Below are 230686 nucleotides of genomic sequence, written 5' to 3'. Positions count from 1 at the left end.
GCGTCAAAGCGTTCGAGACAAGATTGGAAAACATCTGGGCGATCCGCAAGCGGTCTATGCGCATCGGCGTCGAAAGGTTGACGTTGATGTCGATCTTTCGCTCGGGATGAGCCACAAGAAGTTCGTCTATGACATGTGAAAGGGTGGTTGCGATATCGTGTTCGCCCAGGTCGAGCGAAATGCCGCCGCCCAGCCGTGCGCGTGCCAGGTCCATGACATTATCCACCAGACCTCCCATGCGCCCTATGCTTGCCTTCATCAATTTCAGGATAAGCGGACTACGCTCAGTCCATCCTTCCTTGATAAGGCGCGAGGTGCCAGCGTCCACGGCAGCGATGGGGTTACGCAGGTCATGGCCCAGCACCGCGATGAATTGTTCGCGCAATTCGGACACTTGCCGCTCACGCTCAAGCGATTGCTCAGCCGCTTTCAGCCTTTCATCCGCATCGAGATGGTGTCCGATCAGTTCCGCAAAAAGCCTCAAGGCACCAAGTACCTGAGGATTGTTCACCTTGGCAGGCTTGGGGTCGATGGCACAAAGAGAGCCAAAAAACTGACCGTTGGAAAGGATAATCGGCACGGAGATGTAACTGCGCAATCCATAAAGACGCGGCGTGTGATGATCCTTGTACAACGGATCGACTTCGGCATCGTCAAACACCACCGCCTCGCGATGATCGCGGATTTCATTGCACAATGTACTTTCAATCGGCAATTCATCCCCGGGCTTCAGGCCAAAACCAAAATGATCGACCGACAGGCAGGTAATCCATCTGTCTTTCGTGACGCGCGCGACAGCGGCGAAGCCCATGCCTGTCATGCGTAGGACAACATCCAGAATGACCGGGACCGCACTGATGCCAGCGACGCGTTCCACATCCTTCGACAAATCACCCCGGTCATCGCTGTAATCAGGCAAGAGGCTGCGCGCCTGTGCCAGATCGTTCGAAAGCGATCCGATCAGATCAACGGTTTCAAAAGCCGAAGCTGCTGCACTGGCCAACGCCTCCAACGTATCGATTTCCCACTGAGTAGCCTCATAGGGATGCGACCAATAGGCACCGATAGCGCCCGTAGCACCGCCAGGATTGTCGGCACCAACGGGTGCCATGATCAAGGCTTTGACGAATGTGCCTGAATAAAGGTCTTGAGGGACACGTTCATCCTTGGAGACATCAGGAACGACCGCAGTCTTTCTATTCGACATAGCCCAGCCGCTGATGCAGGAGGCGACCGGAAATTTCCGCCCTTTCCAAAGCGGGCCGATGGCGTCTTCCTCGATGTAATGGCAAAGATCGCGATCTCGACGGATGATTGCAATGCCGTCACAACCCACCAGGCCTCGGGCAGAGGCGCGCACAGTTTCGACAACCTCTTCACGTTTCCGCGCCCGTGCAATTCTTGCAATGGCTTCAGTCAGGCCCGAAAGAGATGTTATATTGGTGGATGCGAAATCCTGCAGTGCCATATCGTTCTACTTTCCCGGAACTATGGCCGTGTTGCGTGAGACGTTAGCACTTTCCCACATGTCCGCAAGTAGGGTAAATGCATTAGTTCTCACGGGCAAACGAGCGGAAATTGGCATTAGCCCTAGAAAATCAAAGACTCCTCAGGTCCGGCTGGCGTCATGTGTGGCATTGACAACCGGCCGTCGTGCGACAGGACCCCACAGCGATTTGATCACATCGGACAGGCGCTCAATCTCAACGAACACGACCGGCGTCATGAAGAGCGTCAATATCTGGCTGACGATGAGACCGCCGACGACGGCCACGCCAAGTGGCTGCCTGAGCTCCGAACTCGCACCTGTTCCAAGCGCTACAGGAAGTGCACCGAAGAGAGCGCAGAAGGTGGTCATCATAATGGGTCGCAACCGCCGGACGGCCGCCTCATGGATCGCTTTCAGCGTGGGCATGTTTTCCTCCCGCTGCAATGTCAGCGCGACATCGATCATCATGATCGCGTTCTTTTTGACGATGCCGATCAGCATCAGCAAACCGATCAGCGCAATGATGGAGAGGTCGAAACCGAAAAGCTTCAGCGTCAACAAGGCACCAAATGCGGCCGATGGCAGACCGGACAGGATTGTCAGCGGGTGGAGGAAGCTTTCATAGAAAACCCCAAGCACGATATAGATCGTCAGAACTGCAGCGCCGATGAGCAGGCCGGTGCTGTCGCTCGTTTGCTTGAATATCTGGGCGGCTCCGGCAAGGTTTGTCGTAACGGTGGATGGGAGTTGTATCTGCTGTTTGAGCAAGTCGATCTGCGCTGTCGCATCGCCCAACGATACGCCCGCAGGAAGGTTGAACGAAAGCGTCAAGGAGGTAAGCTGGCCGGTCTGGTTCACCGTTACCGGTCCTGATACACGGGATATTGTTGCAAAGCTGGATATTGGAACCAGAGCGCCCGATGCCGATGAAACCCTTATCGCGCCGAGCGATTGCTCCGTCCACTCCAGTGACTGATCATATTCCACGATCACATCATAACTGTTTCCGGTTGTCTGGATCTGCGTTGCGACATAGCTGCCAAATGCCGCCTCAAGCGTTTTTCGAATGGTTTGCGAGGTGACGCCGAGGCTGTTGGCACGATCATTGTCGACATCGATATGGGCTTGCAGGGCACTGTCCTGCAGATCGGAAGCAACATCGACGAAATGGGCGGAGTCCGAACGCATGGCATCTGCCAACGTCTGGGACCATTGGCGTGCCGCCGCGGCATCGATGGATTGCAACACGACCTGATATTGGCTCTGGGTGCTGCGCCCGCCAAAGCGCAAGCTCTGCTGCGGCGTGATAAAGGTTCGCAAGCCCGCTATGCCTGATAGCGCGTGCCTGAGATCATTCAGCGTTACCGCCAGCGCCGGTCGCTCATCGGCGGGCTTGAGCTGGACAAGCAGGTTGCCGGAATTGAGTGCCGAACCACCGGGGCCGGACCCGAGCGTGGAGGTTACGTGCGCGACAGCAGGATCGGCAGAGACGATTGCCGCCGCCCTTGCCTGAAATTCGCTCATGGCCTTGTAGGAAATGTCCTGTCGGGCCTGCGTCGAAACCGTCAGCAAACCAAGATCCTCGGTTGGAAAGAAGCTGTGCGCAAGGCTGGCAAACATCCAGCCGGAGCCGACCAACGTCATCACAAACATCAACATGACCAGCAAGCGATGATTGAGGCACCAGCCAACGGACCTGCTGTAGCCGTCTGTCGCGCGATCGAAGAGTGTTTTCCTGGCATGGTCAGGCGCCTGGTGATGTGGCAGCCGTGCCGCCAGCATGGGCGTGACCGTAAGAGAGACGATTGCCGAAGCCATGATCGCGAGCGTGACGACCACACCAAATTCATTGAGAACGCGTCCGACAATGCCGCCCATCAGCAGGATCGGCAGAAACACGGCAACGAGGGAAATCGACATGGAGATAATCGTGCCCGTCACTTCCTTGCTGCCTTCGACGGCGGCTTGAAACGCGGGCATGCCCTCTTCGACCTTGCGGACGATATTTTCCAGCATCACGATGGCATCGTCCACCACCAGACCGACCGAAAGCGTCAGGCCAAGCAGCGAAATATTGTCGATGGAAAATCCAAGCGCATACATGGCGCCCAACGTCGCGACAAGAGATAGCGGCACCGCAATTGCCGGGATGAGCGTTGCCCAGACCTGCCGCAGAAACAGGTAGATGACGAGGACCACGAGTCCCAGCGTCACCATCAGCGTCGTCTCCACATCTGCCACCGCAGCCCGGATGGAAACCGAAGCATCGTTGACGACGTGGATTTGCATATCCGCCGGCATGTTTGCCTGCAACTCCGGAAGTTTTGCCTTGATGGCATCAACGACCTGAACGGTGTTTGCCCCCGGTTGCCGCTGCACGGCAAGAACGATGGCGGGGGTTCCATCAAGCCAGCTGCCCTGATTGAGCACTTCGACACTGTCATTGACGGTAGCAACATCCTGCAGCCGCACGGCCCTGCCATTCGGGTTGGCGATGATCAGTGTGCGGAATGACGACGCGTCCGTGCGCTGCGTGGAGGCCTTCACGGTCAGGGCTTGCGAGGAGTTCTGCAGCGTGCCCACTGGCGACTGGTCGTTGGCTGCCGCCAGCGTGTTCGACAGCCCCTCTAGCGACAGGCCACGGCTGGCCAGCCTGGAGGGATCGACCTCTATTCGCACCGCATAGGTCTTAGCGCCGAATATCTGCGCCTGCGCGACGCCTGATATGGTCGACAACGCGGGCGAAATGATATTCTCCGCAAGATCATCCATCTTGGTAAGATCGGCGCCATCGCTCGTCAGCGCCAGAATAACCACCGCCGCATCCGCAGGATTGGCCTTTCGATAACTGGGCGGCGTCGTCATGTTATCGGGCAGCTGCCTCTGGGCACGTGCAATTGCTGCCTGCACATCGGCTGCGGCGGCATCGATATTTCTCGACAGGTTGAACTGTATGGTGATCTGCGTGTTACCGAGCGACGAGCTTGCCGTGATCGTATCGATACCGGCTATTGTTTCGAACTGCTTGATGAGTGGCGTGGCAACCGAGCTTGCCATCGTATCGGGAGCCGCACCCGCCAGTTGGGCGGACACGTTGATTGTCGGGAAATCCGCCTGCGGAAGAGCAGCAACCGGCAAGTTCCGATAGGCTGCGGCACCGGCCAAAAGCACACCGATGATGAGCAAAATGGTTGCGACCGGGCGGCGGATGAATATCTCGGAGATATTCATAGCGAGACACCGTTTTGCGATATTTCCGCCTTCGGATCGTTAGCACCAGACCGGGGTGCATTGACGGTCACCCGCGTGCCTTCGACCAGACTTGCCTGCCCCTCCGTTACTACCTGCTCTCCATCAGAAAGGCCCTGGGAAACGCCAGCCAGATTACCACTGCTTAGCGCAAGCGTGACCTTTCTCTTCTCAACCGTCTTGTCCGGCTTGACCACGAAGGAGACATAGCCACCCGACTGCGGTTGAAGCGCAACCATCGGCACGGTCACGAGATTGTCCATTTTGCCCGCGCTGACGATGACTTTGAGGGATTGCCCCGGCCAGAAGTTTTCCGCCTGGTTGTCGAGCAGCATGCGCAGTTTGAACGTGCCGGAGGCGGCGTCGACATTGTTGTCGATGAAGACGATATCGCCTGAAGAGGCGTTGCTATTGTCCTGCGTCGAATGGACTTCAGCCGTCAGCGTTTTGCTCGCATAATTGGCGCGGACAAGATCGAGATCCGGCTCCGGCAAAGAGAATTCGGCATAGACAGGCTTCATTTTCGTCAGCAGCACGACATCCGCGCCCGGCGCGACGTAAGCGCCTGCCGAAAGCAGCACGGCCCCCAACTTGCCATCGAAAGGCGCGCGGATCTGCGTCTGGGAAAGGGTGACATTGTCTGCGGCCAGATTTGCCTGGTCGACTTGTACCGTTGCTGCCGCCTGCTTTGCCGTTGCGGCGGCATCGCTGAACTGCTGCTGTGTATCGACGCCGGATTTGCTCAGGGTTTCAACTCTGGACAATGTTGAATTGGCTGAATCGAGGATCGCCTGATCCTTTGCCAATTGCGCTTCGTCGCGTTGAATATTCGCCCTTATTGTGCGGTCATCCAACTGGATCAGAAGATCGCCCTTTCGGACCTCCGAACCGTCCTTTGCGAGCACGTTTGCGACGATGCCCGAAATCGGGCTGGTCAGTGCAGTCGATTCAACCGGCACGATGGTGCCGATTGTCTGACGCAAAACAGGAATGGAGCCGCTCTTGGCAACAGCCGTGGTGACCGTCACGGAGCGGCCTTGCCCCTGCCCCCCTCCGCCGCCATGTCGTCCACCATTACCCGCCGCAGCGCTGGCGGTTGAGACAGCCCCCTGCGAGCCCCCGGATGGGTGAGCGACCCAGCCAGGCAGATAGGCTTCGAATTCGCTGCGATAAACGAAAACCAATAGAGACAGAGCAGCAACAACGAGGATCGTGACGACGTATTTCATGCGGAGGTCCTTGAATGAGGCTTATCCGATGGACAAAAGGCGCATTTCCACAAGCGTCCATCAGCGGAGCCTAGCCCAGCTCAGGATCGCTTGCGCCCTACCGGGACGACGGCATTTCGTTACTTCATAAAAAATCAGGTAGGACGTGAGGGGCTGGCAGTGTCGGCTCCGGGGAACGCATCCGATGAGAGCCGATCAAACGGTGCAGCCACCGCTCTTCCTGTTGAGCACTTAACGCCGCAACAGCTCAAAACGGAAGCCCGCATAATATTAAATTACTGTAATATGTAAGCTATTTCGAATAGCTCTCGTTCAACGCAACATCCAGCCAGTCGCATTTAAGCGCAATCAATCTAGTCGGTGAGCTTGAATTCAAGCATGAGACTGCGCTGCAAGAAGGAATGGTTGTCGTCTGAAACGAAGATCAGGCGGGTCGAGCCATCGGCACCTTTCACCACATCCAGCCCCTCCATATTGTCGATCTGGTACGCGAGATCGGCTTCCAACAGGATGGGTCCATCGACGACTGCGCCGGGTTTGATCGTGTCGGCAGAAATTCTGCGCAGCCGCATGCCCACGCCTTCTGCGAGATTGAAGCGGCGCTCAAGCAGAAGCAAGTCGCCATTTTCCAGAAACGCGCCGTCCGTCACTGAAAAGGAAGCATCCTTGGCAACGAAGAAAAGACCCTTTCGAGGTCCGTCCAGAACAGCGGCGTAGAGATTGCCACGAGTGTCGACACTCGCCTCTGTGACGGTGACGAGTGCACCCTGAAGCGGGCTCGATGCTGGCGAAAGCACAAGCGTCTCCAAACCGGCGTTGCGCCTGAGTTCCTGATCAGGAAGAAGGTGCGGCACTTTGCTGGTGGGCGTTGCAGCTGCAAGGTTCTTCGTTGAAAACACACCGATGCGTGGGAACTGCTCGAAGCTGACGAAGGCAGTATCTCCCCGCACTGCCAGTCCCTCAGCATCCATGTCGCGCTTGCGACGTGCCTCGTTCCCTGTCTCGTCGAGGATGGGATCTATTTTGACATGGGAAAGACCGGACAGAACACCATCGGCATTGCGTTCGACCTGTCCACTCATCCAGTGGCCTGTGTCCAGCACCGCAATGAAGTCTTTGCCGTCAGGTAGAAAACGAATGCTGGAAATGGCACCGAACAAAGGCTCAGGCGACGTGAAAATCAAGCCGCCGACGAATTCCAGCTGGCCGAAGCGCTTCTGGCTCGACTTGGTGCTGAAAGCCACGATGGGTTTAGACCGCACCTCCACGTCCAGCGTCGAAGCGGCCATTTTCGACGGAGCAAAGGTGAAGAACGGCAAGGCGACGACAGCGGCCGTGTTACCGACCAACCGACACAAGGATCGCAACAAAGTAGATGCGCGAAAAGGCCTAGCCTGCACGGCGCATCCTGCTGCCACGACGCGGCGCAGTGCTCGTGTCCTCGAACAATGCAGCCAGCTGTTCCGTCATGGCGCCCGCAAGTTCATCGGCATCCACGATCGTGACCGCACGACGATAGTAGCGCGTCACATCATGTCCGATGCCGATGGCCAGCAGTTCCACGGATGAACGCGTTTCGATCTGCTCGATAACGGCGCGCAGGTGGCGCTCCAGATAATTGCCGGGGTTGACTGAGAGAGTCGAGTCATCAACCGGCGCACCATCTGAAATCATCATCATGATCTTGCGCTGTTCAGGACGGTTGATGAGGCGATTATGCGCCCACATCAAAGCCTCGCCGTCGATATTCTCCTTGAGAAGCCCCTCGCGCATCATGAGGCCGAGGTTGCGACGTGCACGCCGCCAAGGCGCGTCTGCCGACTTGTAAATGATGTGCCGCAGGTCGTTCAAGCGACCGGGCGATGGCGGTTTACCGCCCGCAAGCCATTGCTCCCGCGACTGTCCGCCCTTCCAGGCCTTCGTCGTGAACCCCAAAATCTCGACCTTTACGCCCGAGCGCTCCAACGTCCGCGCCAGAATATCGGCGCAGGTGGCAGCCACGGTGATGGGACGGCCACGCATGGAGCCAGAATTGTCGATGACAAGCGAAACGACAGTGTCGCGGAACTTCGTGTCGCGTTCCTTCTTGAAGGAAAGCGGCTGCATGGGATCGATGATCAGACGCACCAGACGTGCGGGATCGAGGTACCCCTCCTCCAGATCGAAATCCCAGGAGCGGTTCTGCTGCGCCATCAGGCGGCGCTGCAAGCGGTTGGCCAGACGCCCGACTGCCCCTTGAAGATGGGCGAGCTGCTTGTCGAGGAAAGCACGAAGGCGATCCAGTTCCGCGTCATCGCAAAGCTCCTCGGCGTGGATTTCCTCGTCGAACTCCTGCGTGAAGATGCGGTAGTCAACCTTTTCGTTGAAGTCGTCGAAGGGGCTGTTTGGCCGACGGGTCTCGCCCGGCGTCTCGGAATCCTCGTCGAGGTCGTCGGACATTTCGTCTTCGGACATCTCGGCGCCGTCCATCTCGCCGTCTTCCATCTGCTCCTGGGAAGCTTCGCTTTCCTCGGCGGGGGCAGCATCGGAACCGGCTTCTTCCTCGACCTGCTCTTCCTGCGTCTCGTTGCTGGCTGGCTGGTCTTCGTCGGTTTCGGCCTCTTCGCTTTCGGGCTGATCGTCTTCGTCGCCGAAATCCTCAGCCATCTCCATGGACGTCAGCATCTTGCGGATGAGCTTCGAAAAAGCCTTCTGGTCTTCGACGACCTTGGACAAATCCTCAAGATCAGCCGCCGCCTTGCCCTCGATGAAGGGGCGCCAGAGATCCAGCACCTTGCCGGCGCTTTCCGGCGGCTTTTCGCCTGTGAGGCGCTCACGCACCATCATGGCGACAGCTTCCGCCAGTGGCGCATCTTCCTGCGTGTTGATGTTGACGAAATTGGCCTTGGCGTATTTTTCCGTATTCATCGCACGGATATTCGATGCCATTCCCGGCATCCGCCGCGCGCCGATGGACTCGACCCGCGCCTGCTCCACAGCATCGAAGATCAGCCGTGCATCCGCCCCCTGCGGGGCCATGTTCGCGTGAATATCGCTATCATGGCAGGCGAGGCGCAATGCCATGGAATCACCCAGGCCGCGGGTAACCGCAATCTCCTGCGCAGTGGGCTTCTTGGAGATTTCAGGCAGGCGCATCCGCTCGCCTGCCAGACCGGGCCGCTCATTGGCGAAAACAACCTCGACTTCGGCATCACCGGCAATCGACCGCACGCATCCGGTGATGGCCTGACGCAAAGGTTCGGCATCGATCACCATACCCGACTTGGGTCTTACATTGTCGCCACGGCCTGCCATTGTCTTTCCTGTCGATTCTGAACGTCACCCAAAGCCAAACGGCTTGCGGGTGACGTCTTCAACTCATCGGTGATGCTCTCCGGTAAACCGGGGAATATCAGGCGCTCAGAACGATGTTTGCGGCGCTTTCCTTCAGCTCAACACCGAATGCGCGCTGGTACTGCTCGGCCACGAGCGTCCGCTCCAGCTCGTCGCACTTGTTGAGGAAGGTCACGCGGAAGGCAAAGGCGACATCGCCGAATATTTCCGCGTTTTCCGCCCAGGTAATGACCGTACGCGGGCTCATGACCGTGGAAAGATCGCCATTGATGAAGGCCGAGCGGGTAAGATCCGCAACCCGGACCATCTTGGACGCAGTCTCACGACCCTTTGGATTGTCGAGGCTCTTCACCTTGGCAACGACGATGTTCACTTCCTGCTCATGCGGCAGGTAGTTCAGCGTCGTGACGACGGACCAGCGGTCCATCTGCGCCTGGTTGATCTGCTGCGTACCGTGGTAGAGACCGGTCGTATCACCCAGACCTACGGTGTTCGCCGTCGCGAAAATGCGGAAAGCGGGGTGAGGACGGATAACACGGCTCTGGTCGAGCAAGGTCAGGCGTCCAGAGGATTCCAGAACACGCTGGATAACGAACATCACGTCAGGGCGTCCGGCATCATACTCATCGAAGACCAGCGCGACATTGTGCTGATAGGCCCAGGGGAGGATACCGTCCTTGAATTCGGTTACCTGCTTGCCGTCCTTCAGCACGATGGCGTCCTTGCCGACGAGATCGATACGGCTGACATGGCTGTCCAGATTGACGCGAACGCAAGGCCAGTTGAGCCGTGCTGCGACCTGCTCGATATGGGTCGACTTGCCGGTACCGTGGAAGCCTGACACCATCACGCGACGATTGTGGGCAAACCCCGCGAGAATGGCGAGCGTCGTATCGCGGTCAAACAGGTAATCCGGGTCGAGATCAGGAACATAGGCATCGCCCTGCGAATAAGCGGGCACACGCAGGTCCGAGTCGATACCGAAGACTTCACGCACCGAAACGGTCGTGTCCGGCAGATTGGTAATATCGAGGTCAATTTTGCTCATAACGTCTCCAAGGCGGGTAGCAGCCACCCGGCCACATATCTTTCAGGCGATCACATGAAAGGGCTTAGCAGAAACCGGATTGCTTTAACAATTGGTAGGCTTGAATTACAGCACGAAAACGTTCTTCCGATCCGCGATCGCCGCCATTGGCATCAGGATGATGTTTTTTCACCAGGTCCTTATAGCTCCTTTTGATCTCTTCAGGCTTGGCGTTCACAGAAAGACCAAGCGTATCGAAGGCTTTTTGTTCCAGCGTCTTGAGTTTGCGGCTTTGCTGATAACGCGGGCCGCCCGAGCGCCCCTGCCCCGCAAAGCCGAACGGATCACGGATACGGGCATTGGCAGCACCCGAACGCAGGGTGGAATGCAGCGGGCTATCGCTCGCGGTCTTGTTCACGCCCACCGTCCAGGTAGGGCGATGGCCGGTTATCGCTTCCTTCTGATAACGCGCAATTTCACTATCAGACAGGCCGGAGAAATAGTTGTAGCCTTTATTGTAATCCTTCACATGCTCAAAACAGAACATGAAAAACTGCCCCTCGGCATTGCGGCCGACGGGAGCGCGATGAACGCCCGGCTTGTCGCAGCCATCCCACTGGCATGTCGGGGCCTGTACCTCAGGCTCCCGCTCCCGTTTACGGCGCGTGCGAATGCGGTCGAAGTATTTCGAATCCAGTTTCATGATATCCTGATTATGGTGCGCGAAAACGCGCACAACAAGAATTGACAAAGCAGAATGTTACGGGTTTCTAGGTAGCCCCTTTTTATGATCAACAGTGATTTGGAGTCCGAACACATGTCCTTGCGCGAGCGTATTCAAAACAAGCTCAACGAGGCGTTTTCGCCGGTTCGGCTCAACGTCTTCGACGAAAGCCACATGCACGCCGGACATCATCCGGATATCACCGGAACGGGTGAGACCCATATGCGTGTTCAGATAGTATCGGAAAGCTTTTCCGGCAAGTCACGCGTCGACCGGCATCGCGCGCTCAATGAAGTGCTGAAGCCGGAACTGGATGCCGGCCTGCACGCACTCGCGCTGGAAATTGCAGCGCCCGGAGAAAAGACGCGTTTTTGACGATGTGTTGTTAGCCGGGGTGCTTTTCGCCGAGGAAGGATCTTACTTCCGAAGCAGGCACATCATTGGCAACAAATGACTTGCCGATACCGTGGGTGAGGATGAAGGTCAGGTTACCGCCCTTGACCTTCTTATCCTGGGCGATGGCCGTCATCAGCATCTCCACATCGGGAAGCTTGCCGGGGATATCTTTCATGGTCGTCGGCAATCCGACAGCCTCAAGATGTGCTCTTACCCTTGCCGCATCATCCGGGCTGGCCAGGTTCAGACGTGCGGAAAATTCGTGCGCGAGCACCATACCGATGGCAACGCCTTCACCATGCACGAGGCGCTCGCTGTTATATTCCGTCGCCGCCTCCAGAGCATGGCCGAAAGTGTGGCCGAGATTGAGCAGCGCACGGACGCCATTTTCTTTTTCATCCGCCACGACGACATCTGATTTGGCCTGACAGCTTGTAGCAATCGCCTGAATTCGGGCTGGTCCACCTGAGAGAACCTCGTTCCAGTTCTTCTCCAGCCATTCAAAAAATTCAGGCTTGTCGATCAGACCGTATTTAACCACCTCCGCATAACCGGCGCGAAACTCCCGCGGGCTCAGCGTATCGAGCACCGCCGTATCCGCAAGGACGAGGTCGGGCTGGTGGAATACGCCAAGAAGGTTCTTGCCGTGACGCGAATTGATACCGGTCTTGCCGCCGACGGATGAATCCACCTGCGCCAGAAGAGACGTCGGTATCTGCACGAAGCGCACGCCACGACGCACGATGCCAGCCGCAAACCCCGCCAGATCGCCGATAACGCCGCCGCCTAGTGCGATGACGGCATCGTTACGCTCGATACGCGCAGCAAGCACGGTGTCGCATACGGTTACCAGATGATCGAAGCTCTTGGTCTTTTCACCAGCCGGAAGCGTCAGCGAAACCGCCTCGATACCATCGGTCTGCAGACCATCCATCAAAGCTTCGAGGTAAAGCGGTGCGACATGCTCATCCGTTACGATGGCGGCGCGCTTTCCTTTCAGGCGAGAGGAAATCTCACCGCCTGCGCGGCCTATCAGACCCGGACCAATCAAGATGTCATAGGCGCGTTCCCCAAGCGGTACGTGAACAAGACGTTCTTCAATGGTTTCGTGGACGGTCATGATGAGGCCTTCTGTTCTGCCCCTGCAATTGCCTGCAGGACTTCATTCACGATGATCTCCTTGCGGACATCGCGTGATTCAATCGTTATGTCGGCTTCCCCGTAAATAGGATAGCGCCTCTCCATCAACCCCAACAGGGTTGCCTTGGGGTTCTCGGTCTTGAGAAGCGGCCGGTGATCGCGCTTGTTGACCCGCTCCCAGAGAACGTCCAGATCGGCTTTCAGCCAGATGGAAACGCCGCTGCGCTTGATCTGTCTGCGGGTCGCTTCATTCACGAACGCGCCACCGCCAGTAGACACGACCTTTGGTCCGGCACGCAGCAGCCGCTTGATGACACGCATTTCCAGCGCGCGAAACTCGTCTTCCCCGTAAGCGGTAAACAGTTCCGATATCGTCATGCGCGATACGCGCTCGATTTCGACATCCGTATCGACAAAGGGGATTTTGAGTTGCTGGGCAACAAGCCGACCGATGGCGGATTTGCCCGCCCCCATCAAACCCACAAAAACGAGGTTTCGTCTGCCGAGCTTGGCTCGTGCTCTTTCGCCCAGACTTTTCCCACCCGTGCCGGGGTGGACCGTTATGTTGGTTTCGCTCATGAATGATGGCCCGTTTGGCATCGGTATCTGCAAATGTTTACCAAGCGTCAAGCCTAATTGCGCCTTATAGAAAGAGAATCATATGAAACACGCGAAGGATAACCGGACCTCGGCCTTGTCCTTCCCCAAACCGCATCTCATATGTCGCCCAACACGTGCACCGGAGTGTCCATGCCCACCCTCTTCCGTTTCCTGTTCGTGCTGGCAGCCATCGCTGGCATCATCTACGGCAGCATGGTGTCGCTGGTGATGCTGGTGGAACCGAAGCCGCGTGAAGTGACGGTGCGGATACCATCCGAGCGCCTCAATCCACCCACGCCCTGACGACGGAAAATCCCTTCAATGGCCAGTCAGGACGCCGCAAGGCTCGACAGTTTTCTGGAAATGATGAGTGCGGAGCGAGGGGCAGCGGCAAACACGCTCTCATCCTACGAGCGCGACCTTACCGACATGCGAGACTTTCTCAATCGTCGCAACATCGCGATATCAGAGGCTACGACCAGCGATCTTTCCGCCTATCTCGAATCTCTTTCTGCCAACGGCTTTGCCTCGTCTTCGCAGGCCCGTCGCCTGTCCTGCATGCGGCAGTTCTACAAGTTCCTCTATTCGGAAGGGCTGCGTGGCGACGATCCGACCGGCATATTGGACGCACCCAAAAAAGGACGCCCTCTTCCAAAAATTATGAGCGTGGCAGACGTTACGACGCTTCTTGCGCAGGCATCGAAGGAAGCCGAAACAGAAGGGCCGGGGCAGATTTCCCGTATCCGGATGCATCTCCTGCTGGAATTGCTTTACGCCACGGGAATGCGCGTCAGCGAACTCGTATCGCTGCCAGCCAAGGTTCTGCGTCATGACGGTCGGTTTCTGATGATCCGTGGCAAGGGCAACAAGGACCGTATGGTGCTGCTGTCGCGGGCGGCCATAAAGGCGATGGAAGCTTATGACCGGGCGAGATCCGCCCTTGTTCCAAAAAAGGAAGGTGAGCCGGAAAGCCCTTGGCTTTTTCCTTCCAGTGGCAAGGAGGGGCATCTCCCCCGGCAGGTCTTTGCCCGCGACCTCAAGGACATTGCCATCCGCGCGGGGCTCTCGCCATCGGCAATATCGCCGCATGTCATGCGCCACGCCTTTGCCAGCCACCTTCTCCAGAACGGTGCAGACCTGCGCGCAGTGCAGGAACTGCTGGGCCATTCGGACATTTCAACGACACAAATCTATACACATGTGCTGGAAGAACGGCTTCAAGAGCTGGTACAAACGCACCACCCTCTTGCCAAACAGGCCAAAAACCTTGAATAGAGCGACCGGAACCGCCGGGACCACCCGGTCAAACCTTGCGCAAAACGATCGGAAACGGATCTCATGCACAACTACCTCGACTTCGAAAAACCTATCTCTGACCTGGAAGGCAAGATTCTCGAGTTAAAGAAACTCGCTGCCGAAGACGAGAGTATAGATACCTCGGAGGAGATCTCACGCCTTGAAAGCCGCGTCCAGGACGCGATGCAGGACATCTACTCCAAGCTTAACGCCTGGCAGAAGACGCAGGTCGCGCGGCATCCGCAGCGTCCGCACTTCGTGGACTATGCCAAGGCCCTGTTCACGGACTTCACGCCGCTGGCCGGCGACCGCAAATTTGCCGAGGACGCAGCGATCCAGGCAGGTCTTGCTCGGTTCAACGGCCAGCCCGTTGCGATTATCGGCCAGGAAAAGGGCAGCGACACAAAGTCACGCCTGAAGCACAATTTCGGCAGCCCTCGGCCTGAAGGTTACCGCAAGGCCATCCGTGTTCTCGAACTGGCGGATCGTTTCTCGCTGCCCGTCGTCACGCTGATCGACACGGCCGGAGCCTATCCGGGCGTTGGCGCCGAAGAACGAGGCCAGGCTGAGGCCATCGCGCGCTCGACGGAAATGTGCCTCAACGCGAAAGTTCCTATCGTATCGGTCGTCATCGGTGAAGGCGGCTCGGGCGGTGCAATCGCCATCGCCACCGGCAACCGCGTCTACATGCTTGAGCACGCGATCTATTCGGTTATCTCACCGGAAGGTGCAGCCTCCATCCTCTGGCGCGATTCCACCCGCGCCAAGGAAGCAGCAACCAACATGAAGATCACCTCGGATGATCTGAAGGGTCTCGGCGTCATCGACGCTATCATTCCCGAGCCGATGGGCGGCGCGCATCGCGACCCTGCCAAGGTCATCGATGCGACCGGCAAGACGATCGAGGCAGCACTGAAGGAACTGATCCCGCAATCTGGAACACAGCTGCGCGCAGAGCGTCGCCAAAAATTCCTCGATATCGGGCGTAACCTCTAAGCAGGCGTCAATTCCTTCAAGAAAATCGGCCCGTCGGCGCATTGCTGGCGGGCTTTTTTTTTTTCTTCCACCCACAGAGTCCGCTTACATCGCGAGAATCGTCACCGCCTCTGTTCGATAAAAGTGAACAACTCGACCATTGATGCACCAACGTCTTGCATAAGGCATCGCTGGCGGATTACTTACGAAACAGCTTAAAAACTGCGGGGCATTCGTTGGCAAAATTATCTGCGTTCATTCGCCGAACACTCATCATGCTGGGAATAGGCGTTGCTCTGCTCGTCGGCATGGTGGCAACATCGCTATGGCTGGTGCAGGCCAACAATGAATATTCGCAGGAAACTGCCTCGTTGCGGCGGCTGCGCGCTTCGATTCTGGATGTGCTGACAACAGTGCAGGATGCCGAGACGGGGCAGCGCGGTTTTCTCCTGACCGGCGACGAGCGCTATCTTGCTCCTTACCGCGAGGCGGTCAACACACTGGCGGCCAAACGCGCTCTTCTTGTCGAAAGGATTGGTGACAGGCAGGAGTATTTGGGGGACATAGAGGGCCTGCAGGCCAATCTCGACCGAAAGCTCGCAGAGATCGGTGAGGGCATAGACCTCATGCGCGCCAACCGCACGCAGGATGCCGTGGATCTGGTCCGCCGTGACACTGGTCTGATCTACATGCGCGAGATCCGTGAAACGCTCAATCGTTTCCAGCAAATCACCGACGATCACCTTCGCATCCTTGTCGCCAATCAGCTTTCCGCTGCCGAAAACCTTCGTTGGGTGACAATCGTCGGCGCCGTCGCAATCACCGGCGTGTTGATCGGTGCCCTTGCGCTCATCATGAAATACATTCGCGAACTGATGCGCTCACGAGAAGAGGTCGATGAACTCAACCGGGGGCTCGAAGAGCGCGTCGACGAAAGAACGCGCGATCTTATTCGCGCCAATCAGGAAATTCAGAGATTTGCCTATATCGTAACCCACGATCTGCGCGCACCATTGGTCAACATCATGGGATTTCTGTCGGAATTCGATGCATCGCTGAAGCCCGTGCAGGCCTATGTTCTGGCGGATGGCGCAGCACTGCCCGAGCGCGACGTGCAGGATGCAAAGACCGCGGTCAAGGAAGACCTGCCGGAAGCGATTGGCTTCATCCGTTCCTCGACCCGCAAGATGGACCAGCTCATCAATGCGATCCTGAAAATATCCCGCGATGGCCGACGCAAGCTTCAGGCTGAAAAAGTCGACATCAAGGATCTGCTGATTGCGGCAGGAGCAAGCGTTCAGCATCAGGTCAGCGCGGTGGATGGCAGCATAGACATCGACGTGCCAAGCTTTACGGTCATCAGCGATCGCATTTCGCTGGACCAGATACTGGGCAATCTCTTTGACAACGCCGTCAAATACCAGATGCCCGGAAGACCGCTGAAGATTTCCGCCCGCATTCTGCCGCAGGGCCGTGGCATCGTTCGCATTGATGTCAGCGACAATGGCCGCGGGATTGCAGAAGACGATTTCGAGCGGATTTTTGAGCTTTTCCGCCGTGCGGGCGAGCAGGATCAGCAAGGCGAAGGCATCGGCCTTGCTCATGTGCGGTCGCTAATAAGAAATTTAGGTGGAGACATTACGGTCGCGTCCGAGCTCGGCAAAGGAAGCACATTCCATCTGACACTGCCGACGGACCTTCGAAAAATTACGCGCGGGAGCGATATATGAAAGCCACAGGACAAGAAGTAACGATCGTGATGATCGAAGACGATGAAGGTCACGCGCGCCTTATCGAAAAGAACGTAAGACGTGCCGGCGTCAACAATGAGATTGTGCCCTTCACCCTTGGCCACAAGGCGCTGGACTACATTCTCGGCCCGGAACGGGACGGCCTTGTGAGCAAGGATCGCTACCTGCTGATCCTGCTGGATTTGAACCTGCCGGACACGTCAGGAATACGGATCCTTGAGCAGATCAAGAGCAATGAGCACACCAAGCGCCTGCCTGTTGTCGTGCTGACCACAACGGATGACGAGACCGAGATACAGAAATGCTATGATCTTGGCGCGAATGTCTATATCACCAAGCCGGTAGACTATGAGGGTTTCGCGACCGCAATCCGCAATCTTGGACTTTTCTTCTCCGTTATTCAGGTCCCGTGAAAGTTTAATGACGTTGAACATTTTGTATGTCGATGACGATCCGACGCTGGCTAAGCTCGCTCAGCGCGTGCTCGGCCGTCACGACATAGCGGTGGTCCATGCAGCATCCGTTGCCGCTGGTCTGAAAGAGTTTGAGGCCAACACATTCGATGCGGTTGTGCTCGATCATTACTTCCAGAACGGTACCGGGCTGCAATTCCTGGCTGCCATCGGAGAGGCCTGCCGGACCATCCCGGTTCTTTACGTTACGGGCGCCAGCGAAGCACAGATTGCCATTGATGCCCTGAAGGCGGGCGCGGCGGACTATGTCATCAAGAATGTCGGCGACGACTTCTTCCCGCTTCTGCTGAACTCCATCCAGCAGGCGCTTGAAAACTTCCAGCTGCGCCGGGCGAAGGAAGAAGCGGAAGCGCAACTGCTGCAGGCGAAGGAACGCGCCGAACTGATGGCCAAGGAGATGAATCACCGCATCGCCAACAGCCTCTCGCTGGTCTCCGCGATGATACGGATGCAGCTTAACGCGGTGGCGACCGAGGAGGCGCGCACCGCGCTACTTGAGACCCAAAGCCGCATCTCGGCCATCGCAGGTGTTCATCGCAGTCTTTACACCGCCTATAATGTCGGGGAGGTCGAGCTCGATTCCTACCTCTCATCCATCATTCAGGATCTCGGCCGCTCGGCGCGCGACAATGAGAAAATCCGTATTCTAACCGACATGGCCAATGTGAAGGCCTCGCCCGATCAGGCCGTGGCGCTGGGGGTTATCGTAACCGAGTTGACGACCAACGCGCTGAAATACGCCTATCCAGAAGGTGAAGGCGACATTCGCATTCGTCTGGAGCGGCAAGACGGCCAAATCCGACTTTTTGTCGAAGACGATGGCGTAGGCATTGGCGATAGCGATCAGCCAAAGGGCACGGGTCTTGGCACGCGGCTCATTACCGCCATGGCTCAGAGCCTGAAGGCAGACATCACGCAGTCAACAGGACCTGCCACCACTGGAGCAAGAATTCGCATCCAGTGGGAAGAGGCCGATTTATCGCACTGATCCTGTCAGATCCTAATAATAATCCGGGCCCGGGCCCACGGAGGCGTCTGGCGCCATGACCATTTGCGGAGCCGCAGCGGCACCGGACATGACGACGATCGGTGTGCCATCGGGCACACGATTATAGAGGTCGATGATGTCCTGGTTCATCAGTCTCACACAGCCGGACGATACCGATTTTCCGATCGTCCACCATTCCGGCGATCCGTGCAGCCGGTAGATCGTATCGCGACCATCCTTGAAGATATAAAGAGCGCGGGCACCAAGCGGGTTCATCAGCCCAGGCGCCATGCCGCCATTGGCAGCACTGTAGGGTTGAAGCTCCGGCTGGCGGGCAATCATCTCATCAGGCGGCGTCCAGCGTGGCCACTGCCGCTTGTATTGAATGACGCCCCTGCCCGCCCATTCGAATCCGGCACGGCCCAGGCCCACACCATAGCGCATGGCCTGATTGCCCTCATAGGTCAGATAGAGGAAGTGATTGGCGGTATCGACAACAATGGTGCCGGGACGCTCGCCAGTCGGATTGTCCACCATCTGCCGGTAGAAGCGGCGATCGATCTTTTCGTAGGGAATGGCAGGAAGCGGAAACATCTCGTCCGGTTTTGGACCGTAGATTTCAGCATAGAAAGGATCGGCTACGGGTCTTGCACTCTGCACCACCTCGCGCTGCGTGGTGTTACATCCGGCAAGCGCCGACAAAGCCAGGCCTCCCGAACCCAAAAGGAAAGACCGACGGGTCGAATCAAGCATTTTCAAATATTGTCCTCGTCAAATAGATCATCTCGAGCCCGCAAACGGGTCCGCGAGTGCCGCTTCCGGGCGGCTGATGGGGTATTTCGTGCCGGAAACCTTCGCTGCCATGCTTTTTGGACCATCATTTTTCAGGATGGCACGAAAACTTGGATGCATTCCGCCGTCGACATAAGCATTGACCGCGCTGGAAGTTCCGCCACCGAGTGCTGCTGCGAGCTTCTGCTGTTCGGCGTTAAGCTTCGCGGCGACTTCCGGCTCCGGCTGGCTGACCGCTGGCGGGCAGCTTGCCAGCGGATCGGATGGCTCTCCGCCGGCAAATTCCGTGTTGAACACATAGCGCTTACCGCAAACGGACACCTTGGGCTGGCGCCTTGTCAGCTCGAAATAGTCATAGCCTTCCTTGAGGGTCTTCCAGAAGCCAAGGTTCGGATCGCTCTTGTATGCTGCCATGTTGCGCGCGGTCATACGGAACGGATAGGCCTGAACCTGAAACTGGTTCTGTCCGCCCTTCAGTGCCCTGTCGACAATGGCGTAGATTTCGCCAACCTGCTGGTCCGTCATGGCATAACAGCCAGAAGACGAGCAGGCACCATGCACCATAAGTGCCTCGCCCGTGTAGCCGAGGGCCGATTCCAGCCGATTGGGATAGCCGAGATTGAAGGAAACATAATATTGTGAATTCGGGTTCAGCATTCCAGCAGAGACATGGTAAAAGCCTTCCGGTGCCTGACGGTCGCCGCTTTTCGTCTTGGGGCCCAGCTTTCCCGACCATCTGCACATGGGATAGGTCTTGAACAGGGCGTAGTGCCCTGACTTGTCCACTTTCCAGACCTCGAGTTCGCTTTCCTGTTTGAAAATGCGGACCAGAACCGGGCTTTCAGGCTTCATTCCCTTCGCTGACATGGATGCAGCAATTTTGGATGACAGCTTTGGGGGAGCACGATCGGCGCTGTCGAAGCCCATCGAGGTGCACGCCGCGAGCACGGCACAGATTGCCGCAACACTTGCTGCCTTTACCGAACCATGGATCAAACCCCGCAGTCCCTCAGGTCCTGCCCGCAAATTTTTCACACTGCTCATCAAAACGCCTTACCCGCCACCGTAAGCGAAGCCCTACATGGAGAAGTTGACCGCAAAACGGCAACTCTTGAGGGATAAGGGTCGTGAATTTACGTTAAAGCCTCGTTAATCATAGATACACAACAAAGTGAGTGATCAGACGAGCAGCCCCTGCCCTCCGTCGATCCACACGGGCGTGCCGGTAATGTGCCGGGATTTGTCGCTTGCGAGAAACGCAATCAGATCAGCAACATCCTCGCTCGTTCCCGGACGACCGTCAGAAAGAGGGATCGTCCCTTCGGGCCACTTTACGGGGATAGCCGTTTCCTTTTTCGACCGGATACGCGTGTTGTCATCTATTTCGGTATCGATCGCGCCGGGACAAACGGCGTTGACCCGGATGGCGTAGCGCGCCAGTTCGAGCGCCAGCTGTTGTGCCATTGCCAGTTGCCCGGCCTTCGTTACCGAATAGGCAGTTGCGCCGGGAGAGGTGAAGGTTCGTGTTCCGTTGATGGATGAAACAATGACGATTGCACCGCCTGAGGCTTTCATGTGGGGCACCGATTTATGGATGGTCAGATATGTGCCACGCAGATTGATGTTGATGGTCTGGTCCCATTCGTCAGGCTTCAGATCTTCAATTGGCGCCCAGACACCGTTTACTCCTGCATTGGCGACAACCACGTTGAGGCCACCATAGAGCTCTACCAGTTGTGAGATTGCATTGCCGATCTCATCTTCTCGTGAAACATCTGCTACCAGGGTGGATGCTTCAAAGCCTGCGGCCTTGATCTCTGCCACGACCTTATCAAGCTCATCTTTCGTTCTGCCAACGGCGCCGATGGCAAATCCATCTTTCGCCAGCGCCAGGGCTGTAGCCCTTCCTATTCCTGACCCGGCACCCGTAACCAGCGCTACCTTTGCAGACCCCATGCTTCATTCCCTTCCTATTGGACATTGCGTTTCTGGCGCAATCAGTACACATCTTGAAATGAGAACAGCGCACACCGAGCGTGGTTCCAGTAAAAAGCCCGTTCCCGATGATCCTTCCAGACAGCTTTTATTCCCGAGATGCCGTGACCGTTGCCGAAGCGCTGATCGGCTGCGAGTTTGTTTTTAACAACACGGGCGGCATAATCGTTGAAACGGAGGCTTACCGATCGGACGATCCTGCCTCGCACAGCTTCAACGGCCCGACCACGCGCAACAGGACCATGTTCGGCCCAGCCGGTCATCTCTATGTCTACCGCTCCTATGGGCTGCACTGGTGCGCGAACGTGGTCTGCACACCGGGATCGGCGGTCTTAATACGAGCGATCGAGCCGACGATGGGCCTGGACTTGATGAAGATGCGCCGAAACAGTGATAACCTCACAAATCTCTGCTCCGGTCCGGGCAAGCTAACGCAGGCCATGGGAATAACGAGTGAGGCGGATGGCACATCCTTGTCGGGAGAAACCGCATTTCTGAGATCAGGGATGACAGGCTTTTCTGTGGTCACCGGTCCGCGTATCGGCATATCGAAGGCTGCCGATTATCCCTGGCGTTTCGGCCTTCTTGGTTCACGCTTCCTCAGCCGGAGGTTTCAGACCTCACCCTGACCTATCAGGAATAACATTCCTGGGCATATTCCGAATGCTGAAATGGCAAACTCGACGAGACCTGCCCCCACAGGTCCCGCCGAGCTGCCCCGTCCGGTCGAAACCAGACGGAAACTTTAAACCCTCACCCGATCACCCCTCGGCAATCAGAACTCTTCCCAGTCTGCCTTGAGTGCTGCATTTCCTGAGAAGGCCGTTGCCAACTTGCGACCCAAGGCGCGGGCGGGCGACGGTGCGGCTGGTTTTGCCGAGCTTGCTACGGCTTTCTGTTCCGACAGTTTGAATTGCGCCAGAAGATGATTGAGTGCAGCTACTTCGCCGGCCAATGTGTGGCTGGCCGCTGTCGACTCCTCGACCATCGCCGCATTCTTCTGCGTATCCTGGTCCATCTGATTGACAGCCGTATTGATCTGCTGAAGGCCTGAAGATTGTTCCTGGGCGGCTTCAACGATGGCCGACACGTGACGATTTATTTCCTGGACCTCGCTGACGATCATTTCCAGGGCCTCGCCCGTTTCACCGACGAGCTCAACACCTTCCTGAACCTGTTCACTGGAGGTTGTGATCAGCGCTTTGATTTCTTTTGCAGCCTTTGCCGATCTCTGCGCGAGCTCGCGCACTTCCTGGGCCACGACCGCAAAGCCCTTTCCTGCTTCACCCGCACGCGCTGCTTCAACGCCTGCGTTCAATGCCAGCAGGTTGGTCTGGAATGCGATTTCATCGATAACGCCGATTATATTGGCAATCTCTGCCGATGACCTTTCGATCTTCTCCATCGCCATCACTGCCCGACGGACGACCTCACCGGATTTTTCGGCACCGGATTTGGCACGCGAGACAAGGTCCCCCGCTTCATGTGCCCGCTTTGTCGAGTCGCGCACCGTCGTCGTTATTTCTTCCAATGCCGCAGCGGTCTGCTCAACGGCAGCAGCCTGCTGTTCCGTCCTCTTGGCGAGATCATCGGCCGCAGAGCGGATTTCGTTTGCACCAGCATCAATCGCGCGGGCGTTCTCAGAGACCTGGCCGAGAGCGACCTGCAGTTTTTCAGCCGAATTGTTGAAATCCTGTCTTACGGTGTCCAGTCCAGCGACAAAGGGCTGTTGAATGCGATAGGAAACATCGCCCTCTGACAGTTTTGCAAGGCCTTCGGCGAGATTGTCGACGGCGAATTTCACGTCCGAGGCGTCTTTCGCAGCTTGAGCCTCACGCGCGGCACGTTCTTTTTCGCTCATGCTGCGATTGTCCTCCGTTTCACGCTCAAGACGCTGACGCTCCTGCGCATTTTCACGGAACACCTGCACAGCAGCAGCCATTCGCCCGATCTCATCCCTGCGTTCCACGCCATCGATTGGCGCCTCTGTCTCGCCTGATGCCAGCGAAGCCATTCTGTTCAGCAAACTTGCAATGGGCGTCGTTACCCCTTTGGCAACCACGAAAAGCGCGACGATGATTCCGAGTAAAAAAACGATACCGACCGTCGTCAGTGTGAACAGAATTGTCGCATTCACTTGGTCGCCAAGCTTTTTGTTCTCTGCCGCCAACAGAGCTGCACGACGTTCGTTAAACGCCACAAGCTTATCTCCCAGCGGAACGATTTTGGCATCTGCGAGGGCGAGCTGTGCAAGGGCGCTCTTGTTGTCATCCTTGCTACCAAATTCGACTGCTTTTTCCGTAATGGCGATTATTTCTTCAGCTTCGTTCGATACGGCACTGACGAAAGCTGCCTCCGAAGGAATTTTTCCAGCAGCTTCAGCGAGGCGACGGCGTAAGGCTTTTTTCGAACTGTCGTAAAGCTTGGTGGCCGCTTCAAAACCGTCTGTGCCAACCTCATAGGCCATGATCTGATAGGCGGCATAAGCGGTGGAAGAGAGGCTTCGACTCGCGCGGGCCATATCGACCGACGCCGTCGTATCAACTTCGATGAAGTTGGAGTAAACGTGTCCAACATCCTTCATCTGCTTCGAGACGTAAGATGTCGAGGCGAGACCTGCCAGGCACAGGGGAACAACGACAGCAAGAATCTTGGTTCTTATGGCAAGATTGTCGAGAAGCATTCTGCGATTTCCGTATCTTACGCGCCCTGTTTCAGGGCGTCATTCCATATTGCATCTGCGAGGCCGCACCCATTCATTGGATGCCGAAAGCACACATGTCCGCGGAGTGAACCCTTGGCCATCTGGGTCCGCTAAAGCCTGTGCAGCATTTAATTCAAATTTATTCGAAAAGATGCGATGGTGAACTAACCAGTTAATCAGTTTTCAACACACTGATTTTAAGGTAAAACTAGCGAAGAGCTGTGCCTTCGCCAATCAAGCGTTCTTGGCCCTCAGCGCGGCATCATTCTGACGCGCAATGATCGCAACGGCCTGCGTTCTGCTGGCAACGCCAAGCTTCGAAATAATTGCCCGGAAATGATAGTCGACGCCAGCCTTGCTGAGCCCCATGATGACAGCGATCGTCGAGTTGGACTTTCCCTCACCCGCCCATTTCAATATTTCAATCTGCTGCGCCGTCAGAAGATCAAGTCTTTCTTCCTTGTCGGCAAGTTCGCAGGGTACGGACCGCAAAAGCTCCAGCTTCATCATGGAGGCACGAGCCAGAATTGCCAACTTATTAAGGATATCAGTGCGTTGAACGTCTGTTCGGGACGCCGTTGCAATCATGCTGCTGGAGCAGCCTTTCTTTGCTGGCAGAGGAACATGTACTGCCGAATGGATATTATGCGACAGAAGAAAATGGCTTAACTCACGAACAAAGGGCTCAGGATGGTTCACATCTACCGTCGCCCATTTGGGCGTGCCGCTGGACAGGCATCGCTTGAGATATTGATCGTTCTCGAAGAGCCTCCGCTTCTGATATATGCCGATGAACGGCTCCGGTCTGCTGCAGATATCGGGCGTCAATGTCGAATCATATGGATTCCGTTTGTTGACGGCAATGGCAAGGTCATCAAAACCGAGCCACCTGATTGCTCCGGTTAACGCCTCTACCAGCTGACAAATATCAGAGGCTGTATGAATTTTGACAACTTGCTCATCAAGCTGCGCCAACTCTTCGACTGGCACTTCGACAGTCATACCAGATTTTCCCTAAGCTTTTCGACTCAATTGATTTAAGAAAACTACTCGAATCAGAAAAGCCACATTCAATACAACTAAATTATATATTTCTGTATCAAGATATAGAAACAGCGAATCCGCAAATATATATATCCTCGGCTGAATAATGTAGCAATTATTAATTCTTATATTCTTCGTGGGAAGGTTGTATTTCCGTTCATTTTTTATGAAAAAAGTCGCAGGATCATCTCGTGGAGATCCTGCGACCTGCCGATTTATAGAGTTTCAGAGCTTTTTGCGGCAAGAATGGATTCACGCGCGGCCGAGATGACCGCCTCGGTCGTTATCCCGAATTTCTTGTAGACGTCGTCAATTTTGCCGGACGCGCCGAACCGATGCATCCCGACAAACTTGCCATCGAGACCGAGATATCGATCCCAGGAGTCACGAACCCCCGCCTCTACGGCGACACGCGCCCGCGTTTTGCCAACCACAGCGTTTTGATAGGCCATATCCTGCTTCTCAAACAGCATCCTGCACGGCATCGACACTACCGCCGTCGGTATGCCGTCCGCCTGCAAGGTGTCGCGGGCTTCTACCGCAAGCTGCAACTCTGATCCCGCGGCGAAGATCGTCATCTCCCGCTCTCCGCCCTCCGCTTCCAGAAGGACATAACCGCCTTTGGCAGAGAGATTCTCGCTATCTGTGCCGCGCCTCAGCTGCGGCATCGGCTGGCGAGACAAGGCGATGAGGGCAGCCTGTCTCGGTGTATCGAGGATAGACTCCCAGCATTCCGCAGTTTCGATAGAGTCGCCGGGCCTGTAGACCGCGAGTTGCGGTATGGCACGGAGCGCGCTCAGATGCTCGATCGGCTGGTGCGTGGGTCCATCTTCACCAAGCCCGATGGAATCATGCGTCATCACAAAGATCGTGCGGATTTCCATCATGGCGGCCAACCGGATCGCGGGACGGCAATAGTCCGAGAATGTCAGGAAGGTGCCGCCATAGGGTATCAACCCACCATGCAAGGCAATTCCATTCATGATGGCAGCCATGCCATGCTCGCGGACGCCGTAATGAACGTAGGACCCCGAAAACTCTCCAGCCGCAATCTCGATCTGGTTCTTGGCTTTCGTGTTGTTTGATGGCGTCAGATCAGCTGATCCGCCAAGCAACTCCGGAATGGCATCATAGAGGTGATTGAGAACGATGCCGCTCGACTGACGCGTCGCAAGGTCTTTCTCGCTTTTCGAGAGTTCTTCTTTCGCGCTGGTAATAGCCTCGCGCCAGCCTTCAGGCAACTCTCCGTCCATTCTACGCTTGAAGCTTTCGCTTTCGCGCCGGTGCTCTCTTCCACACGCTTCAGCCAAGCCATTCTTTTTTCCTGACCGCGCTTGCCAATTTCCCGCCACGCATCAAGAAGCTCCTGCGGGATTTCGAAGGGTGGGTATGGCCAATCGAGCAATCGACGGGCACCTTCAATTTCCTGCGCGCCCGGCGCATCGCTGTGCGCTTTCTGCGTTCCGGCCCTTGTCGGAAAACCGAAACCGATGATCGTGCGACACGAAATCAACGTTGGCTTGTCGGTCACCTTCTGCGCTTCGATGATGGCATCCCGGATCGCATCCGTGTCATGGCCATCGATTTCGATGACATGCCAGTTGGATGCACGAAAACGCGCGGTTTGATCATCTGACTCGGCAAGGCTCGTCGCGCCGTCAATGGAAATGGAGTTGTTGTCAAAGAAGGCAATCAGCCTTCCCAGCTTGCGATGCCCGGCAAACGAGATCGCCTCCTGGCTGATCCCTTCCATGAGGCAACCGTCACCCAGAAAAACGTAAGTGAAGTGGTCCACCAGCTCATCACCGTAGGACGCATTCATGATTCTTTCGGCGAAAGCGAAGCCGACGGAATTGGCCAGTCCCTGCCCAAGCGGGCCAGTCGTCGTTTCGATTCCTGTCGCATGGTGATATTCGGGATGCCCGGCTGTGCGGCTTTCGATCTGCCGAAAGTTCCTGATTTCGTCCAGCGTCATGTCTTCGTAACCGGTGAGGTACAACAGGCTGTATAGCAGCATCGAGCCATGCCCATTCGAAATCAGAAAACGATCCCGATCAAACCAGTAAGGATCCTGGGGATCGAAGGTCAGGAATTCGGAGAATAGCACCGTGGCGATATCAGCCATGCCCATGGGCATACCGGGGTGCCCACTCTTTGCCTGTTCGACAGCATCCATCGACAGGAAGCGAATACAATTGGCCAGCTCTCTCAGGTGAGGATCGCGGGCAGGTGGAACAGCCTTTTCGGCCGTGGTGGTGGTTTGATCGTTCAAGGGAAAGCTCCTCGACATGTGCGCAGTTGCGACGTCGTCATGGGGAAAGCCCCTTGCACCAACAAATGTTCCAAGGGGGACAGGTTTCACGTCGATGTGAGTCTCCTGTCCGAGCGTAAAAACATCGATATGTCGCAATTGCCGACGAGCTTGGACCGCGACATTTCAGTCATACCGGAACCACCACAAGGATATCCGGTTAAAGCAAATCCAGCGTGCTCTACACCACATCCCACCTCGCCTAGACGCACGCTCTCACCGCAAAGTCACGACGCAAAGGATGATCACATGCAGATCGGAATGATGGGACTGGGCCGAATGGGCGCCAATATGGTTCGTCGCCTGCTGAAAGGCGGCCACGAATGCGTGGTTTACGATATCAATCCGGCAAGCGTCGCGGCCCTGGTATCGGAAGGCGCAACGGGTGCTAGCTCGATTGACGATTTCGTTTCCAAACTTCAAAAGCCAGCCTGTGCCTGGCTGATGTTGCCAGCAGCCATCACCGGCGCCAATGTTGACAAAGTCGCAGCCCTGATGGCGCCGGGCGACATCATCATTGATGGCGGCAACTCCTTTTACCACGACGATGTCGACAAGGCGGAAGAGTTGCGGGCGCTCGGCATCGAATATGTCGATGTCGGCACCAGTGGGGGCGTCTGGGGTGCGGAGCGGGGCTACTGCCTCATGATCGGAGGGTCAGAGGCGGCCGTGCGCCATCTCGATCCGATTTTCGCCACGCTGGCGCCAGGAGCATCAACGAGCGCCGATGCCACAAACGAAGGATTGCGAACCGCGCAACTCGGATATCTACATTGCGGGCCAACCGGTGCCGGGCATTTCGTCAAAATGGTTCATAATGGTATCGAGTATGGCATGATGGCGGCCTATGCCGAGGGCATGAACATCCTGAAAGCTGCCAATGCCGGCAAAAAGTCGCGGGATGTCGATGCGGAAACCAGCCCGTTACAGACACCGCAATATTACCAGTTCGATATCGACATGGCGGCTGTGTCAGAGGTGTGGCGCCATGGCAGTGTCATCAGTTCCTGGCTGCTGGACCTGACGGCGGATGCGCTGAGGCAAGACCCTGAGCTTTCCGCATATGGCGGCAGGGTTTCGGACTCCGGAGAAGGCCGATGGACGCTCAAGGCCGCGATAGACACGGGCGTCCCGACACCGGTCCTGTCTTCCGCTCTGTTTCAGCGCTTCACGTCGCAGGGTGAGTCCCTCTATGCGGACAAGATGCTCTCAGCCATGCGGTTTGCCTTTGGCGGCCACCATGAAAAGCCGGTTTCCGACAAGTAGAGAGCGAGGGCTGTTACCATGACCGAAATACGATCGGATACGCTGGTCCTTTTTGGAGCCACAGGCGATCTCGCTTACAAGAAGATATTTCCGGCGCTCTACGCGCTGGTGCAGAGAGGCATGTTGAATGAGCCGATAATCGGTATCGCATTCGACGACTGGGATATCGAAAAACTCACCGCGCGTGCAAGGGAAGGCATTAGCCGGGCGGTTGGCACCGTCGATGAGGCGGTGTTCGCCAGGCTGGCATCCCTTTTGCGCTATGTGAGCGGCGATTACCGGGATCAGTCGACCTTCGACAAATTGAAGGAAGCCATCGGCGATGGCAGGCATCCTCTCTACTATCTCGCCATTCCGCCCAGCATGTTCGAGCCCGTCATCCAGGGTCTTGAGCAATCCGGCGGTGCTGCGGGCGCGCGGCTGATGGTGGAAAAGCCATTCGGCCGCGATTTGCAATCCGCCCGCTGGCTGAACCGGGTGTTGCACATCGTCTTTGAGGAGAAGTCGATATTCCGGATCGACCATTATCTCGGCAAGGAGGCGATCCAGAACCTGCTGTATTTCCGCTTCGCAAACTCGTTTCTCGAACCCATCTGGAACCGCGACCATGTCGAGAGTGTCCAGATAACCATGGCGGAAGACTTTGGTGTTCAGGGCCGCGGACGCTTCTACGACGAAGTCGGATGCATTCGCGACGTCATCCAGAACCACCTCCTGAACATCCTGTTGCTGCTGGCGATGGAGCCGCCCTCGGGACGCTCCGCAGACGACCTTATCGATGAAAAGGTTCAGGTCCTCAAAGCTGTCCGCACATTGAAGGACGAGGACGTGGTCCGGGGGCAATTCGAGGGCTATCTCTCAGAGCCGGGCGTAGCGCCAGAATCATCGGTGGAAACATTTGCTGCGGTGCGATTTTACGTCGATACATGGCGCTGGAAGGATGTACCGTTCTTCATCCGCGCGGGAAAGAACCTTCCGGTTCATGCAACGGAAGTGGTCGTCCGCCTGAAACCGCCGCCGCTCAACGTGTTCGATGACATTGCGCCGCAGGACGCCAACTATATCCGCTTTCGCATCGCGCCAGAAGTTTCCGTCGCAATCGGAGCACGGCGCAAAGCGGCTGGCGATGCCATGACGGGTGAAAAGATCGAACTTTGCGCCGTCGATGACGATCAGGGAGATATGGAGCCCTATGAGCGCCTGATCAGCGACGCAATGAACGGCAATACCCAACTCTTCACGCGCCAGGATGCAAGCGAAATTGCCTGGCGCATCGTAGAGCCCGTTCTGGACAACAAGTCTGCTCCCGCTACTTACGCACCCGGCACATGGGGACCGGGCGACGAGATGGCTGGCTTTGGTCCACCAAATGGCTGGATCAATCCGGAAACATAGTCGCGATCTCTTATGCGCCTTCAGGAAGGCTGGAGGCCTTGGCTTTGTCGCCACTTGCTCCAGCCTTCAGCCAGCGCTTCAGCCGCTTTTGAACAGGCTGATCAAAATAGACCGTGAGACTCCAGGAGAGCAGAACAGTGACAACGATAAAGACCGAACCGGCATAGATCGCAAATTCTGGCTCTGTGAGTGCGGGAAAGAGGAAAACGGTCCAGGCGAGAAGCGGAATATGAAGCACGTAAACGGCATAGGATGCCGTTCCCAGAAAATCCGATAGTCTGGCGACCCATGGCCCCGGCGCAATTGCGCAGCAGATGGAAAGCAGGAGTGGCCAGCCCAGAAGAACGAAGAGCAGATCATAGTAGGGCCGAATGTCGTCTTCGATGGGGACGGAAAGCACGCAAGCGACAATGATAAGGCAAAGCGTGGCGAGGAGTGGTCGTACCTCCATCGCCACCCGTCTGTAGCGGTAGATCAGGACACCGGCAAAAAACGAGAAAACACCCGTCCCATTCCCGCATACATCTCGTGCCAGCGAAATCCGAGATGAAGCTTGCCCGAGTGAAATGCGGCAAAGATCAAAACGACAGCGCTGGCCCCCAAAACAACTGCGATGCCTTTCGTACCGGCACGCGCGCCCTTGATCGCATAGGCAAGATTGACCACCAGTTCGTTAAAGAGAGACCAAGCCGGACTGATGAGGAACAAGGCGCCATTCAGCGTCAACGTGAAAGGAGCAGGCAGGAACATAACGCCCGTCAATAGTGCGAAAGCCAGCTCTGCGAGGCTGATCTTGCGGTGCAGATCATCGATGGGCGTCGGCAGGTCCAGATAATAGAGTGTTGCGAAAAACAGCGCCATAGATAGCAGCGCGATAGCATAGAGCGGATAAAGCCGCAGAAATCGCGCCTTCATGAAGGCGAAGGGCGTGACACTGCGCCCGGCAAGTTTTTCGCCATAGGCGTGAGCAAGCACGAAACCGCTAAGTGCGAAGAAAAGATCGACCGCCAGATAGCTCGACGCCTCCGGCCGACCGAAAAACGCTTCGGCGTGGCGGTGGACGATGGCCACCGCAGCGATGCCCCTGACGCCATCAAGCAGGACAAAACGTTGCGGGGCGTCGATCTGGGTCATCTCACATCCTGTAGGCAGAAAGTCAGTGCCTGAAACGCATTCAGGCACTCCCGGTTCACATTACAGGTAAGATGGCGTCAACGCACTTGCCGAGCGTAGCATGGAGCTAGTTCTGGCCATCGGATTTTGTCTGCTGGCCTTTTGCGTCCGCCTTCATGTTTTTCATCGTGGCAACGTCGGCCACAACAGCTGCCGACTCGGTCTGCAGAACGTCCTTTGCGTTTTTCCGGGCGTTTTCGATGGCGAGGTTGGCGCTGATGCTGCGTTCGTTGGCCTGCAACCCATCATCCTGCTCCGGCACAGCTCCCGCGCCATCTTGCTGACGGGCTTTCAAACGTGCCGCAGTGGCCTCCATCTCGCTTCGACGCTTGGCTTCATTGAGAGAGATTGTCCGCTTCTCCCGCTGTGCCTTCAGGTCTGCAACATCTTCGACGAAGCGCTGGAAGTCGCGATCATTTTTGGTACGCGCCTCATGCAGACTTCTAAGCTGCGGCAGAAACTCGGCTATGTGGCCATCATGGACGAATTTCGCAGGCTTGATCTGTGTCCATGGCAAGGCGTTGTCGTAGCTTGATTCACCAAGTGCCTTGGGGTCGGAAAAACCTGGCAGGCTGATATCCGGCGTTACGCCACGCAGCTGTGTCGTGCCGCCATCAACCCGGAAAAACTGCGCGATCGTCAGCTTCAGCTGCCCGAGTTCCGGTTTGTTGTTTCCTGCCGCGCGATCAAGATCGACAACTGTCTGGACGGTGCCCTTGCCGAAGCTCGGTTCGCCCAGGACAACACCGCGACCATAGTCCTGAATTGCCGCCGCGAAGATTTCCGAGGCAGATGCCGAGCCCCGATTGATGAGCACTCCAACCGGACCCTTCCACACGGGCGCCGACAGATCGTCGCTTTCCACCTTGATCGTGCCTTGAGCGTCGCGTTGCTGGACAACAGGGCCTTTCCCGATAAACAGACCGGTCAACTCGATCGCTTCGGAGAGCGATCCACCGCCATTGTCGCGCAGGTCGATCAGGACACCATCAACCTTGTCCTGCTTGAGTTCGCCAAGGAGTTTGGAAACATCGCGGCTGGCGCTTCGGTAATCCTTGTCGCCCTTACGTCGCGCGTCGAAATCCTCGTAGAAGGTTGGCAACGTGATGACGCCAATCTTGCGAGTAACATCGCCTTCCGTCACAGGCACGACGGTCTTTTTCGCAGCCTGCTTTTCGAGGCTGACCTTGTCGCGGACGAGGCTGATGACGCGGTGACCGGCGCTGTCGCCAGCGTCGGCAGGCAGGATGTCGAGACGAACGACGGAACCCGTCGCACCACGGATCAATTGCACCACTTCGTCCAGTCGCGTTCCAACGACTTCCTTGATGGCGCCATCTTCCCCCTGACCGACACCGATGATGCGGTCGCCCACGGCGAGCTTGCCGGAGAGTTGTGCCGGGCCACCGCCGACCAGTTCGCGAATGGTCGTATAACCATCGCGTTCCTGCAGCACGGCACCGATCCCGACGAGCGAAAGCTTCATCGAAATATCGAATTCAGCCGATGCCGATACGCCGAAATAATCCGTATGCGGATCCACCGCCGTCGTGTAGGCGGCCATGAAAGACTGGAAGACGTCATCGCTCTTGTAAGGATAGACGCGGTCCAGAATGTTTTTGTACCGCTTGTCCAATGTCTCGCGGATGGATGCATCGGCCTGACCGGCGAGTTTCAGACGCAGCCAGTCATTCTTCACGCGCTTGCGCCAAAGCTCATGGCTTTGCTGCTCGGTCTGGGCCCATGGCGCGTCTTCCCGCGTGATCGGGTAATCCTCATCCACGGTGAAGTCGAAATTCTCTTTCAGGAGGCTTCGCGCATAGCTCATGCGCTCCACGACTCGCTTTGTGTAGACGTTGAAAATGTCGAACGGGATTTCCAGGTCTTCGCTGGCAATCGCATCATCAATATTGGTGCTGTCTTTCATGAAATTGTCGATGTCGGCCTGCATGAACAACATGCGGTCGGGATCCAGCGATTTAATGAATTTGTTCATGACAGTGGCTGACAGCGCGTCATCCAGCGCCACCGGCTTGTAGGCGTATCGTTCCAGAAACTGCGCGCTGAGATTGGCCGCTTGCGCCTGACTTGGCACGGGCTCCAGCTTAGGTGGAGGCGCGGCCTCCTGAGAATAGGCGGGTAGTGCAACAGATAAGAGCAGACCGAAAACAAAATACTTAACGCGCATCCCGCATTATTCCCAATTATTGTGCTTTGAAGCTCTTAACCCATTTGAGTAGGGAATTGCGATCTTTTAAGAACCCAATCCCCAGATCGTGATTTGATGAAGCAAAAACGGTGCTGCTGGCAGCACCGTTTTGAGTAGGCTCAATGCTGGTCAGTGCTTTGAAATATCCGAAGCTCCAGCATCGGTAAGCGCTTTCTCGACGTCAGCCAGTTGGCGCTCACTCACGTCGACCGACACCTCGATATCGCCCTCCAGAGCGGCATCGTCACGCGCTTCCAACCCTTGAGAAACATCGCCGCCCGCCGCCTGCGTACCGGCGGTGTTCAACGCGTTCGCAGACTGGATGAAAACGTCGGCTCGAGGGATGTCGTGCTGTTGAACGAGATGCTCCACCGCAAGTTCAACAGCTTCACGTGTAGAAAACCGCGCGCGAACGCTCATCGTCTTGTCGTCTTCCATTCTTCTCTCCTTTGTAGGTTCACAAGAAGAACTCACAAGTCCAGGCGATGTTGCGGAAGGTGTTCTATTTCTTTGAAGGACTGACTGCCTATGGCTCGTTGAAAGCTGACACACGTAAGGCAACGGTCTTGCCTGAAATGTCGGACCTGAAGACCATTCCGCCCTTGGCATGGGAACGCCCGGGGACATAATCCAGAACGGTTTCTGCAGTTTCCACGACCTCATCACCCTCTTTCAGTTCGCCTAAAACCCTGACCTGTGAAGCGGTGACGCTTGCCTTGTTGGTGATGTCAAATGCGATTTGATAGCCGCCGCTGCGCTGTTCCATTCCTGTTACGGCTGCAGAGAGATCCGGTACGAGATCCTTGTCCGTGAAGGCATCCTTGGCGATTATTCCGATGAGAACAACGACAAGAATGGCCGAAATCATCCCTGTCAGCCATTCTATCCAATGGGGATGCTTCGCTTCGATATTCTTGCCGTCAGCGTTTTTGGTCATGATGTCCTCATAATATGAGACGCGCGGCGGCAGCGCCCACGGCACCGGGAAAGCCCAGGATGACGACTGCCATCAGCGCCTGGGTCACTCCGAGGTCATCGATGCGGTGGAAGGTCCACAGACAATAGGCGCTGATCAAGGCAGCAATGACATAACCCGGAAGCGTGAAACGCACCAGGGCGTGCCAGCCCGGCGTCCCCTGCGCGAGGTCGTGGCTTCCGCGAAACGACAGCGCGTAGACAAATCCGTGCATCACAGCCAATGACGCCAGTATGATAAAAATGCCGTGCCATGGTGTCATCTTGACGGACACAAGCAGCATTTCTTCCGTGGGCGCCACGTTGAGACCGAGAAACAAAGCGCCGACCGCCATCAAGAACAATTCGGAAAAGTAGCTGCTCTCGCTTTTCTGAACAGGATCCTGATCTTCATTTTCACTATCATCGTCCTGGCTTTGACCGCCCAACTGGCTTCTGCCGAGCATGGCGCCGATGCTTGCCGGCACCGCTTGCAGAGCGACCATTCCCGCGATTTCATGTAGGGATTGATCATAACGCAACACGCCCATACCCGCCAAGATGAGCGCGCTGGAAACGATCCCGAGCGCATAGGCGATGGCCGCGTCGCGCACGGCATCGCGCCAGGTAGAGGTCTTCTCGAAGCCGACCTTATGCGCAAGCAATATCAAAAGCGGTATATTGAGGGTGAGGAGCAGGAGAAGTCGGCTTCTCGACATGTAGACGCCCAGCTCCCACATTTCCATCGTCATCAGCATTGGCAGCGCGAACAGAAGAGCGCCGCCCGCACCTCGAGCGATGCCGATCAAGAACTTCCGCCTGTCGAAAGACCCATCCATGGCCACACGCCCCTCCCCTGGTTAGCCCAATCCGTGGCTGGATTAGCCACGCACCTTTGGCAACTCGGCACGTATGCTGTTCAAGTCGGGAGTTTGTACCTGTCGGTAGCGGGCCTCAACGAAATTATACACGCCAAAAGCAGCGAGTCCGATTGCGACAATAAGATAGAGAACTCCGCCCATGGGAAGGCCGCGGACCCACGTCAAAGCGTCGCTCATACTACCTGCCTGATCTGGATTTACGGTGAATGCAGCGTAGCAGAAGAAAACGCCGACAATCGCAAACACGACGCCGCGTGAAACCAGACCGTACACGCAGACGAGCGTCAGGGCGTGGCTCTGGCCAACATTGAGATATTTCTCGAAGCGGCGCGTTACACCTTTGAAAGCCGTAACAGCACCGCCCACAACGAAGCCAAGACCGATCGCGCCGGCGAGGTACCGTCCGAAAGGCTGAGACATTGCCCAAGCCGCAAGGCTGGCCTCTCCGCCGCCGCTGCCCTGCCCTGTGCTATAACCGAGAGCGTGTGATACTGCATATAGGGCCAGACCCGCATAGGTCACGGCGCTTCCAAAAAGAGCCGCCCTGATAATGTAACCCTTGGCGTCAGGTTTCTGATTGTCTGCATTACCAATCGATTGGGCAAGACGCCAGAAAACGAACCCCGCGAGCCCGAGCCCAACCAGCACCAGCCATATCTGTCCAAACGGCTGGTTGAGGATCGCATCGAGAGCAGATTTCGAATCTGTGCTCCCGCCACCCAAACCGGAAAAAAGAGCAAGGCCCGCAATGAGAATGAAAACAATCCCACGCGCGCCATAGCCAGCCCTTGCGAGCAATTCAAACTTGTCGGACCCCATGCGTCTCTCCCTTTCGCCTTCAAACGAGTTGTGACGAAAAGGGTTCCGATCGAGCACTTAGCGGTCCTTTATTCGCCGTGGTCTCGGCCTGTCAGGCCGCACCGGCCGGATCGCCAATGGGCAGAAGCGCCGGGTTGAGGGTAGGATCATTAGGGTTCTTCGTATCGCCGGGGTCATTAATCGGCGGAACAGGTGGCTTTTCCTGTACGCGATCTGGGATGCCTGGGGTGCCGGTCGGGCCACGCGGTGTTTCAGCAGGGTTGCCGGGCTGGGGATTGATAATGGACATTGTCATCTCCTCTGTATCAAAGAGCAAACGACTGAGCACCCGGGCGGTTCCCGGTTTGCTCGATACAGGCGGAACTCTTTACTGCGCTCTTGGCCATTGGCTGCGCATGCAGCCGCAACACGGTCGTATCAAATCCGTGCTGCGTGCTTGCGCTCTGCCTCGGCCTCCGGTGCGAGCGGAGGGGATGGACGGCTTGCCAGTTCGCGGGAATCGGCTTCACTCATGCCAGCCATGCACAGAAGCCGCACCAGCGCCTCATCTATCGCTTTCGGTGGAAGATGGCCCTTCGTGATGGCGAGAGAGACACCGACGATGCTGAAACAGGACATCCGCCAGGTAAGCTCAGGGTCGGGGTTGGAGAAACGCCCCGCAGCCGTTGCATTTCGCAGGTCGCGGATCGCGAAAGGACCCATTCGCTGGAATGTGGCGTTCGCGATAACCTCGGAGCGATGCAGCAATTGGCGCCATCTCATATCGCCTGTCGCGGTTTCCAGTACAGTCCGCATACCATAGGCATAGACCTGAGCCGGATCGGAAAAGCCGTTTGTAACCTCTTCAATCCGCCGCGCGAGCTGTTCCATGACGAGCTCGAGAACCGCGATTGCCAGTTCTTCTTTCGATTTGAAATAGTTGTAGATTGTGCCTGAAGCGACGTCCGCACGCTCGGAAATTTCCAGCATGGTCGCGGCGTCGATACCTTTTTCCGATATCACCTCATGACCCGCCTTCAACAGGGCGTCTCGATTTCGGCGCTGGCGACGGGCAACCCGCCCTTCAGTGTCTGTGGTCTTCACGTGAGTCTCCATGGCAGGGGACTTTATATAAGGCTGAAGAGCATTCAACCGTGAAATAGTCTCAAGCCTGAATTTTGCAAGAGATATGCTGCTTTGCCCTGCCAGGCAGAGGTTTTAACCGCATCACTCATATAAGCCAAACCTTAATAATGAGAGCAAAGCATTAATGAGATATTTTCTTTATTGAACACCATTCATTTTTGACGTAATGTCATTTTGCTTTTGTCAAGCAAGGAGAGAGGCTTGGCAATCTGGCAGATGACGAGGGAGCGTTGTCGGGGGGACCGCAGATAACATGAGGAATTCAGGGAAGTGATGAGCTTGCCCTGCGGCGCTCGGCGTCCTGATTTCCACGGTTACACTGTCAACACATCCGATCAGCGAACCGAAGTCCTTACGCCAGTTGCCGCGTCATAGCAGGAGGGATCATGACGTCTCGGAACAATTCACATCAACACGGCGCGGACAATTTCGATGCGGACGTCGCAATCGTCGGCGGGGGCCCCGTCGGCACGTTTCTCGCCATCCTGCTGGGCAAGGCTGGCAAGAAAGTTACGCTGGTCGAACGCTGGAGCCAGGCCTATGGCCGCCCGCGCGCGGTAACCTATGACCACGAAATTGCGCGAATTCTGGCAAGCCTTGGCATCGATTCCGAGAATGACGAGGCCATCAATTATCACGACGAACTCTATTACTGGAAAAACGCGGAGCGCGAGAACATTCACATTGTTGACTGGCAGAGCCTGTCGGCATCCGGTTGGCGCGTTCGCTACTGGTTCAACCAGCCAGAACTCGAAACGCGATTGACCAATATCGCGGCTCAGTATCCTTCCATCACGAGGATTACAGGCTTTGAGGCCATCGAGCTTCAGCAGGACAGCGACTCCGTTACACTCTCAATCAAGCGCAACCCGCTGGAGGATCAGCAAAGCTCGGAAAGCCGCCAGATCCGCGCGCGCTACCTTGTTGGAGCCGACGGCGCAAACAGCATGGTGCGTCAGTCGCTCGGCATCGAGAATGAAGACAAGGGCTACTTCTTCGACTGGCTCATTCTCGACATGTTGCCCAAGTTTGATTACGTAGCCTCCCGCCCGGGCGAACCGGCGCAGTGGCAGCTCTGCGATCCGAAGCGGCCGACAACTGTTGTGCCGGGCGGTCCCGGTCCGGTCCCCGGTGGTCCAAGACGGCGTCGCTGGGAATATATGGTCCTTCCGAACGAGGACCCCACCGAACTCGCAAAGCCCGACAATGCCTGGGAGCTGTTGAAGCCTTGGGGCCTGACACCGGAAAATGCCGAGCTGGAGCGCAGCGCGGTCTATCGTTTCCAGGCCCGCTGGGCAACGGTCTGGAACAAGGGACGCTGTGCGCTCGCGGGTGACGCTGCGCATCTGATGCCGCCTTTTGCTGGCGAAGGCCTGTGTGCGGGCATTCGCGACGCGCTTGCACTCGGCTGGCGCCTGAACGCCATTCTGGAAGGCCGTGTCCAGCCGGACATCCTCGACAGCTATTCGTCGGAGCGTATCGAGCACGCCAAATACTACATCAATTTCAGCCAGGAACTGGGCAGCATTATCTGCATCGCCGATCCTGCGCAGGCTGCAGAACGCGATGAGCGCATGAAGCGTGACCTCGTGGAGCGCAATGGAAAGCCGGTTGCCACCGACGTATGCCAGCTGGGGCCAGGCATCTGGTGTCCCGAAACGGCCCATGCGGGAGAGCTTTCCGTACAAGGCGTTGTCGAGGCAAACGGCAAGCGTGATCGGTTCGACCAGGCCGTCGGCTTCGGCTGGATGGTGGTTGGCCTCGATGCCGATCCGGCTCACGCGCTTTCCCTCGAGCAAAAGCGGTCTCTCGACCTTATCGCCGGGCACACGGTTCGTATCGGCTCGATGGGAACAGACAGCGAGGTCGTTGACGTCGAGGGAACCTACGCCCGCTGGCTGAACGGCATCGGCGCAACCTACGTGATCCTGCGGCCCGATTTCTATGTCGCTGCGACAGCCAGTTCGCCGGAAGATCTTCGTCGTCGCTTTGACGAGGTGGTTTCCCATCTTCACCTGACGGAATTGTCCGAACAGGCTGCGGCCTGAACGGCCAGAAACGGGTACCCTTGATGGATATGTCATCCTTCATCTACTCTGCCAGCCCTGCCCGCATCCTTTTTGGGTGCGGGAGCCGCACCAAACTGGCAGACGAAATTTCGAGACTGGGGCGACGCCGCGCCCTCGTGCTGGCGACGCCATTTCAGAAAGCGGATGCCGAGAAGTTGGCCTCTTCGCTTGGAGATCTTTCGGCAGGCGTTTTTGCAAAAGCCGTGATGCACACGCCGGTCGATGTGACGTCCCAGGCTTTGCTGGCCTATGAAACCTCCGGGGCTGATTGCGTCGTTTCGCTCGGCGGGGGCTCGACGATCGGGCTCGGCAAGGCGATTGCGCGTCGCAATGGCAGCGACCAGATCGTGATCGCAACCACATATGCCGGCTCGGAGGTCACCAACATCGTCGGTGAGACCGAGAACGGCCTCAAAACCACGGTGCGCGGCCCGGAAATACTGCCAGAAACGGTCATATACGATCCGGAGCTGACCTGCGGCCTGCCCGTTGCGATGAGCGTTACCAGTGGCCTCAATGCCATGGCTCATGCGGTAGAAGCTCTCTATGCGCCGGATCGCAACCCGGTGACGAGCATGATGGCGATGGAAGGCATCAGGGCCCTGAGTAGCGCCCTTCCCGACATCGTAAAAACACCGGATAATCTCGATGCGCGCTCAAAAGCACTTTATGGCTCCTGGCTGTGCGGCAGCGTTCTGGGCATGGTCTCGATGGCCCTGCACCACAAGCTTTGCCATACGATTGGCGGCAGCTTCGACATGCCCCATGCTGAAACCCATTCCGTCCTTTTGCCGCACACAACCGCCTATACCGAGCAGGCAGCGCCGGAGCTTTTGAAGCCGGTTGCCGACCTTTTCGGCAAGCCATCGGCCGGTGTCGGGCTTTTCGACTTTGCCGCCAGCCTTGGCGCGCCGCTCAGCCTTTCCAGCCTTGGCTTTTCCGAAGCCAACATTGAAAGGGCTGCGGAATTGGCACTGGTGAACACCTATTACAATCCACGGCCAATCGAGCTGGACGGCATCAAGACCTTGATCCGCACGGCTTGGGAGGGGACCAGGCCGCTATAATTTCATCATCTATTCTGTGGGAGGAAACGAGATGCTGACCAGACGTACTCTATTGCAGGCGACGGCCGCAACGGCCGCCAGTTTTGCCATGCCCGCCCGGGCAAGCAACACGACAATCAAGATCGGCTATGTGTCGCCACAAAGCGGCCCGCTCTCGGCCTTTTCGCAGGCCGATGCGTACATGGTCTCGCGTTTTCTGGAGTCGACCAAAGCGTCCGGCCTCGATATCGAGGTCGTAGTCAAGGATAGCCAGTCCAACCCCAACCGGGCGGCGGAAGTGGCAAAGGAACTGATCAGCCGCGACGAGGTCAATCTGATCCTTGTCGCCTCGACGCCTGAGACGACCAATCCGGTCTGCAGCGTGGCTGAATCGGAAGAAATTCCCGTCATTTCGTCCGTCGCGCCTTGGCAGCCATGGTTCATCGGTCAGCAGGGAAATCCGCTCGATGCCAGTGGCTGGAAGCCGTTCGACTTCGTCTACCATTTCTTCTGGGGGCTTGAAGACAATGTCTCCGTGTTCCTGAACATGTGGGAAAGCTTGAACACCAACAAGCAGGTCGGTGCGCTTTGGCCAAATGACGGCGATGGCAATGCCTGGGCTTCGGATGTGGGAATGCCGCCAGCTCTCGGCAAACCCGGCTACAAGCTGACCGATACCGGCCGCTACCAGAACCTGACGGACGATTTCTCCGCACAGATTAATGCTTTCAAGCAAGCCAATTGCGAGATTGTAACGGGTATTCCCATTCCTCCGGACTTCACCACCTTCTGGACGCAGGCCGCTCAGCAGGGATACAAGCCAAAAATCGCCTCCATTGCCAAAGCCCTGCTTTTCCCCGAAAGCATCGTCGCCCTTGGTGATCGCGGTCACAACCTGTCGGCGGAGGTCTACTGGTCGCCCAAGTTCCCGTTCAAGTCATCGCTGACGGGAGAAAGCTGTGACGATCTCGCAGCGGCGTTTTCCGCAGCTTCGAAGCGGCAGTGGACCCAGCCGGTCGGCTTTACGCATGCCCTTTTCGAGATCGCTGCCGATGTGCTGAAGAGGGCCTCTGACCCCACTGACAGCGAGGCTTTGGTCGAGGCAATCGGCGCTACAAATCTCAACACTGTCGTTGGCAATATCGGCTGGGGCAAGGACAACGTGCCGCCTTTCGCCCGGAAGAATGTTGCAAAGACACCACTGGTGGGAGGCCAATGGCGCCGCCAGACAGATGGCACCTTCGATCTCGTCATCGTCGACAATTCAAGGGCACCGGAAATCCCAACGGGCGGCAAGCTTGAAGCACTGAACTGAACCGACGGCATCCCGGCCTCGCCCGGAATGCCAAACCTTAAACCACGACGGACAATGTCATGCCGATACTCTCGCTCAACGCGGTGTCGAAGTCCTTTGGCGCGCTCAAGGTCACAGATAATGTTTCCTTCGAACTCGCCAAGGGCGAAGCTCTCGGCGTCATTGGCCCGAACGGGGCCGGGAAATCGACGCTCTTTAATTTGATTACCGGCAACATTGCGGCGGACAGCGGTCAAATCCTGCTGGAAGGCCGCAACATCACAGCCGTTTCGGCGATGGATCGCTGCAAGGCAGGCATTGGCCGCTCCTTTCAGATCCCGCAGCCTTTTAGCGGATTGTCCGTGTTCGAAAACCTTCTGGTCGCCGCCCGCTTTGGTGGCGCCATGACGGCTGCGGACGCTGCGGATTTCTGCATGGAGCTTCTGTCTCGCACCGGATTGGAGCCTCAGGCAGATTGTCTTGCGGGCAGCCTTCCGCTGCTGAGCAGAAAGCGGTTGGAACTTGCCCGCGCCATGGCCACGCGACCCAAAATTCTTCTACTCGATGAGATTGCGGGTGGCCTGACGGAAGGTGAGTGCGATGAACTCGTCAAGACTATCAAGGACATAAACCAGCAAGGCGCATCGATCATATGGATCGAGCACGTGCTGCACGCCTTGACACATGTCGTCAGCCGCCTTGTCGTTCTCAACTTCGGACAGGTCCTGATGGTTGGAGAACCTGACCGGGTGATGGCATCGCCACAGGTGCGGGAGATCTATCTGGGGATCGAAGCATGACCCAGCCCCTGCTTTCGATTTCAGCCCTGACGGCGGGCTACGGCGACTTTCAGGCGCTTTTCGGCGTCGACCTTGCCCTCAACTCCGGGGAGACCGTGGCCATTATCGGCGCGAACGGCGCAGGCAAGACGACGCTGATGCGAACCGTCACCGGCATTGTCAGGGCATCCGCCGGGGCGATTGTTCTGGACGGCGCACCGGTCCACACGAAAGCGGCGCCCGATATTCTCGAAATGGGAATTGCAACGGTGCCGGAGGGACGCAAGCTCTTTCCCTCTCTTTCCGTGGAGGAAAATCTGCTGATAGGCGCGCATGTGCGCAAGGTGAAGGGGCCATGGTCGCTGGAGGCGATCTATGAATTGTTCCCGATCCTGAAGGAACGGCGCCATCAACCCGGCACAGCGCTTTCCGGTGGACAACAGCAGATGGTGGCCGTGGGACGGGCACTGATGAGCAATCCGCGCGTCCTGCTCTGTGACGAGCTGTCACTTGGTCTGGCACCGGTCGTCATCCGCGATATCTACGCCGCTCTCCCGAAGATCAAGGCATCGGGTGCGTCGATCATCATCGTTGAGCAGGACATAGGGCAGGCCCTCAAGGTCGCGGATCGAATCTACTGCATGATGGAAGGCCGGATCACGCTCGAAGGCGCGCCAGACAGCCTTTCTCGATCCGCCATCCACGACGCCTATTTCGGAGTAAGAGCATGATATGGCTGGATACGATCATGCAGGGCATTCTGCTCGGTGGCCTCTATGCCCTGTTTGCGGCGGGGCTAAGCCTTGTCTTTGGCATCATGCGGCTCGTCAATCTTGCTCATGGCGATCTCATCGTTCTCGCCGCTTATCTTGTCTTGGTGATCGCAACGGCCCTCGGCCTCAACCCCTTTGCTGCGGCGCTAATCGCACTGCCGATCATGTTTGCCATCGGCTGGCTGCTGCAAAGCCTGCTCTTCAACCGCGTTCTGGATGATGGTATATTGCCGCCTCTGCTGGTGACTTTCGGTCTCTCCGTCGTCATTCAGAATGGGTTGCTCGAAAGCTTTTCCGCCGATAGCCGCAAACTTTCCGCAGGCACCATAGAAGCCAGTTCCGTATCCGTGGGTCCGGTATCGCTTGGCATAACACCGTTGATGACGTTGGGTTCGGCGGTCATCATCATCTGGCTGCTGAACCAGCTATTCTACCGGACGGCGCTGGGGCGCGCATTTCGCGCGACATCCGACGATGCCGTGACGGTTCAGTTGATGGGCATTCGTCCAAAGAAGATTTTCGCCATCGCAACTGGCATTGCCATGGTCGTTGCGACAATTGCCGCTTTGTATCTCGGTATTCGCGCCAATTTTGATCCGTCGATTGGACCGGCGCGGCTGCTTTATGCGTTCGAAGCGGTCATCATCGGTGGTCTTGGAAGTCTCTGGGGAACGCTGATCGGCGGCATCGTAATCGGGCTTGCCCAATCATTCGGCGCGGCGGTCAATCCGGAGTGGCAAATTCTCGCCGGCCACATCGCCTTTGCCGTCATTCTCATTGTCCGTCCACGCGGCCTGTTTCCAAGGGCGACAGATTAAGGTTCATCATGCTTCCGTCCCCAAAATCCGTTGGTCGCTTCACCCTTTGTCTGGCCGCAATCGCCATGGGTTTGGCATTGGTGGCAGCACCGTTCTTTACATCGCGCGCCATTATTCAGGACATGTTCGGATTATTGACACTGCTGATCCTGGCAATGAACTGGAACATGCTGGCTGGTTTCGCAGGTCTTGTTTCGGTGGGGCAGCAAGCCTTTGTGGGTGTGGGCGCCTATGTAATGTTCGCTGCCATCATCCTGTTCGATCTCGATCCATTGCTCGCCATCGGCATAGGCGGGCTGGGCGCGATGGCTCTTTCCGTCCCCATGGCATTTTTCGCCTTCCGGCTGAACGGCGCGTATTTTGCGATCGGCACCTGGGTTGTCGCCGATATCGCGAGACTGGTCGCAGGACAGATCAAGGCGCTGGGTGGCGGAACGGGAACCTCGCTGCCCAAGGGAACTTCGAAGGAGATGATCGGTGTCGACCACATCCAGGCATTGATGAAGATTTCCGGCGCGGCGGCAGCCGATGCGCTGGTCTACTGGCTGGCGCTGGCGTTGGCGGCATGCACGCTGTTCGCATCCTATCTTTTCCTGCGCTCGCGCATGGGGCTTGGACTGCAGGCCATCCGCGACAACAGCGCCGCGGCGCGGTCAGTCGGCGTCGATCCCTTGCGCCTGCAACTGGCTGTCTTCGTCCTTTGCGCGCTTGGCACGGGAATCTGCGGCGGCCTCATGTTTCTTCAGATTACCCGTATCACGCCGGATGCCGCCTTCTCCGTCATCGATTGGACGGCCTTCGTTATCTTCATCGTGGTCATTGGCGGCTTGGGCACCCTTCCAGGCCCCATCGTGGGTGCCGTCATTTTCTACGCGCTGCAGCGGGCATTTGCCGATTACGGCACTGTCTACCTGATCCTGCTTGGCGCAGTCGGCATCGGCACCATGCTGTTTGCCCGTAAGGGCGTGTGGGGCACGCTCGCCAGCCGCTTCGGTATCGACATACTACCGTTGCGACACCGTGCGCCAAAACGGACGGCAGCGTCCCCGCGCCCGCGAGCGACCTCTGTCACCGCTTCCCACTGAATTTGTAATCAAGAAAGGATTGCTGCATGTCCCAGTATTTCTCCGAGGAAAACTCCGTCGAGACCGTCAATGCCCGCATGGGCCCCTCGACCGACCCACGTGTCGCTGAAGTCATGACCTGTCTGGTAAGGCATCTCCATGCCTTCGCCAAGGAGATCAATCTGACGCAAGCCGAGTGGGAGTTCGGCATCGATTTTCTAACCAAGGTCGGGAAGATTTGCTCGGACGAGCGGCAGGAGTTCATCCTTCTTTCTGACACGCTTGGCCTGTCCATGCTTGTGGACGCCATCAACAATCGTCGCCCCTCGGGTGCGACTGAAAATACGGTTCTTGGGCCCTTCCATGTTGCCAACGCGCCGGTAAGGCAGATGGGCGACGTCATCACGCTGGATGGAAAGGGTGAAACATGCCTGTTTGAAGGCATGGTGACCGACCTTGACGGAAATCCCGTTGCAGGCGCGACCATCGATGTGTGGTCTGACAATGCCGATGGTTTCTACGATGTTCAGCAACCCGGCATTCAGCCAAAATGGAACAATCGCGGCATCTTCGTCACAGGTGAAGACGGACGCTACTCCTTCATCGGCATCAAGCCTGTTTCCTATCCCATTCCAGACGACGGACCCGTGGGCAAAATGCTGGAACACCTTGGCCGCCATCCATACCGCCCGGCACATATGCATTACATCGTCACAGCACCCGGCTTTCAGACGGTCGTTACGCACACATTCGTCGGTGATGACCAATACATCTCCTCCGACGCCGTTTTTGGCGTGAAGGACACTCTGGTTGCACCATTTGAGAAAGCGACCAATGGCCCCGCAGTCTGGCGCTCCCCGTTCAACTTCAAACTCAATGCTGCGTAAGGTGCATTCATGCCAATCTTGAAAATCCACATCGACTTCGACCGGCATCCAAAGGCGACAGCCGCGATCCGTGGCGCGCTGGAGCCTCTCCGCGCCACGCTGTGTCGTGAACTGGCTGTCGATGTCTCCGCCTGCCAGATTTCGGTCATCAATATTTTCGGGCTGGACGATCAACCTCAGGTCAATACGGAAATGTTTCTGCTGCCACGCCCCGAGCGGACACGGGAAAGGATTACCGAGGTCTGCAAGCTGATCCAGAAAACCATGTCTGAAACCACGGGGCTGCATGTTGCCGTACGCTCCAACATGCTGGACCCGCAGACCTATGTGGCGGTGAAGTAAGACGCAGCCCGGCTCCGGGGCGATATCGCTCTCACGCCCCCGCTAATGATAAGACGCAACGACCCATCTCGTGCAACAACCCCGCGGGAAGCCTGTTCCCGCGGGGCTTTTCGTGTCTTACGACTTGCCCTGGTAAATTTTGCGCAGAATTTTCAGAAGCGCTGTCGTATCGGCAGCTGTCAGGCTCGAAAAAACATCCTTTTCATGCTGCTTGATCAGCCTGCTGGCCTCGGCATGGTTCTGCAGCCCAAGCGGTGTGAGGGTCAGCTTCTGGCGCCTCTTGTCATCGGAGGACTGTCGGCGCTCGATGAAGCCTCGCTGATCCAGCTTTTCCACAAGCGCCATCATTGTCGCCCTGTCGGTGTCCAGCGCCTGTGCAATATCGATCTGGGAAACATCGGGGTTGCTGAAAATGATCTCAAGGACCGAGAACTGCTTCTGCGTAATCTCAAGCTCTGCAAGCGCCTTGCTGAAGTCCCTGTAGACCGCCAGCTGAGCCAGCGTGATGTGGAAACCGATGAGATCGTTGAGACTTCCCAGATCAACGCCTTCACCGCTTCTGGTGCTTTCGATGTTCGAGGCTCTGGCCACTATCTTCATTCCTTCCATCGTCACCGGAGAACGCCCGGTGCGCTTTGATACAGTCAAAGCTAATGGAATCAAACCGCTTGATTCCTTGAAAATAATTAGTACGTATTGCATACATTATTTGTACGTGCTACGTACTATTATCTGAGGAAAATTGTTTGTCGACCTTGAGGAGGGATCTGCAAACCCAGCCTTATATAATCCACTTTACAGCCGCCCGGGCAGACGCCACAGCGACGCGAGCGCATCGAATGAGCGCCGCGGCCGTCACGTGCCTTTCCCTTCGGCTTTGATTTCAATGTGCCCCACCAAGATTTGGGGCGGCCTTATTGTACCGGATCTGCCCTCCCACTGATTTTGCCTGCACTCAACAGATGCCGGCATTGCGCCAGGCCCGGATGCCGTAACGGCCAGAATTTCAAGAACATTCAACAGCAGGATACAACAATGGTAACCGAACGCTCCGAAAAAGATACCGTCGCATTTTCCGTCGAAAACGGTATCGCTTGGGTCAGCTTTAACCGCCCGGAAAAGCGCAACTGCATGAGCCCGAAGCTCAATCGCCGCATGATGGAGGTTCTGGACGAGCTTGAGCATCGCGAGGACGTGGGCGTTCTGGTTCTCACGGGTGAAGGCACTGCATGGTCTGCCGGTATGGATCTGAAGGAGTACTTCAGAGAGACCGAAGCACAGGGGTTGCAGGGCACGCGCAAGGCCCAGCGGGAGAGCTACGGTTGGTGGCGTCGTCTGCGCTGGTACCAGAAGCCAACCATTGCGATGGTGAACGGCTGGTGCTTCGGTGGCGGCTACGGTCCTCTCTTTGCCTGCGATCTCGCATTTTCGGCAGACGAAGCACAGTTCGGCCTGAGTGAAATCAACTGGGGCATTCTCCCCGGCGGCGGCGCTGCAAAGGTCGCGGTTGAACTCACATCATTCCGCAACGCCATGTACCATGCGCTCATGGGTGAAAACGTCGATGGCAAGACCGCAGCAAGCTGGGGCTTCGTAAACGAATCTGTGCCGCTCGCCCAATTGCGGACACGCGTGACCGAGGTTGCCAATGTTCTCCTCAAGAAGAACACACATGCCTTGAAGGCGACAAAGGATGCGATCCGTCGCGTGCGCGAAATGACCTACGACAATGCCGAGGATTACCTGATCCGCGCGCAGGAAGCAGCCAACAGCTTCGATAATGAGGGGCGCAAGGAAGGCATCAAGCAGTTCATTGATGACAAGACCTACAAGCCGGGTCTGGGCGCTTACGACAAATCGAAGCACGGCGGCTGAGGAGAGGCCCATGACACGCCAGAATCACGCTGACGTCCGGTCACGGGCGGCCATGGAACGCTTGTTGCGTCCGGGATCTGTCGCCATTGTCGGCGCTTCCGACAAGCCGGGCGCACTCGGCGCCTCGGTCCTCACAAATCTTGAGCGCAATGGGTTCAAGGGAGACATCCATCTCATCAACCCGAAACGGGCCGAGATTGGCGGCAGGCCGTGCCTGCCATCCATCGACGATCTGCCTGAAGGCGTCGATGCCGCCGTCCTCGCCATTCCACGCGGCGCGGTTCTGGAATCCGTGACGGCGCTCGCGCGCCGTCGTGTCGGCTCGGTTGTCATCTTCTCCGCCGGTTTTGCCGAAGGCGGTGAAGAGGGGTTGGCCGAGCAGCGCGAGATCAGCCGGATCGCCGCTGAGGTCGGCATGGTGGTTGAAGGACCGAATTGCCTGGGAATGGTCAATCATATCGATCACATTCCCCTCACCTTCATCGAAACGCAGACCAAGTCTCTCGATGGCCGGGCGGGCGTCGCAATCGTGTCTCAAAGCGGCGCCATGGCAGCCGTGCTCGGCGTGACATTTGCAAGCCGTGATCTTGGCATTTCCTACTCGGTTTCGACCGGCAATGAGGCCGGCAGCGGCGTCGAAGATTATGTCGAGTATCTACTTGAAGACCCATCGACATCGGTGATGGCGCTGATTGTCGAGCAGTTCCGTCAGCCGTCGCGCTTCCTTGCAGCCGCACGCAAGGCCCGTGAAAAGAGAAAGCGGATTGTTCTCCTTCATCCCGGCAAGAGCAGCGCTGCGCGTGAGTCTGCTGCTACCCATACGGGCGCGATGACGGGCGACTACCAGGTCATGCGTGTTCACGTCGAGCGGGCGGGCGTCATCTTTGCAGAAACCCTGGAAGAGCTGGGCGATATCACCGAAATCCTGCTTCGCTGCAAGCAGATACCGTCCGAAGGACCGGCAATCATGGGCGAGTCCGGTGCGTTCAAGGCGCTGATGCTCGATCATTGCGAGGAAATTGGCCTTGCCTTGCCAGCCATCGATGACACCAATGCGCCCGAGCTGCGCGCTACCCTGCCAGCCTTTGTCGGCGTCAGCAACCCGCTCGATATTACCGCACAGGGCCTTGTCGAACCGGACCTCTACGAGAGAACACTCACGTCTCTCCTGCACGACGACCGGTTTGGCAGCGTTGTCGCCTGCATCATTCAGACGGACCCTGTCACATCTGGCATCAAGCTGCCGCCCATCCTCAAAGCCGTCGAAAACAGCACTTCGCAGAAACCGCTCATCTTTGCCGGTCTGGATGAAGGCGCCCCCTTCCCAGCAGAATATATTGAACGTTTGCGGGCGCATGGCATACCCTATTTCCCATCGACAGAGCGCGCCTTCAGGGCTTTGAAGCGGATTGGCGATTTCGCGAAGCGAGATTTCACCCCGGCAAGCGGTCAGCAGTTGACGGATATCGGCATCTCGACTGTCGAAGGTGTTATCCCCGAATACCGGGCCAAAGAGCTTCTCGCACCCTGCGGCATTCCCTTCCCCAAGGGACATTTCGTGACCTCGCTGGATGAAGCCCTTGCTGTGGCACAGGAGGTCGGTTACCCGCTGGTCCTCAAGGCCCAGTCTGCGGATCTCAGCCACAAGAGCGATGCCGGCGGCGTCATTCTCAAACTGGCGGATGCGGAGGCTCTGAAAGAGGGCTGGCAACGTCTGCAAGGCAACATTGCCCATCATCGCCCGGGCCTGGTGCTGGATGGCGTGCTGCTGGAGCACATGGGAAAATCCGGCGTCGAACTCATTGTCGGCGCTCGCAACGACCCGGACTGGGGACCCGTCATCCTCGCAGGCTTTGGCGGCGTAACGGCGGAAATCCATCAGGATGTTCGCCTGCTGCCTCCCGATCTGACAGTCGATGCCATCATCGCAGAGTTGAACCAGTTGAAGGCGGCAGAGCTGCTGCATGGTTTCCGTGGCTCGCCAGCACTGGATATCAAGGCGGCGGCAGACATCATCTCGCATATTGGCGGGCTGCTTCTGGCCAATCCTTCCATCTCGGAAATCGACCTCAATCCGGTCGTGCTTTATCCCGAGAGCGAGGGAGCAGTCGCGCTCGACGCGCTCATATTCAACAGTCCGTCACATCAATAACAAACCATTCGAAGGCAACGGAATATTACTATAATCAACTGTTGCCGGGGTGAGGAAAAGAGGAGACCGTTATGAATATTTCCCTTCTGATTAATGGCGTTTCACGCGCTGCCGCAAGCGGTCGGACCTATGACAGGCTGGACCCTTTCACGCAGAAGCTGGCCACACGTGCCGCAGCAGCTGGCATCGAGGATGTCAATGCTGCGGTAGAAGCAGCCTCCGCAGCGTTTCCAGAGTGGTCCAAGACAGGCCCCTTGCAGCGCCGCGCGCTGTTGTTGAAGGCCGCCGACATTCTGGCTTCCAAGGTCGCGGAATTTACGACCCTCATGATCGAGGAAACCGGCGCAACCGGGCCTTGGGCGGGTTTCAACGTCATGCTCGCGGCCAATGTTCTGCGTGAAGCGGCTTCCATGACAACCCAGATCACGGGTGAAGTCATTCCGTCCGACAAGCCTGGTACGCTGGCCATGGGCATTCGCCAGGCAGCGGGCGTCTGCCTTGCCATTGCGCCGTGGAATGCACCGGTCATTCTCGCCACACGCGCAATTGCAATGCCCATCGCCTGTGGCAATACCGTCATCCTCAAGGCATCAGAGCAGTGCCCCGGCACCCATAGCCTGATCGGCGCAGCACTGGTTGAAGCGGGCCTTCCTGCTGGCGTGATCAACGTCATCACCAATGCGCCGGAAGATGCGGGCGATATTGTCGCTGCCCTGATTGCTCATCCGGCAGTCCGCCGCGTCAACTTCACCGGTTCGACAAAGGTCGGAAAGATCATCGCGAAGCTGTGCGGCGAGCATATCAAGCCTGCATTGCTGGAACTTGGCGGCAAGGCACCGTTGATCGTCCTTGACGATGCCGACATCGATGGCGCCGTCAATGCTGCAATCTTCGGAGCCTTCATGCATCAGGGACAGATCTGCATGTCGACCGAACGGATCATCGTGCAGGACGCGATTGCCGATGAGTTCGTGGCGAAGCTGGCCGCACGTGCCTCGCAGCTTCCCGCCGGAGACCCTCGTGGCCATGTCGTGCTGGGCTCTCTCATCAGCTCCGAAGCCGCTGATAGAATGGAAAGCCTCATCGCCGACGCGACCGCGAAAGGTGCCAAGCTTGTAGCTGGCGGAAAACGCACCGGCACCGTGGTAGAGGCAACGCTTCTCGATCACGTGAAGCCCGATATGAAGGTCTACTCGGACGAATCCTTTGGCCCGGTAAAGCCAATCATCCGCGTTTCCAATGATGAGGAAGCTTTGCGGGTTGCCAATGATACCGAATACGGCCTTTCGTCGGCCATCTTCAGCCAAAACATCAAGCGGGCGATGGAGATGTCTGCGCGCATCGAGTCGGGCATTTGCCATATCAATGGCCCGACCCTGCACGACGAAGCGCAAATGCCATTCGGCGGCGTAAAGCAAAGTGGCTATGGCCGTTTCGGCGGCAAGGCAGCGATTGCAGAATTTACCGACCTGCGTTGGATCACGGTTGAGGATCCAGGCCAGCACTACCCATTCTAAGCGTTCTCCCCACCCGCAAGGGTGTTTCCACGAAAGACACTTGGGCGATCGCCTGAGTGTCTTTTGCGTTTCAGCCCGGGCTTCGACACTTTTTCAGCGAGCAGGTGCCGGATGACCGCCTTCCATCGGAAACGCGGATTGCTGCCTCGGAACCATTGGTTCTGCCAGCAGTTGGACAGACTTCATCCTCGCAACATGCGGAGCGCATATGTCTGACCTCAGTCTGAAAGACCTTTCCAAGAAAATGGCGAAGCTTGACTTCGCGATGTTGAACACAAGATCGTCCGTAAACGGACTGACTGCACGGCCGATGAGCAACAATGGCGATGTTGAATATGATGGCGACAGCTATTTCTTCGCCTATGGCTCATCAAACAAAGTCAGCGAAATCAGGTCTGATAACAACGTAAGTCTCACCTATACCGGAGCGGTTGGCATGCTGGGCGGGTCACCGCTTTTCATCACGGTCGAGGGCAATGCTTCTCTCATTGATGACAAGTCGCAGTTCGAAGAGCACTGGACGAAGGATCTGGACCGTTATTTCCCGGAAGGCATCGATACGCCCGACATCGTCATGATCGCCGTCAGGGCTAAAAACATACGCTATTGGGATGGCGCAGACGAGGGTTCCATTTCGCTCTGACCGGGCAGATGCATGGTTTACCAGTCCGGGCCGATGTCTGACACATCGGCTCGGTGTCGTTCTACACAACTGTTCTCCTTGGAGGAACGCCGGGTGATAAAAGATAGCCCAGCATCTGATTTACACCGGTTTACCCAGGCGCAGGATGCTGTCTTTGAAACAGTCCTGCAGGAACTGACAGACGGGAAGAAAAGAACGCACTGGATGTGGTTCATCTTCCCCCAGATTGCCGGGCTCGGTTCATCGTCAATGGCACAAATCTACTCCATCGGTTCCGAGGCCGAAGCGCGCTCCTACCTAAACCACCAGGTTCTGGGTGACCGGTTAAAGAACTGCGTCAGCATCGTGATGGGTCACAAAGACAAGACGGCGCACGAAATTTTCGGGTCGCCCGACGATTTGAAGTTTCGCTCCTGTCTTACACTCTTTGACGCCATCAGCCCTGATGGCAACCTGTTCGAAGAGGCATTGAAGCGCTTCTATGGTGGTCAACCGGATGAAAAGACCATATCCTTGTTGAACAGGTGATATCGGGAGTTATCGCATTCCGGTCCGATCAAACAAAGCCTCGTGGCGTTTATTGAAACGCAGCCACGCGCCACCCATGTGTTCAAGCGATGCCGAAACAAAAGAAAAACGATCACGTCGAGATCATCAAGACTTGGCAGCTTCCTGCATCGGCGACGCTCGGCTCAGCGGTACGAGCGCACGGCCTGCTGCTGGAGCTTAGGGCGAAGGTGCCACTGGCCTATAAAAAATTACTGACCAGCGATGGCACGACGCTGAGCCTCATCATGCCGGAAGCGGAAAAAGCGGCTTTCAACGCCGTGTCTTCAATTGTCTCGAAATGCCTTGAAAAGATCGAAGACCTGCCGGTTATCCCCAGAGAGATACAGGATATTCTGACAATCTCCGCAACCGAAAGGCACCGCTGGCTTGCCGATGGCAGATTGCCGAGTGCTGGCACGCGGACAGTAAAATTGCGAGGAAGGGCGAAGAAGATAACCTTCCATGTCTTCGACCCGAAAATGGTGGTGGGCTTGCTCGATAGCGGCATCATTGAAGATTGGCGCGAGGACGATGCCGCCGCTGCGAAGGAAAACAGGAGACGCGCTGCCTACAAGGCAAAGCTGACGCGCTCTCTCAAAGGCGCCAAGACAAAGGCCAAGTCAAAAGACGCTTCCGCAGACAAGCCAGACGCAGATCTGCGCGGCTGGGAAGATTTCAGCGCGGAAGGCTTTTTGCGCTGATGCCTTGAGCCTAATCGGCGACAAAACCGAGCATGAATGCCACAATCTTTTCGGAAGACATTTCGCAGGGTTTTAGCACACTGCCTCCAGAGCTCAGCCGATAGATATTGAAGCTCACAATATCCGTGCCAGCCAGATCCTCCGCAAACAACCATATACGTCTGCCATCATCGGAACGCCTGACTGTAACGCCCCAGACCGAACCATCAAAGGTTCCGCGTATGTAGCCGTCCGGAAAGCGAGACAGCGCTTGCAGCACCTCCCAAGCAGCCTTGTCTCCGGATGCATCCGGCATGGCTACGCAGTGGCCTTGGCAATCGCTGCGGCAAGGTCGTCCTTGTTGTAGGGCTTAATCAACGAAACTGCACCTGGCTGTGCATGCGAGCGGATTGCGTGACCGGTCGCGAAAATGATCTTGAGATCGGGCTTGATGCCCGCCAGTTGACCCGCAAGATCCTCGCCACTCACATCCGGCAGACCGATGTCCATAACCAGAATATCCAGATCGCCATCTGCCGCCTGCCGCAAAGCCTCAGCGCCGGTTTCCGCCTCCATAACTTCATGGCCGAGTTCAATGAGCAATTCGGCCGTATTTGCTCGAATGAGCGGATCATCCTCCACGAGCAGAATGCGTTTGCTTACGGTGGCCTCAACGGCCGGAACCGTTTGCGCACGTTTCGGGATAGAGCGGTCCTTTGCCTCAATACGCTGTGCCCGATTTGCCAGCACGTGCCGGATTTTCTTGGCCAACGCCTCACGCGTATAGGGCTTGGACAAAAGCTCCACGCCGGGATCCAGCCGCCCGTCATGTACAATGGAGTTTTCCGTGTAGCCGGACGTATAGAGCACCGCGATATCAGGCAGACGCTCTTTTGCACGGCGGGCAAGCTCGGGGCTTTTCATCGTTCCCGGCATGACGACATCCGTAAACAGCAGGTCGATGGGCACACCGGCCTCAATCACAACCAGTGCCGCATCGGCATTCGGTGCCTTGACAACCCGATATCCGAGATCGGTCAAGGTTTCGACAACGGTGCCGCGAACCTCATCGTCATCTTCGGCAACAAGAATAGTCTCGTTCCCGCCAATAACAGGGCCCGAAAGGTTGACGGTCTCACGGTCTTCAGACGCGTTTGCCCTTGGCAGATACATTCGCACGGTCGTGCCGTGATCAACTTCCGAGTAGATTTTGACATGGCCGCCGGATTGCTTGACGAAGCCGAACACCATGGAAAGGCCAAGGCCAGTTCCCTTCCCTTCCGGCTTGGTCGAGAAGAAGGGTTCGAAAACCTGATCGAGCATTTCGGGTGAAATGCCTGAACCGGTGTCGGTTACCGATATCATCACATATTGGCCGGTGCTGACATCCTCGTGCTTTTCCGCATATTGGTCGTCCAGATATGCGTTGCCCACTTCGATCGTCAGCTTCCCCTGCCCGCTCATGGCGTCACGGGCGTTGATTGCCAGATTGAGTATGGCATTCTCGACCTGCGTAGGGTCGGCGAGACAGTTCCACAGACCACCGCCAATGATCGTTTCAATCTCGACGGCTTCCCCGATAGATCGGCGCAACATGTCATCCATGTCCCGCAGGAACCTGCCAACATTGATCACCTTCGGATCGAGCGGTTGCCGCCGTCCGAAAGCGAGCAATTGACTTGCAAGCTTGGCGCCGCGACTGACGCCCGCCATGGCATTGGTAACCCTGCGCTCGGCGCGCTCGTTTCCGGCGACATCCTTCTGCAACAATTGCAAATTGCCTGCGACAACCTGCAGAAGGTTATTGAAGTCATGCGCAACGCCGCCCGTCAACTTGCCAATCGTTTCAAGTTTCTGGCTTTGCTTCAACCGCTCTTCGGATTTGCGCAGCTCTTCGGTCCGCCGCGCAACCTGCTCCTCGAGATTATCGGTCAGCTGGCGCAGATCGTTTTCGGCGCGACGCCTTTCCACCGAGTTGCGAATGCGTCCGGCCATATCCTTCAGGAACGTCAGTTCCTCTGCGCTCCATTCCGTGGTGTTGGGATTGTTCACGAACAACACCGCAACCAGCCCGTTTCTTTCCCGCAGCGGAACGCTCACGCTCGACCTAGCGGAAATCGCGTCGAAATTCTCCTGTTGATCACGGGTTCGCCCGTCAAGACGAGCATCCGTAATGACAACGACTTCCCCGCGCTTCAAACCTTCAATGAGCTGTCCATAATCACGAAGCTTATGCAGAGGGGACAAGGGGGGCATCCCTTCAACGGTCCAATCGTGACTGATATGGACCGTCTCAGTCTTCTCGTCGATTGTCCCATAGCCAGCGCGGCCGACTTTCATCGTCGTGACCACGGCCTCCAATCCGGCCTTGATGATTGCATCCGGGTCGTGCAGCCGTGCCGCTACTTCGTCAAATGCCACAATGGCACTGCGGCTCAACTCGGCAGATTTCAGCTCGTGGACGTCGGTACAGGTACCGTACCAGCGCGTAATCTTGCCATCGGCATTCGTGATCGGCTTGGCGCGCCCGATCACCCAGCGATATTGCCCTGAGTGATGCCGCAACCTGTATTCGATATGATAAGGCTTGCCCGTTTCAAGAGACTCGCGCCAGACAGCCCAAGCCCGGTCCCTGTCCTCGGGATGAAACAGGTCGTTCCAGCCCGCACCATCGGTCGAGCCCCGCTCGACTCCGGTAAAATCATACCATCGCGTGTTATAAAAATCGTGGAAGCCGTCCGGGCGCGTGGACCAGACCATCTGGTCGATGGAATTTGTCAGCGCACGAAGCCCGTTTTCGCTCTCCCACAGCTTCTGCTCTATCTCGTGACGCTCGTCGATATCGATGACGGAGCCGATATAGCCAAGAAAATTGCCATCTGGCGAAAAACGCGGCTCGGCTGCATCGATTGCCCAGCGATAGACACCGTCCCGACGCCGTAGGCGGTACTCGAGCCTGAAACTCTCCTGCTTCGCCAGGGCCTCTAGAAAAGCCTCCGTCGCCCGCGCCTTGTCGTCGGGGTGCGTAGCGTCAAGCCAACCATAACCTTCAGCCTGCTCGGGAGTCTGTCCCGTATATTGATACCAGCGGCTGTTCAGGTAGGTGCAGTAACCACTCTCGTTCACCACCCACATCATCACTGGAGCGTGGTCCGCCATGTTGCGGAAGCGCGCCTCGCTTTCGGTTAGCCGTTGTTCCGCACGGGTGCGCTCGGTCGTTTCGCTGACGATGCAAAGCACGCCGGCGATTTGTCCCGTGTCATCGGGAACGGCCGAATAGGCTATGTCGAAAGTAACGGTTTCCGGCTCGCCATGGCGCTCGATGTAGAAGGGTCTGTCCTTGATATAGACGGGCTCGCCCTTGTTCCTCACCTGATCGAGCAGGGGTTCGAGGTCGTCCCAAAGCTCCGCCCAATATTCGCAGGCACGACTGCCGAAGGCGGCGGGATGTTTCAGGCCGATTGTGGGTGCATAGGCTTCATTATAGATGGCCAGATATTCCGGGCCCCAGAATAGAATGACCTGATGGGGAGAAGCAGCAACCGTACCGAACATGGTCTTGAGCGTTGCAGGCCACGCGTCATATGCCCCTACAGGCTTGGCAGCCAGATCATCCAGAATAGTCTTGATCCACTGCGTCTGGGTGCCAGCCGAAACATTCATTCTCATTCATCCCGATATATTCGCGATCCTGCCTACAATCGATTGGCATAACAGTAAAGCAATGGCTTATAAAACTAGCGTGTTGCCGGTGCCCCGCGCGAGAAAGGCCTCCACCGGCCCTATCGTATTTAACGCCCCACCATAGACCGCAGCCGGTTGCGGCCAGCACATGTGTTCTTTGCAATCTCGATGAAATCCAGAATGACTTTCGACGTTTCATTGGCCTGCCAGCCAATGATCAGTTCGACCTCATCAGGTATTTCATCCAGAGGACGGTAAACCAGATGGGGGCTGAGATTGTGGGCGAGCCACGATGGCGCGATTGCAATGCCCACGCCCGCTGCAACCAGTGTGGCGATGGCGAGCGTGTGGGACACTTCCTGGACGATCATCGGATAGATCGCTGCACGACGGAACGCGTCCATGATGGCATGGTGATAGCTCGCACCGATTGTCGGCGCGTAGGTTATGATCGGCTCCCCGGCAAAATCACGAACGCCAATGTCATCCCGCTCGGCCAGGCGGTGGTGCTTGGGCAAAACAGCGACGAAACCTTCCTTCAACAGGTGATCGGTCTTCAGGAATCCCGCAGGGTTGGTCGGGCGAATGAAGGCGACCTGGACCTTGCCACTCTGGAGCATCTCCAACTGGCTCGCCGTTCCCAACAGCTGCACGTCCACCTGGATATTGGGATACTTCCTGTGAAACTCGGCGATCACCTCCGGCAGGATGTGCGACAACGCAACATGAACCCCGCTGACGTAAATCTTTCCACCATCGTCTCCGGAAATGGAACGGGTGTGCGTGACGGCCCGGTCGATGCCACCTAGAATTTCCATCGCATGTCTCAGGAATATTTCACCAGCCGGAGTCAGCTTCACGCTTCGTGTCGTGCGCAGGAACAAGCGTGTGCCAATACGTTCCTCAAGCTGACGGATCTGCTGGCTGAGCGGAGCCTGTGCCATGCCCAGCTTGTCAGCCGCGCGGCTGAAATGCAGCTCCTCTGCGACGCAGGCGAAATAGTGAAGGTGACGAAACTCTATGCCGTATTTCATACGCTACACATATCAATCCCATGGTTATTTTGTAATAGATAATAATCTATTCCCATGGTTATCTCTTAAAAAAATATAGAAATAACGGGAATAGCTGAACCATCGGTTCCAGAAAACGGAGCACCATGACACGATTCTGGTCGCTAAAAATCTTGCGCACAGTTCTGACGCTGTGGTTTGTCATTACGTTCACATTCGTCGTGTTGAGAACGTCGGGAGATCCGGTTGTGGCCCTTGTGGGGGCCGACGCGACACCCCAGGAAATCGAGCAGTTCCGCGCGCTCTGGCGTCTGGACGATAGTCTGTGGGTACAGTATCTGCGCTATATCGGCCAGATGGCGACAGGCCAGTTCGGTATTTCCTATCGCGATGGCCGTGAAGTCATCGATATCATCGCCGAGCGCGTGCCGTGGACCATCATGCTCGGCCTCGTTGCCTATGCGGGCGCCATCGTCATCGGCATTCCCGCAGGCATCTTTGCCGCCATCAAGCGCGGTTCGCCCTTCGACAACCTCATCATGGCAACTGCCGTCTTTGGCTTTGCCATTCCGAACTTCTTCCTCGGCATTCTGCTCATCCTGCTGTTTTCCTTAGGTCTTCAGTTGCTTCCGAGTTCGGGCACGGGCACGATATGGCATTTCATCATGCCCGCCCTGACGCTCGCGACCTTTACCGCAGGGACCCTGGCGCGCTTCACCCGGTCTGCCATGCTGGAGGTGCTGGACAAGCTCTATATTCGTGCGGCAGCCGCAAAAGGCGTGAGTTACTGGAAGCGAATTGTTTTCCATGCGCTGCCCAATGCCGGAATTCCGATCGTTACCATCATAGGTCTCAATCTGGGTGAGCTCATCGGCGGTGCGATTGTCGTCGAAACGGTGTTTGCCTGGCCGGGCGTCGGACGGCTGCTGGTCACCGCCGTCTCGTCGCGGGATCTTGCGGTGGTGCAGGCTCTGGTGCTCGTCATGGCCATGACAATGGTTATCGCCAATCTGATCGTGGACCTGCTTTACGGTCTGCTAGATCCGCGCATTCGCGTCTCGAATTAGGATTGCAACGATGAAGCGCCGCTCTCCCATTCTCATCTTTGCCATCATTGTGCTCGCTCTGGCAGTCTTCGTCGCCATCGTCGGCAACATCTTTACGCCGCATGGTGTGACGCAGCAGAACCTTCTGGCGCGCCTGAAGCCCCCGGCGTTTCTCACCGGCGGCAACCCGAATTTTCCGCTGGGCACCGACCGCATTGGTCGTGACATGGTTGCCCGTCTTATCGCGGCCCTGCAGATGTCGTTGACGGTGGCTCTGGCGGGCACAATCATAGGCGCTGTTTTCGGTTCGCTGATCGGCTTTATCGCAGCGCATTTCCGTGGCTTTGTCGATGAAGCACTGATGATGCTGGTGGATTTCCAGGCTTCGCTGCCCTTCATTCTCATTACGCTTACGCTGCTGGCCTTCTTCGGCAACAGCCTCGTTCTCTTCATTCTGCTGATGGGTCTGTTCGGCTGGGAAAAATATGCCCGCCTGTCCCGCGGCGTGGTGCTTTCAGCCATCAACCAACCCTACGCCAAGGCCATTGTTGCTTTGGGTGCAGGCAACGGACGCCTTTACCTGAAACATGTGCTTCCCAACGTCGCAAGCGCACTCATCGTTCAGGTCACCTTGACCTTTCCGCAGATCATACTGCTGGAAACATCGCTGAGCTTCCTGGGCCTTGGCATTCAGGCACCGCAGACCAGCCTTGGCCAGATCCTTGGTGACGGACGCGATTATCTTTCGACAGCGTGGTGGATATCGGTCGTGCCCGGCACGGTCATTTTCCTCGTGACACTTTCCATGAGCATCGTTGGCGACTGGCTGCGTGACCGGCTGGATCCGATGCTGCAGGGCCGTAACGCATAAACAGAACAAGACCAGGAGAGGTAAGAACAAATGTTTACCAGACGTGAAGTTGGAAGTCTTATTCTTGCAGCAGGCGCAGCCAGTCTGGCCGCACGCGTGCCCATTGCTCACGCCCAGCAGCGGCCAACCTTGAACATCGCCGTCGATAATCTCTGGGCCACGATGGCGCCGATCAACGGCATATCCACCACCTCACGCCGGATTTTTCCGAACTTCTACGATACGCTTGTCGAACGCGATTACATAAATGACGAGAACGGCCTGATTTTTGCGCCCAAGCTGGCGACGAAATGGGAGCAAAACGGAAACGTCTGGACTTTCACCCTGCGTGAAGGCGTGAAATTCCACGATGGCAGTGAAATGACCGCAGAGGATGCCGTCTTTTCGCTTTCGGCAGAACGCCTTTGGGGAGAAAAACCCTTTGAGCCACGTGGCAAGACATTTGCGGCGGGCTTCAAGCGCGTCGAAGCCACAGGCAAATACACATTCGAGCTGGAGACGGTCAATCCGGACCCCAATATTCCCAGCAAGCTGACTGGCTATATCGGCTTTGTCGTTCCGAAAAAATATTATCTCAACGTTGGTGTGGATGCCTTCGGACAGAAGCCCATCGGTACGGGTCCTTACAGGGTCACGACGTTCCGCTCCGGTGAGGTGATGGTTCTTGACGCCTTTGACGACTACTGGGCTGGCCCGCCACCGGCACAGAAGATCAACTGGAAGATCGTTCCAGAATTCGCAGCGCGCATGGCGGGGCTTGTCTCGAAGGAGTTCGATTTCATCGTCAATATTCCGACCGATCAGGAGGCCACACTTGAGGGCTATGACGGCGTGACGCTGAAGCGTGTTCTCGCGGACAATTATCCGGCGGTTGCCTTCAACACACGCGCAGACCCTGTCGACAACCCTCTTGTCGATCCGAACCTTCGCTATGCCATGGTCCAGGCCATCGATATGAACGCCATCGTCCAGGCGCTGTTCAACGGCACGACCGAACACCCCGCTGTCCCGTTCAACTTCAAGGAATACGGCAAGTTCTACGATCCGAACCTGCCGGTGAAGCTGCCCTATGATGTGGAAGCCGCAAAGGCTCTCGTGGCGAAGACGAAATACAAGGGCGAAACCCTCATCTGGCACATCACTCGCCAGTTCTATCCCAACTACGAAGCCGCCGCAGAGATCATGATCGAGCAGTGGCGCGAAATCGGCGTGAATGTTCAGGCACAGGTTCTGGACAATTTCGAACTTGTCTATCGCCGCCCATACCACATGATGAACATGTCCATGAGCTCGGATTTCATTCCCGGCGACCCCTATCAGCCTCTCTGGCTCGATTGGGGCCCAACCGCCTCCAGGTCTACTGCAACGTGGAAGACGTGGGATCCGACGCCCGAATTCCTTGAACTCGGCAAGAAATTCGAAGCCGCCACAGACTTCGAAGAACGCAAGAAGGCTTACCTCGCATTGTCGGATGAATGGCAACGCGTCACGCCCGGCTATTACATGTGGAAGAGCGTCTATAACTGCGCCCATCGGCAAGGCATCGAATTCCGGCTGAAGCCGAACGGTGAAATGCGCATCTATGGTGACTACTTCAAGCTCGTCTGATGAGCGGTTCGGTGCGTGGGAGACGCAAATGGCGTCTCCCGGAATTCACAAGGCGGGATACCAATGACTGACATGCGGCTGTCCATCTCTCATCTCAGCGTTCCCTTGCCGCAGGGCGCCGATCGCGGCTTTGCCGTCGAGGATCTGTCGCTCTCGATCGGCAAGGGAGAGATCCTGTGCATCGTTGGCGAATCCGGCTCCGGCAAGTCCTTGACGGCGCTGGCGACGATGGGTCTTTTGCCGCGCAACCTCGGCGCGCCACGCGGCGAGGTGATGTTCGAAAACAAGAACCTGCTGACAATCGACGATGCGACGAGACGCGGCATCACAGGCCGCAGCATCGCCATGATCTTTCAGGAGCCGACGGCTGCGCTCAATCCCATTTTCCGGATTGGCGAACAGGTCTCCGAAGCCTTCAAAGTCCACACGTCCCTGTCGCAGGCGCAGATCAAGGAACGTGTCATCAAGCTGTTTCAGGAAGTCCACCTCCCAAATCCCGAAGAGATCTTCCATTCCTACCCCCACCAACTGTCGGGTGGACAATGCCAGCGCGTCATGATCGCCACAGCTCTTGCGCTTGATCCGGCGGTCCTGATTGCTGACGAACCAACCACCGCACTGGATGTCACGACGCAGGCGCAGATCCTCAAGCTCATGCTTGAACTGCGCGAACGGCACGGCACCGGCATCATCTTCATCACCCATGATTTCGGCGTTGTCGCAGAAATTGCCGACCGCGTCGCGGTCATGCAGAAAGGCAGGCTGGTCGAAATCGGCACAAAGGACGAGGTGCTCAACCACCCCCGTGAAGATTATACGAAACGCTTGCTGGCAGCGGTACCGACACTGACGCCCAGAAAGGAGCGGGATGGCCTTGGGGCACCGGTTCTGATTGCGAAAAACATCATCAAGACGTTTTCGCTCAAAGGCGTATTCGGAACTGGCCGAACGGTGAAAGCCGTCGATAATGTCGACCTCACCATCCGCAGAGGTGAAACGCTGGGTCTTGTCGGCGAGTCCGGCTCGGGGAAATCGACGCTGGCGCAATGCGTCATCCGCCTCGTGCAGCCGGAAAGCGGCGATATCTTCATCTCCGATGGGAATTTTGCCGGCCTTCGTGGCAAAGCGTTGAGGGAGGCCCGCCGCAAGGTTCAGATTGTCTTTCAGGACCCCTATACGGCTCTCGACCCGCGTCAGCGTATAGGCGACGCAATCGCGGAAGGACCTATTGTCCACGGCCTCAACTCGAAAGAAGCCATGGCCCGTGCGCTCGATCTGCTTGAGGCTTGCGGACTGGACCGTGCCTCTGCCACGCGGTTTCCCCACGAATTTTCTGGCGGCCAAAGGCAGCGCATCTGCATCGCGCGGGCGCTTGCGGTCGAACCGGAACTGCTGATTGCCGATGAATCCGTTTCCGCACTGGATGTCTCGGTGCAGGCACAGGTGCTCGAGCTTTTGGCAAGGATGCAGGAGCGGCTGGGCTTCGGCATCCTGTTTATTACCCACGACCTGCGCGTCGCAAGCCAGATATGCGACAATATCGCGGTCATGCGTCGAGGACGCATCGTTGAGCGCGGCGATCCGGCGACCCTCTTCGGTGCCCCCAAACACGATTACACCAAGGAATTGCTGGCCGCCGTCCCGGGCAAGGGATGGCAGCATAGGCCCGTCCAGGACGCACCGACATTCTCAAAGGAAATCCCATGAAGAAATATCATATTGGCGCTCTGCCTGCGCAGATCGATCCTGAACTGCGGGCGAGATTTGAACGCGTCGAAGTCGCCACAATAGGGCATTTCCGTCATCGCGGCTTCGTCCGCCATTCCATCTCACCCGTTGTCGACATCAAGCAGACCCTGGTCGGGACCGCCGTGACGCTGGCCATTCCGGCCACGGACTCGACCCTTCTGCATCATGCCGTTTCCTTCATCCGTCCCGGCGACTTTCTATTCGTAGACCGGCTAGGCGATGATCGGCATGCCTGTATCGGTGGTGGCGTTGCCTTCGCGATCAAAACAGCAGGCGCAGTCGGCGTCGTCATCGATGGCCCGTGCACGGATGTGGAAGAAATAGTCGAGCTTGGGATGCCCCTGTGGGCGCGCGGCGTTTCCGCCATAACGACCCGCCTGAATGATCTGGGCGGTTCGCTCAACCTGCCCATTTCCTGCGGAAACGTGCCCGTCATGCCGGGCGATATCGTTGTCGCAGATGCAAGCGGCATTCTCGTCATTCCCACAGATGAAGCTCTCGACGTTCTGGTTGAGGCCGAGGCTCGGCAGGCGCGGGCGGGCCGCCATAAGGGCAAGATCGAAGCAGGTGAAAAGCTTGGCGATCTCTCGGGCGCAAGCAGAATGGTGGCCTCAGCCATGGAGGCGAGCTGATGGAAAACCCGCAGTTTGACCACCTTCGCGTCGAACGCAGCGTCACCCGCAAGGTGGCAGGCGTCAGTTCACGCGGTGTCGTTACGTCGCAGCATTATGTGGCCGCAGAAGCAGGTGCCGCCGTGCTGCGGGCCAGTGGCAATGCTGTCGATGCGGCAGTAACAGCGGCCTTCACCTTGCAAACCGTCGAACCGTGGATGACAAGCCTTGCAGCCTGCGGCTACATGCTGATTGCGCAGCCCGATGGCACGGTCGAAACGATCGAGTTTACCGGTCGTGTCCCGTCTTCCTTCGATATTGACTTCTATAGGCCAGATCCAGGCATCAAGACGTTCATCGGCCATCCGGCGTCCGTTGAAAACAGAAATGTCGATGGCTTTACCGCGGCAGTCGTTCCCGGCTGTGTTCGCGGCTTTGCCCAGGCATTGAAACGGCACGGAACAATCGGCTTCGCAGACGCATTGGCCCCGGCCATTGCGCGGGCGAAACAAGGCCTGATGGTGGACTGGCACACCACGCTCGCCATCGCCATCGCCGCCTCCGGTCTTGCTGACGATGAAGGCGCCCGCACCGTGTTTCTGCCCGGCGGCCATCCACCAGAGCCAGGCAGCGTGCTGCCGACACCAGCACTTTTCGACACGCTTCAGACGCTGGCGGCTGAGGGACCTGACGCGCTGTATGGCGGCTCCATCGGTCAGCGCCTCATTTCCGATTTGCAGGCTGGCGGCAGTTTCATGACGCTGGACGATCTTGCCGATTACGAAGCCTTGATCTACCCGGCGCGCAGCATGGCCTTGCAGGACAAGATCGTCCATGTGCCGGGAGAGACCAGCGCCGGACAGCGTTTGTTCGATGCGCTTTCGTTTTTCGATGAAAAGCGAGGTCCAGGGCCCGTCGATGGCGATTTCTTCGCCACCATGTCGCAGGCACTGTGGGAGTCTTTCGGCGCGCATCGCCGCAGGCTCAACCCCGCAGAAACCACCAACAAGACCAGCACCACTCAGGTCAATGCCGTGGATGGCGAGGGCCGAATGGTGGCGATCACCTTCACCCTGCTCAACCGCTTCGGTGCGCGGGCCTTGTCACCTTCGACAGGCATTCTCTTGAACAACGGCATGTCGTGGTTCGATCCTACACCTGGGCGGGCGAACTCGCTTGTGCCGAAAGCCTATGCTCCAAGCAATATGTGCCCCGTCATCCTGACGGATAAGAACGGCACTTTTGCCGCTTACGGTGCAGCCGGAGGCAACCAGATTGTCCCGGCGCTGACGCAGCTGACGGGCATGATCGTCCACGCCGGAATGGATGTGGAAGACGCGATGAACACGCCACGCATGACGACAGGTCCCCACAACGACATCATCGTCAATGTGGACATGCCTGCGGACCATGTGGAGGCGCTGGAGCGCATCGGCAGAATCAGACCCGCAGCACAAACGGTTTTCCCCAGACCCTTCGCCGCGCCGGGCATGATCGGCCGCCGCAACGGCGAATTCGTCGGGATGCCAGACACCACCTACCCCGCCGCCTTCGCAGCCACGGCATAGCAGGAACCGCCAATGACAGACCATTTTGCAGAGCCCCTCGACATCGAGGGCGTGCTATCGATCATTCCAGCGAGTGCGCCAGGCATCCCGATGGTCTTCGACTCGCCACATAGCGGGCTGGCAATCCCTGATGATTTCGAGCGCGTGGTATCGGATGACATGGTCCTTCAAGCTTCCGACACATATGTCGATGACCTCTTCAGTTTCGCTCCGTCAATCGGCGCCCCGCTGTTGACCGCGCAATTTCCCCGCAGTTTTCTGGATCTCAACCGGTCCCTTGAAGATGTCGATCTGGATCTCGTCGAAGGGCTGTGGCCACATCCGGTTCGCGACAGTGCGTCTGCCAGACGCGGCATGGGTCTGGTCTGGCGTTACGCGTGGGGAGACCAACCCATGTACGGGCGCAAACTGACCGTAAAGGAACTTGAGCACCGTATCGACACCTACTGGCGTCCCTACCACCGTGAGCTCGTACGACTGCTGGACAGCACCCATGAGCGGTTCGGGAAGGTCTACCACGTCAATTGCCATTCCATGCCCGCTATCGGCCACGCGCTATCCCCGGATCCGGCAGGAACCATTCGCAAGGACATGGTGATTGGTGATTACGATGGGGCAAGCGCCGAGCCGGAATTCGTGGGAATGGTCTGTGAAACGCTCAAGAGCTTCGGCTATTCTGTCTCTCTCAACGTGCCATTTCGCGGCGCCGAACTCGTCTCCGCCTATAGCGCCCCGGAAAAGAACCGCCACAGCATCCAGATTGAGATTAACCGAAAACTCTATATGGATGAAACCACCCGCCAGAAAACCTCAGGCTACTCCGAACTGAAGGCAAATCTCGCAAGGCTTGGCGAGGCTTGCAGGGACTTTGTGCAGAGCGTCAAGACTTGAGGAGTTTGCCCTCTCCCATCTTGATATTTCTGCCCCTCGCCTCGCGCAAACTCTTTCCAGAGTTGGGGTATCAATGCGACGCTTGAGGTTACCCCAGGTTCCTAGCGGCGACCGCGCGCCAATCGTGTATCGTCATTATGGCCACCTCTTGATGGCCCCGCCCAATCATATGGAGGCGACGTTTGCCATTGTGTCGCCCATGCGGTCGGCGAGGAAGTGTTTGGCGCGATTGACGCGGCTTTTAACGGTGCCAACAGAGATACGGCATTTGCTGGCCGCTGCGTCGTAGGCCTGACCGTCTTCTACGACAAGATGGAATACTTCTCTATAGATGACCGGCATTGCCGCCACCGCTCTGTCGTATTCTTTTTTTCTCATAGCCCATTCCTGCGGAGATTCCGCTGCCGGCATCAGAAATTCGAGATTTTCCGTTCCCACTGTGATGCGCTTGGCCTTCTGATAGGCCGTGTGGTGTGCATTGCGCATGATCGTGAACAGCCAGGATTTAAGGTTTGTACCCGGCGTGAAGGAGGGAAGAGCTTTCAGGGCCTTGAGAAGCGTATCCTGAACAAGGTCATCGGCATCTGTCGTGCTTCGGTGAAACCGGGACGCAAATCTGCGGAGCGCGGGGATGAGAGCGACCAGTTCCTGCTGAATGCTGAATTCTGCTGCCATGCTTAATCTCCTCCTTAGGTAGAGGTAGATGAAGTCTTCGGCGCCAGCATCGTTCCGACTGGAAGGCAGTGGGTACGTTAACGTACGCTCTATAAGTTACACTTGAAAAATGGGAAAAGCTGAGGAAAAGACTGCTGGAGCCTTGGCATTTCAGGGCACCAAAATAGCAACTTTGGCAAATTCATACGTGTAGCAGGTGAAAGTGAGAGTGAGTTTCATTCATCAAATCGCACCGTTTCTCTGAAGGGAATTGTTCGAATGATTTCGCCAGCCTCATTCGTTAGTTCGAACACCTCGCCATCAATCACTTCACCCCGGATCATTCTCTCTGCCAGTATTTCACGGGCTGCGCACAGAGCTTCGTTGCATGCATCTTCCAGCGTTTCAAACTCGGCACCTTCCGGGTCTCTCTGCAATTCTGAGTGCCTTCGGACGTGAAAATAATATCTCATTGCGATTCTCCCCTGTTGGACCCGAACCTTTGGCGTCCAGTAAAGTTTCATCGGAGTGAAATTCGTGACATATAAGGGAAGCGTTTTATTTGGTCCAAAACGCTTTCGCCCGCATCGCCTTTGGACCGAAGAAAAGGGCACCGCGTGACTTGGACAAATAACGGTCTGTTGAGAACTCTTCCCGAGAAGGACGCCGCGCTGGTAAGGTCGCGCGCCGAGCTCGTGACACTCGATCAGGACCAGACCCTGTTTGAGAGCAAAAAGCCGATCACCAACGTCTATTTTTTCGAGAGCGGCTTGTCGTCTGAGGTCGTTTTCGCAACGAAATCAATCGAAGTTGGCTGCATTGGCCACGAGGGCTGTTCCGGCGTACCGGTGCTGCTGGGGGTCGATTCGAGCCCTCACAAGGCGTTCATGCAGGCTGGCGGAACCGCTTTGCGCATCGCATCAGCAGACCTCACGGAGTTGATAGACACCAATCGTGCGATCAGGGAGTTGCTGCTGCGTTATGCACATGTGTTCATGATACAGATCGCCGCCACGGCCTTGGCAGATGGTCGCTACGATATCGAACAACGCCTCGCGCGATGGCTTCTCATGTGCCAGGACCGTTTGGGTGACGAGCTTCCGCTGACGCACGACTTTTTGTCGGTCATGCTCGGGGTCAGGCGGCCCAGCGTCACAGACGCGCTGCACAAGCTTGAGGGCAACAGGGCAATTCGCGCTGAACGTGCACTTATCACCGTCCGAGACCGTGCCGCGCTCGAAGAAAAGGCCGGCGACTCCTACGGCATTCCAGAGGCCGAATACCGTCGACTGATCTCTCATCGGGAAAACGCTCACTAACGCTGGCCCCTCAGTAACCGGTCATTTCGAGGTACCCGACACCGGATGTGCTGCCATCAATGGTGATCGGCCCTTCCCAATATGGCGTGGAGGTCGTCATCCACGCCTGTTCGTTTAGCGCACGTAGCTTGATGTCCAGACCCTTGCCAACAATTTTGATGCGCCACTCAACCGGAACGTCACGTTCATTGACCCGCGCGGTGCGAATGGGCTCCAGCACCACATCGGCGGATGAAAGCGGGGTCGTTTTACCATCTGCGGAGATCCAGTTCGCAGAAATATAGCCACCCGCGGAATCCCGCAGTCGAAAGGCCATCACCTTTTCGCCTGATGCCAGATGGAGCGAGAACCAGTCCCAGCCGGTCTGGTTGGAGGCAAGCGGCTGGGACGACCATTCCCGATCGAGCCAGGCGTTTCCGGTCACCTTGACCAGGGAGCCGTCCAGCATAACGGATCCGTTCACCTCATAAAATGGCTGGGAATAATAATAGCTCGCCTGCCCCGCCAGAGATTTGACGGAGTAACCCTTGTCTCCCTGCAAGACCAGGGGACCGCGAGCGTCGAGGTTTAGCTTGTATTCGAAATCTTTGCCTGCCGCGCGCAACTCCACATGGTCAAGCTCGTCGGTTCCGGCGGAGGAGGTTTTCATGGACCAGTCATCGATCCACGCTTCAAAAGGCGCAGGGTTGACGCCTGCTTGGTCAACGCCGCCACGGGCCAATCGCTCTGCGACATGATGTTTTTCAGCAGTCGTTACGGCAGCATGGCCGATCCATATCTGCTTGCTCGCCCAGCCCTTCTTGTCTTCCGGGGCAAGAGCCGAGCGAAACAGCGTCCATTGCGCGCCAAGCTTTCGTCCATCCGCCGTTTCCAGATTGGCCGTGATGTACCACCATTCTATCCGGAAATCCGGGTGCGCGCCGTGATCGCTCGGAAAGGCAAGCTGTTTTCCGGGCTCAGGCACGGTGAAGCCTTCAGCCGTAGACCCAAGCCCGGCAAAACCCTGGGCCTGAGACCTGATGGGCATGAATGACAGCGCCAGAACCACGATGGCGAGGCTCGCTATGGCAAGTTGCTTAACGTTCATTGGCAAATACCCTTACCAGATCGGCGGGCTTGCTGTTCGCTAGCCGAAGCACCGGAAGCAACACGGATAAGATCGCGGCGATAAGGGCGATAGCACCAAGCTTTGCCCACTCTAGAGGGAAGACCATGACTGGCAAGCGCCAGCCGAAGGCTTCCACATTCACGATAACCAGCAACACCCAGGCCAGTGCAAGACCCACCGGGATGGCTGCGAGGAATGTCACGAACCAAAGTGCCACAGTCTTGAATACCTCCATCATCGCCAGATCGCGGCGGCGAACACCCATTGCCCAAACCGGCGCAAGCTGCGCGATCCGTATGCCGGACAGGGTCAGCAGACTGGCAAACATGGCAAAGGCGGCAACGGCCAGAGTGAGCACGTTGAGCGCGCCGGTTACAACGAACGTCTGCTCGAAAATTGCTCTGGATTGCTGCTTGAGCGCAGATTGGTCGATAATATTGGCTCTTGGCAGGCCAAACTCGCTTGTCAGTTGACCCGCCAGTGCCGGGGCCTGCGCAGGGTCTATGCGGACGCCATAGCGCAATATGGGTACATCCGGAAAATGGGTCTTCATCGGCTCTGCGCCGATCATCAACTGGCCCTCGGGATTTCCATAATCCGAATAGATGCCGACAATCTTGACCGTCCAGCTACCCGGCAGGGTGAGATCCTGCCCGATCTTCACGCCGTTTCGACGCCAGAATTGTTCGTTGACAAGCGCCCCACGTCCTTGTGAAACGGCATCCCACGCATCCGGCGTCGATTGAAGAAGCGGCCAGTGTTCGCGATAAGTGGGATGATCTGCAACGCCCGAAAGCTGGACATCCGAACCGAGAACCTTTGCTGACATGCTCATGCTCGGCAACATCGCGTCTGCGCGCGGTTTCAACCATTCAGCCAGCCGCACCGCCTCGGTCTCGTCGCGCGCAGTCACATAGAGTTCGGAGACCAGACGCTGATCCAGCCATCCAAGGAATGTGTAGCGAAAACTGGAGACCATGGTTCCGACGCCAATATTGGCCGAGAGGGCAAGCAGCAGCGCCATCAATGCCAGTGATAGGCCTGGAAGCTGCATGCGCGTATCTGCCCAGAACCAGAATGTCAGGGCTCGGCTGGATAGACGCTGCGCAAGTGTAAGCCCTACCGAAAGGAGCACCGGCAGGATAAGGGCTGAACCCAGAAGCAGCGCAGCAAGCACCGCAAAGCCTGCCACCAGACCGGACCCCGCTATGGCAAGACCGAGCGCCAGCACCAGAAGAAATGCGCCGATGCCTGCCTGTACCCTCAAGCCTTTGCCCGATGCTCGCATCCATGCGCGTGGTTGGGATGAGGCGAGGATGGGCATTTTGCGAACACGCCACAGGCTTTGAATCGCCGAAAGCAAGGTTCCGGCAACGGCCATGCCAAGACCCGCCAGCCACCATTCCGGGCGCAAGGCAAGGCCGCCGGAAATGCTCGCGCCATAGAGCCCTCGCAGCGTTGCTGCAACACCGGGCAAAAGCAGGGAGGCCATGAAATAACCGATCACGATGCCCAGCAACCCCGACAGCACGCCAAGTGCGAGGATCTCGATAAGAAGCATTGATGTCAAAGCCCGAAGGGATAGGCCGAGACTTCTCACCGTGCGGAACGTCGCCCTGCGCTGCTCATAGGATAGTCCGGTGGCGGAATAAACGATAAAGAGACCAACGACGAAGGCGAGAAAACCGAATGCAGTCAGGTTAAGATGAAAACTGTCGGTAAGGCGGGCCAGATCCGGCTGCTCACCCGCCGCCTTTATTCTGAGGTCCGGAGCAATCCTCTCAAGCGCTGGAGGATCGACACGCTGATCGGGTGCCACGACAAGTCTCGTCAGCGCCCCGCCCCGCTTCAAAAGCCGGTCGGCCACGGCGATATCGGTAAATGCGGCATCATCAGGAATGACATCGGATACGCGCAGGCGAAGGTTCTTCTCTCCCTCAAGTCGTTTTGCCGTAGCGGGTGAAACGACCAGGACATCCATGCCGCCGATGAAGTCTGCAAGATCTGACGAACCGGAGATCGACACCACCCGCCCCTCGGGCGGCATTGTCAGGGGATCAATTCCAATCAGCCGCAGCCGCTGTCCTCCCAACCGGTAGTCGCCTTCAATCACGGGGGAGACGTTCCAGCCTGCGCGTCGCAGCGCGGCATAGGTTTTCAAGGCAATGGTGTCGGCGTCCTTGGCCACCAGTTGCTCAAGTCCGCTCTGCTCCAATAGGGCTGCAGACCGCGCGTAGCTTCCCCTTGCTTCCGCATTGATGGCCTGAACGCCGGACCACAAGGCCGTCGCCAGAGCTATCCCGAGCACCAGTGTTGCAAGCTGTATTGGCCGATGGCGCCAGTGCGAGAGCAAAACGAAAAAAGCGGCCACGTTCATGTGGCAATTCTTCCCTGCCGCAACAGGACTTTTCGGTCCAGCTTCGCCGCCAGTCGTTCGGAATGGGTCACAAGAAGCAGCGAGCAACCGGCGCCCCTGCTCAGCGTCAGCATAAGGTCCAGCACCGCGTCACCCGTCGCTTCATCCAGATTTCCGGTTGGTTCATCCGCCAGGATCATGCCGGGCCGCGCGGCAAGCGTGCGCGCAATAGCAACGCGCTGCTGCTGACCGCCAGACAGTTGCTCGGGATATCGCTTTGAAAGAGCGGAGAGGCCCAGCTTCTCCATCAGTTCGGCCTGCCATTTGGCATCATGCCTGTCGGCCAGTTTTGCGTGGAAAGAGATGTTCGCGGCCACATCGAGGGAAGGCACCAGATTGAACTGCTGAAACACAAGCCCAACCTCCTTGCGCCGATACTGCGCCAAATCACCCTCATCCAGGCGCGATATGTCACGGCCATTGGCCATGACCTTGCCGCTATCTGCCGCATCCAGCCCAGCGGCAAGGTGCAAAAGAGTACTCTTGCCGCTGCCGGATTCCCCCGTCAGCGCCACGCTCTCTCCGGCGATGACCATAAGGTCGATCCCCCTTAGCACTTCAACCGGGCCTTCCGGCGTCGTGTAGGATTTGGTGACATTTTCGATGGATAGCTGCATGGAATCGGCGTCGCATTTCGGCTTTGCAAAGCTTATGCCCGGAGCACATAAATATCCATTGCTCCGGCCCGCCAAGATTGCGTTTAAAAAATTTGGGGGCGTCATCCGCCCCCTGTCGTCCCTATTTCACTTCCGTGTCGTCAACGACATCGGTTTCCGGCCTGTCGCCGCCGTGAACGTGTTGGGATTGCCAATGGCCGTCAGCCAGCTGGAAGGAAATATCCACTTCCTCACCCCCGATCTGTTGCCTGCGCGCCGCATCCTTGGCGGCTTCAAGAGCTGAATCGTGATCGGGAAATGTCTCTGACCATACATCTCCAAGCCGGTAGGCATATCCGCCGTCGTGCTCGCCTACATGATAAGTAACTGCCATCGTCAACTCCTTTTGAACAGGCTTAAAACGCCGCCGACTGGCAGATGTTCCGGCCATATGTCAGTCTCAAGCTGGTAGCCAATGAACCGAGTGGACGAAACGGCGTTAAGACCTGCAGGAGGAGAACGAATATGAAGCAGATCCTTATCGTCATCTCCCTGTTGATAGCCTCAACCACGAATGGGTTCGCAATGGATAGTCTGGCAGAATTGAAGTGGAACAAGCGGATACTGGTGCTTTTCGCCGAGGACGGAAGTTCCCGGTTGAACCAACAGGTCGACCTTCTGAAAAACCGCACCCCTGAAATGGACGACCGGGACATGCTGTTGCTGCAAGTCAGCAAAACGGACGTCAAATCGGTCTATGGGAAGGCACCCCGGCTTGATGCCGCAGCGCTCCGCGCTGAAGCCGGCATAGCCGGATCGGACTTCACGGCCGTTCTCATCGGGAAGGACGGAGGCGAAAAGCTAAGGAGCGATGACGTTTTGAAAGAGAAAGATATATTCGATCTCATCGACAGTATGCCTATGCGCCGGGCGGGCCAGAAATAATTGCGAGCCAGAATTCTACCGTCCGTGAAGAGGTTGCTTAGAAGTTGAAGACATCCGAACCGCTCATTGTCACGGCACAGATACTGGAGCAGGATCTCCAGCCATTCGATACGCTGCGGAAACAGTATTTCCCGGCAGACAAAAATTTTCTGCGAGCCCACGTTACCCTGTTCCATAGGCTTCCCGGCGAATACATAGGCGAGGTGCAGCACCGCCTTACTCAGGTCGCTTCAGAACATTCGGCGATCAGGGCCGAGATCGTCGGTCTGCGCCACCTTGGGGCTGGCGTCGCCTTCACGATATCCAGTGACCAACTGCAGCAGGTTCACGCCAGCCTGAAGCTTTTGTTTCGACCATGGCTTGGCGGGCAAGATATGCAGAAGTGGCAGCCCCACATCACGGTGCAGAACAAGGTCGCGAAACCGGCTGCGGACGCGCTTTACAAGGACCTTGATCAATCCTTCCAGAAAAGCTCCCTATGTGTAACGGGTCTCGACCTCTGGCGTTACCTTGGCGGACCATGGCAGCATTGCCTGTCCGTTCCCTTCACGACATCGCCCTAACGAGAACTCTTTAACGGCAACCTAGCCCGATTATCCGACTGACACATTGGAATTCTGCGTGGCTGCGGTGTCCCGTGGCGCACCTTGTCCATCATCCTGCGCGGGGGCTTCATCGACGACACCGTCGTTTAGAAACAGACGCTGCGTAGACAATCACAAAATCGATTTTTATTGGCCCCCAAAAGACGAAAAGCCTGCCGCGGGAGGAGGTGCGGCAGGCTTTCGAAATATTGAACAGCGACTGGGAGGAGGAGTGTCACTGTTCCAACAGACGTCCCTTGGGAGGAGGATAGGTTCGTCTGATTGCGAAGTGATGCGGGAGGAGTGCATCGCTTTCGATGACCCAAAGATACCATTTTTCGCTGCTCGTTAAATAGCCAAATCCACAGCCCTGCCATGCAAAAACGATGGCAGTCGCCCATCACCCATGCCTCGTCCCTTGGGGGATGATTGGACCGTCAGTCGACTTCGGGGTCGTATTCTCTGGGTGTGTCGTCCTTGCTAAACAGAACACATGGCCCCCGGGATCCGCGAGGATCATATGAATATCCCTTTAGCGCCAAGGCCTGTGTAATGTCGCGAATGCCTGCGAGATGGTAGAGATGATCGTGCAGCTCCACGAATATCCTCTCGACACCAACAAGCTCAGCGTTTTGCAAAAGATCGTGCTCTGCCCCTTCGATATCCATGACCAAGGCATTGATTCGATGACGATTGATGAATTCGTCGATATTCTCCGAGGGAATTTCGATACGCTTTTCGTACGGCCCCTGGTTTTCATCCATGGAAGACATCCACAGATCCTTGCGAACATAAAATGGATGCAGATGTGGTCCGTGTGCTGTCAGCAGCCCTTGGGAAAAGACGACATTGTCAGCACAATTTGCCTTGATGACCCGGGTCGCAAGAGCGGCTGTGCCGGGGTTGGCTTCGAACGCCCAGACGGACACATCCTTGATGCCGGCAATGATGGAAGTGATGATTCCGATGCCGGAGCCCAGTTCCAGAACTCGGTCGCCCGGCTTGATCGCCTTGAGAATGCTGCGGGCTTCCTTGGCTTCGTAACTGCCATCCTCAAGCGCCTTCCAGATCACCGGAGAGACTTCCTCGCGCGCCAAATCGAGCCGGACACCGTGCACGTCAAGCCGTTCCATTCACATTTCCCTTAAAAACTGTCTCAAAGTGATCATGATAGTCTTTCGACCGCGCGCTTGAAGACGTCAAGCTTCTCGGCCGGAGCGGGTCGCCCGATCAGATAGCCCTGCATCTGATCGCATCCGAGCCGGGTCAGACAATCGAACTGCTCCTGGGTCTCGATACCCTCGGCAATCGTCGTCATTCTCAGGCTTCTGGCCATGCCGACGACGAATTCGACGATAGCCATAGCATCCGTATCGGTCGCCACATCACGAAGGAAAGACTGGTCGATCTTGATCTTGTCAAACGGCACGCCGCGGAGATTTCCAAGCGACGAATAGCCGGTGCCGAAGTCGTCCATGGCGATCTTGATGCCGACATCCTTCAGTTTTGCCAATGTCTCCAGCGTCTGCTCGCTTCTGTTGAGCAAGACCGACTCGGTAATTTCAAGCTCCAGCCTGTGCGCATCCAGACCGCTTTTCTCCAAGGCATTGACGACATTCTGGATAAGCGTCGTGCTGTGGAACTGGACGGGCGACAGATTGATCGCAACCTTGAGATCTCCCTTCCACGACTTTGCCTCCTGACAGGCCGTATCCATCGCCCATTTTCCAAGCGAATGGATGAGACCGGTTCGCTCGGCAACGGGTATGAAATCGGAGGGTGGTACGCGACCACGCACGGGGTGGGTCCATCGCAAAAGCGCCTCGAAACCGCATATTTCGCGCGTTTTCGTCAGCATCTGCGGCTGATAGTAGACTTCCATTTCGTTGTTCTGCAGTGCGAGCTGAAGGTCGGCTTCGAATGACCGCTTCTCGGTCAGTTGCTGCTGCATATGGACCTTGAAGACGCTCGCGCTCCCCGGCCCCATCCGTTTGGCCTCATAAAGCGCCAGATCCGCCCTCTTGAACAACTCGTCAGCATTGGTCGCATCGTCCGACACGACGACGCCGACGCAGGTACCGATCTTGATCTCGAGCTCACCCAAATTGTAGGGCTGGCTGATTTCATCGATGAGGGCGTCGGCAAGCACGACGGCATCTTCCTCACTCATGCCGCTCGATATGACCGCGAATTCATCACCACCGAGGCGGCAGATCATGTCGCTCTTCGCCCGCGAGGACGACAAGCGTATACCGACAGCCTGAAGCAGCGCATCTCCAACATCGTGCCCAAGCGTATCGTTGATATCCTTGAAGCCATCCAGGTCCAGCAGGAGGATCGTTGCAGTGCGAGCATCTTTGACGCCCAGACGCTCGTCCAGCTCCTTGCGGAAGAAGGCGCGGTTGGGCAATTCCGTCAACGCGTCGTGATAGGCATCGTGCTCAAGCCGAACGTTGTTGGCTTGCAATTCCAGCGTTGCCGCCTGCAATTCCTCGGTCAGCCCGCGCATGTCTTTCTGCGCGCGATCAAGAAGATTGTTGTGGCGGTTCAGCAGCAGAATAAGGGCGACACCGCAAACAATCAGACCGCCCGCAAGGCCGGTAAAGATGAGATGGAGATTTCGCACCTCCGTATGGACGGAATCGATGAGATCGACGTCATAGGCAACGGAGGATGACGCGAATGTCGTCAGCGGCCCGTCCAGCTCGCTCATTTTTGGCAGAAGCGCTTTTACCTGTGGCGGCTGCAACTGTTCCAGATTTTTATCCAGATCCAGCAGGATCGCATTCAGGGTCGTGACGAGATCCTGCCATTCTGCGCGCGAGGCGATGAATGCTCCGAGTTTGCCCTGCTTGAGAAGCTCCAGTCGCCCAAGCATGATGTCCATTCGCAGGCGAAGGGTGTCGTGGGTGACGCGCTCCGGATCCACAACGAAGCCATAAAGACTGTTCTGGAGACGCAGATATTCGGAAACGGTCTGACTGACGGCCCACGAATCATTGTATCGGGCAAATTTCTGCAACGCAGTTTGCCGCTCGGCGATGACGTAGGCGATGTAGCCTGTAGCCAACACGAAGCAGCAGATAATGACCGCCAATACCTTGCGCAATCGGCACCTTTACTCGACTATAAGCTTCGCAACCTGCCAGGCGGAGCGCGTATAGTAAATCTGCGTTTGAAGTTCCGGCGTGCTGTCATAGGGGTAAATGACGAAGAGGGGTCCCTTCTCACGAACTTCCATGTAATTCCCATCCCGTTTCATGGCCAGAACAACGTTGAATTTTTCAAAGTCTGCCATCGGTATAGCTATTGCATAATCATTCAGTGCGACGGCTTTTACAGTCTCGCCCTTGGCCCCTACCGTCTCCATTAATTTTTTGAGCAGCACGCCCTCGAAAACCGTTCGGCCATCATACCATGGATTCGTTGTCTGAACGGTCGTAATCCCGAGCGCCTCGAGCATGTCTCGATCAAATCTTGCGACGCCGTCCGCATTGGTGTTTGAAATTTGCCCCGAGATCGTCAATATGGTCTTCCCGACCGGCTGCGGCAAAGAGCCGGCCTGTGCGGATGAAATCCATGTGATCGCCAAGACGGCGCTTAGAAATGACCGCACAAAACACATCGTTTTTGTCCTTCGATAGACCCCATGGCTCACCATTGGCCGAGCTAATCAATTTCTAAAATCTTATATCAGAATTCGATACAATATTCTTACATAGATTTTTTCTAATATTTCGAGGCTCTGGCTTCTCGCAACGCATCGTCCCGCCCTAGCCTCAGAATGACCATTGCGTGAATTCACGTTACCGCATGTTTTTGACGGAGGTTAGGAAAAACAGCAAGATGTTTTGAGAATGGTTTAAGAATATAAAACACTTAGCCACCGGGCGTGGCAATAACCTCGCCCGGTGCTATCCTCGGTTTGGAAAATCCCTCCAAAGCAAATGGAGGGATAAATGCTGGTCACATCACTTCAGGTCGAACCTGTCGGCGTTCATCACCTTGTTCCAGGCGGCAACAAAGTCCCTGGTGAAGGCATTGCCTGCGTCGGAAGATCCGTAAACTTCCGCGAGAGCCCGCAATTGAGAATGGGAACCGAAAATGAGATCGACTCGCGTGCCGGTCCATTTCGCTTCACCGGTCTTGCGGCTGCGGCCTTCGTAGACGCCATCCTTGCCTGCGACCGGCGACCACTGCAAATCGTTGTCGAGGAGGTTGACGAAGAAGTCGTTGGTCAGAATGCCGGGGCGTTTTGTGAAGACGCCATGTTCCGGCTCTCCAACATTAAGCACACGCAGACCACCCACCAGAATCGTCATCTCCGGCGCAGTCAGCGTCAGAAGCTGCGCACGATCCACAAGAGCCTCTTCAGGCTTCATGAACTGGCGACGCGTCTTGCTGATGAAGTTACGGAAACCATCGGCACGCGGCTCCAGTGCGGCGAAGGAAGCTGCATCGGTCTGTTCCTGCGATGCATCCGTCCGGCCTGGCGTGAATGGCACGACGATGTCGTTGCCGCCTTCTCTTGCAGCCTTTTCGATGCCTGCAGCACCGGCAAGCACGATCAGATCTGCCAGAGAAATCTTCTTGCCCCCGGTCTGAGCGGCGTTGAAGTCACGCTGAATGCCTTCCAATACGCCGAGAACCTTGGTGAGCTGTGCAGGCTGATTGACCTCCCAGTTCTTCTGCGGCTCAAGGCGAATGCGTGCGCCATTGGCACCGCCACGCTTGTCTGAACCACGGAAGGATGATGCCGAAGCCCAGGCTGTCGAGACCAGTTCCTGCACTGTCAGGCCAGAAGCCGCGACCTTTGCCTTCAGGTTGGCGATATCGCTGTCGTCGATGAGAGGGTGGTCAACTGCGGGTACGACATCCTGCCAGATCAGATCTTCCGCTGGAACTTCTGGTCCGAGGTAGCGCACCTTCGGTCCCATGTCGCGGTGCGTCAGCTTGAACCACGCACGCGCAAAGGCATCGGCAAACTGCTCAGGATGCTCAAGGAAGCGACGGGAAATCTTTTCATAGGCCGGGTCGAAGCGCAGAGCCAGATCCGAGGTCAGCATTGTTGGAAGATGCTTTCTCGACGGGTCATAGGCATCGGGAATGGAGGGCTCGGCATTTTTGGCGACCCACTGCTTGGCACCCGCCGGGCTTGTGGTCAGCTCCCATTCGAATCCGAAGAGGTTTTCGAAGAAGAAGTTGCTCCACTGCGTCGGGGTCTGTGACCATGTCACCTCCGGGCCGCCCGTGATGGCGTCCTTGCCGATGCCGCTGCCGAACTTGCTTCTCCAGCCGAGACCTTGATCCTCGATTTCGCCCCCTTCCGGCTCGACGCCGATCAGCGATGGATCTCCAGCGCCGTGCGTCTTTCCGAATGTGTGACCGCCCGCGATCAGTGCGACGGTTTCTTCATCGTTCATCGCCATGCGGGCAAAGGTCTCGCGGATATCCCGAGCAGAGGCCAACGGATCAGGATTGCCGTTCGGACCTTCAGGATTGACGTAGATGAGGCCCATCTGCACCGCGCCCAGAGGCTCGGCCAGTTCGCGCTCACCGCTGTAGCGTTCATCGCCAAGCCAGGTGCCTTCCGGACCCCAGAACAACTCTTCCGGCTCCCAAACGTCGGCGCGACCACCGGCAAAGCCGAATGTCTTGAAGCCCATGGACTCCAGCGCGACGTTACCGGTGAGGATCATGAGATCCGCCCAGGAAATGCGGTTGCCATATTTCTGCTTGATCGGCCACAGAAGACGGCGCGCCTTGTCGAGGTTGGCATTGTCTGGCCAGCTGTTGAGCGGCGCAAAACGCTGCTGGCCGGCACCGGCTCCGCCGCGGCCATCGGTGATGCGGTAAGTTCCGGCACTGTGCCACGCCATGCGGATAAACAAGCCGCCATAGTGGCCGAAATCCGCTGGCCACCAGTCCTGCGAATCCGTCATAAGGGCGTGAAGATCGCGCTTCACCGCATCAAGATCGAGCTGCTTGAACGCTTCCGCATAGTTGAAGTCTTTGCCCATCGGGTCGGAGAGAGAAGATCCGTGATGCAGGATCTGGATGTCGAGCTGGTTTGGCCACCAGTCACGATTTCCTCTGACAGCTTTGGGAGTCTGGCCGTGGGCTACTGGACATTGAGCCGCGCTATCGGTTTTCTGGTCCATGATATCCTCCAAGTCACATATGTGTGGCGTTAAAAATGAGAGTTCTCAGTCAAAAATCGCAGGATTTGGGTCGTCTTTAAGAGCGGACGCACCATGTCCGTCTGCCCCGAAGAAAAATCTAATCGCTCCAGAAGACCTTTTAACGGCTAGTTCCGATAAATTTAAGTTGGATTTACTGATTGCCGCGATAAGATATCCTTATGAAGAATCTGACGCTCAAACAGCTGCGCTATTTTGAAGCTCTCGCACGGCATCGTCGTTTCCGCCTTGCGGCAGATGCCTGCGCCATTTCGCAGCCTGCTCTTTCCATGCAAATCAAGGAACTTGAGGAGGAGGTTGGCCATGAGCTGTTCGAGCGCAGCGCAAAGGACGTGAGGCTGACCGCTTTCGGTCAGACGTTCGCCGTTCGCGTGCGAAAGATTCTCCGCAATGTGGATGAACTGGGCGAAATGGCGCGAGCCGCGAAACACTCGTTTCTTTCCCGCCTGCGCATCGGCGTCATACCGACGGTCGCACCCTATCTGCTCCCTGTCATCATCAATGACCTCAATACCGCCTTCGATGGCATGGAGCTCCAGATACGAGAGACGCAGACTGCAAAATTGATCGAGGAATTGAAGCAGGGCGATCTGGACCTTGCCATCGTGGCCCTGCCAGTGTCGGAGCCCTCATTGAGCGAGATAAAGCTCTTCGATGAGGAATTCGTTCTGGTACGAAGGCATGAAGATGAAGGCAAGCCCGTGCCGGACAGGGGCGCACTTCCACAGATGCGGCTGCTGCTTCTTGAAGAGGGCCATTGCTTCAGAGATCAGGCCTTGGCCTTTTGCCACGTTGGCTCCAGCCAGCCACGCGAGGTCATGGAAGGAAGCTCTCTGTCGACATTGGTACAGATGGTCAGTGCCGGCATCGGCATCACACTCATTCCGGAGATGGCGGTGTCTCTGGAGACCCGCTCCGCGCATGTCTCAATCTCCCGTTTCGATGCCCCTGCTCCTGTGCGGTCCATCGGCATGATATGGCGAAACAACACGCCGCTGATCAAGCAGTTGCTGCCCATCTCCGATATCATCCGGCAATCGTCAGCGCGGATTCGCGAAGATCGCACGGCGAAAAGGACGTTTTCGGGTTCGCCCAAATCAAGTTTCCGATAATCAACTAATTTTGTATGTTCTTACGCTTGCTTTAAAACACGAACGTTCGTATTTGAATTTCTGTTTTAGATAGTGAGCAAATATGGCCCGTACGCGGAAGATCAGTGCCGATGACATCCTGGATGCCGCAGAACGCGTCATCCTGCGTCTTGGCGCGGTCGGCGTTTCAATCGATGCCGTTGCTCAGGAAGCGGGCGTCAGCAAGTCCAGGGTCGTCTACGATCATAAATCGAAAGCGGCTTTGCTGGAAGCATTGATAGAGCGTCGGCTTTTCTCAGAGCAGCAGCACATCCGTACCTGCGTCGAAACGTCCAAAGATCAGGCACACCCTGAGCTTTTTGCTCGCATCACCGTGGCCGAAGAAGAGCCTGATGATACCGATAAGGCGGTGTGTCTTGCGTTGAGTGCCGCCATGTCCGGCGAGAAAAAGCTGCACGAAAAAATGCAGGATTGGACCCGCAGGGAGCTTGAAGACATTAGCGGTTGCGAAAAACCACGGGCGGCTCTGGTTGCGTATCTGGCACTCACCGGTTTTTCCTGCACCGAATATTTCAATTTCTACCAGTGGGATGCGGAAGCCCGGCTGGCAATTCTCGAAGATATCCGCGCCATTTATTTGAATTCCCCCAAAGAAACCTGATCACCCGCGGTGATAAAGAGGACGATATAATGCAAAGCAGAATGTCTCTGCCAAGGCTGTTGCCACTCATCTCGGCCATTGCCCTAACCATAGCTGCCAATGGCGCGAATGCTCAGGAAGGAATGCAGATGCCACCCCCGGCAGTCGGCGTTCTCGAACTGAAGGCCAGATCGGTTCCCGTTATCAATGAGTTGCCCGGAAGAATTGCAGCGACGCGTGTCGCCGAAGTCCGCGCGCGAGTCTCTGGCATCTTGCAGGAGCGCGTGTTCCAGCAGGGAACGCTCGTCAAGAAGGATGACGTTCTCTACCGCATCGATCCGCGACTGTTCAAAGTGCGTGTAGCAAGCGCAGAAGCTGCGTTGCAACGCGCAAAGGCCACACAGGACAATGCACGCCAGCAGCTGGAACGTCAGAAAAATCTGCGCGAACGCAACGTCTCGACCGGCATCGACTACGATACGGCCGCCGTCACGCTTGCCCAGGCAGAGGCAGATGTTGCGCTTCAGCAGGCCGCGTTGGACGAGGCGCGCATCAACCTCGAATATACCGAAGTCCGTGCACCGATTACCGGCATTATCGGCGCCGCACTGGTCACCGAAGGCGCGCTGGTCACCGCTGACGGAACCCAGAATCTTGCCCTCATTCAGCAGATCGATCCCATCTACGCGGATTTCACCCAGTCGGCGCAGGATATGATGGCTTTGAAACGAGCTGTCGAGGAAGGCAAGCTGGCAAGCACCGCGCCTGATCAGGCAAGCGTGCGTCTCGTCTTTGATGATGGCAGCGTCTATTCGGATCCTGGCCGTCTGCTCTTTGCCAGCGCAAGCGTTGATTCCACCACGGGTCAGGTTACGCTGCGCGCCGAATTTCCGAACGCGCGTCGGGATCTGCTGCCCGGCATGTATGTGCGCGTCAGAATTGAACAGGCCGTGCGTGAAAGCGCCATCACCATACCGCAGCGGTCGATTGTCCGTACTGCAGATGGCAAGCCTCTGGTCTATGTTGCCAAGGAAGACAGCACAGCCGAGGCTCGTCCTGTCGTACTCGGTCAGGCCATCGGTTCGGAGTGGGTCATCGAAAACGGCCTGAAGGCTGGCGAGAAAATCGTGGTCGATGGCGCACAGAAAGTCCAGCCTGGAGGCAAAATCGCGCCGGAACCGTGGCAGCCGGAAAAGCCGGCTGAAGCAACCGCGCAAACACCCAAGCAGTAAGGGTTTCCCATGGCACAACTATTCATCAGACGGCCGATCCTCGCCTGGGTTTTCGCGCTTTTCATTTCCATCGCGGGCGTCATCGCGCTGCCTTTCCTGCCAATCGCGCAGTATCCCAAGGTCGCGCCGCCGCAGCTCACCATTTCAACGAGTTACCCGGGCGCATCGCCGCAGGACATCTATCAGGGCGTCACCCGTCTTATCGAAGACGAGTTGAACGGCGTTGAAGGGCTGATGTATTTCGAGTCCACCTCGGATACGTCGGGCCAGGTTTCCATCAACGCGACCTTCCAGGCAGGCACAAACATCAACCAGGCCTCCGTTGATGTGCAAAACGCCATTCGCCGTGTCGAAGCCCGCCTTCCGTCAGCCGTTGCGGCGCAGGGCGTGACGGTGGAAGAAGCTGCCTCCGGCTTCCTCATGTTCATCACGTTGACCTCGACCGACGGAACCATGGACGAGGTGGGCCTTGGTGACTATCTCAACCGAAACGTTCTCGGTGAACTACGCCGCATCGAAGGCGTTGGCCGTGCACAGCTATTTTCTGCCCAACGTGCTATGCGCGTGTGGATCGACGCCGACAAGCTCGTTGGCCTCAATCTCACCGCCGCCGATATCAACAGCGCCATCACCGCCCAAAATGCTCAGGTTGCTGCCGGGCAGATCGGCGCGGCACCCAATCCGGTCACACAGGATTTGACGGCGACCGTCCTTGTCAAAGGCCAGCTCACAGACACTGAGGAATTCGGAAACATCGTCCTGCGTGCCAATCCCGATGGCAGCAGTGTGCGCCTGAAAGATGTCGCCCGCATCGAACTCGGTGCGGAAACCTACAACTTCTCCAGCCGCTTGAACGGTCAGGCAAGCGCCGCCGTCGGCATTCAGCTTTCATCCACCGGTAACGCCGTTGCCACGTCCAAGGCGGTGTCGGCAAAGCTTGAGGAACTGTCCCGCTTCTTCCCCACCGGCGTTGCCTATTCCGTTCCCTATGACACGAGCCCCTTCGTTTCCGCGTCTATCGAGAAGGTGCTTCATACGCTGGTGGAAGCCATCATCCTCGTTTTCGTGGTGATGTTCGTGTTCCTGCAGAACTTCCGCTACACCGTCATCCCGACGCTTGTCGTGCCCGTGGCGCTACTTGGCACCTGCGCCGTCATGTATGCCACCGGATTTTCCATCAACGTTTTGACGATGTTCGCGATGGTGCTTGCCATCGGCATCCTCGTTGATGACGCTATCGTCGTTGTGGAAAATGTCGAACGCATCATGGCCGAGGAAGGCCTGTCGCCCAAGGCCGCCACGCAAAAAGCCATGCGCCAGATCACCGGCGCTATTCTGGGTATTACGCTGGTTCTGGCCTGCGTGTTCATTCCCATGGCCTTCTTCCCTGGCTCGACGGGCATCATCTATCGCCAGTTCAGCTTGACGATGGTCGTATCCATCCTGTTTTCCGCATTTCTGGCGCTGTCACTGACGCCAGCGCTTTGCGCAACATTCCTCAAGCCGATCAAGGCCGGACATCACGAGAAGCGGGGCCCCGGCGGCTGGTTCAACCGCAAATTTGATTCCCTGACTCATGGCTATACCAGGGCGGCCACCGGCGGCGCGCGTCGCGCCGGGCGGATGATGGTCATCTATCTCGCGCTTCTCGCGGGCCTCGGCTATCTGTTCATCAGCCTGCCGAGCGCCTTCGTGCCGGATGAAGACCAGGGCTTCCTGATCGTTGATATCCAGGGTCCGCCAGAGGCAAGTGCCAACCGCACCACTGCGTCCATCGAGCAGATCGAAAAGATCTTTGCGGCGGAGCCGTCGGTCAAGGACGTCGTTGCCATCCAGGGCTTCAGCTTCTCTGGTAACGGCGCAAATGCGGCCCTTGCCTTCATCACGCTCAAGGATTGGTCAGAGCGCGGTGCCGACAATTCCGCCCAGGACATTGCCAACCGCGCCAACATGAAACTCTTTGGTCTGAAGGACGCGACAACCTTTGCGCTTTCGCCTCCTCCCATCGAAGGTTTCGGCACATCCGGCGGCTTTTCCTTCCGGCTACAGGACCGCAACGGAATCGGCCAGGCGGCCCTCTCGGCTGCCTCTGCCGAGTTGATGCAGAAGGCGGCGCAGAGCCCCATCCTTGCCGGTATGCGCGTGGAAGGTCTTCCCGACGCTGCGCAGATTCTGCTCGTCATCGACCGCGAAAAGGCCAATACCTTCGGCGTCACCTTCGCCGATATCAACAACACCATCACCGCCAACCTCGGTTCGTCCTACATCAACGACTTCCCGAACTCGGGCCGAATGCAGCGCGTCGTCGTACAGGCGCAGGATCGCGACCGCCTTCAGGTCGAAGACCTGCTGAAACTGAATGTCCGCAATTCAAGTGGCGGCATGGTGCCCCTCAGCTCCTTTGCCATCGCGCAATGGCAGAAGGGTTCACCGCAGATCGTTGGCTATAACGGCTATCCGACGATCCGTATTGCCGGCTCTCCCGCTCCGGGAAATTCCACGGGCGCTGCGATTGCGGAAATGGAAAAGCTCGCCTCGGAACTGCCCTCAGGCATCGGCTATGAATGGACGGGACAGGCACTGGAAGAGATCAAATCGGGTTCGCAGGCCCCATTCCTCTTCGGCCTCAGCATCCTTTTCGTGTTCCTGCTGCTTGCCGGACTTTACGAAAGCTGGTCCATTCCGCTTGCCGTGATGTTGGTGGTTCCTCTGGGCGTCATCGGATCGGTACTTGCGGTCATCCTGCGTGACATGCCCAATGACATCTACTTCAAGGTGGGCCTGATCGCCATTATCGGCCTTTCCGCCAAGAACGCGATTCTGATCGTTGAGTTCGCGAAGGACTACTATGCCGAGGGCAAGTCGCTCATGGAGTCAGCGGTAGAGGCAGCGCGTGTCCGCTTCCGCCCCATCATCATGACGTCGCTTGCCTTCACATTGGGCGTGGTGCCGCTTGCAATCGCCACCGGCCCAAGTGCTGCCAGCCAGAACGCCATCGGCACGGGCGTGCTTGGCGGTATGGTTTCGGCAACGGTCCTTGCGATCTTCTTCGTCCCGGCCTTCTTCGTTTTCGTCCTCACATTGATGCGCACGAAAAGACCGACGGAAGAGCCGCCTGCGGAAGAAGCCAAGCCCATAGAGGGTTGAGCCTGAACGAAAACGCCGCAGAGATGATCTGCGGCGTTGTCGTTTCAAATCAGAGCTGTCGTGAACTTCAGCAGTCGCGGCCGTTGGAATATCCATCGACAATGCAGACCGAGCCGGGCATGGGCTGCGTGATACTGCGGCGAATGCTGTAGGACTTTTTTGGCTGTTCGCTGCGGTTGATCGAGCCTGTGCTGATCATGTCGAAACTATCAGGCACCTGCGCGAAACGGGAAGGCGGTGTCTTACCAGCCAGCATGGGAGTGACGATGAGCGAAAGGGCGATGGCAACCATACCGAACAGCAGCGCGACATTCAAAACGCCAATTCTGCGCGACTTCTCGGAATAGGATTGGCGATCCTCGACTGTTTTCCAGAAATCTTCGTTCATTTTCGGCCTCGCTACGCGCCATTTACCAATTATTCAGCCTGTGAATCTGCCAGATGGTGCTGAATGAAAGGTTAATGGCGCCCCGTTTTGGTACGCACGAAGCCGTGAAAATCCCTTCTTCACAGGTTTATTTTAAAAAAGGCTTTACAATAAGTCCTGAAGATAAGGGATCAGTGGTTCATCTGCTGGCGGCATGGGGTAATCCCGTAATGCCTGCGGTTTGACCCACTTGATTGCCTGCCCCTCGGCTCCGCGCGGAATGCCTTCGTAACGCCTGCACACGTAAAGCGGCATCAGCAGGTGAAAGGTGTCGTAGCTGTGGCTGGCAAATGTCAGGGGTGCAAGGCAGGCAACTTTGGTTTTGATCCCAAGCTCCTCTTCCAGTTCCCGGATCAGCGTTTCCTCGGGCGTTTCGCCCGGCTCCACCTTGCCACCGGGAAACTCCCATAGTCCGGCAAGCGATTTACCCTCGGGCCGTTGCGCCAGAAGGATACGACCATCCTGATCCACCAGCGCGCAGGCGGCGACCAGCAATATGCTTCTGCCAGCCTCGGCCATCAGGCAGCATCCTTGCGCCAGTAGCGATAGGTATAGGCCGTCGAAAAGCCGAACTTCTGGTAAAGTGCGATAGCCGGTCGGTTTGTCGAGACAACCTGGAGCCAGGCGGTCTTCGCGCCGCTGATGCGGGCCCAGCGCAGCGCCGATGTGAGGATCTGCGAACCCGTGCCCTGACGTCGGATCGGCTCGGCAACCTCAAGAGAGAGAATGCCGGCAAGATCATTGTCTTGCACGCAAATCACAGTTGCCTGCGGCTCGCCCTCGACCTCTTCCTTCGTGAAAAGGCCGAGTGTCGGCTTGATGGATGTGACGATCTCCGCAATTGCGGATCGAAGCGACGGATCGTCGCCGCTAACTTTGAGGCTTGCTTCCACGAACCGCCCGATATCATGGCTTGGAAGATGTGCCATCGTTTCCGGAAGCTCCGCATTGGCGATGTCGCTGGTCATGACATCGACCTCTTCGAATACCGTCCAGCCATCACGCGTAAGATGATCGCGCAATTGCGGCGGCATGAGTGCCGTCTCGCGCACGATCAGCGGTCGTCCGAAATCCTCAAAACGCTTGCGCGCCTTTTCAAGACGAACGTCGCAATGTCCATAGTCGGATGGATCGAGCGGCACGACGCAATTGATCCGCTTGGATGGGTGAGACCCGGTCAGGCGAATCTGCCAGCTGCCATCATAGATGACGGACGAGGCAGGCCATGCCCGAAAGCTAACGGCTTCCAGCCTGCGGACAAGCGGAAGATTGATTGGCATGCTGCGCATATCAAGAGACCCCACAGATCAGCTCCGGTAGTCGCCGTTGATCTCGACATATTCCTTGGTCAAATCGCAGGTCCATACCGTTGCAGTACCATTGCCAAGCCCGATGTCGACTTTGACCGGAATATCCTCGTTTTTCATCACGGCGCTGGCTTCCGCTTCGGAATACTCGGGGTCGCGCTCGCCATTGACGGCAACGCGGACATGTCCGAACCAGATAGCAAGCCGGTCGCGATCCGCGAGTTCCCCTGACTTGCCGACGGCCATGACGACACGGCCCCAGTTTGCGTCTTCACCCGCAACGGCGGTCTTGACCAAGGGAGAGTTTGCGATCGAAAGTGCGATCTTCTTTGCCGCAGCGTCGCTTTCAGCACCCGTTACGGTGATTTCCACCATCTTGCGCGCGCCTTCACCGTCACGAACAACCTGCAGCGCAAGGTCTTTGAGCAGTGCGTTCAACGCATCCCGGAAAGAAGCGAGCTTTGGGTCATTGGCATCTTCGATACGCGCCTGCCCGTCCGCAGCGGCGGCACCGGTCGCAAACAGCATCAGCGTATCGGATGTGGATGTGTCGCTATCGACCGTAACCGAATTGAAGGTTGGACCGACGCCAGCCGCCAGAAGGGCCTGCAGCGCCGGTGCGGCGATGTCGGCATCGGTCACGACAAAGGACAACATCGTCGCCATGTCGGGCGCAATCATGCCCGCACCCTTGGCAATGCCGTTGATGGTGACGGTAATGCCACCGATTTCGGCGGTACGGGTTGCAACTTTCGGATAGGTATCCGTGGTCATGATGGCCTTGGCGGCTTCCTGCCAGAAGTCGCCGGTCGCATCCTTGTTCATCTGTCCGAGAACACCGGCAAATTTCGTGGCGTCCAGCGGCTCACCGATGACCCCGGTCGAAGCAAGAAAAACTTCACTCGCAGCACAGCCAACGGCTTCTGCGGCAGACTTGCCGGTCAGCTCTGTCGCTGCCTTGCCCTTAACACCGGTGAAGGCATTCGCATTGCCGGAATTGACAACAACGGCACGGGCAACACCACCAGCCAGGTTCGCACGGCAGAAATCAACAGTAGCAGACGGGCAACGCGACCTGGTGAAAACACCCGCCACACTGGCAGGCTTGTCGAACACCATCAACAGAACATCGGTTCGGTTCTTGTACTTGATGCCGGCAGCAGCCGTTGCCATTCGCACACCTCGCAAAGCGGGCATGTCTGGGAAGGATTTCGGAGCGAGCGGAGAAACGGCAGCGGACATGGAACAGGAACCTGCATAATGGGGATGGAATAAAACCGATAAAGAAACAGGGCGGCTTGTCGCCGCCCCGCAGATAATGTCTGGCTTACTGCTGAGCGGGCTGTTCGGCCTGCTGCTTGCTGGCTTCCTCATAGGCCTTGCGCATGGCCTCATCAGGAATATCGATCTTCTGAGCGGCCTTGGCCTTCTCGATCAGCGCAACATACTTGTCGCGCATGACCAGCTGGCGAACCTGTGCTTCGACCTGATCGAAAGCCGGTGGCGGTGCGACGCGCTTGTCTTCCAGCTTGATGACGTGGAAGCCGAACTGCGACTTCACAGGCTCCTTGGTGTAGGCGCCCTTTTCAAGCTTGAATGCGGCTTCTTCGAATTCAGGAACCATGCGGCCCTTGCCGAACCAGCCCAGATCACCGCCGTCATCCTTGTTGGAATCGGTGGACTTTTCCTTGGCCAGTGCTGCGAAATCCTTGCCTGCGTCCAGCTGCTTGATGACGTCCTTGGCTTCTTCTTCGGTCGCGACCAGAATATGAGCAGCCTTGACTTCTTCTTCCTGTGGAAGAGCAGCAACTTCCTTGTCGTAGCGCGCCTTCACTTCGGCGTCGGTCACGGCATCCACGACATGCTTGCGGAAGTAGGCGTTGTGCAGTTCACGGTCGGAAATGAAAGCAAGGCGTTTCTTGAAGTCTTCTGTCTTTTCCAGACCTTCTGCCGTCGCGTCCTTGACGAGAAGCTTGACGTCGATCGCGCCGGAGAGAGCCGCTACCTTCTTCTGTTCGTCGGGAAGCTGGGCCAGCTGCGGGTCGAGATTGCTCATGGCAAGATCAAGTTCGGACTGGCGGATTTCCAGATCGCCGACCTTTGCGACCACGGCATCTTCCTGTGCGAAAGCAGGAAACTGAAGCCCAAGCGTAGCTACGATGACAGCAGCCGCAATTCTATTATAGCGCAACATATTAAACCTTTCGGAGACAATGCCGGCTCCAGACGTGGTTTTCCGGCTGAAAAAACTTCCAAACACCGGAATGTGGCCATTCTGTAACGGGCAGAACCGTTGACATCATTTGCCCCCCCTCTTATCTGTCACGCAACCTCGCGTCCAGATACGTTTCAGGGTGAAGTCTGTCATTTGTACTTTATTACGGTGACAGAATGCGCATCCCGGGCAAAAACGGAATTTCAGAAAGGGCCACTAAGATGGTCAGTCTCGGCGGAATAGCCCGCAAGTTGTTCGGTTCGGCAAATGAACGCCGTGTCCGCTCTTATCGAAGCAATATCAACGCCATCGGCGCGCTGGAAGAGCAGATGAAGGCTCTTTCGGATGAAGCGCTTGCCGCCAAGACGGTAGAATTCCGCCAGCAGCTTGCCGATGGCAAGACGCTGGACAGCATCCTCGTCCCTGCATTCGCGGTGGCGCGCGAAGCATCCCGGCGCGTTCTGGGAATGCGGCCATTCGACGTGCAGCTGACCGGTGCGATGATTCTCCATTCGGGCGCCATTTCGGAAATGAAGACCGGTGAAGGCAAGACGCTCGTCGCGACGCTTGCGGTTTACCTCAATGCGCTCGAAGGCAAGGGCGTTCACGTTGTTACCGTCAACGACTATCTGGCACAGCGCGACGCCGCCACCATGGCGCGGCTCTACAGCTTTCTCGGCCTGACGACGGGTGTCATCGTGCACGGTCTGGACGATGACCAGCGCCGCGCGGCCTATGCCTGCGATATCACCTACGCCACCAACAACGAGCTTGGCTTCGATTATCTTCGTGACAACATGAAGTATGACAAGGCCCAGATGGTGCAGCGCAGCCACCATTACGCGATCGTCGACGAAGTCGACTCGATCCTGGTCGATGAGGCACGCACGCCGCTGATCATTTCCGGACCGCTGGATGATCGCTCCGACCTTTACAACACCATCGATGCATTCATTCCGGCCCTGACGCCGGAAGACTACGAAATCGACGAAAAGCAGCGTTCTGCCAACTTCTCCGAAGAAGGCACAGAAAAGCTGGAGAACCTTTTGCGGCAGGCTGGCCTGCTCAAGGGCGAATCGCTTTACGATGTCGAGAACGTCGCCATCGTCCACCACATCAACAACGCGCTGAAGGCCCACAAGCTGTTCCAGCGTGACAAGGACTACATCGTCCGCAATGGCGAAATCGTCATCATCGACGAATTCACTGGCCGCATGATGCCGGGCAGACGCTATTCGGAAGGCCAGCATCAGGCGCTCGAAGCCAAGGAAAAGGTGCAGATCCAGCCTGAGAATCAGACGCTGTCTTCGGTGACCTTCCAGAACTATTTCCGCATGTACAAGAAGCTCGCGGGCATGACCGGTACTGCTTCGACGGAAGCCGAAGAATTTGGCAACATCTACGGCCTCGATGTCATCGAAGTGCCTACGAACCTTCCGATCCAGCGTATCGATGAAGACGACGAAGTCTATCGGACAGGCGAAGAGAAATTCAAGGCGATCATTGAAGAGATCAAGGCTGCGCACGAGCGCAATCAGCCCGTTCTCGTCGGCACCACCTCGATTGAAAAATCGGAATTACTGGCGACAATGCTTCGCCAGACCGGCTTTGAAAATTTCCAGGTCCTGAACGCGCGTTACCACGAGCAGGAAGCCTATATTGTCTCTCAAGCAGGCGTTCCCGGTGCCGTGACCATCGCCACCAACATGGCCGGTCGAGGCACCGACATCCAGCTTGGCGGTAACGTCGATATGCGTCTCGAGCGTGAGCTCGAAGGCATGGAGCCAGGCGCTGAGCGCGACGCGAAGGAAAAAGCCATTCGCGAAGAGATCAAGGTTCTCAAGGACAAGGCGCTTGCAGCCGGCGGCCTGTTCGTCATCGCCACCGAGCGTCACGAGAGCCGCCGTATCGACAACCAGTTGCGTGGTCGTTCCGGCCGTCAGGGTGACCCTGGCCGCTCGAAGTTCTACCTGTCGCTTCAAGATGACCTGATGCGCATCTTCGGTTCCGACCGCATGGACTCGATGCTGCAGAAGCTTGGCCTCAAAGAAGGCGAAGCGATTGTCCATCCATGGATCAACAAGGCGCTGGAACGCGCGCAGAAGAAGGTCGAAGCACGCAACTTCGAAACCCGTAAAAACCTTCTGAAATATGACGACGTTCTCAACGACCAGCGTAAGGTTATCTTCGAGCAGCGTCTCGAACTGATGGAAGCCGAGAATATCAGCGAGACGGCATCCGACATGCGCAACGAGGTGATCGAGGTTCTTGTCACCAAGCATGTTCCGGAAAACGCCTACGCTGAACAGTGGGACATGGTGGGCCTGAAGGCTGGCATCGAGCAGTTCCTGAATCTCGATCTACCGGTCGATGAGTGGGCGAAAGAGGAAGGTATCGCAGAAGACGATATCCTTCAGCGCATCACGGAAGCTGCGGACAAGGCAGTCGCTGAAAAGACAGAGCGTTTCGGCCCAGAAGTCATGACCTATGTCGAGCGTTCCGTTATTCTTCAGACAATCGACCACCTGTGGCGCGAACACATCGTCAATCTGGATCACCTTCGCTCGGTTGTGGGCTTCCGCGGCTATGCGCAGCGCGATCCGCTGCAGGAATACAAGGCAGAAGCCTTCGAACTCTTCCAGGCGCTTCTGGCCAACCTGCGCGAAGCCGTGACGGCGCAACTCATGCGCGTTGAGCTGGTGCGTGATCCGCCACAGCCCGAGCTGCCGGAAATGACGCCGCACCATCTCGATCCGGTCACCGGTGAAGATGAGTTTTCCGAAGGCGGTCGTGACTCGGGCGCCATCTACGTCCCGCCGGAACAGCGCGACCCCAACAACCCCGCAACCTGGGGCAAAATCGGGCGCAACGAAGCCTGCCCTTGCGGCTCCGGCAAGAAGTACAAGCATTGCCACGGTATTTTTGAGCAGGCATAAGCCGCTTTCGAAACGTGCGTTATTGAATTGGCCCACCGATGCGTGGGCCATTTTCGTTTGCAAAGGGCCTTTTGGCCCAAAAATGGTCTGGCACAAGGGGTAGCCACCCCCTTTATCGGTGCAGCGGTTTCGGCTTATGAGAAACGGTATCTTCAACCATTTTCAGGCAGTGAAATTGTGAACGCTTTCAAAATCAACGCCCTTGCAGCAATTGCCACATTGACCTTTGCAACGCCAAGTTTTGCCGACGATCTGGTCTTCGTCCTCAAGAACGGCACGAATTCGGTTCTGACCCACTTCTACACCTCCCCCGTGGACGAAGAAGATTGGGAAGGCGATGTTTTCGGAAATCACACCTTGGCCCCCGGCGAGAGCATTAAAATCACGATTGCCGATGGCCGCGATGTCTGTGACTACGACATGCGGTTCGAGTTCCAGGACAGCCCCGATCTGGACACCACCACCGATACGCAAGACCTGTGCGAATTGGGCGAATACACAATCGAAGAGTGAGAACCAAAGCCGCAGGCGGTGAGCGAACTCCCGCCTCGGCATCCTTAGCGCCGCTCACAAAACCGAGCATTCATTATAATTCGTTTGACGGTCCGGGCTGGCTCTCGTAGAGCGTTTCCCTGCTGGAAACGCTCTGGCGCTTTCCCTGTTTTCCAACTTCGGACCGCCCCCTATGAAGCCCGCAGAATTTGCTGCCTATATGTTTCTTGCGGTGGCCTGGGGTCTTTCGTTTCTCCTCGTTCTTCATGCCGTTGCGGCTTTTGGTTGGGTCGGGGCGGTCACATTGCGCTGCTTCATTGCCAGCCTTACGCTCCTCATCATTGCGCGAGTTGCCAGACGGAAACTGGATTTCAGTGCGGGATGGAAGGCGTTTGCAGTGGTTGGCGCAACGACAGTCGCCGGCCAGCTGGTCGGTCTCTCATACGCCACGCCCATCATCGGAACGGCGATGGCCGCGATCTTGGTTGCCAGCATCCCCTTGTTTTCCATGCTGATTGGTCAGCTGTGGGGGCTGGAGAGAATTTCTGCACAGAGCCTTATCGGAATGATCCTCGGCTTCAGCGGCATTGTCATTCTGGTTGGTTTTCCCGCCGTCCCCTTCACCGCCGCCTTCGCCCTGGGCTGTAGCGCCTGCCTGCTGGGCTGCATCTGTGCCGCCTTCGGAAGCAATTATGCAAGCCGCCACCTCAGGGGCTCCGGCGCCTGGGAAATCACGATAGGGTCCTTCCTTGCAGGCGGCCTGATGACCCTTCCCCTGCTGATCGTGATACCCGTGCCGACCACGCCCAACCTGTCCGATTTCGCCTATCTGTTCAGCCTTGCCATCATCATGAGCGCGCTGACCTACATCACCTATTTCCGGCTCGTTTCCCTGATTGGAGCCACGAAAACGATCAGCGTCGAGTTCGTGGTCACCATCATCGCTGTCATCGTCGGGGCGGTCGCGCTGGACGAGCCATTTTCTGTAATCCAGGCCATCGGAGCGCTCGTTATCATCGCTGGCTGCGCACTCGTTCTCGGACTGTATCCGAAACGCCGGACAGCGCAGCTATTGGCACCGGATATCACATGTGAGAGGGATTTTTAGCAAATCTCAATTTTACCGGTGGAAGATGCTCAACATTGCCTGTGTTTCAATATATGAAATAGTAACCACCTGTCAGTTGAATTGGTGATATGGATACTGTCGTGGTCGTTGATAACAAAAGTATTGGCGCCGGTAAGCTTCACATTGTCGCGGCAACCCATGAGAAGGACGGCATAGCATAGGCATGGCAAGCGACCCGAACGATCCAGATATCAGAGACACTCGGTTCGCGGCACTTCTGGCAAAGCCTTTGCCGGAACGACCAGCCGCAGATAGCAGTGTTCGCGTCGGTCGCTCCGGCCGTGAGTTCTGCATATATCCCGCTCAACTGGGCTATGACCTGCAGGAAGAACTCGATTTCCTGTCCAATCGAGTGCTTGAGCCCAATATTTTCTTTACCGGCAAGCTGCTTGCCCCGGCCATGCCACGCGTGGATGACCGGTCCGTCCGCTTCGCCCTGATGCGTGACGAAAACGGCAGTCGCAGCCGGATGCGGTTTTTGATGCCGTTCACGGTCGAAAAGCCGGGCTTTTCCATCGGCCCGACAATCCTACGTGCCTGGGCCAATCCGTTCGGCCCTCTCGGCACACCCCTTGTCGACGCCGAGGGCGCAGCGGAAACCATCGACAATTTGCTGGACGCTCTTTCCCAACCGGAACTACGCCTGCCGCACGTCCTTGTCCTGCCCATGCTGAGACTGGACGGGCCGTTCGTGCGGATGGTCAAGGCCATCGCACTCAGCCGCAACCTGCCACTGACCACCGCAGAACCTCATCACCGTGTGATGCTGGAAAGCCAAATCGACGCGCAGGCCTATCTGGAAAACAGGCTCACGCCGGTCGAATTTCAGACAATGGGCAAACACTGGCGCCATATCGAGGGTAGTGGTTCTCTCTCTTACGAGGTCGCGAGACAGCAGCAGGACATACGGTTGCGAACCGAGGAATTCCTTGCCCTCGAGGCCAGCGGTTCGAAGGGACGCAAGCGCTCCGCACTGGTCAGTGATCGGTACAGAGCGGCGTTTGCCCGCGAAGCGATTACCAATCTTGCGGAGATCGATGCGGTCCGTATCCACACCCTGAACCTAGATGGCAAAGCCATCGCCTCTGCGGTCGTCTTCATGACAATGGGTGAAGCCTATTTGTGGAAGATCGCGATCGATGAAACCTATCAGCCATATCAGATAGATCAGTTGCTCATGCAACGCCTGACGGAATGGCATCTTGATGACGCGAACATCATCCGTACCGATAGCTGCGCTGTTGATGAAGATCGGGAGCTGTCCGGCTTCTGGGCGGAGACCGCACAAATGGGAACACTCGTCATCGGATTGGCGCAGAACAGCGACCGCGATGTGAGACAGGTTGCCGCCCAGGTTCACATGTACAGAAACACCCGGAATCTCGCCCGCGTTTTGCGCGAACGCATCATGTCGCTGGCCAGGAAATAGAATTGGAGGAGCAGGAAAGCCCGCTCCTCCCTATTTCCTATCGCGATGCCGTCTGGATCATGCGGCAGAGTTTCGTCAAGGCAGCGTCGTAGCCACCATTCAGAATGTCTACGCAACGTTTCGCCAACTGCACACGCTCGTTACGCGACATGTTGTTGTAGGAATATATGGCGTCGCGAATGGCTCCCGGAGGTATTGTCCCTGGGCTGATCGTGCCGCCCGGCGTGCCGGGGGTGACTGGCCCCCCAGGCGTTCCCGGTGAGCCTATTCCCACGTCAACGCCGACGCCCGTCGTCGGCCCCACGCCGACATTGACATTGGCATTGAGACCTCTCGATCCGCCGACAGAGGCATTCACGTCAGCATTGACGCCGCCCCGCCCGCCCACATTGGCGCTGGTATTCGCGTTCAGTCCACTTGCTCCGCCAACCGAAGCATTGACGTCTGCTCCCAAGCCGCCACCGCTTCGTCCGCCGACATCCGCCCCCGCATTGATGCCGCCGCTTCCCCCGACAGATGCATTGGCGCTGATCCCACCCCGGTCATTGCCACCCACGCTTGCGCTCACTCCGCCTACGCTGACGTCAAGCGCGTTTGCCTGGAATGGCAGGACCAGACAGGCACTCAAAATCAAAGAAGATGTTATTTTTCTCATATCACTCTCCTCCTCCGCACGGGCTCGTTTGACACAAATACATTCTAAGCCGCCGGAAAACCTAAGATATGAGCATTTGCTAAAATGAAAAGATTTTATTATTAGGTGTAACTAATATGTGATCACGGGGGAAACGACGCATTTCTGCTCATAAGCGTAAAGCTGATGAGTTCGGGAGCTGAATTACCAAACACAAGATGTGAGGTGCCGTGGTAAGGGCGCCGCTGGCGATCGGCCACAAAAAAATCGCGTATATTAGCAAATTTTAGAAATGAAAAACGTCAATTCCCGCGTCGCATTAACAGACTAATTCCGTCGGCTATCTTGACGAAATCGTGGCAACGCGCAAAACTTTACCTGTCGTTAACACATGTGACGAAGAGGAACGAAAATGGTTGCGGGCTTCAACATGCTTTCATTCGATCTGTTCGGACTTGGTCGCAAGGCTCAGGAAGAAAAACTGAAAAGAGACGGCGGCTCCCCACAGGAGCAAAAGGTCAATGACGAGCAGGAAAACCATGATCGCGACAAGGAACATGAGTTGTTTTTCTGGTCGCTCTATCCAGTGATTTAAGATGTGCCTGCGCAAAGGTGGCGAATGGATGTCGCCACCTTTGCATTGCAGGTCTGTTCAACAAACTTGAGGCAAAGAGGGACTGATCCGTCCCTTCTTGCACTCACGCAATGGCGCGCCTCAAGCATTCCGGCGCGCGATTGCCGTTAAAGCTTTACCCAGCCGCCATTCTGTCTGGACGAGGCTATGCATGCTTCGACAAATGCCACGCCTTTCACACCATCATCGATGGTAGGGTAGACCACGGCCTTGTCTGGCTCTGTGCCTGCCCGCCTCGCATCGATGGCATTTGCGGCCTCGGTGTAGATGGTGGCGAAGGCTTCCAGATATCCCTCCGGATGACCGGACGGAATACGGCTGACACGGGCTGCAGCAGCGCCTGCTCCGGCACCCCCGCGGGTAATCAGTTGCTTTGGCTCTCCCAGCTTTGTGAACCAGAGATAGTTCGGGTCAGCCTGCGTCCACTCGATACCGGCCTTGCTGCCATAGACGCGCACTTTCAGGCCGTTTTCATTGCCCACCGCAACCTGGCTGCACCACAGCAGACCCTTGGCCGGCGCCTTGCCGTCCTTGGGCTTGAAACGCAGCATGACGTGGGCATTGTCGTCCAGACGACGGCCTTCCACAAACGTGTGCACATCGGCTGCAAGTTCATCGGCCTCCAGCCCGGAAATGAAGCAGCCAAGATTGTAGGCGTGTGTCCCGATATCGCCGGTAGAACCGCCTGCCCCTGACTGTGCCGGATCGGTGCGCCACACCGCCTGCTTTGCGCCGGTCTGTTCAACCGGTTCGGCAAGCCAGTCCTGAGGATATTCCATCTGGACCAGTCTAATGTCGCCCAGCGCGCCGCTTTCAACCAGCTCGCGGGCATGACGCGCCATCGGGTAACCGGTGTAATTGTGCGTCAGCACAAACAGCGCATCTGCCTTCTCGGCAACGGCTTTAAGCTTTTTGGCATCTTCCAGGTTCGAGGTTAGCGGCTTGTCGCAGATGACATGGATGCCGCGCTCAAGAAAAGCTTTCGCAGCCGGGTAATGCACATGGTTGGGCGTTACGATTGCCACAGCCTCTATGCCGTCGGCACGGGCAGCTTCCCGCTCCGCCATCTCCTCGAATGAGCCATAGCAGCGGTCTTCGTCCAGACCCAGTTCGAGGCCAGAAGCCTTTGATTTTTCCGGCGTGGAAGACAAAGCTCCCGCCACAAGCTCAAACCGGTTGTCCAGTCGCGCTGCCATACGGTGCACACCACCGATGAAGGCACCCGCACCGCCACCTACCATGCCCAGGCGAATGCGCTTGTTCGCCCTGTCGGTCGTCTTTCCTTCGATCGTCATATTGTCTCCTCGGAATTTATGAAAGGCCGAGCATTCGGCGATTGGCAGCATCGTCGGTGCCGCTGGAGGCGAAGTCGTCAAAGGCTTTTTCCGTAACGCGAATGATATGCGCCTTCACGAATTCGGAACCTTCCGCTGCACCGTCTTCAGGATGTTTGAGTGCACATTCCCATTCCACCACAGCCCAGCCGCTGAAATCATTCGCTGCCATTTTCGAAAAGACTGCGCCGAAATCCACCTGGCCGTCACCCAGCGAGCGGAACCGCCCTGCCCGTTCGACCCAGCCCTGGTAGCCGCCGTAAACGCCCTGTCGGCCGGTCGGATTGAACTCCGCATCCTTGACGTGGAACATCTTGATGCGGTCTTTGTAGATGTCGATATTGTCGAGATAATCCAGGCATTGCAGCACGTAATGCGAGGGATCGTAGAGCATGTTGGCGCGGCTGTGGTTCTTCACACGCTCCAGGAACATCTCAAACGTTACGCCATCATGCAGGTCTTCACCGGGATGGATTTCATAGCAGACGTCAACACCCTGTTCGTCCGCAAAATCAAGGATCGGCGTCCAGCGCTTGGCGAGCTCGTCAAAGGCGGCCTCGACCAGACCGGCGGGCCGCTGCGGCCAGGGGTATATGAACGGCCATGCAAGCGCGCCTGAGAATGTCGCATGGGCGTCGATGCCCAGGTTACGCGATGCCTTGAGCGCCATCTTCACCTGCTCGACAGCCCATTGCTGACGCGCCTTGGGGTTACCGCGCACCTCCGGTGCTGCAAAACCGTCAAACGCTTCGTCATAGGCCGGATGCACAGCGACAAGCTGACCCTGCAAGTGGGTCGAAAGCTCGGTCACTTCAACGCCGTTCTGACGGGCGACACCGGCAAATTCATCGCAGTAATCCTTCGATTCAGATGCTTTCTTAAGGTCGATCAGCTGTCCGGCCCAAGTCGGCACCTGCACCCCCAGATAACCCTTCTCAGCCGCCCATTTGGTAATGCCATCCCACGTATTGAACGGTGCGGCATCGCCTGCAAACTGACCGAGAAAAAGTCCCGGTCCCTTGATCGTCTTCATGAATTTCTCCTCCTGCATCGATACAGTTGAACGGTTCCAGCCTCACCGCCCACAACGCGGCATAAGCTAACCGCTGGTAAATTTCGTGCAACCCTCAAACATCAACGAGGCATGAGAATCTGCATCTTCACCTCGCCCGCTGGCGCGGAAGCGGCGATATCGAAGGCTTTGATACTGTCTTCGAAGTCAAAGGTGCGGGTAATCAGCGGCGCAACATCGATAGCGCCGGATGCAAGCATGTCGACGCAGCGACCAAACACGTTTGCATAACGGAAGACATGCTCCACCCGTGCTTCGCGGATCTGCGCTGCCACGACATCATAGGCGACCAGCTTTGTCGGCATCCCCACAAACACGACGGTGCCTGCGGGTCTCAAGGGCTCGAATACATGCGTGATGGCAACCTCTGCACCGGAGCACTCGAAAATGACATCCGCGCCCCAGCCATTGGTGGATTTCAACACCTCTTCGGCAAGGTTGCTTTCGCGCACATTGACCGTCTCGACGGGGCCAAGGCCACGCGCCATGTCCAGCTTGACCGGATCGACGTCGGACACAATCACCCGCGCACATCCCGCCGCAAGGGCCGCCAGAACCGTTACCAGACCGATGGGACCGGCGCCGATAACGACAGCGATATCACCGGGCTTGACCTTTGCCTGGGTGGCCGCCTGCACACCCACCGCCAGCGGCTCGACCATAGCGCCTGCAGCAAACGACACATTGTCAGGGAGTTTGAATGTATAGGCAGCCGGGTGAACGACGGATGCCCGCAACACGCCCTGGACGGGCGGGGTAGCCCAGAAACGTACGGCAGGATCGAGATTGTAGTGACCGATCCGGCTCGCACGGCTGATGGGATCGGGAATACCCGGCTCCATGCAGACACGATCGCCGACCGCAAGTGTGGTCACCTGGGACCCGACCTCGGTAACGGTACCGGAAGCCTCATGCCCGAGAATCATAGGTTCGCGCACCACGAAATTTCCGATGGCACCATGGGTGTAATAGTGCACATCGCTGCCGCAAATGCCGACCGTATGGATGGCGATGCGCACATCGTGAGGCCCGACCTCTTCATTTAGCGGCAAGGCACGTAACGACAGCTTGCCTTTTTCCTCCAGCACCAACGCGCGCTCTTCGCCCGATTTACCCTGAGACTGCATCGCGTCCTCCTAGACATCATCATCACTGCAATTGGGATAACAAAATAGAGAGCTCCCGAATAAGCAAGCTCTAAAAGAAACTTTTCCTAGCCGAACCTGTTTGCCATCGACGATAACCCCCAAGCGTCATCCAGAGGAGACAGAAAAATGCTATTGACGAGACGCGCCATCATGGCGGCGACAGCGGCAACCGCTGCGGCATCCGCCCTTTCCGCACCATCGCTTGCACAGGCAGCACTGCCGCTGACGCAGCCACCGCTTCCCTTTGCTGAAGACGCTCTTGCACCCCACATTTCCGCAAAAACCGTCGGCCTGCATTACGGCAAGCACCACGAAGCCTATTTCGACAAGCTGAACACACTGGCAAAGGGCACGCCCTATGCGGATATGGATCTGGAAGCCATCATGAAGGCTTCCGCTTCCAAGACGGCTGACAAGAAGATCTTCAACAACGCCGCACAAGCCTGGAACCACATCGTCTACTGGGAGCAGTTTACGCCGGGCGGACCGAACAGGCCCGACGGCAAGGCCGCAGAAGAACTGAATGCGGCATTCGGCGACTACGACAAGTTCGTAGAGAAAGCCGTTTCCACGTCCGATGAAGTCTTCGGCACCGGCTGGGTATGGCTGACCCGCGATGACCAGAACAAGCTTGCCCTTGTTGGTTATGAGGACGGCAACAACCCGGTCGCCGTCGGCAGACCCGCATATCTCGGCATCGATATCTGGGAACATGCCTATTATGTGGATTATGAGAACCGCAAACCGGCGCACATCAAGGCCGTTCTTGAAAATCTCGTGAACTGGCGGATCGTCGGCGACAAGATGACCAAGGCCTGATCGCCTGTCATCAAGATTTCATATCAATGGCGCCTTGAGAATTCGGGGCGCCATTCTTGCCTGAAATAGTGCCAGATAGCGAAGATGCAGCAGATTTTGTCTCATTCTCTAGACAAAGATTCTAATCCTTCCGCCTAAATTAGTATCAAAATCGCGGGAAGTTGAACATTTGGTCAAAAATGACCTGAATCGTTTAAGTTCCCCGCTTGAGTATGTGCAAGGTTTCTTATAACCACATTGCATCGGTAGTCGCGGAATAAGCGAGCCGGATACAAAAATTGGGAGCTCTATTATGAGATACAAAATTGGCCTAATCGCTGCGGCTCTGCTTTCGGCGACGTGCTTTGCGGGTGCCGCAAGCGCAAAAACCTTCGTATATTGCTCAGAAGGTTCCCCGGAAGGGTTCGATCCGGGCCTTTACACCGCAGGCACCACATTCGATGCCTCGGCCCACACCGTCTACAGCCGCCTTCTCGAATTCGAACCCGGCACCACCAAGCCAGTTGCTGGCCTGGCCGAGAGCTGGGAAGTGTCGCAGGACGGCACCGTCTACACCTTCAAGCTGCGCAAGGGCGTGAAGTTCCAGACCACCGAATTCTTCACGCCAACACGTGAATTGAACGCCGACGACGTCGTCTTCTCCATCGAGCGCCAGATCAAGACCGACAATCCATGGCATCAATATGTCACTGGCACGTCCTGGGAATATGCCGAAGGCATGGGCTTCCCCAAGCTGATCAAGTCCGTTGAAAAAGTCGACGACATGACGGTCAAGTTCACCCTGAACCGTCCGGAAGCTCCGTTCCTCGCGAACCTTGCGATGCCGTTCGCTTCGATCGTTTCGAAGGAATACACCGACAAGCTCGCCGCGGAAGGCAAGCAGGCCCAGTTGAACCAGATGCCTGTTGGCACCGGTCCATTCGCCTTCGTCGCCTACCAGCAGGATGCCGTTATCCGCTTCAAGGCCAACAAGGAATATTGGGGCGGCGCGCCAAAGATCGACGATCTCGTATTCGCCATCACCACCGATGCCGCCGTTCGTTTCCAGAAGCTGAAGGCTGGCGAATGCCACCTGATGCCTTACCCGAACGCTGCAGACGTCAAGTCGATGAAGGAAGACAAGTCCCTGACGGTTCTGGAGCAGGAAGGCCTCAACGTTGCCTACCTCGCCTACAACACCACGCAGGCTCCCTTCGACAAGCCGGAAGTCCGCAAGGCGCTGAACAAGGCCATCAACAAGAAGGCTATCGTTGACGCCGTGTTCCAGGGCATGGCAACACCTGCCAAGAACCCGCTGCCACCAACAATGTGGTCCTACAACGACAAGGTCGAAGACGACACATACGATCTGGAAGCAGCAAAGAAGATGCTGACAGATGCTGGCGTCAAGGATCTTTCGATGAAGGTCTGGGCGATGCCTGTTTCGCGTCCTTACATGCTCAACGCCCGCCGCGCTGCCGAAGTCATTCAGGATGATTTCGCCAAGATCGGCGTGAAGGTCGAGATCGTTTCCTACGAATGGGCCGAATATCTCGACCGTTCGAAGGCAAAGGACCGTGACGGCGCAGTCTTCCTCGGCTGGACCGGTGACAATGGCGATCCGGACAACTTCCTTGACACGCTGCTGGGTTGCGATGCCGTTGGCGGCAACAACCGTGCACAATGGTGCGACAAGGACTTCGACGCACTGGTGAAGAAGGCCAAGATCACCACCGATCAGGCTGAGCGCACCAAGCTTTACGAAGAAGCTCAGGTTGTCTTCAAGAAGCAGGCTCCATGGGCCACCATCGACCACTCCCTGTCCGTCGTTCCGATGCGCAAGGAAGTCACAGGTTTCGTCCAGAGCCCGCTGGGTGACTTCACGTTCGAAAACGTTGATATCGCCGAGTAATACCGGACGCATCTGAAAATGCCGCGTGTCTTGGTTCAAGGCGCGCGGCACTTGCGTTCTGCCCACACACAACAAGAAGCAGACCGAAAAGGTCGCTACTGCCAGCGCATAGGTTCCCGCGCGGAACAGATCGAAGGTTTTTCATGATTGGCTTTCTCGTGCGGCGTATCGCCGTGCTCATCCCGACCTTCATCGGGGTTTCCATTATCGCGTTCATGTTCATCCGGCTTCTGCCGGGCGACCCTGTCGCTCTTTTGTCCGGCGAACGCGTCATGTCGCCAGAGCGGCACGCGCAGATCAGCGCCGCCCTTGGCATGGACCGCCCCATGGTCATCCAGTATCTGGATTATCTGAAAGGCATCCTGTCGGGTGATTTCGGCACGTCCATCGTGTCCAAGTCGCCGATCATCGACCAGTTCTTTGCCCTCTTTCCGGCAACCGTCGAACTGTCCCTTTGCGCGATCATCCTTGCCATCGTCATCGGCGTTCCCGCCGGCGTGATTGCAGCCATCAAGCGCGGCTCGTTCTTCGACCAGACCATGATGGGCGTCTCGCTGGTCGGCTATTCCATGCCGATCTTCTGGTGGGGACCGCTGCTGATCATCCTGTTTGCAGGCATCCTGCAATGGACGCCGGTTTCGGGACGCATCTCGCTGATGTTCTTCTTCCCGCCGGTCACCGGCTTCATGCTGATCGACTCGCTGCTGTCGGGCCAGAAGGGTGCATTCGCCTCCGCCGTCAGCCACCTCATCCTGCCGTCCATCGTGCTCGCCACAATCCCGCTTGCGGTGATTGCCCGCCAGACGCGCTCGGCCATGCTGGAAGTGCTGTCGGACGATTATATCAGAACCGCCCGTGCCAAGGGGCTGTCGCCCTTCCGCGTGGTGGGACTGCATGCGCTGCGCAACGCGCTGATCCCTGTTATCACCACCATCGGCCTGCAGATCGGCGTCATGCTGGCAGGTGCGATCCTGACCGAGACGATCTTCTCCTGGCCGGGCATCGGCAAGTGGATGGTCGATAGCGTCTTCCGTCGCGATTACCCCGTGATTCAAGGTGGCTTGCTGCTGATCGCCGGCATCATCATGTTCGTCAATCTTGTTGTCGACGTGCTTTACGGCCTGATCAACCCGCGCATCCGCCACTAAGAGGTGACTAGTTCCATGGCTGAAACCACTCAGAGCCAGCCGGTCAGCAGCGCGGCGATGCGCCGCCAGATGCTGTCCGAATTCTGGCATTACTTCTCCGAAAACCGCGGCGCCGTCATCGGCCTCTATGTTTTCGCCATCATCGTGATCGTCGCCGTTTTTGCGTCGGTCATCGCCCCACACTCGCCGTTCCAGCAGTACCGCGATACCATCCTTCTGCCCCCGGCATGGATGCAGGGCGGCAACTGGAGCTTCCCGCTCGGAACCGATCCGCTTGGTCGCGACATTCTCTCGCGACTGATCCACGGTGCTCAATATTCACTGTTCATCGGCGTCTTCGTGACCAGCCTTTCGCTGACAACGGGCATCATCATCGGTGTCATCGCCGGTTACTATCGCGGCTGGCTGGACACGGTCATCATGCGGTTGATGGACATCATTCTCGCCTTCCCGTCGCTGCTTCTGGCGTTGGTTCTCGTCGCCATTCTGGGCCCCGGCCTGACGAATGGCATGATCGCCATCGCGCTCGTTCTTCAGCCGCACTTCGTGCGCCTGACGCGCGCCGCCGTCATGACCGAGAAGGAACGCGATTACGTCACCGCCGCCCGTCTGGCTGGTGCCGGTCCGTTGCGGCTGATGTTCAAGACCATTTTGCCCAACTGCATGGGCCCGCTCATCGTTCAGGCCACACTGTCCTTCTCGAACGCCATTCTCGATGCGGCCGCCCTTGGCTTCCTTGGCATGGGTGCCCAGCCGCCCGCGCCTGAATGGGGCACCATGCTTGCCGAAGCGCGCGAATTTATTCTGCGCGCCTGGTGGGTCGTTACTTTCCCCGGCCTTGCCATCCTGATCACCGTTCTCGCCATCAATCTGGTGGGCGATGGACTGCGGGATGCGCTTGACCCGAAACTGAAGAGGTCCTGACATGGCACTTCTGCAAGTCGATAATCTGACCGTCGAGTTTGAAACTGCCAATGGCTGGTTCCGCGCCGTGGACGGCATCTCCGTTTCCGTCGAGAAGGGCGAAGTCCTCGCCATCGTCGGAGAATCCGGTTCCGGCAAATCCGTCTCGATGCTGGCCGTGATGGGGCTTTTGCCCTGGACCGCCCGCATTACCGCCGACCGTATGCTGTTTCAGGGCAAGGATATCCAGAAGATCAGCGCGTCCGAGCGCCGTACACTGATCGGCAAGGACATTGCCATGATCTTCCAGGAACCGGTGGCCAGCCTCAACCCCTGCTTCACCGTTGGTTTCCAGATCGAGGAAGTCCTGCGCATCCACATGGGCATGGACAAGAAGACGCGCCACGCCCGCGCCATCGAACTGTTCACCCTCGTCGGCCTGCCCGACCCGGAAGAGCGACTGAAGCATTTCCCGCACCAGATGTCCGGTGGCCAGTGCCAGCGCGTGATGATCGCGATTGCCATTGCCTGCAACCCGAAGCTTCTGATCGCCGATGAACCGACAACCGCGCTTGACGTGACCATCCAGAAGCAGATCCTCGATCTGCTGATGAAGCTGCAGGCCGAAAACGGCATGGGCCTCATCATGATTACCCATGACATGGGCGTGGTGGCGGAAACCGCCGACCGCGTGGTGGTGCAGTACAAGGGCAAGAAGATGGAGGAGGCCGATGTGCTTTCCCTGTTTGAGAACCCCAAGAGCAACTATACCAAGGCACTGCTGGCCGCCCTGCCCGAAAATGCGACCGGTGACCGCCTGACGACCGTTTCGCAATTCTTTGACGGCACGCCCACGCCTGCTGCGGGAGAAACAGCATGACCGCCAACAACACCATGCTCGAAATCCGCAACATGAAGCGCGATTACCGCCTGCCCGGCGGCTTCATGAAGCCGGAGAAGATCATTCATGCGGTGAAAGGGGTGTCTTTCGCCCTCGAAACCGGCAAGACCCTGGCAATCGTCGGCGAAAGCGGCTGCGGCAAGTCCACGCTGGCCCGGATGCTGACCTTCATCGACGAGCCGACTTCTGGCGAATTGCTGATCGATGGGCAGAAGGTCGATACCCGTCCCGGCCATCTGACGGCTGAGATGCGCCAGAAGGTGCAGATCGTGTTCCAGAACCCCTATGGTTCGCTGAACCCGCGCCAGAAGATCGGCGACGTCCTTGGCGAGCCGCTGCTGATCAACACGAACATGTCCTCGGCAGAGCGCCGCGAAAAAGCCAATGACATGCTGGTGCGCGTGGGTCTGGGGCCTGAACATTACAACCGCTATCCGCACATGTTCTCCGGCGGCCAGCGCCAGCGTATCGCCATTGCGCGCGCGCTTATGCTGAACCCGAAGCTGCTGGTGCTGGACGAACCGGTATCGGCGCTCGACCTTTCGGTGCAGGCACAGGTGCTGAACCTGCTTGCCGACCTGCAGGACGAGTTCGGCCTGACATATGTCTTCATCTCGCATGACCTTTCGGTGGTCAAATATATCGCTGACGAAGTCATGGTGATGTATTTCGGCGAAGCCGTGGAATATGGCACACGCGAGGAGGTTTTCTCCGACCCGAAACATGCCTATACCCGCACGCTTTTTGCCGCGACACCTAAGGCAGACGTGGAGTCCATCCGCGCCCGCGTTGCCGCCAAGAAACTGGCAAAGGCAGGTTGAAATCGACAAGCCCGGCCCTGCCGGGCTTGAAGCCGCTGGTGTGGCACGTTTGAAGTCTTATGACTTTAACGCCGTGGTACCGCTCAGCCTCGGCGGAGCGTTAGCCTCTTTCGCGATCTTAGAGGCGGATCACACTGGGTATGGCTCCCCTTGGAGCTCAAGTCGCATATGGCTGTACTACTCCGGACAGTCCTCATTGAAGTGACATTCACCTGCAGACTGAGCCCGGAAATTCCGGGCTTTTCCATTTGCGGATAGCGGCGTGGCTGCTTACGGCGGCAGGCGCTGCTCGGTCCATTCAATCCTGTCAAAAAACCCGGCGACCTCTATTCCAAGCTTCGCCGTTCACGCGGCAGAGGCTGCCCGTGGTATGCTTCCTTCTCTGGCCCCATGACCATTTGCGGCCATGGGTATGTCGGACGGGGCGCTGCAAGCTGCCTCGTTGGGTAGTCTATAAGTGGCACCTTTCAGCGCCCCGTTCGGCTCTTTTGGCCAAACAGCAATCCTCTTGCCACGGCTGGCAGACACCGGATGGCAAGGGTAAAACCTTGCCGGAGAGCCGGTCGGACATTGCCAAGGCCCGACCCTTCCCATCCGGGTGGTGCCATCCCTTGCGGAAAGGCACCCTGCCAGTTCAGCCACACCTGCCTTCGCCTCTGCCCGCGCCGAAAAATCAAGGCGCAGACCGGAACGACCCGTCTCCCGCAAGATCCGCACCCGCCAGCCCCGGCCAGGTGCATCCCTTGCGATCCGTCCGCACCGTCTCAATGAACGGGCGGGGCAGATGCAGCGTCTTCCTGTGTACCGCCTGACTTTCGCTTCAATCCCTTGTGGTCGCGTTCGACCAGAGGGACGATGAGCTGTCGGTACACCCGGCGACGAGGCTCCTGGCACATGGAAGGGCGACTTCAGACTGTGGTTCAGCCTGACGACGCCATCCACGCAACCAGGTCGGGCATCGAGAGCGTGACGACAGCCGGTCCGAAACCGCGTCACCCTCCTCCCGTTGCCGCCGGGGGGATTGCTGCTCGACCCCGATGACCAAGAGGATGCGTAGCCTCTTACCCACCAGCGCCGATCCCGCCTCGCCGCAACGCCTTGCGGTGTATCCGAGGGCGGAACGGGAGAATTGTGCTTCAGGTGCAGAGGGTGTGAATGAAATGCAGAAAGAATTTTGAGGGTTTTTGCGGGGGGAAGCGGCAAGGTGTTGATTTGGCGTGGGTATTTTTGTGCGGCGCCACCCCACCCTCCGTCACCCCGGACTTGATCCGGGGTCCAGCAGGCGCGCGTCTGCGCGCCGGGAGACGTCTTCGTACGACCGCCCCGTTGTTTGAGTCCTCTCGCCTTGCAGACGCAAGGCGGCTGGATCCCGGATCAAGTCCGGGATGACGGGGGAGAGTGCCTCAAGATGCCGACGAGAGGATGTGCCACGGGTGGACGAGAGGAAGTGGCCGGGTGACGAAAGCTGGTGTGACGGTCTGAAACCTATACCCGGGCCGCAAATCAGCCGGATGTGGGGCGGCGGGCGTGGATGGCGTAGCGGTGCTGGATGCCGCGGGCGGTGGCCTTGAGGATGTTCCAGTTTTTCGCCTGCGTTTTGTGGATCTCGCGCAGGTCCGTATCGATCACCACGTCTTCGAAACCCGCTTCCCGCAGAAGGGCGGCGACGGCTTCGGCGCGGGCGCCTTTCGAGAAATAGACGCGTGACAGGATGCTGTTATGCGTTCCGGCCATGTCGGAGGGCATATGGACCGGTTCCGGCTTCAGGACACCCATTTTCAACAGCTTATCCGCCAGCTTCTTCAACAGCTTTTCAGCGAGGCTGACATTCACGAAATCACCATCGACAATGAGGACGCTGCCGCCGGGCTTGAGCACCCGCAGCCACTCCTGAAAGGCTGCTTTCGGATCTACCAGCGTCCAGACCAGATGGCGGTTGATGATGACGTCATGGGCCGCATCCGGCTCCATGGTATTTTCGGCATCGCCCATGCGAAAGGTGATGGAGCGATTGCGATGCTTTGCCTTGGCCTTGGCCCGCTCCAGCATGGGTTCGGCCCAGTCGAGCCCCGTAACGCGATAGCCGAGATCATCCATGACATGCGAAATGACGCCAGTGCCGCTGGCAAGATCAAGAGCGCTTCTGCCTTCCCCACGGCCAAGATGTTTTTCAACGAGACGGTGCCAGGCTGCCCGTTCTTCTTCGGAAAAAATCTCGTGGCCGGGCGAAAGATCGAAAGTGGCGGCGCGCGCCGACCAATATGCCTTGATTTCATCCCGAAGACCAAAGTTGGTCCCGTAACTATCCGCACCGCCCATGACGTCCAACCTTCACGACTGCCAGTTTTGAAAAGCTCTAAAAGATAAAACTTGACTACGTCAATCATAAATCCTTAAAGCGCAGTCAGTTTTACTGGAGAACAATTTCGATGCGCATTAGAGGCAAATCCGCCATTCTTGCAATGGGTCTTTTCGTTTCCACTGTTTTGCCAGCGCTTGCCGACAAGGTCACCATCAAGGATGTGACGGGCCGCGACGTTGAGGTAAACGTGCCGGTCAAGCACGTCATTCTGGGCGAAGGCCGACAGATCTACTTCCTCGCGGCGCTCGACAAGAGCAACCCGTTCGAGCATGTGGTTGGCTGGCGCGACGATCTTGCCAAGGCAGACCCGGAAACCTACCAGGCCTATCTTGCCAAGTACCCAGACATTGCAAAGCTGCCGACATTCGGCGGGATGAAGGACGGCACCTTCGATATCGAGCAGGCCGTTTCGCTGAAGCCCGACGTGATCCTGATGAACATCGACGCCAAGACGGCGACCGAGGAAGCCGGTTACATCGAAAAGCTCGGCAAGGTCGGCATTCCGCTCGTCTATGTCGACTTCCGCGAAAAGCCGATGGAAAACACCGAGCCAAGCATGCGCGTGATGGGCAAGCTGATGGGCCGGGAAGATGTGGCGGAAGACTTCATCAAATTCCGCGCCGACAACATCAAGAAAGTCACCGACATCCTCGACAAGGAAAAGCCGAAGAAGCCGGTTGTCTTCGTTGAGCGCGCAGGCGGCTATTCGGACGATTGCTGCATGTCCTTCGGCAATGAAAACTTCGGCAAGATGGTCGAAATTGCCGGTGGCATCAACATGGCCAAGGACATCATTCCCGGCACTTTCGGCACGGTCAATCCGGAGCAGGTGATCGCCTCCAACCCGGACCAGATCATCATCACCGGCGGCAAGTGGGATGCCTATGTGCCCGGCGGCAACTGGGTGGGCGTGGGCTACGGTGCGGACCTGAAGGAAGCACACCGCAAGCTGGAAAACCTGACGAAGCGCCCTGCTTTCACCGGCGTCAAGGCTGTCGCCGATGGCAATGTCCACGCCATCTGGCACCAGTTCTACAACAACCCGTATCAGTTCGTCGCCATCCAGGAAATTGCCAAGTGGCTGCATCCTGACCTGTTCAAGGATCTGGACCCGCAGGCGACCTTCAAGGAACTGCATTCCCGCTTCCTGCCGCTGGAATACAAGGATGGCTACTTCGTATCGCTGAAGAACGACAGCTAAGGCGCGAAGGCCGCGCCGGTGCAACCGTTGGCGGAGCCGAACCGAAGGCTCCGTCACCACTCCAGAGGATCGAAAGGACCACCATGTCGCTCAGCCCGTTCAAGCGGATCGCCGCTCTCATGCTCGCGCTTGTTTCAGCGCCCGCATTTTCAGCCGAAATAACCGATTCCGCCGGGCGAAAGGTGGAGATCGACGCGCCCGCAAAGCGGGTCATCGTCGGTGAGGCGCGGCAGATCCACGTGATTGCGGCGCTGAAGAACGACACGACATTCGACACCATCGTCGGCTGGCGCGATGACGTGATCACCAAGGATCCCGACAGCTACCAGGCGTATCTGGAGCGCTTCCCGCAGATCGCGAAGCTGCCGAAGTTCGGCTATCTGCCACAGGGGGATTTCAGCCTGGAGCAGGCCATTTCCCTGTCGCCCGATGTGATTACGCTGAACCTTGAAGTGGAAAAGACGGCCAAGGAAAGCGGCTTTGAGGAAAAGGCCGCGGCAGCGGGCATCAAGGTCGTCTATGTCGATTTTCGCCTCAACCCGGACAAGAACAGCGAAAACTCCATCCGAAATCTCGGCGTTATCTTCGGTGCCGAAAAGAAGGCCGAAGAATTCATCGCCTACCGCCGCGACCAGATTGCGCTGGTGACGGACAAGCTTGCTGCCACCAAGGACCTCAAGCGTCCCAACGTCTTCATCGAGCGGGCGCCGGGAATTTCCGGCGAGAACACCTGCTGCCGCACCTTCGGTCCGGTCAACTTCGGCGCCATGGTGGAACAGGCCGGTGGCCACAACATTGCAGCCGATGTCATCAAGACCACGTTCGGCGATCTCAATCCTGAGCAGTTGCTGGTGGCAAACCCTGAGCATGTGATCGTAACAGGCTCCAACTGGGCGGCGGAGTCGGACATCAACCAGTTCGTGCCGGTTGGCCGCGGGGCAGACATGGCGATTGCACGCGAGCGCCTTGCCAAGCTGATGACACGCACACCCTTTACCGAGCTGGAGGCTGTCAAGAAGGGTAACGCCCATGCGGTCTGGCACCAGTTCTACGGTGCGCCTTATGAGTTCGTTCCCATTCAGCAATTTGCAAAGTGGTTCCACCCCGAACTCTTTGCGGATCTGGACCCGGAAAAGAATTTTGACGAATTCCACAAAAAATTCCTGCCGGTGAGCTATAAGCCCGGATATTTCGTATCGCTTGAAAAAGGTTCCAACTGATGGCCACGCTGGTGGAAACTGAGATCAAGGCAACGGGGCGCGAGCAATATCGCGCCCTTGCCGCGCGTCGCATCCTGATCCTGATCGGCCTTGTTGTGGCCCTGTGTCTCAGCATCGCCACCGACATGGCGCTCGGCCCGGCGCGCTATTCCCTGTCTGAAGTGATCGGCGCGATCATGGATCCGGCGGCGGTGGCAAACCAGTTGCGCGTGGTGATCTGGGATATCCGTATGCCGATCGCGCTGATGGCGGTGACGGTTGGCGCCTCGCTGTCGGTGGCCGGTGCGCAGATGCAGACGATCCTTTCCAACCCGCTTGCCAGCCCCTTCACGCTCGGCATTTCGGCTGCCGCGAGCTTCGGTGCGGCGCTCGCCCTTGTCGGCGGCGTTGCGATTTTCCCCGGTGCCGTGGAATATATGGTGCCGATCAACGCATTCCTGATGGCGATGCTGGCGGCGATGTTCATTCACTTCGCTTCGACGATGCGCGGCGTTTCCGTCGAAACCATCGTTCTGCTCGGTATTGCACTCGTTTTCACTTTCAACGCCGCCCTTTCGCTGCTGGAATATCTGGCTTCCGAACAGGCGCTTGCCGCCGTGGTGTTCTGGACCATGGGCAGCCTGACCAAGGCGACGTGGCCGAAGGTCTATGTGACAGCCGCCATCCTGGTGCTGACCGTGCCACTGTTCATGAAAAATGCCTGGGCGCTGACGGCGTTGCGGCTGGGCGATGACAAGGCCGCCAGCATGGGCGTGAATGTGCGCCGCCTGCGGCTGCAGACCATGCTGACAGTGAGCCTTCTAGCCGCAATTCCGGTTTCCTTCGTCGGCACCATCGGTTTCATCGGCCTTGTCGGACCGCACATTGCCCGCATGGTCGTTGGCGAGGACCAACGGTTCTTCCTGCCCGGCTCGGTCATTTGCGGAGCTTTGCTGCTGTCCGTCACCTCGGTTGTGAGCAAGGTCCTGATCCCTGGCGCCATTCTGCCGATTGGCGTCATCACCGCGCTGGTGGGCGTGCCCTTCTTCTTTGTCCTCATTTTCTCCAACAGGAGACGCGCATGGTAGCCCTTGCCCTTCAGGACGTCGGCGCACAATATGGGCGCACCACCGTTCTTGCCAATGTGACCATGGACATGCTGGAAGCCGGAAGCGTGACGGCCGTCATCGGCCCCAACGCAGCCGGAAAATCCACCCTGTTCAAACGCATTGCCGGTCTTATCAAGGGCCCCGGCGTCGTAACGCTTTCGCAGACCGAACAGGGTCCGCGCACCATCTGTTACATGCCGCAGGACACCGGCGCCAATGCCGTGCTGACCGTTTACGAATCCATTCTGCTTTCGGCAAAGCAGGGCAGCGGCTGGAAAGTCCATGACGACGAACTGGCCGAAATCGATGCGATCTTGAAGGCGCTGAACATCCACAACCTTGCCTTCCGGGGGCTTGGCGAACTTTCCGGCGGCCAGCGGCAGCTGGTATCGCTGGCGCAGGCGCTGGTGCGCAAGCCCGAAGTGCTTCTGATGGACGAGCCGACATCGGCGCTTGACCTGCACCGGCAGGTGGAAGTGCTCGACTTCATTACCCAGCTTGCCCGCCGCAACGGCATGATCGTGCTGATTGCCCTGCACGACCTGAACCACGCCCTGCGCTATTGCGAGCACACGATTGTCATTTCGAATGGCGAAATGGTTGTGAGCGGCCAGACCGGGACCGTGATTACACCGGACATGCTGCGCGACATCTACAAGGTGGATGCCCGCATAGAAATGTGCTCGCGCGGACAACCCTTCGTTCTCGTGGATGGGACGGCCTGAGGCCAGTACTTCGCACACCTATTCAACGAAGACCCTGACGCTGGTGGCTCTGCCATCTGCGTCGATGACGGTAAGAGTGGAAAAGCCCTGCCCTTCCGGCACCCATTCGCTGCTGCGGCGGCGGGTTGGCTGTGGCAGGGGCTTGCCATTGGCCAGCCAGTGAAATGGGGCACGTCCGCCCTGCAACTTCAAAACCAAGGGCGCCAGCGCGCCATCCTGGCTGGACAGTTCGATGCGGGCACCCTCCGGCGGATAGACGATCTGCGGCGATGGCTCACGCCGCGAGGCCGACAAAAGCCCACCCGAGGTGACGCTGAAACGGCGCTGGTTTGCGGGCAGGTCCCGGTAGACAAGCCGGGAAACACCCGGCGGTGGCGGCTGAAACGGCGTGATGGCGACACCTGATCTGGCAAAGGCTTCAAACAGGATGGGGGCTGCGGACGCATAGCCGGCAAGACCCGGAACGGAGCCATTATCGGCACGCCCGGCCCACACGCCAATGACATGACGTCCATCAAAGCCGACCGACCATGCATCACGATAACCGTAACTCGTGCCCGTCTTATAGGCGATGCCGCGTTGTTTCATGCCGAGCGGCGGCAGAACGTCGGAGAGGACATCGGTAACATTCCAGACTGCTGCCCTTGAGAATAGCGGATCCACATCCAGCCTCGCGGGGCGTGCGCGCACTCCATCTCCAAGCTGCACGGGCTGGCCGCCATTGGCAAGTGCGGCATAGAGCTGGACGAGATCCACCAGCGACAGGCCGACGCCGCCAAGCGCAATGGCAAGCCCCGGCGCTTCTGCCTTTGGCAACACCATCTGCACCGAGGCACGGCGGAAGCGCACCATAAGCGCAGCCGGGCTGACGGCATCCAGCAGGCGCACGGCGGGTACATTCAAGGACAGTTGCAGCGCCTGACGAATGGAGACATCGCCCTGATACTGCATGTCGAAATTCCGCGGCCTGTAACCCGCAAAATCCGCCGGGCGATCTTCGATGATGCTTTCCTGCGCAACCAGACCATTTTCGAAGGCAAGGCCGTAGATGAAGGGTTTCAGCGTGGAACCGGGAGAGCGTACCGCGCGGGACATATCCACCCAGCCCCGGCGAGCATGATCGAGAAAATCCGAGGAGCCGACATCCGCAATGATTTCACCGGTGGCGCTATCGGCCATGATGATGGCAACCGAGACCCTGTCCCCAAGCTTTTCGGCGGAACGCTGTGCGAGAGCTTCAAGCTCTCTTTGGACAGGCAGGCGAAGCGTCGTGCCGATGCTCAACGCGTCGGGAGACCTGAAGCGCGCCGCCTGAGCCAGATGCGGTGCGAAAGACGGCAGGTCCAGCCGTTTTGCGGGAATGGCCGCTACAGAGGCGCGGGCGGCTTCACCCTGTCCCACGACCTGCGAGACGGCAAGGCGTTCCAACACGCGCTGCCGGGCAAGCGTTGCTGCCTGCGGAAAACGATCCGGGCGGCGCTTTTCAGGCAATTGCGGCAGCGATACCAGAAGGGCGGCTTCTGCCGTCTCCAGCCGCCGGGGTTCCTTGCCGAACCATGCGAGGCTTGCCGCGCGCACCCCCTCAAGATTGCCGCCATAAGGCGCGATGTTGAGATAGAGCTCAAGGATCAGCTGCTTGCTGAGCCGCCGCTCTATCTGCCAAGCCCGCACCATCTGCAGAAGCTTGGCATTGAGCGAACGGTCCGTGCGCGGCTCTATCAGCCGCGCGACCTGCATGGAAAGGGTGGAGGCGCCGGACACGATGCGACCGTTCGTTAGCAACTGCCATGCGGCGCGACCCAGCGCCTGAAAATCCACGCCGCCGTGATCGAAGAAGCGCTGGTCCTCATAGGCGACGAGCATTCGAACGAACTGCGGATCGACATCTGCAACCGAAGTCTTGAGCCGCCAGCGGCCCTGCGGCGTTGCGAAGGCACGAAGCAACCTGCCATCCGCATCCAGCACCTCCTGCGATACGAGGCGGGCGTTGCGCAGCGGCGGAGGATAGGCGCGGTCCAGCCGGTCAAGGCCATAGAGGACGGCTCCTGTCGCAACCGTGGCGACGACAAAGCCGCTGATGAACGCCCGCCACCTGATCATTGCTGCGCCGCGCGGACCTCCATGCGACCGGTTGCCGTGCGCGCGGAAAATTGCGGCCGGTACATATCTTCCACCGTCGCTGCCGGATTGTCGTAGGTGCCGGGGGTGACGGCACGCACGACATAGGCAAGGGTCATCTCGGACGCATCGCCTGCGGAACGGTCGAGAGCAGCCACAAAGCGGTCATAGCGGAATTCGGTATGGGCTGCCTGCGTTTCCGGCAACCAGTCGAAATTGCTCAAGGCTGCGCTGTTGACGAGGCTTGGATTGTCGATTTCGAAGCCGGACGGCAAGAGGTCCGTGACCATGATGCGCGATTGCCAGTCGTTTTTCGGCACGACATTCAGGACGACGACGTAGCGTTCATTCTGCGTGGCTTCGCTGATATTCACCTCTTCTCCATCCATGGAGTAGTAGGTTTTCTGGATATCGAAGCCTTCGCCGCCTGCAGGCAATGGCTGTGCGGGTGGCGCGACCGTGGTGACGACCGCCGTCACCGTATCCTTCGAGGCATTGACTATTTTGATGGGAGATTGCAGCAACTCGTCACCACTGACGCTTTTGCTATAGCCGCCCTGTTCCAGCGTGCCGTTGATATCCAGCCGCACATCCTTGTCTTCACCCTTCAGCGCGCGGGCGGCAAGCAGCATCCAGGCCTGTTCCTGCGTGCTGGTGTGCGGTTTGGCATCCCATGCCTTGGCAACCGTGCTGGCCAGTTGCGGAACGACCGCCGGTACCGGGCGGCTTTCTGCGGCAAGTGCGAGCGAGGCTGCGCCATCTCTCAAGGCCGAGCCATAGTCCGCCCGTGCGAGACTGACCCTGGCGGTGGCAGCCGCCATGCTGAGCGATGCGCCGAAGACGGATTTCGAGCGCGCCGCATCTCCATAAAGAGACAGGGCGGATGCCAGGTGCGCCTTTGCCAGTGGTGTTGGAAAATCATTCAGCGCCGTATCTGCGTAATAGCGCAGATCATTGATGGCGGCCTTGCGATTGCGGGCGAGGACGTAGAGCGAATAGGCGATCTCGTTGCCGCGATCCTTGACGTTGCTGTCATAGGCCAGACCGTTCTGCAGATTGGTGAGCGCCTGCACCATGGCGGTTTCAGGAACATCGAAGGATTGCTCCCGCGCCCGCGTCAGAAAATCGGTGATATAGGCGTCCAACCAGAGATCACCCTCTCCCGGAGCCCAGAGGCCAAAGCTGCCCGATGAGGACTGGAAGGACAGGACGCGATAGATCGCATCCTGCACCCGCTTGCGGATATCTGGATCGTCAGCGCCGCCGCGCTGCTTCATGAGTTCGGAGACATAAAGCAGCGGCAAGGCGCGGCTTGTGGTCTGTTCCGCACAGCCATAGGGGTATTTGTCCAGCATCATGACCAGCCCGGGAACATCGAAGGCAGGCGAGCGCGTGACATTGACCGCGACGGAGGAGCCGAGCAGCATACTGTCTGCCAGAAGATTTCCATCCACGGAAAGGCTGCTGTTGGGGGCGATCTGGATATTGCGCCTGACGGTGACAGGAAGGACGGCCGGGCGGACCGGAATGTTCAGCACCTGTTGCAGGGACAGCCCACTTGAATTGGCAAGCGTGATCGTAATCGCGCCATTACCGGGGTTCTCGCCCGTCAATGGCACGGTCAGCGATGTCTTGCCGCCCTTTTCCAGCGCAAGGCTTTGCGAGACTTCACCCTGATCGACCGTGAGCGCCATGTTGCTGGCGATGCCAAGCGTATAATCTCCCGCGGGGCCATCGGTATTGGCGATGTCGATCCGCATTTGCGAGACATCCCCGGGGCTGAGGAACTTCGGAGCGCTGGCCGTGACGACAAGTGGATCGCGGATGATGACATCCTGCTGGGCATGTCCGACACCGGTCTTACTCCATGCAACTGCCATGACACGTGCGGTGCCGTTGAACTGGGGGATATCGAACCGGACGACAGCCTTGCCTTCGGCGTCCAGTTCGACCGGACCAGCAAAGAAGGCGACCAGTTTTTCCTTTGGCGGGCTGCCTTGCAAAGCGACCTGACCGCCATCCCCGCCGGTGCGCAGGCGCCCCGTGGCACCAAGCGAGCCATCGATGAGGCGTCCGTAGAGATCGCGGATTTCAAGGCCCAGACGTCGCTGGCCGAAATACCATTCGTCTGGCTTTGGCGCTTCGTAACGGGTGAGATTGAGAATGCCGACATCGACAGCGGCGACGGTGACATAGGCTTTCTCACCCACACCGGCCCCTGAGACCTGCAACGGAATTTCCAAAGCCTGACGCGGCATGGTCTGTTTGGGAAGCGTGAGCGCAATGCCGAGCTTTCGCTCTGCCGGATCGACGCTCAGCCATTTGATGCCGATGGCTCGCATTGGCATACGGCTTTCCTGCGCATCGCCGGGGCGGAAAAGCGTGGCGGTGACATAGGAGCCCGCGCCCCATTCTTGCGTAACGGGAATTTCGACTTCACCGCCCTTGTCGCCAATCTCGACAGTCTGCACCGAAATCAGTTTTTCCGAACCCGATGTGACCATCAACTGCCCGGAATAGCGGGATGTGACCTGCAACCTGGCGGTCTCACCAATCTTGTAGCTCTGCTTGTCGAGCGCAATTTCCAACGCATCCGGCGTTTCCGTGGAGCTCGCCGAAACGAACCAGCCAGCATCGAACTCGACGCTTGAAGTTGGGCCATTGGCCTGCGCGCTCTCGACTTCCAGCCGGTAGCGGCCCCATGCGGCAGGGACGGAGATCTCGCCGCCATTCTGATCGACCGACAGTGTGCCGGTCTCAACCTGCTTGGTGTAGACGACCGGCTCATAGCGCCAGGAATTGCCCTGACGGTACCATTGATAATTGCGTTCGACCTTGATCAGTTTCCATGTGAGGCCAGCCATGGGCTGTTTCGCACCGTCTGGCCCAAGGGCGATGACGTGGAAGCGGCCAATGGAATTTTCGGCCAGATCGCCGGAAAATTCCGGCTTTATGCCGATCATCGCGCCTTCGGATTTGACCGGCAGGGTCAGGGACCGCTCAACCGCGCGGCCACCGGCCTCGCGCATTCTGACCGTGATATCGGCGGCCAGAAACTGGGTGGTGGAGGGCATGTCGGCAAGGGCGACATCAAACGTGGCCTTGCCGTTCTCATCCAGCGCTGGAAGCGCGTCGAGCGTCGTGCGGCTTTCCTCTTCCGTTTCCTCATCGGCCAAGCCGAACATGTAGCCTTCGAAGCCATCACGGATGCGCGTCGGCTTCAGCGCGACCTCGCCCTCAAGCTCAAGCCCGGCAGCGGGCGCGCCATAGAGATAGCGGCCATCGACCTCGATGGCGGTATCCGCCGCAGGGTCGATCTCCTTTGCCTTGCTGGTGAGATCAAACTCGGTCCGATCAGGCACGAAATCATCGACGAGGAAGGATTTCTCGCTGATGGCAGCGGCTTTTGGATCGGTATGGACGCGCATGGTCCAGGTGCCGCGCATGGCGCTTTCCTGCAGGGAATAATCGACCGTATGGCCACCCAATGCCTTGCCGTCGCTGACGAAGCGGCGATCCTCGACGCCATCGGGACGGGAGAAGATGAAGGTAAGCGGCAGGTTCTCGACCGCATTGCCCTCGATATCGCGCGCGAGAGCCGCTGCATGGACGGTCTCACCGGCGCGGTAGATGCCGCGCTCCGTCCAACTGAAGACATCGATGGCACCGGGCGCGGCCCGGCCCGTCACGCCACGGTCTGACAGATCGAAACCGGCGCGCGTCATATCCAGAAAGACATAATCGCCATCGCCGTTGCGCGCGGTGATGATGGCAGGCGCCTGACCGGCAGTACCGCGCATCAGCCCGGCAGAAAACATCGCGCGGCCCTGCGCATCCGTGGTTGCTGTCGCAAGCACCTCATTGTTCTTTGCCAAGAGCTGAAGCGCCACACCTTCCAGCGGCTTTGCGCTGCTGAGCGCACGGACGAAGACATTGAGCCCATCTGTGCCGGCATAGGTGGTGATGCCGGTATCCGACACGAGGAACCATTGCGTGGCGCGCGAATCCCAATTATCTGGCGCGGTGCCGGGCGGCACGGCGGTCAGCACATAGATGCCGGGCTTGCGTTGCGGCAGGGCCTCATCCACCGGAAAGGACGTGACGACATCCTTGTTCAGCTCGTTCTGGATATCGATGCCGCCCTGCCAGACCAGTTCGCCGATCTCGTTCTCGATGCGATCCGTGCCGTAGCCATCCATCTGCGTCAGGAACTGCGAACTGGTCAGCAGCGCCGTGATGTTGCGGTCTCCGACCCGGTACAGCTTGAGATCGGCGTGATCTATATTGACAGACACAAGCGGAATGCCGCGCCGCGCGGTGCCGGGCAGCACGAAATTTTCGCCCGTAAAGCGGACCGAACCGGACCTGTCGCGGACATAGACATCCAGATCGACCTGCTTTTCCAGCGGCTCATCGACCGAAGAGGGCAAGCCGGAGCGAAGCGCGATCTTGTAGCGCTGGCCATGCACAAGCCCTTCAACGCAGATTTCGCTTCCCTTTGCCTCAATGGCTTTCGGGGCCGCGCCATCCAGCGTGACGAAGGAGGAATAATCGACGCCCTGTTTGACCAGCGGTTCTGAAAACTGGATGCAGGCCCGTGGGCTGACACTATCCGTATCGACCGTATTGTTGGAAACGCGGAAGCCCTGGCGGGTGCGCAGATCGACATAGGCCGCCCGCGTCTGTGCGTCATCCGACAGGGCAAGGCTTGCCTTATAGGCATTGATCGCCGCCCGGTAGCTCTGCGTCTTTTCAAATGCCTGTGCGAGCACATTGAGCGCGGTGGTGCGGGCGCCAAGGGTGCGGCTCAACTGATAGGCATTGAGAGCCGCGACCACCGCCTGTCCTCTGATCTCATAATCATTTTCAGCAGCCATCGCCGTTTGCGCCATTTCCACCCAGACGGCACCGTCATCGGGATTGAGCGCCAGGGCAGACTTGTAGCTCTCGACTGCCTTTGGAACATCACGGGCGGCGACGAGCTGTTGTGCTTGCGCAAGGAAGGCCTCGACACCCTGCGCCTCATCGCCCTCTGCCGACGACAGTCCGGATTTCAAACGCCGGGCTTCGCGGTAGAGCGTGTCCTCCACAAAGGAAAGACGCTGTGGTGCGCCGATATCCGGCTCGCTTGCGACAGCCACGACCTTGCCTGCGATCGCCCCCGGGAAGGCGTTGAGCTGGTTGAAATCCGACTTCAGGAAACACCATTTTACCTTGGGATTATAGGTAAAGGCCTTGCAGGAGGTATCATTGAGGCAAATGGTTTCGCATTGGGGAAGGGAAACATTCTGTTCCGTGCGAAGATCGAAGCCGAAATAATCACCATTCTGCGTGGTGACGATTTTTCGCGACGCCTCTTGCGAAAGCGCAGGCTGCACGACGAGAGTGGCGGCAACGACAAAAAGACTTCCTAGAACAGCACGCATCGACATCAGGCCCTCCCCGGTATGCATGACGGGGGGACTCTGGTCGGATTTCAAATCGAAAGTCAACGCAAAGGACTATGCTTTTAAGCCATCGCGCAGATTTGCATCGCGACCGCCTTACCCTATGGCAGGGTGAGGCCCTCAGTCCTCAATATGGCGCGCCTCGGAAATCAGCATGATCGGGACGCCATCGCGGATTGGATAGGCGAGTTTTGCCTTTTCCGAGATCAGCTCAGCGTTTTCGCGGTCATAGGAAAGGCGCCCCTTGGTCAGCGGGCAGACGAGAAGATCGAGCAGCTTGGGTTCGACATTGCTGAGCTTCGTGTCCATGGCCCTCCCCTCTACTGCAAAGTGCTTCCGCCTTCGGCGCTGCCTTGGGCAAGGGCGATTTCGGTGATGGCAATCAGCGTATCGGCACGCGATTTCAGATCCGGCGCTTCCAGCAGAGCCTGTTTTTCAGCGGGACCGAAAGGCGACATCATGGACAGTGAATTGACAAGCACGCGGTTGCCCGCCCGCTCCACGCTCTCCCAATCCGCCTCCAGCTGATTGGCATCCAGGAAGGCACGAAAGACGCGCAGCAGGTTTTCGCGGTCCACGGCGTCTTCATCGTACTCTCCGGACAGATCGGAGATGAAAGGCGCATAACGGAAGGTGCGATAGGGGTTACCGTTGGAAACTTCCTCCAGAACACGGAAACGGCAGACGCCACTCAGCGATACGATGTAGCGGCCATCGCCGGTTTCAGAGAAGGAGGTGATGCGACCGATACAGCCAACCTGGCTGAGCGGACCCGCACCCAGGGCACCATCCGAACCCTGCAGGGCTGGCTGGATCATGCCAATGAGCCGATCGCCGGCAATTGCCGCATCGAACATGGCGAGGTAGCGCGGCTCGAAAATATTGAGAGGCAGCTGCCCTTCCGGCAAAAGCAGCACACCGGGCAGAGGGAAAACGGGCACCACGTCGGGCAGATCGGAGTCTTTCAGATATCTGGCATTTCCGACATGCATGGATCAATCCCTCTCTTATAGATACATCGCACCATGTTTACAGCGCGATACCGGCGCGTGAGCCTGTGCCATGGAAATGCCAGCACAGGTTTTACGCATCATCCTATAAATGTGGTCTGCGCCCATCAAGCGCAAGCCGATCCTCAAGAAAACAATATCGAAGACAGTTTCCGACGCGCCGTAACCGTTGCCGGGTCCTTGAAGCCCCAGCTTTCGAAGAACTCCACCAGCTGCTTGCGCGCGCCATCGTCTTCATAAGCGCGGTCCTTGCGCATCACGGTCAGCAACTGGTCGGCTGCGTCGTCGCGTCGGCCCTGCGCGTTGAAAATCTTGGCAAGCTTCATACGCGCATCGTGATTGTCAGGGTTGGCTGCAAGCTCCCGCTCCAAAGCAGCAGGATCACCCAGGGCACGGGCCTCTTCATATTGCGCCAGCTTCCTGGCAACAGCCTGAACCGCCGCGTCCGCCAGGAGGTCTTCCGGCACCGAGGCCAGGAGATCGCTCGCACGCTGATATTCACCCAGCGCAATCATGCAATCGGCAATGCCTGCGACACCGACCGGATTTTCCGGGTCGACCTGCATGACGAAGCCGAAAAGCTGAGCGGCACCCTGATGATCGCCATCGGCTAGCAGCTGCTTTGCTTCAGCCAGAGCCGCTTCGATTTCCGCAGCCGGATCATCAGCCGAAGGCCCGGCGATCTTGTCGATGAATTCCCGTATCTGGCTTTCCGGCACCGCACCCATGAAACCATCGACCGGGCGACCATCCTGAAAGGCGACGATGGCGGGAATGGACTGGATGCCCAGCTGGCCGGGAATGGACGGGTGGTCATCGATATTGAGCTTGACCAGCTTGACGCGGCCACCGGCTTCGTTGACGACCTTTTCCAGAACGGGGGTCAACTGCTTGCAGGGCCCGCACCATGGCGCCCAGAAATCCACCAGCACGGGCTGTCGACGGGATTCTTCCATGACGTCCTTCGAGAAGGCCGCCGTGGTCGTATCCTTGATGTGGGATGCCTCAGCACTCGCGGGCGCGGGCGTGGGCGAAGACGCTGGCGCGCCGCCGCCATATTGCACGGAGCCGGTCATGTGTCCGCCCATGGACGTTCCGTAGGGGTTGTTGGTTCCGCTCATTCAAGGTCTCCGTTCACTGCGCAGGATCTCGCCACTCACTGGCGCAAAGATCGTACTTTACTCGGTTACTTTCAAGACGAGCGGCGCATGACCCGTCGCTTCCAGAAAGCGAATGAGATCATCCCGGCCAATCGTCGTGGTTGCGTCGTTGGAGAGCGGATGGCCGTTGATGAGGTCATGTTTCATCAACTCGCTGTCCAGTACGAAGGTTACCTGGTTTCCCGTATCGTTGATGGCGCCGAAGACGGTAACGGAGCCTGGAACGACACCCAGATATTCCATCATCTTTTCCGGCCTGCCGAAAGACACCCTGCTCGATGCATCGATCACCTTATGCACCGTCTTCAGATCCACCGTTGCATTTTCCTCGACGGTGAGGACGAAATATCTGTCCTTCTTGTCCTTCACGAAAAGGTTCTTGGTGTGGCCGCCGGGAATACGGTCTCTCAGCGATTCCGACTCTGCGACGGTAAACACGGGCTCGTGCTCATAGGTCGTATGGGCAATGCCGAGCCCATCCAGCAAAGCAAAAAGGTCCTGCGCTGTCTTGGTGGATTGCTCGCTCATATCGGCTTTCTCGCATCAATGGATTCGTCACTCTGTGCCATTGTCATTAGGCCCTCAAAAGCCCTTTTGCAATGCGGCTTGAGATTTCTTCATCAAAAAAATCAAATGATTTCCGTTACTTGTCCTGTTTTTTGCTTTTTTCTGCACCTTTTTGTCATTTCCCTGTTGCATTTAAAAAGCGGTTGAGCGATATAGCCCTCGTCGCCGCAACGCAGCGACCCGCGGTTCAGCGAACTACCCCGAACCAGCGGATTATGAGCGGGTGTAGCTCAGGGGTAGAGCACAACCTTGCCAAGGTTGGGGTCGAGGGTTCAAATCCCTTCGCCCGCTCCAATTTTCCTCAGACGAGAAAAATTTGTCCTTGGCCCGAGTATCGGGCCATAATTTCTAGACTATTTACTCAGTGCTTGAGCTTGCTTCGGGTCATCGAGCAAACACGTCTCGGCGAAATTACTCCAGCCTTTCTGCTTCGGTTTGTCTGCCTGCCTGGGTCTTCTGTGAGCGCTGCGACCGCACGATGAGCACGGTCGCGACTGATAGCGTTAGCTGCCCAGACGCTGCTCTGCCAGCTTTACCCAATAGGACAGGCCGTAGGCGATGGCTTCGTCGTTGAAGTCGTATCCGGGATTGTGCAGGCCTGCGGTTTCGCCATTGCCAAGGAAGATGAAGGCGCCAGGGCGCTGGTTCAGCATGTAGGAAAAATCCTCGCCTGCCATGGAGGGATCGACGTCCGGATCGACATTCTTGTCTCCTGCGACTTCGCGGGCGATACGAATGGCATGGTCGGTTTCGTCGGCATGGTTGACGGTGACGGGGCAGTATCGCTCATAGACCGCCTCGGCTTCTGCGCCATTGGCTGCGGCAATGCCTTCGGCGATCTGCTTGATTCGAGCCTCGGCCATATCGCGCACGGTTTCATCCAGCGTGCGGACCGTGCCGGCGATCAGGGCTTCATTGGGAATGATGTTGTGGCTGGAACCGGCCTGAAAACGGGTGACGGAAACGACGATTGAGCGGATGGGATCTGCGTTGCGCGAGGCGATAAGCTGCAGGTTGGTGACGATCTGCGCGCCGATGGAAATCGGGTCCACGGTGCGGTGCGGCTGGGCCGCATGGCCGCCACGTCCTTTGACCACGATGGAGAATTTGTCCGGTGCAGCCATGATGCCGCCCTTGCGAATGGCAAACGAGCCAAGCGGAATACCCGGCATATTGTGCATTCCATAGACTTCATCGATCTTGAAACGATCCATCAGGCCGTCTTCAACCATGGCAAGGGCGCCTGCACCACCTTCTTCGGCGGGCTGGAAGATGACGGCCACGGAGCCCGCGAAATTGCGTGTTTCCGCCAGATGCTTTGCTGCACCCAGCAGCATCGCCATATGTCCATCATGGCCGCAGGCGTGCATCTTGCCCGGCACTTTCGATGCCCATTCCTTGCCGGTTTCCTCGACAATGGGAAGCGCATCCATATCCGAGCGCAGACCGATGGTGCGGCCCTTGCCGTGCCTGCCGTGGATGACGCCGACGACGCCGGTGCGGCCAATGCCTGTCACGACCTCATCGACGCCGAAGGAGGAAAGCTTTTCTGCAACAAAGGCAGCCGTCTCATGCACATCATAAAGAAGTTCAGGGTTCTGATGAAGATGACGCCGCCACTCGCTGGCCTCTGCCTGCAATTCCGCCGCTCTATTCAATAAAGGCATTCATTTATTCCCGATGTTCCATTCCAGACCTGACAAAGCGCACCCCTGACCGGTGGATATTGCGCCGCATAATTGACGCAATCAATGGAGTTTGCCATTGCTAGGCCATATATGGTGAATATTGCAAATTCCGAAACAAGTTCGGGAATTCGAGGATACGTCTTGCAGGATAACTCCCCACGCCGCCGTGCCGCAGGGCGGTTTGTAAAAACCATTGCCGCGATCTCCGCCAGTGTTATGGCCATGACGTCCGTAGCACACGCCAACCCCAAGATGGTGGTTGATGTGCGCACCGGCAAGGTGATTTCGCATCAGGAAGCGTTTCGCAAGTGGTATCCTGCTTCGCTGACCAAGCTGATGACCGCCTATCTTGCCTTCAGCGCGATGAAAACTGGCAGGCTGAGCCCGACGACCGAAGTTGTCATGAGCAAGAAGGCAGCCGACCAGCCCGCCAGCAAGATGTATTTCAAGCCGGGCTCCAAGCTGACGCTGGACAGCGCGCTGAAGCTGCTGCTGATCAAATCCGCCAATGACGTTGCCGTGGCCATTGCCGAAACGGTTGGCGGCAGCACCGAAAATTTCGTGGCCCAGATGAATGCGCAGGCGGCCCGCCTTGGCATGTCTTCGACGCGCTTCATCAATCCCAACGGCCTGCCCGGCAAGGGACAATATACCACCGCACGCGATCTTGCCCTTTTGGCGCTCATCCTGAAACGGGAATTTCCCGAATATGCCGGATATTTCTCGCTGGAAGGTGTCAGCACCGGCAAGAAGAATTACGCCAACTACAACATGCTGGTGGGCCGCTTCGAGGGTGCTGACGGCATGAAGACCGGCTTTATCTGCGCCTCCGGCTTCAACCAGGTGTCCTCGGCATCGCGCAATGGACGCCAGGTCATCACCGTGGTGCTGGGTGCAGACAGCCTTGCCGGACGCACCGACCAGTCTGCGGATCTTCTGCAGATGGGCCTAACCTCTCCCTCCGGCCAGGGCACGTCGCTGGCATCGCTGGCTCCCTATGGCGACACCGAGGGCGTCAACGACATCAGCGCGGCGATCTGCAACCCCAAGGCCGCAAAGGTGCGCAGCGAAAGCCGCGACGAGGCGGGACGGATGATCATCAAGTCACCTTTCGTGCAGGAAATGAGCCGTCCGCCGGTTTACTCCTATGCGGGTCTCATTCCCGGCAGCGAGACCGTTGCCATCAACACGGCTACCAGCCCGGCGACAGGTCCTGCTGCCAAGGGCAGCCCGGCCAATGTGCCTATCCCCATTCCACGCCCGGCATTTTAAGGCCGGCCGGCAGCGGTTCGCATCATCAGCGAGCCGCATTTGCTGCAAATGACGCTTTCTTGCCAGCCGATTGCTGATATAAGACCGCATCAAGATGTAATGTTCTAACACTACAGGTCGCCTCATGGCACTCGATCGTATTCCGGTTTCCATCATCACGGGTTTTCTCGGCGCGGGAAAATCCACGCTGCTCAACAGGCTGCTGAAAGACCCTGCCATGCAGGATGCCGCCATCATCATCAACGAGTTCGGCGATGTCAGCATCGACCATCTGCTGGTGGAACGGTCCGGTGACGGAATCATCGAGCTGGCGGAAGGGTGTCTGTGCTGCACGGTACGTGGCGAACTGGTGGACACATTGGCGGAACTGATGGACGGGATCCAGACGGGAAAGCTGAAACCGGTCAATCGCATCGTGATCGAAACCACCGGCCTTGCGGATCCGGCACCGGTTATGCAGTCCATTATCGGCAATCCCGTGATTGCGCAGAACTTCTCCCTCAATGGCATGGTGACCGTGGTGGATGCGGCCAATGGCGCGGCGACGCTGGATCGTCACCCGGAGGCGGTCAAGCAGGTGGCAGTTGCCGACCGGCTGGTATTGACGAAGCGCTCCCTGGCGGAAGAGGCACAGGTGGCTGCGCTGAAGGAAAGACTTTCCGCCCTCAACCCGCGCGCGCCTGTTGAAGATGGCGATGCCGAGGATTGGTCGGCGGTGGCGCTTCTGGAGAACGGACTTTACGACGCAGGCAACAAGCTTGGCGATGTCTCGCGCTGGCTGGGCGACGAAGCTGCGCATGACGATGGGCACCATCATGGGCATGATGAGCATGGGCATGGGCATCATCACCACCATCATCATGATGACGTAAACCGGCATAATGCCTCGATACGCTCTTTTTCCATCATTCACGACAAGCCGATCGACCCGATGGCGATCGACATGTTCATCGATCTGCTGCGCTCCGCCCATGGCGAGAAGCTTCTGCGCATGAAGGGTATTGTGCAGCTTTCCGACAATCCCGACCGGCCGCTGGTGCTGCATGGGGTTCAGTCGATCTTTCACCCGCCGCAGCGTCTTGCCGCATGGCCAGACCCGGCGGACCGACGCACGCGCATGGTGCTGATAACAGACGGTCTGCCGGAGGAGTTCGTCAAGGACCTGTTCGGGGCCTTTATCGGCTCCGTGCGCATCGACAAGCCCGACCGGCAAGCGGTGGTGGACAATCCGCTGGCGGTTCCGGGAATGCGTTTCTAACGCCTCTGGCGTTCAAGCGGAATGTGTCAGTGTCCGCACATAATTAAAGCCGAGCACGGCAGCACCGACGAGGCCTGGCTCGACCGTGCACTGCGCCTTCACGACAAGAGGGCGTGAAAAGCGCCTGAGAATTCGGGATCTCACGGCCTGATCCAGCGCTTCGATCAGGGCCGGCGCATTGGACAGGCCCCCGCCTACAGGTACGATCGTAGCGCCGGTGACATTGACCACCAGCGCCAGCGGGCCAGACAGCATGTCGATATAGATATCGATGGTGCGGCTCGCGCCGGCCTCGCCGGCCTGCCATTTTTCGACAATCTCCTCGGCGAGCAATTGCTCTCCCGTCAGATGTCGGTGCAGCTTTTCCATGCCGCGCGCGCTGCAGATGGCATCGAGACAGCCTTCCAGTCCGCATCCGCAGGCAAAGCGCGGCAGGTCCACCGGGGGATTTCCCGCGCGGGTGGCGGCAACGGGGGCGTGGCCCCACTCCCCCGCAAAGCCGCCTGCGCTGTTGATGAGCTTGCCATCGATGACCAGTGCGCCGCCGACACCGGTGCCGAGGATGACACTGAACACGACGCGATGACCACGGGCAGCGCCGACACCATATTCAGCCAGCGCACAACAATCCGCATCATTGGCGATGAGGACAGGCAGCCCAAGCGCCGCTTCCAGATCCGCTTTCAGCGGTCTTTGATGGGCACAGGGAATATTGGCGATGAAGGATTTATCCGTATCTGGATCGATGATGCCGGTGATCGACAGCGCGACACAATCCGGGGCGCCGCCGATGCTGGCGATTTCGGACTTCAACACCGCAACGAAGGCATCGAAATCCTGCGTCGGTGTCTTGCGCCTTGGAAGGGGGCGAACGTCATCCAGCGCATGGGCGGCAGCACCCTTGATGGCGGTGCCGCCAATATCGAAGCAGACGATCAAAGCAAGGCTCCCTTCCAGATTCGGAGACCTTATGCCAGATAACGCTCCGTAAGTCTCGCCCACATAGCGGCACCGACGGTGAGGCTCGCATCGGCGAAATCATATTTTGCACTGTGCAGGATCGCCGAATTCATGCCGTTTCCAAGCCGCAAGAAGCTGCCGGGCTTATGCTCCAGAAAACACGCGAAATCCTCGCTGCCGGGAATGAGGTGGCAGGTCGAGACATTGTCCGAGCCAATCAGCTCTTCTGCCACGGCGCGGGCGAACTCTGTTTCCTCTTCCGAGTTGACGACAACGGGATAGCCACGTTCGTAATCGATCTCGACGGAGGCTCCGAAGCCTTCGGCAACCGAATTGGTAAGCTTTGTAATTCGCTCCTGCAAAAGATCGCGAATGCCTGCATCAAACGAGCGAATGCTGATCGCAAGCTTGGCATATTCAGGAATGACATTGACCGCCTCTCCCGCATGGATGGTGCCGACGGTAACGACGGCGGTCTGGGTGGGATCGATGTTGCGGGCGACCACGGTCTGAAGGGCAACGACCAGATTGCACGCGACGACAACGGGATCGATGGTCAGGTGCGGGCGCGATGCGTGACCACCCTTGCCCTTGATGGTGATTCTCGCCGTATCGGCCGAGGCCATCATCGGGCCGGACCGCAGGAGAAGCGCACCCTCCGGCGCGCCGGGATGGTTGTGCAGGCCGAAGATGGCGTCGATGGGAAAGCGTTCGAACAGGCCGTCATCGATCATTCTCTGAGCGCCGCTCGGACGCCCCGATTCTTCAGCTGGCTGGAAGATCAGCGTGACGGTGCCATTGAAACGTCGCGTGCGGGCCAGATGCTGCGCGGCACCGAGAAGAACCGTGGTGTGACCATCGTGACCGCAGGCGTGCATCTTGCCGGGCACCGTGCTGGCATAGTCAGCGCCGGTTTCTTCCAGAATGGGCAGCGCATCCATATCCGCACGGATGCCGATGCTTTTCTTGCTTTCACCCACCGTCAGCCGTGCGACAACGCCGTGGCCGCCGACATTGCGGGTGACCTCGTAGCCCCAGCTTTCCAGCTTTTCCGCAACCATACGCGCTGTCTGCACTTCTTCGAAAGACAGTTCCGGATGGGCGTGCAGGTAACGCCGCGTCTCTACAAGTTCGGCCTCCAGATCGGCAAGATCGGACACGCGTGTATAGGCATTGTCGAGCACTGTCATGGGAACTCCAGTCGGATGAAGCAGGCACGCGAAAGGAGCGCGCCGCAATTTCGGTAACGGGCAATGCCCCGACGATGGCGGGGCATTGCTGCGATTGGATCAAAGGAAGCGAGACAGGAATGCCTGCGTGCGCGGATGCTGCGGATTGCCGATGACATCTTCCGGCTTGCCCATCTCCACGATATGGCCGCCATCCATGAAGACGACGCGATCCGCCGCTTCCTTGGCAAAGCCGATTTCGTGGGTAACGACGATCATGGTCAGACCCTGCCGGGCAAGATCGCGCATGGTCGCCAGCACTTCGCCCACCAGTTCCGGGTCAAGCGCCGAGGTCGGTTCATCAAACAGCATCAGCTTGGGCTTGATGGCTAGCGCACGGGCAATGGCCACGCGCTGCTGCTGGCCGCCGGACAGTTGCCGGGGATAATTATCCGCCTTGTCCGACAGGCCGACCTTTTGCAAAAGCTCCCGGGCATAGGCTATCGCCTGCGCCTTGCTTTCCCCGTGGACGCCGATGGGCGCCTCGATGATATTCTGCAAGGCCGTCATATGCGGATAGAGATTGAACTGCTGGAAGACCATGCCGATATTGCGCCGTTGTGCGGCAATGGCATTTCCCGACAGCTTTATCAGCTTGTCCTTCTTCAGCTGGTAACCGATCTGCTCACCATCCACCTCGATGGAGCCGCGATTGATGGATTCCAGATGGTTGATGCAGCGCAGGAAGGTGGATTTTCCCGAGCCGGAAGGACCCAGCACGACGACGACTTCGCCGGGAAAGACATCCAGATCGATGCCTTTCAGCACCTCAAGCTGATCGAACGCCTTGTGGACATTGCGCGCCCGAACCAGCGGCTGCTTGTCTTGAACGGGAGTGATCACGGCGTTGCCTCCTCATGCACGGTGGGCGCCTGAGCGGTGGCGGTGCGACGGTCGCCCCGGCCATAATAACGCTCGATGTAACCCTGGCCGATATTGAGAACCGAAGTGATGAGCAGATACCAGATGACCGCGACCATCAGCATCGGCACAATTTCGAAGGTGCGGTTATAGATGGACTGCACCGAATAGAGCAGATCGGCCATGGCGATGACGCTGACCAGCGATGTCGCCTTGATCATGCTGATCAACTGGTTGCCGGTGGGCGGCACGATGGAGCGCATGGCCTGTGGAATGATGATGCGCCACAGAGCGCGGGCCTTGGTCATGCCGAAGGCTTCCGCCGTTTCCGACTGTCCACGATCAACCGACAGCAGACCACCGCGAATGATCTCGGCCATGTAGGCGGCTTCGTTGAGCGCAAGCCCGACGATGGCGGCTGTCATCGGCGTGATGACCGAATTCGTTTCCCAGCTGACAAGCGTGGGACCGAAGGGGATGGCGATGGAGATTTCCGGAAAGAGCGTGGAGAGATTGTACCAGAAGATGAGCTGGACCAGCAGCGGCGTTCCCCGGAAGAACCAGACGAACAGCCCGGAGAGGGAACTGGCCAGCACATCCTGCGACATGCGGGCAACGCCGAGCAACAGGCCCAGCACAACGCCGATCAGCATCGCAACGACGGTCAGTCCAAGGCTGACGGACAATCCCTGCATGACGGTTGGATCGAAGAAATATTGGGCAACGACCGGCCATCCGAAGTTTTCGTTATTGGCGACGATCCAGGCGAAGTTGGCGGCAATCAGCAGCGTGATGAACCACAATGTGGCGCGGCCGGTCTGAAACGGGCGATGGGCATTGGCCACATCGCGCGGGTCCGCACCGCCTGAAGGCGATGCGGTCTCTGCGTTGGCGACACTCATTTCTTTTCAACTCCCACCAGATTGATACCCGGTGTCTTGATGGTGTTGTTTTCCAGGCCCCATTTTTTCATGATGACGTCATAGGTGCCGTTATCGATGAGAACCTTGACGGCATCCCGCAGGAGTTCGCCCAGCGGAGAGCCCTTTGGCACGACGGCACCCTGGAACAGATCGTCAAAGCCGTTCTTTTCGCCAATACCGGTCAGCTCAAGCTGTCCATTGGCCTGGGAAACGAAATAGGTGAGCGGTGCCTGCGATGAGAAGAATGCGTCGGCGCGCTTGGAGCGGACCGCCAGAATGGAGCTTGGCTGGTCGGTGTAGGACTGAACCTCGACCGGCTTCTTGCCATCGGCAACACACTTTTCCACCTGCGCCTTGATGACCTTTTCGGCCGATCCGCCAGCCATGACGGCGATGCGGTTGCCGCAGGCCGTATCTAGCGAAACGATGCCCTTGGGGTTGCCCTTCTGGACGGCGAAGACGACGAATTCCTGCACCCAGTCAACGAAGTCGTTGGCTTCCTGACGTGTCTTGAAATCACCAACCGGACCGAAGGCAAACTGGTAGCGACCGGAGTTGACGCCCGAAAGCAATGCGGGCAGACCGCCGACGGTGGCGTGCTCAATCTTGACGCCGAGAAGCTGTCCCAGAGCTTCCGTCAGATCGGCGCTGGCGCCGGTCATTTCCGTTCCGGTGACGATTTCATAGGGAGGAAAGGAGCCGTTATTGACGGAGACCATCTTGCCTTCGGTGCGGATTTTCTCCGGCAGACGGGCGTTGAGTTCCTTGTTCATCTCCTGCTTCGGTATGGCGGCGTCCTGCGCCATTGCCGGTGCGGCCAGCATCAGGCCGAGAAGAGCGACGGATGTGATGAATTTCGATTGCATGGAATTCCCCTTTTTGTTCAACGCGAAATAATGTCGTGTCCGCAAGGCCGCGTCAGCGGCTGGCGGCCTGGCTTGGAAACAGATCGGCGGGAGACAGAAGCCGCGGCAGGATTTTCTGCTCATGCAGCTCCTTTGCAAAATCACCGATCATCTTTTCATTGGCCGCAAGCCCGTTCAGGTTCCACGAAGGAGAAAGATCGGCAGCGCAGCGGCGCAGCTCATCAATCATCCAGGGTGTCGTATCGGCGTATTTCTCTCTTTTTTCCAGCCACATGCTCTGCGATGCGTCCAGAAGATCGCTCAATTCATCCATGATCCACGGATGTTCGCGCACAACGCCCGCCTTGAAGCCGATGAGATGCATACCCGGCACGTAGCCGACATCGTTGAAGTAACTGACTTCGGCGGAGCGATAATCGTCCAGAACCTGTCGCAGCGCCGAATCCTTGTCGAAAAACCCTTTCGGCATGAAGGGGGTGAACACGGCATCCAGCCCGCCTTCCAGCAGAAGATCGACCATGGGTCGCTCTCCGGGCACCGCCTCGATGCGGCCTGGCCTGCCAAAACCGTCCAGCCGGTCGGTAATGGGGTGATCCTTCGTCAGGCGTCCGGCATACCACATCGCGTCTTCAACACCGACACCTTCGCGGCGAAGGGCTGCGCGGGTCCATGTGTTGCCGGAATCCCGCCAGCCGGTAACGCCGATCTTCTTTCCTGCAAGGTCCGACAGCTGACGAACCAGGCTGTCCTTGGCAGTGATAATGCAGCGGTGCCGGAAGCCGCGCATGATGAAATTGGGCACACCAACGACCGTTTCATCCCCGTCATGCCGCATCTGCGCATAACGGCTGAAAGACATTTCCGCGGCGTCGAACAGAGGATCCGTTCCGACATTGGAAATGAGGGTGCCGACGCGGTCTACAACGACCTTCAGGCGGGGCGAGGATACATCTCCGAGAACGAGAGGGGTCATATAGTCCCAGTCACGGAGTGCGAGGCGAAGCGTTACGGTCATGCACATGCTCTCAAAAAAATCTCGATAAGAAAAAGTTAAATGTTCAAATTACAAACATCAAATGTTATTACGTTATTGAACATTTAAAAAGGTGAATTTATGGACGATCTCTACTCCGCCAAGTGGCTTGCTGAAAAAATAGGCGATCGGAGCATTCGCGGCATTGCACTGGAAACGAGTGCCCTCATCCGCGCGGGCGTTCTGCCGGTGGGCACCCGCCTGCCCTCCATCCGCGATCTGGCCTATGAGCTGGAGATCAGCCCGGCGACGCTTTCAGAAGCATGGGCTGACCTGAGGCGTCACAAGGTGATTACCGGGCGTGGCAGGAATGGAACATGGGTGAGCGGCGACCGCTTTGTGGCCAAGCCGGAGCGATTTGCGAGTGCCGGCAATTACGGACCGAACGCGCTGGATCTGACCCTGGCCGTGCCGGACCCTTCACTCCTGCCACCCTTGGCACAGGCGCTGACCCACGCCGCAAGGGTGGAAAAGCTCAATGATTACGAGCGGGTCCGGATCATCCCGGAGCTTCATGAGGCGGCGCTTGCGCGCTGGGCTTATGAGCCGGAGGCCTTTCTGGTGACCAATGGCGGCTACAACGCCGTCTATACAGCCATCCGCGCACTCGTTTCACCGGGCTCAGCGGTTGCCATCGAAAATCCGACAGCCATGCGGCTGCTGGATATTCTCGAGGATTTTGGCGTCAAGATCATTCCTGTTCTGTGCGATGAGCACGGACCAACGCCGCAGTCCCTTCACGCCGTCCTGCAGCAGCGCCCGACCGCCTTCCTGTTTCAGCCACGCCTGCATTCCGTGACGGGACAGACCGTCAGCCCTGACCGGCTGGCGGAACTGGGCGATATCCTCGATGGCACCGAGACCCTCATTATCGAAGATGACGGGCTGGGCGATATTGCCGGCATTCCCACTCAATCTCTGGGTGGACGTTTTCCCGAAAGGACGATCCACATCGTTTCCTATTCAAAAACCCTGGGACCCGACTTGCGGCTGGCGGTGCTTTCCAGTTCTGCATCCATTGTCGAGCAGATCCAGTCCTACCGGGCATTCAGCGCCGGATGGACAAGCCGCGTGTTGCAAAGCGCCACGGCATGGCTGCTACGAGAGCCGCACAGTTTCGACATGGTGGCGAAGGCGCGCGCGATCTATCAGCAGCGGCGCGATGGGCTTGCCGATGCGCTCAACTGTCGGGGTGTGCCGGTTTCCGCCGGCAGCGGGCTTTGCCTGTGGTTGCCGGTTGCCTCCGAGGGTTTTGCCACCGTAACGCTGGCGGCGCGCAACATTGCCATCAATCCCGGACGAAAATTCTCGCTTTTGCCCGGCGATTATATTCGCGTGGCCACATCTATGCTTGGCGAAGACAAGTGGGACAGCGTTGCCGATGCGATTGCGCTGGCAAGCACAGTGTGAGGTAGCAGGGAACCAGCAGCGCCGCATGTAGTTCCCTGTTTCTGACGGACAGAAAAAGATCGGAACAGCGTGGACGTGTTGGGGACTGTTGAAGAAATCTGGCGATATCCTGTGAGCTCGCTGGGCGGCGAAAGGCTGATGTCGGTGGAGCTTGCGGAACATGGTATCGCGGGCGATAGAGGCTGGGGCATTGTCGATGTCGAAAACCGCCAGATCGCCGCACCGGAAAAAGAGGCGCGTTGGCGCCCCGCACTCTTCCTCAATGCAAGAATGGCGGGTGATGTGCCGGAAATCGGCTTTCCCGATGGTGACTGGCTGTCCGTGCTTGGCAACAGCATCGGCGTGCGGCTATCGGAACATTTCGGCTTCGAGGTAGCGGCATGGCCTTACGGGCAGGCTGATGTGGGCCAAGAGCCCGACGCACATATCGCAACAAACCGCTATGAGCCCAGCCCACTGCACCTTTTGACAACAAATTCGCTGGAGCAGCTTTCGGCCCTTCTGGGCAACGAGAGCGTGGAGAGCAGACGGTTTCGCCCCAATATCGTTCTTCGTATGCCGGGCGGCGATGACTTCTGCGAGGCCACGTGGCCGGGGCAGCGCCTGCGGCTCGGAGATGCGCTTATTGCCGTGAGCGAAGAGACGAAACGCTGTGGAATGACGTTGATTCCACAGCCGGATTTACAGGAAAACGCCGACATCCTGCGGACGATTCTTAGAAAGAACCGAAGAAACTTCGGCGTCTATGGCTCAACCGAACGCTGCGCCATGATTTCGATAGGGGATGAAGCAGAGATCGTCGGGGCCTGATCAGGCCGCCGACAATTGCAGTTGCGCGTTCGTTTCCAGGATGGCCTTGGACACGACACTGCCGATATCCCGGGCGCTGGTGATACCCTGAACGAAGGGCAGCTTGTGCAAGAGGAAGGCGATGGAGCCGCAATAAAGCCTGTTGGTGAGATTGTCCTGAAAGATGGGGCGGAACTTCTCGTCCAGATCAACGCCACCCGTGCGAACCAATGCACCTTCGCCATCCACCAGAGAGGGCACCGCGCTTGTTGTGGCCTTGCGCATGACGCCCTGCTGCTTCAGCGTCGGGAAGGGGATGTCGCGCGCCGAGAGCGTGTGCTGGCCGGTCGCATCGATGAAGGCATCGAAAGTGTAGGTGTTGCCCTGCGCCCGCACGACCGCTCCGCGCTCCACGCTTTCGTTGTCGATCTCGCTTTCGTTCCCAAGTGCCTGGATATCCAGCTTGCCTGCACGGTAGAGCGCCAGCAGCCGCTGGATCGAGGCGTGCGGCACGGTGGCGTAATCATCCACGAAGACGGTCTTGAAGTATTTATGAAAGCGCTCCAGATCCTTCTCGTCCAGATGCGGAATTGCCAGCGCGATCACCTCATGCATCCGTAAGATGGCATAGCGCCATTCCACCGTATATTTGGCCTTCTTGTTGGCTTCCGCTTCCGCCAGATTGCGCGCCGCCCACTGGAAAGGCGGTGTTGTTTCGCGGTCGTTGAAATAGGCCTTGGCAATGGTTTCAACCGTCAAGAATGACAGGCCGATACGGGAGGCATATTCGGGATCGCAGAACAGAAGCTCGGCCTTGAACAACTCGAACACAGCATCCAGCAGGTCGTGACGGCGTGTGGCGATGAGGGTTTCGATGGCCGCTTCCGTGCAGAATTGCAGGGGACGATAGGGAATTTCGCAATAGAAGTCGGCTTCCGGCAAGACGCCCTTTCGCGACATCATGGTCACGTGCAGACCGTCCGTTTCGGCCATGGGATGATATTGCAGAACGCCCTGCTCATCCAGCAGGAAGGATCCATGTGCGGTCGCAACCGTAATGAGGGCATCGATACCGCTGAGCGACGTGCCCAGAATACCGACCCTGCATGGCCCGATCTTTTTCAAGGCGGGAGCCGGCCATGGCGACATGTAGTAGCCCGGCTTGACCTCGGTCGTTTCCGGGAAATCGTGGCCCGTGGCCATGACCACGTGATCGAAGGCGAATTCCTCCGTCGTGCCATCAGGCGCGCTGACGCTCAGGCGTATATCCTTCTGACGCAACTCGATATCGCGCACGCGATGCGATGCCCTCACGTCGATGCTGTGGCCATTGGCCTTGCCGATCTCGATCAACTGCGAAAACTGCGAGAAGAGAAACTCGCCCAGAACAACGCGAGGATAGAATTCACGGTCGGCAATCAACGCACGCTCTATGCCGAAACGCTGCAACTCCTCGTCCGGCTGGCGGCGAAGCCAATCGGACAAAGTCTCGCAGACAGGTGGCAGTTCGATGCTGGCGATGTTGGACAGCATTGCCTGATCGTTGAGGTCCGGATGGTAGGGCGTACCCTTGCCCGGATCGGCTTCGCTTTCGAAGATGGTGATCGAAAGCGGCTCAGCTTTGCCCACCAGTCCCTTCAACGTATATATTCCCGTAGGACCGGACCCAATGATAGCAATTTTCGATGACATGGATAGAATGAACCCCGTAAGAAACGCCCGATGGCGTTCTTAGAAACCACGAGGAGCCTTCGAAGTTCCCTTGCGACAGGAACAGCATTGGCGGAATATTAGCGATGCCACGGCATTCGCCGTCTCACATTTGAACCTAGCTCGCCGGAACACGTTTTTCGCCCATGGATTCATCGCACAGCAATCTTCTGACCTCGCTTCACTCCGGCTACCGGGCCGTCATCATCGGCGCCAGTGGCGGCATCGGATCGGCACTCCTCGACCATCTGCGCAACGACGAGAATTGTGCAGATGTCATCGGCCTTTCGCGGCGGCACGACGGGCTTGATTTGACCGATGAGCACAGTATCGAAGCCGCGGCAAAGGGTCTTGGGGCTGAGCCGATCCAGCTTCTGATCTGCGCAACGGGTGTCCTTGGCGTCGATGGACATTCGCCGGAAAAGGCCCTGCGTCAGGTAGAACCCGAGGCGATGCTGAAACAGTTCGCGATCAATGCCGTGGGGCCTGCCCTGATCGCCAAGCATTTCCTGCCGCTTCTCGACCGCAAGCAGCGCGCCATCGCCGCCTTCCTGTCGGCACGCGTCGGCTCAATCGGCGACAACAGGCTTGGTGGATGGATGTCCTACCGGGCATCGAAGGCTGCGCTGAACCAGATTGTCCATACGGCAGCCATCGAATATGCCAGAACCCACCCGCAGGCTGTGCTGGGTGCCATCCATCCAGGAACCGTGCGAACGAAACTTTCCGAACCTTTCGCCGGGGGGCACCGCACCGTGGCACCTGACGAGGCGGCAGCATCGATCCTGACCGCACTCGATGGATTGACCGCCGAGGCGAGCGGAACCTTCATTGCCTATGATGGGAGTAGCATTCCCTGGTAGTGCGGAGTTTCCGAATGGGGTCGCGTCTCTCTGATAGAGCGAAATCGGCAATCGCCATGGGATGTGTAGCGGCTACCTGCATGGCGGCCAGTCTTCCATCACAAACAGCTTTCGCGAGCGAGGAGCGTGAACAGCCCTGCCTTTACGAGCGGGCGAACGAAAGCGAACGCCTCTGCCTGCGCCGGGAAACCTTCAACGCCGACCTGTGTCGCACGATCGAGCATTTTGCCCGGGTTCACACGGTCCCGCCCGCTTTTTTCGCCCGGCTGATCTGGCGTGAGAGCCTGTTTCGCCCGGAAGCGGTCAGCCACAAGGGGGCGGAAGGCATTGCGCAATTCATGCCCGGCACGGCCAGGCTTCGCGGCTTGAACAACAGTTTCGATGTCATAGACGCACTGGACGCATCGGCTGCCTATCTTAACGAGCTGAAGAACCGCTTCGGAAATTTCGGTTTTGCGGCAGCAGCGTATAATGCCGGAGAAAACGGGCTTTCGCGTTATCTCGCCGGTGGAAGACTCCAGATAGAAACACGCGACTATGTTTTTGCAATTACCGGGCAGCCCGTGGAGACGTGGAAGGATTCCCCGCCCCAGACGGCAGCACCGGAACTGAACAAGGATCTGCCGTTTCAGGACGCCTGCCTTGTGCTTGCCGACACCCGCCAGATGCAGGAGCCGGTTTTTGCGGGTTCAGCAGATTGGGCGCCATGGGGCGTCCAGCTTGCCGCCCATTATCGACCCGCCATTGTCGAGCGACTGTTTACACGCGCGGTCAGCCGATTGCCTTCACCGCTCAACGAAGAGCGGGCACTGGTGGTGCGACAGCGCGGCGGAAATTTTGGCAACCGACCGCGCTATGCGGCACGGCTTGGACGGGAAACGCGCGCCGAAGCCAACCGCCTGTGTCAGGACATTCGTGCCGCAGGCGTTCCGTGCACCGTATTTAAAAACCGCTAGCGAAACCTTGCTTCAGCACATTTGGAGCCAGAACACCCCGGCAAAGACGATGATGGTGGATGCCAACCCTGCCAAGGCGACATATCTGGCAATAGGCAGGATTGTCTCACCGCCCGCCTCGACCTTCCTGTGAGGCAGATACAAGAGCGCCGACACCGAGACTGCCACCACAAAGGCGACGATGGTCGTTAACCGCAGCAGCGATATGCCACCCAGCATCATGACATCCCATCCCGCCCGACAGCCAACAGCTTGGAGGCCGTAAATGGCGGAGAAATAACCGGCCCAGAGAATGAGCGGGCCTGCGAGAGCAAACAATATCCGGTACCGCATGACTTACCCTCCCGGCTGCAAGGCGGCCAACAGATAGGGATATATGGCAGCAATCAGAACCACGGCGAGACAATAACCGTGCCAGAGCCTTCCGATAACGAGATCGTTCTGTCGTGTCGCCGAAACATAGCCGCTACGGAGCCGGTAGAGACAAAAACCGGAAAACACCGTACCCAGGACAAGATGGACCAGCAGATAGCTGGAAACCGCGAATTTGACCGCTTCCAGTGCGTGAGCGCTCGCGGTGGAATTCATGGAAAGGTCAAGAAGGATGAGAGCGGCGGCGATGACATAAGCCGCGAAAGAGGCAACGAGCATGGCCTTGCCGATGATGACCCGGCCAAGCGCACTGCCACCCGCCCCGCAACAGGTGGCAATAAGGCCAAATGCCAGGGCTGACAGATGCGCAGTTCCGGCTTGTGAGGCCGGAATTCCTTCCCCTGCGGGTGTCGAGACCCACAGGAAAACTCCGCCGAACAAAAGGGATGAGAACAGGGTGGCGTTGGCAACCAGCGTGAGGCGCATGGCCAATATGCTGGGTGCATCGGTATGTTCGAAATGAAGCGGCAGACGTGACGATGGCGACGCGATCATTTCGCCCCAGTCGGTTCTGGCGGCATTGTTGCATGTCCAGAGCAGGAAGAGGCCGAGGGTGAGCAGAGCAAAGACAGCAGATGCAGGATAGAGCTTGAACAGAAGGCTGACGAACACCCCTCCGGTGGCAAGGGCGGTATAGAGCGGCAGATAGGTCGGCGTCGGAAGAACGATGATCTGGTTGGCCTTTCCAGAAACCGCATCGACACCGATTGTTTCCATCCAGCCATTTCGACAAAAGCCGAGAAAGCCTTTTCCAGCGGCGAGTTGTGCGGCAAGGCGATTGATCGGAAGATTGTCGGCACGCGTGGCAATCTCAGGAATGGAGGCAAAACTGTAAGGCGCTGGCGGCGTCGGCATGGCCCATTCCAGCGTCCCCGCGCCCCACGGATTGCGGCGGAAAGGCTTCCCGAAGAGGAAGATCAGAACGATATCCAGCGCCACCAGCATGAAGCCCATGGCCATGATGAAGCTGCCGAAGGACGACAGAAGATTGAGCCACTCCCAAGGCGATGCTTCCGGATAGGCGAAAGTGCGGCGCGGCATCCCCAGAAGCCCCGTCAGGTGCATCATGAAGAAGGTCAGATTGAAGCCTATGAAGATCATCCAGAAGGCGGCGCGCGACAGGTGCTGCACCGGTTGGCGCCCGCTGATATGGGGAACCCAGTAATAGATGCCGGCCAGCATGGGGAACAGAAAGCCGCCGACCAGCACGTAGTGAAGGTGGGCAACAACGAAATGCGTGTCATGCGCCTGCATGTCGAAGGGCACCATGGCAAGCATGACGCCGGTCAACCCGCCGATGACGAAGACGAAGAAAAATCCGAAGACATGCAGCATGGGAATGTTGAGGCGGGGTTTACCCTGCGCAAGCGTGGCAAGCCACGCGAAAATCTGGATGGCTGTGGGGATGGCGACCAGCGCACTTGCCGCTGAAAAGAACGACAAGGCTACATGCGGAATGCCGACCGTGTACATGTGATGGACCCACAGGCCAAAGGACAGGAAGGCCATGGCCATGAGCGAGGCGACGATGATGTGATAGCCGGTCAGCGTCGTTCTGGCGAGCACGGGGATGATAGTGGACAAGGCGCCCGCTGCGGGCAGAAAGATGATGTAGACTTCCGGGTGCCCGAACAGCCAGAAAAGATGCTGCCACAAAAGCGGGTCCCCTCCCCGGTCAGGATCGAAGAACGGCAGGCCGAAGGCGCGTTCGGCCTCCAGCAGCATTGAACCGAGGATCAAGGGGGGGAAACCGACCAGCATCATGCCGCCGACAACCAGCATGTACCAGGCAAAGATCGGCATTCTGACAAGCGACATGCCCGGCGCACGCATACGTATGATGGTGACGACGATCTCAATAGCCGCGCTGATGGCGGAGATTTCGACGAAGGTTATGCCCAGAAGCCAGATATCGGCATTGATGCCGGGGCTGTAACGCGACGAGGACAGGGGCGTGTACATGAACCAGCCGCTATCTGGCGCGACACCGCCGAGCAAGGCGACGATCAGCATCGAGCCGCCGAAGAGGTAGCACCAGTATCCGTAAGCCGACAATCTGGGAAAGGCGAGATCTCGGGCCCCGAGCAGCTTGGGCAACAGATAGATCGACAACCCCTCGAAAAACGGGATGGCGAACAGGAACATCATGATGGTGCCATGCATGGTGAAAACCTGCGCATATTGCGCGGCATCCATGAAGGCATTGGAAGCGGTCGCAAGCTGGGTGCGGATCAACATGCCAAGGAAACCGCCAATGGCGAAGAAGACCAGAGCAGTCACCATGAAGCGGATGCCGATGACATTGTGATTGACGGCAGCGAGCCGCTTCAGACCCTTGCCGCTGCGCCAGACGGCTTCCAGCTGCCGATGCAGGGCAAGCGAGGAGATGGGTTCTATGGTCGTTTCGCGGTCCGTCACTGTTGCAATGTCCTGAGTGTGTTTTGAAAATTCTCAACGCTATGGGCCTGCACGCGGAAATTCATTGCGCTGTGACCTTCGCCGCAATATTCCGCGCAAATGCCGCCGAATGTGCCCTCAACATCCGCTCGCAAGACGATGCTGGTTGTTTGTCCCGGAATGGCGTCGATCTTGCCGCCGAGCCTTGGCACCCAGAAGCTGTGTATCACATCCGTGCTTGTCGTCAGAATTCTGACGGGTTGACCAACAGGAATATGAAGGACGTCCTGACTGTTGATCTGGTTGCCGTCCTGCTCATAGACAAAATCCCAGCCCCACATCCTTGACGTGGCGGTTACGGTGACAGCGGGCTCCAGTGCTTCTGCGCCGAACAGTTTTTCGCCCTGAACGAAGGCATAGGCAAGGAGTGCCAGAAGGACGGGTATGGGCATGGCGAGACCGCCCCATCCGATCCATTGTTTCGGCGTGACGTTTTCAACCAGCCGGGGCGCGAAGAAAACGATGTAGAGCAGCATCATGATGAGGGTAAAAAGGCCAACCGCGCCCGCCAGCATGGCCCACCAGAGACCCGCTATAGCCTGAGAGGACGGACCTGCTGGATCCAGAACTGAAAGATCGCCGGAACACCCGGCTAGAACCGCAGCAAGCGGTAAAACTGCCGTTAGCGGCCGGAACCGCATCGGCGATACGCGTGTTGACCTGACATCAGGAGGTAACCCATGGCAGATACAGGCAGTCCCAACCCCGTCATTTCCAAGGTGGAAGAAAAGACCACGAATTCCGCCGTGGCCGTTGCGGGTCATCCGCTCCATGCCATGACGGTTCATTTCCCTATTGCGCTTGTGATTGCGACACTTGGGACCGACGTTTTCTACTGGTGGAGCGCCGATGACTTCTGGGCGCGCGCGGGGCTTTGGGCTTCCGGTGGCGCATTCTTCAGTGGACTGGCCGCAGGCACGATCGGCACCGCAGAACTTCTGCTGGTCGCCGGCATTCGCGCCCGCGTCGCAAGCTGGGCCCATGGCATTGCCGCGATGGCTCTGATCGGGGTTATGGGAGCGAACTGGGGTGGCCGCGTGACCGCGACCATCGATATCTTGCCGCATGGGCTGGGATTGTCCCTTCTGGCTGCTGTCCTGACAGGACTGGCCGGGTGGCACGGTGGGAAGTTGATTTTCGATCACGGCATCGGCCTCATGGTATCGGCCAAGGACTGATCTTCGAGATCATGCTTTTCAGTGCTCCCGGTTCAAAGAAGCCGGGGGGCACCGAAAAATCGACCATGGGACGAGCCAGCACCACGAAAAGAATGCCGCACACGACCCCGCCGCTGAGGATTGTTGCGGTAACGAAGCGCCAGACGGGATAGACCTCACCCTCCTCAAAAAGCCTGATAATAACGAGGCCCGTCATGACGTGGATGACGACGAGCATCCCGACCAGCATGAGCTTGACAGAAAACCAGCCGCTATAGGGCTCCTGCAGGAAAATGAGCCCTGTTCCCGACGCAATGGCGACGAATGCTGCGGGCGAAAGAATTCTGACATAGGAGAAGCGGACGATCTTTTGCAGCCGGAAAAGATCCTGATCTTTGCTGATATGAGCACGTTGCACGTAAAGGCCCGGAAGGCTGACAATGCCCGCCGCCCAGAGCGCAATCGCCGCGATGTGAATGAATTTGAGCCAGACTGCCATGGGCTCAGTTTCCCAAGGCTTGGTGGCCGCAGAACAATCGCTTGCGCAAGACAAAGACCGCAGCTGCTGCATAAGGCGCAAAGCCCAGCGTCCACATCAAAACGCCGGAAAGCTGCTGGTCGCCCAGTGGGGTGAAGCCGAAAGCCTGTGTCGTCAACAGATGCGGCGCAAAAAGCGGCTGGGGTGCGAAGGTCAGGATTGCCCCGAGAAAGCCCATCTGCACCATCGTCCCGACCGCCAGCCCCACGGACGACAGCATCGACGTCTTCTCAGACAGGATCCGCAGCCACAGCCACACGGATGAGCCGATCAAGGCAGCCTGCATCAACCAGTATGGCAGAGTACCCGACAGCGCGAAATCATAGGCGAATGGTAGATGCCACGTCCAATAAACGACGGTGTGAAGAAGAAAGACCGCCTCTGCCGGGACCTTCAAGGCCTTCATAGGAGAGGCAAGCAGCAATGCCGCAGCGATTGGCGCGGCGACCGAACCGACCAGGATATGGTGGATGGTGCGGGCTGAAAACAGTGCCGTTGAAAGGGCGCAAAGAGGGGAGACGAAGGCGATGACGAGGACAAGTGACAGCAGTATGGTCAATCCGCGATGCCGATCATCTGACCGAGCGTGCAGAACTGCGATGACGGATACCATTGCCAGAACGAGAACAGGATCGAGATTCCAAGCATATTGAAGATCCTGGCTGTCTGGAGCAGGCCCGCAATAGGGATCCAGTGTGCTCGGCAAATTGTTACCCCCGTGTGCGATGCGTGACGTGTCTCCTCATTCCCGCAACGCGCCCCCCACCCAAGGGTTCCAAAATAGTTCCCTGACAGGATCACAAAAAGTTTTCCGCAACGTCGCCTGTGTGTCCATGACGGCACTGTGATGCAGTTCCGAGCCCGGCATCATCCCGCGCGTGGAACCATCGCAAGGCTCATCTGTTGGCTCATCACGCAGAGCCATGAGGTGACCGGGTGGAACAAAAAGTCAAATACAAGCAATACACGATGCCCACAGGCGGGTGGGGTTCTCTCAAATCAGTCTTTGCCGATGTGATCCAGCAACGCGCCATAAAGACGGCGCCGGGGCTTCTGAAGGATCACAACAAGGTCGGCGGTTATATGTGCACCAGCTGCGCATGGGCAAAACCTGGCAAGCCGCATCTGGGCGAGTTTTGCGAAAACGGCGCAAAGGCAACATTTTGGGACCTGACATCCAAGCGAACGACGCCAGAGTTTTTCGCGAAGCATACCGTCAGCGAACTTCTCAAGTTGCCGGACTATGATCTGGAAAACGAAGGCCGCCTGACGCACCCGATGCGCTACGACGCGACCACAGACAAATATGTGAGCGTGAGCTGGCAGGAGGCGTTTGCAGACATCGGGCAGAAGCTCAAGGGTTTCGAGCCATCATCGGTCGTCTTCTATGCTTCAGGCCGCGCTTCGCTCGAAACATCCTACATGTATCAGCTTCTGGCCCGCCTTTATGGCAACAACAACCTTCCCGACAGTTCTAACATGTGCCACGAGACAACCTCGGTTGCCCTGCCGCAAAGCATCGGCACCCCCGTCGGCACGATACTTTTGCATGATTATGAGCACACCGATTGCATCTTGTCCTTCGGTCAGAATGTCGGCACCAACTCTCCACGACTGTTGCACAGCCTGCAGGAAGTGCGTGAGCGGGATGTCCCGATTGTGGTTTTCAACCCCCTGAAGGAGCGCGGCTGGCAGGAATTCGTCAACCCCCAGCGTCCCGGCCAGATGGCCACGAACAAGGCAACGCAGATTGCCACGCAATATTATCAGGTGAGCGCCGGTGGCGATATTGCCGTGATGATGGGCATGGCGAAGTTTCTGTTCACATGGCACGACGAGGCGAAGGCGCGGGGTGAGGCCGGCATTCTGGACGAGGACTTCATCCAGCAGCACACGCATGGCTTCGAAGCCTTCGAGGCACAGGTTCGGTCAACTGACTGGGCCGAGATCTTGCAGGTTTCAGGACTAAGCTCGGCCTCTATCGAAGCGGCGGCGCGGACCTACTCCAAGGCAAAAGCAGTGATCGCCATCTATGGCATGGGCCTGACGCAGCACAGATATGGCGTGGACAATGTTCAAACGCTGATCAACCTTTTGCTGATGCGCGGCAATATCGGCAAGCCCGGCGCAGGCATCTGTCCGGTGCGCGGACATTCCAACGTTCAAGGCCAGCGTACGGTCGGCATTTCTGAGAAGACCGAGCTTGTTCCTCTCGACCTTCTTGCGGAACAATACGGCTTTGAGCCACCCCGCGAAGATGGACTGAACACCATCGAGGCCTGCGAAGGCATTGTGAAGGGAACGGTCAAAGCCTTCATCAGCCTTGGCGGCAACTTTGTGCGTGCCATCCCCGAGAGCGAACTGATGGAGCGCAAATGGCGCGATCTCGACCTTTCGGTGCAGATTGCCACCAAGCTGAACCGCAGCCATCTGGTAACAGCGGCGACGACCTATATTCTTCCCACGCTGGTCCGCTCGGAGATCGACGAGCAGCTGTCAGGGCCGCAGATCGTGACCATGGAAGATTCGACGACCTGCATCCACGCCTCGCGCGGGAAGTACAAGCCCGCGCATGAGGAGTTGCTGTCGGAACCGCGCATCGTCGCCGAGATCGCCAAACATGCGCTGGAACCCAACCCAAAGGTGCCGTGGGAAGACTGGGTCAATAATTATGCGCTGGTCAGGGACGCCATCGAGGCCACCTATCCCGAGCCATTCAGGGACTTCAACGGGCGGCTCGACATACCCGGCGGCTTCCCCAGACCTGTGCCCGCACGCCACCGCGAATGGCACACGGACACCGGCAAGGCGAACTTCAAGCTGCCGAAATCCTTGAACGCCAGTTTTGCTGCCGCCGAGGACGGCGATGTGTTGCGGCTTATAACGCTGAGGTCCAATGACCAGTTCAACACCACGGTCTATGGTTACGATGACCGCCTGCGCGGCATCCACAAATCGCGAATGATCGTGATGATGAGCGCCGATGATCGCATCCGGCTTGGCATTGCGAAGGACGGTTTGGCACGCATCACCACCGCCGTCGATGACGGGATCTTGCGGACGATGACCAATTTTCAGGTGATCGATTACGACCTGCCATCGGGAACTTGTGCTGCATATTACCCGGAATGCAACCCTCTCATACCGCTCTGGCAATATGCGGAAGAAAGCAAAACGCCTGCTGCAAAATCGGTGCCGGTGCGGATTGAGCCTGCCTGACACGACCGCTGCGAGTTGGCCAGCCTTAAGAGCTGGCCTCTCTGGCAAGCTTGTCGGCAAGCTCATTGCCGACATTTCCATTATGGCCCTTGCACCATGCAACCCCGACGCCTGGATTTTGCCGAAGCATGAGGTCCATGCTCTTCCACAGGTCCGCATCCGGTATAATTCGGCTGCGCTTTTTCGGGTTCGGATTGTAACGCTTCCAGCCGTTATTGCTCCAGATGGGGCGCCAGACATTGCACCCTTCCACGACGTAGTTTGAGTCAGACCAGATGGTGATGGCGGCAGCGTCTATGTTAGTCATGGCCCACTCAAGCGCCTTGACGGCAGCCACGAGCTCCAGCGTATTGTTGCTATCGCCATCGAAGCTACCGGCATGGGACGAAGTGATCCTGTTTTCGTCGCTCGTCGCTACGAAAGCCCAGCCGCCCTTCTTTCTGGCAGCATCGTAAGAGCCGTCGATATAAAGATGGAGCATGGCTCCGTTCGACACGCTCGAGTTTGGCCCGGAAGCACTGCCATGCACCTGCTCTTCTTTTGACGTCAGTGTCACTGCAATGGCTGCCGCTGAATGCCCGACAGCAGGGTGCGGATGAAAAGCGCGCCGTCCACGCAAAGTCTGAACTTGCCACGCCGCAATGCCCATTCCGTCACGAGCCCACCGACGATGGCAGAAACCATGGAGGCGGCCTTTTCAGGCGTCCAGGGTGCCGCGAGACCCGGGCCTGCGTCGACGGCGGTGAAAATGCGAAGAAGGAGATCATTCATTTCTTCTGGAAACGTATCCTGCCCTTCCTCGTCATTTTCCGTCAGCACAATATCGAGCCGCATCATGACAAGCAGCAGACCGCGTTGGCGCGGGTCCTTTTCGAACCGCGCGAACATGTCCTGGATAATGTCGATCAATGTTTCGATGGAAGGACAGCCCTTGCCCTCGGCAAGTTCGTCGGCGAAACGCCGGAACGGCTCCTGCGCACCGTTTCTCAACGCCAGTAAAAGACCCTGCTTGTTCTTAAAATGCCAATGAATGGCGCCGCGGGTAACGCCGGACTGCGTGGCGATTTCCTCAAGGCTGACCTTGTCGTAGCCCTTATCGAGGAAGAGGGTCTCGGCAGCCTGCAAGATCTGACGCCCGGTTTCCGCAGCCTGATCCTTGGTTCTTCTCACCCTACGCCTCTCTAATCACCTATTTTCGAATATGCTTCTATATGGTGAAATAGGGCAAAGCAAATCAGCGGCATGCTAAAAAATGATCCAGACCCAGCCGCCATCCGCCTCCCGGCTTATGACTGTCCCGACGGGCCTTGCGCGTCGGGACAGTCGGTTCCGTCGTTACACTGTTTTCGGTTCTGCCTGTTTCGCCTTGCGGGAGCGGAACAGTTTCGTGACCAGTACGAAGAACACCGGCACCATGACAATTGCCAGAAGCGTGCCCGTTACCGTGCCGAAGAAGGTCGCATAACCAATGGCGTGGCGAGCGCCGGCGCCGGCACCGGTGGAAATGACCAGCGGAATGACACCCAAGCCGAAGGCAAGAGACGTCATCAAGATTGGTCTGAAGCGAAGCTTCGCTGCCTGGCAGACCGCGTCGAATGCGCCCTCACCCAGATTGGCCATGCGCTCACGGGCAAATTCGACAATCATAATGCCGTTCTTGCCGGTGAGGCCGACGACCGTCAGCAGTCCCACCTGGAAATAGACGCCATTGGACTGACCGCCGATCCATGCGCCCAGAAGCGCTCCCAGAATACCAACCGGCATGGCGAGCAGGACGGCGACCGGAATTGTCCAGCTTTCATATAGGGCAGCCAGGCAAAGGAACATGGTTGCGAGCGCCAGACCGTAAAGCGGCAGAGCCCCCGCGCCAGCATCCTTTTCCTCAAGGGACATACCCGTCCACTGCAGGCTGAAGCCGGGCGGCAGCTTTGCTGCAAGCGCTTCCATTTCCGCCAGCGCCTCACCCGAGGAAAAGCCTGCTGCGGGAGACCCTTCAAGCTCCATGGCTGGCAAGGCGTCATAGCGGCTGACCTGCTGGGGTCCGAAAACCCAGTTCTGGCTGGCAATGGTCGAAAGATCGACAAAGTCGCCGTTGCCATTGGGAACGCGCCACAGGGCAAGATCTTCAGGCCCGGTGCGGGCATCCGGCTCACCCTGAACATAGACGCGCTTCATACGACCTTCATAGAGAAAGTCATTGACGTAGGAGCTTGACCACACGGTCGTCAGGAACGCGCCGACATCCGCCGCACTCAATCCCACCGCGCCAGCCTTGCCCCAATCGATGTTGAGTTCGAACTGGGAGGCGTCTTCCACACCGTTCGGTCGAACCGCCATGAGCTTGGGGCTCTTGGCAGCCATGCCAAGCAGCATGTTGCGGGCTTCCAGAAGCTGCTCATGGCTTTGGCCAGCGCGCGCCTGAAGATAGGCGGTAAAGCCGTTGGAGTTGCCCAGTTCCGTGACGGCGGGTGGCACGAGCGGAACGACGATCGCTTCCTTGATGCCGCCCATCAGAGGGCCGAAGGCGCGGGCCGCGATGGCCTGGGCGGAGTTTTCCCTGCCCTCACGCTCTTTCCAATCCTTGAGCTTGACGAACATCATGCCCATGTTCTGGCCCTGCCCGGCGAAGGAGAATCCACGCACCGAGAATACGGACGCAACATTCTTCCCTTCGGCGTTCATGTAATAGTTTTCGACCTTGCGCAGCACGGCTTCCGTGCTTTCGGCAGTCGTTCCGGGCGGGGTCTGGATGATCGTCAGGAGGCTGCCCTGGTCTTCATCCGGAAGGAAGGATGTGGGCGTTTTCTGGTAAAGCGACACCATGACGCCAACCAGAACCAGATAGACGAGGAACATGCGGATCGGTCGTTTCGCAGAGCCGGACACGACCTTGCCATAGCGATCCGTAAGCCAGGAAAAGCGACGCTCGAAAGCGTTGCTGAACCGAACGGCCAACCCGGCCTTGGCATGGGGATCGTGCGCCTTGAGGATCGTGGCGCAGAGAGCCGGTGTAAAGATCAATGCGACCATGACCGACAGCGCCATGGCAGACACGATGGTAACCGCAAACTGCTTGTACATTTCGCCGGTGGCACCGCCGAAGAATGCCATCGGCACGAAAACCGCTGAAACCACCATACCGATGCCGATGAGAGCGCCCTGGATTTCAACCATGGACTTCTTTGTCGCCTCGACCGGATCGAGATGCTCGTCGCGCATGATACGCTCGACGTTTTCCACCACGACAATCGCATCATCCACAAGCAGACCGATGGCAAGGACCATGGCCAGCATCGTCAACGTGTTGATGGAAAAACCAAGCGCTGCCATGATGCCGAAGGTGCCAAGAAGCACGACTGGAACCGCAAGCGCCGGGATAAGGGTTGCGCGGAAGTTATGAAGGAAAAGGAGAATGACGAGAACGACGAGCGCAATCGCCTCGATGAGCGTGTGAACCACCGCCTCGATGGAAAGCGATACGAAAGGCGTTGTGTCATAGGGAATGACGTAACTCACGCCCGCCGGAAGATATTCTCCGAGTTCGGCAACCTTCGCCTTGGCCAGCTCCGCCGTCTCCAGCGCATTTGCGCCTGATGCGAGCTGAATAGCCATGCCCGATGCGGGCTTGCCATTGTAGAAACCAGCAATTTCGTAGTTTTCCGTACCCAGTTCAGCGCGAGCGACGTCACGCAGAAGGACCAAGCCTCCATCCGTATCGGCGCGCAGAACGACACGCTCGAAGTCCGCAGGTGTCTTCAAAAGTGACTGTGCGGTCACCGTCGCATTCAGCAGCTGCCCCTTGGGTGCCGGCATCGCACCAAACGAACCCGCAGAAATCTGTGCATTCTGCGCGCTGATGGCATTGATGACGGTGTTGGGGGACAGGCCGTAATATTTCAGCTTCAGCGGATCCAGCCAGATCCGCATGGCATATTCCGAACCGAAGACTTCAACCTTGCCAACGCCTTTAAGGCGGGAGATCGGCTCGACCATGTAGGAGTTGAGATAATCCGAAAGGTCGACCGCAGTGCGAGCTCCGTCATCGGAAATCAGAGCGATAACCATGAGGAAGCCCGTCGTGGATTTTTCGGCCGTAACACCCTGGCGGGTGACTTCCGCAGGCAGGCTGGCCTCGGCCTGGCTCAGCTTGTTCTGAACCTGAACCTGAGCAATATCGGGATCAGTACCGAGCGAGAAATTGAGTGTGATGGAGGCGCGACCTGTCGAGGTCGTCGACGACTCGATGTAGCGCAGGCCATCTAGCCCCGTCATTTCCTTTTCGATGATCTGGACGACCGTATCGGCGACCGTTTCAGCCGATGCGCCGGGATAGGTTGCGCCGATAACGACGGCGGGTCCGGCAATCGACGGATACTGCGAGATGGGCAAACGCAGGATCGACAGGACGCCGAGCCCCATGATGATGATCGCTATGACCCACGCGAAGATGGGCCTGTCTATGAAAAACCGCGCCATGGATTAGTTGCTCCCTGCCGGAGCGGCTGGCTGTACCACCGGCTGCGTGTCAATTTCGACCGGTGCGCCTGGCTTCACCTTCTGGAAGCCGGTCATGACGATCTTGTCGCCTGCCTTTAGACCATCGCTCGTGACCCAGCGATTGCCAGCGCCAGCAACGACTGTGACCGGACGTGGTACGATCTTGCCATCTTCCACGAGCCAAACGGAAGATTGACCCTTGGCGTCGCGCATCACCGCGCTTTGTGGCACGAGTGTCGCATTCTTGGTGACGGCCTGTGGCAGTTCGACTTCGACATAAAGACCAGGCAGCAGCTTATGGTCCGGATTGGAGAAGGAAATTCGAAGGGTCACCATGCCGGTTGTCGGCTCGACACGAGGCTCGGCAGCCTTCAGATCACCCCTGATGGGATAAGTCTGGCCGTTGGGGAGGATCATGGTTGCGACGGACATGGCCTGGCCACCGCCAGCACGCTTGTCGGAATTCCACCGTAAAAGATCGTTTACCGATTGCGTGACGTCGACATAGATCGTGTCGAGCGCGCGGATTGTCGTCAATGCTGTCGTCTGCTGCGCGGCCACGAGCGCACCTGCAGTCGCGTCGGAAAAGCCGATAACACCCGAAATAGGTGCCTTGATGGTCGTTCTATCGAGATCGATTTCAGCGGTTCTCAACTGCGCAAGCGCCACCTGAAGTGCAGCCTGCGCCTTGTTCCGGTCAGCGATCTTGGTGTCGCGATTGGACGCAGAGCCGACATTGTTTGCGAATGTTTCTTCCGCACGTCGCGCGTCGACAACAGCGAAGTCGTAACTCGCCTGAGCCTGAGCCACATTCGCCTTGGCCGATTCGACCGCTGCGACATAGGTCTCGTCTTCGATCTTGTAGAGAGCCTGTCCGGCCTCGACCTTCGCGCCTTCCTCGAAAAGACGTTCGCGGATGATGCCGTTGACCTGTGGCCGGACCTCGGAAATCGTGGACGGCTTGATGCGGCCTGGCAGGCGGGCGGTCAGCGTGAAGTCTTCGACCTTTGCTTCCTCCACCGTGACCTTGGGAGTTGGAGGTTGCTGGGCAATGACCTTCCCGGGAAGGACGACGCTTGAGAGGATAAGGGCAAGGCCGACCGTCTGCCCACGCCGGAACTGAGTTTTCTGGACCATTTTCCACCTTTTCGATGCACGGGTGTTGCCGGACGACAAGACGCATCGCCGCATAATCTCGTATACATACATTCTGAATGTAAATATCAAGTGAATTATTTCGTTTGAATATCCGGGCGGTGATTTACGCCCTATTTCGATCATCTGGAGCTGTATCCTGATACGTGCTACGCGCTAGAGGGGATGGCGCAGGACAACCCTGCCGCGCGCAATATGACAGTGCAATTCGTCAACGGAGGTTTGGATGATCGAGAAAATTCTGAGAGAGATGACACTTGAGGAACAGGTCTCGCTGCTGTCAGGAGCTGACTTCTGGACGACGGTGCCGGTGGAACGGCTTGGGGTTCCGAAAATCAAGGTGACCGATGGCCCGAACGGGGCACGTGGTGCGGGCTCACTGGTGGCTGGCGTGAAGGCAGGTTGTTTCCCGGTAGCGATTGCGCTGGGCGCGACATGGAATCCGGCCCTTGTGGAACAGATGGGCGTGGCGCTGGCGGGGCAGGCCAAAAGCAAAGGCGCGTCCGTTCTTCTGGCGCCCACAGTCAACATTCACCGCTCCGGTCTGAACGGGCGCAACTTCGAATGCTATTCCGAAGATCCGCTGCTGACCGCAGCACTTGCGGTCGCCTATATCAAGGGCGTGCAGAGCAAGGGCGTCGCTGCGACCATCAAGCATTTTGTCGGGAATGAATCCGAAATCGAGAGGCAGACGATATCTTCGGATATTGATGAGCGCAGCCTGCGGGAGCTGTATCTCCTGCCCTTCGAACATGCGGTAAAGACTGCGGGCGTGATGGCGGTGATGTCATCCTATAACCGGCTGAATGGCTCCTATACGAGTGAACACGAATGGCTGCTGACGCAGGTGCTGCGCAAGGAATGGGGATTTGACGGCATTGTTATGTCGGACTGGTTCGGATCACATTCGACCGCCGCCACCGTCAATGCCGGGCTGGACCTGGAAATGCCGGGCCCAAGCCGCGACCGCGGCGCAAAGCTTGTCGAAGCCGTCCGCAAAGGTGATGTCGACGCAGCAACCGTGCGGGAGGCTGCTCGCCGTATTCTCAGCCTTCTTGCGAAGGTCGGGGCTTTTGAAACCACACCCGATCTCACCGAGCACGCCCTCGACCTGCCGCAGGATCGCGCCCTTATTCGCAAGATTGGCGCGGATGGCTGCGTGTTGCTGAAAAATGACGGCGCCTTGCCACTTTCGAAGACCACGCTCGACAGCATTGCCGTTATCGGCCCCAATGCGCGGGAAGCACGCGTCATGGGTGGCGGAAGCGCTCAGATTGCCGCGCATTACACGGTCAGCCCGCTGGAAGGAATAGGCTCGGCGCTTTCCAACGCAAACAATGTTCACTACGCCGCCGGCTGCAGCAACAACCGCCTTATCGACGTGTTCGAAGGGGAAATGGAGGTCGAGTATTTCAAGGGCAGGACGCTTGACGGTGCGCCGGTGTGCCGTGAGACGGCCTCCAAGGGCGAATTCTTCTGGTTTGACCTGCCATCGCCAGAGCTTGATCCGGCCGATTTTTCCGCACGGATCACCGCGCATTATGTTGCTGCACAAGCGGGCGAGCATGTCTTCGGCATGACCAATGCCGGGCTCGCAAAGCTGCATGTAGACGACGCATTGCTCGTCAACGGATATGACGGCTGGAGCCCCGGCGACAATTATTTCGGCACCGCCAACAATGAGCAGCGCCAGACGCTGACGCTGGAGGCTGGCCGCCGGTATAAGGTGACAATCGAATATTGCTCGCCGGCACCGACCGATGACGGCATCCATCTGACCGCAATCCGTTTCGGCGTCGAGAAACCGCTTGGTGATGACGCCATGGACGAGGCCGTCGCAAAGGCGGCAGGTTGCGATGTTGCCCTGCTCTTCGTCGGTCGCAATGGTCAGTGGGACACGGAGGGGCTCGACCTTCCGGACATGCGCTTGCCGGGTCGACAGGAGGAACTGATCGAAAGGGTTGCTGCCGTCAACCAACGCACGATCGTCATCCTGCAAACGGGCGGGCCCGTGGAAATGCCGTGGCTTGGAAAGGTGCAGGCGGTGCTGCAGATGTGGTATCCCGGCCAAGAGTTGGGCAACGCCGTCGCCGATGTCCTTTTCGGCGATCAGGAACCCGGCGGGCGCTTGCCGCAAACATTTCCAAAGTCTCTCTCGGACAACTCGGCATTTACAGAAAATCCACTCGTCTACCCCGGGAAAGAAGGCCATGTTCGCTATGATGAAGGCGTCTTCGTCGGATATAGACACCACGACACCAGCAATATCGAGCCGCTTTTTCCATTCGGTTTCGGTTTGGGATATACGCGCTTTGAGTGGGCGAACGCCAGAGCCTCGGCAGAAACCATGGGTGAAGACGGCTTGAACGTTATGTTGGACGTGACCAATGTCGGCGACCGCAAGGGATCGGAAGTCGTCCAGCTCTACGTGCGCCCACAAAACTCAGTGGTATCTCGGCCAGAAAAAGAGCTGCGGGCCTTTGCCAAGCTGGAACTTTCGCCCGGCGAGACCCGGACCGTTACCCTGAAAATCAAACTGCGCGACCTCAGCTATTACGACGTCGAGGCCGCTGCTTTCCGGTCGGAGAAGGGGCAATATGATCTGATACTGGCGGCAAATGCTGGCGATGTCCGCGAAACCGTAAGGATAACCAATCCACATGAATGGCTGGGTCCGGTGGACAGCGTTTCTGTTTAAGAAATAAAAAGACTGCCCCTGCGGAAGCCCGGGCAGTCTCTGTCAATTTCTGAACTTTCGGATCTGGAGAGGGGTGCTTCCGCGCCCCTTTCTAAACCCTTGTGCAACGATGAGCTGCCTGACCTAGGCCGCCTTCTCGCGATAACCAGTCGATGACGAATAGCCACCCTCCGAGGACCCCATTCCGGTCTTCATCTGGCTGGCAGCCATCCGCAATTGATGACTGCTGGCGCCAAGCTGGAACTGCGAGAGGAGGTTGCTCAACTTGCGGCTTTCCAGCGCGAGCCCTGCTCCTGCCGCATTCATTTCCTCGACCATGGCCGCATTTTTCTGCGTGGCCTGATCCATGTGGTTGACTGCGGTATTGACCTGCGCAAGGCCCGACGACTGCTCTTCTGCCGCCGTGGCAATTGCGTCCATATGCGTGTTGATGACCTGAACAAGCTCTTCGATTGTGTTGAGCCCCTCGCCCGTGTCGCTGACCAGCTTGACACCTTCGGCAACGGCCAGCGTGGAGTTGTTAATCAGGCCCTTGATCTCCTTGGCCGCTCTGGCCGAGCGTTGAGCAAGCTCACGCACTTCCTGGGCAACCACGGCAAAGCCCTTTCCGGCCTCCCCGGCACGCGCCGCCTCGACACCGGCATTCAGTGCCAGCAGGTTGGTCTGAAATGCAATTTCATCGATGACAGAAATGATCTGGTTGATCTGGCGCGATGCTTCCTCGATCCGCTCCATGGCTGCAACCGCATTGCGAACAACTGCGCCGGATTGTCCCGCATGGCTGCGGGCATCACGGACGATATCGCGGGCTTCGGATGTGCGCTTGGACGTTGAGACCACGTTAGAGGTAATCTGTTCGAGTGCTGCAGCGGTTTCCTCCAGGGATGCCGCCTGCTGTTCGGTTCTCTTGGCGAGATCGTCCGATGCGTCCGATATCTCCCTGGCGCCGCCTGTGACGGTTTCGACAGAGTTTCCGACGGAAAGCAGCGCATCCCTCAGTTGACGCAGCGATGTGTTGAAGTCCGCGCGCAAGCCTTCGAACTGTGGTGCCATGGGTGTATCGATTTCACACTGCATGTCGCCTTGCGCAAGTCGCTTCAGGCTGGCAGCAAATGTGCGCGTTGCCTGTTCGAGACGACTTTCCGCCTCTGCCTCGGCCAAAGCTTGCATTTCTGCGCGCTCGGCCTCTGCGCGCAAGCGGCTGGACGTGGCATCTGCCTCCAGTTCCGCGTTGCGAATGGCTGCCTGTCGGAAAATTTCGACCGCATGAGCCATCTCACCGATTTCATCCTTCCGCCCGAGGCTCGGAATAGCGCTTTCCTGATCGCCATCCGCAAGTGCGCCCATACGGCCAGAGATACCGCGAATGGCCGAAGAGAGTGCCTTGAACACTGAAAGGGACAAGGCGACCGTCAGCACAATCAAAAGTCCGAGGCTGGCAAGCATGAAGGTGAGATGGCGGCTCGCCACATCGATTTTCGTCTGTGCCAGATCACCTATGTCGTCCACAATCGCCCTCGACATCGTCGCAAAGGCGTCACGGCGTAGATTCATGGCCGCGTTCCAGGTGCTGAGGTCTGCGGTGCTCGGAGCACTGCTGACATTGTTGGTCATCTTGTCGACGATGTTCGCAATGAATTTGCCATCAGCCGACTGCCAAAAGCGCTCCTGCTCATCCATAATCTTTTGCGGCAAGAATTCCTGCATCGGCTTCAAAGCATTCGTGATCAGCCCCTTGGCTGCGAAAAGATGCTTCAGGTCATCATACTGAAGCGACCCATTCTGGGCATACTTACGACCCAGGGTGACATAGATAAGGTAACCATTATTGGCTTGCAGGAACGAGTAATAACCGCGGATGGCGCGCGACAGTTCCGAGTCCTCGACAAGGCTTCCTGCTCGACTGGTAATGTCCAGACCGACAGCCGATATGGGTTGGAGATGCTTTAAAGGCAGAAGGGTATCCTTGTCGCCGCTGTCGACCTTTCTGCGATATTCCGAGATATTGGCAAAGTTCTGAACCATTTTTGCCTTCAAGGCCGCGAGGCCGGCGTCCTCATTTCCATCAGAAAATGCGGTGTCATATGCATCGATCAATTTTGCATAATCATCATCCGTCTCTTTACGCGCAGCTGCTCTATCGGCCGGAAGCGCACTTGCTTCATTTGGCATGGAGCGCTGAAGTGCGGCACCCGCGCGGGCCAGACGCACCAGGTGGACCGCCTTCTCCAGTCCCAGAAAATTCGTGTAGGCGCTTTGGCTGAGAATGCCGCCGAGAACCATGGTCGCGAGCAGCGGCACCAGAGCCAGCATCGTCAACTGTGTTCGAAACGAAAATTTTCTTACCGATATATGCATTCAAGCCCCCTTGACGACGCAGTGCGCTCACCCGCCAAGGAAAATAAAAATCATTGATTGATAAAAAATTACGGATGCCAACTATTGCAAATACAGGAAAGAATATTTTTTAGTACAACCATTCGCTAAAGCTCACATCACCTTTCCGATCGAGAATATTCAAATATTTCTAATTGATCGATATCGAATACAACATGAGACACTGGTTTGGGCAGATCGCTTTCTACCGTGATATCCTTTCAATTCTGCGAAAACCTGAGGCGTCAAAGCAGCAACTGAGAGCGAGACAGGTCTCCGCGTTCACATTCAACTATTTGAAACCCTGCGCACGATACCGGGGAAGGCACGATATGCCAGTTCAATCAACTTGCCACGGCCTGGATAGTTGACCTCGCGCCCGGTCTCCAGAGCTCGCTCGACAGATTCAACGACAACCTCTGGCGTGACCATCTGGGAGATCGATGTCCGGCCATTTCGTAAGAAGTCAGGTCCCGCTTCTGCGACCTGCGATATCAGCGGGGTGTCCACCGCTGGCGGGCATACCAGTTGAAACCGCAGACCGCTGTTGCGGTTCTCATTTATGAGTACTTTCGCATAATGATTGACCGCCGCTTTCGTTGCGCCGTAAGCGCCAAACCGATCGATGGGGACAATACCGGCTGTCGAGCCATAAATGATAATATCACCCTTGCGACGCGGCAACATTCGCTTGAGGAGGACGCCGGTGGCGTTGACCATGCCGCAATAATTGATCTGCATGACCTTATTGATCTTGGCCGGGTCGGTCTTTGCAAGTTCACCGCCCGGCATGATTGCTGCGCAGGCGATGAGACATGTTACGGGTCCAAGCGTTTGCTCGATTTCGGCCACGGTCGCCTCGAGTGCATCGTGATCCGTCACATCGCATGAGAATGGCTTGATGCGGGAATCGTGCCCGCTGACGTCCTGCAATCCTTCCCGGTTGAGGTCGATGATGGCGACGTAGCCGCCTTTCTGGGCCAGACGAAGCGCGTGTAAACGCCCAAGACCGCTGGCGCCACCTGTGATAACAGTTACATCCGTCATGACTAAAGCCTTATCTCCATTGGAGTATCATCACGCTCAAGGCAGAACGCATAGGGACCGGGCATACCCTTCAGGTCCATGATGCCCAGCACACGGCGATCATCAATTTTCGCGAAATGATCAAAGATAGGTTTGCTGTCATAGGCCATGGTCGCTGTCGAGCGCCCTCGAAACTCGATCATCCGCAATCTTGCCTTCGGCAGGCTCGTCTGCAAAAGCGGCCGCGCTACCTTCATTGCCAGACCAAGAACGGATGAACGGGGAAGCGGGGCAAACAATGGCACAAGCATCGGATCGACAGCATAAAGACTGCGCTTCGCAGGACCGTAAAACAGCAGCGGATGCACCGCTTCGGCACTTTCGAACAGTTTGCCGTACCAGCCACTTGGCTCCAGAAGGCCATCTAGCCCATGGCCGGTGCGGATTTCAAAACCCCGCCAGCGTCCAGTCATGAAATCGAGTGTCGCTGGCTCAAGGCCGTCGAAAGCCGCGAGTATCTCATCCGGGCTGGCGCGTCGCGTCTCAAGTATATGTCTTATGGTCATATTAATCCAACCTCGGCTCTACCAATAAAATATATATTTCATGCACCGCTTGCGGCGATCATTCAAACAAACACGCTACCAACTCCTCTCGCAGTTGCAGATAGAGACCTTCGTGCCTAATTCAAGCGGCGACAGGAAATCCGATCCCCCCAACGCTCCCTGTGAGCAGATCGCCATGGATTGAAAATGAACGTATTTGACCTTCTCGAAGACGATACACGCCCCAGAGCACCGCCAATTCCGCAAGCCACTGCGGCAGATCGAATGGCGGGAAAGCGGCTGGCCATGATCCATGCCATGCATATCGACGCGCTCGACGAAACCAAGGCCATGATGCTGAAGGTGGAAGCGGGCGAGCTGGACGCCGGAACGCTTGCGACCAAGATCGAAACGCTCGATATGATGAGAAATTATGTGCGGTTCGGAAACCTTTGCGGGCGGGAATGCGAGTTTCTCAACTATCATCACTCCGCTGAAGATGGTGACATATTCCCTGTCATTCTGGCGGGGGCGAACGACGGCTTGAAAGCGGTCATCCAACGCCTCATGCAGGAACACGACGTGATCCACGAATTGCTTTTGACGCTTTCGAAAAATGTTGCAGCCCTTCTCGCCGACCCTGGCGCCGAAACATTTGCGCAAGCAAAGGAGACCTTCTGTCTTATCGACCGCGTGGTTCGGTCACATTTCGGCTACGAGCAGACGGAGCTGGAAGAGGCCCTGGGCTTTTACCGCGCTCTCTAGTCAATTCCGCATATGCCAATGCTCTGCCCATAATTTCGATGGGCAGAGCATTTTCGTGTGCGTTCACAGAGCGACGCGTAACGTGGCTTATGGCCTCGCTACGCAGGCGACAGAAAACCTCAGAACTCTTCCCACTCAGCCTTTACCGCTGCATTGCCATTGAAAGCGGTGGCGACTTTACGGCCAAGGGCACGAGCGGGTGACTGGACAGGTCTTTCATTGGACGAGACTGTGCGAACAGGGCTTTCCTGCCCGCTACCCAGCTTGAACTGGGCAAGAAGCTGGTTCAGCGATTCCGCTTCGCGCGCCAGGCTATGGCTTGCAGCGGTCTGCTCTTCCACCATGGCTGCGTTTTTCTGCGTTTCCTGATCCATCTGGTTTACGGCAGTGTTGATCTGCTGCAGACCGGAGGACTGCTCTTGCGCGGCATCCACGATAGCAACGACGTGACGGTTGATTTCCTGTACTTCAGTCACGATCGTTTCAAGCGCCTTACCCGTTTCGCCAACGAGCTGCACGCCATCCTGCACATGGGAGTTGGAGGTCATGATCAGGGCCTTGATGTCCTTGGCCGCACTGGCCGAGCGCTGTGCCAGTTCACGCACTTCCTGCGCGACGACGGCAAAGCCCTTGCCTGCTTCACCGGCACGGGCCGCTTCCACACCGGCGTTGAGCGCCAGAAGGTTGGTCTGGAAGGCGATTTCGTCGATGACACTGATGATGTTGGATATCTCGGAAGAAGACTTCTCGATCTGCTCCATCGCGATGACAGCCTTGCGAACCACGTCACCGGATTGTTCGGCGCCAACTCTGGCCTTGGCGACCAACTGGCCGGCTTCCTGCGCGCGGTGCGTGGAATCCTTGACGGTGGTGGTAATCTGTTCAAGTGCTGCTGCGGTCTCCTCGACCGACGCGGCCTGCTGCTCCGTGCGCTTGGCAAGATCGTCGGCTGCGGAACGGATTTCGTTGGCGCCCGCATCGATACCCCGCGCATTGCCTGCGACCCGGGTAAGAGCGGATTGCAGCTTTTCGGCAGAAGAATTGAAGTTGGCTCTGACGACATCCAGATGCTGGGCAAATGGCTGGCTGATGCGATAGGAGACATCACCGTCAGACAGTCGTGAAAGGGCATCGGCCAGGCTATCGACCGCATGGGACGTATCTGCCGCCTCCTTCGCCTTCTGCTCTTCGCGCGCAATACGCTCCTTTTCAGACAGGCTACGATTGGCGATGGCCTCGGCTTCAAGCCGCTCACGCTCAATTGCGTTGTTGCGGAATACCGCAACGGCTTCGGCCATCTGGCCGACTTCGTCGCGTCGATCCAGGCCACCGACTTCCTGTTCGGTTTCACCCTTGGCCAGCGACATCATGCGTGCCCGCAAGAGTTCAATCGGACGGGTGATGCCCTGCGTCGACACGAAAAGGGAAGCCGCGATTGCACAAAGGAACATGACACCAAGAGCAACGAGAGCACTGAAAATCGTCGAGTCCGTAACTTCGGTCAAGGCGTCCGATTTTTCCCCGATCCGCTTGAGGTTACGCTCACTCGTAACACGGATGTCGGTGCGCCACTGGTCTATCATGGGCTGGAGTTCAGTCAGCGTCTTGCGAGCGCCGGCAAAATCGCCGCTACGGGCCAGCTGCCAAACTTTGTCACCTGAAGCAGAAATGGTCTTTACCCGGGCAATGAATGGATCGACATCAGCACTGATTTCAGGCAGCAGTTTCTTTACATTCTCAAGTCTGCTGGACACATTCGCGATGTCATTCTTGTAAACTTCTTCAATCTTGGAGGTGTCGCCACCCTGTTCACGAAGCACCACACCCAGTGTCATGCCATAGCCCATAGAAATAAGTGAGCTATTGGCGCGAAAGAACTCGATCGAGCCCAGGGAGTCTTCGGCAATGAACTTGGAATAGCGGTTATCGGCATCCTTTAAGCTCTTGGCGACATAGGAGACGCCCATAAAACCCAAGAGTGCAACCAGAACTATCAGGGAAAGTATTTTGGTGCGAATTTTCGCGTTTTGAAGAAAAGACATATGGGAGCCTCAGTAAACCAAGATTAATCGACAAACACAGCCATGAAGCGCAACTATTGTTTGCATGGCTATCATCGGGCTGTCGTTAAAGTGGCCACTTCCTCATGAAGCGACTTATGGGAGGCGAGTTTCAATAAAACTGATTTAAACGAGGTTAACAAATTGAATAATTGCCAAATAACAAAATGATTTAAATAGCTTAGGCATAAATACGTTGGTGAATAAAACTAATTTTCAGCTTCGGAAAACCAGGTAAAATACTATTTTTGCGATACATAAATAATAAAAATCAATAGGTTGCATATTTTAGAGTTTGCTTTGATCATTCTTTGAACGCCCGGTTTATCTGGTCCGATAGTGGCTTCAGGAGGTATGAGAAAGCTGTTCTTTCCCCAGTTTTGATCATCGCTTCGGCAGGCATTCCCGGTACAAGCCGAAGATTGCCCAGCTTTTCCAGCTCGTGTGAATCAACCTTTAGTCGTGCGACATAGTAGGAAGCGCCGGTCCTTTCATTCGTGGTGAGGTCAGCGGGAATGCGCGTAACATGCGCCGATAGCTCTGGCGTGGTTCGCTGGTTAAATGCAGACATGCGCAACTGAGCTGCCTGTCCAGGACTAATCTGATCGATGTCCTTTGGCGCGATCTGCACTTCCAGCGCCATATCCGTTTCGGCTGGCACGATCGACATGATCTTTTCTGCCGGGCCAATCACGCCACCCACGGTGTGAACGGCAAGCTGATGGACCGTACCAGACTGTGGCGCAACGATATCGATCCGTTTCAACGTATCCTCGGCAGACACCTTCCGCTCGACATACTCACCGATCTGCCCCTGCACCTCACGCAATTCTCGACTGACTTCCGATTTCAAATCCTGCTCGATCTGGAGTATCTGAAGCCTTGTCTCTGCGATGCGCCCGTGCACCTGAGCCTGATAGGCAATCTTCTCGCCGCGCTCTCCTCCGAAAGTGGCAATCTGCGTTTTCAGGCCATTCAACCTTTGATCCGAAACCACACCCTGCTGCCTAAGCCCGCTTAACGACGTGATTTCGCGGTTCAACACGTCGATTCCGTCGGCATATGCAGCTTCCTGCGCCCTCAGCCCCTCAATTTCGTGTTGGAATTGCGCGACGCGCTCCTGCAATTGCGCCTGCTTGCCATCGCGGGCAGCCTTACGGAACTGAAAGAGCCGCTCCTCACTACGCAGCGCAGACGCAACATCGGAATCATCAAGGCGAGCCGTCATGTCTTCGGGAAAGGCGATATTCGGCGCATCATCCCGCTCGGCTTCCAGCCTTGCCAGTCTCGCCTTTAGCTCATCGAGTCTTTTGCTGACAATGGAGAGGCTGGCATGGGCCTGCGTTGCGTCCAGCCGCATGACGACCTGACCGGCTTTGACTTGATCGCCTTCCTTTACCAGAATTTCACCGACCACCCCGCCCGTTGGATGCTGGACGGTTTTGACATAGGATTCGACCACGAATTGCCCAGGCGCCACGATGGCGCCGGACAGCACGATTGTCGACGCCCAGGCACCCACCCCGCAGACCAGAAGCGCGCCAACGAAGACACCGGCCTGGAGATGCCTGCGCAGGGAGCGTTGAAGATCAAAGGGCTTGGTTTCAGACATCGCTGGGTTCCCTCGCCTTCACCTCGGCCAATTGCAAGTCGGGCACTTTTGCCTCACCCCTCGCCACGGCGCGGATCGGCATCACGCCGTGGCCAGAGGCTTGGTATCCTTGCCGTGGGACATCCCCTTGCCCGTCCTTTTTCAAGACCCTGGACAAAACCTCGTCGCGAGGGCCGAACGCACGTTGCTGCCCATTTTCCATGACCAGAACGAGATCAACCGCGGCCATCGCGCTTGGCCGATGTGCGATGACGATGGCGATGCCGCGCCGCGAACGCACCGCGGCGATGGCGGCAACGACAGCAGCTTCGCCATCGGCATCGAGATTGGCATTGGGCTCGTCCAGCACCACGATGAAGGGATCGCGATAGAGCGCCCGCGCAAGACCGATCCGCTGTCGTTGACCGGAAGACAGTGCCGAACCGGCCTCGCCCACGCGCGTTTCGTAACCCTTGTCAAAACGCAGGATCATATCGTGCGCACCTGCAGCCTTTGCCGCAGCAACGAGCGCAGCGGGATCTGCTTCGTCATCAAAGCGAGAAATGTTTTCAGCAATCGTGCCATCGAACAGTGCCACATCCTGCGGCAGGTATCCGATGTGGGAGCCCAGACGTTCCGGCTCCCATTGGTCGAGGCTTGCGCCATCAAGCCGGACCTTGCCGGAGGCGGGCACCCAGGCATTGGCAAGCACGCGTGCCAGGGTGGATTTGCCCGAGCCCGAGGCACCGATAACGCCCAGCGCACTTCCGGCGCCCAAAATGAATTGCACACCGGTTACCGTCGGTTTTTTTTCACCGGGAGGCACGATGATGAGAGCCTCGGCGCGCAGTTCCCTTTGCGGCGCAGGCAGAGGCGTCATCGCACTGTCCCTCGGGATTTTCGTCAGCAAGTCCTTCAGTCGCGCCCAGCTTTGCCGAGCCATCAACAGTGGCTTCCAGCTGGCAATCAGCAGATCGACCGGTGCCAGCGCCCGCCCCATCATGATGGAGCTTGCAATCATCACCCCGCCACTCGCTTCCTGGCGAATGACAAGATAGGCACCGACACCCAGAATTGCCGACTGCAACATCAGGCGCGCCATTCTGGAGATGCTTCCAAACGCGCCAGAAACGTCACCGGCCTTTCGGTTGGCATCCAGATAAGCGCGGTTAACTCTTGCCCAGCGAAACGCAACGCGCTTGCCCATGCCCATCGCCCGAGTAATCTCGGCATTGCGTCTGGCATCCTCAAGAAGGCCATTGCGCTGCATGTTCTGCGCCGTCACCTCGCGGATGGATTTGCGAGAAAAAAGGTTCGTCAGAAGCGTCAGGGCAATGAGACAAATGGCGCCCACTAGCGCGGTCATTCCAATCCAGAAATGGAACGCGAAGCAAATGAACAGATAGAGCGGCATCCAGGGCAGGTCGAAAAACGCGGTTGGCCCCGAACCGGCCAGGAAGCTGCGAACATTATCCATGTCCCGCAACGGCTGCAGCCCATCTCGCGGAGAGTGCCCCAAAAGCGGCAACCGAACGACAGCGTCATGGACGCGCTTCGACAAACTGGCATCGAAGGCTTCACCGATACGAAGCAGGATGCGGGCACGGATAATATCGAGACCCGCCTGGATGACAAACATGCCCGTGGCAAGGATCGCCAATCCGACCAGTGTCTCCACACTTCCGCTCGCCAGAACCCGGTCATAAACCTGCAGCATGAAAAGCGGCGAGGTCAGTGCCAGCACGTTGACAACGCCGCTGATCAACGCAATCGCCAGAATGACCCATTTCAACGACATAGCGTCGGCATCCGCATCTGACTGCGAAAGAGAATGCTGGAACGATCCGAACACTTTGATTTCCACGAATTCAGGCAAAGACAATGGCGCTACCGGCATCACCGGGAAGGCCCGTTTCCACACTCGCCCCGTCATGCAGCACGGCTACCGAACTCCTTCGCCCGGCTCCGCCACACTGACCACACATCGACACGCGAGCTAGCCTCGAAAATAGCCCCACCGGGCAGCCTGTAAACCCCGATACCGTGTGACTACGAATTCAGGTATCGCGGAATAAGGACCGCCACAAACCATGCATCGACAGCCGTCACATCCGAGACGCCTCTGCCGGAATGAACGCGGTCAAACGCCGGTTTTTTTCGAGAAAGGAGCGGATGAGACGAATTGCACTTCAAGGATACGGGCAGCGGTCTGCCGGCAGCTGTGCTCTATGTGCAGCACCGGTCGGTGCAAGGGTTTTGTGGTTGCATCACGCTGCTCTCTCCATATTGCGCCGGCCGGCTCGGCGGGCTAATTAACATGAACACAAACCTCATATTTAGGTTCTTCATGCGAGTCGTCGTTTGGGCTTTACTAGGTATTATGCTGTCTACCCCTGTTTTCGCCCAATGCGACGGCAGGCTTATCCAGCAAGGCGCTTTTCTCCATCCGCCTCTCTGTGCGCCCAAGGAGCCGAAGCGTATCGTTTCCCTTGTCCCGACGTTCAGCCTTGGCATAGCACTGGAGCTTGGCCTGCCTGTCGTCGGCGCGCCGCTTTTCGGGATGAGCGATAAAGATCTGAAAGCAAAAGCCGAGGCTGCGGGTGTGGTGGATCTCGGGTCTTTCATGGAGCCCAGCATTGAAAAAATCGTCGCGCTTCAGCCCGATCTCATCATTGGCAGCGACTTCCTGGGTGAGGAAGCGTACCAGATGGCATCGCGGCTGGCACCCACGGCACTGCTGACTGGGGCGAACTGGAAAGAATATTATCGCACGCTGGCAAACGTCGCCGGCGTCGACGGTAAAATCGAAGATCGCTTCGCTGACTATGAAAAACGCGTTGCGGCTGTTCGCGAGCGGATTCCAAAGGATTTGCGCGTCTCCGTCGTTCGCATCACGCCTTGGGAATTCCAGGTCTACCTCGATGAACCGGACGCATGGGCACCGTTTGAGGTGCTGCGAGAGGCAGGTGTCAAGCGCACGGATTTCGAAACATCCGAAAAGAAGGTCGGTACGAAACGCCTTGATTTCGAGGGGTTGGCTGGGCTGGATGGAGATATCCTGCTCTATATCGTTGGCGGATCCAACGATTCAGCCACCAGCGGCAGGCATGAGGCGGTGCTCGCCAGTCCGTTCTGGAAAATGCTGCCAGCTGTGAAAGCGGGCCGCGTCTACCGCGTGGACGCAGCGACCTGGATGGAGTTCAGCGGTCTAGCTTCGGCCAACAAGGTTCTCGATGACATCGAAACCTACATCATCCCGAGGCCCTGACATGGAGGTCATCAAGTCGGCGGGGCGTAACATCCCTGCGACACGGATTGTTGCTTTCGGCCTGCTGGCATTGCTGCTTGCTACTTTAAGCCTGTGGTCACTGACCATAGGGACCACCGCGATATCACTCAGCGATGCATTGTCTGCGATCATTTCAGAGGGAACAACCCATCAGGATCTGGTTATCTCCACAATCAGGCTTCCGCGCGTTCTTGCCGCCATCATCGTGGGTTCGACGCTGGGTGTGGCCGGAGCCCTGATGCAGGCGGTTACGAACAATCCATTGGCTTCCCCGGATTTGCTGGGCATAAGCGCAGGTGCCGCCTTTGCCGTGGTTATTTCCATCGTCTTATTCGACGCTCAATCGCCGCTTGTCTTCCTTTGGTTTGCTTTCGGAGGCGCCGCTGTCGCCGGGGCCATCGTCTACGTGATCGCGTCAGCGGGCGCATCGGGTGTAACGCCTGTGAAGCTTGCCCTGTCGGGCGCAGTGCTGAGCGTTTTCCTCGCCTCGATATGCGCATCCATCCTGATCTTTGACATGAAGGCCATTGACATCATCAGATTGTGGTCGGTTGGTTCATTGACCGGGAAGGAAATGGCTTCCGTCGCAGCCGTTGCGCCCTTTGCGCTTGCTGGAGTCGCCGCCACTCTGCTGCTTGCAAGGGAGGTGACGACGCTCAGTCTCGGGGCGGATGTCGCGCAAGCGGTGGGGCAGAATGTCCTGTTATGGAGACTTGTTGCGGGAGCCCTGGTGGTCCTGATGGCAGGAAGTTCGGTCGCACTGGCAGGCCCTATAGGGTTTGTCGGACTTGTGGTGCCACACATGGTACGCTTGAGCCTCGGCACCGATTATCGCTGGATCTTGCCTTTCTGTGCGCTTTCGGGGGCCTTACTGGTTGTTATGGCGGACGGTCTGCAACGAAGTCTGACCGGTATCGACGTCCCGGTTGGCGTGACGCTTGCCCTGGTGGGCGCGCCATTCTTCATCTGGCTGGCGCGGTCGCGCGCCGGTGGGATCGGTTGATGCGCAGCGTTCTCATCCTGTTGGGCTTATCCGTCGCCATGCTGTTTGCGGCTCTGGCGATTGGCGACCACCATATCGAAATGGCGCAGATCCTTGCGGTCCTCACCGACAGTTCGGCGGCGGATGCACAGTCCATACAGATTATTCGCGATATTCGTCTTCCAAGGTTCGTCATGGGCTTCCTTGTTGGCGCGTCGCTTGCCGTTGCGGGCATGATTGCCCAGTCAGTGCTGCGAAATCCATTGGCGGAACCGGGTCTGATCGGCGTCAATGCCGGCGCGGCCCTTGCAGCGGTCATCGTCATCGTCAGGTTTGAGGTGCCTCCCACACACCTGCTGTCGTGGCTTGCTTTTGCCGGAGCCCTCGCAATGTCGCTCGCGATCTATGCCCTGTCATGGAACAGCGGCAGCTCTTCGCTGCGCATCATTCTCATCGGCATTGGCCTCAGTTCGCTCGCCGGGGCCGGAGCAAACTTCATCTCGACCTTCGGAGAGCCCCAGGCGGTGCAGCGCGCGATGGTCTGGCTTTCCGGCAGCATCTATAACAGCACCTGGGATAAAATCCGCACGCTTGCGACATGGCTCACGATCGGCATGGCGGGCAGTGCCCTGATCGCGCGGGAAATGGACCTGCTGATCTTGGGCGACGAGACCGCAAGGGCGCGAGGGCAACGCGTCGAACTGATCCGTGCCGTGATGTTCGTCCTTTGCGCGGTCCTGTCTGGTGCCGCAGTGGCTGCGGCCGGTCTGTTGGCATTCGTGGGTCTCATCGCGCCGCACATTGCTCGCTCGCTCGTCGGGCATTCTCATGGCCTCATGCTGCCGGTCACGGCACTTTCTGGCGGACTTCTGGTGGTGGGAGCTGACCTTGCGGCGCGCACATTGTTTACGCCAGCGCCGCTGCCCGTCGGTTTGATGACGGCTATTCTGGGGGCGCCATTCTTTGCTTATCTCATGTGGCGGAAGAGAAATGTCTGAACAGTCTGGCCTCCCTATCCTTCAAACGCACGAGGCTTCGATCGGCTACGGTGCAAGGCTTATCCTGCGCAAACTCGATTTTTCCGTTCCTGAAGCGGCCTTCACGGTGCTTCTCGGTCCCAATGGCTGCGGAAAATCGACCCTGTTGCGTGCCTTGGCTGGTCTTATCCGGCCACAGCACGGCAGCGTGATGATGAACGGCCGCTCGATTTCGACGTTTGGGCGAAGGGAACTGGCGCAACATATCGGGCTTCTTTCCCAAAATCAGTCGGCACCAGAGGGCATGTCGGTGAAGGATCTGGTCAGGCAGGGCCGTTATCCGCATCGTAGCCTTTTTGGCCGCTGGACGAAGGAGGACGACGAAGCCTGCGAAGAGGCGCTCGCGGTGACCGACACGGCACATCTGGCGGGCGAGACATTTGATACTCTCTCGGGCGGCCAGCGACAGCGCGCCTGGATTGCGATGACCCTGGCGCAACGAACCAGCGTTCTCTTGCTCGACGAACCCACCACGTTTCTCGACCTATCCCATCAGATCGATACGCTGCGTCTGGCGCAAAAGCTTGTTCGGGAACGCGGCGTGACCGTCGTTGCGGTCCTGCACGACCTCAATCAGGCGGCCCGCTACGCTGACAATCTCGTCCTTTTGAAACAGGGTGCAATTGTCGCCGAAGGTGCACCCGCCGATGTCCTGACACCAGAAACGGTCAAGCGCGTCTTCGATGTGGATGTGACGATCATGATCGAACCGCAGAGCAAGGCTCCGATCTGCGTTCCCGTGGATGACGTTACCCCGTAGAACGAAAAACCCGCCAAGCTGGACGGCCTGGCGGGTTTGAAGAAGCCTGAAGGGCTTGTCAGATTGTTCAGAAGGTGGCGTTTACGCGTATGCCGAATGATCGACCTTCGCCGACTGTGGCGGTTTGTCCATTGGTCGCAATCGAGGTCAGATACTCTTCATCCAGAAGGTTTTGGGCAAAGGCAGTGATCTTGAAGTTGTCTTTCTCGTAGCCAACGTTTGCGTTCAAGACAGTAAACGAATCAAGCGACCGCAGATTGTTGACGTCGCCTTTGCTGTAGTAGCCATCGGTGAAGGACACGTCGCCACCTGCGAAGAGACCGCTCTCATGCTTGTAAATGCCACCGAAAGAGGCGGTGAGAGACGGTGCTTCGGGAAACTCGTTGCCTGCGAAGTCGCCCTTATCGAATTTTGTTTTCATCAGACCCAAGCCACCAAACAGCTCTAGGCCATTATCGAAACTGTAGCGAATGTCGAGTTCCGCACCGTAGGAATGCGATTCCGCAGCATTGAGGCTGATTGTTTGGCCAGGGAAGCGAGGGTCGAATTCAAGCGGAACCTGTTGGTTCTTATAATCGTAGTAGAAGATGTTGCCGTTAACCTGCAGCCTGTCTTCCAGCCACTTGGAACGGTAGGCAAGTTCATAGGCCCAGAGAGTTTCAGGGTCGACTTTGTTGACTGTCGTGGTGCCAATCACAAGCTCAGAGAAGCCCGGTCTGTAGCCTTTAGTGGCGGTCGCGGCCAGATTTTGATTCTCGTCCAATTCGAAGGCCAGGCCGATCTTCGGCAGGAACTCGGTGTTTGAAACCGAATTGTTTTCGGTAAGAGGGACGTACCCGAACGTGGAAATATCGAGAAGGCTCCCCGTGTAATTTGCCGAGACTTTGTCATGAACCAAACGTCCACCCGACAGCAACGTCCAGCGATCGACGAACTCGTAGCGGGTGTCCGCATAGAGCGCGACTGTCTCGCTTTCGTTCTTTGCCTGTAGCAGCTGAAATGGCAGGATGAACGGAATGGACGGGTCTGCAACCGCCTGAATGTTCGAATCGAGATCGAAGGTGGATCGGCCCGCAAAAACACCGAAGACACCCGAAAACTGCGAATCTTCCGATCCGTAGGTCAAGCGGATATCCTGGGAGAAATCACCGCCCTCACGCGTGTCGTCGCGAATGAATTGAAACGCCGTAAGCGTCGAAGTCCGAGGAGAGTTGATATCCACATCCGTGTCTACGAAGGAGGTAATCGACTGTATTTTCCAGTCTTCGTTAAATTCATAACTCAAGTCGGCGATGTAACGGTTGACGTATGTATCCCGCCGTTCTGCAGTCGTGGCATCGAAACGTCTAGCGAAGAAGTCAGGACCGCTCACAGCCCCCCATGCCGGTTTGTCATGTGTGCGGCTGACAGTGAAAAGGCCCTTAAATCCGGCCCATTCGGCTGGTTCCCACAGCAGCTTGCCGCGAATTTCCTCGAATTCGTTTTCGCCTACATCTGAAATAGACGGATCGACATAGTGGATACCGTTTTCTCCACGGAAGACTTGTCCCGCGATACGAAATGCCAATTCGTCCTTGACGATCGGTGCTGAAACGGCAAAGGCGCCCGATCTGTATTTGTCAGTTCCAGTCACGCCTTCAAAACTTGCTTCCGGAGTATAGGTCGGATCTTTCGTCTTGATGACGACCGAGCCCGCGAGGGCATTGCGCCCCTGTATAGTGGATTGCGGGCCACGCAGAACCTCGACTTGCTCGACATCCCAGACGCCTCGCGTTCCACGCCGCGTTGCCTCAACACCCTGTTCCGCACCGTCCACCACCACAGAAATGACCGGGTTCGAGCGGCTCGGAGCGGTTACACCCTCGGAGCTTAGACCGCGAATTACAATGTCAGAATTACCTTCGCCGCTCAAAAATGAGCGGATGTTGGGCGCGCTGTTCAGCGCATCATTGAGTGTCGGCCGGACGAGATCATGAAGCTCTCCACCCGTAAAAACTTCGACACTTGTGAAGGTAGTAAACTGATCGCGTCCAAATTTTTCCCCGGTAACGACGATCGTTGGAAGTGTCGTTGTATCCTCTTCAGTCGTCGCAGCATCCTGAGCCATCGCAATCGGCGTGCCCGGCCCGATAGAAACTGCCCCTGCCACTATGGCAATGGCCGTCGAGCCACGAAGTGACCGCAAATTATTAAAAAATGTCATTATCCCCTCACACCAGTAACCCTAGTGAGGGGTAACTAATCGATGAAAGATGAGTATTTCAATCACCTTATTGCAACTTGACCTTACAACATCCGAGCGTTGCAAATCTGCATCATATTACAGGCCCCTGAAGAACAGACTATTGTCCGCCGGACCAGCAGGAGGCCATATGCATCTGCGTCTTGCGGATGCCTCAGGGAACGCGGAGAAAAATGTCGACCGTTCGAACTATGCTCGTTTCACGCGAGAATGAGAAGGTGCCGATGTTCTGCAGTGGCTCACTGCTCTTCGAAAGACCCATCTGTTGCAAGCGCGAGGCATAAACCAGCCATCTGGATTCACGCTCTCTGGAGAGCATCGCAGAAGCAGCACCTCGGCGAACCTATCAGTTCGACCTCATCCTGAAGCAGTCCTGCCCATTTGTGACGTCGGTTCTATGGCGCTCGCAAGATCGATTTTCCGATGGCGGCGACCAATCTCGCTCTAAGATTTCGGGGGCCTTTTGTGAGGACCAAATTATCTCAATGTAGAGACCCGATCGCGAGCGATTGATTAGAAGAGGTAATGTAATCACAAAAAAGTATTAACTTTTATTCGCGGATGACGGTGTCTAATGTTCGGGAAAGAGGATGCAGATGGTGGGCTTTCATCTTAAATTTCGGGCAACCATGCACCGAAGCATCCGGGTTCGATTTAGCTGACACGGCTAGATATACAATTGAAGGTTGGACATGACAATAACGCTACCAGACGACCCAGCCCGCGAAGATGTTCTGGCTTCGCGTCCCACGCTGTGGCTAAACACCGAGTATCGAAACGGGTCGATCAATGACGCTCATCTTCCTGTTCGGCCACAGCTCGTGGACGAGGCGAAGGCGAACTGGGAACGACTTGCACCCTTGCTTCAGACCTGTTTTCCAGAGCTTGAGGCCAGCGGAGGCGCCATTCGTTCGGATCTCATTGAGTTGACGGCACTTCGCGAGGCACTTGGTTACGGCAGCGAGGCGTTCGGCAGGGTGCTGGTCAAAGCCGACAACGCTCTTCCCGTGGCGGGCTCGATAAAAGCGCGCGGCGGGGTGTATGAGGTGTTCTTGTTTGCGGAATCTCTTGCAATCCGTGAGGGAATCCTTGGAAAGAACGATGATATCCGCAAGCTTTCCGAAAAAGACGCGAAAGAACTCTTTTCCAAATACACCATCGCCGTTGGGAGTACCGGCAACCTCGGTCTTAGCGTTGGCGTTGCTGCACGCGCGCTTGGCTTCAGGGCTACCGTTCACATGTCTTCGGACGCAAAGCCGTGGAAAGTTGAACGGCTTACCAAGCTCGGCGTCGATGTCGTCCAGCATCAGGCCGACTACACGGTCGCTGTGGAGAACGCCCGGCTGGAGGCAGAACAGGATTCCTCGATTTATTTCGTGGACGATGAGCAATCTCAACAATTGTTTTTCGGTTACAGCGTTGCGGCATCGGAACTTGCCGAGCAACTCCACGCTCTTGGGATCGTGGTGGACGCGCAACATCCGCTTTTCCTTTATTTGCCTTGCGGAATCGGCGGCGCGCCGGGCGGTGTGACATATGGTGCCAAAAAAGTATTTGGTGATAACGTACACTGCTTTTTCGTAGAACCCGTCGAGTCTCCCTGTGCCATGGTTCACATGATGAGCGGTTCGGAAGAACTCGTATCTGTCTATGACGTGGGATTGACGAACCGCACGGAAGCCGACGGAATGGCCGTTGCCAGAATGTCAGCCTTTGTCGCAAGGGTCATGCGCAACATGCTCGCGGGCGTGTTCACGGTCAAAGACGCCGATCTTTTTCGCTGGTTGCGCCTTTCCCACGAAACGCAGAACATTCGACTGGAGCCATCGGCGGCGGCGGCCTTCGCCGGGCCTGATTTCCTCGTCAATCATCGCTCCGGCCAAAAGTTTTGCCAACAGCAGGGCATAAGCGATATGCGAAAGGCGACCCATGTGGTCTGGACAACCGGCGGCCTGTTCGTGCCACAGGACCAGTACGAATCGTTCCTTGAGAGGGCTTTGGCGGCCTGAGAGCTGCCTATTCAATCCGCCATTCAGGGCTTTGATTTCGCCATCATGTGATCGATGAAAATCTGTATCGCCTGGCTTCGTTTCTCTGATTTGCGGAACGCCAAGAAGATCTTGCGCCTGATCTCCGGCACGACCTTGCATACCCATACGTCTTCAAGGTCGTGGCTGGCGCGCAGACCCGGCAGCATCGAGATGCCGTAGTTTTCGCGGATCATGGCAATGGTGACTTCAAAGCCCTTACAGCGCGCAACAATGTTGGGCTTGAAGCCAACGGACCGGCACGCCTCCACCAGCATGCTGTTGTAGGTTTCCGAGGCCGTGTCGATTGCCCACCGTTCGTCACGGAGTGACTTCAGTTTTACGGTCGGCTGCTCGGCAAGCTTGTGGTCTTTGGATACCATCACATTGAATACATCTTCGGTCAGGTAGATGGTTTCTATGTTCGGGTCCAGCGCGCCTGTTGGCATGTTGAGGTCATCGATGATGGCTATGTCCGTATGCCAACTGCGAAGTGCCGCAACGCTTTCCTCCGGCTCCATTTCCTCGAACTGGATGGTGAGATGAGGGTGGATTTCCGACAGCTGACGCACGACCTTCGGAATGAGTGCGGCCGCAACGGATGGAAATGCGGCTACGCGCAACTCGCCCGAGATCACGCTTTTCAGCTCAGAGATATCGACCTTGGCGGATTCGATTTCCGTCAGTATTTTTTCCGCACGCTCCACGAGCTTCTGGCCCGCCAGTGTCATGACGACCCCGCGTCCGCGCCGCTCTATCAGCTTTATGCCAACCTCTTCTTCCAGCAATGCAATTTGCTGGGACACCGCAGAAGGGGATACGTAAAGCGCTTCTGCCACAGCCGCCATTGTTTTTCGGATCGACAATTCTCTGAGCGCACGCAGTCGGCCAACGTCCATGATTTCTCTCCCGGTGACGGAAAATGATTAGCACAGCTTACGCTATAAGAAAATATTATTAACTTTTTCTGGATCGTTCTCCACTTTAGTTTCTCATCTCAAGGAAAACGGAACTTTTTGAGAGGGACCATGGACAACGTGGCAAAGGCTTTTTTCGCAACCAGTGTCGAGGAGCGTGATCCTCTCGTTGCAGGCGCGCTTGCAAATGAGCGAGACCGCCAGCAGAACCAGATCGAGCTTATCGCATCTGAAAACATTGTCAGCCGCGCGGTGCTCGACGCACTCGGCCATGAGATGACGAACAAGACGCTGGAAGGCTACCCCGGCAACCGCTTCCATGGCGGCGGCGAATTTGTCGATGTGGTGGAACAGGCGGCGATCGACCGCGCCAAGCAATTGTTCAACTGCGCTTATGCCAACGTCCAGCCTCACTCCGGCACCCAGGCCAATCTGGCCGTGTTCTTCCTTCTGATGAAGCCGGGCGAGAAGGTTCTTGCGCTCGATCTGGCAGCCGGTGGCCACCTGTCGCACGGCATGAAGGCCAACCTGTCCGGTCGCTGGTTCGAGGCCCACAACTACAATGTCAATCCGCAGAACGAAGTCATCGATTATGACGAGATGGAACGGATTGCCGAAGAGGTTCGTCCAAAGCTGCTGATTACGGGCGGCTCGGCCTATCCGCGCGAACTCGACTTCGAGCGCATGGCGAAGATCGCAAAGAAGGTCGGCGCTTACTTCATGGTCGATATGGCGCATATCGCCGGTCTCGTGGCAGGTGGCGCTCACCCATCGCCGTTTCCACATGCCGATATCGTGACCTGCACCACGACGAAGACGCTGCGCGGACCACGTGGTGGTCTTATTCTGACCAACAACGAAGAGTGGTTCAAGAAACTCCAGGCAGCCGTATTCCCAGGCGTTCAGGGCTCCCTGCACAGCAACGTTCTGGCCGCGAAAGCCGTCTGCCTCGGCGAAGCACTTCGCGACGATTTCAAGGTCTATGCCCATCAGGTCAAGGCGAATGCGCGGGTACTTGCCGACACGCTCATCGAGCGCGGCATCCGCATCGTGTCAGGCGGAACGGATACGCATATCGTGCTGCTCGATCTTTCCAGCAAGGGCTTGAACGGCAAGCAGGTCGAGGTGGTTCTGGCGCGTGCCAACATCACATCGAACAAGAACCCGATCCCTGGCGACAGCCCACGTCCGGCTGAATGGGTAGGCATGCGCCTGGGAACATCAGCCGCCACGACGCGTGGTCTTAAGGAAGGCGAGTTCAAGGCATTGGGCAACGTCATCGCTGATTTGATCGATGCTGAAGCTGCAGGCAAGGCAGACGACGTGGTTGAAGGTGCCAAGGCAGTTGTTGCCGACCTGACCCGCCGTTTCCCCGTCTACGGCCACTGATACAAGATCTCATCGCCCGAACGCTTGATGTATGCCGCGCGGGCAGCCTGCACGCGCGGCATCTTCATACCTGCCTGATGCATCCACTCTTCGCTCTCAGGCCGCTCTTCGCTTTCAGGCCAATCTTCGCTCTCAGGAAAGACAACGACATGGGAATGGACAGACTTCAACAAGCAAACGTCATCGACGGCAAGGCTTTTGCAGCCGGTATGCTCGAGCACCTCAAGAGCGATGTCGCTGGCCTGCTGACCGAAACCGGCAAAGTCCCTGGCCTGGCCGTCGTGCTCGTGGGCGATGATCCGGCAAGCGCGGTTTATGTGGGCTCCAAGCACCGCCAGACCGTAGCTGCCGGGATGAATTCCTTCGAACACCGGCTACCGGCCGAGACTTCGCAGTCGGAGTTGATGTCCCTGATCGAACGGCTCAACACCGACCCGCAGGTTCACGGCATTCTGGTGCAGTTACCCTTGCCAAAGCATCTTGATCCGAGCGCGGTCATCCAGGCCATCAATCCCGACAAGGATGTCGATGGCTTCCACATCGCCAATGCCGGCCGCCTTGCCACCGGTCAGCCAGCGCTCGTTCCCTGCACGCCGCTTGGCTGCATGATGCTGCTGAAGGACCGGCTCGGTGACAATCTGGCGGGATTGAACGCGGTCGTTATCGGAAAATCCAACATCGTCGGCAAGCCGATGGCGCAGATGCTGCTCAACGCCAATTGCACGGTCACGATCGTGCATTCCAAGACCCGCAATACTCAGGAACTGTGCAGAGCTGCCGATATCCTCGTCGTTGCCGTAGGCCGTCCCGGCCTTGTGCGCGGCGACTGGATCAAGCCCGGCGCCGTGGTCATCGACGTCGGCATCAACCGGATCGTTCAGGACGGTAAATCGCGGATCGTCGGCGATGTCGCCTATGATGAAGCGGGCCATGCCGGAGCCATTACTCCCGTTCCGGGCGGAGTGGGACCTATGACGATTGCCTGCCTGCTTTCCAACACACTTACAGCATTTCGCCGCCAGCATGGGCTGGCAGCCTAACTACAAACGGGAACCGAACCATGACCAGCAGTCAGTTTCGCTACGCCCTGCGCGTCGCCTGCCCTTCTATCCGCGGCGTTACCGCAGCCATCGCATCCTATCTGGCAGACAATGGATGCAATATCTCCGATAGCGCACAATTCGACGACGCCGATACCGGACGCTATTTTATGCGGATCAGCTTCAAGTCTGAAGAAGGCCGGACACTCGACCAACTGCGTGAAGGTTTCGGCGCCATTGCTGCGAAATACGAAGCCAACGCCGAATTCTCCGATGAAATGGAGAAGAAGAAGGTCATCCTCATGGTGTCGCGCTTCGGCCAACTGCCTGAATGACCTTCTCTACCGTTGGCGGATCGGCGCGCTGCCGATCGATATCGTCGGCGTGATCTCCAACCACATGGATTATCAGCGCGTCGTCGTAAACCACGACATTCCCTTCCACTGCATCAAGGTGACCAAGGAAAACAAACCGGTTGCCGAAGCCGAGCAGATGCGCATCGTTGAAGAAAGCGGCGCGGAACTCATCGTTCTCGCCCGTTACATGCAAGTGCTGTCGGATGATATGTGCAGGAAGATGTCCGGCCGGATCATCAACATCCATCACTCCTTCCTGCCGAGCTTCAAGGGTGCGAACCCCTACAAGCAGGCCTTTGAGCGCGGCGTGAAACTCATCGGTGCGACCTCCCATTATGTAACGGCGGATCTGGACGAGGGCCCGATCATCGAGCAGGATATTGTCCGCGTGACGCACGCACAAAGCGCCGAAGATTATGTCAGCCTTGGCCGTGACGTGGAAAGTCAGGTTCTCGCCCGCGCCATCCACGCGCACATTCATGGCCGCGTCTTCATCAACGGCAACAAGACGGTGGTCTTCCCGCCATCGCCGGGTTCCTACGCGTCAGAACGCATGGGCTGAGTCTGAGCCTGGATAAACCAACCAAGGTGCGGCCGTCGAAACTTTTCGATGGGAAAAGGCGGCGGGCACGTGATGACCGCTGCCTTGCCCAGCGGCGAGGTTTCCAGGGCGAGCTTTTATCGGAGATAACAAATGCTGCAAGAAGTGCACACAGACAAAGCGCCAGCCGCCGTCGGCCCATTCTCGCAAGCGATCCGCACGGGCAATCTGCTTTTCGTATCCGGCGCCCTGCCGATCGACCCGGCAACCGGGGAATTCAACAGTGAGGACCCGGTTCCGCAGGCACAACAATGCTTGCGAAACATTGCAGCCATCGCTGAAGCCGGCGGGACCAGCCTTTCGAACACAGTTAAGACGACGGTTCTACTGACGGACCTCGGCGCCTTTGCCGATATCAATGCGGCTTATGCGACATTTTTCGAGAAGCCCTATCCGGCCCGCGCCTGCTATCAGGTCGCAGCCCTGCCCAAGGGCGCAAAGGTTGAAATCGAGGCCGTTATCGCTATCCCATGAGAGCGTGCACAGGCTGAAACCGAATTGGCGGCCTTCGAGTCGCCAATTTTTTTTATGGCGATACGACAAATTCCTGCCACGTCACATTGGCCTTCGGCTGAACCATTTGTGACCCCTTGAACGCAAAACACCCGGCACTTTTCAGTTGCCGGGTGTTTTACATGCGTAGACCAGAATTTATCAGGCGACGTAGCCGAAAGCGACAGCAGGCTGGGCAGCTGTTTCTACCCAGATGCTCTTGGTCTGCGTGTATGCCAGAAGCGCATCTTTACCGCTCGATCTGCCATAGCCGCTCTTCCCGAAGCCGCCAAATGGCGACATCACGCTGATCGTCTTGTAGCCGTTGATCCAGAAGGTTCCTGCACGCACCTGCGAAGCAACACGGTGTGCACGGCCGACATTCTGTGTCCAGACAGCGCCTGCAAGACCATAGGGGTTGTCGTTGGCGAGAGCGACGGCTTCCTCCTCAGTGTCGAAAGGCGTTACACCGACGACAGGGCCGAAGACTTCTTCCTTGGAAAGGGTTGCCTGCGGCGAGACATTGTCCAGAATTGTCGGCGCGTAGTAGAATCCGCCGGTCTCCTGAAGTTCAGTCGGCTTGCCGCCACCGGCGACGAGTGTCGCCCCCTCGCCGATGCCCTTCTGCACAAGCTCGTCGATTTTCGACCACTGGCGCAAGTTGTTGATTGGGCCGATCTGCGTCGTATCGAGAAGCGGGTTGCCGACCGGTATGCGCTTTGCGGCCTGCGCATATCTTTCAACAAATTTCTGATGCACGGAGCGGTGGACGAGAAGCCTTGATCCTGCCACGCAGCTTTGCCCGGCACCGCCGAAGATGGCGGCCTGTGCGCCCAGAATGGCCCGGTCGATGTCGGCATCTTCAAAAACGATATTGGCGGACTTGCCACCAAGTTCGAGAATGCACGGCACAACGCTCTTGGCGGCGGCAGATGCAATGAGGGAACCCGCATAGGCAGAGCCGACAAAGACAACCAGTCCCGTCTTGGAGTGCGTGACAGCCGCCTGTCCGGCGGTAACGCCCTGGCCCGCGATGACATTGACGAGCCCGCGCGGCGCACCGGCCTTTTCGCACAGAATGCCGAGCAGGATGGTGCTGAGCGGAGTGAGTTCAGATGGCTTGATGACGACGCCATTGCCTGCGCAAATCGCCGGTGCGATCTGCCAGCCGCCGGTAAACAGCGGGGCATTCCACGGCGTGATCTGGACAACGACACCAATAGGCTCATTGCGGGTATAGTTGAGGTGAGACGTGGGCACAGGAATGACCTCGCCATGGATCTTGTCGCACCAGCCCGCATAATATTCGAACATCTCGGCAACCTTGACCACCTCACCGCGAATATCGCGAATGGGGCGTCCTGCGGACCGGCTTTCGATCTCGGCGATCTGATCGGCATGAGCGCGGATTTCACGACCGATCTCAAACATGACGCGTCCGCGTGCGGAGGCCGTCAGCTTCATCCATTCCTTCTGCGCCTTAGCTGCGGCATCCATCGCTGCATCGATAACGCTCTGGTCGGCGTCCTTGAAGGTCGCAAAAACCTTGCCGCTGGACGGATCGGTCAGCGACAACTCATCGCCGCCGCCGTTGACCATCTGACCGTCAACAAAGCTGCCGATCTCAGTCGTACCCGCTACACTCTTCAAAATCTCGCCAATGCGGGCGCCCTGATCCTGCGCGGTGCTCATATCTGTCATCGTCATCTCCCTTTACTTCCCTGCGCTTTTGAAAGCGCCCATGCGGGTAAAGTCGTCTGTGTCGTTGAGTTCGGTGGAACCTGCCCAAAGCTTTGCCACCGCATCTGCCAGCGGAAGCTCTGCACCCGTGCGGGCGGCCAACTCGCTTGCCAGCCGCACGTCCTTGCGCATCAACCCCATTGAAAAGCCGCTATCAAAACGGTCGGACATGATCCAGGTCGGGAAATGGACCTCGCTGATCATGGAGCGGCCGGAAGCCGCATTCAGCACACGCAATGCAGCTTCCGGATCGATGCCGGCCGCAGCGGCCAGTTTCAGTCCTTCACTGGTCGTAACCATGTGCGCCGCAGCAAGAAGGTTGTTGACCAGCTTTGCAACATTGCCTGCGCCGCTTGGTCCCACATGCAGCGCCTTGGCACTCATGGCCTCGATAACCGGCCCCGCAACGGCCACATCTTCATCCGAGCCACCGATCATCATGGTCAGCTTGCCACTCGCCGCACCGGCTGGTCCGCCGCTGACCGGAGCATCGAGAAAGCCGTGTCCGAGCCCTGCCAGCTTGTCGGCAAGTTCCCTGCTCACATCCGGTTCGGAGGTGGAGGTATCGATGATGACGATCTTTTGCCCCTGACGGGCGTCGAGAACACCGATGTGGTTGTTGACGACACCGGCAACGTCCTTTGCCGTGGGTAGCGAAAAGACGAGAAATGCTGACTTTTCGAAAAGTTCGCTGATCGTTGAAACCGGCGTCACACCGCTTTTCGCTGCCAGCGCCCGACGCTCCTCCGACAGGTCGAATCCAAGCGTCTCGAATTGACTTGCTGCCAATGTCTGGGCCATTCCAAGGCCCATGCTGCCAAGGCCGACGACCCCGACTATTCCCTTATTATTGTTAGACATTCTGTAAACCTCTTCGCGTTGCCGCCCGAGCAATAAGGCGGTCAATCAAGAAGACAGGCTGTCATTATTCGTGTGATCCCGATAGCTGGTCGACAGGGAACAGCGCGTTGCTCGCCAAGCAACGCAACTTACTGCTGGAAAGCGGTCATTTCGAACGCCAGGAAACTGCCGAGACGCTCGACCGATATCGGCAGCCGACGACGCGCCTTGACCATGAGGTAGGCGCTTGCCTGAGCAAGCAGGGGATCGCTCAGCTCGACCACGCCGAGTGCGCTTCTAGTAATCTCGGTGGTGACGGCAAAGCGCGGCAGAAAGGTTATTCCCAGCCCCGCCATGACGAAACGCCGGAGCACATCGATAGATGGCGTTTCCAACATGGGCGCCACGGCTAAACCGACATCCGCAGCGGTGCGGCTCACAAGCTGGGTGACGCCATGCCCTTTGGTCAGAAGCGCGTAGGGCGACGCTTCAAGGCAGGCTTCCAGAGAGACCGACTGCTCGAGAAGCAGAGGATGCCCCGGTGCAGCAACCAGACACAGCGGCTGGCGGGAAATAGCCAGCGAACGAATGCGCGTATCTATGACCGGGTTGTAGGCAATACCGATATCGACATCGCCGTTTGCAACATCTTCCTGCACCTTGTCGGTACTGCCGAGCGTCAGATTGTAGCTGACGGAAGGATACACATTGGCGAAACTTTTAAGCCCGTGCTCGATGAGATCTCCCAGAAATCCTTCGCCGCAGCACACACGCACGCGCGCCTGCTGAACACCGCGCAACTGGTTCAGTTGTTCAGACAGCAGGCCGCTGTCTTCGATGACGCGCTGGGCATGGTCCAGAACCAAGCCCCCGGCATCCGTCAAACCGACGCCACGGCTGGTCCTGTTAAAGAGGGGTAGGCCGACATTCTTCTCGGTATCAGCGATCTGGCGACTGACGACGGAAGCAGCGACGCCGAGATGCTCAGCGGCGCTACGGATCGAACCACACCGCACGACGGCAATGAATATTCTTAAGGCTTTGGCATCCAGCGTTTCCATGGCAGCATATTTGCCATCAAGCAAATGCAGTCAATATGTCATGGACGCCAGCGTGATCTATCCGGCTTTAGGAAGCTGGCTATCGATGAGCGCCAGCCACATGCGCGCTCCCAACGGCAGCAATTGGTCGTTGAAATCGAAAAAGGACGAATGCAGGCCCGGATTTCTGCCCTCTTTCTTCGCACCAAGCCAGAAGTAGCATCCCGGCTTTTCACGCAACATGAAGGCAAAGTCCTCTGCGGCCATGCTCGGTTGCGCATCAACGATCTCGATCTCCGACAGGCTGGCTGCCGACTGACGCACGATCCGTGCGCTTTCGGGATCGTTGATCGTCGCGGGATAGCGGGAGAGATAATCCAGGGACGCGCTACATTCAAAACTTGCAGCGACATTGTTGGCGATGACCGAGATGCGATCCTTGATCTTTGCACCGATGGTTTCTTCGAACCAGCGTGTCGTTCCCTTGATGACAACCTCTTCGGGAATGACGTTCCAGGCGTCGCCACCATGGATCTGGGTGACGGAGACAACAGCGGATTCGAGTGGCGACACATTGCGGCTGGCAATCGCCTGAAGCGCGGAGACGATCTGGGACGCCGCCACGATGGGGTCTGCCCCCTCATGCGGCATTGCGCCATGGGAGCCCCGACCGGTAACCTTGATCTCGAATGTTCCGAAAGCCGCCATCATCCGGTCATCGCGGGCCACCAGCTTTCCAAGCTCGAGCGCCGGCCAGTTGTGCAGACCGAAGATGCGGTCCATGGGAAGATCGCGAAACAGCCCATCCTCGACCATGGCTCTTCCGCCGCCTTCGTTTTCCTCGGCAGGCTGGAAGACGAAGTGGACGGTTCCGTCGAATTCGGACCGGCTTGCAGCACGCGCCGCTGCAAGCGCCATGGAGATATGGCCATCATGTCCACATGCGTGCATCTTGCCGGGTGTGCGCGAGGCATGGGAAACACCTGACTGTTCGGCAATCGGCAGGGCATCGATATCGGCACGGATGCCAATCGCCCGTTGCGAACTTCCCTTGGACAGAGTGCCCACAATGCCCGTTTTACCGTAGCCTGTGTGGATCTTGTATCCCCACTGCGCCAGACGTGTGGCGATGAATGCCGATGTCTCGTGTTCCTCGAAGCCGAGTTCAGGATGCTGGTGAAGATGGTGTCTCCAGCCAATCGCTTCTTCTATCTCTTCGCCCGAAATCGAAACCATCGCGTCACTCCCTTTCGTCGTGGGTGTGGTCGCCGAACATGGCGACCACACGTCATTCTTAGTTGCCACTCAGCCGTAATGAAAGATCAGCGATCACGACCGAGCCCATATAGGTCCCGAACATCACGCAGATCGCCACGATAACGATCTTCCAGCCGGACTTCCGCGCAATGTCGAACTCACCCTTTGTCAGGGCAAGGCCACCATAGGCCAGCGCCGGTGTGGCCAGCGCCAGAAAGTTCAGCGACTGAACCTGCGCAAGTGTCCAGGCGGAACCGGGAACACCGGGGATCGTCACCACAATGGCCAGCAAGGATGTCCACGCGACGGAGGGAAGAGACAAGGGGATGTAACGTGCCATCAGCAGCCCTGCGACGGAAAGGGCGTAAAGAACCACCATTCCCGGAAGGGCGACAATGGGATTGGTGCCTGTAGCGATCCAGTTGGAGACAAGGCCGATGGCACAGGCAACGATCAGAAGGCCGGAATAGCTGATGACGTTGATCTTGCGCTCGTCTTCACCATGCTGCGGAAGTTCGTGTTCCACGGGGGTGGCGTGAGGAATGCTCATACACGTGTCTCCTTCAGGGCAGAATTGGCAGGGTCGTTCGGGCGCGCCTTGCGGTAAAGCCATTCCGTGAGCGGCAGGGCAACGAACAGGCCGACATAGAGACCCGTCGCATATGTCAGAATGTTGCTGGCAGCAGCCAGAGCCAGAATGACGTCCTTGCTCTCGGGAATGATGGCAACCAGTCCACCCGTGCAGGCTGCAAGCATACTGCCCGAACCGACACCGCAGGACATGGCAAGAGCGCGGTAATCGAACCAGCCCAGGGAATGAATCAAAGGCGGCATGATGGCGAAAACAAACGTTCCGATGAGGGTGCCCGTCGCATAGACGCCCATGGCGCCCGCGCCTTCAGGGCTGTTCAGCCCGTAACGATCTGCAATGACGGCCAGGTTGGGCTCACGATCGATGGAATATGTCGCGCCGATAGACTCGCGACCCATGCGCAGCAGAAAGACGGCCACAGGAAACGCAATCAAAATCGTACCCAGATTGCCCAGTTCCTGAATGACCAGCGCCGGCCCCGCCTCGATGATGGCATCGATCTGCGGACCGACGGTCGTTCCAAATCGGGCAATAAAGGGCATGATCGCAATCGTGATCATCGTGCCCGATAACTTCACCGCTTTCGGTGGAATAAGTGCCGCTGTTTTCTTCAGGATATGGGGGTTGAGTGCGATACCGATGGCAAAGGCGTAAAGGATCGGTAGAAACACCACGGTGCCAATCCCGATAGGCAGCCGTCTGATGCCGATGACCTCCGCCACAATGACGATGGCCAGGACGATAAAATGCAGTCCCCAGCCATTGGCTGTGAATTTGTTCATTGATTTGTTCCTCTCGTCTCACCGCAGATGTTGTTTTTATAGCGGCTGGCGAAAGAGTATGGCGACAGAGTTCTTGATGGGTAGTGGCAGCTAAAGCAACGAAGCGTTCTGTTTTCAGCAACGCTTCGCTAATGGATCGTCATCTTTCTCATCCGGTCACACGTGGATGAAAGCCGCTACGCTGTCGCTTGCGTAGCGGCTTCCTATCAATTCCAGGACATGTCGTAAAAGCGTACGAGCTCGTCGGATGTGGCCTTGAAGTTCAGTTCCTGGGATGTTGCAACCGTCGAAGGATAGGTCCAAAGCGGAACCCAGTAGGCCCTGTCTGCAATGAGCTTGAAGGCGGCGGAATATTTCTCCTTGCGTTGCGCGACATCGATCGTGGAACCCGCGGCACTCAATAGTGCTGCAATTTCCTTGTCTCCCGCATAATCCTGTTTACCCAAGCCGAAAAATTCAGGCGTGATAGCCGAGACATCGGCGATCGAGCTGGAGCCATGCGTCAGATAAGCCAAAGGCATGGAGCCTTCCATTCGTCGTGCACCCAGGGCTGAATTCTGCATCATGTTGAAGTTGATCTTGATGCCGACCGCCGCCAAATCATTGATCATGGCTTCTGCCAGCAATCGATCGCGGTAGGCACCCATCTCGACCGTGAAGCCGTTGGGATAGCCGGCTTCCGCCAGCAATCTCTTTGCCTCTGCGGGATCATAATTATATTCGGTCACATCCGTCTCGCATCCGAACTGGATGGGAGAGCAGGCGCTGGCTTTTTTTTCGAACCCTCACCGACCAGACCAGCGACGATAGCATCTCGGTTGATCGCATGGTTCATTGCCTTTCGAACCCGGATGTCGGCCATCGGGCTTTTGGGACTTGAACGGTTCATGGCGTCAAGAACGAGGAAGCCGATCCGCATCGTCTCGACCGATTCGACCTTGAAATCGCCCGCCCTCTTCAGCTTTTGCGCTACCTCAGCGGGGAACTGCCACATAAAATCCAGATTGCCCGACATCAGTTCGGAAAGCTGCGTATTGATGTCCCTGACGGTGCGGATTTCGACCTTGGAAATCTTCGCCGCAGGCTTCGGACTTGCGAAATATTCAGGGTTTTTCTGGAGCGTGATGCTCGATCCCGGCGTAACGGATACGACCTCATAGGGACCTGTGCCTACAGGCTTGGTGGACATTCCAGACGCACCCACCTTCTGATAGTACTCGTCGGGATAAATCGGCACCGACATGCTGAACAGCTCGAGAGCGGCGGGGTAAGCTGCCTGAAGGTGGACGCGGACGTTGTAATCGTCCAGCCGTTCAGCCGACTTTATCCATTTCACCTTGTCATAGACCACGATCTTGTTTGCGGGATCGACGATATAGTTGAGCGTGAAAACGACGTCGTCGGCATTGAAGCTTTCCCCGTTGGAAAATTTGACACCCGTGCCCAAGGCGTAGGCCAAGCCTTCTGCGAGCAGATTGCGTACGGCCATGGAGAGCCGCTCGCGTCCTACGATTTCAATTGTTCCGTAATGGCTACGGCGACTTAAGCAATGGGCGAGGCCGGAGCAATCATCAGCAAATTACCGCTTTTTTGCTCGATTTAATCCGGTCAAAAGAAGGGATATTTAATTGAATTTGCATATGCTGATTTAAGATAAAGATGGAGATGGTTTTTAATGTCGACGAAGTGCCAAGGCTGCCATGAGGGTGCGGCTCTCAATTTGCCGTTCTCGATGGCGTTCCAACCTATCGTGGATATCACGACAGGATCAATTTTCGGACATGAGGCTTTGGTGCGTGGTGCAGAGGGCCAAGGGGCTGGCTCCGTTCTGACGCAGGTCGACGAGAGCAATCGATATGCCTTCGACCAGCAATGCCGGGTGAAAGCAATCGAGCTTGCTGCAAAGCTGTACGACCCGGCCGACACCGCCAAGCTCTCCATCAATTTCATGCCCAACGCCGTTTACGAGCCACGTGCCTGTATTCGCCTGACGCTTGCCACTGCCATGAAGACCGGCTTCCCGCTGAATCGCATCATTTTCGAATTTACCGAGACAGAAAAGCTGGACACTGCGCACATCCTCAACATCCTGCGCACCTACCGGGAGATGGGTTTCCAGACGGCGATTGATGACTTCGGTGCTGGCCATTCGGGCCTTGGACTGCTCACACATTTTCAACCTGACATCGTCAAGTTGGACATGGATCTGATACGTGGCATCGACAAGGACCCCGTACGGCGAAAGATCGTCAAACACACGCTCGACATGCTGGCCGATCTCAATATCGTTCCTTTGTGCGAAGGGGTTGAGACCGGCGGAGAACTCGCAGCCCTGAGAGACCTCGGAGTGTCTCTGGTGCAAGGCTACCTCCTCTCCAAACCCTTGTTTGAGGCACTGGCGCTACCGCCGACCGATGAGATGCTGAGCAGTATCGCGGCCTAACAGGCAGAACTGCCATACCGACCTGCCGAATTGCTCCGTCTCTTCCGGCGCTACACCACAGACGTATATGAATTTTCGCGCCCGGCAATAAGACCGGGCGCGTTGCGTTTGTCGACGCCTCCACCACCTCGCCCGCGCCTTTGTCGCCTTCCTAAAATCCAGGAACGCGGTCAGTATGACGCGAAACTTTGCACTTAAAACAAATTAAGAGCAGCATCATTCATGTGTAAATTTTTAATTCAAAAATTTCATCTCCCGTCAGAAGGGAAAATTGATCAAAATCAAGAAATCGAAGGAAATAATTTATGTATTCACAAAATATTACTTGGTAAAAATATTTTTTTATATTTTATTTTCTCGGTCATATTAAAAATTAACTATGTTTAAATTATTTACTTCGTATATTCCACTCGCGTTACTGACAGAGACCAGTAATATCGTGACGAACGAGGCGTGCTGCTCTCATTTCATTTGAAAGACAAATCGGATGCCTGGATGGGGCCGTCAAAGCCGCCATTCGACTGCGCCCAGTTCGGCCCGTTTCTGTGAGATCCGACGATCTAGGCACGGAGTAAACACCCATGCGTGCCGTGTGCCGCCTCCCAGTGGCTTTTGCGGCGTTATTTGTGAGTGGCATCAAAAAAATAACCCCCTCTAAGATGCAATCCAGGAGACAAAATGAAGCACGTCCCTATCGTCGGAAAATTTCTCGCGATCATGGCCACCTTCGGCCTTCTCGCAGTCGCCCTCGCAGTTTACCAGACCAATCAACTGCATAAAATTGATGAAAGTTATCAGTCTCTTATGGATGGTCACCAGACCGCAGCCTTGTCTCTGGCGCGCGCAAACCGCAGCCTGCAGGCATTTCGCGCAAGTGTTGGCGATCTGTTAATGGCCCGTACTGCGGAAAACAATGCCAGTGCCGCTGCTTCCATCAAGGATGCCGAGGACAGCTTCAAGAAATTCATCGACAAAGCAATCACCCTCTTGCCTGAGAACGGCGACATCAAACAGTTGAAGGCGGATGGCCTCAAGATCTTCAATGAGACCTGCTCGGCAACGATTGCAGCAGGACGGGCCGCAACGTCGGAGACGGATATTTCCAGTTCGCAGGCGATCTTTCTGAAAGAATGCCAACCGGCCTTCGCTAGCCTTTCACCGCGCTTTACAGCCGTAACGACAGCGGTCACGGAAGAAGCAAACGCCATGGGTGACGAGCAATCGGCCTTCGTCGACAGCACGGCGCTGAAAACGCTAAGCCTTGTGGCAGGCGTTATCCTCGCGGTACTCGTGCTTGGCTTTGTTGCAGTGCGAGCTTGGCTGGTCAAACCTATCGGCAACCTGTCGAACACGATGAGCGTGCTCGCCACTGGAAACTTCGATGTTGCTGTCGATGGCATTGATCGGCGTGACGAAGTCGGCTCTATGGCCAAGGCCGTGCAGGTATTCAAGGACAATGGACTGCGTGCCCTGGACCTCGAACGCTCCGCAGAGGCCACCCGCAGTGCAGGTGAAGCGGAGCGGCTGCGCAACGCCGAGGTCGAGCGTCAGCGTACGCAAGAGATGGCACAGGCTACATCCGGACTGGCAGAAGGTCTGCGGCAACTGTCGAACGGCAATCTTACTTTCCAGCTGGACGAACCTTTTGCAGGAGACTTTGAATCGCTGCGATCGGACTTCAACGCAGCCGTCAGACAGCTGTGCGACAGCTTGCGGGCAGTGGCGAGTGCTACCGGCTCCATTGATAACGGGGCTCGCGAAATCAGCCAAAGCGCCGAAGATCTCTCGAAGCGCACCGAACAGCAAGCCGCATCTCTGGAAGAAACTGCAGCGGCTCTGGACGAAATCACCACCAACGTTTCAAGCTCGTCAAAGCGGACAGAAGACGCTCGCCACGTGGCAATGGAAGCCAACAAGTCTGCGCGCCGGTCGGGTGAGGTTGTCTCCAACGCAGTATCCGCAATGCAGCGTATCGAGCAGTCTTCCAACCAGATTTCATCAATCATCGGCGTCATCGACGAAATCGCTTTCCAGACCAACCTTCTTGCTCTGAACGCCGGTGTCGAAGCGGCACGTGCTGGCGAGGCTGGAAAAGGCTTTGCTGTCGTTGCACAGGAGGTGCGCGAACTCGCTCAGCGCTCAGCGCAGGCGGCAAAGGAAATCAAGGATCTCATCCGCAATTCCGTCGACGAGGTCAGCACAGGCGTGCGGCTGGTTCAGGAAACGGGCGACGCACTAAAGGTCATCGAAGAGCAGGTTGTGGTCGTCAACTCACAACTCGATGCCATCGCCACGTCGGCTCGTGAACAGTCGGTCGGCCTCTCGGAAGTCAACACTGCGGTCAACCAGATGGACCAGGTCACGCAGCAAAACGCTGCTATGGTGGAGGAATCGACAGCCGCCAGTTCCACGCTGGCCGAAGAAGTCCGACGCCTGCGAGAGATCGTGTCCGAGTTCCGCATCGACTCTGTCGAGGCGGCAAGAAGCAAGCCAGTCGCCGTCAAAAGCGATCAAAAACCGGCGCCCTCCCCTGCGCGCCGCATGATTGCGAAGGTCGCGAGCGCCATGGGTAAAGGCGGCGGCAACACCGCTGCGGCACCGGATAGCTGGGAAGAGTTCTAAGCGCCCACCCGCAACCCAAAAACAGGCGGCCAAACCCGGCCGCCTGTTTTTCGTTTTGTCGCAAGTGTCGAAATCCACTTCACCTATTCCACCCCCCTAGGTTTGTCGGGCCTTAGCGTCTCGACGACCCGACGCTGATTTTCCTCCACTCCATCAGAGATCCAGTTTTAACCCGACGGCCTTCTGGAGGAGCACGTCCGTCGGCAGCAGCGCGGCTATTTCCCGTGTGTGATCGATTTTCCCAATCTGCGGTCACTCGTTGACCCTCTGAAAAACAAAACAGCTGTCAGATTAAAAAAGGTTGTACGTACGTCTATTTTTTCTAACCTTCGGATGCGCCGGGCTTCGGGCACGGTGGTGAGAGGAAAAATGGGGGGACCACTGCATCTGCAGTGACCGTATAATTGGGTGGAGAACCAATGAGAATTATCGACCTCAGCGTATCGCTGGAGGATGGAACGCCGTGCGATCCGCCTTCCATGTCGACGACGATAGACTATCGGGATCACAGACAAGGCGCAGAGCATATGCGGCAGTTCTTTCCTGTCGCGAAGGAATCCGACCTGCCAAAAGGACTGGGCTGGGCGATTGAATATGTCAGCCTGACCACACATAGCGGCACTCATCTTGATGCGCCCTGGCATTATCATCCGACCATGGATGGCGGGAAGCCAGCCCGCACGATCGACCAGGCACCGCTGGAATGGTGCTTCTCGGATGGAGTCGTACTCGATTTTTCCCAAAAGCCGAATGGCTACAAAGTGTTGGCAGCCGACATAGAGGCCGAGTTGAAGCGCATTGGCTATAGGCTGAAGCCGCTCGATATTGTCGTCATCCGTTCAGGCGCCGAGACAGCATGGGGCTCTGCCGATTACCTCTCCGCAGGATGCGGTATGAGCCGTGAGGCCACGCTCTACCTTCTCGAACAGGGCGTAAAGATTGTAGGTACGGATGCCTGGAGCTGGGACCGCCCACTCAGCCTGATTGCCGAGGAATTCGAAAAGACCAGAGATGCCTCGATCATCTGGGAGGGGCACTTCGCCGGCATCGAAAAAGAGTATTACCACATGGAGAAACTGACCAATCTCGGCCTTCTGCCGCCGTTCGGTTTCAAGCTCTCCTGCTTCCCGATCAAGATCAAAAACGCAAGCGCGGGCTGGTGTCGCGCTGTTGCGGTTCTTGACGCTTAAAGGGGGGATATGGCCATGAACAACTCAAATCAAATTTCTGAAAAACTTGATGTCAAATGGCATACGATGATCGGTGGTTTTGCCGGATACATGTTTGACGCCATGGATATCTTTCTTCTTGCCATGGCAATGCCAGCAATCATCACGGATCTGGCGATATCACCAGCGGATGGCGGATTGCTGGCGACCGCGACCATGGTCGGCATCGGCTTCAGCAGCATCGCGATTGGCTGGGCGGCGGACAATTTTGGTCGCCGCAAGGTTCTGTTCTGGAGCCTGACCTCCTTCGGCCTGCTGACGATGGCGATCTACTTGACAAATAGCTGGCACCAGATTCTCATTCTGCGTTTCCTCGCGGGTCTGGGTCTTGGCGGCGTCTGGAGCATCATTGTCTCCTATATCTCGGAAACATGGCCCTCGCACCAGCGAGGCAGAGCTGCGTCCTTCGTGTTGTCTTCCTTCCCGGTCGGTGCGGGGGTCGCCTCGTTTCTGGCTTACCTCATCATCCCGCAATTTGGTTGGCACGCATTGTTTCTAACCGGTGGCGGATCAATGCTTGCGGCGATCTACTACCTGCTATTCGTACCGGAATCGGAGGCATGGCAGCGGCAAAAGGCGAAGTCTGACGGCGCGATGACGTCGGTGAAGGATATTTTCGCTCCCGAGCTTGCTCGAAACACCATTCTTGCAACGCTCGTCGCAAGCTGCGGATTGATCGGATATTGGGGCGCCAGCACCTGGCTGCCAATGTTCATGATCAAGGAACGCGGACTTCCCGCCAATACTGCGTTCATGTTCTTCATCGTCCTCAACGTCGGCATGTTCATCGGATACAATGTCTTCGGATATCTCGCCGACCGTATCGGCAGAAAGAAAGCGGTCGTGATTTCCTTCCTGGGAACGGCGATCACATTGCCGATCTATATCTCGATGACGGATCCCACCGCGCTGCTCGTCATGGGACCGGTCTACGCATTCTTTACCGCCTTTGTCGGGTTGATGGGGTCATATCTGCCCGATCTTTTTCCAACCCGCATTCGCACCCTTGGCGCCGGTTTCTGCTTCAATATCGGGCGCGGCATCTCTGCCTTCGCACCGTTTGTCATGGGTTTCATCGCCCAGAAATACAGTTTTGCGACGGGCATTATGATTTGCGCCGGTTTCTTCCTGCTTGCAGGGCTGACGATGCTTACCCTGCCCAACATAGATGCCCAAAAGGCGTCTTCCGGCCCCAAGGACCTATGAGGTTAAGATGAACGAAAATACCATTATCACCGTCGCCACGACGGGTGCGTGGCCGACGAAGGAACATAACCCCGCCATTCCGTTAACACCGCGCGAGATCGCAGACGACGTCTTCGAATGCTGGCAGGCCGGTGCCGCTATTGCTCATCTCCACATGCGGGACGATGAGGGCACAGGTACGATGGATATCGGGAAATTCCGCGAAACCGTCGGCCTCATCCGGGAACGGTGCGACATCGTGCTGAACCTCACCACGTCAGGAGACCTGAACGCCACCGACGAGACCCGTATGATGCATCTCGTGGAATTGAAGCCCGAAATGGCCTCCTATGATTGCGGTTCGATGAACTGGGCGCACTCCACGCTCTTCATCAATCACCCGCATTTTCTCGAAAAGCTCGGAAGGGTGATGATCGAAAACGGCGTAAAACCCGAGATCGAAATCTTCGACGCAGGAATGTACTATAACTCCGAGTATTATCTCAAACAGGGGGTCCTGAAGGCCCCCGCATACTATCAGTTCGTCCTGGGCGCACCGGGGGGAACGACGGCGACGGTCGAGAACCTCGTCTATCTGCGAGGCCTGCTTCCAAAGGACGCTCACTGGTCGGCAATCGGCATCGGTCGCGGACATATGCCTATACTGATGACGGCAGTGGCCATGGGCGGAAACATCCGCGTGGGTATGGAGGATAACGTCCTCTACGCCAAGAACCGCCTTGCGGCATCAAATGCCGAGTTCGTTTACCGCGCCGGTCGCATCGTCAGTGAAGCCAACCGGCAGGTTGCGACACCTGCCGATGCCCGTGCAACGCTCGACTTGAGAACAGCTTGATGCATCTGCCGGGTCCCTCGTACAAAGGGGCCCGGTCAGCAAGCCCAATTGGCGACTGAGTGCCAGAACGGCTGATGTCCTATGGCTGATGGCCACTCACTTCGCTGAAAGGAGTCAGAACTCCTGCCAGTCGTCCCGAACCGCGTTCGATCCAAACGAGCTGGCGACCTTTTTCAACATCGTTCTTGCGGGCGAAGAATGGGGCTTGTCGACGTCTGGCGAGGCAGAGGTTGGCCTAGCTGACGAATTGTCCGCCTTGAAGCGCGACACCAGCTCTCGCAGATTTCTTGCTTCATTTGCCAGCGTCGCACTGGCAGCGTTTGCCTCTTCCACCATTGCAGCGTTCTGCTGTGTGACCTGGTCCATCTGGTTGACGGCGGTATTGACCTCCGCAAGACCCACGGACTGTTCCCGAGCCGATGTTGCAATGGCGTCCATATGCTGGTTGATCGTGACAATATATTCTTCGATGGCCTTCAGCGCATCACCCGTCTGGCTCACCAGCGTCACGCCGCTTTCAACTTCGGCGCTTGAATTGCGGATGAGTTCCTTGATTTCCTTTGCAGCCTTTGCGGACCGTTGGGCCAGTTCGCGAACCTCCTGTGCAACGACAGCGAAGCCTTTTCCGGCCTCACCGGCGCGGGCCGCTTCTACACCGGCATTAAGGGCCAGCAGGTTCGTCTGGAATGCAATTTCATCGATAACGACGATGATGCTCGAAATCTGGCCCGAGGACTGTTCGATCTTGCCCATTGCGTGGACGGCAGAGGCCACCACTGCGCCAGACTGGCGCGCACTCTGGTTAGCCTGGATGGCGACGCTGCGCGCTTCGTCCGCACGCTTGGTGGAGTTGGCAACATTCGTCGTAATCTGGTCCAGCGCCGCCGCCGTCTGCTCAAGCGAAGCTGCCTGCTGCTCCGTACGGCGTGACAGGTCATCTGCACTCGAACTGATTTCTCGTGAGCCATTGTCGATTGCGGAGGTGGACTGCGCAACGGCGCTCAATGTCTCGCGAAGCTGGCTGACGGCTTGATTGAAATCAGAGCGAAGACTTTCGAAATCCGCAGAAAGCGGCTGTTTGATCTGATAGGTCAGATCGCCCAGAGAGAGTTTATGCAATCCGTCGGCAAGCAAACGGGTCGCTTCCGTCATCTCGATCGTCCGCTTGTGTTCGAGCTCACTCGCCCTCTGGCGTTCTTCTTCGGTCTGTTGACGGCTGGCTGTTGCCTCGTTCTCAAGCGAGCGCGCACGTACGGCATTTTCCTTGAAGACCTGAACGGCGGACGCCATCGCTCCTATCTCGTCGGGGCGTTCCTTGCCTTCGATCGTTACGTCGAGGTCATTTTCTGCCAGTCGTGACATGGTGTTTGTCAAATTGCCAATCACCTTCGAGAAAGACCGGGCAAACAGGAGGAAGCCGATCAGCGAGAGCAGTGACACGGCAACGCTTCCGGCAACCGTTGTCCAGAGCGATCGGGAGCTTGCCGCGAGAATTTGCGTAGCGTCCGCTCCGACCTCGAAGACGCCAAGCGGTTCGCCCGAGAAATTCGTAAAGGGTACAGCCTGAACGACGATATCCCTTCCCTCCGACAGTATCGTCTCGGACACAGGCTTGCCTTCAAAAGCCGCCTTGACCTGCTCTGGCGTCAGCATGGACTTTCCGTCCAGTGTTGATGCCTGAAGTTGAAGTTTTCCGTCGGCCACCACATTGACGGCGATCTCGCCGCCGATTCGATCGGCAATGGGGCCGAAATAGGGGTTCGACAGTTCAGTACCGACATCGATGAGGCCAACGAGCTTGCCGTCAGCGATAACCGGTGCTGACGCATACATGCCGATGCTGGCGCGGCCGGTCTCGATGCCTGCGGCGACCTTGCCCGTGGCAAGAGCTTTGACAACCATCTTGCGACGGCCAGTCATGTCATCACCAGACTTGTCAGGGGCATGAAGGCGCACAACTGCGACGCCCTTCGCATCGATGAAGGTCACAAATTGCAGGCCACCTTCCTTGGAGATGGCAGGAAGGCCGGACCCGTATTTGGCCAGGATAGCGTCCTTTTCTTTTCCAAGAATGAGTTTTGCGGTGTCGGGATCGCTGGCGATCGCCAAGGCGACTGCCGCCGCCGCTCTCTGCGTCGCACCCATATCCGTCTGAATAAGAGAAAGGTCGCTTTTTGCCTTGCTGCGAAGTGCGTCTTCATTCGCAATGGACTGGCCATACCATGCCTGCCCTCCGATAGTCGCACTCGCAAACAAAACGGCTCCAAAGCCGTAAGCCGTCATTTTCACCCAAATAGGTTTACGAACCCGATTGCCCATTTGTCCCCCCGACAATGAATTCATCTGAAAAAAAGCTTATCCGAAAAAGCTCAAGAGTTGCTTAAGCGCTTTTCTGGGCAAAGGTCGTCGTCAATGTCCTTCATCCTCCGTCTTATCGGCCTGAAGGCGAACCGGGTTTGCCGGGGACTTGAAGTTCGTCATCACCCGAAGTGTCAAAAAGGTAACGATCGAAAGGACAATGGCAGTATCATAGGAGCCTAGCCCAACCGCGGCACCGATGGCGCCCGTAGCCCAGATGCTGGCCGCTGTCGCTGTGCCCCGCGTTCCCATTTTACCGACGAGGATCGCGCCACCCCCGATGAAACCGACGCCATTGATGAGACCTTCCACGACACGGGCTGTTGCCTCAGCATTGCCAAGAGTTATCGTCTCTGCGGCCTGTATGAAGCCGCAGGCTGCAATCGCGACCAAGGGAAATGTCCGCAATCCCGCACTTCGCTCATTCTGCTCTCTGTCCCAACCAATTGGGAGCGCCAGAACATATGCCACCAACAATGCAATCAGATGCGGGAAGAAGTTTAGTTCAACGCCAACTGATAAGAGCCAATCATTCAAATGAATCCCTCCGCTTCAACCGATTCCGGACGTAATAGATAGTCGTTGCATTCAACTCGGTCCGAAAAGGCGGGTTCCGAATTTGGGGTGGATTTTTCTTAGCCGGATTATTGAGTGGCCACGACACTTCACTGCGACGAGGTCGCTACGGCTTGGCGCTTATCGGCTGACAGGAAAATGCCTTCGAGCGGCTTGCTAAGGACCGCCGAAGGCATAGGCTCGTCAGTGGGGCATTTCTGCAGTGTTAGTGCTTGGCGCTGGCCATCTTCACGTGCGACAGATGCGTTTCAAGGCTGGGTAGAGTTTCTTTCGCGAACCCAACGACGGTCTGGTCGTCACCGGACCCTGCATAGGTTCGAAACAGCGCAATCGCCTCCATGTGTGCTTGCACCTGCATGTCGAGGTAAAGCGTGTCGAAGTCCTTGCCTTTGGCAGCCTGCAATTGATCCATCATCTTCTGTTGCTTGGGTGCAAGGACGATCGGGGATGGCAATGGCTCTCCCTTTTTATCCAAGATACCCTTGAGCTTAGCACCCGCCTTCTGGTGGTCGGCGATGATCATCTTTGCCGCGTCCTTGAGATCGCCGGACTCCGCATTCTGCAAAGCCAGTTCGCTGGACTTGATCTCGAACTCGTTGGAGCTCGAGACGACGCTGACGAAGGTTGGCCGGTCCATGACCATCATGGGTGCGGCATCGCCAGCAGGTTTTGGCTTCTGTTCCTGCGCCATGAGCGGCTGGCTCAAAAGGGCAGCGGATAATGCGAGGTAGGATAGATTTGAAAATTTCATAGTTATGGTCCTTTGTGACGCGATCACTTCGTTTTGGAAAATGCTTTCGTGAGGTCGGCATTGGCAGCATCGACAGCGTCCTTCGCCTTATTCACCACCTTGGCCATTCCGAAGAATTCGTGGGTCACGCCCTCGTAATTCAGCGCATTTACCATCACGCCCGCTGCCTTCAACTTATCGGCATAGGCCTGTCCTTCAGAACGCAACGGGTCGATCTGCGCAGTGATGACGGTTGCAGATGGCAGTCCCTCAAGGTCATTGCGACCGACGAGATTGATCCGCGGATCGGCGGTCTCATCCTTGGACGCGAAGACATGCGAAACGAACCACTCCATATCGGCCTTGCCGAGCGGTGCCGCGTTGGCATTTTCCTGATAGGACGGCGTGTTCATGTCGTTGCCAGCGATTGGATAGACCAGCAACTGGTGCACCGGCATCGTTGTCTTCTTTTCCTTCGCCATCAGAGCAACATTGGCGGCCAGATTGGCGCCGGCACTTTCACCCGCAACAGCAATCCGCTTGGCGTCACCATTCAAAGTATGAATGTTTTCAACGGTCCACGCGTAGGCAGCCCAGGCATCGTCATGCTGCGCCGGGAACTTGCTCTCTGGCGCATGGTGATAATCTGCAGAAACAACGATGGCTTTCGAACCAAGTGCAAGCGCTCTTGGCGTCGCATCATAGGTATTGATATCAGCCACGACCCAGCCACCGCCGTGGAAGTACAGCACGACAGGGAATGGCCCCTTGCCTTCGGGAACATAGACACGGGCTGGCAACGCGCCGCCGGCACTCGGAATGGCAATATCCTTTGTCGCAACACCCGCCTCTGGCATCGGCGATATCTTTTTGTCCCGCTGCACCGTGCGCGCGGCATCGGCGGCACTTGCCTGCGTGCGGGCCTGCGGCACGGTCAGGCCAGAAAAGGGTTTGGCATCCAGCCCCTTCAGCGCGTCCAGGACAGCCTGCATCTGGGCATCGGGCTTCGCCTGTTCAGTCGGCTGCGTCTGCTGAGCCGGTTGGGCTGGCGCCGGGGCGGGCTGCTGGGCCCATACGGATGCCGAAGAAGAAAGCAAGAGGACCGCAAGGCTCGCGGCGCCGATGGAAGTACGTGAGATAGGCATAAGATTTCCTTTGAAACTACGGTGTGACATTTTGTTATTGCTTGGGTGGTTCGATCTTCTGCTGATAAGTCCCGACGACCTCACCCTTTCCGATGACATGGCCAGACATGGCAGCCAAAAGCGCATCGCGGTCGGACGTCGGTGGCAGATCAATCATGGAATCGAGTGCGATGACCTGGATATGGTAGTGATGAGGCTTGTCACCCGCAGGTGGCTTTGGTCCGAAATAACCGTGTGTTCCAGATGTGTTGCGACCCTGCAAAACACCCTCCGGCTCCACGAGGCGAAGCTGTTCCTGCAAGCCTTCTGGAAGCATCGTCACTGTCGCGGGGATGTTCCACGCCAACCAATGGACAAAGGGCTTGAGCGGCGAAGCGTCAGGATCTTCCATGATGATGGCGTAAGACGCAGCCTTTGGCACAGCGCTCCAGCGAAGCGCAGGCGAAACGCCATCAGCATATTCACTGTATCTCGTGGGCATTGCTGCATTGTTCGAGAAAGCATCTGTGGAGACGGTGATCTTTCCCTCGGACTCCGTCTCGGGCCGCTTCAAAGCCAATGGCACATCTGCGCTTTTTTTCGCCTGTGCTTCCATAACATCGGCGGGGGCCGTGGGTGCGGTCTCTGCTTTTTTGGCTTCGCCCGTATAGGCAATCCGGTAAATGACGCCGTTGGCATCATCCGCCATCAACAACGAGCCGTCTTTAGCGACGGCAAGGCCGACCGGACGGGCGAAATGCGTCCTGCCGCCATCCGTCAGGAAGCCGGTCAGGAACGGCTCGATGGTTTTGGGCTGACCGTTTTCGAAGTGAACCCGGACAATTTCGTAACCTGATGCCGGGTTTCGGTTCCATGATCCCCGCATGGTAGCGAAAGCATCTCCCGCAAATTCCGCTGGAAAGGCCGTTCCCTTATAGAACTTCATCTGCATGGGCGCCGCGTGCGCCGTGTAACCGATCACCATCGGCTGGCTCTGATCGCGCCATTGCTCTTTTGTCACACCGCCAACTGGCGTGGACTGTGGATATATGTCACCCGCGCCATAGACATGCGGCCAGCCATATTGCTTGCCCTGCTCGATCTTGTTGAGTTCCTCGGCCTGAACCTCGTCGCCCATCAGGTCGATGCCATGATCCAGGCCCCAGAGTTCGCCAGTCTGCGGCTGCCAATCGTAACCAATCGTGTTGCGCAGGCCTGACGCGAAAATCGTTCTGCTCTTGCCATCCGGCGTCGCGCGAATGATCGTTGCGTTTTCAGGATTGCTTTCGTTGCAGGAATTGCAGGTAGAGCCGACGCTTATGTACAGCATTCCGTCAGGGCCGAATGAAAGAACACGGTTTGGATGCTGGCCGGAATCCGGCAGATCGCCGATGATCATCTCAAGTTCGCTAAGCGTTCCATCGGCATTGATGTCGGCAACGAAGACCTCTTTCACGGTGACAAGGTAGAGTTTGTCATCCTTGATTGCCAGCCCATGCGCCTGTGCGCGGGACACGACCTGGACAGGCGCGCCATCGGACTTGCCATCGTTATTCTCGTCCTTGAGGAGCAGCACATCGCCCTCTTCCCGACGGCTGACATAGATGAATCCCTTGTCGGAGACCTCGATAATGCGACTATTGCCAAGGCCCTGGGCGAATGGCTTCACGGAGAAGCCGTCGGGCACCTTCAACTCACCAATCCGCTCACTCGTCGCAGCGACCTTATTGGGCTTGAAAACGTTTGTAGTGATCTGGACTTCAGTTCCATCGCCCTGCTGGGCGTAAGACGCACTGCAGCCAAGAAGTGCTGCGAAAATTGACGCAGCGCCGGTAACACGACGTATCATTAGGTATTCCTCCAAAGACTTCACATGCCGAACATGCGAGACTCTTCAAAGTTCCTGTGATTTGTGCTGGCCAATGACAGACGTACGCTGCCTCCCGAACAGCTACAATGCCCATGGTGTGAAGAGCACTTGCGATGTGGTCTTCAAACGTCGCTGAAGGCTGACACGAAAGCTTCGACCCGTAAGACTGACGACTATCGCGTCATGCTAATGAAGGACTTTTCAATATCTCTGCCACCTGATAGTTCTTACTTTGTTCGCAAGGCAATTTTGAAGCGTCACTCTCGATTTAAGAGGATTCTTCCATGCCGAATTCAAAGTAGGCACACATCAAGGAAAACGGGATGGCGGTTGCCTATCTGGAAAAACTGAACGAGCAGCAGCGCAAGGCCGTCGAGCATGGCGTTGGGCTGGCTGAGGGCAACGCAGCGGGGCCATTGTTGATCATCGCTGGGGCGGGCTCCGGCAAGACGAATACACTGGCGCATCGTGTGGCGCACCTTATCGTCAATGGTGCCGACCCGCGCCGTATTCTGCTCATGACCTTTTCGCGCAGGGCCGCCTCGGAAATGGCCCGCCGCGTCGAGCGTATCTGCCGCAATGTTCTGGGTGCCAATGCTGCCGTCCTGACTGACGCGCTTGCGTGGTCGGGTACGTTTCATGGGATCGGTGCCAGACTGCTGCGGATGTATGCCGAGCAGATCGGTCTCAATCTCGACTTCACAATCCACGACCGGGAAGACAGCGCCGACCTGATGAACCTCGTGCGCCACGAGCTTGGATTTTCCAAAACCGAAAGCCGTTTCCCGACCAAGGGCACCTGTCTCTCGATCTACTCGCGCGCCGTTAACTCGGAGACACCGCTAAACGAGATTCTTCGCCAGCACTATCCATGGGTCGCCTCTTGGGAGGAACAGTTGAAGGAACTGTTCGGAGCTTATGTCGAGGCAAAGCAGGCGCAGAACGTGCTCGATTACGATGATCTGCTGCTCTACTGGGCGCAGATGGTGAGCGATCCCGAACTCGCCGACGATATCGGCAGTCGTTTCGACCATGTGATGGTGGATGAGTATCAGGACACGAACAAGCTGCAGGCGTCTGTCCTGATGGCGCTCAAGCCCGGCGGACGGGGATTGACCGTCGTAGGTGATGATGCACAATCAATCTATTCGTTTCGGGCAGCAACAGTTCGCAACATTCTCGACTTCCCGGCATCGTTCAGTCCGGCAGCGGACGTCATCACGCTCGATCGCAATTACCGTTCGACCCAGCCCATTCTGGCAGCAGCCAACGGCGTGATCGAGCTTGCGCGCGAGCGTTTCACCAAGAACCTGTGGACGGAACGGGAGTCGCTGGAGCGACCGAAACTCGTGACCGTCAAGGACGAAACCGAACAGGCGAATTTCATCGTTGAGCAGGTGCTGGCAAACCGCGAGGTCGGGATGACGCTGAAGCAGCAGGCGGTGCTGTTTCGCACTTCCAGCCACAGCGGCACGCTTGAAGTAGAACTCACCCGCCGCAACATTCCTTTCGTCAAATTCGGCGGCCTGAAGTTCCTCGACAGTGCCCATGTGAAGGACATGCTGGCAGTCCTGCGTTTCGCCCAGAACCCCCGTGACCGGGTGGCCGGTTTCCGTCTTCTGCAGATGCTGCCTGGCATTGGTCCCAAGAAAGCTGGCACCATTCTCGACACGATCGCATCCGACCCCGAACCGCTCTTGGCGCTTGCTGAAATTCCGCCGCCACTTAAGACGGGGGAGGACTGGACGTCCTTCGTTCAACTGTTGGGCGGCCTTCGAAAAACCCATGAAGGCTGGCCATCGGATATCGCGCAGGCCCGTCTTTGGTACGAACCGCATCTTGATCGCATCCATGAAGATGCCGACACGCGCAAGGCCGACCTTCTGCAACTCGAGCAAATCGCCAGCGGCTACCCTTCCCGAGAGCGTTTCCTGACTGAACTGACGCTTGATCCACCGGATGCGACCAGCGATCAGGCGGGTGTCCCGCTGCTCGACGAAGACTACCTCATCCTGTCGACCATCCATTCGGCCAAGGGGCAGGAATGGCGCTCCGTTTTCATGCTCAACGTCGTCGATGGCTGCATACCGTCGGACCTCGGCACCGGAACGACGCAGGAACTCGAAGAAGAGCGACGCCTGCTTTATGTCGGCATGACGCGTGCCAAGGACAGCCTGTCGCTGATTACGCCGCAGCGGTTTTTCACCCACGGTCAGAACTCGCAGGGCGATCGGCATGTTTACGCTGCCAGAAGCCGGTTCATCCCGGCGACCCTGTTGCAGTATTTCGAACCAATGGCCTGGCCGAAAGTCTCACCCGCAGCGTCTGAACGCAGTGCCCAGCAAATCCGCATTGATGTCGGCGCACGCATGCGCGGCATGTGGAAATAGGGGCGACCAATGCGTCGCTTCCAAACCACGCCCGACTGCCGCACGTCAACGCAGGCGCAACGACGACCCGGTGCTTCATACCGTCGAAATTCTGGCAGCGCATTATGGCTGGCAGGCGGTTAGGAAGAGACAGCAATGCCTGGTCGACTTATTGCTGCTCGATGACCGCGGAAGACAATTGGTCAATTCCCGTGAGACCAAGCAGGCCAATGTTGCGATGAAGCTCATCCATAAGGATAGCGGCAGCCTTTGCCACACCGGCTTGGCCACCAACCGTCGCCGCGTATAGAAACGGTCTGCCGACGAAAACAAACTTAGCACCGAGGGCCAGCGCTTTTACGACGTCGGTGCCTCTGCGAAATCCCCCATCGATCATGACAACTGTCCCAGGCCCCACCTTATCTACTATTGCCGGAAGTGCTTTCAGTGGCGCGATGGCACCGTCCAGTTGCCTGCCGCCATGGTTGGAGACGATGATACCGTCTGCTCCGCGGTGTACGGCAATGGCCGCATCTTCGGGATGAAGAATGCCTTTCACGATCAGATTTCCAGCCCACCTCTCCCTGATCCGGCTGAGATGGTCCCAGCTCAAATGATCCTTTTTACCAAAGTCGCGCATCACGTTGGACGCAAGGATAGGCGCACCGCGCGTGGCATAGGAGTTTTCAAAATGGGGAATGCCATGCTTGAGGATCGTGCGACCGAAGGTGCCGATGCTCCATGCCGGGTGGCTCAATCCCTGCCAGGCAAGACGAGCGCTTGGTCGTAGCGGTGTTGAGAAACCTGCTCGGATGTTGTTCTCGCGATTTGCCAGGACGGCGGTATCGACGGTCAGCACGAGTGTTTTATACCCCGCCGATGCGACGCGGTCGATCAGCGCATCGATCCGATCCGGCTCACCGGGAAGATAGGCCTGGAACCATGATCGGGGCGCCGCCTCGACGATCTCCTCAAGCCGGATCAGGGACGAACCGCTCATGATCATGGGGATACCGGCATCCTGCGCTGCTCTCGCCAAGACGAGATCTCCCCGATAGGCCATCAAGGCACTGATGCCCATGGGTGCGATGCCAAAGGGGGCGTTCCACTCCTCGCCCAACAAGGTGGTCTTTGTGGTTCTGCCCGAGACATTTCGCAGCACCCTCGGCAGCAAAGCGATGTCCTGAAACGCAGCAGCATTCTGTCGCAGCGAGGCGTTGGTCTCGCTGGCCCCGGCAATATAGCCAAATAGCGGCTTTGGCAGATGGCGTCGCGCAAGGCTCTCGAAATCGTCCAGAGAGAGCACGCCGCGCAGACGGCGAGCAGACGAAAAGCCGGGAATAGGTAATGTCATGGATAGCTCACAGATTGCATCATGCCGACGCAGGTCAATTTCTTTTCCCTACCGAAGCGAAAAGGGCGCCTCGCGGCGCCCCTCTGTCAGTCTTCGCTCGCTTCGAAGGCGGCTTTTCTGTTCTTGCGGATGGTTGGCAGGATCAGGGTCAGCAGCATCAGCGCTGTCACGGCCAGAAGCACCGCGCTGATGGGGCGCTCGAAGAAGACCAGCCAGTCACCCTGCGACAGAAGCATGGCGCGGCGCAGGTTGGTTTCCAGAAGCGGACCTAGAACGAAGCCCAGCAGAAGCGGACCCGGTTCGCATTTCGCCTTGCGCAGAACATAGCCCAAGATGCCAAACAGGATCACCAAAGCCACATCGAAACCACGATTGCTGACGCTGTACACACCGACGCAGCAGAACAGCAGAATGGCAGGATACATCAGGCGATAAGGGATTTGCAGCAGCTTTACCCAAAGACCGATGAGCGGCAGGTTAATGACGAGCAGCATGGCGTTGCCGAGCCACATCGAGGCGACGAGACCCCAGAACAATTCCGGCTGGTTCTGGATGACCGATGGGCCGGGCGTAATGCCGTGAATGGTCATTGCACCCAGCATCATGGCCATGATCGAGTTGGACGGAATGCCAAGTGTCAGAAGCGGTATGAACGAAGACTGCGCACCCGCATTATTCGCAGCTTCCGGCCCTGCAACACCTGCAATAGCGCCGTGACCGAATTTCTCCGGCGTCTTGGAAATACGTTTTTCGACCGAATAGGCACTGAACGCGCTCAAGGTTGCGCCACCACCCGGCAGAACGCCCAGGATGGTGCCGACACCGGTGCCGCGCAACACGGCCGCCCAGCTATCCTTGAATTCTTCGCGGGTCGGCCAAAGCCTGCCGATCTTGCTTTGCAAGACACCGCGAACCTCCTTGGATTCAAGGTTTGTGGCGATTTCCGCAATGCCGAACAGACCGACCGCGATAACGACGAAATCGATACCGTCATAAAGATCGGTCGATCCAAATGTCATGCGGGCCGACCCGCTGTTGACGTCGATACCGACCATGCCCAGCACGAGGCCCAGGCACACCATGCCGATGGCCTTGACCACCGAACCATGAGCCAGAATGGTGGCGGCGAGCAGACCGAAGATACACAGCGCCACATATTCGGCCGGTCCGAAGGACAGGGCGAAGGAAGACAGCGTTGGGCCGGCAATCGCCAGTGCAATGGTTGCCACAGTACCGGCAAAGAAAGATCCGAGTGCCGCGATGGCAAGGGCGGCGCCCGCCCTGCCCTTTCTGGCCATTTGATAACCGTCGATCGCGGTCACAACCGCCGAGGCCTCGCCAGGAAGATTGACCAGAATAGCCGTTGTCGATCCGCCATACTGAGCCCCGTAGAAAATGCCCGCGAGCATGATCAAGGCGCCGAGCGGCGGCAGGAAGAAAGTAACCGGCAGCAGAATTGCCACGGTTGCAGTTGGTCCGATGCCGGGCAACACGCCAATCAGCGTTCCCAGCAGCGCGCCGAGGAAACAGAACATCAGGTTGGTGGGTGTCAGGGCCTCCGAGAAGCCAAGCATGAGTACGTCGAAAAATGCCATCGAAATGATCCGATCAAGTCAGGACAGGCAATCAGAAGGGCCAGATAGGCATCTGAACGCCAAGTCCGTAAACGAAGAGGAGCGCGCCAAGAGAGGTGAGCACGGCGGTCGAGATAAAAATCTCTTTCCAGCGCGACTCCGGGTCGGCAAGGCTTCCGACGACCAGCAACCAGATGGTCGCCGGTACGAAGCCGAAACGCTCTGCTGCAAAGGCGAACCCTGCAATGGCCACGACCAGAATGATGAGCGGCTTGGGGTTGATCGCGTCCAACGCCTCCTGGGGTTTGGACAAACCCTTGATGAGAACGACCGCACCAATCAGCGCAATGATGGCGCACAGCGACTTCGGGAGAAACCCGGGGCCCATCATCGCCGGAGTGCCGTATGTCAGGTCGCGCGCGGCCCAAAGGCCAAGCGCTCCCAGAAATATCATCACGCCGCCCGCCAGCATATCGGGATGGTCCCGACCTTTGACTGCAGGCTCCGTGCTCATTGCTGCACCCAAGGTGTTGTATCCCAGATTTTCTGGAAACGGGCGAGACGTGTCGGCATTTCCTTTTCCCAATCAGGTCCGCTGAGATAGGCCAGTGGCAAGGCCATCTGCTTGGCCTGTTTCTGGAATTCCGGATTGTCGAGCGTTGCCTTGATGGCCGCAGCGAAACGATCCGTGATTTCAGCCGGTACCTCACGCGGAGCGGCGATGCCGCGCTCTGATGTCATCTCGACATTGAAACCGGACTCAATGGCAGTCGGTACGTCTGGAAGCTGCGGCGAGCGCTCTTTTCCAAATGTGTTGATCATACGCAGACCCGACGTATCGTTTCCGCCGAACTCACTGACATTGAGACCCCCACCGGTAACCTGTGCACCGAGGATGGCCGTGCGCGTTTCACCAGCGCCGTTGAAAGGGATGTGGGTGATCGTCGTGCCGGATTCCGATCCCAGAATGATGATTGCGAGGTGATCATCCGTGCCGATGCCCGATGAGCCGAATGAAACCGCACCGGGCTTTGCCTTTGCGGCCGCGACGAAATCCGCCAGAGTTTTGATGTCCGATGCCGCGGGAACGACGATAGCTGCCGGATCATCGACGATGCGCGCAACCGGCTTGATGGTCTTCGGATCGTAACCCAGCTTTCTCTGCACCTGCATGGACAAGAAGCCTGGTGTGTTGATGAAGGAGAAGGTGTAGCCGTCCGGCTTGGCCTTTGCCAAGGCGGTATAGGCGATTTCGCCCGACGCACCCGGACGGTTTTCGATCACAATGTCTGCGCCGAGTTCTTTTTCGAGATAGGGCTGCATGGCACGCGCCATGACGTCGGTGCTTCCGCCCGGTGCAAAGGCGACGATCATCTGAATTGGCCGATCTTTAGGCCATTCAGCCTGTGCAGAACCGATTGTCGCCAGCAAGGTACCGGCTGCCAAAGCTGCAATCCTCATCATATTCATCGATATGCTCCTCCCAAGGAACGCTGTGCAGGCCCGGCGCCCGCTCGGATACTAGCCGGGATTTCCTCCAAGCGCGGTGCTCAGCTTGCGAGCGGCAACGCGGAGAATTTCGAGATTTTTGGATATGGCCTCATCGCCAAAACGCGATGGCGGGCCGGTCAAGGCCAGAGAACCGAACAGGGCCTGACCTTCACGGTAGATGGGTACGGCGATGCTGGCGACCTGCGGATCGCGCTCACCGATGGTGACGTGAAAGCCCTGGGCGCGAATGTCATCGTAGATTTTTCCGGAAACACCGGTGAACGCCAGAATGACGCGACCCGGCGCACCGCGATCCAGCGGCATCGTATCGCCCACACGGGCGGAATGGCGGATCGACTGCGTTGAATCATGGCGATGAAGGCAAACGCGCACATCGCCTTCCTTGATATAGACGGCAGCGCTCTCGCCGCTCTCATCGCTGATTTGAGCAAGCAAAGGCTCAACAACGGCGGAAGATTTGAATGTCGATTGATACAGCCCGCCCAGACGCACCAGCTTGGGGCCGAGCCGCCAGCTGGCATCTTCATTGCGGACGAGCATGGAGGATTTGGCGAGCGAACGCGCAATGCGAAGGACCGTGGATTTGTCGAGTTCAGTGCGACGCGCAAGCTCACCCAGCGTCAACGCATAGTCGACATCCGTGAAAGCTTCCAGCATCGAAACAGCCCGTTCAACAGCTGCAACACCTGAAGAATTGCCTGGCATTGGTCTTAACCTCCCGTAAAAAAGCGTTGTACTGAGTACAACACCTTTTCATTTAGTACAATACCCGATAATGAGGATTCGTCAACCGTCGCTCCCATGCGCAGCGACGCACCGAAATTCGGGAGGTTTTAGTGAGCAAAATCAATAGGGCGGCGGCGACCGCAAACCCGTCCGCGGCGGCTGCCACAGGTCACAAGGTTCTCGTCACAGGCGCGCAACTGGCGCCCGAAGCTACGGAACTTCTCCAAAAAAATGGAATCGAGACGATTTACGCCGATGGCTATAGCGGTTCTGGAAATCTTGCCGACATCGCAAGGACCAACGCAGTCGATGCCATCCTCGTACGCCAGGGGCAGATAAACGATCTGGTCATCGGATCGTCGCCGCGTCTTCGCGTGATCGCGAAACACGGTAGCGGCGTAGACAATATCGATCTGGATGCCGCAACATCCCGTAACATCCCCGTGCTGCGCGCGCTTGCTGCCAATGCCCAATCGGTCGCGGAACTGGCGATTACCCTGTCTGTAACGCTGATGAAAGATATCGGCACGCTGAGCGACACGGTCAAAGGCGGTGCCTGGCCAAAGACAAAATATGTCGGTCGCGACCTTGCTGGCGCAAAGTTCGGCATTATCGGCTTTGGTGAAATCGGCCGCAGAACCGCCAAGCTTGCCCAAGGGCTTGGCATGGAAACCAGCGCCTACGATCCATTTGCAGAGGACGCGGACGGCACGCGAGTTAGCCGCGAGCTGACGGACATTCTGGCAGAAAGCGACATCGTTAGCCTGCACTGCCCTCTATCGCCACAGACGCATCATCTCATCAATGCCGAGCGATTGAAGCTGATGAAGCCAGCCGCTTTCATCGTCAACACATCACGTGGTGCCGTGATTGACGAAGCTGCTTTGCTAGAGGCCTTGAAAGAAGGAAGCATCGCAGGGGCCGCGCTCGACAGCTTCGAACAGGAGCCCCCGGCACAGGATCATCCGTTCTGGGGGCTGCCAAACCTTATCGCCACCCCCCATGTGGGCGGCGCGAGCCGTTCGGCGCTGCGCAACATGGCCGTGCAGAGCGCACAGCACATTGTCGATGTGCTCACCGGCGTGCCGTTCGACCGGCGTGCACTGGCCAACCAGAACCTCGAACAGAACTAACCCACCCAACACAATACGGAGGAATTGAAATGTTAGGTTTCAGAGTCTGCAAGCGTAAGCAGAATGTCAGCGCTGACTGGGTCGACAAATTTAGAACGCTCCCGGTCGCCAATGTCAGCGATGTCATGTCGCGCATGACGGCTGGCGGCGCGCCGCTGCGTCCTTTCTATACCGGCCCGCGCATGGTCGGCGCAGCCGTGACTGTCAAAGCCCGCCCCGGCGACAATCTGATGGTTCACAAGGCCCTCGACATCGCCGAGCCGGGCGACATCGTCGTCGTTGATGCCGGTGGTGATCTTAGCAATGCGATCATCGGCGAATTGATGGTTGCGCACGCGGCCCAACGCGGCCTCGGCGGCATCGTCATCTTCGGCGCCATTCGGGACAGCGAAGAACTGCTGGCAGGATCCTTCCCCGTCTTTGCCGCAGGCGTAACCCATCGCGGCCCTTACAAGGATGGCCCCGGCGAAGTGAATGTACCCATCGCTATCAACGGCATGGTCATCGAACCCGGCGACCTCATTTGCGGCGATGCCGACGGTCTTCTATCCGTCCCGCTTGCCTCAGTCGAAACCGTGTTCGAAGCCGCTTCGAAAAAGCATGCGGCCGAAACGAAGCAGATGGAAAACATCAAACTGGGCAAAAATGATCGTGCTTGGGTCGATGCCTCTCTGGCCCGGCTCGGCTGCTTCATCGAAGCTTGAAAAGCTCGAGGCGTGGAAATATCCACGCCTCAGCCACTCATGCTCCTAGCCCTTGAAAGGGCTCAAACCGCAGCCCCCCACTTCAATTTCTTTGGCGAAGCAAAGAATCCTTCTTCGGAGTATGAATAGTCTACTTCGCCCATTTGGCTTGGCTGCTCAGCGGCATTTCAAGAATTGCAGCTGTGCTGCTTCCATAGCCTTTCGCCCAAAATCTCCAATTCACAGAGATTCTTCACGGCCTTGCACTCGCGGCTGTCAGTCGGCCGATACCGCCTCTCTCAACCCTTCGGCACTCCGTTGGACTGCCTTGCCGACTGCAATGATCTGATCCCACTGACCCTTGCAAGGCACCAAACGCCTTGGAGTAAGACGACCTGGGCGCCCACATAAATGCAATTTCTACTTTAGTAAAATATATTAATTATCTTGGGATATAACCGTCACAGCAATTCCCTCACTCCAGGCGCGCTCCATGATGAACATTTTTGCTTCCAACTCCAATCTGGTCCTCTCGGCACTCGATCTCTCCTTCGCCATCATCGAATTTGAGACGGACGGCACTATCCTCAGAGCGAATAAGAATTTTTGCGATTTGATGGGGTACACCGAGAAAGAAATCATCGGACAGCATCATCGCATCTTTGTCGATAAAGAATATGCTGGTTCTTCTGAATATACCGCATTCTGGCGAAAGCTTCAGGGCGGCACATTTGAGTGCAGCGAGTTCAAGCGCATCGCAAAGAATGGCGACGAAATCTGGATTCGAGGGAACTATAACCCCGTGAAAAGCACCAGTGGAAAGGTGCTTAAGATCATCAAGTTCGCAAACGACATCACACAGACCAAGATGGATGGCCTGGACAGTGGTTCTAAGCTGGCTGCGGTCGCACGCGCCCAGGCGACAATCGAATTCACACCCGAAGGCAAGATTATCACCGCCAACGAAAACTTCTTGAAGGCGCTGGGATATTCGCTGAACGAAATAGTCGGTCAACACCACCGCATGTTTGTAGAGCCTACGGAGGCAAACTCCCAACGATACCTGGAATTTTGGACCCGATTGCGCATGGGTGAGTTCGTCGCGGACGAATTTCTGCGCATTGGCAAGGGTGGACGTCATGTCCATATCCAGGCGTCCTATAATCCGGTGTTCGACCCGAGCGGGAAGATCATCAAAGTCGTCAAGTTTGCCACCGACATCACCGGTCGCGTTCAAAATGTCGAGCAGCTGGCGCTAGGATTGACAAGGTTTGCGGACGGAGATCTCTCCCAGCAGATCGAGCAACCATTCATCCCCTCCCTGGAGAGGCTTAGAACGGACTTTAATTCGGCATCCCAGAAACTAAAGCTCGCGCTCGCTGCGGTTGCAGAGAATGCCCAGGCGATTACCGCTGGCTCTAACGAAATCCGTATTTCTGCAGACGATCTGGCAAAGCGGACAGAACAGCAGGCGGCCTCTGTTGAAGAAACGGCTGCCGCCCTGGAACAGATCACGACCACCGTGAAAGATTCCAGCCAGCGTGCCGAGGAAGCTGGTCGTCTTGTTGCTCGCACCAAGGACCACGCCAATCACTCGGGCAATGTCGTTCGTGAAGCGATCAGCGCCATGGATCAGATCGACGCATCGTCGAAAGCAATTTCCAACATCATCGGCGTGATCGATGAAATCGCGTTTCAAACGAATTTGCTGGCACTGAATGCCGGTGTCGAAGCGGCGCGCGCCGGTGAGGCTGGCAAAGGATTTGCCGTGGTTGCTCAAGAGGTGCGTGAACTTGCACAGCGCTCAGCGACAGCGGCTAAGGAGATCAAAACCCTCATCACCGCATCCGGCTCCTACGTCAGCAATGGTGTGGCGCTGGTAACGAAGGCGGGGACGGCTCTGCAGGAGATCGCGTCACATGTCGAGAACATCAATGGCGATATTACAGCGATCGTGGAGGCCTCCCGTGAGCAGTCGACTGCACTGAGCGAAATCAACCGGGCCATCAATTCAGTTGACCAGGGCACGCAGCAGAACGCTGCCATGGTGGAAGAACAAACGGCGGCCAGCCACGAACTCGCCAACGAAGCTGCCGCGCTGTTCGAATTGCTCGATCAGTTCCGTTTTGAAGCTGTGAAACACTCGCAAACAGCAAAGCCTGTCGAGATCAAGCGGCAGGCAACGACAAAAAGCGCACCATCGGCAAATTACCACGCGGCAGCGCAACGCCCATCCGTAGCTGTGGCCCCTCGTCGGGCGGCGAGTGCCTCAGCTACCGCAGCGGCACAAGCAAGCTGGGAAGAGTTCTAGGAAAATCGCAGATAAAATGTCCGCTCAAATTTCTTTGCGAAGATGATCGGACACTGCGACGGCTACAATAAACGAATAGCTTGGATTATGGGCGGCCAGCGTGGGTCGCCCATATCTGTTTGCACTGATGTCATTTTTTACTTCAGTTAGAACCACTTTAAATTTATTTAGAACTCATAAAGGCTAATCGCACGGTTTGATGTACTGGCTCAAATTCTCGTCTTGGAATCACTCTGCATTAAGCTTTTTCGCTTTTGCTCATTTGTGATATAAATCCAGCGAGCGATTGTGATGAGCCTTTACCCGATTCCCAATAATGACGAAAAACGAATCGAGGTTCTGGATAGCTTCGCGCTGATGGATACGGCGCCCGAGCGGGAATACGACCATATCATACAGATGGCGTCACGAATCTTCGACGTCCCGACCGTTTTGATTTCTCTGGTGCATCGTGATCGGCAATTTTTTAAAGCTCGTATCGGCCTGGATGTGTGCGAAACCGGAAGAGATGTTTCGTTTTGCACCTTCGCACTCATGGAATCCAGAGTCTTTGTCATACCGGATGCATCCAAGGATGAGCGCTTCCGAACGAATGCGTTGGTTACAGGCTACCCGAACATTCGCTTCTATGCTGGCGCACCACTCATCACGGCTGAAGGACATGCGCTTGGAAGCCTATGTTTGATCGATCCGAAACCGAGGATGACGTTCTCGGCTCGTGACCAGCGAGTCCTTCAGGATCTGGCAGCCATGGTCCTTGAAAGAATGGAATTGCGCCGGTTGGAACGGGAAAGCGAGACCAGCCGTAACAAATTCATCAACATCACATCCACATCTCCAGACGCCATCATCTGCGCAAACGGCAAAAACCAGATCACGTCATGGAATGCTTCTGCAGAAGAGATTTTTGGGTATTCCAAGGAAGAAGCGCTTGGCAAACCTCTCGACATCATCATGCCGGACGCGATGCGTGCCAGGCACGGGGCGGGTCTCGCCAGAGTGGCATCCGGCGGTCCCGCTCGCATCATTGGAACCTCCATCAATTTGACGGCGAAGCGTCGTGACGGCTCCGAAGTTCCGATAGAGCTCTCCCTTTCTCAATGGAACGAGGCGGGCGAGCCGCAATTCGGGGCCATTATCCGGGATATAACCAGCCGTCTGGAAGCTGTTAAACAGCTGAAACATGCTGCGGAATACGACGATCTGACCGGCCTTGCAAACAGGTCGAGTTTGAAGCGGCGTATTCGTCAGGCCTGCGAAGACGATGAGCCTTTGGCGCTCCTCCTTCTTGATTTGGACGGCTTCAAGGACGTGAACGATACGCTGGGGCATTCTGCGGGGGATTTTGTCCTCAAGATTGTTGCACGCCGTCTGAGAGAAAGCGTTCCTGACCACCATATGGTGGCCCGGCTGGGTGGGGACGAGTTTGTCATCGTGATGTCTGAAACGGTCGACCCGATAAAAACCAGTCAGCTTGCTTCGACCCTCATCTCCGTTATCGAGGAACCGATAGAATTCGAGAACGAGCCCATCCATATCGGGGCCAGTATCGGCATTTCTCTGAAATCGGGGCCGGAAGACGACAGTGAGCGGATGCTGGGGAACGCAGATCTGGCCCTGTATCAGGCCAAAGCAGACGGTCGCCACCTCGTGCGCATCTTCACACCTGAGCTTCGCCAAACGGCTTTGAAGAAGGGAGCCATGAGTTCCTCAATCCGCCAAGCCTGGGAAAATCAGGAGTTTGAACTCTATTACCAACCTCAGATCAAGCTCAGCGATGGCAGCCTGTCCGGTGCAGAAGCGCTGATAAGATGGAACCATCCACAGCTTGGTGTTGTCTCGCCTGCCGCCTTTTTGCCTGTACTGGAAGCAAGCCTTCTTGCTGTTCCCGTGGGCGAATGGATATTGCGCACGGCATGTGCGCAGGCAGCGCATTGGCGGCAGGCCGGTTGCCAGCATTTCAGGATCGGCGTCAATCTGTTTGCAGCACAATTCAGGACCCGGGATTTTGCGAAATCCGTCGAGGCAGCGCTTGCGGACAGCCATTTACCGGCAACGGCGCTGGAATTGGAAATAACGGAAAATATCATTCTGCGAAATGAACAGCGAATTATGGAGCCCCTTCATTACCTCCGCTCGCTCGGCGTAGGAATTGCGTTCGATGACTTCGGAACCGGCTTCGCATCGCTTAGCCTTTTGAAGGACTATCCTGTCACCCGGCTAAAGATTGATCGATCGTTTGTCAGCGGCAGCGAGCGCAACAAGAAAGATGAGGCAATCGTTGAAGCGGTCGCCAAACTTGCAGCGGGATTTGACCTCGAAGTGATTGCTGAGGGCATTGAAACACTCGAACAGGAACATCTGATGCAGCACTATGCGTGCGACGAAGGACAGGGCTATCTCTACGGGCGCCCGATGAAGGCGAGCGAGTTCACACGCCTTTACCTGACAACAGACGCAAACCAGACCGCAGTGGGTGGCTGAGATAGCACCTCAAGAACATTAGCTCTCATTGCGGTGCTGAGAAATTATGACGGCTGGAGGCGAGGATCGCAGCTTTTGACGAGACAGGAACCGTCGGCATCCGCTGCGATCCCGATAGGCCTGCGAACGGGTCGTCATTCGCGAGCCTCTCTCTGACCTTAGCATCACCAGACCCTATGTGATCATAGGGGCTATGACGTTGACATTCGTCTGAAGAACTCGCGTCCCACCGGCAGGCTACTCGTTTCAACACCGGAAATCGATGCATGTGCCCCAGCACACCCTCATTAGCAGCGGCGTCATATCGAATGGCGCGCAGAAGATCGCTTGATTACCGTGCCATTTGTTGCAGGGATTTCGGGTAAATAGCGTCGTGATCCGCGTTGCGGTGAGTGCGCTTTGAGCAGACGTCGACGACAACCGCGGCAAAGGTGAGCACAGGGCACCGCGATAAAAGTAAGTTGTTATTGACCATAATCGCGGCTCTTGAGGCAGGCTCCGCTAATTCATTAAAATTTGATAATCAAAATGCACATAAATTTGAGGGGGCAAGCTTTAGCAAGTCAGCCAATCGCAACTTTGGCACGCCCTCATGTTAGAAGCACTCTTTCCACCAAAATCGACTCCGACGAACGCCGGCTCCAACACGCAAACGTCGGGCACACAAACCACAACTGGCTCGTCGGGCACGACGACAAGTGATGCGTCTTCTCCTGCTCCGTCCAGCCAGAGCTCCACTTCGCCTGCAAGCTCGACCCAGCCTGTAGCCAGTACCCCTGCCCCTGCTGATGACGAAGATACAGATACAGACGACGGCACTTACTCGCCATCGCCGTCGCCGTCTTCAGGTTCTGAACCAGTAGGCGAAACATCTGACGCCCCGGAAAGCAGCAATGCGCCATCGGCGAGCGATGGTGCGTCTACGGAGGCAAGCACGGAACAGTCCAGTCCATTACCAGCGGAATCTGCCGGTGGTGGAGAAGAACAACCGACGTCCTCTGCTCCGCCCGAAGATGGCTCATCCGTCAGCGGCGAAGACCAGTCAACCGTTTCCCCACCAGAAAATGCCAACGAAGAGTCGCCTTCGGCAGGCCCAGACACAGAAACCACCCCCACAACAGCAGACTCATCGGAAGCGGTAGGGGACCCGGCACCTGAGCCGACTGGCACACAGGAGCAGCCGCAATCAACTGATGCCGAACCCGCCGCCGATGAGCCAAACGCAAACAGCAGCGAATCCGAGAGCGGGGCATCCGTCGAAGAGGATAGTACCGTTTGGCCAGCGCCGGTGCAGGGCAATAACGGGTCTACACCCCAGTCGACCTCGCCGTCCAAGCCCGGCACGACAGAGCATGTCGGTATTGACCAGCCGGCATCAACACATGTTTCTGCCCGTACCGAACAGACCTTCAGATTTGATGTTATTGAAGCAAGATTGTCCTCGCGTCGTTTTGCCGATGAAGAAAAAGCCGCGGCGGAAGCTGCCCGCAGCCGGGCTGAAGAGGTGCAGAAAGAACGCTTACTTCGCGGGCTTCTCGACGCTATCGTCCATAAGGACCCATCGGTCGCTAAAAACACATTGCTCAGTGAGACCGAAAGCGATGAGCCGAAGGCAAGCCTCGTTGAGACCTACTACGCAGAAGCGTGATTGTGTCGCCTGAATGAAATTGTTGCTGAAACCTCTTTTGCTCGCGCAAGAGAGGTTCTTCTTTTGAGGACCAACACGCATACCCCCCAACGGTTAGCGGCAAGCACAGACCTCACCTAGAAGTTCAGGCGTGCTGTCAACGTAGCATTGAACGGCTCTCCGATCTGGTTTCCAAAGGCCGTGCTTCCGATAGAAGAGGTGTAATAGGTTCGATCAAAAATGTTTTTAAGATTGAGCTGAACGGTGATCGGTCGTTCTGATGCAAAAGTGTATGCTGCGAAAGCGTCGACAACGGCGTATCCGGGCAGATCGTAAGAGTTGTCATTGATACCCGCCCTGTCGCCAACCGCGCGGATGCCCGCGCCAATTTTCAACCTGTTGCCGGCGGGACCAACTTCACCCATGTCGTAGGCGAGAGACAGTGAACCAGTGTGACGGGCGACATTGACGGGCCGCTTGCCCGCGTTTTCTCCCTCTTTGACTTCAGCATCCGTATAAGCATAGCTGGCGATGATATCGAGGTCAGACGTGAGTGAACCGGCGATATCCATCTCCACACCCCGTGCGCGAACGAGCCCCGCCGCCTTGACAACACTGACACCGCTTTCAACCGCGCTATACGCAACGTTTTCCTTGTCTGACGTATAGAGAGCGACGTTTGCCGTCAGCCCGGAGGGAAGCTCGAATTTCGAGCCGATCTCATAGGAAATCCCCTCTTCCGGTTTCAGAGAGCCATACAGGCTGGCAATGGAAGATTGCGGGCGAAACGTCTTGGCGGCATTCACGTAGAGGGCAACGTCTGGGGTGAGTTTATAGACGATCCCCGCATTGGGAACGAGGGCGTCACCAAAACTATCGGTGTTGTTCTTGAACGGACGCCCCTTGCCTGCGAGCAGGTCATAATACTGATATCGCAAACCACCGACGACAATCCATTGGTCACTGAGATGAACCGAATCCTGCATATAGACAGATGCCGTCGAAAGCTTTTCAGTCTGATCGCTATCGGATGCGGAGACAGTCGAGCATTCGGGTAGATTGCCGTAAACGGGATTGTACATATTGAAACTGGTAGAGTTTCCACAACGAAGCATATCCGTGCGAAGCGTGTCGCTGTAATCGTAGGACGCCCCGATCAGGAGGTCATGCTGCATTCCTCCGACATCGACCTCTCCGGTAAGATCTGTGCGCACGGCGTTATTATAAATCGTGGAATAATCCGTCGCGTCCGCTCTTCTCGTCAGGACGCCAGTCGTTGCATTATAGCCTAATACGCGTGCCTGGTTGTCTGAATAGACATTGCGGCTGTAGCTGTAATCGATACCAAGATTCCAGTTATCATTGAGCCGGTGGTCAATCTCGACCTGGAAGAGGTCGGACTTTCCGTCAGTGATGTTATAGGGTTCGTCAAAACGGATCTTGCGATCCACATTCACGGCACGGCCCGTGGTCGTGTCGAAGATCGTGCCCCGATCAAAGGGCACGCTATAATCCTCATGCATATAGGTCGCGGTAATTTCGGTATCTTCACCGGTCCATTTCAGAGATGGAGATACCAGCCAATGCTTGCTCTCACCGAAGTTGCGCCAGTATTCAACATCCTTGTATTCGCCGATCAGGCGATAGGAGAGGTCGGTGCCTTCGATCGGGCCGGTAACATCGACGCCCGTCGTGCCACCTCCGAAGCTTGAAAGGTTGCCGTAGACTTCGCCTGAAAACGTCTCTTCCGGCTTCTTCGTCACGACATTGACCATGCCGCCAGGATCGAGAATGCCATAAAGGGTGGAGGACGGACCTTTGAGCACTTCAACACGATCCGTCATGGCATTGAACGAACGCGGGATGGCTGTTTTTAATCCGTTGGTAAGAATAGATCCGTCTCTGTTGTCACCGAACCCACGGCGAATAATGGAATCTTGCGTCCCGCCCAGCGTGTTGGTCTGGGTAACGCCACTGATATTGCCGAGTGCCTCATCGAGATTGGTGGCGTTCTGGTCTTCCAGAACCGAATGGCTGACGACATTGACCGCCTGGGGAATATCGATCAGCGGGGTGTCGGAGCGCGTGGCTGTACTGGTCGATCTTGGCTGATAACCATTCGTAGCGCCCGAACCGTCGACAACGATGGGCGTGAGAACGGTAGATTTTTCCGTCTTGATACTTTGACCCTGCTCAGACTGACGGGCCGACTTCTTAATGGTAGCGATCTCCTGCGCCATCGCCGGCGGAGCGCTCAGGCTTCCCGCCACCGAAAGCACGATCAATGCTGCCTGCATCTCGCATCTGTCGAATCCCATGTTCATTCAGTCCCCATGAATGCAAAATCAATCTCTCAAGAGGGCTTCATGATTTTCATGAATGTAGTAGTCAACTTTAAAATCCGGAAAACGGACGGCCTTCAATCGAAATCGCGGGACCGAAGGGGAGCGTAACAGGCTCTAAACCACACCTGCCGCCCGATTTTAGCCTGCTACCTGCAGGCCACATCCGTTGATTATTGTTGACTACTACATTCATATAATAGACACGACGCGTATATTTTTTTGAACGAAATGGCTGAGTGAATGCGAACTGACGGCGATTGCAACGCGCTTGATGTCGCGCTTGTAACTGCGGGTTACCAGCGCTCGACGGTGCTTTCGGATGTTTCGCTGGTCATTCCCAAGGGTAAATTCACCGCATTGGCGGGACCGAACGGATCAGGCAAATCGACCCTGCTCTCCGTTCTCTGCCGCATCCTGAAGCCCTCGGGCGGCACCGTGCATCTGGATGGACACGATATCAGCAAGCTGCCCACAAAAGACGTCGCGCGCAAGCTTTCGCTTCTGCCGCAAGCGCCGCTTACACCTGAAGGCCTCAAGGTTTACGACTTGGTGTCGCGTGGACGGTACCCCCATAGCGGAATCCTCATGTCGTGGGATGAGACCGACGAGGACGCGGTAAACCGCGCCCTGGAGATGACTGGCATTGCAGAGCTGTCGTCGCGAACGGTTGATAGCCTGTCGGGAGGCCAGCGGCAGCGCTGCTTCATTGCACTGGCCCTTGCACAGGACACAGCGACAATTCTCTTTGATGAGCCGACGACATTTCTCGATCTTCGCTATCAGGTCGAGGTCATGGAGCTTCTATCGAGCCTGACACGCACGGCCAACAAGACCATCGTTGCCGTGCTGCACGACCTTAATGCCGCCCTTCAATATGCGGATCGACTAGTCCTTATGAAGGGTGGCGCGATCCATCACGTCGTTGAAACGGTTGAGCAATGCACAGTGGAACATATTGAAACCGTCTTTGATACGAAGGTTACATCCGTCTGGCACCCCACAACCGGCAAGCCGATCTTTTTGCCTGATCCTCACCCCAGGACACAGGTCGCGTGAGCCTGACTGCGGCGATGAAAAGTACCGGCAACGGATTTCGGTCTCTATGGCTGCCATGTGGCCTGGTCATGATCGTGATGCTCGGCCTCCTTCATCTCGGCGTCGGCGCGCGACCGGTATCGGCACAGTTCATTGTCGATACGATTTTTGCCCGCGACCATGGGAGCTTTGAACAGCAGATACTTTTGAAGCTGCGCCTGCCGCGGCTGCTTGCCGCCATCGTCTGCGGCGCATCTCTCGGGATTGCAGGTCGTCTCATGCAGTCGATCTTGCGAAACCCCTTGGCGGAACCTCATATCCTCGGCCTCAATGCCGGAGCCAGCCTCGCCATCGTCATCATGACGGCGCTGCCCGCGAACATGCTGGCGCTTTCGATGAGCCGCCAGCTTGCGGCGACCATGGGAAGCGGTGTGCTCTTCGCGATCATCCTTGCATTATCTTCTGCGGGACGCACGGGCATGACCATCTCGAAGGTCACCTTTTGTGGCATCGCGCTTTCGGCTCTGGCCTCGGCCTGCGTCTCGGCAATACTCATCCTCGACCAGGAAACGCTGGAGCAGATGCGGTTCTGGCTGGCCGGGGACCTCTCAGGCATTTCGCTTGCCAACATCTCCAGCGCGCTGCCGCTGCTTACGATTGCTCTCGGTCTGACGGTATGGATCGCGCTTCGGCTCGATGTTCTGGCTCTGGGAGATGCGACGGCAGCGGGGCTTGGCGTGCCCGTGAGGCAAACGAAACTCATCGGTCTTGCCGCCACTGCCCTTTTCTGCGGCTCATCCGTCGCGCTCGCAGGGCCAATCGGTTTCGTTGGCCTTATCGTTGCGGGTGTTGCCCACCGCTTAGCGGATGGGCGGCATATGATGTCGCTCCCGCTCTCCGCATTGCTCGGCGCCAATCTCATGATTGCCGCTGATATAGCGGCAAGGACAATCGCCGCGCCGCACGATCTGGCGACGGGGCTGATGACTGCCTTCGTGGGGGCACCCGTCTTCATTATCGTCGTCGCGAGGGTCTTGCGATGACGGTGAAAAAGCTCGGCAATGGCTATTGGCTCCTGCGATGTCACGCAGTTGGTCTCAGACTTCATCCCCGGCGCATGCTCGTCGTGACATTGCTCGTTATTGGGCTTCTCTCTGTCAGCCTGCTGGCGCTGGTCTCCGGAAGCGGGCAAGCGGGCTGGAACGAGCTTTTGGCGTTGGCCAGCAACCCGGCAGACGCCACCGGCCTATCCATCATCGGCGATCTGAGGCTCCCGCGTACGATCATAGCTTTGAGCTGCGGTGCCATGCTAGGGCTTTCAGGTGCGGCACTCCAGTCGCTGACGCGAAACGGACTTGCCGACCCGGGCTTGCTGGGAGTGCGCGAAGGAGCGGTTTTGGTGATTGTCCTCGCGATCATCGCTTTTCCGCATACGCCCCTGGGGTTTCGGCCTTTCCTCGGAATGGCCGGAGGCTTTGCGGTCGCGGCGGCAGTCGCTCTCATTGCCGGGTCACTGTCACGCCTGCGCTTCGTGCTGATCGGCATCGGTTTTTCCTGGCTGCTTTCCGCTGTCATCTCGCTGCTGATCACCGTTTCGGATATTGACCGCGTTCAGATTGCATTGACATGGCTGGCGGGAAGCCTCGCAACCGTGACGCCGGACATGGTGCCGTTAGCGCTTACGGGCCTGCTCACCGGTTGCATCCTGATGTTCGCCACCGCCCGCTGGGCAGATGTCTCGATTCTGGGAGACAGCGCAACCGTCGGCCTGGGTGTGCCGGCGAAGACGCTTGCCATCATCCACCTTTGCGCGCCTGTTTTGATGACGGCGACCGCCGTGTCCTGCGTGGGCAGCATCGGCTTTGTCGGCCTCATCGCGCCGCATACGGCGCGGATGTTTATCGGTGGCGGGCAAAAATCGCTTCTTGCGGGCAGCTTCTTGATTGGTGCTACACTTCTTGTGGTATCAGACACGGTTGGCCGCAAGGCCTTTGCACCCCTGCAAATCCCAGCAGGCATCGTTCTGGCCCTGATCGGTGTACCCGTTCTTCTTCTCCTTCTGTGGCGTCGCCGCGATCAACTTTGAAAGGCAACATCATGCGCCTGCTTCTTATCGCATGTTTTTTTCTATCGGTTTTAAACCCGCTTGCAGCAGAAGAGATGCGCACCTTCATCGATGATGCAGGCCGTAGCGTCCAACTCCCTGACAGGACCCTGCGCATTGCCTCGCTGCACGATATCGATGTCACCATTCCCTTGATCGAACTCGGCATATTGCCCATCGCTAGCCATGGCAGGATCGGTACCGACGGCAAGCCTTACCTACGTTCGAGTGCAATACTGACCGGCGTCGATTTCAGCAATTCTGACATGGCATTTCTCGGCGCGGTCGATATCGATCTTGAAGCGCTGGCTGAACAGAAACCGGATGTGATCATAACCGCTACCGGACGTCCTACCCCGGTTTCCACGCTTGAAAAAATCGCGCCAACCATCGTCCTCGACCCCACGAGCCTTGGGACCGCGCATGCGTATCAAAAGCTTGCGGAACTGACAAAGACGCAGGACAGGCTCGCCATTCTCGACCAACGATATCGCGCAGGCATTGCGGAACTGAAGACGGCAGTCGACACGGGTAACACTACAGTTTCGGTCATTCAGCCGCTGAATGGCAAGATCAGCATTTACCACACCTACCGCGCGCTAGGTCAGGTGCTCAGAGATGCGGGCTTTCGCTTTCCAAAGATCATTGACGATATTCCCGAGGGCGGACGCATAGAAGTAAGCGGCGAGCGACTTGCGGATGTCGATGCCGATTTCATCTTCGATCCCTATCGCTCGGATACTGGAGCAACCTCGAAGGAGGAAATCGCCGCCATGGAAAAAGTCGTGCCTGAATTTTGCAGCTTTCTCAAAGCCTGCATTCAAGGGCGTTACATCATGGTGTCCCGGGAAGAGGCCATATCCAACAGCTATGCGGCGATGGCTTTAATGACTGCGGTTGTCAAATCCTCGATAGCGCCGCGCCCGATGGTTCGATGAAGCTTTCGGCTTTGCAAAATCTGCCATGTGCGGGCACTGTGCGACAATTGCTAATTTTGACGTAAAGACCAAGGTATCGATGCGCAATTCCGTGTTGAAGAGAAGACACACAGACCTTTTTGGGGAGCGGCTGAAGAAGAAACGGGCTACGCTTTCTCCTGGTCTGCTCGCGGTAGCTGATTACATCGACAAGCACAGGCATACGGTTCTGGCACAATCCGCGCTGGAGATCGGACGGGAACTCGGAACCTCGGATGCAACCGTCATCCGGGCCATCCAGGCATTGGGCTTCGAGGGATTGGTCGACCTCAAGGAAACGCTGGAAAGCCATCTTGGCGCAACCGATTCACCATCCGAAAAAATGGCGGCGACTGCGGAAGAGCTTTCGGACGATGCCAATTCGGCTGTCGATTTTGTGGTAGCGGATATGGGACATGCCATGCAGGCCATGTCGTCGGAAGAAAATCGCCGATCAATCGCAACAGCCGTCAACCTGCTGAGCGAGGCCCGGAAAATCGGCGTCTTCGGCATCGGCGCATCCGGCATCATAGCGACCTACGCGTCGCGCAATTTCATAAGATCCGGCTTTCAGTCTTACGAGTTGAACCGAACTGGCATCATGCTGGCCGAACAGATCGTCCAGATGGAAGAAGGCGACGTCCTGCTGATCCTCGCCCACGGCCGCCCGCACCGGGAAGTGATGACGACAATTGCCGAGGCTCAACGGCTTTCGGTTCCGATCATCGCATTGGTCGGTAAAGAGGAAACGGCTTTGGCGCAACATACGAAAGCAACCATCGTGTTGCCTCGCGCCAAAAAGGAAAAGGTCGCGATGCACAGCGCTTCACTCGTTTTCGTCGAGGCCCTGACATTGGCATTGGCAGGCAAGAACCGCAACAAAACGCTGCAAACACTGGACCGACTGGTGGAACTGCGTCATCAGATCAGGCCAAACAAGCGCTGAGGGACGAGCAAGGTTACAAGGGGGTTTTCGGAGTGGCGGGCCTGCCAGATCATATCCGCCGACCGAAAGACGATCCGCTATCGATCCTCTCGACCGCCGGAGGTCGAGTTACGTGCGAAGCTGCTCGATCTGGCTAATGAGCGCCGCCGGTTCGGCTATCCTCGATGTTCATCTTGCTTCAGCGTGATGGATAGCCGTCCGGTTTCAATCGCATCAACCTGCTCTATTGCGAGGAAGGTTGGCTTTGCCCAATCAGAGAATAGTTACCTCAAGCCCCGAACGCGCCGTCGATGGTGTGCATGGCGCCGGTCACGAAACCGGCTTCCGGCCCGGCCAGCCAGGCTACCATGCCTGCCACTTCTTCGGGTCGGCCATGACGCTTGATGGCCATGAAGCTATGCATCAGATCTCTCATCGGACCATCTTGCGGGTTGGCATCTGTGTCGATTGGTCCTGGCTGTACAATGTTGATTGTAATGCCGCGCGGGCCGAAGTCTCTCGCGAGCCCCCGCGCCATGCCCTGCAGGGCGGACTTGCTGAGAGCGTAGGAGGCCATGCCAGGCACGGGCATTCTATCCCCGTTGACAGAGCCGATGACAATGATCCGGCCACCGTCAGGCATCTGCCGGGCAGCCTCGACAGAGGCGTGATAGGGCGCGTGGATATTTACCCGGAAAAGACGATCGATGGCGTCAGGATCCTGTTCCAAAGCGTCGCCGAATACTGCAAAGCCGGCGTTGACGACCAGCACGTCCAAGGGTCCGCTTTCTCTCACCGTTGCAATGACAGCGTCCCTGTCGCCGCTATCCGTCATGATCGCAGTGCTGCCTGTCTCGGCGGCAAGTTTTTCCGCCGCCTCACGTGAGCCGGAATAGGTGAACGTCACCTTAGCGCCATCGGACACGAAACGCCGCACGATTGCTGCGCCAATGCCGCGGCTCCCACCGAGCACGAGAATTGTTTTATCCTGGAATGCGGTCATGGCGATCTCCTTGCTAATTAATGTAGTATATGCTACATAAAGAAGCTGAAATCAAAGTCAACGAGTTTTATAATGAACCCTACAAAAATATCAAAAGTGAGGGGACGTCCTCGTCGCTTCGATCCGGACGACGCAGTTATGACGGCTCAACAGCTCTTCCACGCGCGTGGATACGATGCAGTCAGTGTCGCCGATATTACAGAGGCGCTGGGCATAAATCCTCCCAGCTTCTACTCTGCATTTGACAGTAAGGCGGGCCTTTACACTCGCGTTCTCGACCGCTGGGCCACGACCGGGGCCATTCCTCTCCAAGAGATTCTGCGCGCAGATCGTCCGGTTGCGGAGGCTCTCGCTGAGGTTCTAGAGGAGGCTGCGCGTCGCTATTCATCCGATCCCGCAGCCGGTTGCCTTGTGTTGGAGAGCACCCGTTGCAACGACACAGAAGTGCGCGAAGCGGCGCTGGCCTGCACTATCGCTGCAGAGACCGTAATCCGCGATTATATCAGCGAACGCCACCCGGAAGCGGCTGCAAGCGTTACCGACTATATCAGTACAACAATGTCCGGGCTTTCAGCCAAGGCGCGCAATGGCAGCGACCTGACCCGCTTGCTAGCAACAGCCCGGCTCGCCAGCTCGGTTCTTGAGCAGGCGCTTTCACCTGAGAAAAATTCAACGAGATTGGACTGAGGGTGGGCCTTTAGATTTCACCATTTCCGTTGATGGCCTTGCATTCCTGGATGCATTCTTAGTGACGAGTTGGTAGAATCTTGCGAGTTGATCGTGAGACTTGCCGTACTGCGCTGTGAAACCGGGCTGCTCGAGATAGGGTTCACTGGTTCGATGGCCCATTGCACGTGACGAAATCCGCCGTCCACACAGGGTTCAGCGCCGGCGATATCTCTCGCGCCGGCTAGCTCATTGTCCTGTATCTCGACAACTCGCTGGAATGGTGATGTCTACGCGCAGCCCGCCTGACGGCGTATTGGTGGCAAATGCGCCGCCGCCATGCCATTCGGCGGCGCGACGTGTGATGGCAAGGCCGAGGCCAAAGCCCGAGCGGGTCGTGACGGTCGAGCTTTGTGAGAACGGTTGGAAAATAGCGTCCAGTTCCGCCTCCGCTACGCCGGGGCCCTCATCCTGGATCGACAGCGTAAGTTGCTGACCGTGGACCTTCGAGGTGACCAGAACAGACGTTTTGTCTCGGGTGTAGGCAATCGCATTGCGGATCACGTTTTCTAGAGCCCGGTAGATCAATTCACCATTGACCGAAGCGACGAATGTATCGACGCCTTCATATTGAACTTTGATATCGCGGGACTGGCCCTCGAAACTCGCGTCCTCGACAATCTCTCTGACAAGATCGACAACATCGAGGGTTTGCCGGTCAAAGCGGGTAGCCTGTCTTTCCGAAAGCCTGGCCAGAGTCAGAATTCCCCCGACCAATTCGTCCAAGCGCTCGACCTCTTTCCCCATCCGCTCGATCATTGCCGTCAACCGCGCTGGGTTTTGTTGTAGAACGCCTATGGCTGCCTGCAATCTAGACAGGGGCGAGCGTATCTCGTGAGAGACATCGTGAAACAACTGTTGCTGTGCAATCTGGAGTTCCTGAAGCCGTGCTGCCGTAATGTCAAGGTCGTGCGCCAGAGAGGCGACTTCGTCGCGCTTGCTGCCAATTGTATGGGCTATTCGAACATCAAGTTGGCCATCTGCTATGGCTCGCAGCCCATATCTGAGTTGCTCTACAGGGGTGATAAAGTATCGAGCGAGCCAGTAAGCCGCTCCCGCTGCCGCCAGAAGTGCGGCCAACCATGGAACTGTCCGCGGCCAGGTTTTCGAAATGACACCCTGATGCGAGCCGGCAATTTCGACCTCGTAGCAATTCCCGTCGCTTACCGTGTTCAAGATCAGATCATGTCCCGCCTTTACCACGCAGTCGATTGCTGGACCAACCGGGCTGATGCGAATGGATAATTCTCGACCGGTGCGCTGCATGGCTGCCACCAGCTTCTGTGCAGCGTCCAATCCATCTGATTGCAAGACCTGGGCCGTTATGTCCAAGGCAAGCCTGTTTTCGCGGCTGGTGACTTCTTCTTCAAAAGGAGATTGGAACAGGGTGCTGATGGCAAACAACAGCGCTATTGACCCTGCCATGGCCAGCCAAACCACGGTGAAGAATTTCCAGAACAGTCGATGCATCGCTAGCCCTCTAACAGCTGATAGCCGCGTCCTCTTACGGCCTGAATCCAGGGCTGCCCGTCTTCGCGCGTTCCAAGCTTTTGGCGGATACTGCTGATATGGACGTCGATGCGACGGTCAAATGCCGTCAGAGGTTTGCCGAAGGCGCGAAGGGAAATATCCTGTTTGGATACGAGCTGCCCGGCGGACCGGACAAGAACCTCGAGCAGGCTGAACTCGGTACCCGTCAGTTCGAGCTGGGAACCGTGCCACTCCGCTCTGCGGTTTGACGGATAGAGCATCAGTGCGCCGGTCTTTAGCATTTCCAGTGATCCATCCCGCTCGCTCCGGCCGGAACGACGCAGAATGGCGCGAATTCGAGCCGCCAACTCTCCTGGCGAACAGGGCTTGGCAACATAATCGTCCGCGCCCAGATTGAGGCCGGAAATTCTATCGATGTCGTCTCCGCGGGCGGTGAGCATCAAAACCGGAACATCGCTGACCTGCCGGATTTTCCGCAGCACATCGAGGCCGTTTATGCGTGGCATCATGATGTCAAGAACAATGAGATCGATCGACGAGGTTGTGGCTGCGGCCACACCGGTTCTGCCATCGTTCGTGGTGGTAACAGAGAAGCCTTCTTCGGTCAGGTATTCGCAGAGCAGATTTGTCAGCTCGATGTCATCGTCGATTAAAAGCACCTTGGGCATATCTTGCATCCGTCGCGTCGATGCTTCCACCTCTAAAGCCTGGCGCCTGCAAATACAGCACTTTTACATAACTTAACACGTTCTTGACCGACATTAACATCACCATCCCTATAGTGCAGGCGTCAGCTCTCAAGGCAGCCTTAACGCATGCGCAGATTTTTTTCCTCCATATCCATCGTCACTACTTTTGTGTCGCTAACTGGCTGCACGGCCATTGGCGACCTCAAGCCTTCCCATTCCGTCGTGGCTTCATACTGGCACGAGACATTGCCACATGGTGGCCGCTCCGCTGATCTCGTAGACTGGTGGGCCAGTTTTAAAGATCCTTCGCTCACGGAATTGCTCGATCTGGCAGAGCGAGGGAATCCCTCCATTCAGGAGGCGGTTGCCAACATCGATAAGGCCCGCGCGTCGCTCGATTCGGCACGAGCTGGCCTATTCCCGTCACTCGATGGGTCCGCTTCTGCGTCGCGTGAGGGAAACAAGGGAGATGACCTCAACAAAATCAGAGCCGGAACGAGCAAGAGTGGCGGACTGGATGCCTCCTGGGAGCTTGATCTGTTTGGAAAGACCAAGAAAGAGACACAAGCCGCGGCTGCGAGAGCTGAAGGCAAGGTCTGGTCGTGGCATGACGCACGCGTTTCCGTCGCGGCTGAGTTGGGCGATTATTACGTCCAATATCGCGCCTGCCGCCAGTTGGAACGGCTTTATCGAGATGAGCTTGCGTCGCAAAGAGAGACGATACGGGCCACTGAAAAATCCGCAGATTCTGGCTTTACTTCGACCGCCGATCTCGCGCTGTCGCGAGCCAGCGCGGCAACATCGTCGTCCAGCCTGACATCTCAACACGGGGATTGTGAAATCCTCGTCAAGTCGATTGTTCAGCTGACGGCCGCAGACGAGCTTTCGGTTCGAAAGCTGCTCAATAAGGGAAAGAGCCGTATTCCACAGCCGTCAGTCGTGCGCATTACCTCCGTCCCGGCAGAGGCTTTGCGGCAAAGGCCTGACGTCAATGCTCTGGAGGCCGAGGTAGCAGCGACGATCGCAGATGTCGGCGCAGCAAAAGCTGATCTCTACCCAAGTCTGAGTTTAAGTGGATCGATTTCCATCAGCGAGGCTACCGTATCCGGCAGGTCGGTTCCCTGGTCGTTTGGTCCTGCCTTATCGATACCGCTGTTCGATGGAGGCACGCGACGGGCGGCAGTGCGAAGTGCTGTCGCGGATTACGACGTTGCTGTCGCAAGCTACAGATCCGGCGTTCTGACCGCAGTATCCGACGTTGAGACAGCGCTGATCAACGTCAATACCGCGTTGAAGCGTATTAACGACGCCAAAATTGCAGCCGACAATTACCAGAGCTATTTCCGATCGGTTGATGAGAACTGGAAGTCTGGCGGGGCCAGTATTCTGGACCGCGAAGAAGCCCGTCGCTCTGCGCAGTCTGCCGCCATAACACTCATCGAAATCAGGCGCGACGCGGTCCGGTACTGGATCGCACTCTACAAGTCCCTGGGAGGCGGTTGGTCCGCTCCGTCTGGCGCCTCGAATGCCCTCACGACTGGAACACACTGATGCGTAGCTTCGCTTTTTCCTCTCTCGCCATGGCGGTTGCCATAACTTTCATGCCACACTCGGCCCGCAGCGAAGACGCCGCACAGACCGGCTCTCAAGCCGCAGCTTTGACAGTCAGCGTTTCCAATCCTCAGCTCTTGAACTGGCCGGTGACTATTCCGGCAAGTGGTCGGCTTGCCGCATGGGATGAGGCAGTCATCGCCGCCGAGGTCAGCGGCTTTAAAATCATCGACGTCAAAGCAGATATCGGTGCGACAGTTAAAAAGGGAGACCTGCTGGTGCAGTTTTCCGCTGATACGGCGCAGGCGGATCTGGAACAGCAACGGGCCACCGTCGAAAAGCAGGAAGCGGCGCTGGATCAAGCGGTTGCGGATGCGGATCGCGCCCGAGGACTGACGGGGTCCGGTGCGTTGTCGAAGCAGCAAACGACGGAGTATCTGA

General features: G+C 57.2%; 189 protein-coding genes, 1 tRNA gene and 4 pseudogenes (2 of these 194 cut by a window edge). 94 read left to right on the top strand and 100 right to left on the bottom strand.

The features are described 5' to 3' along the window. From QRN85_RS24460 to QRN85_RS01935, 7 genes are all read right to left on the bottom strand, one after another. Positions 1 to 1468, bottom strand: partial view of an ATP-binding protein gene (locus QRN85_RS24460; protein WP_350225061.1) — the 5' portion only. It extends 278 nt beyond the left edge of the window; 1468 of the gene's 1746 nt are visible here — the first part of the coding sequence; the start codon lies at positions 1466 to 1468; its stop codon lies off the left edge, out of view. 141 nt (positions 1469 to 1609) lie between these two features. After that, complete coding sequence (locus QRN85_RS01960) at positions 1610 to 4720, bottom strand: efflux RND transporter permease subunit (RefSeq protein ID WP_284757054.1); 3111 nt, start codon at positions 4718 to 4720, stop codon at positions 1610 to 1612. Next, on the bottom strand, positions 4717 to 5967 hold the full coding sequence (locus tag QRN85_RS01955; protein WP_284757053.1) for an efflux RND transporter periplasmic adaptor subunit: 1251 nt from the start codon (positions 5965 to 5967) through the stop codon (positions 4717 to 4719). Before QRN85_RS01955 ends, QRN85_RS01960 begins: the two co-directional genes overlap by 4 nt. Positions 5968 to 6320: 353 nt before the next feature. Beyond that, complete coding sequence (locus QRN85_RS01950) at positions 6321 to 7256, bottom strand: esterase-like activity of phytase family protein (RefSeq protein ID WP_350225064.1); 936 nt, start codon at positions 7254 to 7256, stop codon at positions 6321 to 6323. 100 nt (positions 7257 to 7356) lie between these two features. Further along, complete coding sequence (gene cobT, locus QRN85_RS01945; RefSeq protein ID WP_062588231.1) at positions 7357 to 9261, bottom strand: cobaltochelatase subunit CobT; 1905 nt, start codon at positions 9259 to 9261, stop codon at positions 7357 to 7359. A gap of 97 nt (positions 9262 to 9358) precedes the next feature. Further along, positions 9359 to 10348, bottom strand: a complete 990-nt coding sequence (cobS, locus tag QRN85_RS01940) for a cobaltochelatase subunit CobS (protein ID WP_062588233.1) — start codon at positions 10346 to 10348, stop codon at positions 9359 to 9361. Between the two features lie 64 nt (positions 10349 to 10412). Further along, positions 10413 to 11030: a J domain-containing protein gene (locus QRN85_RS01935; RefSeq protein ID WP_112962379.1), complete on the bottom strand. Its 618-nt coding sequence runs from the start codon at positions 11028 to 11030 to the stop codon at positions 10413 to 10415. Positions 11031 to 11144: 114 nt separating this feature from the next. On the opposite strand from QRN85_RS01935, the gene QRN85_RS01930 reads away from it, so the two are divergent. Beyond that, on the top strand, positions 11145 to 11426 hold the full coding sequence (locus QRN85_RS01930; RefSeq protein ID WP_284757051.1) for a BolA family protein: 282 nt from the start codon (positions 11145 to 11147) through the stop codon (positions 11424 to 11426). A gap of 10 nt (positions 11427 to 11436) precedes the next feature. Here the strand turns inward: QRN85_RS01930 and aroB are convergent, their stop codons facing one another. Further along, a complete protein-coding gene (gene aroB, locus QRN85_RS01925) occupies positions 11437 to 12567 on the bottom strand; it encodes a 3-dehydroquinate synthase (RefSeq protein ID WP_112962150.1) in 1131 nt (376 codons plus the stop codon). After that, positions 12564 to 13166: a shikimate kinase gene (locus QRN85_RS01920; protein WP_062588439.1), complete on the bottom strand. Its 603-nt coding sequence runs from the start codon at positions 13164 to 13166 to the stop codon at positions 12564 to 12566. The genes aroB and QRN85_RS01920 overlap by 4 nt, the downstream gene beginning before the upstream one ends. Positions 13167 to 13337: 171 nt before the next feature. Here QRN85_RS01920 and QRN85_RS01915 point away from each other — a divergent pair, with 171 nt between their 5' ends. The 6 genes from QRN85_RS01915 to QRN85_RS01890 all read left to right on the top strand — a co-directional run bounded on the left by QRN85_RS01915 (position 13338) and on the right by QRN85_RS01890 (position 18670). Further along, the gene (locus QRN85_RS01915; RefSeq protein ID WP_112962149.1) at positions 13338 to 13490 is read left to right on the top strand and encodes a hypothetical protein; all 153 of its coding nucleotides are present in this window, start codon (positions 13338 to 13340) and stop codon (positions 13488 to 13490) included. Positions 13491 to 13508: 18 nt separating this feature from the next. Beyond that, entirely contained in the window at positions 13509 to 14462 is a 954-nt protein-coding gene (xerD, locus tag QRN85_RS01910; protein WP_112962148.1) for a site-specific tyrosine recombinase XerD, read from the top strand. A gap of 63 nt (positions 14463 to 14525) precedes the next feature. Next, positions 14526 to 15479 carry an acetyl-CoA carboxylase carboxyltransferase subunit alpha gene (locus QRN85_RS01905; RefSeq protein WP_284757050.1) on the top strand — a complete coding sequence of 318 codons (954 nt, stop codon included), beginning with the start codon at positions 14526 to 14528 and terminating at the stop codon, positions 15477 to 15479. A gap of 254 nt (positions 15480 to 15733) precedes the next feature. Further along, on the top strand, positions 15734 to 17188 hold the full coding sequence (locus tag QRN85_RS01900; RefSeq protein WP_284757243.1) for a sensor histidine kinase: 1455 nt from the start codon (positions 15734 to 15736) through the stop codon (positions 17186 to 17188). Further along, on the top strand, positions 17185 to 17622 hold the full coding sequence (locus tag QRN85_RS01895; protein ID WP_062588244.1) for a response regulator: 438 nt from the start codon (positions 17185 to 17187) through the stop codon (positions 17620 to 17622). Before QRN85_RS01900 ends, QRN85_RS01895 begins: the two co-directional genes overlap by 4 nt. A 7-nt stretch (positions 17623 to 17629) precedes the next feature. After that, positions 17630 to 18670, top strand: a complete 1041-nt coding sequence (locus QRN85_RS01890; protein ID WP_082469719.1) for a response regulator — start codon at positions 17630 to 17632, stop codon at positions 18668 to 18670. A gap of 12 nt (positions 18671 to 18682) precedes the next feature. Here QRN85_RS01890 and QRN85_RS01885 read toward each other — a convergent pair whose 3' ends face one another. From QRN85_RS01885 to QRN85_RS01875, 3 genes are all read right to left on the bottom strand, one after another. Next, positions 18683 to 19423 carry a L,D-transpeptidase gene (locus QRN85_RS01885; RefSeq protein ID WP_113097908.1) on the bottom strand — a complete coding sequence of 247 codons (741 nt, stop codon included), beginning with the start codon at positions 19421 to 19423 and terminating at the stop codon, positions 18683 to 18685. A gap of 27 nt (positions 19424 to 19450) precedes the next feature. Further along, a complete protein-coding gene (locus tag QRN85_RS01880) occupies positions 19451 to 20506 on the bottom strand; it encodes a L,D-transpeptidase family protein (RefSeq protein WP_284757049.1) in 1056 nt (351 codons plus the stop codon). Positions 20507 to 20641: 135 nt separating this feature from the next. Beyond that, positions 20642 to 21418, bottom strand: a complete 777-nt coding sequence (locus QRN85_RS01875; protein WP_284757048.1) for an SDR family oxidoreductase — start codon at positions 21416 to 21418, stop codon at positions 20642 to 20644. Between the two features lie 107 nt (positions 21419 to 21525). On the opposite strand from QRN85_RS01875, the gene QRN85_RS01870 reads away from it, so the two are divergent. Then, positions 21526 to 22086, top strand: coding sequence for a DNA-3-methyladenine glycosylase (locus QRN85_RS01870; protein WP_284757242.1), 561 nt, complete (start codon positions 21526 to 21528; stop codon positions 22084 to 22086). 146 nt (positions 22087 to 22232) lie between these two features. Here the strand turns inward: QRN85_RS01870 and QRN85_RS01865 are convergent, their stop codons facing one another. From QRN85_RS01865 to tkt, 3 genes and pseudogenes are all read right to left on the bottom strand, one after another. Further along, positions 22233 to 24140: a methyl-accepting chemotaxis protein gene (locus QRN85_RS01865; protein WP_284757047.1), complete on the bottom strand. Its 1908-nt coding sequence runs from the start codon at positions 24138 to 24140 to the stop codon at positions 22233 to 22235. A gap of 255 nt (positions 24141 to 24395) precedes the next feature. Continuing rightward, complete coding sequence (locus tag QRN85_RS01860) at positions 24396 to 25163, bottom strand: helix-turn-helix domain-containing protein (RefSeq protein ID WP_284757046.1); 768 nt, start codon at positions 25161 to 25163, stop codon at positions 24396 to 24398. Between the two features lie 257 nt (positions 25164 to 25420). After that, a pseudogene (gene tkt / locus QRN85_RS01855) lies at positions 25421 to 27381 on the bottom strand (transketolase). 384 nt (positions 27382 to 27765) lie between these two features. Here tkt and gnd point away from each other — a divergent pair. Beyond that, positions 27766 to 28782 carry a phosphogluconate dehydrogenase (NAD(+)-dependent, decarboxylating) gene (gnd, locus tag QRN85_RS01850; RefSeq protein WP_284757045.1) on the top strand — a complete coding sequence of 339 codons (1017 nt, stop codon included), beginning with the start codon at positions 27766 to 27768 and terminating at the stop codon, positions 28780 to 28782. Between the two features lie 18 nt (positions 28783 to 28800). Then, a complete protein-coding gene (zwf, locus tag QRN85_RS01845; protein WP_284757044.1) occupies positions 28801 to 30177 on the top strand; it encodes a glucose-6-phosphate dehydrogenase in 1377 nt (458 codons plus the stop codon). 10 nt (positions 30178 to 30187) lie between these two features. On the opposite strand, the gene QRN85_RS01840 is transcribed toward zwf, so the two are convergent. The 9 genes from QRN85_RS01840 to QRN85_RS01800 all read right to left on the bottom strand — a co-directional run bounded on the left by QRN85_RS01840 (position 30188) and on the right by QRN85_RS01800 (position 37296). Beyond that, positions 30188 to 30628 carry an acyltransferase family protein gene (locus tag QRN85_RS01840; protein ID WP_284757043.1) on the bottom strand — a complete coding sequence of 147 codons (441 nt, stop codon included), beginning with the start codon at positions 30626 to 30628 and terminating at the stop codon, positions 30188 to 30190. A gap of 23 nt (positions 30629 to 30651) precedes the next feature. After that, positions 30652 to 31311: an acyltransferase family protein gene (locus QRN85_RS01835; RefSeq protein WP_284757042.1), complete on the bottom strand. Its 660-nt coding sequence runs from the start codon at positions 31309 to 31311 to the stop codon at positions 30652 to 30654. Between the two features lie 106 nt (positions 31312 to 31417). Further along, positions 31418 to 33538 carry a carboxy terminal-processing peptidase gene (locus QRN85_RS01830; protein WP_284757041.1) on the bottom strand — a complete coding sequence of 707 codons (2121 nt, stop codon included), beginning with the start codon at positions 33536 to 33538 and terminating at the stop codon, positions 31418 to 31420. 150 nt (positions 33539 to 33688) lie between these two features. Further along, positions 33689 to 33997: a hypothetical protein gene (locus QRN85_RS01825; RefSeq protein WP_284757040.1), complete on the bottom strand. Its 309-nt coding sequence runs from the start codon at positions 33995 to 33997 to the stop codon at positions 33689 to 33691. Between the two features lie 88 nt (positions 33998 to 34085). After that, positions 34086 to 34496 carry a TIGR02588 family protein gene (locus tag QRN85_RS01820; RefSeq protein ID WP_284757039.1) on the bottom strand — a complete coding sequence of 137 codons (411 nt, stop codon included), beginning with the start codon at positions 34494 to 34496 and terminating at the stop codon, positions 34086 to 34088. Between the two features lie 7 nt (positions 34497 to 34503). Then, entirely contained in the window at positions 34504 to 35352 is an 849-nt protein-coding gene (locus QRN85_RS01815; RefSeq protein ID WP_284757038.1) for a TIGR02587 family membrane protein, read from the bottom strand. 42 nt (positions 35353 to 35394) lie between these two features. Continuing rightward, on the bottom strand, positions 35395 to 36213 hold the full coding sequence (locus QRN85_RS01810; RefSeq protein ID WP_284757037.1) for a DUF1206 domain-containing protein: 819 nt from the start codon (positions 36211 to 36213) through the stop codon (positions 35395 to 35397). 91 nt (positions 36214 to 36304) lie between these two features. Beyond that, positions 36305 to 36502, bottom strand: coding sequence for a hypothetical protein (locus tag QRN85_RS01805; RefSeq protein WP_062588269.1), 198 nt, complete (start codon positions 36500 to 36502; stop codon positions 36305 to 36307). 128 nt (positions 36503 to 36630) lie between these two features. Further along, positions 36631 to 37296 (bottom strand): TetR/AcrR family transcriptional regulator, encoded by a 666-nt coding sequence (locus QRN85_RS01800; RefSeq protein WP_284757036.1) that lies wholly within the window; start codon positions 37294 to 37296, stop codon positions 36631 to 36633. A gap of 428 nt (positions 37297 to 37724) precedes the next feature. Here QRN85_RS01800 and mhpA point away from each other — a divergent pair, with 428 nt between their 5' ends. From mhpA to QRN85_RS01755, 9 genes are read left to right on the top strand one after another with little or no spacing between them, the layout of a single operon-like run. Continuing rightward, positions 37725 to 39386, top strand: a complete 1662-nt coding sequence (mhpA, locus tag QRN85_RS01795; protein WP_284757035.1) for a bifunctional 3-(3-hydroxy-phenyl)propionate/3-hydroxycinnamic acid hydroxylase MhpA — start codon at positions 37725 to 37727, stop codon at positions 39384 to 39386. Positions 39387 to 39415: 29 nt separating this feature from the next. Beyond that, entirely contained in the window at positions 39416 to 40474 is a 1059-nt protein-coding gene (locus QRN85_RS01790; protein ID WP_284757241.1) for a maleylacetate reductase, read from the top strand. Between the two features lie 31 nt (positions 40475 to 40505). Further along, positions 40506 to 41768: an ABC transporter substrate-binding protein gene (locus tag QRN85_RS01785; RefSeq protein ID WP_113091913.1), complete on the top strand. Its 1263-nt coding sequence runs from the start codon at positions 40506 to 40508 to the stop codon at positions 41766 to 41768. Positions 41769 to 41827: 59 nt separating this feature from the next. Then, a complete protein-coding gene (locus QRN85_RS01780) occupies positions 41828 to 42547 on the top strand; it encodes an ABC transporter ATP-binding protein (protein ID WP_113091914.1) in 720 nt (239 codons plus the stop codon). Further along, a complete protein-coding gene (locus QRN85_RS01775) occupies positions 42544 to 43257 on the top strand; it encodes an ABC transporter ATP-binding protein (protein ID WP_284757034.1) in 714 nt (237 codons plus the stop codon). The genes QRN85_RS01780 and QRN85_RS01775 overlap by 4 nt, the downstream gene beginning before the upstream one ends. Continuing rightward, positions 43254 to 44117 carry a branched-chain amino acid ABC transporter permease gene (locus tag QRN85_RS01770; RefSeq protein ID WP_284757033.1) on the top strand — a complete coding sequence of 288 codons (864 nt, stop codon included), beginning with the start codon at positions 43254 to 43256 and terminating at the stop codon, positions 44115 to 44117. The genes QRN85_RS01775 and QRN85_RS01770 overlap by 4 nt, the downstream gene beginning before the upstream one ends. Before the next feature lie 8 nt (positions 44118 to 44125). Then, positions 44126 to 45202 (top strand): branched-chain amino acid ABC transporter permease, encoded by a 1077-nt coding sequence (locus QRN85_RS01765; RefSeq protein WP_284757032.1) that lies wholly within the window; start codon positions 44126 to 44128, stop codon positions 45200 to 45202. A gap of 26 nt (positions 45203 to 45228) precedes the next feature. Beyond that, a complete protein-coding gene (locus tag QRN85_RS01760) occupies positions 45229 to 46068 on the top strand; it encodes an intradiol ring-cleavage dioxygenase (RefSeq protein WP_062588281.1) in 840 nt (279 codons plus the stop codon). 9 nt (positions 46069 to 46077) lie between these two features. After that, positions 46078 to 46410 carry a hypothetical protein gene (locus QRN85_RS01755; RefSeq protein WP_284757031.1) on the top strand — a complete coding sequence of 111 codons (333 nt, stop codon included), beginning with the start codon at positions 46078 to 46080 and terminating at the stop codon, positions 46408 to 46410. A gap of 117 nt (positions 46411 to 46527) precedes the next feature. On the opposite strand, the gene QRN85_RS01750 is transcribed toward QRN85_RS01755, so the two are convergent. Further along, positions 46528 to 47001 carry a MarR family winged helix-turn-helix transcriptional regulator gene (locus QRN85_RS01750; RefSeq protein WP_162734023.1) on the bottom strand — a complete coding sequence of 158 codons (474 nt, stop codon included), beginning with the start codon at positions 46999 to 47001 and terminating at the stop codon, positions 46528 to 46530. A 444-nt stretch (positions 47002 to 47445) separates the two neighbouring features. On the opposite strand from QRN85_RS01750, the gene QRN85_RS01745 reads away from it, so the two are divergent. The 6 genes from QRN85_RS01745 (at position 47446) to QRN85_RS01720 (ending at position 53847) form a co-directional block, all read left to right on the top strand. Next, on the top strand, positions 47446 to 48285 hold the full coding sequence (locus QRN85_RS01745) for a p-hydroxycinnamoyl CoA hydratase/lyase (protein WP_062588285.1): 840 nt from the start codon (positions 47446 to 47448) through the stop codon (positions 48283 to 48285). A gap of 10 nt (positions 48286 to 48295) precedes the next feature. After that, entirely contained in the window at positions 48296 to 50437 is a 2142-nt protein-coding gene (locus QRN85_RS01740) for an acetate--CoA ligase family protein (RefSeq protein WP_284757030.1), read from the top strand. A gap of 71 nt (positions 50438 to 50508) precedes the next feature. Next, positions 50509 to 51954, top strand: a complete 1446-nt coding sequence (locus tag QRN85_RS01735; RefSeq protein WP_113170008.1) for an aldehyde dehydrogenase — start codon at positions 50509 to 50511, stop codon at positions 51952 to 51954. A 208-nt stretch (positions 51955 to 52162) separates the two neighbouring features. Continuing rightward, on the top strand, positions 52163 to 52597 hold the full coding sequence (locus tag QRN85_RS01730; protein ID WP_062588290.1) for a pyridoxamine 5'-phosphate oxidase family protein: 435 nt from the start codon (positions 52163 to 52165) through the stop codon (positions 52595 to 52597). Between the two features lie 12 nt (positions 52598 to 52609). Then, positions 52610 to 53125, top strand: coding sequence for a DUF1810 domain-containing protein (locus QRN85_RS01725; protein WP_284757028.1), 516 nt, complete (start codon positions 52610 to 52612; stop codon positions 53123 to 53125). A gap of 89 nt (positions 53126 to 53214) precedes the next feature. Continuing rightward, on the top strand, positions 53215 to 53847 hold the full coding sequence (locus QRN85_RS01720) for a hypothetical protein (RefSeq protein WP_284757026.1): 633 nt from the start codon (positions 53215 to 53217) through the stop codon (positions 53845 to 53847). A gap of 10 nt (positions 53848 to 53857) precedes the next feature. Here the strand turns inward: QRN85_RS01720 and QRN85_RS01715 are convergent, their stop codons facing one another. The 3 genes from QRN85_RS01715 to QRN85_RS01705 form a co-directional block, all read right to left on the bottom strand. After that, positions 53858 to 54142: a hypothetical protein gene (locus tag QRN85_RS01715; RefSeq protein ID WP_284757025.1), complete on the bottom strand. Its 285-nt coding sequence runs from the start codon at positions 54140 to 54142 to the stop codon at positions 53858 to 53860. 2 nt (positions 54143 to 54144) lie between these two features. Beyond that, a complete protein-coding gene (locus QRN85_RS01710) occupies positions 54145 to 57489 on the bottom strand; it encodes a PAS domain S-box protein (RefSeq protein ID WP_284757023.1) in 3345 nt (1114 codons plus the stop codon). A gap of 128 nt (positions 57490 to 57617) precedes the next feature. Continuing rightward, the gene (locus tag QRN85_RS01705; RefSeq protein WP_062588299.1) at positions 57618 to 58544 is read right to left on the bottom strand and encodes a LysR substrate-binding domain-containing protein; all 927 of its coding nucleotides are present in this window, start codon (positions 58542 to 58544) and stop codon (positions 57618 to 57620) included. A gap of 125 nt (positions 58545 to 58669) precedes the next feature. Between QRN85_RS01705 and QRN85_RS01700 the strand changes: the two genes are divergently transcribed. The 7 genes from QRN85_RS01700 (at position 58670) to QRN85_RS01670 (ending at position 66867) form a co-directional block, all read left to right on the top strand. Then, positions 58670 to 59590, top strand: a complete 921-nt coding sequence (locus QRN85_RS01700) for an ABC transporter permease (protein WP_284757021.1) — start codon at positions 58670 to 58672, stop codon at positions 59588 to 59590. Between the two features lie 10 nt (positions 59591 to 59600). After that, positions 59601 to 60440: an ABC transporter permease gene (locus QRN85_RS01695; protein ID WP_062588303.1), complete on the top strand. Its 840-nt coding sequence runs from the start codon at positions 59601 to 59603 to the stop codon at positions 60438 to 60440. A gap of 30 nt (positions 60441 to 60470) precedes the next feature. Beyond that, positions 60471 to 62048, top strand: coding sequence for an ABC transporter substrate-binding protein (locus QRN85_RS01690; RefSeq protein WP_284757016.1), 1578 nt, complete (start codon positions 60471 to 60473; stop codon positions 62046 to 62048). A 63-nt stretch (positions 62049 to 62111) separates the two neighbouring features. Beyond that, positions 62112 to 63755 carry an ABC transporter ATP-binding protein gene (locus tag QRN85_RS01685; protein WP_284757015.1) on the top strand — a complete coding sequence of 548 codons (1644 nt, stop codon included), beginning with the start codon at positions 62112 to 62114 and terminating at the stop codon, positions 63753 to 63755. Continuing rightward, the gene (locus QRN85_RS01680) at positions 63752 to 64429 is read left to right on the top strand and encodes an RraA family protein (protein ID WP_284757013.1); all 678 of its coding nucleotides are present in this window, start codon (positions 63752 to 63754) and stop codon (positions 64427 to 64429) included. Before QRN85_RS01685 ends, QRN85_RS01680 begins: the two co-directional genes overlap by 4 nt. Beyond that, on the top strand, positions 64429 to 65976 hold the full coding sequence (locus QRN85_RS01675; protein WP_284757012.1) for a gamma-glutamyltransferase: 1548 nt from the start codon (positions 64429 to 64431) through the stop codon (positions 65974 to 65976). Before QRN85_RS01680 ends, QRN85_RS01675 begins: the two co-directional genes overlap by 1 nt. 12 nt (positions 65977 to 65988) lie before the next feature. Beyond that, positions 65989 to 66867 (top strand): N-formylglutamate amidohydrolase, encoded by an 879-nt coding sequence (locus tag QRN85_RS01670; protein WP_284757010.1) that lies wholly within the window; start codon positions 65989 to 65991, stop codon positions 66865 to 66867. Between the two features lie 165 nt (positions 66868 to 67032). On the opposite strand, the gene QRN85_RS01665 is transcribed toward QRN85_RS01670, so the two are convergent. Then, positions 67033 to 67542, bottom strand: a complete 510-nt coding sequence (locus tag QRN85_RS01665) for a sigma-70 family RNA polymerase sigma factor (RefSeq protein WP_062588314.1) — start codon at positions 67540 to 67542, stop codon at positions 67033 to 67035. A gap of 215 nt (positions 67543 to 67757) precedes the next feature. Continuing rightward, complete coding sequence (locus QRN85_RS01660; RefSeq protein WP_062588316.1) at positions 67758 to 67994, bottom strand: DUF6894 family protein; 237 nt, start codon at positions 67992 to 67994, stop codon at positions 67758 to 67760. Between the two features lie 144 nt (positions 67995 to 68138). Here QRN85_RS01660 and QRN85_RS01655 point away from each other — a divergent pair, with 144 nt between their 5' ends. After that, entirely contained in the window at positions 68139 to 68840 is a 702-nt protein-coding gene (locus QRN85_RS01655) for a Crp/Fnr family transcriptional regulator (RefSeq protein WP_284757008.1), read from the top strand. A gap of 10 nt (positions 68841 to 68850) precedes the next feature. Here QRN85_RS01655 and QRN85_RS01650 read toward each other — a convergent pair whose 3' ends face one another. From QRN85_RS01650 to QRN85_RS01635, 4 genes are all read right to left on the bottom strand, one after another. Continuing rightward, entirely contained in the window at positions 68851 to 69927 is a 1077-nt protein-coding gene (locus QRN85_RS01650; RefSeq protein ID WP_284757007.1) for a lipocalin-like domain-containing protein, read from the bottom strand. Beyond that, positions 69917 to 72325 (bottom strand): FtsX-like permease family protein, encoded by a 2409-nt coding sequence (locus QRN85_RS01645; protein ID WP_284757006.1) that lies wholly within the window; start codon positions 72323 to 72325, stop codon positions 69917 to 69919. The genes QRN85_RS01650 and QRN85_RS01645 overlap by 11 nt, the downstream gene beginning before the upstream one ends. Continuing rightward, the gene (locus QRN85_RS01640) at positions 72322 to 72981 is read right to left on the bottom strand and encodes an ABC transporter ATP-binding protein (protein ID WP_284757005.1); all 660 of its coding nucleotides are present in this window, start codon (positions 72979 to 72981) and stop codon (positions 72322 to 72324) included. Before QRN85_RS01640 ends, QRN85_RS01645 begins: the two co-directional genes overlap by 4 nt. 121 nt (positions 72982 to 73102) lie before the next feature. Then, positions 73103 to 73354, bottom strand: a complete 252-nt coding sequence (locus tag QRN85_RS01635) for a hypothetical protein (RefSeq protein WP_284757004.1) — start codon at positions 73352 to 73354, stop codon at positions 73103 to 73105. Positions 73355 to 73485: 131 nt separating this feature from the next. Between QRN85_RS01635 and QRN85_RS01630 the strand changes: the two genes are divergently transcribed. Next, positions 73486 to 73905: a DUF4174 domain-containing protein gene (locus QRN85_RS01630; protein ID WP_284757003.1), complete on the top strand. Its 420-nt coding sequence runs from the start codon at positions 73486 to 73488 to the stop codon at positions 73903 to 73905. A gap of 44 nt (positions 73906 to 73949) precedes the next feature. After that, entirely contained in the window at positions 73950 to 74468 is a 519-nt protein-coding gene (locus tag QRN85_RS01625) for a 2'-5' RNA ligase family protein (RefSeq protein ID WP_284757002.1), read from the top strand. 458 nt (positions 74469 to 74926) lie between these two features. Here QRN85_RS01625 and QRN85_RS01620 read toward each other — a convergent pair whose 3' ends face one another. The 4 genes from QRN85_RS01620 to katG all read right to left on the bottom strand — a co-directional run bounded on the left by QRN85_RS01620 (position 74927) and on the right by katG (position 80650). After that, positions 74927 to 75622 carry an FkbM family methyltransferase gene (locus QRN85_RS01620; RefSeq protein ID WP_284757001.1) on the bottom strand — a complete coding sequence of 232 codons (696 nt, stop codon included), beginning with the start codon at positions 75620 to 75622 and terminating at the stop codon, positions 74927 to 74929. A 32-nt stretch (positions 75623 to 75654) separates the two neighbouring features. Then, the gene (locus QRN85_RS01615) at positions 75655 to 77598 is read right to left on the bottom strand and encodes a putative bifunctional diguanylate cyclase/phosphodiesterase (RefSeq protein ID WP_284757000.1); all 1944 of its coding nucleotides are present in this window, start codon (positions 77596 to 77598) and stop codon (positions 75655 to 75657) included. A 9-nt stretch (positions 77599 to 77607) separates the two neighbouring features. After that, complete coding sequence (locus QRN85_RS01610; protein WP_113218605.1) at positions 77608 to 78114, bottom strand: putative pterin-binding protein; 507 nt, start codon at positions 78112 to 78114, stop codon at positions 77608 to 77610. 346 nt (positions 78115 to 78460) lie between these two features. Next, positions 78461 to 80650 carry a catalase/peroxidase HPI gene (gene katG / locus QRN85_RS01605; RefSeq protein WP_284756999.1) on the bottom strand — a complete coding sequence of 730 codons (2190 nt, stop codon included), beginning with the start codon at positions 80648 to 80650 and terminating at the stop codon, positions 78461 to 78463. A 200-nt stretch (positions 80651 to 80850) separates the two neighbouring features. Here katG and QRN85_RS01600 point away from each other — a divergent pair, with 200 nt between their 5' ends. From QRN85_RS01600 to QRN85_RS01585, 4 genes are all read left to right on the top strand, one after another. After that, the gene (locus QRN85_RS01600) at positions 80851 to 81801 is read left to right on the top strand and encodes a hydrogen peroxide-inducible genes activator (RefSeq protein ID WP_284756998.1); all 951 of its coding nucleotides are present in this window, start codon (positions 80851 to 80853) and stop codon (positions 81799 to 81801) included. Positions 81802 to 81883: 82 nt separating this feature from the next. Further along, positions 81884 to 82441, top strand: coding sequence for a TetR/AcrR family transcriptional regulator (locus tag QRN85_RS01595; protein WP_062588340.1), 558 nt, complete (start codon positions 81884 to 81886; stop codon positions 82439 to 82441). A gap of 29 nt (positions 82442 to 82470) precedes the next feature. Then, entirely contained in the window at positions 82471 to 83652 is a 1182-nt protein-coding gene (locus QRN85_RS01590) for an efflux RND transporter periplasmic adaptor subunit (protein ID WP_112962105.1), read from the top strand. 9 nt (positions 83653 to 83661) lie between these two features. Then, entirely contained in the window at positions 83662 to 86799 is a 3138-nt protein-coding gene (locus QRN85_RS01585) for a multidrug efflux RND transporter permease subunit (RefSeq protein WP_062588343.1), read from the top strand. A gap of 67 nt (positions 86800 to 86866) precedes the next feature. Here the strand turns inward: QRN85_RS01585 and QRN85_RS01580 are convergent, their stop codons facing one another. The 5 genes from QRN85_RS01580 to QRN85_RS01560 form a co-directional block, all read right to left on the bottom strand. Next, entirely contained in the window at positions 86867 to 87187 is a 321-nt protein-coding gene (locus QRN85_RS01580; RefSeq protein ID WP_062588344.1) for a hypothetical protein, read from the bottom strand. A 144-nt stretch (positions 87188 to 87331) separates the two neighbouring features. Then, positions 87332 to 87745, bottom strand: a complete 414-nt coding sequence (gene mutT, locus QRN85_RS01575; protein WP_113091946.1) for an 8-oxo-dGTP diphosphatase MutT — start codon at positions 87743 to 87745, stop codon at positions 87332 to 87334. After that, positions 87745 to 88515, bottom strand: a complete 771-nt coding sequence (locus tag QRN85_RS01570; RefSeq protein ID WP_284756993.1) for a GNAT family N-acetyltransferase — start codon at positions 88513 to 88515, stop codon at positions 87745 to 87747. The genes mutT and QRN85_RS01570 overlap by 1 nt, the downstream gene beginning before the upstream one ends. Before the next feature lie 18 nt (positions 88516 to 88533). Then, positions 88534 to 89775, bottom strand: a complete 1242-nt coding sequence (gene argJ, locus QRN85_RS01565; protein WP_284756992.1) for a bifunctional glutamate N-acetyltransferase/amino-acid acetyltransferase ArgJ — start codon at positions 89773 to 89775, stop codon at positions 88534 to 88536. A gap of 85 nt (positions 89776 to 89860) precedes the next feature. Then, a complete protein-coding gene (locus tag QRN85_RS01560; RefSeq protein WP_082469724.1) occupies positions 89861 to 90727 on the bottom strand; it encodes a peptidylprolyl isomerase in 867 nt (288 codons plus the stop codon). A 242-nt stretch (positions 90728 to 90969) separates the two neighbouring features. On the opposite strand from QRN85_RS01560, the gene secA reads away from it, so the two are divergent. The 4 genes from secA to QRN85_RS01540 all read left to right on the top strand — a co-directional run bounded on the left by secA (position 90970) and on the right by QRN85_RS01540 (position 96734). Then, entirely contained in the window at positions 90970 to 93684 is a 2715-nt protein-coding gene (secA, locus tag QRN85_RS01555) for a preprotein translocase subunit SecA (RefSeq protein WP_112962100.1), read from the top strand. Positions 93685 to 93861: 177 nt separating this feature from the next. Further along, positions 93862 to 94197, top strand: coding sequence for a hypothetical protein (locus QRN85_RS01550; protein WP_284756989.1), 336 nt, complete (start codon positions 93862 to 93864; stop codon positions 94195 to 94197). Between the two features lie 172 nt (positions 94198 to 94369). Beyond that, complete coding sequence (locus QRN85_RS01545) at positions 94370 to 95284, top strand: DMT family transporter (RefSeq protein ID WP_284756988.1); 915 nt, start codon at positions 94370 to 94372, stop codon at positions 95282 to 95284. A 184-nt stretch (positions 95285 to 95468) separates the two neighbouring features. Continuing rightward, positions 95469 to 96734 carry a GNAT family N-acetyltransferase gene (locus QRN85_RS01540; protein ID WP_284756987.1) on the top strand — a complete coding sequence of 422 codons (1266 nt, stop codon included), beginning with the start codon at positions 95469 to 95471 and terminating at the stop codon, positions 96732 to 96734. Between the two features lie 37 nt (positions 96735 to 96771). Here QRN85_RS01540 and QRN85_RS01535 read toward each other — a convergent pair whose 3' ends face one another. Beyond that, on the bottom strand, positions 96772 to 97389 hold the full coding sequence (locus QRN85_RS01535) for a hypothetical protein (RefSeq protein WP_284756985.1): 618 nt from the start codon (positions 97387 to 97389) through the stop codon (positions 96772 to 96774). Positions 97390 to 97780: 391 nt separating this feature from the next. Here QRN85_RS01535 and QRN85_RS01530 point away from each other — a divergent pair, with 391 nt between their 5' ends. Then, positions 97781 to 97963 carry a hypothetical protein gene (locus QRN85_RS01530; RefSeq protein ID WP_062588359.1) on the top strand — a complete coding sequence of 61 codons (183 nt, stop codon included), beginning with the start codon at positions 97781 to 97783 and terminating at the stop codon, positions 97961 to 97963. 146 nt (positions 97964 to 98109) lie between these two features. Here QRN85_RS01530 and QRN85_RS01525 read toward each other — a convergent pair whose 3' ends face one another. The 3 genes from QRN85_RS01525 to QRN85_RS01515 all read right to left on the bottom strand — a co-directional run bounded on the left by QRN85_RS01525 (position 98110) and on the right by QRN85_RS01515 (position 101535). Beyond that, positions 98110 to 99297, bottom strand: coding sequence for a Gfo/Idh/MocA family protein (locus tag QRN85_RS01525; protein WP_284756983.1), 1188 nt, complete (start codon positions 99295 to 99297; stop codon positions 98110 to 98112). 16 nt (positions 99298 to 99313) lie between these two features. Next, the gene (locus QRN85_RS01520; RefSeq protein ID WP_062588363.1) at positions 99314 to 100369 is read right to left on the bottom strand and encodes a sugar phosphate isomerase/epimerase family protein; all 1056 of its coding nucleotides are present in this window, start codon (positions 100367 to 100369) and stop codon (positions 99314 to 99316) included. A 101-nt stretch (positions 100370 to 100470) separates the two neighbouring features. Further along, the gene (locus QRN85_RS01515; RefSeq protein WP_284756981.1) at positions 100471 to 101535 is read right to left on the bottom strand and encodes an NAD(P)-dependent alcohol dehydrogenase; all 1065 of its coding nucleotides are present in this window, start codon (positions 101533 to 101535) and stop codon (positions 100471 to 100473) included. Positions 101536 to 101682: 147 nt separating this feature from the next. On the opposite strand from QRN85_RS01515, the gene QRN85_RS01510 reads away from it, so the two are divergent. The 6 genes from QRN85_RS01510 (at position 101683) to QRN85_RS01485 (ending at position 108039) form a co-directional block, all read left to right on the top strand. Continuing rightward, positions 101683 to 102375 (top strand): superoxide dismutase, encoded by a 693-nt coding sequence (locus QRN85_RS01510; RefSeq protein ID WP_284756980.1) that lies wholly within the window; start codon positions 101683 to 101685, stop codon positions 102373 to 102375. A 292-nt stretch (positions 102376 to 102667) separates the two neighbouring features. Next, entirely contained in the window at positions 102668 to 104266 is a 1599-nt protein-coding gene (locus QRN85_RS01505; protein ID WP_062588369.1) for an ABC transporter substrate-binding protein, read from the top strand. 143 nt (positions 104267 to 104409) lie between these two features. Further along, positions 104410 to 105414 (top strand): ABC transporter permease subunit, encoded by a 1005-nt coding sequence (locus QRN85_RS01500; RefSeq protein ID WP_062588370.1) that lies wholly within the window; start codon positions 104410 to 104412, stop codon positions 105412 to 105414. Positions 105415 to 105429: 15 nt separating this feature from the next. Then, a complete protein-coding gene (locus QRN85_RS01495) occupies positions 105430 to 106338 on the top strand; it encodes an ABC transporter permease subunit (RefSeq protein WP_062588372.1) in 909 nt (302 codons plus the stop codon). Position 106339: 1 nt separating this feature from the next. Continuing rightward, complete coding sequence (locus QRN85_RS01490) at positions 106340 to 107197, top strand: ABC transporter ATP-binding protein (RefSeq protein ID WP_112962094.1); 858 nt, start codon at positions 106340 to 106342, stop codon at positions 107195 to 107197. Then, positions 107194 to 108039, top strand: a complete 846-nt coding sequence (locus tag QRN85_RS01485) for a dipeptide ABC transporter ATP-binding protein (protein WP_062588373.1) — start codon at positions 107194 to 107196, stop codon at positions 108037 to 108039. Before QRN85_RS01490 ends, QRN85_RS01485 begins: the two co-directional genes overlap by 4 nt. Before the next feature lie 1503 nt (positions 108040 to 109542). Here QRN85_RS01485 and QRN85_RS01480 read toward each other — a convergent pair. Next, a complete protein-coding gene (locus QRN85_RS01480; protein WP_284756974.1) occupies positions 109543 to 110358 on the bottom strand; it encodes a class I SAM-dependent methyltransferase in 816 nt (271 codons plus the stop codon). Positions 110359 to 110468: 110 nt separating this feature from the next. On the opposite strand from QRN85_RS01480, the gene QRN85_RS01475 reads away from it, so the two are divergent. From QRN85_RS01475 to QRN85_RS01460, 4 genes are all read left to right on the top strand, one after another. Further along, positions 110469 to 111602, top strand: coding sequence for an ABC transporter substrate-binding protein (locus QRN85_RS01475; protein WP_062590173.1), 1134 nt, complete (start codon positions 110469 to 110471; stop codon positions 111600 to 111602). Positions 111603 to 111721: 119 nt separating this feature from the next. Further along, positions 111722 to 112822 carry an ABC transporter substrate-binding protein gene (locus QRN85_RS01470; RefSeq protein ID WP_502870754.1) on the top strand — a complete coding sequence of 367 codons (1101 nt, stop codon included), beginning with the start codon at positions 111722 to 111724 and terminating at the stop codon, positions 112820 to 112822. Beyond that, a complete protein-coding gene (locus QRN85_RS01465; protein WP_062590168.1) occupies positions 112822 to 113889 on the top strand; it encodes a FecCD family ABC transporter permease in 1068 nt (355 codons plus the stop codon). The genes QRN85_RS01470 and QRN85_RS01465 overlap by 1 nt, the downstream gene beginning before the upstream one ends. Continuing rightward, a complete protein-coding gene (locus tag QRN85_RS01460; RefSeq protein ID WP_062590166.1) occupies positions 113883 to 114635 on the top strand; it encodes an ABC transporter ATP-binding protein in 753 nt (250 codons plus the stop codon). Before QRN85_RS01465 ends, QRN85_RS01460 begins: the two co-directional genes overlap by 7 nt. A gap of 18 nt (positions 114636 to 114653) precedes the next feature. Here QRN85_RS01460 and pbpC read toward each other — a convergent pair whose 3' ends face one another. From pbpC to QRN85_RS01430, 6 genes are all read right to left on the bottom strand, one after another. Then, a complete protein-coding gene (pbpC, locus tag QRN85_RS01455) occupies positions 114654 to 116735 on the bottom strand; it encodes a penicillin-binding protein 1C (RefSeq protein ID WP_284756966.1) in 2082 nt (693 codons plus the stop codon). Then, positions 116732 to 122185, bottom strand: coding sequence for an alpha-2-macroglobulin family protein (locus QRN85_RS01450; RefSeq protein WP_284756964.1), 5454 nt, complete (start codon positions 122183 to 122185; stop codon positions 116732 to 116734). The genes pbpC and QRN85_RS01450 overlap by 4 nt, the downstream gene beginning before the upstream one ends. 135 nt (positions 122186 to 122320) lie before the next feature. Beyond that, positions 122321 to 122509 carry a Trm112 family protein gene (locus QRN85_RS01445; RefSeq protein ID WP_062590162.1) on the bottom strand — a complete coding sequence of 63 codons (189 nt, stop codon included), beginning with the start codon at positions 122507 to 122509 and terminating at the stop codon, positions 122321 to 122323. 11 nt (positions 122510 to 122520) lie between these two features. After that, complete coding sequence (locus QRN85_RS01440) at positions 122521 to 123192, bottom strand: LON peptidase substrate-binding domain-containing protein (RefSeq protein WP_162723276.1); 672 nt, start codon at positions 123190 to 123192, stop codon at positions 122521 to 122523. A 143-nt stretch (positions 123193 to 123335) separates the two neighbouring features. Then, the gene (trxA, locus tag QRN85_RS01435; RefSeq protein WP_284756960.1) at positions 123336 to 124331 is read right to left on the bottom strand and encodes a thioredoxin; all 996 of its coding nucleotides are present in this window, start codon (positions 124329 to 124331) and stop codon (positions 123336 to 123338) included. Positions 124332 to 124388: 57 nt separating this feature from the next. Beyond that, complete coding sequence (locus QRN85_RS01430; RefSeq protein WP_113218463.1) at positions 124389 to 124898, bottom strand: prolyl-tRNA synthetase associated domain-containing protein; 510 nt, start codon at positions 124896 to 124898, stop codon at positions 124389 to 124391. Positions 124899 to 125156: 258 nt separating this feature from the next. On the opposite strand from QRN85_RS01430, the gene QRN85_RS01425 reads away from it, so the two are divergent. Beyond that, a tRNA-Gly gene (locus QRN85_RS01425) sits at positions 125157 to 125231 on the top strand. A 209-nt stretch (positions 125232 to 125440) separates the two neighbouring features. Here the strand turns inward: QRN85_RS01425 and QRN85_RS01420 are convergent. Further along, a complete protein-coding gene (locus QRN85_RS01420; RefSeq protein WP_112960621.1) occupies positions 125441 to 126604 on the bottom strand; it encodes a M20 aminoacylase family protein in 1164 nt (387 codons plus the stop codon). 237 nt (positions 126605 to 126841) lie between these two features. Here QRN85_RS01420 and QRN85_RS01415 point away from each other — a divergent pair, with 237 nt between their 5' ends. Together QRN85_RS01415 and QRN85_RS01410 are read left to right on the top strand one after the other, a co-directional pair. Next, positions 126842 to 127897: a D-alanyl-D-alanine carboxypeptidase family protein gene (locus QRN85_RS01415; RefSeq protein ID WP_284757240.1), complete on the top strand. Its 1056-nt coding sequence runs from the start codon at positions 126842 to 126844 to the stop codon at positions 127895 to 127897. A 124-nt stretch (positions 127898 to 128021) separates the two neighbouring features. Then, complete coding sequence (locus QRN85_RS01410) at positions 128022 to 129155, top strand: CobW family GTP-binding protein (protein WP_284756957.1); 1134 nt, start codon at positions 128022 to 128024, stop codon at positions 129153 to 129155. A gap of 12 nt (positions 129156 to 129167) precedes the next feature. Here the strand turns inward: QRN85_RS01410 and QRN85_RS01405 are convergent, their stop codons facing one another. The 6 genes from QRN85_RS01405 to QRN85_RS01380 form a co-directional block, all read right to left on the bottom strand. Continuing rightward, on the bottom strand, positions 129168 to 130094 hold the full coding sequence (locus QRN85_RS01405; RefSeq protein ID WP_284756956.1) for an ROK family protein: 927 nt from the start codon (positions 130092 to 130094) through the stop codon (positions 129168 to 129170). Positions 130095 to 130123: 29 nt separating this feature from the next. After that, a complete protein-coding gene (locus QRN85_RS01400; RefSeq protein ID WP_284756954.1) occupies positions 130124 to 131305 on the bottom strand; it encodes a M20 aminoacylase family protein in 1182 nt (393 codons plus the stop codon). A 99-nt stretch (positions 131306 to 131404) separates the two neighbouring features. Further along, positions 131405 to 132184: an amino acid ABC transporter ATP-binding protein gene (locus tag QRN85_RS01395; protein ID WP_062590209.1), complete on the bottom strand. Its 780-nt coding sequence runs from the start codon at positions 132182 to 132184 to the stop codon at positions 131405 to 131407. Next, a complete protein-coding gene (locus QRN85_RS01390) occupies positions 132184 to 133107 on the bottom strand; it encodes an amino acid ABC transporter permease (protein ID WP_112960625.1) in 924 nt (307 codons plus the stop codon). Before QRN85_RS01390 ends, QRN85_RS01395 begins: the two co-directional genes overlap by 1 nt. Then, positions 133104 to 133994 (bottom strand): ABC transporter substrate-binding protein, encoded by an 891-nt coding sequence (locus QRN85_RS01385; RefSeq protein WP_113098729.1) that lies wholly within the window; start codon positions 133992 to 133994, stop codon positions 133104 to 133106. The genes QRN85_RS01390 and QRN85_RS01385 overlap by 4 nt, the downstream gene beginning before the upstream one ends. A gap of 52 nt (positions 133995 to 134046) precedes the next feature. Continuing rightward, complete coding sequence (locus tag QRN85_RS01380) at positions 134047 to 135009, bottom strand: substrate-binding domain-containing protein (RefSeq protein ID WP_113098730.1); 963 nt, start codon at positions 135007 to 135009, stop codon at positions 134047 to 134049. Between the two features lie 99 nt (positions 135010 to 135108). On the opposite strand from QRN85_RS01380, the gene QRN85_RS01375 reads away from it, so the two are divergent. Both QRN85_RS01375 and QRN85_RS01370 read left to right on the top strand, forming a co-directional pair. Beyond that, positions 135109 to 136437 carry an aminotransferase-like domain-containing protein gene (locus QRN85_RS01375; RefSeq protein WP_113098731.1) on the top strand — a complete coding sequence of 443 codons (1329 nt, stop codon included), beginning with the start codon at positions 135109 to 135111 and terminating at the stop codon, positions 136435 to 136437. A 69-nt stretch (positions 136438 to 136506) separates the two neighbouring features. Next, complete coding sequence (locus QRN85_RS01370) at positions 136507 to 137247, top strand: MOSC domain-containing protein (RefSeq protein WP_284756948.1); 741 nt, start codon at positions 136507 to 136509, stop codon at positions 137245 to 137247. Here the strand turns inward: QRN85_RS01370 and QRN85_RS01365 are convergent, their stop codons facing one another. Then, positions 137248 to 138918, bottom strand: a complete 1671-nt coding sequence (locus QRN85_RS01365) for an FAD/NAD(P)-binding protein (RefSeq protein ID WP_284756946.1) — start codon at positions 138916 to 138918, stop codon at positions 137248 to 137250. A 164-nt stretch (positions 138919 to 139082) separates the two neighbouring features. On the opposite strand from QRN85_RS01365, the gene QRN85_RS01360 reads away from it, so the two are divergent. Beyond that, the gene (locus QRN85_RS01360) at positions 139083 to 139799 is read left to right on the top strand and encodes an SDR family NAD(P)-dependent oxidoreductase (protein WP_284756944.1); all 717 of its coding nucleotides are present in this window, start codon (positions 139083 to 139085) and stop codon (positions 139797 to 139799) included. A gap of 14 nt (positions 139800 to 139813) precedes the next feature. Next, on the top strand, positions 139814 to 140755 hold the full coding sequence (locus QRN85_RS01355) for a lytic transglycosylase domain-containing protein (protein WP_284756943.1): 942 nt from the start codon (positions 139814 to 139816) through the stop codon (positions 140753 to 140755). A 12-nt stretch (positions 140756 to 140767) separates the two neighbouring features. Here QRN85_RS01355 and QRN85_RS01350 read toward each other — a convergent pair whose 3' ends face one another. The 3 genes from QRN85_RS01350 to coxB are packed head-to-tail and all read right to left on the bottom strand — an operon-like array spanning position 140768 to position 144285. Beyond that, a complete protein-coding gene (locus QRN85_RS01350) occupies positions 140768 to 141088 on the bottom strand; it encodes a hypothetical protein (protein WP_284756942.1) in 321 nt (106 codons plus the stop codon). A 3-nt stretch (positions 141089 to 141091) separates the two neighbouring features. Further along, a complete protein-coding gene (ctaD, locus tag QRN85_RS01345) occupies positions 141092 to 143605 on the bottom strand; it encodes a cytochrome c oxidase subunit I (RefSeq protein ID WP_284756940.1) in 2514 nt (837 codons plus the stop codon). After that, positions 143602 to 144285, bottom strand: coding sequence for a cytochrome c oxidase subunit II (gene coxB, locus QRN85_RS01340; RefSeq protein WP_284756938.1), 684 nt, complete (start codon positions 144283 to 144285; stop codon positions 143602 to 143604). Before coxB ends, ctaD begins: the two co-directional genes overlap by 4 nt. Before the next feature lie 39 nt (positions 144286 to 144324). On the opposite strand from coxB, the gene QRN85_RS01335 reads away from it, so the two are divergent. Further along, positions 144325 to 144822: a DUF2231 domain-containing protein gene (locus QRN85_RS01335; RefSeq protein WP_112960635.1), complete on the top strand. Its 498-nt coding sequence runs from the start codon at positions 144325 to 144327 to the stop codon at positions 144820 to 144822. Here the strand turns inward: QRN85_RS01335 and QRN85_RS01330 are convergent. Further along, the gene (locus QRN85_RS01330; protein WP_113098737.1) at positions 144800 to 145300 is read right to left on the bottom strand and encodes a CopD family protein; all 501 of its coding nucleotides are present in this window, start codon (positions 145298 to 145300) and stop codon (positions 144800 to 144802) included. The two genes, QRN85_RS01335 and QRN85_RS01330, sit on opposite strands and share 23 nt — an antisense overlap. 4 nt (positions 145301 to 145304) lie before the next feature. After that, positions 145305 to 146045, bottom strand: coding sequence for a cytochrome c oxidase assembly protein (locus QRN85_RS01325; protein WP_284756934.1), 741 nt, complete (start codon positions 146043 to 146045; stop codon positions 145305 to 145307). 230 nt (positions 146046 to 146275) lie between these two features. Here QRN85_RS01325 and QRN85_RS01320 point away from each other — a divergent pair, with 230 nt between their 5' ends. After that, entirely contained in the window at positions 146276 to 148558 is a 2283-nt protein-coding gene (locus QRN85_RS01320; protein ID WP_284756932.1) for an FdhF/YdeP family oxidoreductase, read from the top strand. A gap of 25 nt (positions 148559 to 148583) precedes the next feature. Here the strand turns inward: QRN85_RS01320 and QRN85_RS01315 are convergent, their stop codons facing one another. From QRN85_RS01315 to QRN85_RS01300, 4 genes are all read right to left on the bottom strand, one after another. Further along, positions 148584 to 149039, bottom strand: coding sequence for a ribonuclease H family protein (locus QRN85_RS01315; protein ID WP_284756930.1), 456 nt, complete (start codon positions 149037 to 149039; stop codon positions 148584 to 148586). A 71-nt stretch (positions 149040 to 149110) separates the two neighbouring features. Then, complete coding sequence (locus QRN85_RS01310; RefSeq protein WP_284756928.1) at positions 149111 to 149728, bottom strand: TetR/AcrR family transcriptional regulator; 618 nt, start codon at positions 149726 to 149728, stop codon at positions 149111 to 149113. A gap of 165 nt (positions 149729 to 149893) precedes the next feature. Next, positions 149894 to 153034: an efflux RND transporter permease subunit gene (locus QRN85_RS01305; protein ID WP_062590123.1), complete on the bottom strand. Its 3141-nt coding sequence runs from the start codon at positions 153032 to 153034 to the stop codon at positions 149894 to 149896. Positions 153035 to 153037: 3 nt separating this feature from the next. After that, on the bottom strand, positions 153038 to 154192 hold the full coding sequence (locus QRN85_RS01300; RefSeq protein WP_284756925.1) for an efflux RND transporter periplasmic adaptor subunit: 1155 nt from the start codon (positions 154190 to 154192) through the stop codon (positions 153038 to 153040). Positions 154193 to 154436: 244 nt separating this feature from the next. Between QRN85_RS01300 and QRN85_RS01295 the strand changes: the two genes are divergently transcribed. After that, on the top strand, positions 154437 to 156908 hold the full coding sequence (locus QRN85_RS01295) for a glycoside hydrolase family 3 C-terminal domain-containing protein (protein WP_284756923.1): 2472 nt from the start codon (positions 154437 to 154439) through the stop codon (positions 156906 to 156908). Between the two features lie 123 nt (positions 156909 to 157031). Here the strand turns inward: QRN85_RS01295 and QRN85_RS01290 are convergent, their stop codons facing one another. From QRN85_RS01290 to QRN85_RS01280, 3 genes are all read right to left on the bottom strand, one after another. Beyond that, positions 157032 to 159266 carry a methyl-accepting chemotaxis protein gene (locus tag QRN85_RS01290; RefSeq protein ID WP_284756922.1) on the bottom strand — a complete coding sequence of 745 codons (2235 nt, stop codon included), beginning with the start codon at positions 159264 to 159266 and terminating at the stop codon, positions 157032 to 157034. Positions 159267 to 159572: 306 nt separating this feature from the next. Next, on the bottom strand, positions 159573 to 160331 hold the full coding sequence (locus tag QRN85_RS01285; protein WP_284756920.1) for an SDR family NAD(P)-dependent oxidoreductase: 759 nt from the start codon (positions 160329 to 160331) through the stop codon (positions 159573 to 159575). Between the two features lie 2 nt (positions 160332 to 160333). Beyond that, positions 160334 to 160876: a DUF4334 domain-containing protein gene (locus tag QRN85_RS01280; RefSeq protein ID WP_284756918.1), complete on the bottom strand. Its 543-nt coding sequence runs from the start codon at positions 160874 to 160876 to the stop codon at positions 160334 to 160336. Positions 160877 to 161062: 186 nt separating this feature from the next. Here QRN85_RS01280 and QRN85_RS01275 point away from each other — a divergent pair, with 186 nt between their 5' ends. Next, positions 161063 to 161620 (top strand): hemerythrin domain-containing protein, encoded by a 558-nt coding sequence (locus QRN85_RS01275; RefSeq protein WP_284756916.1) that lies wholly within the window; start codon positions 161063 to 161065, stop codon positions 161618 to 161620. A 119-nt stretch (positions 161621 to 161739) separates the two neighbouring features. On the opposite strand, the gene QRN85_RS01270 is transcribed toward QRN85_RS01275, so the two are convergent. From QRN85_RS01270 to QRN85_RS01260, 3 genes are all read right to left on the bottom strand, one after another. After that, a complete protein-coding gene (locus QRN85_RS01270) occupies positions 161740 to 163662 on the bottom strand; it encodes a methyl-accepting chemotaxis protein (RefSeq protein WP_284756915.1) in 1923 nt (640 codons plus the stop codon). Between the two features lie 322 nt (positions 163663 to 163984). Beyond that, positions 163985 to 165292, bottom strand: coding sequence for an HlyD family type I secretion periplasmic adaptor subunit (locus QRN85_RS01265; RefSeq protein ID WP_284756913.1), 1308 nt, complete (start codon positions 165290 to 165292; stop codon positions 163985 to 163987). Continuing rightward, positions 165285 to 167069 carry a type I secretion system permease/ATPase gene (locus QRN85_RS01260; RefSeq protein ID WP_284757239.1) on the bottom strand — a complete coding sequence of 595 codons (1785 nt, stop codon included), beginning with the start codon at positions 167067 to 167069 and terminating at the stop codon, positions 165285 to 165287. Before QRN85_RS01260 ends, QRN85_RS01265 begins: the two co-directional genes overlap by 8 nt. Positions 167070 to 167453: 384 nt before the next feature. Here QRN85_RS01260 and QRN85_RS01255 point away from each other — a divergent pair, with 384 nt between their 5' ends. The 4 genes from QRN85_RS01255 to QRN85_RS01240 are packed head-to-tail and all read left to right on the top strand — an operon-like array spanning position 167454 to position 171339. Further along, positions 167454 to 168539, top strand: coding sequence for an iron-siderophore ABC transporter substrate-binding protein (locus QRN85_RS01255; RefSeq protein WP_502870743.1), 1086 nt, complete (start codon positions 167454 to 167456; stop codon positions 168537 to 168539). 1 nt (position 168540) lies between these two features. Beyond that, positions 168541 to 169563: a FecCD family ABC transporter permease gene (locus QRN85_RS01250; RefSeq protein WP_284757233.1), complete on the top strand. Its 1023-nt coding sequence runs from the start codon at positions 168541 to 168543 to the stop codon at positions 169561 to 169563. After that, complete coding sequence (locus tag QRN85_RS01245) at positions 169563 to 170540, top strand: FecCD family ABC transporter permease (RefSeq protein ID WP_284756909.1); 978 nt, start codon at positions 169563 to 169565, stop codon at positions 170538 to 170540. Before QRN85_RS01250 ends, QRN85_RS01245 begins: the two co-directional genes overlap by 1 nt. Beyond that, positions 170533 to 171339 (top strand): ABC transporter ATP-binding protein, encoded by an 807-nt coding sequence (locus QRN85_RS01240; protein ID WP_284756906.1) that lies wholly within the window; start codon positions 170533 to 170535, stop codon positions 171337 to 171339. The genes QRN85_RS01245 and QRN85_RS01240 overlap by 8 nt, the downstream gene beginning before the upstream one ends. A gap of 67 nt (positions 171340 to 171406) precedes the next feature. Here the strand turns inward: QRN85_RS01240 and QRN85_RS01235 are convergent, their stop codons facing one another. Then, the gene (locus tag QRN85_RS01235) at positions 171407 to 173542 is read right to left on the bottom strand and encodes a TonB-dependent receptor (protein WP_284756904.1); all 2136 of its coding nucleotides are present in this window, start codon (positions 173540 to 173542) and stop codon (positions 171407 to 171409) included. A 731-nt stretch (positions 173543 to 174273) separates the two neighbouring features. Here QRN85_RS01235 and dsdA point away from each other — a divergent pair. Continuing rightward, positions 174274 to 175590 (top strand): D-serine ammonia-lyase, encoded by a 1317-nt coding sequence (dsdA, locus tag QRN85_RS01230; RefSeq protein WP_284756903.1) that lies wholly within the window; start codon positions 174274 to 174276, stop codon positions 175588 to 175590. Positions 175591 to 175613: 23 nt separating this feature from the next. Here the strand turns inward: dsdA and QRN85_RS01225 are convergent, their stop codons facing one another. Beyond that, entirely contained in the window at positions 175614 to 176507 is an 894-nt protein-coding gene (locus tag QRN85_RS01225; protein WP_062590108.1) for a LysR family transcriptional regulator, read from the bottom strand. Between the two features lie 129 nt (positions 176508 to 176636). Here QRN85_RS01225 and QRN85_RS01220 point away from each other — a divergent pair, with 129 nt between their 5' ends. From QRN85_RS01220 to QRN85_RS01205, 4 genes and pseudogenes are all read left to right on the top strand, one after another. Further along, positions 176637 to 177914: a 2-methylserine hydroxymethyltransferase gene (locus QRN85_RS01220; protein ID WP_113098751.1), complete on the top strand. Its 1278-nt coding sequence runs from the start codon at positions 176637 to 176639 to the stop codon at positions 177912 to 177914. Positions 177915 to 178063: 149 nt separating this feature from the next. Further along, positions 178064 to 178954: a bifunctional methylenetetrahydrofolate dehydrogenase/methenyltetrahydrofolate cyclohydrolase FolD gene (folD, locus tag QRN85_RS01215; protein ID WP_284756900.1), complete on the top strand. Its 891-nt coding sequence runs from the start codon at positions 178064 to 178066 to the stop codon at positions 178952 to 178954. A 20-nt stretch (positions 178955 to 178974) separates the two neighbouring features. Further along, positions 178975 to 179872, top strand: a pseudogene (gene purU / locus QRN85_RS01210) (formyltetrahydrofolate deformylase). Between the two features lie 132 nt (positions 179873 to 180004). After that, positions 180005 to 180385 (top strand): RidA family protein, encoded by a 381-nt coding sequence (locus QRN85_RS01205; RefSeq protein ID WP_062590103.1) that lies wholly within the window; start codon positions 180005 to 180007, stop codon positions 180383 to 180385. Between the two features lie 180 nt (positions 180386 to 180565). Here QRN85_RS01205 and QRN85_RS01200 read toward each other — a convergent pair whose 3' ends face one another. From QRN85_RS01200 to QRN85_RS24455, 7 genes and pseudogenes are all read right to left on the bottom strand, one after another. Continuing rightward, positions 180566 to 182110 carry an aldehyde dehydrogenase family protein gene (locus tag QRN85_RS01200; RefSeq protein WP_502870742.1) on the bottom strand — a complete coding sequence of 515 codons (1545 nt, stop codon included), beginning with the start codon at positions 182108 to 182110 and terminating at the stop codon, positions 180566 to 180568. A gap of 6 nt (positions 182111 to 182116) precedes the next feature. After that, the gene (locus tag QRN85_RS01195) at positions 182117 to 183004 is read right to left on the bottom strand and encodes an NAD(P)-dependent oxidoreductase (RefSeq protein ID WP_113170693.1); all 888 of its coding nucleotides are present in this window, start codon (positions 183002 to 183004) and stop codon (positions 182117 to 182119) included. A 128-nt stretch (positions 183005 to 183132) separates the two neighbouring features. Beyond that, complete coding sequence (locus QRN85_RS01190) at positions 183133 to 184068, bottom strand: LysR family transcriptional regulator (RefSeq protein ID WP_244475535.1); 936 nt, start codon at positions 184066 to 184068, stop codon at positions 183133 to 183135. Between the two features lie 33 nt (positions 184069 to 184101). Then, complete coding sequence (locus tag QRN85_RS01185; RefSeq protein ID WP_113170694.1) at positions 184102 to 185259, bottom strand: M20 aminoacylase family protein; 1158 nt, start codon at positions 185257 to 185259, stop codon at positions 184102 to 184104. Positions 185260 to 185317: 58 nt separating this feature from the next. Then, a complete protein-coding gene (locus tag QRN85_RS01180; RefSeq protein ID WP_062590099.1) occupies positions 185318 to 185830 on the bottom strand; it encodes a hypothetical protein in 513 nt (170 codons plus the stop codon). Then, a complete protein-coding gene (locus QRN85_RS01175) occupies positions 185827 to 186654 on the bottom strand; it encodes a DUF3100 domain-containing protein (protein ID WP_113170695.1) in 828 nt (275 codons plus the stop codon). Before QRN85_RS01175 ends, QRN85_RS01180 begins: the two co-directional genes overlap by 4 nt. 206 nt (positions 186655 to 186860) lie before the next feature. Continuing rightward, positions 186861 to 188143, bottom strand: a pseudogene (locus QRN85_RS24455) (ABC transporter substrate-binding protein). Positions 188144 to 188329: 186 nt separating this feature from the next. On the opposite strand from QRN85_RS24455, the gene QRN85_RS01160 reads away from it, so the two are divergent. From QRN85_RS01160 to QRN85_RS01140, 5 genes are all read left to right on the top strand, one after another. After that, the gene (locus tag QRN85_RS01160; RefSeq protein WP_062590096.1) at positions 188330 to 189097 is read left to right on the top strand and encodes an EAL domain-containing protein; all 768 of its coding nucleotides are present in this window, start codon (positions 188330 to 188332) and stop codon (positions 189095 to 189097) included. Between the two features lie 678 nt (positions 189098 to 189775). Further along, positions 189776 to 191719, top strand: coding sequence for a methyl-accepting chemotaxis protein (locus QRN85_RS01155; protein WP_113170696.1), 1944 nt, complete (start codon positions 189776 to 189778; stop codon positions 191717 to 191719). 419 nt (positions 191720 to 192138) lie between these two features. After that, positions 192139 to 192909 carry a cyclase family protein gene (locus tag QRN85_RS01150; RefSeq protein ID WP_062590094.1) on the top strand — a complete coding sequence of 257 codons (771 nt, stop codon included), beginning with the start codon at positions 192139 to 192141 and terminating at the stop codon, positions 192907 to 192909. Between the two features lie 15 nt (positions 192910 to 192924). Continuing rightward, positions 192925 to 194154 carry an MFS transporter gene (locus tag QRN85_RS01145; protein ID WP_113170697.1) on the top strand — a complete coding sequence of 410 codons (1230 nt, stop codon included), beginning with the start codon at positions 192925 to 192927 and terminating at the stop codon, positions 194152 to 194154. Between the two features lie 7 nt (positions 194155 to 194161). After that, positions 194162 to 194989, top strand: coding sequence for a beta-keto acid cleavage family enzyme (locus QRN85_RS01140; RefSeq protein ID WP_284756893.1), 828 nt, complete (start codon positions 194162 to 194164; stop codon positions 194987 to 194989). A gap of 114 nt (positions 194990 to 195103) precedes the next feature. Here the strand turns inward: QRN85_RS01140 and QRN85_RS01135 are convergent, their stop codons facing one another. The 5 genes from QRN85_RS01135 to QRN85_RS01115 all read right to left on the bottom strand — a co-directional run bounded on the left by QRN85_RS01135 (position 195104) and on the right by QRN85_RS01115 (position 201626). Further along, positions 195104 to 197308, bottom strand: coding sequence for a methyl-accepting chemotaxis protein (locus tag QRN85_RS01135; RefSeq protein ID WP_284756892.1), 2205 nt, complete (start codon positions 197306 to 197308; stop codon positions 195104 to 195106). Positions 197309 to 197398: 90 nt separating this feature from the next. Continuing rightward, the gene (locus tag QRN85_RS01130; protein WP_062590090.1) at positions 197399 to 197884 is read right to left on the bottom strand and encodes an MgtC/SapB family protein; all 486 of its coding nucleotides are present in this window, start codon (positions 197882 to 197884) and stop codon (positions 197399 to 197401) included. A 244-nt stretch (positions 197885 to 198128) separates the two neighbouring features. Continuing rightward, positions 198129 to 198674 (bottom strand): DUF4142 domain-containing protein, encoded by a 546-nt coding sequence (locus tag QRN85_RS01125; protein WP_062590089.1) that lies wholly within the window; start codon positions 198672 to 198674, stop codon positions 198129 to 198131. Positions 198675 to 198697: 23 nt separating this feature from the next. Next, positions 198698 to 199798: an alpha/beta hydrolase gene (locus tag QRN85_RS01120; RefSeq protein ID WP_062590088.1), complete on the bottom strand. Its 1101-nt coding sequence runs from the start codon at positions 199796 to 199798 to the stop codon at positions 198698 to 198700. A gap of 34 nt (positions 199799 to 199832) precedes the next feature. Beyond that, positions 199833 to 201626: a YbhB/YbcL family Raf kinase inhibitor-like protein gene (locus tag QRN85_RS01115; protein WP_113170700.1), complete on the bottom strand. Its 1794-nt coding sequence runs from the start codon at positions 201624 to 201626 to the stop codon at positions 199833 to 199835. Between the two features lie 344 nt (positions 201627 to 201970). Here QRN85_RS01115 and QRN85_RS01110 point away from each other — a divergent pair, with 344 nt between their 5' ends. Further along, positions 201971 to 204037 (top strand): ATP-dependent helicase, encoded by a 2067-nt coding sequence (locus tag QRN85_RS01110; RefSeq protein WP_113170701.1) that lies wholly within the window; start codon positions 201971 to 201973, stop codon positions 204035 to 204037. Positions 204038 to 204185: 148 nt separating this feature from the next. Here the strand turns inward: QRN85_RS01110 and QRN85_RS01105 are convergent, their stop codons facing one another. The 5 genes from QRN85_RS01105 to QRN85_RS01085 form a co-directional block, all read right to left on the bottom strand. After that, positions 204186 to 205370 carry an alpha-hydroxy acid oxidase gene (locus tag QRN85_RS01105; RefSeq protein WP_113170702.1) on the bottom strand — a complete coding sequence of 395 codons (1185 nt, stop codon included), beginning with the start codon at positions 205368 to 205370 and terminating at the stop codon, positions 204186 to 204188. Positions 205371 to 205456: 86 nt separating this feature from the next. Continuing rightward, complete coding sequence (locus QRN85_RS01100; RefSeq protein ID WP_113170703.1) at positions 205457 to 206965, bottom strand: tripartite tricarboxylate transporter permease; 1509 nt, start codon at positions 206963 to 206965, stop codon at positions 205457 to 205459. Positions 206966 to 206996: 31 nt separating this feature from the next. Next, positions 206997 to 207458: a tripartite tricarboxylate transporter TctB family protein gene (locus tag QRN85_RS01095; RefSeq protein WP_062590083.1), complete on the bottom strand. Its 462-nt coding sequence runs from the start codon at positions 207456 to 207458 to the stop codon at positions 206997 to 206999. After that, positions 207455 to 208414, bottom strand: coding sequence for a tripartite tricarboxylate transporter substrate binding protein (locus tag QRN85_RS01090; RefSeq protein WP_062590082.1), 960 nt, complete (start codon positions 208412 to 208414; stop codon positions 207455 to 207457). Before QRN85_RS01090 ends, QRN85_RS01095 begins: the two co-directional genes overlap by 4 nt. Before the next feature lie 51 nt (positions 208415 to 208465). Next, positions 208466 to 209161 carry an IclR family transcriptional regulator gene (locus QRN85_RS01085; RefSeq protein ID WP_062590081.1) on the bottom strand — a complete coding sequence of 232 codons (696 nt, stop codon included), beginning with the start codon at positions 209159 to 209161 and terminating at the stop codon, positions 208466 to 208468. A gap of 131 nt (positions 209162 to 209292) precedes the next feature. Here QRN85_RS01085 and QRN85_RS01080 point away from each other — a divergent pair, with 131 nt between their 5' ends. The 5 genes from QRN85_RS01080 to QRN85_RS01060 all read left to right on the top strand — a co-directional run bounded on the left by QRN85_RS01080 (position 209293) and on the right by QRN85_RS01060 (position 217441). Continuing rightward, on the top strand, positions 209293 to 210315 hold the full coding sequence (locus tag QRN85_RS01080) for a hydroxyacid dehydrogenase (protein WP_284756889.1): 1023 nt from the start codon (positions 209293 to 209295) through the stop codon (positions 210313 to 210315). Positions 210316 to 210344: 29 nt separating this feature from the next. Continuing rightward, positions 210345 to 211019: an RraA family protein gene (locus QRN85_RS01075; protein ID WP_113170704.1), complete on the top strand. Its 675-nt coding sequence runs from the start codon at positions 210345 to 210347 to the stop codon at positions 211017 to 211019. A 472-nt stretch (positions 211020 to 211491) separates the two neighbouring features. After that, a complete protein-coding gene (locus tag QRN85_RS01070) occupies positions 211492 to 213309 on the top strand; it encodes a methyl-accepting chemotaxis protein (RefSeq protein ID WP_502870741.1) in 1818 nt (605 codons plus the stop codon). A gap of 291 nt (positions 213310 to 213600) precedes the next feature. Next, entirely contained in the window at positions 213601 to 215793 is a 2193-nt protein-coding gene (locus QRN85_RS01065; protein ID WP_113170705.1) for a sensor domain-containing phosphodiesterase, read from the top strand. Between the two features lie 592 nt (positions 215794 to 216385). Next, on the top strand, positions 216386 to 217441 hold the full coding sequence (locus QRN85_RS01060; RefSeq protein ID WP_113170706.1) for a prolipoprotein diacylglyceryl transferase: 1056 nt from the start codon (positions 216386 to 216388) through the stop codon (positions 217439 to 217441). A 116-nt stretch (positions 217442 to 217557) separates the two neighbouring features. Here the strand turns inward: QRN85_RS01060 and QRN85_RS01055 are convergent, their stop codons facing one another. Beyond that, entirely contained in the window at positions 217558 to 219738 is a 2181-nt protein-coding gene (locus QRN85_RS01055) for a TonB-dependent siderophore receptor (protein ID WP_284756888.1), read from the bottom strand. Positions 219739 to 220005: 267 nt separating this feature from the next. Between QRN85_RS01055 and QRN85_RS01050 the strand changes: the two genes are divergently transcribed. The 6 genes and pseudogenes from QRN85_RS01050 to QRN85_RS01025 form a co-directional block, all read left to right on the top strand. Then, positions 220006 to 220821: an ABC transporter ATP-binding protein gene (locus QRN85_RS01050; RefSeq protein ID WP_113170708.1), complete on the top strand. Its 816-nt coding sequence runs from the start codon at positions 220006 to 220008 to the stop codon at positions 220819 to 220821. Then, positions 220818 to 221843 carry a FecCD family ABC transporter permease gene (locus QRN85_RS01045; RefSeq protein ID WP_284756886.1) on the top strand — a complete coding sequence of 342 codons (1026 nt, stop codon included), beginning with the start codon at positions 220818 to 220820 and terminating at the stop codon, positions 221841 to 221843. Before QRN85_RS01050 ends, QRN85_RS01045 begins: the two co-directional genes overlap by 4 nt. A gap of 74 nt (positions 221844 to 221917) precedes the next feature. Further along, positions 221918 to 222886 (top strand): FecCD family ABC transporter permease, encoded by a 969-nt coding sequence (locus QRN85_RS01040; RefSeq protein WP_284757237.1) that lies wholly within the window; start codon positions 221918 to 221920, stop codon positions 222884 to 222886. Between the two features lie 11 nt (positions 222887 to 222897). Further along, positions 222898 to 223842 (top strand): ABC transporter substrate-binding protein, encoded by a 945-nt coding sequence (locus tag QRN85_RS01035; protein ID WP_113170711.1) that lies wholly within the window; start codon positions 222898 to 222900, stop codon positions 223840 to 223842. Between the two features lie 91 nt (positions 223843 to 223933). Continuing rightward, entirely contained in the window at positions 223934 to 224806 is an 873-nt protein-coding gene (locus QRN85_RS01030) for a MurR/RpiR family transcriptional regulator (RefSeq protein ID WP_350225060.1), read from the top strand. Between the two features lie 9 nt (positions 224807 to 224815). Further along, positions 224816 to 224997 (top strand): annotated as a pseudogene (locus tag QRN85_RS01025) (IS3 family transposase); the annotation flags it as partial. Positions 224998 to 225074: 77 nt separating this feature from the next. Here QRN85_RS01025 and bdcA read toward each other — a convergent pair. After that, positions 225075 to 225788: an SDR family oxidoreductase gene (bdcA, locus tag QRN85_RS01020; protein WP_113170712.1), complete on the bottom strand. Its 714-nt coding sequence runs from the start codon at positions 225786 to 225788 to the stop codon at positions 225075 to 225077. Positions 225789 to 225926: 138 nt separating this feature from the next. On the opposite strand from bdcA, the gene QRN85_RS01015 reads away from it, so the two are divergent. After that, positions 225927 to 226475: a TetR/AcrR family transcriptional regulator gene (locus QRN85_RS01015; RefSeq protein ID WP_284756885.1), complete on the top strand. Its 549-nt coding sequence runs from the start codon at positions 225927 to 225929 to the stop codon at positions 226473 to 226475. Positions 226476 to 226703: 228 nt separating this feature from the next. Here the strand turns inward: QRN85_RS01015 and QRN85_RS01010 are convergent, their stop codons facing one another. Next, the gene (locus QRN85_RS01010; protein ID WP_113170714.1) at positions 226704 to 227984 is read right to left on the bottom strand and encodes a HAMP domain-containing sensor histidine kinase; all 1281 of its coding nucleotides are present in this window, start codon (positions 227982 to 227984) and stop codon (positions 226704 to 226706) included. Between the two features lie 2 nt (positions 227985 to 227986). Further along, complete coding sequence (locus QRN85_RS01005) at positions 227987 to 228673, bottom strand: response regulator (protein WP_113170761.1); 687 nt, start codon at positions 228671 to 228673, stop codon at positions 227987 to 227989. A gap of 147 nt (positions 228674 to 228820) precedes the next feature. Between QRN85_RS01005 and QRN85_RS01000 the strand changes: the two genes are divergently transcribed. Together QRN85_RS01000 and QRN85_RS00995 are read left to right on the top strand one after the other, a co-directional pair. Then, positions 228821 to 230245, top strand: a complete 1425-nt coding sequence (locus QRN85_RS01000; RefSeq protein ID WP_113170715.1) for an efflux transporter outer membrane subunit — start codon at positions 228821 to 228823, stop codon at positions 230243 to 230245. Beyond that, positions 230245 to 230686: the 5' portion of an efflux RND transporter periplasmic adaptor subunit gene (locus QRN85_RS00995; protein ID WP_113170716.1), read on the top strand. It continues 680 nt past the right edge of the window; only the first 442 of its 1122 coding nucleotides appear in the window; the start codon lies at positions 230245 to 230247; its stop codon lies beyond the right edge, outside the window. The genes QRN85_RS01000 and QRN85_RS00995 overlap by 1 nt, the downstream gene beginning before the upstream one ends.

The sequence above is a fragment of the Agrobacterium sp. fls2-241-TYG-188a genome, from assembly GCF_030209845.1.
This window is presented reverse-complemented; position numbering and strand designations above follow the sequence as displayed.

Coding starts and splice junctions, on each gene's coding strand:
- QRN85_RS01825 (WP_284757040.1), bottom strand. CDS start 33,997: ATGGAAGACGACAAGACGATGAGCGTTCGCGCGCGGTTTTCTACACGT.
- QRN85_RS01695 (WP_062588303.1), top strand. CDS start 59,601: ATGAAGCGCCGCTCTCCCATTCTCATCTTTGCCATCATTGTGCTCGCT.
- QRN85_RS01815 (WP_284757038.1), bottom strand. CDS start 35,352: ATGGATGGGTCTTTCGACAGGCGGAAGTTCTTGATCGGCATCGCTCGA.
- QRN85_RS01535 (WP_284756985.1), bottom strand. CDS start 97,389: ATGAGAAAAATAACATCTTCTTTGATTTTGAGTGCCTGTCTGGTCCTG.
- QRN85_RS01465 (WP_062590168.1), top strand. CDS start 112,822: ATGGCCACGCTGGTGGAAACTGAGATCAAGGCAACGGGGCGCGAGCAA.
- QRN85_RS01295 (WP_284756923.1), top strand. CDS start 154,437: ATGATCGAGAAAATTCTGAGAGAGATGACACTTGAGGAACAGGTCTCG.
- QRN85_RS01580 (WP_062588344.1), bottom strand. CDS start 87,187: ATGAACGAAGATTTCTGGAAAACAGTCGAGGATCGCCAATCCTATTCC.
- dsdA (WP_284756903.1), top strand. CDS start 174,274: ATGACAATAACGCTACCAGACGACCCAGCCCGCGAAGATGTTCTGGCT.
- QRN85_RS01275 (WP_284756916.1), top strand. CDS start 161,063: ATGAACGTATTTGACCTTCTCGAAGACGATACACGCCCCAGAGCACCG.
- QRN85_RS01265 (WP_284756913.1), bottom strand. CDS start 165,292: ATGTCTGAAACCAAGCCCTTTGATCTTCAACGCTCCCTGCGCAGGCAT.
- QRN85_RS01505 (WP_062588369.1), top strand. CDS start 102,668: ATGAGATACAAAATTGGCCTAATCGCTGCGGCTCTGCTTTCGGCGACG.
- QRN85_RS01390 (WP_112960625.1), bottom strand. CDS start 133,107: ATGAGTGTCGCCAACGCAGAGACCGCATCGCCTTCAGGCGGTGCGGAC.
- QRN85_RS01305 (WP_062590123.1), bottom strand. CDS start 153,034: ATGGCGCGGTTTTTCATAGACAGGCCCATCTTCGCGTGGGTCATAGCG.
- QRN85_RS01585 (WP_062588343.1), top strand. CDS start 83,662: ATGGCACAACTATTCATCAGACGGCCGATCCTCGCCTGGGTTTTCGCG.
- QRN85_RS01530 (WP_062588359.1), top strand. CDS start 97,781: ATGGTTGCGGGCTTCAACATGCTTTCATTCGATCTGTTCGGACTTGGT.
- QRN85_RS01360 (WP_284756944.1), top strand. CDS start 139,083: ATGGATTCATCGCACAGCAATCTTCTGACCTCGCTTCACTCCGGCTAC.
- katG (WP_284756999.1), bottom strand. CDS start 80,650: ATGGACCAGAAAACCGATAGCGCGGCTCAATGTCCAGTAGCCCACGGC.
- QRN85_RS01480 (WP_284756974.1), bottom strand. CDS start 110,358: ATGGGCGGTGCGGATAGTTACGGGACCAACTTTGGTCTTCGGGATGAA.
- QRN85_RS01560 (WP_082469724.1), bottom strand. CDS start 90,727: ATGTTGCGCTATAATAGAATTGCGGCTGCTGTCATCGTAGCTACGCTT.
- QRN85_RS01225 (WP_062590108.1), bottom strand. CDS start 176,507: ATGGACGTTGGCCGACTGCGTGCGCTCAGAGAATTGTCGATCCGAAAA.
- secA (WP_112962100.1), top strand. CDS start 90,970: ATGGTCAGTCTCGGCGGAATAGCCCGCAAGTTGTTCGGTTCGGCAAAT.
- QRN85_RS01730 (WP_062588290.1), top strand. CDS start 52,163: ATGTCTGACCTCAGTCTGAAAGACCTTTCCAAGAAAATGGCGAAGCTT.
- QRN85_RS01500 (WP_062588370.1), top strand. CDS start 104,410: ATGATTGGCTTTCTCGTGCGGCGTATCGCCGTGCTCATCCCGACCTTC.
- QRN85_RS01525 (WP_284756983.1), bottom strand. CDS start 99,297: ATGACGATCGAAGGAAAGACGACCGACAGGGCGAACAAGCGCATTCGC.
- QRN85_RS01040 (WP_284757237.1), top strand. CDS start 221,918: ATGCTCGTCGTGACATTGCTCGTTATTGGGCTTCTCTCTGTCAGCCTG.
- QRN85_RS01900 (WP_284757243.1), top strand. CDS start 15,734: ATGCTGGGAATAGGCGTTGCTCTGCTCGTCGGCATGGTGGCAACATCG.
- gnd (WP_284757045.1), top strand. CDS start 27,766: ATGCAGATCGGAATGATGGGACTGGGCCGAATGGGCGCCAATATGGTT.
- QRN85_RS01375 (WP_113098731.1), top strand. CDS start 135,109: ATGGACGATCTCTACTCCGCCAAGTGGCTTGCTGAAAAAATAGGCGAT.
- coxB (WP_284756938.1), bottom strand. CDS start 144,285: ATGCGGTTCCGGCCGCTAACGGCAGTTTTACCGCTTGCTGCGGTTCTA.
- bdcA (WP_113170712.1), bottom strand. CDS start 225,788: ATGACCGCATTCCAGGATAAAACAATTCTCGTGCTCGGTGGGAGCCGC.
- QRN85_RS01110 (WP_113170701.1), top strand. CDS start 201,971: ATGGCGGTTGCCTATCTGGAAAAACTGAACGAGCAGCAGCGCAAGGCC.
- QRN85_RS01830 (WP_284757041.1), bottom strand. CDS start 33,538: ATGCGCGTTAAGTATTTTGTTTTCGGTCTGCTCTTATCTGTTGCACTA.
- QRN85_RS01200 (WP_502870742.1), bottom strand. CDS start 182,110: ATGACGATGACAGATATGAGCACCGCGCAGGATCAGGGCGCCCGCATT.
- QRN85_RS01660 (WP_062588316.1), bottom strand. CDS start 67,994: ATGAGATATTATTTTCACGTCCGAAGGCACTCAGAATTGCAGAGAGAC.
- QRN85_RS01245 (WP_284756909.1), top strand. CDS start 169,563: ATGCGCAGCGTTCTCATCCTGTTGGGCTTATCCGTCGCCATGCTGTTT.
- QRN85_RS01905 (WP_284757050.1), top strand. CDS start 14,526: ATGCACAACTACCTCGACTTCGAAAAACCTATCTCTGACCTGGAAGGC.
- QRN85_RS01675 (WP_284757012.1), top strand. CDS start 64,429: ATGGAAAACCCGCAGTTTGACCACCTTCGCGTCGAACGCAGCGTCACC.
- QRN85_RS01290 (WP_284756922.1), bottom strand. CDS start 159,266: ATGCATATATCGGTAAGAAAATTTTCGTTTCGAACACAGTTGACGATG.
- QRN85_RS01090 (WP_062590082.1), bottom strand. CDS start 208,414: ATGAATATGATGAGGATTGCAGCTTTGGCAGCCGGTACCTTGCTGGCG.
- QRN85_RS01240 (WP_284756906.1), top strand. CDS start 170,533: ATGTCTGAACAGTCTGGCCTCCCTATCCTTCAAACGCACGAGGCTTCG.
- QRN85_RS01355 (WP_284756943.1), top strand. CDS start 139,814: ATGGGGTCGCGTCTCTCTGATAGAGCGAAATCGGCAATCGCCATGGGA.
- folD (WP_284756900.1), top strand. CDS start 178,064: ATGGGAATGGACAGACTTCAACAAGCAAACGTCATCGACGGCAAGGCT.
- QRN85_RS01885 (WP_113097908.1), bottom strand. CDS start 19,423: ATGCTTGATTCGACCCGTCGGTCTTTCCTTTTGGGTTCGGGAGGCCTG.
- QRN85_RS01285 (WP_284756920.1), bottom strand. CDS start 160,331: ATGACGGATGTAACTGTTATCACAGGTGGCGCCAGCGGTCTTGGGCGT.
- QRN85_RS01720 (WP_284757026.1), top strand. CDS start 53,215: ATGCCGAAACAAAAGAAAAACGATCACGTCGAGATCATCAAGACTTGG.
- QRN85_RS01740 (WP_284757030.1), top strand. CDS start 48,296: ATGACACGCCAGAATCACGCTGACGTCCGGTCACGGGCGGCCATGGAA.
- QRN85_RS01490 (WP_112962094.1), top strand. CDS start 106,340: ATGGCACTTCTGCAAGTCGATAATCTGACCGTCGAGTTTGAAACTGCC.
- QRN85_RS01485 (WP_062588373.1), top strand. CDS start 107,194: ATGACCGCCAACAACACCATGCTCGAAATCCGCAACATGAAGCGCGAT.
- QRN85_RS01785 (WP_113091913.1), top strand. CDS start 40,506: ATGCTGACCAGACGTACTCTATTGCAGGCGACGGCCGCAACGGCCGCC.
- QRN85_RS01705 (WP_062588299.1), bottom strand. CDS start 58,544: ATGAAATACGGCATAGAGTTTCGTCACCTTCACTATTTCGCCTGCGTC.
- QRN85_RS01820 (WP_284757039.1), bottom strand. CDS start 34,496: ATGACCAAAAACGCTGACGGCAAGAATATCGAAGCGAAGCATCCCCAT.
- QRN85_RS01955 (WP_284757053.1), bottom strand. CDS start 5,967: ATGAAATACGTCGTCACGATCCTCGTTGTTGCTGCTCTGTCTCTATTG.
- QRN85_RS01060 (WP_113170706.1), top strand. CDS start 216,386: ATGTTAGAAGCACTCTTTCCACCAAAATCGACTCCGACGAACGCCGGC.
- QRN85_RS01665 (WP_062588314.1), bottom strand. CDS start 67,542: ATGGCAGCAGAATTCAGCATTCAGCAGGAACTGGTCGCTCTCATCCCC.
- QRN85_RS01410 (WP_284756957.1), top strand. CDS start 128,022: ATGGCACTCGATCGTATTCCGGTTTCCATCATCACGGGTTTTCTCGGC.
- QRN85_RS01670 (WP_284757010.1), top strand. CDS start 65,989: ATGACAGACCATTTTGCAGAGCCCCTCGACATCGAGGGCGTGCTATCG.
- QRN85_RS01880 (WP_284757049.1), bottom strand. CDS start 20,506: ATGAGCAGTGTGAAAAATTTGCGGGCAGGACCTGAGGGACTGCGGGGT.
- QRN85_RS01475 (WP_062590173.1), top strand. CDS start 110,469: ATGCGCATTAGAGGCAAATCCGCCATTCTTGCAATGGGTCTTTTCGTT.
- QRN85_RS01645 (WP_284757006.1), bottom strand. CDS start 72,325: ATGAACGTGGCCGCTTTTTTCGTTTTGCTCTCGCACTGGCGCCATCGG.
- QRN85_RS01440 (WP_162723276.1), bottom strand. CDS start 123,192: ATGCATGTCGGAAATGCCAGATATCTGAAAGACTCCGATCTGCCCGAC.
- QRN85_RS01930 (WP_284757051.1), top strand. CDS start 11,145: ATGTCCTTGCGCGAGCGTATTCAAAACAAGCTCAACGAGGCGTTTTCG.
- QRN85_RS01415 (WP_284757240.1), top strand. CDS start 126,842: ATGGCCATGACGTCCGTAGCACACGCCAACCCCAAGATGGTGGTTGAT.
- QRN85_RS01810 (WP_284757037.1), bottom strand. CDS start 36,213: ATGGGGTCCGACAAGTTTGAATTGCTCGCAAGGGCTGGCTATGGCGCG.
- QRN85_RS01460 (WP_062590166.1), top strand. CDS start 113,883: ATGGTAGCCCTTGCCCTTCAGGACGTCGGCGCACAATATGGGCGCACC.
- QRN85_RS01420 (WP_112960621.1), bottom strand. CDS start 126,604: ATGCCTTTATTGAATAGAGCGGCGGAATTGCAGGCAGAGGCCAGCGAG.
- QRN85_RS01545 (WP_284756988.1), top strand. CDS start 94,370: ATGAAGCCCGCAGAATTTGCTGCCTATATGTTTCTTGCGGTGGCCTGG.
- QRN85_RS01140 (WP_284756893.1), top strand. CDS start 194,162: ATGAACGAAAATACCATTATCACCGTCGCCACGACGGGTGCGTGGCCG.
- QRN85_RS01765 (WP_284757032.1), top strand. CDS start 44,126: ATGCTTCCGTCCCCAAAATCCGTTGGTCGCTTCACCCTTTGTCTGGCC.
- QRN85_RS01085 (WP_062590081.1), bottom strand. CDS start 209,161: ATGCCAGGCAATTCTTCAGGTGTTGCAGCTGTTGAACGGGCTGTTTCG.
- QRN85_RS01805 (WP_062588269.1), bottom strand. CDS start 36,502: ATGTCCATTATCAATCCCCAGCCCGGCAACCCTGCTGAAACACCGCGT.
- QRN85_RS01650 (WP_284757007.1), bottom strand. CDS start 69,927: ATGAACGTTAAGCAACTTGCCATAGCGAGCCTCGCCATCGTGGTTCTG.
- QRN85_RS01715 (WP_284757025.1), bottom strand. CDS start 54,142: ATGCCGGATGCATCCGGAGACAAGGCTGCTTGGGAGGTGCTGCAAGCG.
- aroB (WP_112962150.1), bottom strand. CDS start 12,567: ATGACCGTCCACGAAACCATTGAAGAACGTCTTGTTCACGTACCGCTT.
- QRN85_RS01095 (WP_062590083.1), bottom strand. CDS start 207,458: ATGAGCACGGAGCCTGCAGTCAAAGGTCGGGACCATCCCGATATGCTG.
- QRN85_RS01145 (WP_113170697.1), top strand. CDS start 192,925: ATGAACAACTCAAATCAAATTTCTGAAAAACTTGATGTCAAATGGCAT.
- QRN85_RS01300 (WP_284756925.1), bottom strand. CDS start 154,192: ATGGTCCAGAAAACTCAGTTCCGGCGTGGGCAGACGGTCGGCCTTGCC.
- mutT (WP_113091946.1), bottom strand. CDS start 87,745: ATGGCCGAGGCTGGCAGAAGCATATTGCTGGTCGCCGCCTGCGCGCTG.
- QRN85_RS01050 (WP_113170708.1), top strand. CDS start 220,006: ATGCGAACTGACGGCGATTGCAACGCGCTTGATGTCGCGCTTGTAACT.
- QRN85_RS01115 (WP_113170700.1), bottom strand. CDS start 201,626: ATGATACGTCGTGTTACCGGCGCTGCGTCAATTTTCGCAGCACTTCTT.
- QRN85_RS01070 (WP_502870741.1), top strand. CDS start 211,492: ATGATGAACATTTTTGCTTCCAACTCCAATCTGGTCCTCTCGGCACTC.
- QRN85_RS01055 (WP_284756888.1), bottom strand. CDS start 219,738: ATGGGATTCGACAGATGCGAGATGCAGGCAGCATTGATCGTGCTTTCG.
- QRN85_RS01920 (WP_062588439.1), bottom strand. CDS start 13,166: ATGAGCGAAACCAACATAACGGTCCACCCCGGCACGGGTGGGAAAAGT.
- QRN85_RS01840 (WP_284757043.1), bottom strand. CDS start 30,628: ATGGAGGTACGACCACTCCTCGCCACGCTTTGCCTTATCATTGTCGCT.
- QRN85_RS01010 (WP_113170714.1), bottom strand. CDS start 227,984: ATGCATCGACTGTTCTGGAAATTCTTCACCGTGGTTTGGCTGGCCATG.
- QRN85_RS01640 (WP_284757005.1), bottom strand. CDS start 72,981: ATGCAGCTATCCATCGAAAATGTCACCAAATCCTACACGACGCCGGAA.
- QRN85_RS01620 (WP_284757001.1), bottom strand. CDS start 75,622: ATGGAACGGCTTGACGTGCACGGTGTCCGGCTCGATTTGGCGCGCGAG.
- QRN85_RS01935 (WP_112962379.1), bottom strand. CDS start 11,030: ATGAAACTGGATTCGAAATACTTCGACCGCATTCGCACGCGCCGTAAA.
- QRN85_RS01280 (WP_284756918.1), bottom strand. CDS start 160,876: ATGACCATAAGACATATACTTGAGACGCGACGCGCCAGCCCGGATGAG.
- trxA (WP_284756960.1), bottom strand. CDS start 124,331: ATGAGCGGAACCAACAACCCCTACGGAACGTCCATGGGCGGACACATG.
- QRN85_RS01590 (WP_112962105.1), top strand. CDS start 82,471: ATGCAAAGCAGAATGTCTCTGCCAAGGCTGTTGCCACTCATCTCGGCC.
- QRN85_RS01630 (WP_284757003.1), top strand. CDS start 73,486: ATGAAGCAGATCCTTATCGTCATCTCCCTGTTGATAGCCTCAACCACG.
- QRN85_RS01380 (WP_113098730.1), bottom strand. CDS start 135,009: ATGACCGTAACGCTTCGCCTCGCACTCCGTGACTGGGACTATATGACC.
- QRN85_RS01915 (WP_112962149.1), top strand. CDS start 13,338: ATGCCCACCCTCTTCCGTTTCCTGTTCGTGCTGGCAGCCATCGCTGGC.
- cobS (WP_062588233.1), bottom strand. CDS start 10,348: ATGAGCAAAATTGACCTCGATATTACCAATCTGCCGGACACGACCGTT.
- QRN85_RS01250 (WP_284757233.1), top strand. CDS start 168,541: ATGGAGGTCATCAAGTCGGCGGGGCGTAACATCCCTGCGACACGGATT.
- xerD (WP_112962148.1), top strand. CDS start 13,509: ATGGCCAGTCAGGACGCCGCAAGGCTCGACAGTTTTCTGGAAATGATG.
- QRN85_RS01685 (WP_284757015.1), top strand. CDS start 62,112: ATGACTGACATGCGGCTGTCCATCTCTCATCTCAGCGTTCCCTTGCCG.
- QRN85_RS01000 (WP_113170715.1), top strand. CDS start 228,821: ATGCGCAGATTTTTTTCCTCCATATCCATCGTCACTACTTTTGTGTCG.
- QRN85_RS01515 (WP_284756981.1), bottom strand. CDS start 101,535: ATGCAGTCTCAGGGTAAATCGGGCGAAGAGCGCGCGTTGGTGCTGGAG.
- QRN85_RS01105 (WP_113170702.1), bottom strand. CDS start 205,370: ATGACATTACCTATTCCCGGCTTTTCGTCTGCTCGCCGTCTGCGCGGC.
- QRN85_RS01315 (WP_284756930.1), bottom strand. CDS start 149,039: ATGCTCCATCTTTATATCGACGGCTCTTACGATGCTGCCAGAAAGAAG.
- QRN85_RS01735 (WP_113170008.1), top strand. CDS start 50,509: ATGAATATTTCCCTTCTGATTAATGGCGTTTCACGCGCTGCCGCAAGC.
- QRN85_RS01960 (WP_284757054.1), bottom strand. CDS start 4,720: ATGAATATCTCCGAGATATTCATCCGCCGCCCGGTCGCAACCATTTTG.
- QRN85_RS01895 (WP_062588244.1), top strand. CDS start 17,185: ATGAAAGCCACAGGACAAGAAGTAACGATCGTGATGATCGAAGACGAT.
- QRN85_RS01445 (WP_062590162.1), bottom strand. CDS start 122,509: ATGGACACGAAGCTCAGCAATGTCGAACCCAAGCTGCTCGATCTTCTC.
- QRN85_RS01270 (WP_284756915.1), bottom strand. CDS start 163,662: ATGTCTTTTCTTCAAAACGCGAAAATTCGCACCAAAATACTTTCCCTG.
- QRN85_RS01035 (WP_113170711.1), top strand. CDS start 222,898: ATGCGCCTGCTTCTTATCGCATGTTTTTTTCTATCGGTTTTAAACCCG.
- QRN85_RS01760 (WP_062588281.1), top strand. CDS start 45,229: ATGTCCCAGTATTTCTCCGAGGAAAACTCCGTCGAGACCGTCAATGCC.
- QRN85_RS01540 (WP_284756987.1), top strand. CDS start 95,469: ATGGCAAGCGACCCGAACGATCCAGATATCAGAGACACTCGGTTCGCG.
- QRN85_RS01180 (WP_062590099.1), bottom strand. CDS start 185,830: ATGAGCATTCCTCACGCCACCCCCGTGGAACACGAACTTCCGCAGCAT.
- QRN85_RS01860 (WP_284757046.1), bottom strand. CDS start 25,163: ATGACTGTCGAAGTGCCAGTCGAAGAGTTGGCGCAGCTTGATGAGCAA.
- QRN85_RS01155 (WP_113170696.1), top strand. CDS start 189,776: ATGAAGCACGTCCCTATCGTCGGAAAATTTCTCGCGATCATGGCCACC.
- QRN85_RS01600 (WP_284756998.1), top strand. CDS start 80,851: ATGAAGAATCTGACGCTCAAACAGCTGCGCTATTTTGAAGCTCTCGCA.
- QRN85_RS01520 (WP_062588363.1), bottom strand. CDS start 100,369: ATGAAGACGATCAAGGGACCGGGACTTTTTCTCGGTCAGTTTGCAGGC.
- zwf (WP_284757044.1), top strand. CDS start 28,801: ATGACCGAAATACGATCGGATACGCTGGTCCTTTTTGGAGCCACAGGC.
- QRN85_RS01100 (WP_113170703.1), bottom strand. CDS start 206,965: ATGGCATTTTTCGACGTACTCATGCTTGGCTTCTCGGAGGCCCTGACA.
- QRN85_RS01775 (WP_284757034.1), top strand. CDS start 42,544: ATGACCCAGCCCCTGCTTTCGATTTCAGCCCTGACGGCGGGCTACGGC.
- QRN85_RS01335 (WP_112960635.1), top strand. CDS start 144,325: ATGGCAGATACAGGCAGTCCCAACCCCGTCATTTCCAAGGTGGAAGAA.
- QRN85_RS01835 (WP_284757042.1), bottom strand. CDS start 31,311: ATGACCCAGATCGACGCCCCGCAACGTTTTGTCCTGCTTGATGGCGTC.
- QRN85_RS01365 (WP_284756946.1), bottom strand. CDS start 138,918: ATGTCATCGAAAATTGCTATCATTGGGTCCGGTCCTACGGGAATATAT.
- mhpA (WP_284757035.1), top strand. CDS start 37,725: ATGACGTCTCGGAACAATTCACATCAACACGGCGCGGACAATTTCGAT.
- QRN85_RS01205 (WP_062590103.1), top strand. CDS start 180,005: ATGCTGCAAGAAGTGCACACAGACAAAGCGCCAGCCGCCGTCGGCCCA.
- QRN85_RS01950 (WP_350225064.1), bottom strand. CDS start 7,256: ATGGCCGCTTCGACGCTGGACGTGGAGGTGCGGTCTAAACCCATCGTG.
- QRN85_RS01495 (WP_062588372.1), top strand. CDS start 105,430: ATGGCTGAAACCACTCAGAGCCAGCCGGTCAGCAGCGCGGCGATGCGC.
- QRN85_RS01330 (WP_113098737.1), bottom strand. CDS start 145,300: ATGGCAGTCTGGCTCAAATTCATTCACATCGCGGCGATTGCGCTCTGG.
- QRN85_RS01680 (WP_284757013.1), top strand. CDS start 63,752: ATGAAGAAATATCATATTGGCGCTCTGCCTGCGCAGATCGATCCTGAA.
- QRN85_RS01870 (WP_284757242.1), top strand. CDS start 21,526: ATGATCCTTCCAGACAGCTTTTATTCCCGAGATGCCGTGACCGTTGCC.
- QRN85_RS01005 (WP_113170761.1), bottom strand. CDS start 228,673: ATGCCCAAGGTGCTTTTAATCGACGATGACATCGAGCTGACAAATCTG.
- QRN85_RS01710 (WP_284757023.1), bottom strand. CDS start 57,489: ATGAATGTTTCGGCTGGCACCCAGACGCAGTGGATCAAGACTATTCTG.
- QRN85_RS01790 (WP_284757241.1), top strand. CDS start 39,416: ATGTCATCCTTCATCTACTCTGCCAGCCCTGCCCGCATCCTTTTTGGG.
- QRN85_RS01780 (WP_113091914.1), top strand. CDS start 41,828: ATGCCGATACTCTCGCTCAACGCGGTGTCGAAGTCCTTTGGCGCGCTC.
- QRN85_RS01235 (WP_284756904.1), bottom strand. CDS start 173,542: ATGACATTTTTTAATAATTTGCGGTCACTTCGTGGCTCGACGGCCATT.
- QRN85_RS01120 (WP_062590088.1), bottom strand. CDS start 199,798: ATGCCTATCTCACGTACTTCCATCGGCGCCGCGAGCCTTGCGGTCCTC.
- QRN85_RS01570 (WP_284756993.1), bottom strand. CDS start 88,515: ATGCGCAGCATGCCAATCAATCTTCCGCTTGTCCGCAGGCTGGAAGCC.
- QRN85_RS01175 (WP_113170695.1), bottom strand. CDS start 186,654: ATGAACAAATTCACAGCCAATGGCTGGGGACTGCATTTTATCGTCCTG.
- QRN85_RS01450 (WP_284756964.1), bottom strand. CDS start 122,185: ATGTCGATGCGTGCTGTTCTAGGAAGTCTTTTTGTCGTTGCCGCCACT.
- QRN85_RS01185 (WP_113170694.1), bottom strand. CDS start 185,259: ATGGTTTCGATTTCGGGCGAAGAGATAGAAGAAGCGATTGGCTGGAGA.
- QRN85_RS01160 (WP_062590096.1), top strand. CDS start 188,330: ATGTCGACGAAGTGCCAAGGCTGCCATGAGGGTGCGGCTCTCAATTTG.
- QRN85_RS01015 (WP_284756885.1), top strand. CDS start 225,927: ATGACGGCTCAACAGCTCTTCCACGCGCGTGGATACGATGCAGTCAGT.
- QRN85_RS01875 (WP_284757048.1), bottom strand. CDS start 21,418: ATGGGGTCTGCAAAGGTAGCGCTGGTTACGGGTGCCGGGTCAGGAATA.
- QRN85_RS01635 (WP_284757004.1), bottom strand. CDS start 73,354: ATGGCAGTTACTTATCATGTAGGCGAGCACGACGGCGGATATGCCTAC.
- QRN85_RS01220 (WP_113098751.1), top strand. CDS start 176,637: ATGGACAACGTGGCAAAGGCTTTTTTCGCAACCAGTGTCGAGGAGCGT.
- QRN85_RS01725 (WP_284757028.1), top strand. CDS start 52,610: ATGGTTTACCAGTCCGGGCCGATGTCTGACACATCGGCTCGGTGTCGT.
- QRN85_RS01890 (WP_082469719.1), top strand. CDS start 17,630: ATGACGTTGAACATTTTGTATGTCGATGACGATCCGACGCTGGCTAAG.
- QRN85_RS01125 (WP_062590089.1), bottom strand. CDS start 198,674: ATGAAATTTTCAAATCTATCCTACCTCGCATTATCCGCTGCCCTTTTG.
- QRN85_RS01400 (WP_284756954.1), bottom strand. CDS start 131,305: ATGACAGTGCTCGACAATGCCTATACACGCGTGTCCGATCTTGCCGAT.
- QRN85_RS01065 (WP_113170705.1), top strand. CDS start 213,601: ATGAGCCTTTACCCGATTCCCAATAATGACGAAAAACGAATCGAGGTT.
- QRN85_RS01350 (WP_284756942.1), bottom strand. CDS start 141,088: ATGCGGTACCGGATATTGTTTGCTCTCGCAGGCCCGCTCATTCTCTGG.
- QRN85_RS01595 (WP_062588340.1), top strand. CDS start 81,884: ATGGCCCGTACGCGGAAGATCAGTGCCGATGACATCCTGGATGCCGCA.
- QRN85_RS01075 (WP_113170704.1), top strand. CDS start 210,345: ATGTTAGGTTTCAGAGTCTGCAAGCGTAAGCAGAATGTCAGCGCTGAC.
- QRN85_RS01745 (WP_062588285.1), top strand. CDS start 47,446: ATGGTAACCGAACGCTCCGAAAAAGATACCGTCGCATTTTCCGTCGAA.
- QRN85_RS01385 (WP_113098729.1), bottom strand. CDS start 133,994: ATGCAATCGAAATTCATCACATCCGTCGCTCTTCTCGGCCTGATGCTG.
- QRN85_RS01865 (WP_284757047.1), bottom strand. CDS start 24,140: ATGCTTCTCGACAATCTTGCCATAAGAACCAAGATTCTTGCTGTCGTT.
- QRN85_RS01260 (WP_284757239.1), bottom strand. CDS start 167,069: ATGTCGTTGAAATGGGTCATTCTGGCGATTGCGTTGATCAGCGGCGTT.
- argJ (WP_284756992.1), bottom strand. CDS start 89,775: ATGTCCGCTGCCGTTTCTCCGCTCGCTCCGAAATCCTTCCCAGACATG.
- QRN85_RS01470 (WP_502870754.1), top strand. CDS start 111,722: ATGCTCGCGCTTGTTTCAGCGCCCGCATTTTCAGCCGAAATAACCGAT.
- pbpC (WP_284756966.1), bottom strand. CDS start 116,735: ATGATCAGGTGGCGGGCGTTCATCAGCGGCTTTGTCGTCGCCACGGTT.
- QRN85_RS01610 (WP_113218605.1), bottom strand. CDS start 78,114: ATGTGTTTTGTGCGGTCATTTCTAAGCGCCGTCTTGGCGATCACATGG.
- cobT (WP_062588231.1), bottom strand. CDS start 9,261: ATGGCAGGCCGTGGCGACAATGTAAGACCCAAGTCGGGTATGGTGATC.
- QRN85_RS01135 (WP_284756892.1), bottom strand. CDS start 197,308: ATGGGCAATCGGGTTCGTAAACCTATTTGGGTGAAAATGACGGCTTAC.
- QRN85_RS01430 (WP_113218463.1), bottom strand. CDS start 124,898: ATGAGCGAGCAATCCACCAAGACAGCGCAGGACCTTTTTGCTTTGCTG.
- QRN85_RS01195 (WP_113170693.1), bottom strand. CDS start 183,004: ATGTCTAACAATAATAAGGGAATAGTCGGGGTCGTCGGCCTTGGCAGC.
- QRN85_RS01510 (WP_284756980.1), top strand. CDS start 101,683: ATGCTATTGACGAGACGCGCCATCATGGCGGCGACAGCGGCAACCGCT.
- QRN85_RS01690 (WP_284757016.1), top strand. CDS start 60,471: ATGTTTACCAGACGTGAAGTTGGAAGTCTTATTCTTGCAGCAGGCGCA.
- QRN85_RS01150 (WP_062590094.1), top strand. CDS start 192,139: ATGAGAATTATCGACCTCAGCGTATCGCTGGAGGATGGAACGCCGTGC.
- QRN85_RS01755 (WP_284757031.1), top strand. CDS start 46,078: ATGCCAATCTTGAAAATCCACATCGACTTCGACCGGCATCCAAAGGCG.
- QRN85_RS01700 (WP_284757021.1), top strand. CDS start 58,670: ATGACACGATTCTGGTCGCTAAAAATCTTGCGCACAGTTCTGACGCTG.
- QRN85_RS01770 (WP_284757033.1), top strand. CDS start 43,254: ATGATATGGCTGGATACGATCATGCAGGGCATTCTGCTCGGTGGCCTC.